The organism is Maribacter sp. MMG018, assembly GCF_018100785.1.
GTDB lineage: Bacteria > Bacteroidota > Bacteroidia > Flavobacteriales > Flavobacteriaceae > Maribacter.
In genome coordinates, this window is sequence record NZ_JAGJEC010000005.1 from 1 (window position 1) to 200,744 (window position 200,744).

The 200,744-nt window shown below is 38.9% G+C and carries 163 protein-coding genes, 4 tRNA genes and 2 riboswitches; of the genes, 109 read left to right on the forward strand and 58 right to left on the reverse strand.

Annotation, left to right across the window (positions count from 1 at the left end; genetic code table 11):
* Nucleotides 1-334: 334 nt before the first annotated feature.
* The 3 genes from J8L85_RS16035 to J8L85_RS16045 form a co-directional block, all read right to left on the reverse strand.
* Entirely contained in the window at nt 335-1,801 is a 1,467-nt protein-coding gene (locus J8L85_RS16035) for a glutamate synthase subunit beta (protein ID WP_211018977.1), read from the reverse strand.
* A 9-nt stretch (nt 1,802-1,810) separates the two neighbouring features.
* Nucleotides 1,811-6,319 carry a glutamate synthase large subunit gene (gene gltB / locus J8L85_RS16040; RefSeq protein WP_211018979.1) on the reverse strand — a complete coding sequence of 1,503 codons (4,509 nt, stop codon included), beginning with the start codon at nt 6,317-6,319 and terminating at the stop codon, nt 1,811-1,813.
* Nucleotides 6,320-6,639: 320 nt separating this feature from the next.
* A complete protein-coding gene (locus tag J8L85_RS16045; protein ID WP_211018981.1) occupies nt 6,640-7,779 on the reverse strand; it encodes an acyl-CoA dehydrogenase in 1,140 nt (379 codons plus the stop codon).
* Nucleotides 7,780-8,097: 318 nt separating this feature from the next.
* Between J8L85_RS16045 and nhaD the strand changes: the two genes are divergently transcribed.
* The 7 genes from nhaD (at nt 8,098) to J8L85_RS16080 (ending at nt 13,061) form a co-directional block, all read left to right on the forward strand.
* Entirely contained in the window at nt 8,098-9,468 is a 1,371-nt protein-coding gene (nhaD, locus tag J8L85_RS16050; RefSeq protein WP_047247544.1) for a sodium:proton antiporter NhaD, read from the forward strand.
* Nucleotides 9,469-9,519: 51 nt separating this feature from the next.
* On the forward strand, nt 9,520-10,212 hold the full coding sequence (locus tag J8L85_RS16055; protein ID WP_211019262.1) for a MotA/TolQ/ExbB proton channel family protein: 693 nt from the start codon (nt 9,520-9,522) through the stop codon (nt 10,210-10,212).
* 9 nt (nt 10,213-10,221) lie between these two features.
* Complete coding sequence (locus J8L85_RS16060; protein WP_211018983.1) at nt 10,222-10,608, forward strand: biopolymer transporter ExbD; 387 nt, start codon at nt 10,222-10,224, stop codon at nt 10,606-10,608.
* Complete coding sequence (locus J8L85_RS16065; RefSeq protein WP_211018985.1) at nt 10,608-11,543, forward strand: energy transducer TonB; 936 nt, start codon at nt 10,608-10,610, stop codon at nt 11,541-11,543. The genes J8L85_RS16060 and J8L85_RS16065 overlap by 1 nt, the downstream gene beginning before the upstream one ends.
* Complete coding sequence (locus tag J8L85_RS16070; RefSeq protein ID WP_211018987.1) at nt 11,540-12,751, forward strand: folylpolyglutamate synthase/dihydrofolate synthase family protein; 1,212 nt, start codon at nt 11,540-11,542, stop codon at nt 12,749-12,751. Before J8L85_RS16065 ends, J8L85_RS16070 begins: the two co-directional genes overlap by 4 nt.
* Nucleotides 12,752-12,810: 59 nt before the next feature.
* A tRNA-Val gene (locus J8L85_RS16075) sits at nt 12,811-12,885 on the forward strand.
* Between the two features lie 101 nt (nt 12,886-12,986).
* Nucleotides 12,987-13,061, forward strand: a tRNA-Val gene (locus J8L85_RS16080).
* A 32-nt stretch (nt 13,062-13,093) separates the two neighbouring features.
* Here the strand turns inward: J8L85_RS16080 and J8L85_RS16085 are convergent.
* Entirely contained in the window at nt 13,094-13,408 is a 315-nt protein-coding gene (locus tag J8L85_RS16085) for a cyanophycin synthetase (protein ID WP_211018990.1), read from the reverse strand.
* Nucleotides 13,409-13,681: 273 nt separating this feature from the next.
* Here J8L85_RS16085 and J8L85_RS16090 point away from each other — a divergent pair, with 273 nt between their 5' ends.
* The 4 genes from J8L85_RS16090 (at nt 13,682) to J8L85_RS16105 (ending at nt 21,269) form a co-directional block, all read left to right on the forward strand.
* A complete protein-coding gene (locus J8L85_RS16090; protein WP_211018991.1) occupies nt 13,682-15,388 on the forward strand; it encodes an IlvD/Edd family dehydratase in 1,707 nt (568 codons plus the stop codon).
* Nucleotides 15,389-15,593: 205 nt separating this feature from the next.
* Entirely contained in the window at nt 15,594-16,442 is an 849-nt protein-coding gene (locus J8L85_RS16095) for a fumarylacetoacetate hydrolase family protein (protein ID WP_211018995.1), read from the forward strand.
* A gap of 218 nt (nt 16,443-16,660) precedes the next feature.
* Nucleotides 16,661-19,702 carry a PVC-type heme-binding CxxCH protein gene (locus tag J8L85_RS16100; RefSeq protein WP_211018997.1) on the forward strand — a complete coding sequence of 1,014 codons (3,042 nt, stop codon included), beginning with the start codon at nt 16,661-16,663 and terminating at the stop codon, nt 19,700-19,702.
* A gap of 103 nt (nt 19,703-19,805) precedes the next feature.
* On the forward strand, nt 19,806-21,269 hold the full coding sequence (locus tag J8L85_RS16105) for a sialate O-acetylesterase (protein WP_211018999.1): 1,464 nt from the start codon (nt 19,806-19,808) through the stop codon (nt 21,267-21,269).
* Between the two features lie 301 nt (nt 21,270-21,570).
* Here J8L85_RS16105 and J8L85_RS16110 read toward each other — a convergent pair whose 3' ends face one another.
* Complete coding sequence (locus tag J8L85_RS16110; protein ID WP_211019001.1) at nt 21,571-22,476, reverse strand: GntR family transcriptional regulator; 906 nt, start codon at nt 22,474-22,476, stop codon at nt 21,571-21,573.
* A gap of 487 nt (nt 22,477-22,963) precedes the next feature.
* On the opposite strand from J8L85_RS16110, the gene J8L85_RS16115 reads away from it, so the two are divergent.
* From J8L85_RS16115 to J8L85_RS16170, 12 genes are all read left to right on the forward strand, one after another.
* Nucleotides 22,964-23,716, forward strand: a complete 753-nt coding sequence (locus J8L85_RS16115) for an SDR family NAD(P)-dependent oxidoreductase (RefSeq protein ID WP_211019003.1) — start codon at nt 22,964-22,966, stop codon at nt 23,714-23,716.
* 12 nt (nt 23,717-23,728) lie between these two features.
* Nucleotides 23,729-24,481 carry an SDR family oxidoreductase gene (locus J8L85_RS16120; RefSeq protein ID WP_211019005.1) on the forward strand — a complete coding sequence of 251 codons (753 nt, stop codon included), beginning with the start codon at nt 23,729-23,731 and terminating at the stop codon, nt 24,479-24,481.
* Between the two features lie 29 nt (nt 24,482-24,510).
* On the forward strand, nt 24,511-25,494 hold the full coding sequence (locus tag J8L85_RS16125) for a hypothetical protein (RefSeq protein ID WP_211019007.1): 984 nt from the start codon (nt 24,511-24,513) through the stop codon (nt 25,492-25,494).
* Nucleotides 25,495-25,735: 241 nt separating this feature from the next.
* The gene (locus J8L85_RS16130) at nt 25,736-28,918 is read left to right on the forward strand and encodes a TonB-dependent receptor (protein WP_211019009.1); all 3,183 of its coding nucleotides are present in this window, start codon (nt 25,736-25,738) and stop codon (nt 28,916-28,918) included.
* Between the two features lie 16 nt (nt 28,919-28,934).
* Nucleotides 28,935-30,572: a RagB/SusD family nutrient uptake outer membrane protein gene (locus J8L85_RS16135; protein WP_211019011.1), complete on the forward strand. Its 1,638-nt coding sequence runs from the start codon at nt 28,935-28,937 to the stop codon at nt 30,570-30,572.
* A 207-nt stretch (nt 30,573-30,779) separates the two neighbouring features.
* The gene (locus tag J8L85_RS16140) at nt 30,780-33,095 is read left to right on the forward strand and encodes a hypothetical protein (protein WP_211019014.1); all 2,316 of its coding nucleotides are present in this window, start codon (nt 30,780-30,782) and stop codon (nt 33,093-33,095) included.
* 167 nt (nt 33,096-33,262) lie between these two features.
* Nucleotides 33,263-35,440, forward strand: a complete 2,178-nt coding sequence (locus J8L85_RS16145; RefSeq protein WP_211019016.1) for an alpha-galactosidase — start codon at nt 33,263-33,265, stop codon at nt 35,438-35,440.
* Nucleotides 35,441-35,451: 11 nt separating this feature from the next.
* Entirely contained in the window at nt 35,452-37,044 is a 1,593-nt protein-coding gene (locus J8L85_RS16150) for a sulfatase (RefSeq protein WP_211019019.1), read from the forward strand.
* Nucleotides 37,045-37,106: 62 nt separating this feature from the next.
* Nucleotides 37,107-39,011, forward strand: coding sequence for a hypothetical protein (locus J8L85_RS16155; protein ID WP_211019021.1), 1,905 nt, complete (start codon nt 37,107-37,109; stop codon nt 39,009-39,011).
* Nucleotides 39,012-39,158: 147 nt separating this feature from the next.
* Nucleotides 39,159-40,658 (forward strand): sulfatase, encoded by a 1,500-nt coding sequence (locus tag J8L85_RS16160; protein ID WP_211019023.1) that lies wholly within the window; start codon nt 39,159-39,161, stop codon nt 40,656-40,658.
* A 138-nt stretch (nt 40,659-40,796) separates the two neighbouring features.
* A complete protein-coding gene (locus tag J8L85_RS16165; RefSeq protein ID WP_211019024.1) occupies nt 40,797-42,554 on the forward strand; it encodes a glycoside hydrolase 43 family protein in 1,758 nt (585 codons plus the stop codon).
* Between the two features lie 146 nt (nt 42,555-42,700).
* Nucleotides 42,701-42,774, forward strand: a tRNA-Val gene (locus J8L85_RS16170).
* A gap of 32 nt (nt 42,775-42,806) precedes the next feature.
* On the opposite strand, the gene murF is transcribed toward J8L85_RS16170, so the two are convergent.
* Both murF and gldJ read right to left on the reverse strand, forming a co-directional pair.
* Entirely contained in the window at nt 42,807-44,084 is a 1,278-nt protein-coding gene (murF, locus tag J8L85_RS16175) for a UDP-N-acetylmuramoyl-tripeptide--D-alanyl-D-alanine ligase (protein ID WP_211019025.1), read from the reverse strand.
* A 67-nt stretch (nt 44,085-44,151) separates the two neighbouring features.
* Nucleotides 44,152-45,819: a gliding motility lipoprotein GldJ gene (gene gldJ, locus J8L85_RS16180; RefSeq protein WP_211019026.1), complete on the reverse strand. Its 1,668-nt coding sequence runs from the start codon at nt 45,817-45,819 to the stop codon at nt 44,152-44,154.
* A gap of 398 nt (nt 45,820-46,217) precedes the next feature.
* Between gldJ and porV the strand changes: the two genes are divergently transcribed.
* From porV to J8L85_RS16210, 6 genes are all read left to right on the forward strand, one after another.
* Nucleotides 46,218-47,366, forward strand: a complete 1,149-nt coding sequence (porV, locus tag J8L85_RS16185) for a type IX secretion system outer membrane channel protein PorV (protein ID WP_211019027.1) — start codon at nt 46,218-46,220, stop codon at nt 47,364-47,366.
* Between the two features lie 79 nt (nt 47,367-47,445).
* Entirely contained in the window at nt 47,446-47,934 is a 489-nt protein-coding gene (cdd, locus tag J8L85_RS16190) for a cytidine deaminase (protein ID WP_211019028.1), read from the forward strand.
* Between the two features lie 187 nt (nt 47,935-48,121).
* The gene (pdhA, locus tag J8L85_RS16195; RefSeq protein WP_211019029.1) at nt 48,122-49,120 is read left to right on the forward strand and encodes a pyruvate dehydrogenase (acetyl-transferring) E1 component subunit alpha; all 999 of its coding nucleotides are present in this window, start codon (nt 48,122-48,124) and stop codon (nt 49,118-49,120) included.
* Between the two features lie 4 nt (nt 49,121-49,124).
* Nucleotides 49,125-50,777 carry a pyruvate dehydrogenase complex dihydrolipoamide acetyltransferase gene (locus J8L85_RS16200; protein WP_211019030.1) on the forward strand — a complete coding sequence of 551 codons (1,653 nt, stop codon included), beginning with the start codon at nt 49,125-49,127 and terminating at the stop codon, nt 50,775-50,777.
* A gap of 94 nt (nt 50,778-50,871) precedes the next feature.
* Nucleotides 50,872-51,900 carry a M20/M25/M40 family metallo-hydrolase gene (locus tag J8L85_RS16205; protein ID WP_211019031.1) on the forward strand — a complete coding sequence of 343 codons (1,029 nt, stop codon included), beginning with the start codon at nt 50,872-50,874 and terminating at the stop codon, nt 51,898-51,900.
* Entirely contained in the window at nt 51,900-52,580 is a 681-nt protein-coding gene (locus J8L85_RS16210; RefSeq protein ID WP_211019033.1) for an SDR family oxidoreductase, read from the forward strand. The genes J8L85_RS16205 and J8L85_RS16210 overlap by 1 nt, the downstream gene beginning before the upstream one ends.
* A gap of 2 nt (nt 52,581-52,582) precedes the next feature.
* Here J8L85_RS16210 and J8L85_RS16215 read toward each other — a convergent pair whose 3' ends face one another.
* Nucleotides 52,583-53,203, reverse strand: a complete 621-nt coding sequence (locus J8L85_RS16215) for a peptidylprolyl isomerase (RefSeq protein ID WP_211019035.1) — start codon at nt 53,201-53,203, stop codon at nt 52,583-52,585.
* 81 nt (nt 53,204-53,284) lie between these two features.
* Between J8L85_RS16215 and J8L85_RS16220 the strand changes: the two genes are divergently transcribed.
* The 3 genes from J8L85_RS16220 to J8L85_RS16230 are packed head-to-tail and all read left to right on the forward strand — an operon-like array spanning nt 53,285 to nt 56,443.
* Nucleotides 53,285-53,887: a SprT-like domain-containing protein gene (locus tag J8L85_RS16220; RefSeq protein WP_211019037.1), complete on the forward strand. Its 603-nt coding sequence runs from the start codon at nt 53,285-53,287 to the stop codon at nt 53,885-53,887.
* A 3-nt stretch (nt 53,888-53,890) separates the two neighbouring features.
* On the forward strand, nt 53,891-54,970 hold the full coding sequence (locus tag J8L85_RS16225) for a mannose-1-phosphate guanylyltransferase (RefSeq protein WP_211019039.1): 1,080 nt from the start codon (nt 53,891-53,893) through the stop codon (nt 54,968-54,970).
* A 3-nt stretch (nt 54,971-54,973) separates the two neighbouring features.
* On the forward strand, nt 54,974-56,443 hold the full coding sequence (locus J8L85_RS16230; RefSeq protein ID WP_211019041.1) for a DUF389 domain-containing protein: 1,470 nt from the start codon (nt 54,974-54,976) through the stop codon (nt 56,441-56,443).
* Here J8L85_RS16230 and J8L85_RS16235 read toward each other — a convergent pair.
* Nucleotides 56,440-57,207, reverse strand: coding sequence for an ABC transporter ATP-binding protein (locus J8L85_RS16235; RefSeq protein WP_211019043.1), 768 nt, complete (start codon nt 57,205-57,207; stop codon nt 56,440-56,442). The two genes, J8L85_RS16230 and J8L85_RS16235, sit on opposite strands and share 4 nt — an antisense overlap.
* Nucleotides 57,207-57,944, reverse strand: coding sequence for an ABC transporter permease (locus J8L85_RS16240; RefSeq protein WP_047247575.1), 738 nt, complete (start codon nt 57,942-57,944; stop codon nt 57,207-57,209). Before J8L85_RS16240 ends, J8L85_RS16235 begins: the two co-directional genes overlap by 1 nt.
* Before the next feature lie 111 nt (nt 57,945-58,055).
* Between J8L85_RS16240 and pafA the strand changes: the two genes are divergently transcribed.
* A complete protein-coding gene (gene pafA / locus J8L85_RS16245) occupies nt 58,056-59,732 on the forward strand; it encodes an alkaline phosphatase PafA (RefSeq protein ID WP_211019045.1) in 1,677 nt (558 codons plus the stop codon).
* A 6-nt stretch (nt 59,733-59,738) separates the two neighbouring features.
* The gene (murI, locus tag J8L85_RS16250) at nt 59,739-60,527 is read left to right on the forward strand and encodes a glutamate racemase (protein WP_211019047.1); all 789 of its coding nucleotides are present in this window, start codon (nt 59,739-59,741) and stop codon (nt 60,525-60,527) included.
* Between the two features lie 13 nt (nt 60,528-60,540).
* Here murI and J8L85_RS16255 read toward each other — a convergent pair whose 3' ends face one another.
* Nucleotides 60,541-61,041 (reverse strand): dihydrofolate reductase, encoded by a 501-nt coding sequence (locus J8L85_RS16255; RefSeq protein WP_348771773.1) that lies wholly within the window; start codon nt 61,039-61,041, stop codon nt 60,541-60,543.
* 134 nt (nt 61,042-61,175) lie between these two features.
* Here J8L85_RS16255 and J8L85_RS16260 point away from each other — a divergent pair, with 134 nt between their 5' ends.
* Together J8L85_RS16260 and J8L85_RS16265 are read left to right on the forward strand one after the other, a co-directional pair.
* Nucleotides 61,176-62,261: an aminotransferase class V-fold PLP-dependent enzyme gene (locus tag J8L85_RS16260; RefSeq protein ID WP_211019049.1), complete on the forward strand. Its 1,086-nt coding sequence runs from the start codon at nt 61,176-61,178 to the stop codon at nt 62,259-62,261.
* A gap of 150 nt (nt 62,262-62,411) precedes the next feature.
* Complete coding sequence (locus J8L85_RS16265; protein ID WP_211019051.1) at nt 62,412-62,708, forward strand: isoamylase early set domain-containing protein; 297 nt, start codon at nt 62,412-62,414, stop codon at nt 62,706-62,708.
* Nucleotides 62,709-62,791: 83 nt separating this feature from the next.
* Here J8L85_RS16265 and J8L85_RS16270 read toward each other — a convergent pair whose 3' ends face one another.
* The 5 genes from J8L85_RS16270 to J8L85_RS16290 form a co-directional block, all read right to left on the reverse strand.
* On the reverse strand, nt 62,792-63,616 hold the full coding sequence (locus tag J8L85_RS16270) for a thymidylate synthase (protein WP_211019053.1): 825 nt from the start codon (nt 63,614-63,616) through the stop codon (nt 62,792-62,794).
* Between the two features lie 86 nt (nt 63,617-63,702).
* Nucleotides 63,703-65,163 (reverse strand): nucleoside transporter C-terminal domain-containing protein, encoded by a 1,461-nt coding sequence (locus tag J8L85_RS16275; RefSeq protein ID WP_211019055.1) that lies wholly within the window; start codon nt 65,161-65,163, stop codon nt 63,703-63,705.
* 17 nt (nt 65,164-65,180) lie between these two features.
* Complete coding sequence (locus J8L85_RS16280) at nt 65,181-65,813, reverse strand: bifunctional nuclease family protein (protein WP_211019057.1); 633 nt, start codon at nt 65,811-65,813, stop codon at nt 65,181-65,183.
* 87 nt (nt 65,814-65,900) lie between these two features.
* On the reverse strand, nt 65,901-66,869 hold the full coding sequence (locus tag J8L85_RS16285; RefSeq protein WP_211019059.1) for an electron transfer flavoprotein subunit alpha/FixB family protein: 969 nt from the start codon (nt 66,867-66,869) through the stop codon (nt 65,901-65,903).
* A 27-nt stretch (nt 66,870-66,896) separates the two neighbouring features.
* Nucleotides 66,897-67,637 (reverse strand): electron transfer flavoprotein subunit beta/FixA family protein, encoded by a 741-nt coding sequence (locus J8L85_RS16290; protein ID WP_211019062.1) that lies wholly within the window; start codon nt 67,635-67,637, stop codon nt 66,897-66,899.
* A gap of 165 nt (nt 67,638-67,802) precedes the next feature.
* Between J8L85_RS16290 and J8L85_RS16295 the strand changes: the two genes are divergently transcribed.
* The 4 genes from J8L85_RS16295 (at nt 67,803) to J8L85_RS16310 (ending at nt 74,681) form a co-directional block, all read left to right on the forward strand.
* Complete coding sequence (locus J8L85_RS16295; RefSeq protein WP_348771776.1) at nt 67,803-68,795, forward strand: pyruvate dehydrogenase complex E1 component subunit beta; 993 nt, start codon at nt 67,803-67,805, stop codon at nt 68,793-68,795.
* Between the two features lie 105 nt (nt 68,796-68,900).
* Complete coding sequence (locus tag J8L85_RS16300) at nt 68,901-71,402, forward strand: DUF5686 and carboxypeptidase-like regulatory domain-containing protein (RefSeq protein ID WP_211019066.1); 2,502 nt, start codon at nt 68,901-68,903, stop codon at nt 71,400-71,402.
* A 204-nt stretch (nt 71,403-71,606) separates the two neighbouring features.
* Entirely contained in the window at nt 71,607-72,134 is a 528-nt protein-coding gene (locus J8L85_RS16305) for an inorganic diphosphatase (protein WP_211019068.1), read from the forward strand.
* Nucleotides 72,135-72,248: 114 nt separating this feature from the next.
* Entirely contained in the window at nt 72,249-74,681 is a 2,433-nt protein-coding gene (locus J8L85_RS16310) for a sodium-translocating pyrophosphatase (protein ID WP_211019070.1), read from the forward strand.
* A gap of 53 nt (nt 74,682-74,734) precedes the next feature.
* Here the strand turns inward: J8L85_RS16310 and J8L85_RS16315 are convergent, their stop codons facing one another.
* Nucleotides 74,735-75,436: an energy transducer TonB gene (locus tag J8L85_RS16315; protein WP_211019073.1), complete on the reverse strand. Its 702-nt coding sequence runs from the start codon at nt 75,434-75,436 to the stop codon at nt 74,735-74,737.
* Nucleotides 75,437-75,632: 196 nt separating this feature from the next.
* Here J8L85_RS16315 and J8L85_RS16320 point away from each other — a divergent pair, with 196 nt between their 5' ends.
* A complete protein-coding gene (locus J8L85_RS16320; RefSeq protein ID WP_211019075.1) occupies nt 75,633-76,637 on the forward strand; it encodes a phosphatase domain-containing protein in 1,005 nt (334 codons plus the stop codon).
* 7 nt (nt 76,638-76,644) lie between these two features.
* Here the strand turns inward: J8L85_RS16320 and J8L85_RS16325 are convergent, their stop codons facing one another.
* Nucleotides 76,645-77,259, reverse strand: coding sequence for a deoxynucleoside kinase (locus J8L85_RS16325; protein ID WP_211019077.1), 615 nt, complete (start codon nt 77,257-77,259; stop codon nt 76,645-76,647).
* Nucleotides 77,260-77,503: 244 nt separating this feature from the next.
* Here J8L85_RS16325 and J8L85_RS16330 point away from each other — a divergent pair, with 244 nt between their 5' ends.
* The 7 genes from J8L85_RS16330 (at nt 77,504) to J8L85_RS16360 (ending at nt 91,085) form a co-directional block, all read left to right on the forward strand.
* Entirely contained in the window at nt 77,504-78,370 is an 867-nt protein-coding gene (locus J8L85_RS16330; RefSeq protein WP_211019079.1) for a GLPGLI family protein, read from the forward strand.
* Between the two features lie 51 nt (nt 78,371-78,421).
* The gene (locus J8L85_RS16335; RefSeq protein WP_211019082.1) at nt 78,422-81,100 is read left to right on the forward strand and encodes a TonB-dependent receptor; all 2,679 of its coding nucleotides are present in this window, start codon (nt 78,422-78,424) and stop codon (nt 81,098-81,100) included.
* Nucleotides 81,101-81,354: 254 nt separating this feature from the next.
* Nucleotides 81,355-82,611: a methionine adenosyltransferase gene (gene metK / locus J8L85_RS16340; protein ID WP_211019084.1), complete on the forward strand. Its 1,257-nt coding sequence runs from the start codon at nt 81,355-81,357 to the stop codon at nt 82,609-82,611.
* 180 nt (nt 82,612-82,791) lie between these two features.
* Nucleotides 82,792-84,732, forward strand: a complete 1,941-nt coding sequence (locus J8L85_RS16345) for a CocE/NonD family hydrolase (RefSeq protein ID WP_211019086.1) — start codon at nt 82,792-82,794, stop codon at nt 84,730-84,732.
* A gap of 190 nt (nt 84,733-84,922) precedes the next feature.
* A riboswitch (SAM riboswitch) is annotated at nt 84,923-85,026 on the forward strand.
* Between the two features lie 144 nt (nt 85,027-85,170).
* Nucleotides 85,171-86,463, forward strand: coding sequence for an O-acetylhomoserine aminocarboxypropyltransferase/cysteine synthase family protein (locus J8L85_RS16350; RefSeq protein ID WP_211019088.1), 1,293 nt, complete (start codon nt 85,171-85,173; stop codon nt 86,461-86,463).
* 73 nt (nt 86,464-86,536) lie between these two features.
* Entirely contained in the window at nt 86,537-89,923 is a 3,387-nt protein-coding gene (gene thrA, locus J8L85_RS16355; protein ID WP_211019090.1) for a bifunctional aspartate kinase/homoserine dehydrogenase I, read from the forward strand.
* A 1-nt stretch (nt 89,924) separates the two neighbouring features.
* Nucleotides 89,925-91,085: an aminotransferase class I/II-fold pyridoxal phosphate-dependent enzyme gene (locus J8L85_RS16360; protein WP_211019092.1), complete on the forward strand. Its 1,161-nt coding sequence runs from the start codon at nt 89,925-89,927 to the stop codon at nt 91,083-91,085.
* A gap of 188 nt (nt 91,086-91,273) precedes the next feature.
* On the opposite strand, the gene J8L85_RS16365 is transcribed toward J8L85_RS16360, so the two are convergent.
* Nucleotides 91,274-93,478, reverse strand: coding sequence for a molybdopterin cofactor-binding domain-containing protein (locus tag J8L85_RS16365; protein WP_211019093.1), 2,205 nt, complete (start codon nt 93,476-93,478; stop codon nt 91,274-91,276).
* Nucleotides 93,479-93,496: 18 nt separating this feature from the next.
* The gene (locus J8L85_RS16370; protein ID WP_211019095.1) at nt 93,497-93,964 is read right to left on the reverse strand and encodes a (2Fe-2S)-binding protein; all 468 of its coding nucleotides are present in this window, start codon (nt 93,962-93,964) and stop codon (nt 93,497-93,499) included.
* Between the two features lie 376 nt (nt 93,965-94,340).
* Between J8L85_RS16370 and J8L85_RS16375 the strand changes: the two genes are divergently transcribed.
* The 29 genes from J8L85_RS16375 (at nt 94,341) to J8L85_RS16515 (ending at nt 125,405) form a co-directional block, all read left to right on the forward strand.
* Nucleotides 94,341-94,757, forward strand: coding sequence for an Rrf2 family transcriptional regulator (locus J8L85_RS16375; RefSeq protein ID WP_211019097.1), 417 nt, complete (start codon nt 94,341-94,343; stop codon nt 94,755-94,757).
* A gap of 193 nt (nt 94,758-94,950) precedes the next feature.
* The gene (locus J8L85_RS16380; protein ID WP_211019099.1) at nt 94,951-95,214 is read left to right on the forward strand and encodes a DUF2061 domain-containing protein; all 264 of its coding nucleotides are present in this window, start codon (nt 94,951-94,953) and stop codon (nt 95,212-95,214) included.
* 17 nt (nt 95,215-95,231) lie between these two features.
* Nucleotides 95,232-95,855: a phosphoadenosine phosphosulfate reductase family protein gene (locus tag J8L85_RS16385; RefSeq protein WP_211019101.1), complete on the forward strand. Its 624-nt coding sequence runs from the start codon at nt 95,232-95,234 to the stop codon at nt 95,853-95,855.
* 12 nt (nt 95,856-95,867) lie between these two features.
* Complete coding sequence (cysD, locus tag J8L85_RS16390) at nt 95,868-96,806, forward strand: sulfate adenylyltransferase subunit CysD (protein ID WP_211019103.1); 939 nt, start codon at nt 95,868-95,870, stop codon at nt 96,804-96,806.
* A gap of 25 nt (nt 96,807-96,831) precedes the next feature.
* Nucleotides 96,832-98,079, forward strand: a complete 1,248-nt coding sequence (locus tag J8L85_RS16395) for a GTP-binding protein (RefSeq protein WP_211019105.1) — start codon at nt 96,832-96,834, stop codon at nt 98,077-98,079.
* Nucleotides 98,080-98,189: 110 nt separating this feature from the next.
* Nucleotides 98,190-100,280, forward strand: coding sequence for a HEPN domain-containing protein (locus J8L85_RS16400; RefSeq protein ID WP_211019108.1), 2,091 nt, complete (start codon nt 98,190-98,192; stop codon nt 100,278-100,280).
* Nucleotides 100,281-100,283: 3 nt separating this feature from the next.
* Entirely contained in the window at nt 100,284-101,075 is a 792-nt protein-coding gene (gene cobA, locus J8L85_RS16405; protein ID WP_211019110.1) for a uroporphyrinogen-III C-methyltransferase, read from the forward strand.
* Nucleotides 101,072-102,133, forward strand: a complete 1,062-nt coding sequence (locus J8L85_RS16410; RefSeq protein WP_211019112.1) for an NAD(P)/FAD-dependent oxidoreductase — start codon at nt 101,072-101,074, stop codon at nt 102,131-102,133. Before cobA ends, J8L85_RS16410 begins: the two co-directional genes overlap by 4 nt.
* Nucleotides 102,134-102,277: 144 nt before the next feature.
* A riboswitch (SAM riboswitch) is annotated at nt 102,278-102,383 on the forward strand.
* A gap of 105 nt (nt 102,384-102,488) precedes the next feature.
* Nucleotides 102,489-103,493 (forward strand): homocysteine S-methyltransferase family protein, encoded by a 1,005-nt coding sequence (locus tag J8L85_RS16415; protein WP_211019114.1) that lies wholly within the window; start codon nt 102,489-102,491, stop codon nt 103,491-103,493.
* The gene (gene metH, locus J8L85_RS16420; protein ID WP_211019116.1) at nt 103,494-106,202 is read left to right on the forward strand and encodes a methionine synthase; all 2,709 of its coding nucleotides are present in this window, start codon (nt 103,494-103,496) and stop codon (nt 106,200-106,202) included.
* 119 nt (nt 106,203-106,321) lie between these two features.
* Nucleotides 106,322-107,275 (forward strand): methylenetetrahydrofolate reductase [NAD(P)H], encoded by a 954-nt coding sequence (metF, locus tag J8L85_RS16425; RefSeq protein ID WP_211019118.1) that lies wholly within the window; start codon nt 106,322-106,324, stop codon nt 107,273-107,275.
* A 67-nt stretch (nt 107,276-107,342) separates the two neighbouring features.
* A complete protein-coding gene (locus tag J8L85_RS16430; RefSeq protein WP_211019119.1) occupies nt 107,343-108,443 on the forward strand; it encodes an acyloxyacyl hydrolase in 1,101 nt (366 codons plus the stop codon).
* Between the two features lie 7 nt (nt 108,444-108,450).
* Nucleotides 108,451-109,242, forward strand: coding sequence for a head GIN domain-containing protein (locus tag J8L85_RS16435; protein WP_211019121.1), 792 nt, complete (start codon nt 108,451-108,453; stop codon nt 109,240-109,242).
* 97 nt (nt 109,243-109,339) lie between these two features.
* Nucleotides 109,340-109,798 (forward strand): hypothetical protein, encoded by a 459-nt coding sequence (locus J8L85_RS16440; RefSeq protein WP_211019123.1) that lies wholly within the window; start codon nt 109,340-109,342, stop codon nt 109,796-109,798.
* Between the two features lie 254 nt (nt 109,799-110,052).
* Entirely contained in the window at nt 110,053-110,880 is an 828-nt protein-coding gene (locus J8L85_RS16445) for a prephenate dehydratase (protein WP_211019126.1), read from the forward strand.
* Nucleotides 110,877-112,022 (forward strand): aminotransferase class I/II-fold pyridoxal phosphate-dependent enzyme, encoded by a 1,146-nt coding sequence (locus J8L85_RS16450; RefSeq protein WP_211019128.1) that lies wholly within the window; start codon nt 110,877-110,879, stop codon nt 112,020-112,022. The genes J8L85_RS16445 and J8L85_RS16450 overlap by 4 nt, the downstream gene beginning before the upstream one ends.
* A 1-nt stretch (nt 112,023) precedes the next feature.
* Complete coding sequence (locus J8L85_RS16455; protein ID WP_211019129.1) at nt 112,024-112,884, forward strand: prephenate dehydrogenase; 861 nt, start codon at nt 112,024-112,026, stop codon at nt 112,882-112,884.
* Nucleotides 112,884-113,966 (forward strand): bifunctional 3-deoxy-7-phosphoheptulonate synthase/chorismate mutase type II, encoded by a 1,083-nt coding sequence (locus J8L85_RS16460; RefSeq protein ID WP_211019130.1) that lies wholly within the window; start codon nt 112,884-112,886, stop codon nt 113,964-113,966. Before J8L85_RS16455 ends, J8L85_RS16460 begins: the two co-directional genes overlap by 1 nt.
* A 143-nt stretch (nt 113,967-114,109) precedes the next feature.
* Entirely contained in the window at nt 114,110-116,206 is a 2,097-nt protein-coding gene (locus J8L85_RS16465) for a DUF5723 family protein (RefSeq protein WP_211019131.1), read from the forward strand.
* Between the two features lie 189 nt (nt 116,207-116,395).
* Nucleotides 116,396-117,349 carry a ribosome small subunit-dependent GTPase A gene (rsgA, locus tag J8L85_RS16470; protein WP_211019132.1) on the forward strand — a complete coding sequence of 318 codons (954 nt, stop codon included), beginning with the start codon at nt 116,396-116,398 and terminating at the stop codon, nt 117,347-117,349.
* On the forward strand, nt 117,346-117,798 hold the full coding sequence (gene dtd / locus J8L85_RS16475) for a D-aminoacyl-tRNA deacylase (protein ID WP_211019133.1): 453 nt from the start codon (nt 117,346-117,348) through the stop codon (nt 117,796-117,798). The genes rsgA and dtd overlap by 4 nt, the downstream gene beginning before the upstream one ends.
* Entirely contained in the window at nt 117,798-118,124 is a 327-nt protein-coding gene (locus J8L85_RS16480) for a nucleotide pyrophosphohydrolase (protein WP_211019134.1), read from the forward strand. Before dtd ends, J8L85_RS16480 begins: the two co-directional genes overlap by 1 nt.
* A gap of 37 nt (nt 118,125-118,161) precedes the next feature.
* Nucleotides 118,162-119,391, forward strand: coding sequence for a 3-phosphoshikimate 1-carboxyvinyltransferase (locus tag J8L85_RS16485; RefSeq protein WP_211019136.1), 1,230 nt, complete (start codon nt 118,162-118,164; stop codon nt 119,389-119,391).
* A gap of 79 nt (nt 119,392-119,470) precedes the next feature.
* A complete protein-coding gene (queA, locus tag J8L85_RS16490; protein ID WP_211019138.1) occupies nt 119,471-120,523 on the forward strand; it encodes a tRNA preQ1(34) S-adenosylmethionine ribosyltransferase-isomerase QueA in 1,053 nt (350 codons plus the stop codon).
* A gap of 96 nt (nt 120,524-120,619) precedes the next feature.
* Complete coding sequence (gene rlmN, locus J8L85_RS16495) at nt 120,620-121,660, forward strand: 23S rRNA (adenine(2503)-C(2))-methyltransferase RlmN (RefSeq protein ID WP_211019140.1); 1,041 nt, start codon at nt 120,620-120,622, stop codon at nt 121,658-121,660.
* Nucleotides 121,661-121,783: 123 nt separating this feature from the next.
* Nucleotides 121,784-122,761: a polyprenyl synthetase family protein gene (locus tag J8L85_RS16500; RefSeq protein WP_211019142.1), complete on the forward strand. Its 978-nt coding sequence runs from the start codon at nt 121,784-121,786 to the stop codon at nt 122,759-122,761.
* A gap of 145 nt (nt 122,762-122,906) precedes the next feature.
* Nucleotides 122,907-123,470, forward strand: coding sequence for an RNA polymerase sigma factor (locus tag J8L85_RS16505; RefSeq protein WP_211019144.1), 564 nt, complete (start codon nt 122,907-122,909; stop codon nt 123,468-123,470).
* Nucleotides 123,457-124,227, forward strand: coding sequence for a hypothetical protein (locus J8L85_RS16510; protein ID WP_211019146.1), 771 nt, complete (start codon nt 123,457-123,459; stop codon nt 124,225-124,227). The genes J8L85_RS16505 and J8L85_RS16510 overlap by 14 nt, the downstream gene beginning before the upstream one ends.
* Nucleotides 124,228-124,322: 95 nt before the next feature.
* Entirely contained in the window at nt 124,323-125,405 is a 1,083-nt protein-coding gene (locus tag J8L85_RS16515) for a hypothetical protein (protein ID WP_211019148.1), read from the forward strand.
* A 55-nt stretch (nt 125,406-125,460) separates the two neighbouring features.
* Here the strand turns inward: J8L85_RS16515 and J8L85_RS16520 are convergent, their stop codons facing one another.
* Entirely contained in the window at nt 125,461-125,703 is a 243-nt protein-coding gene (locus J8L85_RS16520; protein WP_211019150.1) for a zinc-ribbon domain-containing protein, read from the reverse strand.
* 77 nt (nt 125,704-125,780) lie between these two features.
* On the opposite strand from J8L85_RS16520, the gene dnaG reads away from it, so the two are divergent.
* Nucleotides 125,781-127,760 (forward strand): DNA primase, encoded by a 1,980-nt coding sequence (dnaG, locus tag J8L85_RS16525; RefSeq protein WP_211019152.1) that lies wholly within the window; start codon nt 125,781-125,783, stop codon nt 127,758-127,760.
* A 66-nt stretch (nt 127,761-127,826) separates the two neighbouring features.
* Here the strand turns inward: dnaG and J8L85_RS16530 are convergent, their stop codons facing one another.
* Complete coding sequence (locus J8L85_RS16530) at nt 127,827-128,456, reverse strand: response regulator transcription factor (RefSeq protein ID WP_211019154.1); 630 nt, start codon at nt 128,454-128,456, stop codon at nt 127,827-127,829.
* 156 nt (nt 128,457-128,612) lie between these two features.
* Nucleotides 128,613-129,413, reverse strand: coding sequence for an NAD(+) synthase (nadE, locus tag J8L85_RS16535; RefSeq protein WP_211019156.1), 801 nt, complete (start codon nt 129,411-129,413; stop codon nt 128,613-128,615).
* Between the two features lie 72 nt (nt 129,414-129,485).
* On the opposite strand from nadE, the gene gldB reads away from it, so the two are divergent.
* Both gldB and gldC read left to right on the forward strand, forming a co-directional pair.
* Nucleotides 129,486-130,463 carry a gliding motility lipoprotein GldB gene (gene gldB, locus J8L85_RS16540; RefSeq protein ID WP_247656705.1) on the forward strand — a complete coding sequence of 326 codons (978 nt, stop codon included), beginning with the start codon at nt 129,486-129,488 and terminating at the stop codon, nt 130,461-130,463.
* On the forward strand, nt 130,464-130,799 hold the full coding sequence (gene gldC, locus J8L85_RS16545) for a gliding motility protein GldC (protein ID WP_211019158.1): 336 nt from the start codon (nt 130,464-130,466) through the stop codon (nt 130,797-130,799).
* A 19-nt stretch (nt 130,800-130,818) separates the two neighbouring features.
* Here the strand turns inward: gldC and yihA are convergent, their stop codons facing one another.
* Nucleotides 130,819-131,445 carry a ribosome biogenesis GTP-binding protein YihA/YsxC gene (gene yihA / locus J8L85_RS16550; protein ID WP_211019159.1) on the reverse strand — a complete coding sequence of 209 codons (627 nt, stop codon included), beginning with the start codon at nt 131,443-131,445 and terminating at the stop codon, nt 130,819-130,821.
* A gap of 10 nt (nt 131,446-131,455) precedes the next feature.
* Nucleotides 131,456-132,220: an alpha/beta hydrolase gene (locus tag J8L85_RS16555; protein WP_211019160.1), complete on the reverse strand. Its 765-nt coding sequence runs from the start codon at nt 132,218-132,220 to the stop codon at nt 131,456-131,458.
* Between the two features lie 260 nt (nt 132,221-132,480).
* Here J8L85_RS16555 and J8L85_RS16560 point away from each other — a divergent pair, with 260 nt between their 5' ends.
* The 15 genes from J8L85_RS16560 (at nt 132,481) to J8L85_RS16630 (ending at nt 148,495) form a co-directional block, all read left to right on the forward strand.
* Nucleotides 132,481-132,954, forward strand: a complete 474-nt coding sequence (locus tag J8L85_RS16560) for an MraZ family transcriptional regulator (RefSeq protein ID WP_052958746.1) — start codon at nt 132,481-132,483, stop codon at nt 132,952-132,954.
* Nucleotides 132,944-133,837, forward strand: coding sequence for a 16S rRNA (cytosine(1402)-N(4))-methyltransferase RsmH (rsmH, locus tag J8L85_RS16565; protein WP_211019161.1), 894 nt, complete (start codon nt 132,944-132,946; stop codon nt 133,835-133,837). Before J8L85_RS16560 ends, rsmH begins: the two co-directional genes overlap by 11 nt.
* Before the next feature lie 6 nt (nt 133,838-133,843).
* Nucleotides 133,844-134,179 (forward strand): FtsL-like putative cell division protein, encoded by a 336-nt coding sequence (locus J8L85_RS16570; RefSeq protein WP_232304902.1) that lies wholly within the window; start codon nt 133,844-133,846, stop codon nt 134,177-134,179.
* A 3-nt stretch (nt 134,180-134,182) separates the two neighbouring features.
* Nucleotides 134,183-136,189, forward strand: coding sequence for a penicillin-binding protein (locus tag J8L85_RS16575; protein WP_211019162.1), 2,007 nt, complete (start codon nt 134,183-134,185; stop codon nt 136,187-136,189).
* A complete protein-coding gene (locus J8L85_RS16580; protein ID WP_211019163.1) occupies nt 136,186-137,649 on the forward strand; it encodes a UDP-N-acetylmuramoyl-L-alanyl-D-glutamate--2,6-diaminopimelate ligase in 1,464 nt (487 codons plus the stop codon). The genes J8L85_RS16575 and J8L85_RS16580 overlap by 4 nt, the downstream gene beginning before the upstream one ends.
* Nucleotides 137,650-137,682: 33 nt before the next feature.
* A complete protein-coding gene (mraY, locus tag J8L85_RS16585; protein ID WP_211019164.1) occupies nt 137,683-138,903 on the forward strand; it encodes a phospho-N-acetylmuramoyl-pentapeptide-transferase in 1,221 nt (406 codons plus the stop codon).
* On the forward strand, nt 138,904-140,238 hold the full coding sequence (murD, locus tag J8L85_RS16590; protein WP_211019166.1) for a UDP-N-acetylmuramoyl-L-alanine--D-glutamate ligase: 1,335 nt from the start codon (nt 138,904-138,906) through the stop codon (nt 140,236-140,238). It begins immediately after the preceding gene.
* Nucleotides 140,239-141,441: an FtsW/RodA/SpoVE family cell cycle protein gene (locus J8L85_RS16595; RefSeq protein ID WP_211019168.1), complete on the forward strand. Its 1,203-nt coding sequence runs from the start codon at nt 140,239-140,241 to the stop codon at nt 141,439-141,441.
* On the forward strand, nt 141,428-142,516 hold the full coding sequence (gene murG / locus J8L85_RS16600) for an undecaprenyldiphospho-muramoylpentapeptide beta-N-acetylglucosaminyltransferase (RefSeq protein WP_211019170.1): 1,089 nt from the start codon (nt 141,428-141,430) through the stop codon (nt 142,514-142,516). The genes J8L85_RS16595 and murG overlap by 14 nt, the downstream gene beginning before the upstream one ends.
* 5 nt (nt 142,517-142,521) lie before the next feature.
* Nucleotides 142,522-143,874, forward strand: coding sequence for a UDP-N-acetylmuramate--L-alanine ligase (gene murC, locus J8L85_RS16605; RefSeq protein ID WP_211019171.1), 1,353 nt, complete (start codon nt 142,522-142,524; stop codon nt 143,872-143,874).
* Nucleotides 143,864-144,583: a cell division protein FtsQ/DivIB gene (locus tag J8L85_RS16610; RefSeq protein ID WP_211019173.1), complete on the forward strand. Its 720-nt coding sequence runs from the start codon at nt 143,864-143,866 to the stop codon at nt 144,581-144,583. Before murC ends, J8L85_RS16610 begins: the two co-directional genes overlap by 11 nt.
* Before the next feature lie 5 nt (nt 144,584-144,588).
* Nucleotides 144,589-145,926 carry a cell division protein FtsA gene (gene ftsA / locus J8L85_RS16615; protein WP_211019175.1) on the forward strand — a complete coding sequence of 446 codons (1,338 nt, stop codon included), beginning with the start codon at nt 144,589-144,591 and terminating at the stop codon, nt 145,924-145,926.
* Nucleotides 145,927-145,968: 42 nt separating this feature from the next.
* Nucleotides 145,969-147,876, forward strand: coding sequence for a cell division protein FtsZ (gene ftsZ / locus J8L85_RS16620; RefSeq protein WP_211019177.1), 1,908 nt, complete (start codon nt 145,969-145,971; stop codon nt 147,874-147,876).
* A gap of 87 nt (nt 147,877-147,963) precedes the next feature.
* On the forward strand, nt 147,964-148,413 hold the full coding sequence (locus J8L85_RS16625) for a GatB/YqeY domain-containing protein (protein WP_211019179.1): 450 nt from the start codon (nt 147,964-147,966) through the stop codon (nt 148,411-148,413).
* Nucleotides 148,414-148,421: 8 nt separating this feature from the next.
* Nucleotides 148,422-148,495: transfer RNA gene (locus tag J8L85_RS16630), tRNA-Arg, on the forward strand.
* 74 nt (nt 148,496-148,569) lie between these two features.
* On the opposite strand, the gene J8L85_RS16635 is transcribed toward J8L85_RS16630, so the two are convergent.
* From J8L85_RS16635 to J8L85_RS16700, 14 genes are all read right to left on the reverse strand, one after another.
* Nucleotides 148,570-148,971 carry a hypothetical protein gene (locus tag J8L85_RS16635; protein ID WP_211019181.1) on the reverse strand — a complete coding sequence of 134 codons (402 nt, stop codon included), beginning with the start codon at nt 148,969-148,971 and terminating at the stop codon, nt 148,570-148,572.
* A gap of 243 nt (nt 148,972-149,214) precedes the next feature.
* Nucleotides 149,215-149,601, reverse strand: a complete 387-nt coding sequence (locus J8L85_RS16640) for a hypothetical protein (protein ID WP_211019183.1) — start codon at nt 149,599-149,601, stop codon at nt 149,215-149,217.
* Nucleotides 149,602-149,920: 319 nt separating this feature from the next.
* Nucleotides 149,921-150,895 carry a YpdA family putative bacillithiol disulfide reductase gene (locus J8L85_RS16645; protein ID WP_211019268.1) on the reverse strand — a complete coding sequence of 325 codons (975 nt, stop codon included), beginning with the start codon at nt 150,893-150,895 and terminating at the stop codon, nt 149,921-149,923.
* A complete protein-coding gene (rpe, locus tag J8L85_RS16650) occupies nt 150,895-151,545 on the reverse strand; it encodes a ribulose-phosphate 3-epimerase (protein WP_211019185.1) in 651 nt (216 codons plus the stop codon). The genes J8L85_RS16645 and rpe overlap by 1 nt, the downstream gene beginning before the upstream one ends.
* Before the next feature lie 71 nt (nt 151,546-151,616).
* A complete protein-coding gene (locus J8L85_RS16655; RefSeq protein WP_211019187.1) occupies nt 151,617-154,739 on the reverse strand; it encodes a glycosyl hydrolase in 3,123 nt (1,040 codons plus the stop codon).
* Between the two features lie 267 nt (nt 154,740-155,006).
* Complete coding sequence (locus J8L85_RS16660; RefSeq protein WP_211019189.1) at nt 155,007-157,652, reverse strand: c-type cytochrome; 2,646 nt, start codon at nt 157,650-157,652, stop codon at nt 155,007-155,009.
* 47 nt (nt 157,653-157,699) lie between these two features.
* The gene (locus J8L85_RS16665; protein WP_211019190.1) at nt 157,700-158,152 is read right to left on the reverse strand and encodes a tRNA (cytidine(34)-2'-O)-methyltransferase; all 453 of its coding nucleotides are present in this window, start codon (nt 158,150-158,152) and stop codon (nt 157,700-157,702) included.
* Nucleotides 158,152-158,394 carry a VF530 family protein gene (locus tag J8L85_RS16670; protein WP_211019192.1) on the reverse strand — a complete coding sequence of 81 codons (243 nt, stop codon included), beginning with the start codon at nt 158,392-158,394 and terminating at the stop codon, nt 158,152-158,154. Before J8L85_RS16670 ends, J8L85_RS16665 begins: the two co-directional genes overlap by 1 nt.
* Before the next feature lie 233 nt (nt 158,395-158,627).
* Nucleotides 158,628-159,491, reverse strand: coding sequence for a sigma-70 family RNA polymerase sigma factor (locus tag J8L85_RS16675; protein ID WP_047247652.1), 864 nt, complete (start codon nt 159,489-159,491; stop codon nt 158,628-158,630).
* A 158-nt stretch (nt 159,492-159,649) separates the two neighbouring features.
* On the reverse strand, nt 159,650-161,866 hold the full coding sequence (locus tag J8L85_RS16680) for a polyribonucleotide nucleotidyltransferase (protein WP_211019194.1): 2,217 nt from the start codon (nt 161,864-161,866) through the stop codon (nt 159,650-159,652).
* A gap of 201 nt (nt 161,867-162,067) precedes the next feature.
* On the reverse strand, nt 162,068-162,337 hold the full coding sequence (gene rpsO / locus J8L85_RS16685) for a 30S ribosomal protein S15 (RefSeq protein WP_211019196.1): 270 nt from the start codon (nt 162,335-162,337) through the stop codon (nt 162,068-162,070).
* A gap of 98 nt (nt 162,338-162,435) precedes the next feature.
* Nucleotides 162,436-163,311: an acetyl-CoA carboxylase, carboxyltransferase subunit beta gene (gene accD / locus J8L85_RS16690; protein ID WP_211019270.1), complete on the reverse strand. Its 876-nt coding sequence runs from the start codon at nt 163,309-163,311 to the stop codon at nt 162,436-162,438.
* A 29-nt stretch (nt 163,312-163,340) separates the two neighbouring features.
* Nucleotides 163,341-164,408, reverse strand: a complete 1,068-nt coding sequence (fbaA, locus tag J8L85_RS16695; protein ID WP_211019198.1) for a class II fructose-bisphosphate aldolase — start codon at nt 164,406-164,408, stop codon at nt 163,341-163,343.
* 60 nt (nt 164,409-164,468) lie between these two features.
* Entirely contained in the window at nt 164,469-167,027 is a 2,559-nt protein-coding gene (locus J8L85_RS16700) for a BamA/TamA family outer membrane protein (RefSeq protein ID WP_348771774.1), read from the reverse strand.
* Between the two features lie 75 nt (nt 167,028-167,102).
* Here J8L85_RS16700 and J8L85_RS16705 point away from each other — a divergent pair, with 75 nt between their 5' ends.
* A complete protein-coding gene (locus J8L85_RS16705; RefSeq protein ID WP_211019202.1) occupies nt 167,103-167,825 on the forward strand; it encodes an RNA methyltransferase in 723 nt (240 codons plus the stop codon).
* A gap of 16 nt (nt 167,826-167,841) precedes the next feature.
* Here the strand turns inward: J8L85_RS16705 and J8L85_RS16710 are convergent, their stop codons facing one another.
* A complete protein-coding gene (locus tag J8L85_RS16710; protein ID WP_211019204.1) occupies nt 167,842-168,537 on the reverse strand; it encodes a porin family protein in 696 nt (231 codons plus the stop codon).
* Nucleotides 168,538-168,597: 60 nt separating this feature from the next.
* Complete coding sequence (gene ubiE / locus J8L85_RS16715) at nt 168,598-169,332, reverse strand: bifunctional demethylmenaquinone methyltransferase/2-methoxy-6-polyprenyl-1,4-benzoquinol methylase UbiE (protein ID WP_211019206.1); 735 nt, start codon at nt 169,330-169,332, stop codon at nt 168,598-168,600.
* Between the two features lie 231 nt (nt 169,333-169,563).
* Between ubiE and trkA the strand changes: the two genes are divergently transcribed.
* Nucleotides 169,564-170,913, forward strand: a complete 1,350-nt coding sequence (gene trkA, locus J8L85_RS16720) for a Trk system potassium transporter TrkA (RefSeq protein WP_211019208.1) — start codon at nt 169,564-169,566, stop codon at nt 170,911-170,913.
* A 1-nt stretch (nt 170,914) separates the two neighbouring features.
* Entirely contained in the window at nt 170,915-172,408 is a 1,494-nt protein-coding gene (locus tag J8L85_RS16725) for a potassium transporter TrkG (RefSeq protein WP_211019210.1), read from the forward strand.
* A 97-nt stretch (nt 172,409-172,505) separates the two neighbouring features.
* Here the strand turns inward: J8L85_RS16725 and J8L85_RS16730 are convergent, their stop codons facing one another.
* Nucleotides 172,506-173,696 carry a pyridoxal phosphate-dependent aminotransferase gene (locus J8L85_RS16730; RefSeq protein WP_211019212.1) on the reverse strand — a complete coding sequence of 397 codons (1,191 nt, stop codon included), beginning with the start codon at nt 173,694-173,696 and terminating at the stop codon, nt 172,506-172,508.
* 16 nt (nt 173,697-173,712) lie between these two features.
* The gene (locus tag J8L85_RS16735; RefSeq protein ID WP_211019214.1) at nt 173,713-174,813 is read right to left on the reverse strand and encodes an acyl-CoA desaturase; all 1,101 of its coding nucleotides are present in this window, start codon (nt 174,811-174,813) and stop codon (nt 173,713-173,715) included.
* A gap of 122 nt (nt 174,814-174,935) precedes the next feature.
* On the opposite strand from J8L85_RS16735, the gene rsmG reads away from it, so the two are divergent.
* Entirely contained in the window at nt 174,936-175,571 is a 636-nt protein-coding gene (gene rsmG / locus J8L85_RS16740) for a 16S rRNA (guanine(527)-N(7))-methyltransferase RsmG (RefSeq protein WP_211019216.1), read from the forward strand.
* A gap of 356 nt (nt 175,572-175,927) precedes the next feature.
* On the opposite strand, the gene J8L85_RS16745 is transcribed toward rsmG, so the two are convergent.
* From J8L85_RS16745 to J8L85_RS16765, 5 genes are all read right to left on the reverse strand, one after another.
* On the reverse strand, nt 175,928-176,443 hold the full coding sequence (locus J8L85_RS16745; RefSeq protein ID WP_211019219.1) for a DinB family protein: 516 nt from the start codon (nt 176,441-176,443) through the stop codon (nt 175,928-175,930).
* Nucleotides 176,444-176,556: 113 nt separating this feature from the next.
* Nucleotides 176,557-178,185: an L-glutamate gamma-semialdehyde dehydrogenase gene (pruA, locus tag J8L85_RS16750; protein WP_211019221.1), complete on the reverse strand. Its 1,629-nt coding sequence runs from the start codon at nt 178,183-178,185 to the stop codon at nt 176,557-176,559.
* A gap of 84 nt (nt 178,186-178,269) precedes the next feature.
* On the reverse strand, nt 178,270-178,656 hold the full coding sequence (apaG, locus tag J8L85_RS16755) for a Co2+/Mg2+ efflux protein ApaG (RefSeq protein ID WP_211019223.1): 387 nt from the start codon (nt 178,654-178,656) through the stop codon (nt 178,270-178,272).
* Nucleotides 178,657-178,659: 3 nt separating this feature from the next.
* Nucleotides 178,660-179,790 carry a DUF3667 domain-containing protein gene (locus J8L85_RS16760; RefSeq protein ID WP_211019225.1) on the reverse strand — a complete coding sequence of 377 codons (1,131 nt, stop codon included), beginning with the start codon at nt 179,788-179,790 and terminating at the stop codon, nt 178,660-178,662.
* A gap of 32 nt (nt 179,791-179,822) precedes the next feature.
* Entirely contained in the window at nt 179,823-181,070 is a 1,248-nt protein-coding gene (locus tag J8L85_RS16765) for a DUF5103 domain-containing protein (RefSeq protein ID WP_211019228.1), read from the reverse strand.
* Nucleotides 181,071-181,222: 152 nt separating this feature from the next.
* Between J8L85_RS16765 and J8L85_RS16770 the strand changes: the two genes are divergently transcribed.
* From J8L85_RS16770 to J8L85_RS16805, 8 genes are all read left to right on the forward strand, one after another.
* A complete protein-coding gene (locus J8L85_RS16770) occupies nt 181,223-182,575 on the forward strand; it encodes a Na(+)-translocating NADH-quinone reductase subunit A (protein ID WP_211019230.1) in 1,353 nt (450 codons plus the stop codon).
* A 3-nt stretch (nt 182,576-182,578) separates the two neighbouring features.
* Nucleotides 182,579-183,847: an NADH:ubiquinone reductase (Na(+)-transporting) subunit B gene (locus J8L85_RS16775; RefSeq protein ID WP_211019232.1), complete on the forward strand. Its 1,269-nt coding sequence runs from the start codon at nt 182,579-182,581 to the stop codon at nt 183,845-183,847.
* Nucleotides 183,848-183,849: 2 nt separating this feature from the next.
* Complete coding sequence (locus J8L85_RS16780; protein ID WP_211019234.1) at nt 183,850-184,599, forward strand: Na(+)-translocating NADH-quinone reductase subunit C; 750 nt, start codon at nt 183,850-183,852, stop codon at nt 184,597-184,599.
* 1 nt (nt 184,600) lies between these two features.
* Nucleotides 184,601-185,248 (forward strand): NADH:ubiquinone reductase (Na(+)-transporting) subunit D, encoded by a 648-nt coding sequence (locus J8L85_RS16785; protein WP_047247672.1) that lies wholly within the window; start codon nt 184,601-184,603, stop codon nt 185,246-185,248.
* Nucleotides 185,249-185,269: 21 nt separating this feature from the next.
* The gene (gene nqrE / locus J8L85_RS16790) at nt 185,270-186,034 is read left to right on the forward strand and encodes an NADH:ubiquinone reductase (Na(+)-transporting) subunit E (protein ID WP_211019236.1); all 765 of its coding nucleotides are present in this window, start codon (nt 185,270-185,272) and stop codon (nt 186,032-186,034) included.
* A 2-nt stretch (nt 186,035-186,036) separates the two neighbouring features.
* Nucleotides 186,037-187,344 carry an NADH:ubiquinone reductase (Na(+)-transporting) subunit F gene (nqrF, locus tag J8L85_RS16795; RefSeq protein ID WP_211019238.1) on the forward strand — a complete coding sequence of 436 codons (1,308 nt, stop codon included), beginning with the start codon at nt 186,037-186,039 and terminating at the stop codon, nt 187,342-187,344.
* Nucleotides 187,345-187,414: 70 nt separating this feature from the next.
* On the forward strand, nt 187,415-187,783 hold the full coding sequence (locus tag J8L85_RS16800; protein WP_211019240.1) for a Na(+)-translocating NADH-quinone reductase subunit F: 369 nt from the start codon (nt 187,415-187,417) through the stop codon (nt 187,781-187,783).
* Entirely contained in the window at nt 187,780-188,787 is a 1,008-nt protein-coding gene (locus J8L85_RS16805; protein WP_211019242.1) for an FAD:protein FMN transferase, read from the forward strand. Before J8L85_RS16800 ends, J8L85_RS16805 begins: the two co-directional genes overlap by 4 nt.
* A gap of 3 nt (nt 188,788-188,790) precedes the next feature.
* Here the strand turns inward: J8L85_RS16805 and J8L85_RS16810 are convergent, their stop codons facing one another.
* The 3 genes from J8L85_RS16810 to gpmI are packed head-to-tail and all read right to left on the reverse strand — an operon-like array spanning nt 188,791 to nt 191,940.
* Nucleotides 188,791-189,555 (reverse strand): class I SAM-dependent methyltransferase, encoded by a 765-nt coding sequence (locus tag J8L85_RS16810; RefSeq protein WP_211019244.1) that lies wholly within the window; start codon nt 189,553-189,555, stop codon nt 188,791-188,793.
* 14 nt (nt 189,556-189,569) lie between these two features.
* Nucleotides 189,570-190,388, reverse strand: a complete 819-nt coding sequence (map, locus tag J8L85_RS16815) for a type I methionyl aminopeptidase (RefSeq protein WP_047247678.1) — start codon at nt 190,386-190,388, stop codon at nt 189,570-189,572.
* 31 nt (nt 190,389-190,419) lie between these two features.
* Nucleotides 190,420-191,940, reverse strand: coding sequence for a 2,3-bisphosphoglycerate-independent phosphoglycerate mutase (gpmI, locus tag J8L85_RS16820; protein ID WP_211019246.1), 1,521 nt, complete (start codon nt 191,938-191,940; stop codon nt 190,420-190,422).
* Nucleotides 191,941-192,175: 235 nt separating this feature from the next.
* Here gpmI and J8L85_RS16825 point away from each other — a divergent pair, with 235 nt between their 5' ends.
* Together J8L85_RS16825 and J8L85_RS16830 are read left to right on the forward strand one after the other, a co-directional pair.
* A complete protein-coding gene (locus J8L85_RS16825) occupies nt 192,176-192,568 on the forward strand; it encodes an ankyrin repeat domain-containing protein (protein ID WP_211019249.1) in 393 nt (130 codons plus the stop codon).
* A gap of 296 nt (nt 192,569-192,864) precedes the next feature.
* On the forward strand, nt 192,865-193,248 hold the full coding sequence (locus J8L85_RS16830) for an ankyrin repeat domain-containing protein (RefSeq protein WP_211019251.1): 384 nt from the start codon (nt 192,865-192,867) through the stop codon (nt 193,246-193,248).
* Nucleotides 193,249-193,356: 108 nt separating this feature from the next.
* Here the strand turns inward: J8L85_RS16830 and J8L85_RS18110 are convergent, their stop codons facing one another.
* The 7 genes from J8L85_RS18110 to J8L85_RS16860 form a co-directional block, all read right to left on the reverse strand.
* On the reverse strand, nt 193,357-193,524 hold the full coding sequence (locus tag J8L85_RS18110) for a DUF6747 family protein (protein WP_348771775.1): 168 nt from the start codon (nt 193,522-193,524) through the stop codon (nt 193,357-193,359).
* A gap of 162 nt (nt 193,525-193,686) precedes the next feature.
* Nucleotides 193,687-194,454 carry a M48 family metalloprotease gene (locus tag J8L85_RS16835; protein ID WP_211019252.1) on the reverse strand — a complete coding sequence of 256 codons (768 nt, stop codon included), beginning with the start codon at nt 194,452-194,454 and terminating at the stop codon, nt 193,687-193,689.
* 40 nt (nt 194,455-194,494) lie between these two features.
* Nucleotides 194,495-195,229, reverse strand: a complete 735-nt coding sequence (locus J8L85_RS16840) for a M15 family metallopeptidase (RefSeq protein ID WP_211019254.1) — start codon at nt 195,227-195,229, stop codon at nt 194,495-194,497.
* Nucleotides 195,230-195,351: 122 nt separating this feature from the next.
* Complete coding sequence (locus J8L85_RS16845) at nt 195,352-196,515, reverse strand: gliding motility-associated C-terminal domain-containing protein (protein WP_247656706.1); 1,164 nt, start codon at nt 196,513-196,515, stop codon at nt 195,352-195,354.
* A gap of 22 nt (nt 196,516-196,537) precedes the next feature.
* The gene (locus tag J8L85_RS16850; RefSeq protein WP_211019256.1) at nt 196,538-197,989 is read right to left on the reverse strand and encodes a hypothetical protein; all 1,452 of its coding nucleotides are present in this window, start codon (nt 197,987-197,989) and stop codon (nt 196,538-196,540) included.
* Between the two features lie 103 nt (nt 197,990-198,092).
* A complete protein-coding gene (locus J8L85_RS16855; protein WP_211019258.1) occupies nt 198,093-199,166 on the reverse strand; it encodes a hypothetical protein in 1,074 nt (357 codons plus the stop codon).
* Nucleotides 199,167-199,169: 3 nt separating this feature from the next.
* On the reverse strand, nt 199,170-200,744 hold a 1,575-nt coding region (locus J8L85_RS16860), incomplete at its 5' end, for a hypothetical protein (RefSeq protein ID WP_211019260.1).

Here is a 200,744-nt window from a genome sequence, read left to right on the forward strand (position 1 = left end):
TTTATTTTTTAACAATAGGATTGTAGTTAAAATTGCCAAGTATTACTTATGTAAAATTTTAGTTCTAATTATCCATGATGTTAAAAATGTTATATCAGGTAATTGTATAAACGATTATTTGTAGTGTAGGCATATTCTCTGAATTAAATAGAAAATTATTGGTAGCAATAGAAGGAATAGTACCTGGAGTGGAGATAAATACTCGTTTGCAATTTACAAACGAACATCAATAAGCTTGTTGGATATTGGTTAAAAAACATATAGAAGAGCTACTCTAATTAAAGTGGCTCTTCTATATGTCTAACAGAATTAGGTTATCGTTAGAGTGTTCCTTTTAGATTCTGGGTAAGTCACCTTCCCCTTTTAAAGGAAGATAGGATTTGCCCATCAAATATTTATCTACATGGTGTGCAGCTTGTCTTCCTTCTGAAATTGCCCAAACAATTAATGATTGACCTCTACGCTGGTCGCCTGCTGCAAAAACGCCTGGTACGTTTGTTTGGTAGTTTTCTTCCGAAGCCTTTATGTTACTTCTTGCGTCCATTTCTAAACCTAACTGGTCGGCAATGGTAGTTTCTGATCCTGTAAAGCCTAATGCCAATAAAGCTAGGTCACATTTCCACTCTTTTTCTGTGCCCTCTACTTCTTTTAATTGTGGTCTTTGCCCTGGAACCTTGATCCATTCGACTTCGGTGGTCAACAATCCTTTTAAGTTTCCGTTGTCGTCGCCGATAAATTTTTTAGTGGAAATACTAAAAAAACGTTCTGCACCTTCTTTGTGGGAAGAACTGGTTCTTAATCTCATGGGCCAAAAAGGCCAAGGTTGGTCTTTCGGTCTTTCTTTGGTAGCCATTGGCATGATTTCAAAGTTAGATACAGAGATAGCACCATGTCTAATAGAGGTGCCAATACAATCCGATCCGGTATCACCTCCGCCGATAACAATAACATGTTTGTCGGTGGCTTTAATTTCTTCTCCTAATTCTTTTATGCCATCTACCCGTCTATTGTTTTGACTTAGAAAATCCATGGCTTGTACTACTCCTTTTAAGTCGGATCCTTCAATGGGCAAGTTTCTTCTGACTGTGGCACCTCCTGTTAGAACAATGGCGTCAAAATCTTTTTTAAGATCATCCGCTTTTATGTCCTTGCCGACATGTACGCCACATTTAAAAACAACACCTTCATCTTTTAAAATTTCTAATCTACGGTCGATAATGTGCTTTTCCATTTTAAAGTCCGGAATACCATATCGTAATAGGCCTCCGGGTTTTTCGTCTCTTTCGAATACGATTACCTCATGACCGGCTCTATTTAACTGTTGTGCCGTAGCTAATCCTGAAGGGCCCGAACCCACAACGGCAACTTTTTTGCCAGTTCTCGAGACCGGAGGTTTAGAAGTTATCCATCCTTTTTTAAAGGCGGTTTCTACAATGTTTTTTTCGATATTTTCTATAGATACGGGGTCTTCATTGATACCTAATACACAGGCTTCTTCACATGGTGCGGGACACAACCTTCCTGTAAATTCAGGAAAGTTATTGGTGGAGTGTAGTATTTCGCTCGCTTTTTCCCATTTACCAAGGTATACGGCATCGTTAAAGTCTGGAATTAAATTTCCTAATGGGCATCCACTATGACAAAAAGGAATGCCGCAATCCATACAACGGGCACCTTGTTCCTTAAGGTCTTTTTTGTCCATTGGTTGTGTAAATTCTTTGTAATTCTTTACACGTTGCTCTACAGGAGCATAAGACTCTACTTTTCTATCGAATTCCAAAAATCCTGTTGTCTTCCCCATCTCTCGATTTTATATAGTTTGTAAATTTTCTTGTTCTAAACGTATTAATGCTTGCCTATATTCTTCTGGTAATACCTTGACGAATTTCGGTAAATAGGACTCCCAGTTTTCTAAAATTCTTTGGGCCAAGGGACTCAATGTAGAATTGTAATGACTGGTTATTAAATCTTTTAGTTCTTTGATGTCTTGGTCTTCCTCTACTTTTAATAAATTTAGACCTTCTCCACTACATCTTTTTCTAAAGGTGTTTTTGTCATCCAAAATATAAGCGATACCACCGCTCATACCTGCTCCAAAATTTCTACCGACTTCCCCCAAAATTACGGCAACTCCACCGGTCATGTATTCGCAACCATGGTCACCAATACCTTCTACCACTGCTTTTGCTCCTGAATTTCTAACACAAAAACGTTCTCCTGCCTTACCATTTATATATGCTCTACCTGCTGTAGCTCCATATAAGGTAACATTGCCGGTTATAACATTATCTTCAGGAACAATGGTAGAACCGTCCGGTACTTTAACTACCAATTTAGCTCCGGATAATCCTTTGCCTAAATAATCATTGGTGTTTCCGTTTACGATCATGGTCAATCCCCTAGTGGCGAATGCTCCAAAACTTTGTCCGGCCGATCCGGTAAAGTTTAATTTTAAGGTGTTTATTGGAAGTCCTTCAGCACCGTACGTTTTTGAAATCTCATTACTTAAGATTGCACCGACCGCCCTATCAGTATTGCTAATCGGATAATCTAAAGTCAATTTTTCTTTTCTGAACAACGAAGGGTTGGCTTTTTCGATTATGTCAAATTCAATTGAATCGAAAACATCATGTTTCTGTTTTTGTGTGTTATATAGTTTAGTGCCTTTTGGTACATCTACCTCGTGTAATATTGGAGTTAGATCTATACCTGCAGCTTTATAGTGGTCTATAGCTTTTTTGCGATCCAGTTTTTGAACTTGGCCCACCATTTCATTGATGGTTCTAAACCCAAGTTGCGCCATTATCTCTCTAAGTTCTTGGGCAACAAAGTACATGTAGTTGACCACATGTTCAGGTTTGCCTTCAAATTTCTTTCTTAGTTCCGGATTTTGGGTGGCAATTCCTACTGGGCAAGTATTGAGGTGGCATACTCGCATCATTACACAGCCCGAAGCTACTAAAGGAGCGGTTGCAAAACCAAATTCTTCGGCTCCTAACAAGCAAGCGATTGCTACATCTCTTCCTGTTTTTAACTGACCGTCACATTCCAATACAATTCGGTTTCTTAGGTCGTTCAGTACTAGTGTTTGCTGTGCTTCGGCAATACCGAGTTCCCATGGTAGCCCTGCATGTTTTAGGGAGGTCAGGGGAGAGGCACCCGTACCTCCATCGAATCCTGAGACAAGAACTACGTCGGCCTTTGCTTTTGCCACCCCTGCGGCTACGGTACCGACACCTACCTCAGAAACTAACTTTACGTTTATTCTTGCTTTTCTGTTCGCCGACTTTAAGTCGTAAATAAGCTGTGATAAATCTTCGATTGAATAAATATCGTGGTGTGGTGGTGGTGAGATAAGGCCAACATAGGGAGTTGAATTTCTTGTTTTTGCTATCGCAGGGTTTACTTTGGGGCCCGGTAATTGGCCGCCTTCTCCCGGCTTTGCCCCTTGGGCCATTTTTATTTGTATTTCCTTCGCATTGGTCAGGTAATTGGAAGTTACTCCAAATCTGCCCGATGCTACCTGTTTTATGGCACTGTTTCTCCAGTCTCCTGTAGCATTTTTGTAGAACCTGTTTTCGTCTTCCCCTCCTTCTCCAGAGTTGCTTTTACCACCTATTCTGTTCATGGCTATGGCAAGATTCTCATGGGCTTCTTTACTGATAGACCCATACGACATTGCGCCTGTTTTAAAACGTTTTACAATTTCTGTCCATGGTTCCACTTCATCCAAAGGAATGGGGTCATAGTTAGAAAACTCAAAAAGCCCCCTTATAGTCATAAGGTTTTTAGATTGTTCATTGACCATTCGCGAATACTCTTTATAGGTGTCGGGCTCGTTGTTTCTTACCGATTTTTGAAGTTTTGCTATTGTAAGTGGATTAAACATGTGCTTTTCTCCATCTCTTCTCCATCTATATTCACCACCGATCTCTAAATCTAGGTTTGCTTCGATTTTATGGTTCGTAAATGCCTTATGATGTCTTTTGGCAATTTCTTTTTCTATTTCATAAAGGCCTATTCCTTGGATTCTTGTTGGGGTGTTCGGGAAATATTTCTCTACAACTTTAGAGTTGATGCCGATACACTCGAAAAGCTGGGATCCTCTATATGAGTTAAGGGTAGAAATGCCAATTTTGTTCATCACTTTTAAAATTCCCTTTCCTATGGCTTTGTTGTAGTTTTTAACAGCTTCATCAAAATTAATGTCACTTATGTCGTTGTCTTCAATTTGTTCCCTAATAATCTCATTTACCAAGTATGGGTTAATGGCACTGGCGCCAAATCCGAACAAAAGGGCAAAATGATGTACTTCTCTAGGTTCTGCAGATTCGATAATGATGCTTAGTTTGGACCGTTTTCCAAGTTTTTGCAACCCGCTATTAACGAATGAGCAAGCCAATAGTGCGGGAATCGGAGCTTCTTCTTCGTTTACGTTCCTGTCGGACAATATGAGAATGTTGGCTCCGTCGTCTACGGCATCGGAAGCCTGTTTCAATAAAGATTCAAGAGCATCCTCTAAACCGTTAAGCCCTTTCTTTACTGGGTATAACATAGGAATGGATACAACCTTGTAGTCTGGGCTTACATCGTAGTTTTTAATCTTGTCCAAATCTTCTTTAGAGATTACGGGATTTTGAATTTTTAATTTTCTACAATGAAGTTCTGAAAATTCGAAAATATTATGGTCGCTACCTAGGGTTAGGCTTATATCGGTTATAAGTTCTTCTCTTATTCCATCCAAGGGTGGATTGGTGACTTGAGCGAAAAGTTGCTGAAAATAATTGTAAATTAACTGTGGGCGTTGTGATAATACTGCAATAGGTGTATCTGAGCCCATAGATCCAATAGGCTCTTTCGCCGTTTTGCCCATTGGAAGAATAATGGTGTTTATATCTTCTAGTGTATATCCAAAAACCGATTTTCTTTTTTCTAGGGGTGCTTCGCCCAAAAATAAAGGGCAATCGTTATATGGAATATCTCTAAGGTGTACCAGGTTTTTGTCCAGCCATTCTTTATATGGGTGTTTTTTAGCTATGTTTTCCTTTATTTCCTCATCATTTACGATTCGTCCTTCTTCCATGTTTACCAAAAACATTTTTCCAGGTTCTAAACGGCCATGGAATTCTACGTTCTCAGGAGCAATTTCAACGACTCCCGTTTCGGAGGACATTACTACATAATCATCTTTGGTTACAGAATATCTAGATGGGCGAAGTCCATTTCTGTCTAAAACGGCCCCTATAAAGTTTCCGTCCGTAAAAGGTATCGACGCAGGTCCGTCCCAAGGTTCCATCATGCAAGAGTGGTATTCGTAAAAGGCTTTTTTTGCTTCTGACATTTCCGGGTTCTTTTCCCAAGCCTCCGGAACCAGTATCATCATTACTTCAGGTAAGGATCTACCGGTCATAAGTAATAGTTCAACAACCATATCCATCGTGGCCGAATCCGATTTTCCAGGAAGTACTACAGGAAGAATGTTCTTTATTTCTTCGCCGAACATGTCACTTTTGAGCAATTCTTCCCTAGAATACATTCTAGAAACATTTCCTCTTAACGTGTTTATCTCCCCGTTGTGGCACATATATCTAAATGGTTGTGCCAAATCCCATGTAGGGAAAGTGTTGGTGGAAAACCTTTGGTGAACAAGGGCTAATCTTGTCACAACCCTTGGATCCATTAAGTCAGAATAATACAAGCTGATGTCCATGGGCATTAACAGCCCTTTAAAAATAATTATTTTGGTCGATAAACTGGGGACGTAGAAAAATTGGCTCTCCGAAAGTTTTGATTTTGTAATCGCATGTTCGGTAACCTTACGTGCTATAAATAGCTTTAGGTTAAACTCAAATTCTGTTTGTTCGGCGTTTTCCTTTGCTATGAATATCTGCTTTACAAAAGGTTCTGTTTCCGCTGCTATTCTGCCTGGCACAGAACGGTTGACGGGAACATCTCTCCAGCCCAATAGTTTTAATCCTTGTTTTTTTACATTTTCCTCAAAAACAGAGATACAGTATTCTCTTTGGTTCTGCTTCTGGGGAAAAAAAATGTTTCCTACCGCATATTCACCTTGTTCCGGTAATTCAAAATTGCATACTTCTTTGAAAAAGTCATGGGGTATATCTATTAATATTCCAGCACCATCACCTGTTTTTCCATCAGAACTTACCGCTCCTCTATGTTCTAGCCTCTCTAAAATATCAAGGGCTTTATGTATAATGTCATTTGATTTTTTTCCTTTTAGGCTACAAATGAAACCTGCCCCACAGTTATCATGTTCAAATTCTGGTAGATATAGTCCTTGCTTCTTCAATTTCATAAGATGTAGTATTTGCTCAAAAATATCATTTTATTTGAATAATATTCAACAATTGGCTCAATGTGAAGAAAATAATTCAACACTTTTAAATAAAGTCTGAAAAAACTTTAAATCGTGATTTTTGCTTAGGTGAATTTATCAGATTGATAAATTTAGGGGATTCTTTTGTGAAGACAATGGATAAATATGGGGTCTAAGTGGCTATTTTGTTCTTTGTAACAATATTACCCCAGGTAATTGACTTTGTAACAGTATAAGTGTGGTGTATTTAAACATGCACCCCCTATATTTTTAGGGGGTGCATGTTTTTATGTGTAAAATTACTTTAAAATATTACGGGAAATGACGATTTTTTGGATCTCAGAGGTGCCTTCGTAAATCTGGGTTATCTTGGCATCCCTCATTAATCTTTCTACGTGGTAATCTTTCACGAAACCATTTCCTCCGTGAATCTGAACGGCCTCTATGGCGGTTTCCATAGCTACTTTTGAGGCGTATAATTTGGCCATAGCCCCGGACACGTCATAATTTGAACCGTTGTCCTTGTCCTTTGCAGCTTGGTATACCAATAATCTGGCCGCCTGTATTGCAGTATGCATGTCGGCCAATTTAAAGGCTATTGCTTGGTGGTTGCTTATTTCTGTGCCAAATGCCTTACGTTCTTTAGAATATTTTAAGGCCAGTTCGTAGGCGCCCGCTGCAATGCCCAAGGCTTGTGCCGCAATACCTATTCGGCCTCCCGATAGTGTTTTCATTGCAAACTTGAATCCGAAACCGTCATCTCCGATTCTATTTTCTTTAGGAACCTTTACATCGTTAAAAATAAGGGAATGGGTGTCGCTGCCACGTATTCCCAGTTTGTTTTCTTTTGGTCCTATTTCAAAACCTTCCATACCCTTTTCAACGATTAGGGCATTGATGCCTCGGTGTTTTTTTTCTTTATCGGTTTGTGCGATTACCAAGTATACCTCTGCGGTACCTCCGTTGGTGATCCAGTTTTTTGTGCCATTCAATACGTAGTGGTCACCCTTGTCTATTGCGGTGGTTTTTTGTGATGTGGCATCGCTACCGGCCTCAGGTTCAGATAAGCAAAACGCACCTATTATTTCTCCGGTGGCAAGTCTTGTCAAATATTTTTCTTTTTGTTCTTCGGTGCCGAAATTCTCCAGTCCCCAGCATACCAATGAATTGTTTACCGATACGATAACGGATGATGAGGCGTCGACTTTAGAAAGTTCTTCCATTACCAATACGTAAGACAAGGTGTCTAGGCCGCTTCCTCCATATCTTGGGTCTACCATCATTCCCAGAAAACCCAACTCGGCCATTTTTTGAACTTCCTGTTTTGGGAATTCTTGTCTTTCGTCCCGGTCAATTACTCCGGGCAATAATTCGTTTTGAGCAAAATCTCTTGCTGCTTGTTGTATAAGTTTCTGTTCTTCGGTAAGACTAAAATCCATACTGTTAGTTTATGTTAATTAAGGTGTTGTCTTACAAAGATAGGTGTATGTGTGTAGATTTTTTTGGTTTTTCGATTTGTTGTTCTAATTAATTTATGTTAAAATTTGCTATTCGTTGTCTTTTTTTGTGACACTGTTTATAAGTTTGATAATGTTAAATTTAGATTGTAAAAGTTTGAGTTTCAATATTCTCGATGAGATTGTTATTTTGGCCATGGTAACATGGGCATTTTTGGATATCTTTAGGGAATTTAAAAAATTATAATACAGTCTTATATTTGATATACTGAATTCGAGAATATTTAAAACCAAACAACAATGGAAACCCTTATTATTATTGTTTTTTTAGCAGGCTATCTGGCTATAACACTAGAGCATAATCTGAAGATAGATAAATTGATTCCGGCATTGGCCATGATGGCTATTTTGTGGGCATTGGTTGCTTTGGATATCGATGGTTTTACCAATTGGTTCGATTCGGCAAAGCAAAGTCTTGTTGATGGGTTTGCGGCCATGGGGCATGCGGATAAGATGCATTTAATGGAAGAATCCCTTTTGCATCACTTAGGTAAAACAGCGGAAATCTTATTCTTCTTGTTGGGGGCCATGACCATTGTGGAAATTATAGATTACTTTGATGGTTTTGCTACCATTAAGGGGTTTATAAAGACTAAAAAGAAAGGAAAACTACTTTGGTTGTTCTCAATTTTGGCATTTGTATTGTCCGCTATTATAGATAACTTAACGGCAACGATAGTTCTGATAACCATTCTTCAAAAGGTTATAAAAGATCGCGAGACCAAACTTTGGTTTGCCGGTATGATCGTTATAACGGCAAATGCAGGTGGTGCGTGGTCACCTATTGGTGATGTTACGACCACGATGCTTTGGATTGCGAAAAAGGTGAGTGCAGCTCAATTGGTGGAGCATGTATTGCTTCCGTCATTGGTATGTATGATCGTTCCTTTATTAATAGCAGGTAGGTTTAAGGTGTTTAAAGGTTTGGTAGATGGAGACTTGGAAGAAGAGAAGCCAAAATCAAAATACGGATCTATTATGTTGTACCTAGGTTTGGGCGCAATTTTGTTCGTTCCTGTTTTTAAAACCATAACCCATTTGCCTCCTTATGTAGGTATGATGTTGTCGTTGGCGGTTGTGGCTACATTTGCGGAAATTTATAGTAACAAAAAGTTTAGTATCTCTTCTGTGGATCAAGAGGGGCAAGATAGTGAAGGGCATCATAGTCCCGTTCACCATTCCTTGTCCAAGATAGAGTTGCCAAGTATATTGTTTTTCTTAGGGATTTTATTGGCTGTTGCGGCGATGGAGTCTTTAGGTATATTGTTTAATGCCGCCGGAGCTCTTAACGAAGCTATACCGAATACGGATATCGTGGTAATGTTGTTCGGTTTGGGGTCGGCTATTATAGATAACGTACCGTTGGTAGCTGCCAGTATGGGAATGTTCGGAGAGCCTATGGATAATCCGTTGTGGCATTTTATCGCTTATTCTGCTGGTACCGGAGGTAGTATGCTTATCATTGGTTCCGCTGCCGGAGTTGTGGCCATGGGGATGGAAAAAATAGATTTTTTCTGGTACCTGAAGAAAATAGCGTGGTTGGCTTTTATAGGCTTTATCGCTGGGGCGATTACCTTTATATTGTTAAGAGATTTTGTGCTCAACGTATAATTTAATCCGAAAAACATCGTTATAATGGCAAATTTGATAATCAAGAACGCTATGTTATTATTGCAAGATTTGTCACCAGACCAAGCGGCAAGCGAAGTGCTTTCGGAAGAAAAGACGCTTTCTGTAATGGATTTGGTTTTTAATGGAGGTACGGGAAGTGTAATTATTATTACCGTATTGTTCATAATGTTGGGTGTGGCCCTATATATTTATTTTGAAAGGCTTTTGGCGGTAAACGCCGCTTCCAAGATAGATAAGAATTTCATGAACCAAATCAGGGACCATGTAACCACGGGTAAGCTAGAAGCTGCCAAATTGCTTTGTGCCCAAACAGATTCCCCGGTAGCCAGATTAACGGAGAAAGGTATATCTAGGATAGGAAAACCTTTAGACGATATTAATACGGCCATTGAGAACGCCGGAACATTGGAAGTGTATAAGTTAGAAAAGAACGTAAGTGTTCTTGCAACCGTTGCCGGTGCTGCACCGATGATAGGTTTTTTAGGTACCGTTATAGGTATGATTTTAGCTTTTCATGAGATGGCCAGTAGTGGGGGTCAGGCAGAAATGGGTTCTTTGGCATCCGGTATTTATACGGCTATGACAACTACCGTTGCGGGGTTGATCGTGGGGATTATTGCTTATATGGGTTATAACCATTTGGTGAACAGAACAGATAAGGTGGTGCATAATATGGAGGCCAATGCCGTAGAGTTCTTGGATCTATTGAACGAACCACTTTAAATCTTCATCATGAAATTAAAAGGAAGAAATAAAGTTAGTCCTGACTTTAGCATGTCGTCCATGACAGATATTGTATTTCTGTTATTGATTTTCTTCATGCTTACCGCAAATTCCCCGAATGCTTTGGATTTATTATTGCCAAAAGCGAAAGGGAAATCGACCAATACACAGAATGTATCCGTAAGTATCGATAAGAACTTGCAGTATTTTGTGGATGGCCAACAAATAAACGGAGAATACATTGAAATTGAATTAAAAAAAGCACTTGAAGGTCAAGAAAAACCTACGATTATTTTGAGAGCGGAAGAGAGTGTCGCTATTAAAGAAGCGGTACATGTTATGGATATTGCGAACCGAAATAATTATAAGGTCATTTTGGCCGTGCGGCCCAACTAATGGCATTTTTAGACACGAGACACAAAAAAAAATCCTTAACACTTACAACATTGCTTTTAAGTGCATTGTTGCTTATGTTGTTTTATATAGGTCTTACCTATATGGATCCGCCTATAGAAAATGGTATTTCCGTTAATTTCGGAACTACTGATTTTGGTAGTGGTCGTGTACAGCCCAAAGAAAAAATAAAATCAGAACCTGTCGATGCCCCTCCTGTTGAACCCACGAAGCAAGAAGTTGCCGAAGCTGTTGAAGAAGTGAAAGAGGAGGTTGTGAAGGAAGAAGTACAGGAAGCGCCTGCCGAAAAAGTACTTATTCAGGATAATGAGGAGTCTATAAAAATCAAAAAAGCCCAGGAGGCTAAGAAAAAAGCCGATGCGGTAGCGGCCGATGCAAAGCGTAAGGCTGAGGAAGCTGAAAAAAAAGCAAAAGCTGAAGCGGAGAGAATTGCCCAACAAAAGAGAGATGCCGAAGAGAAGGCAAGAAGAGAGCAAGAAGCTAAGAAGAAAAAGCTAGATGAGCTTATGGGGGGACTGAACAAGTCTGATGGTAGTGCATCGGGCAGTGAGGGTGATGATGATAGGGCCGGTGATAAAGGAAGCCCAGATGGAGATCCTTATGCATCTAGTTATTATGGAAGTCCTGGTTCTGGAAGTGGAACCGGGGGATATGGTCTTAACGGCAGATCTTTGGTGAGTAAAGGCAAGGTGCCTCAAGAATGTAATGAGTCCGGTAGGGTAGTGGTCAAGGTCGTAGTGGATAGAAATGGAAAGGTCATCAGTGCTACTCCCGGGGTTCGTGGAACTACAAATAATAACCCATGTTTGTTAGAGCCTGCCAAAAAAACGGCTTTTATGCATAAGTGGAATTTGGATGCCAATGCGCCCAGTCAGCAAATTGGTTTTGTGGTCGTAAACTTTAAATTGGGAGAGTGACCTATCAGCAGACCCTTGATTGGATGTTTGCCCAACTTCCAATGTATCAACAAAAAGGTAAAACTGCCTTTAACGCAAAGTTGAACGGCATTATAAACTTCACGGATTATCTTCATAATCCCCATAAAAATTTTAAGAGTATACATATTGCGGGTACCAACGGTAAAGGCTCCAGTAGTCATATGCTTGCTTCGGTGATGCAAGAAGCTGGCTACAAGGTTGGGTTGTATACTTCACCCCACTTAAAAGATTTTAGAGAGCGTATACGTATTAACGGAGAACCTGTGCCCGAACAATATGTGGTAGATTTCATAACAAGGCATAAAGATTATTTAGAGCAAAATAGACTTTCTTTTTTTGAAATGACCGTAGGGATGTCCTTTTCTTATTTTTCGCAGGAAAAGGTAGATATAGCCATCATAGAGGTGGGTCTTGGGGGTAGGTTGGATTCTACGAATATTATAGATCCAGAGACATCCTTGATAACCAATATCGGTTTTGATCATACCGATATGTTGGGTGATACTTTAGAGAAAATAGCTCATGAAAAAGCAGGTATCATAAAAGAAGGCGTGCCTGTTGTTATAAGTGAGTATCAACCTAAAACGGCTCCTGTTTTCGAGGCTATTGCCAAATCAAAGGACGCAAAATTGATTTACGCGGAACATGAGGATTTTCCTGAGTATAAAACTTCGTTAAAAGGTGATTATCAACAAAAAAATATAAAGGGGGTCTTGGCTGTTTTAAATGAGTTAAAGGGGTTTAAAATTGACAAAGAGCATATTGTGGATGGTCTGATGAAGGTTTCGGAAAACACTGGGTTGATGGGTAGATGGCAACAACTGGCTGAGCATCCAAAGGTGTTGTGCGATACGGCCCATAACAGAGAAGGACTTTTGTTGGTGATAGATCAGTTGAAGAAAGAGAACTATGGAAAGCTTCATATAGTTCTGGGGTTTGTAAAGGATAAGGATTTGGATGGGATACTTCTATTGTTTCCTAATAACGCTACATATTATTTTTGTAAACCGGATATTTCAAGAGGATTGTCAGCTTCTGTTTTGAAAGAAAAGGCTTGTAACCATAATTTATTTGGAGAGGCCTATGATAGTGTGCGGAAAGCGTATATTGCTGCAAAACAAGGAGCTACAAAAAAGGATTTAATTTTTGTTGGAGGGAGTAATTTTGTTGTAGCGGAAGTTGTGTAATTTTTTTTGATTTTTTCTTTTGGACTATAAAAAACTATTATATATTTGCACTCCTTTTGGGGCTCTTAGCTCAGTTGGTTCAGAGCACCTGCCTTACAAGCAGGGGGTCACTGGTTCGAATCCAGTAGGGCCCACAGGAATAAGGCCTTCGTAAATCGAAGGCCTTTTTTTATGAAATATTGCTTTATATAAGTTTTTAGGAATAAAATTATATCCTAACTTAGTTATAGCATTGGGGATATTAGCTCAGTTGGTTTAGAGCGCTGCCTTGACAGGGCAGAGGTCACTGGTTCGAATCCAGTATATCCCACAGGTTTCTTCGGTACATATTAGGTTGGTTTGTTATAATAACTCCAATATTCTTTCCAGTGCCATTCCCCTTGAGCCTTTAATTAAAACAGTAGCGGGTACAGGTATTTCGATGTTTTTGAATTCTTCTTTCAATTTTTCGAACGAGCCAAATGTGTCAAAACCGCAATCTACCTTTTTAAAATTCTCACCTATCAAGACTACGTTCGAGAAACCGAGGTCTACTGCCAATCTTGCAATGGTATCATGTTCTTGAAGGGAAGAGTCGCCCAGTTCGAACATGTCTCCCAAAAATAGAACCTTGTTGTCATCATTCATTTTGGAGAAGTTTTCAAGTGCGGCCCTCATACTTGATGGGTTGGCTTTTCTGAAACCTTCAAGATGATATATTAGATTTTTAGTGTTCTAAATTCGTTTTACAATTAAAAAAATGTTTTTTTATTAATAAAAAATCATATATTTGTTTGGGTATGTAAGTATGGTTTGGATTTGAAAAAGGAATGTAAAGAGTTGTATTCGTCTAGTGGGGGATAAATTAGAGTTATTCAAATACAATATTGGTTTGTTTGATTAAGAATTGATTGATGAGTGCTTAAGTAAAATATTATATAGTTAGAGAAGATGGCATTAAGAAGTAGAAATTGGTTTGGTCGTAAAGGTAAGGATGGGTTTATTTATAGAGCATGGATGAAGAATCAGGGTATTCCGGATTTTGAGTTCGATGGCAAACCAATTATTGGCATTTGTAATACCTGGTCAGAACTTACACCGTGCAATGCACATTTTAGACAACTGGCCGAGTCCGTAAAACGGGGTATTTTGGAGGCTGGTGGATTTCCTGTGGAGTTTCCTGTTATGTCTTTGGGAGAAACCTTAATGAAACCTACCGCCATGCTCTATAGAAATCTTGCCAGTATGGACGTGGAAGAGAGTATTAGGGCCAACCCTATAGATGGGGTAGTGCTTTTGTGTGGTTGTGATAAAACAACACCTTCTTTGGTGATGGGGGCTTGTAGTGTAGATATACCTACAATAGTGGTCTCTGGTGGCCCTATGCTAACGGGTAAATATAAAGGTAAAAGTATAGGAACTAGTGATGTTTGGAGATTTCATGATGATGTTAGAGAGGGAAAGCTGGATGAATCGGAATTAAGAAATATAGAGGCTTCTATGTGTCGTAGTAATGGTACTTGTGCTGTAATGGGTACCGCATCTTCCATGGCCTGTATGGTGGAGGCTCTTGGATTAAGCTTACCGGAGAATGCTGCAATACCAGCAGCTGATTCAAGAAGAAAGGTCTTAGCGCAATTATCTGGTAATCGTATAGTTGAAATGGTTCGCGAAGATGTAAGATTGTCTGATATTTTAACACCTAAGGCTTTTGAAAATGCTATTACCGTTAATGCGGCTATTGGTGGGTCTACAAATTTTGTTATTCATCTTCTCGCCATTGCAGGAAGAATTGGTGTTTCGTTAGATCTTGAAGATTTTAATCGGATATCGGCCAATGTTCCTCTTATAGTTAATCTACAGCCTTCTGGAAAGTATTTTATGGAGGATCTTTTCTATGCAGGTGGCCTTCCGGCCGTTCTGAAGGAGTTACAGAACTATTTGCATGTGGATTGTATTACTGTCAACGGAAAGACCTTAGGGGAAAATTTTGAAGGGGCAGAGAATAATGATAAAGATGTAATTGCGGAAGTGATAAACCCATTTAATAATTCCACTGGCTTGGCCATTCTTACCGGAAACCTATGTGAAAATGGTGCAGTGATAAAACCTTCAGCAGCAAGTGATCATTTAATGAAGCATAAAGGTAAAGCTGTCGTATTTGAAAATATAGAAGATTTTAAAGCAAGAATAGATTCAGATGAGCTAGAAGTGGATAAAGATAGTGTGTTGGTGCTGAAGAATGTAGGGCCTAAAGGCTATCCGGGTATGCCAGAGGTTGGTAATATGGGCATACCTAAAAAGCTTTTAAGACAAGGAGTGAAAGATATGGTACGCATTTCAGATGGACGTATGAGCGGTACTGCTTTTGGTACTGTTGTGCTCCATGTTTCTCCGGAAGCAGCAGTTGGGGGTAATTTTTCTGTTATTCAGAACGGGGACGTTATTATTTTGGATATTCCAAATCGTAGTCTAACGGTTGATTTGAGCGATGAAGAACTTAATGAAAGGAAGCGAAAAAAAGAGGCTCAACCATTAGTTGCGGATAGAGGTTATGTAAGCCTTTATGTTAATAATGTACAACAAGCACATTTAGGCGCTGATATGGATTTCTTGGTCGGTAAATCGGGAGATGAAGTTCCGAGAGATTCCCACTAATCGGTGAACTATACCTTCATATTATTCTAAAGATTATTGTTAATATGGCCTTGTGTGTTGCTAGGCTGTCTGTTGTGTGTAGCTATATTTCTCGATGTTTTGGAGGCTTTGTATTTAAATAAGAAAATGGGGCAAGAATTTTGAGGTAATTACATGGCCCTAAAGTATTGTGGATAAAATAAAAACTAATAAATAAAATATAAGGATGAAATTAATTCGATTTGGGGAGATTGGCAATGAAAAACCAGGTGTATTGATAGATGGAAAACGTAAAGATCTTTCTTCGGTTTTTAATGACTGGGACAACAATTTTTTTCAGAATAAAGGAATTGACAGATTAAAAGAGATGATGCCGGACATTGATTCGTTTCCCGCTATAAAGGATTCTGAACGTTGGGGCGCTTGTGTGGCGCGTCCTGGTAAGGTTATATGTGTTGGATTGAATTATTCTGATCACGCCGAAGAGTCTGGGATGGCTATTCCCAAAGAGCCAATAATTTTTCAAAAAGGGTCGAATACGGTAGTTGGACCTTATGATGATATTATAATTCCAAGAAATAGCAAATGTACTGATTGGGAGGTTGAGTTAGGCATTGTTGTTGGAAAGAATGCTAGGTATCTCAAAAGTGTGGATGAGGCTAATGAATATATAGGGGGGTATTGTGTTTCTCACGATGTTTCAGAAAGAGCTTTTCAGTTAGAAAGGGGAGGGCAGTGGACAAAAGGCAAATCTTGTGATAATTTCAATCCCATTGGCCCTTTTTTAGTGACCCCAGACGAAATTGAGAATGTAAACGACTTATCCATGCAATTATATGTTAATGATAAGTTGATGCAGAACGGAAGTACAAAATACATGATTTTTAACTGTGATTATATTATCTACTATTTATCGCAGTTTATGACCCTTGAAGCAGGGGATATAATTAATACGGGAACTCCGCCCGGAGTAGGTTTGGGAATGAAACCTCCAGTTTACTTAAAAAAAGACGATGTGGTCCGAATTATAATTGAAGGCCTCGGGGAGCAAAAACAAACTTGTGTCAATGCATGATTTTGGTGATTTTTTATCAAAATTTTAATCAGGTAAAATATTATCCTTGAAGATACTGGGCGTATATGGGGCTATGACATTCTTTTCCAAATTTATTTTTATGTCTTTATAAATTATTGCTTCATGGAAGAGGTGATTTTTGTTAGGGTATGTAATTAAGATAGCAGTTTGGGAGGTAAATAAATAAAATAAATAATTGAATGAAAACATGTTTTGGAATGAAAAGGAAAATCGTTCTTGATCGATGCAAGATACTCTTGATTTTTTCGATATTAATGGGCGCTTGTAAATCGGAGGTAAAGGATTCTGGCATTGATTATGGAAATTTATCTGATAAGGAAAAAAGAATGCCAGAGAATGCTCTGTTATCTATGGAAGTTGCCGATAGTTTACATATGCAACTTTTTGCTTCAGAGCCAATGATCGGCAATCCTACTAATATAGCGGTTGATTCTAAGGGAAGAATATGGTTGTGTGAAGGGAAGAACTATAGATTATCGGTAAACCCTAAAAATGCCTATGATAAAAAAGGAGATAGAATATTAATTCTAGAAGATTCTAATGGTGATGGTAAAGCAGATAAATCAAAGGTTTTTTATCAAGGGGAAGATGTTAATTCGGCCTTGGGAATTGTAGTGCTGGGGAACAGGGTTATTGTATCTGCAAGTCCTAACATTTTAGTCTTTACCGATGAGAATGAAGATGATGTTCCGGACAAAAAGGAAATAATGTTTACAGGAATAGGCGGGGTTGATCATGATCATGGAGCACACGCTGTTGTTTTTGGAGCTGATGGAAGGTTATATTTTAATTATGGCAACAAGGGACAATATTTGACTTCTGAAGATGGAAATGTAATAAAGGATATACATGGAGAAGAAATCGATGCTTCTAGAAACCCATATCAAGAAGGTATGGCTTTTAGATGCGAACAGGACGGTTCACGGGTAGAGGTAATTGGAGATAACTTTAGAAATCCTTATGAGCTAGCTGTTGATTCTTACGGTAGTATATGGCAATCCGACAATGACGATGATGGAAATAGGGGTGTTCGGATCAATTATCTTATGGAATATGGAAATTACGGATATAAAGATAGAATTACTGGAGCCAATTGGAGAGAGCGTAGGCCTGGTTGGAGCGATTCTATACCATTGAGGCATTGGCATTTAAATGACCCGGGGACCGTCCCTAATATGTTGCAGACCGGATCGGGTTCTCCTTGTGGGATGATTGTTTATGAAGGGGATTTGTTGCCTGATCTATACAAGGGGCAATTAATTCATTGTGAGCCTGGCCATAATGTAGTGCGTTCTTATATAATGAAAAATGAGGGAGCTGGTTATAGCGCTTCTATTAAGAATATAGTTAAGAGCAAAGATGATTGGTTTAGGCCAGATGATGTGGCAGAGGCGCCTGATGGGTCATTGTTTGTTTCCGATTGGTATGATGGTGGTGTAGGCGGACATAAGGCGGAAGATATTTTTCGTGGAAGAATTTATCGTATTTCTACTCTTAAAGAGTATAGTTTTCCAAAATTTGATTTTACGACAGGAGATGGGGCAGCAAAGGGATTGACTTCTGGTAATATGGATGTTTTTTTTCGTTCTTGGCAAAAACTACATCAAATGGGGGAAGAAGCGGAGCCATACTTAAACTTATTGATCTCAAAGGGAGGTGTTGCAAAAGCCCGAGCATTATGGTTAGGTGCAAGGATACCCAGTAGAAGTTCTTTTTATATTGATATGGCATTGGCCGATGACGATCCTAAGATTCGTGTTCAGGGAATTCGTATGGCTAGATATTTTTCAACAGATAATATAACAGGTTATGTGGAGAAGGTAATAAAAGATGCATCGGTACAGGTAAGAAGGGAAGCGGCAATTGCTTTAAGGTATATAGGGTCAAAGGAAGCGGCATTGTTATGGGCCAATTTAGCCACACAACATAAAGAAGGTGATAGATGGGAGTTGGAGGCTTTGGGAATAGGAGGTGATAAGTTTGCGGATCTTTATTTTTCTGCTTGGAAAAATATGGTAGGCAATAGATGGAACAGTCCAGAGGGGGCAGAAATGGTTTGGAGGATAAACGCAAAGGAAACAGTGCCATTGATGATTGATTTGATAAAAGATAAAAATGTTGATCCTGCTAAAGTTCCTTCATATTTCAGGGCATTTCATTTTAAGGAACACCCACTAAAAAACCAAATGTTGCTTTCAATGTTAGATGTTGATCATCCGCAAGATAAAATGATATGGGCCTATGCCGTAGGTCAACTGGATAAAGACTTTGTAAATAGTTCACCTAAGAACATTAGGTTGGTAAAAAAAATATTGCCATCAATAGAAGGTACTCAAGAATGGATAATGATTGTAAAAAATCTTAATGTTCAAGGGCAAGAGAGAAAGTTGTTTGACTTGATGATTAGTGATGCGGAAAATTCATTGAGGACAGAAGCTGCACAGTATCTATTCGAGTCGGGAGGTGAATCCATAGTTGAAAATTATCTTAATTCAGATGTCGGGGATAACGAAAAGAATGCGGTTATGGATATTTTAGGAGGGGTAAACAGTATTAAAGCCATGGGGTTTATGGAAAGGTGTTTGATTCAAAATAAATTCCAGCCCATTCTTATGAAAAAAGTTATCGAGGCACTTGGTAATACCCGTAGAGGGCAAAATAGGTTGTTCGGTCTTTTAAAACAAGATAAGTTGAGAGGAGAGCTTAAGTCTGCAGCCGCTTTAAAATTAATGTCAAGTAGTATAGACAGAATAAAGGAGGGAGCTCTTAAATACCTAGACATGAACAATAATATTTCTCAGGATATTGAAGTGTTGATGAAGAAGGAAGGAAATCCTATTAAAGGAAAAATCGTTTATAGAAAATATTGTATCTCTTGCCATGTAGCAGAAGAAGAGGGTGTTGATTTCGGTCCCGCACTATCTGATATTGGAAATAAACTTTCCAGAGGGTTTTTGTATTCTTCCATTATCAATCCAAGTGAGGGAATCAATTTTGGTTACGAAGGATATACCTTAAAGCTAAAAGATGGAGGTAGGTTAAACGGATATATTTTAGGGAGAAGTGAGACAGATATTACGATAAAGATGATGGGGGCGACAACCAAGGTTATTCCAGAGGAGAATATAGAAAGTATAGAGGAAATGAAAAATTCGCTTATGCCAGAAGGTCTTGATAAAGTAATGAAAGAAGGTGAACTTGTAGACTTAATCGCCTATTTGGAAACTTTAAAAGTCTAGTTTTAATTTATGCTAAAATTTATTGTGGAGTATCTAAAAAAAAAAGAGGGGTACAGTTTGCAGCGATCATAGCACAGAGAAAAGGAATACAATTATTTATAAAATGAAAAAAATAACTTTAATTGTTCATGTAATACTATTGAATCTGTTTTCTGTTGCCTCGATAAGGGCAGAGGTAAAATTACCGGCTATTGTATCGTCCAATATGGTTCTACAACGTAATACAACTGTTGAGCTATGGGGGTGGGCCAGTGCCAAAGAGAAAATCAGCATAAAAACTTCTTGGTTATCGGAGGTCATGAATATACAAGCAGATAGTGAAGGTAATTGGAGTATTAAAGTAAAAACGAGCAATAGTAAAGAGCCTCAAACTATTAAAATTAAAAGTGAAACTTCAGATATTACATTGAAGAATGTTTTGTTCGGTGAAGTTTGGCTGTGTTCCGGACAATCAAACATGGAGCAGCCGGTAAAAGGTTTTTTGGGGCAACCCACATATGAATCTAATATTTCGATTGCTAAAGCCGGTAATCCATATCTACGTCTTTTTTCGGTGGATGAGGTTGGGGCCAAAACACCTTTAGCTGATGTTGCTATATATAAGGGATGGCAACAGGCTAGCCCACAAAGTGTTTCAACATATAGTGCCATAGCTTATTTTTTCGGACAACAATTACAGGAAATTTTAGATGTGCCCGTAGGGTTGATACAGTCTTCGTGGGGAGGAAGTCCTATTCAGGCATGGATGAGTACAGATGTGTTGGGCAACTATGAAAAGGTAAATCTTGATGGTGTGGATATGACAAAAAAGACAAATCATATTCCGACTGCATTGTATAATGGGATGATTAACCCGATTATTCCTTACACGATAAAAGGGGTATTATGGTATCAAGGTGAATCTAATAGGATGGAACCGGAAAAATATAAAAAACTTTTTCCTGCAATGGTAAAAGATTGGCGTTATAGATGGGGAATCGGTGATTTCCCTTTTTATTATGTGCAAATTGCGCCTTATAAGTATAGTGGCAATACTGATTTTCAAACTGTTCGTAACACTGCTTTTATTAGAGAGGCTCAGATTCAGTGTTTGGATCTGATATCAAACTCAGGAATTGCAATAACAATGGATATTGGAGATTATAATAGTATTCATCCTCCTAAAAAGAAAGAAGTTGCCGATAGATTATTGTTCAATGCGCTGCATCGGACCTACGGATATAAAAGTGTGGACTGTTTTTCTCCAATGTATGATTCTAAAGAAAGAAAAGACGGTGGAATAATCTTAAAATTTAAAAATGTCGAGAACGGATTATATGTTTACGATAAGTTAAAGGGGTTTGAGATTGCCGGGAAAGATAAGGTGTTTTACCCTGCAAACGCAGAAATAATAAATCGCAAGGAGGTATTTGTGTCAAGTAATAATGTGCCCAATCCTGTTGAGGTAAGATATGCTTGGCGAAATTGGGTGGTAGGAACTCTTTATAATGGTAATCTTTTGCCGGCGCCATCTTTTAGAACGGATAAATGGTTAGATGCTACCTTAGCAGAAGATAAGGTAAAATAGGTATAAGAAAAAAGCCGCGAACAAATCTAAACTTGGTTAACCTTCTTTTCTCTGGATATATTCTACTTTTTACAGAGGTAAATGGTTCTGTGAGAATGGTGGGGAAGCATTGAACATAAAGGTTTTTGAGTAGTGTAGATTTCTTTCTATTTGAACTGTTTAAAGACATGATACAAAATATCATAGGCTTTCTCTTATATTCTTATATGGTAGAATAAAGAGTAAATTTAAAGAAGTCGTAGAGGGGTAATCCATAATAAACCTTAATTTTTTTAGTGAATAGGGTCTATGATTCATGAATTTATTTGTACTTGGGCATCTTGGCGTTCACATCTTTCATACTTTTTTCGGCATGGTCTAAATGAACTTGAAGTGCATTTTTAGCACTTTTAAAATCATTATCTATTATAGCTTCTAATATTGTTATGTGCTGTCGTAACACATTTTTAATTTTTAAGGTGTCATATTTTATTTGTCCGATATGATAATTTATGAGAATAAATAATGAATTATATGAACTTTCGATAAAAGAGTTGTTACATGCCTTGATAAGAGTATAATGAAATCTTTTTTCTAAAGTGGTTAAATCAGAAAAATTTACCTTTTTTTTCTGTAGTAACTCCTTATGTCTATTTAGTATTAGAGTAAATTTAGTGTTGGAATCATTATCGCTGGTTTGTTTCTCTAAACAGTTGACCGCATAATTTTCGAGTAATGATCTAAACTCTATTAGTTGATTTAATTTTGACTGGGTTAGTGCCTCTACTTCCCATTTTTGTCCAGCCCTTTTTTTTATTAGTCCCGTATGGCTTATTCCATTTAAAGCTTCCCTGACACTTACTGTGTTGGTATTGGTTTCATTGGCAATTTCAAGTTCGGAAAACTTGTCTCCTGGTTTTAATTCGTAATTGTATAATTTTTTAAGTACTGCCCTTTCTGCAATATCCGATTTGGAATTTTCAATTTCATTAGAGGAAAAATAATCGCTTTTTATGGGTAGCCTTAATATTATTTTGTTTGAACCGTCTTTCATTACGATTCCTTTTGAACATACAATCTCGATTACCTTTCTAATGGTGGATCTACTTACAGAATAATTACTCGCAAGTTTTGCCTCTGTGGGCAATCCCCGTGGAAGGTTTTCGTTTTTTGCAATGTCGTCCAATAAATTGTTATAGATACTCAAGGTTAATTTGCTGTGTTTCATATATCAATATTATGTTTTTTTACTTATAATAATTATATAATGTTTTTTTATTAAAAAAAATACTATATATTTGTTTTAAGGTTGTTGAAAATTGGAATAATGAAATTTTTATGGTGGATTTATATTCAAATCGCAATTGTGTTATGTTTAACGAGTATGGTGATTAGTGTTGAATTTGTTTAGGAACTTAATCTAATACAAATCTATTCATTGGGTTTAGATTTTAAAAGTAAGAAAATAATATAAGGCATATTTACTGTTATAACAATCATATACTGTTATAACAATCATAGAGCTTAGTAAAATAGATTTCATTAGCGTTGATTGTTTTTGTTGAAGAATTGACACTAAGTAAAATTATGTTAATGAGAATTTTGATTGTTGGTGGTATAATAGATGAGTAGGATAAATGGCTGGTATTACTTAGGGGCTTTTAACATTAGTTAAAAGTAAATTAATGAATTAGTTAAGAAAATAGAAAGGGATTATGAATAGATTTGAAAATCAAGTGGTTGTTATTTCTGGGGGAGCAGACGGATTGGGTTATGGTATTGCGGAAAGAGTGGCATCTGAAGGAGGTAGTGTTGTATTGTTTGATATAAACGAGGAGGTTTTGCAGAAGGCAGTGGAAGTCCTGCATGGTAAAGGTTATAATGTCGAAGGTTTTAAAGTGGATGTTTCATCTGAGAACGATGTTAAAAAGTCTATTGAGGCAGTTGAGTTAAAATACGGCAAAATAGATGCTATGGTAAATTCTGCTGGAATAGTGGGTCCTACCAGCACCAGTATTGTTGATTATGGGTTGGAAGATTATGATAATATATATAGAATTAATCTTAGAGGAGCATTTCTTATGACCAAGTATAGTATTATGGTTATGAAAAAAAATGGGTATGGTCGTATTTTGTTGATATCTTCCATTGCAGGTAAAGAAGGTAATCCATTTATGTCCGGATATTCATCTATGAAGGCGGGGGTTATTGGCTTGGTTAAAGGTGTGGGTAAAGAATATGCCCAATCGGGTATAACTGTAAATGGCTTGGCTCCGGCTGTGATTAAAACCAGTATGAACGAAAATACCTCACCAGACCAATTGGCGTACATGACATCTAAAATACCAATGGGGCGTTTAGGTACGGTAGAAGAAGTAGCTTCTATCGTATCTTTTATTATTTCAAAGGAGTCAAGTTTTAATACGGGGGCCATCTTTGATATTTCAGGAGGGCGAGCTAGTTATTGATAATTAATTGATATGCGAAAAAAAATAGTAGTCTTAGGGGGGTCTTCTGGTATTGGTAAAGCTACAGCGAAACGATATGCAGCAGAAGGATGGCAGGTTATGGTTACCGGACGGAGTACCGGTAAATGTACTGATGTTGTCGAGAGTTTAGATGGAGATGGGCATATTGGGGTTGGTGTAGATGTTAGTGATGATGAGTCCATAAGGAAATTCGGAATTTTTGTACGCGATACTTTCGGGGAGATCGATGCTTATGTAAACAGTGTAGGCATATCGCAAAATGTGAGCATTTTTGAAGATGATATGGACAGGTGGGATAAGTCGTTGCAGACCATGCTTTATGGTTCGGTTAAAATTGCCAGGGTTCTTGTGCCCTTAATGAAGAATGGCGGTAGAATAGTCCATATTACATCGATTCATTATGAGAGAGTGGCCCTAGGTAGTTCTTCTTATGGAATGGCAAAAGCGGCAATTACTCAATTCACCCGCTCATTAGCAGTAGAATTGGCCAATCGTAAAATACTGGCGAATACCGTGGCTCCCGGATTTATAATGACTCCAATGTCAATCAAAGAAAATGGTGAAAATGAGTTGGATTCTGATTGGTTTCGAGAAAACTATATAAAGAATAATCATTTACCGTTAAAACGAGCGGGACGACCAGATGAAGTTTCTGGTGTAGTTTGGTTTTTGACCAGTCCGGATGCAAGTTATATTACAGGTTCTGTAATTACCGTTGATGGAGGTTTAACAATAACCTTCTAATTATATATAACAATCATTATCATAGACCAATGAATAAGTTGAAAGTAATTTTTACCATAATAAGTATGTTGTTGTTTTGTCCGTTTCTTGTACTTTATGCACAGAGTGCGGATGTTTCTGATGATTACTTCTTATTCGGGTATTTCTATGGTTATGAAAGACAAAACGAAGGACTTCATTTAGCTGTCAGTAAAGACGGTTTGCAATGGGTTTCGGTAAAAAATGATTCGTCTGTTTTTCACCCTGGCTTTGGTGCTTTTTTTCGGGATCCAATGTTTAAAAGAGACCCTAAAAACCCCGATTTGATTCATATGGTTTGGTCTACTGGAAACAATGATAGTTTTGGGATATCATCTACCTATGATTTATTAAATTGGTTTGATACAAAAGAGGTACGTATCAATAAAGATGTTGAGGGGGTGTATAATACCTGGGCTCCAGAATTGTTCTGGGACGAAGATACTCAACAATGGATGGTTTATTGGGGGTCTTCAATTCAAGGGAAGTTTGTGGAGACAAGTAAATTATCACCTAATCCCAGAGCTAACAATAGAATGTATTATTCCTTGTCAGATGATTTGGAGAATTGGTCGCAACCTATTTTGTTGCAAGATTTTGGGTTTCCTTCTGTGGATTGTTATATCTATAAGTTACCAGATAATCATCCAAAGGGAAAATACATAGAATTTGTTAAACATATAGTCCAGCCCGGTAAATTAGCTGCTATTAGAGAGGCGTATTCCTATTCGTTAACAGGTCCCTATGTCTTGACAGAGAGTTATATAACTGGCAAATACAAATTCTCTGAAGGGCCTAATCTTATAAAGATTGGGGAGTATTATTACTTGTACGTGGATTTAAGCCGAGAGCATAGAATGGCTGTATTTCGTACCAAGGAAATTGGTATGGGAAAATGGGAAGATCTTACTGATACCGCCTCCTTTCCCAATGAAGCAAAACATGGAAGTATAATTCGCATAAGTAAGGATATGTATGACAAATTAAATAAGTAATCAGGATGTCTACATTTCGTTTATGAAGTTTGCTTTATCAACAAAATAATTTTGATGTTGTATAAAGTTGATAGGACTCTCTTGTTTTTAATATTTGTCATTTTTTCAGATTAATGCGAATTTTAATGAATTAATAACATTTATAAAGTTAAAATATTAGAATATATATAAAAATAGTGTTTTATTTACATGTGTATATTTTACACTTATAAAGATTTAACATCAATAAAAACCAACTATTATGATTAAAGACTGTTACTTTTTAAAAAAAGGTTTGTGGTGCCCGAATAGAGTATGGGTACTGTCCTTAATTTGTATTTTGTTTTTTCTGCAAAGTTATGGGCAGACCGGACAAAGTATTAAAGGTGTTGTGAAGGACTCGAACGGGACTCCTTTGCCTGGAGTGAATGTTCTTGAGAAAGGTACACTAAATGGTGTAGTAACTGATTTTGACGGTTATTACAAAATTAATATATCTGAATCGGACGTACTCCTTTTTTCTTTTGTAGGGTTTAAGACCAAAGAATTGAATATCAAAGGAAGAACGGTTGTTGATGTTTTGCTGGAAGAAGATTTTTCAACCTTGGACGAAGTGGTTGTAATTGGTTACGGAACTTCTAAAAAATCTGACTTAACAGGGTCTGTTACCAGTTTAAAATCCGAAGATATAGTGCAATCTAAATCTATTTCTTTTCTTGGTGCAATTCAAGGAAAAATGGCTGGGGTTCAGGTGAAACAGTCTTCTGGTGAGCCAGGAGCCGGTATTGATATAAAAATACGTGGAGCCAATTCGGTTAGCGCAAGTTCTAATCCCTTGTATGTAATAGATGGAGTTCAAATCGATATTAATGAGGATGAAGTAGCTAATTCTTCTGTTAGTAATTCGACTTCAATGAATCCTTTAGCAACTTTGAATCCAGCTGATATTGAATCTATCGAGGTTTTAAAAGATGCTTCTGCTACGGCCATATATGGATCTAGGGGGGCAAATGGTGTTGTTTTGGTTACTACAAAAAGCGGAGGAAACAATAAGGCGAGTTTTACCTACAATACGTATAGCAGTTTTTCGCAAGCAACAAAAGAATTGGATATTTTAAGTGGTGAGGATTATTTGGAATATAGAAAGTCTCTAGGTAACACTAACGACTTTTTATTTTATGAGGATACGGACAATGATGGTATTCCCGATTCCGATAGGGATTTATCTAACATACCTATGTTTAATTGGCAAGATGAGGCTCTTAGGACCGCATTTTCCCAATCTCACCATATTTCGGCATCAGGTGGTAACGAGAACACCAGTTTTTCTGCAAGTGCTGGTTATTTGAATCAAGATGGGATTGTTGTAAACAATAATTATGAAAGGTTAAATTCTAGGGTAAGGATAGATCATAAGTTTTCTAAGAAGTTTAAAGCTGGATTTAATATATCGTCCAGCTATTCAATGCAATCTGGGGTTACCAGTACTGGAGGGGCATCAAATTTTAATGGTGTTTTACAATCAATCGTAATTGCCAAGCCTGTAGATTATTATGATCCAGATGATCCTGAAGATGGGCAATTTGGAAAGTTTATTTCACCTATGGCTTTACTTACCGAAGCTGAGAAAAATGTTTCTCTGTTTCAAACTATAGCAAGTTCTTATCTACAATATAATTTTAATGACAATTTAAGTTTTAAGTTGAGCGGAGGAGGTAATATTTCCGATTCCAAAGGAAAGGAATTTTACGGAAAAGATACTCGTTGGGGAGTTAATGATAATGGCTTGGGAGTTTTACAAGACCGCAAGACGATGTCTTATTTTACAACGTCGCAATTAAACTACAGGTTAAAACTAACTAATAAGCATGTCTTTAATTTTATGCTGGCAGCAGAAACCAATCACTATAATTTTGAAAGTTTTGGATTAGAAGTAACCAATTTTGAAGATGAGTCTACTGGTATTAACGATATTAGTAAATCTGGCGGATATAAGACATTGAGTTCAAACCGATATTCTACAAATAGATTGTCTTATTTGGGTCGGGTAAATTATAATTTACTGGGCAAATATTTATTTACTACAAGTATAAGGACAGATGGTTCCGATAAATTTGGTTCTGGTAATAAGTATGGTGTCTTTCCTTCCGTTGCCTTTGCTTGGAGGGTAAGCAAAGAGAATTTTTTAAAGGATAGTGAAACGATAAGTAACCTAAAACTTAGGCTTAGTTATGGTGTGACCGGTAATGAGCGCATTCCTGCTTATTTGTACTTGTCTAGTTTGGGCAATACCCGCTATGCTACAGATGGGGACTTGGATTTGGGGCTGGCGCCATCTAGACGTGCCAATCCAGACTTAAAATGGGAAACGACCACTCAATACAATGCAGGGGTGGACATAGGTCTTTTTAATAATAGAATAAGTCTTGGTGCTGATGTTTATCATAAGAGAACAGAGGATTTGTTGCTGCTTTCCCCTGTGTCTTCTCAAACAGGATATTTTGAAGAATATACAAATATAGGAGTTGTAGATAACAATGGTTTCGAATTATCCCTAAACTCCGTTAATATTGATAGACCTAATTTTACATGGCAAACCAGTATAAATGTCGCTGCTAATAAAAATGAGGTTAAGGATTTGGGTGCTGTTGACTTTATACCGGTTACTATAGGTGGAGGATATATTACCAACGTAGGAAGGGTAGAGGAAGGTGAGTCCATTGGTAACATTTATGGTTTTGAATGGGATGGAATCTATCAGATCGATGATTTTACATGGCAAGACGGAAGTGATTCTAGTATACCATTCGATGAAAGGGTTTTTCAGTTGAAGGAAGGGGTGGTTCAAAATTCATCCGCGTCTGTTCAACCGGGTGACTTTAAGTTCAAGGATTTGAACGGAGATGGGGTTGTAGACGATGAAAACGATAGAAAAAGTCTTGGTAATAGTTATCCGGATATTTTTGGGGGAATCACGAATTCTTTTAAAATAGGAAACTTTGATTTTAGCTTCTTTATGGAATTTCAGTATGGAAATGAAATTTTCAACGAATTCAAATTTCGTTTAGAAGGTTTTGGTGCAAATAACATTCTTCAAGAATATTATGATGATCGATGGACTCCAGAAAATCCATCTAATGAACACGGTTCGTTGTCTCAACAAAATTCTACGGCTAGACTTTCGTCAAGTTACTATGTTGAGGATGGGTCTTATGTGAGATTGGCAAACACTTCTTTGGGATACAATCTGCCTCAAAAATTCATTACCGATACTGGTATCAAGTCACTAAGGATTTATGTTAGTGGGACAAACCTAAAAACGTGGACCAAATATTCTGGTTTTGATCCCGATGTTAGTTTCAGCAATCCTCTTTTAACGGGTTTTGATAGAGTAACCTATCCAAGATCCAAGACCATAACACTTGGTCTTAATATTACTTTTTAACTAAAAATCGAAAAAAATGAAAAATATAATAGCTTTTGTTCTTTTATTAGGGTTGTGTAGTTCTTGTGAGGAAGATTTCTTGGAAACAGCGCCGTATTCCTTCAGCTCGCCAGAAAATTTTTATTCCAATGATGCGGAAATAGAGTTGGCAATTACCGCTGGTTATTCGGTAATCAATGATGCTTCGGTAATGGGCAACGGTAATTATGATACTTTTGGTAGGGGGCTTTTGTTTATGCTCAATGGTGGTACGGATGAATCGATTACGAAGGAGGGATTTGGCAATACAGATTATGCACCATGGGGATTGGCTTCTTTTAATAGTACAAATAAATTTTTAAAATATAATTGGTTTTATTGGTATGCCGGTATAAATAGGTTAAACCTGTTGTTGGAGAATTTGGACGGGGCGGAAATGGAAGATGAGACCAGACGTGAAACAGTTAGGGCGGAGGCTCGTTTTTTACGTGGTCTTTATCACATGTATTTAGCTAAAATGTTCGGGGCTATCCCTACATATACCGAATCTCTGGCGGATCCAGAAAAGGCGAGGCAACCGTTAAATGAGGTGTATGAACTGATAATTGAGGATTTTAAGTATGCATATGAAAATTTAGACCATAGGTCTTCTAAAACCGGACGTGCCAATAAATGGACGGCAGGTGGGTTTCTTGCAGAATTATACTGTTATCTTGGAAGTTGCAAAAAATTTGGAGTAGGTAATGATTTGGCTTTTCCTTTAAATAGTTTTGATTGGGTGGATGAAGATGATATGTATGCGAAGGCCCTAGTAGTGGCATCCGATGTTGTTGATAACAGTGGTTATCGTTTAATTGATCAATACGATTACCTTTTTAGAGCTACGACTTCTTCGTATCAACGAGAAGAATGTTTGTTTATGGCCGAAGGAAGTGATGATATTTCCAATCAAAGAATTAACATTTGGGTAAATAATTTGTTGCCTCAAGGAAATCGAGATTTGGTAGGTGGGGGCTATGGATGGTTAAGACCCACCGGGGAAATTTATTATAAATATACGGATGGGGATTTTAGACGTGATCACAATCTGGTTGGGGTAATACCAAACAATGCGGATTATGAAGAAATAGACGGAATAAGATATTTCATTCCTAATTCAATCAGTCAGCTCCCGAATCCCACAGAGTTTAATTCCTACACCCAAGGAAAGTTCAGGATCCAAGATCCAAAACAAAAAACTGTGGTAAACTATGGTACCGAAGGTAGTTTTCCATTGCTGAGATTTGCCAATGTCTTACTGTTAAAAGCGGAAGCACAGTATTTTACGGGTAACGAGCTTGAAGCTAGAAATACAATTTCGATTGTCAGAAACAGGGCCCTGGAGGACGGGTATACTTTGTCATCCCTTAATAGCGCTTATTATAACTCAGATTTTGTTGAAGAGCTGCTTGATGAAAGGTCACGTGAACTGGCTTTTGAGTGTCAGCGAAGATTTGATTTAATGCGTTTTAACAAGTTTGACGAGGCTATCAATGGTTTGGATGTTAGTAATGGTAGATGGAATTCGGTCGTTGCTGAATTAAAATCCAATTGGTCGTCTCATAAAATATGGTTCCCATTACCCTTGGAGCAAACAGAAATTAACCAAAATTTAGAACAAAACCCTGGTTATTAGTGGTGTGAGTTTGTCCATTTGGGGCGAGCTAATGACAGGTCTAACAATTTGAGTTCGATATTAGAATATATGTCGGGAGTATTGTACAGATAACAAGAGTGACCAAAAATTGTTGCTCTTAGTTTTTGTTGAGTGAATTGTGGAGTTATTCTACATTAAGAGAAGAATTTTAATATATCCTATGAATAGGGAGGTAATTATTTGTAAATGAGGTTTGTAATTATCAAAAGAGGTGTGAGGTTTGGTGGGCTATGTTTGCCTGTCCTATTTCTTCTAATAGGATGTTCTATTGCTGCGTCCAAGTCTTTAACACCAAACAAGAATTATGGTTATTGGGGTACAATAGAAAAGACAGACGTCATATTTCAAAGAAATGAAGACCTTAAAGAGGTTGGTGATAACTTAAGGGGAATAGGGTTGAAGAACATACGGGAAGATATGTTGAAAGCCTACTGGTTTATGATAAGGCAAAAAATGAACACTTCTGAGCTTTTGATAATTGAGGATTTGCCCGATAGTAAAATTGAAGAAATACAGCACATAGTTAATATGGTCAACCTACATTCGGATGTAACTTTGAATGATAAAAAGATTTTGGGAAACGAATATCCCAAAGGTTTTTTTTTTAGGACTCCCGATTATGTAGATATGAGTTATGAAGACTGGGAAAAGGAAAATAGGAGGTTGGGAGGTGTCTTTGTAAAGGCGATGTCGGAAGAAATATCGACAAAAGATGTTTCAAGAACTTTAACCTATTTGAATCGCTTTGCCATTGAAAATCCTGAGCAGCTAGTAGTATTACATTTTAATGGAAGGTCAAGGGATCCTAATTGGAATACTTCCAAATATTCTGCAGGGCATTGGCTATATAATCCTGGTTGTTTTCTGGAACGAGATATTTCTTCGAACGATTCCATTTTAAAAGTGTCCGACACCTCCGTTTTTAGACTAAATATTGGTTTAAGAAATGCGAAAAAGAAAGACGACATTGTTTTGGTGCCAATAGATAAGAATGGGGAAAAGATTTGGGAAAGGGCCGAACAGGTAACCTTAGTAGCGATTGGAGATGGTGACATAAAGGTGGCTAGGGGCCAATATGGAACAAAGCCTTTAAGTTTTGAAAAGGGGAAAACGTATGTTGCTCCACACGCTACAAGTGGTCCATGGGGCTCTCCCAAAGACAATAATTTATTATGGTATTATAACCTTTCTTCAACTTGTCCCAAGGATTTGGATGGTAAACAATGTGCAGATATACTGGTTGAGGAAATTGGATCATGGTTTGAAAATGATGGGGTCGCTTTTGCTTTGGACGGAATCCAATTTGATATATCACCTTGGACATTAAAAAAGGTGACAAGTGGAAAACGAAAAGTAGACCTTGATTTGGATGGTGTAGCAGATGACGGTTATCTAGATGGAAAGAATGTTTTTGGTATGGGGGTGTATAGTTTTTATAAAAATCTGCGAAAAACTTTAGGAAATACAAAACTTATTTTGGGCGATGGAGGTGTAGATTATTCGATGAGAGCTATTGGTGTTGCAAATGGTATGGAAGCCGAGGGATTTTGCCAGCCAAATAATTCATTTAGAGAATTTTCAAAACCTCTTAGTTTGTTCGGCTATTGGAACAAATATGCTATAACACCTTCTTTTTCCTATATAACGAATAAAGATAAAAATGGCAGTGAAAAGGATCAAAAAGATAGAGAAAGAATGGTTTTGGCAGCTGCCCAATGTTTAGGGGTTTCTTTTAATTCGGTTATAGGAACACCTTCTGATGACGGATTTAAGAGAGGAATCGTGGACGAGTTGGTCAAGGGCGAGGAAAATGAGCAGTATTGGCTAGGTAAACCATTAGGGCCTACAATCTATGACGGAGCTAGTTTGAATAAAAAAGATGTTCTGGACTTTAATGGGGTGAAGATCAATTCTGTGGATTGCCAATTCAAAATAAAAAACAATGAACTCATAATGTTTTCCCACGCTAATGTTGCGGATAAGAACATGAAAGTGGTATTAAAAGACTTAAACTTTTCTAAAGGAGATGTGGTTATCGATTTTAAAGCAAAATCTAAAGAACCACTTGTTGGTTTTGAATCTTTTGTTCCTAGGCAGATAGTGGTCGGTACCGATGCCGTGATAAACAAAGATAATACGGCGCCTTCAATTCTTAATTACATAAATTCTGTGGACGAACTAGCATGTAGTTTCTACTTTAGGGAAGTAGGGCAAAGAGGGGATCTTGAAATTGAAATAGAAGGTGGGGGTGAGGTTGTTATTAAGGATTTTAAGATCACTAATAGGCAGTTGGCAATGGCACGTGAATTTGAAAATGGTGTAGTATTGGTAAATGCATCATTGAAACCTTATACATTTGACCTTGTCAAATTATTTCCAGGGTCTAGGTTTAAAAGGCTAAAGGGGACCAAACTTCAGAATATTGATATAAACAATGGGGAAGAAGTGGATAGAACCGTTACAACAGAAGGTTTGAGTGGTTTGTTTTTAATGAAAATTTGAATCATAAAATTAATAAAGAACAATAAAGCAAAAGCATTTGTCTCCTGTATAATGATTGATATATGCATATTGTCATCAACATAATTGTCATGATGAGTGTACGGGCTTTGTATGATGTTCTATGTGATAATGAGTTGCGAATAGATGAATAATTAAAAAAATGTATTGTGAATATACTTAGATTGTTATTGGTTTTTTTGGTTTTTGGATGTAATGTTTTCTCACAAGAAAACTCTTTCGACATGGAAGTTGAAGGTCTCAAAATTAAATTTGAGGTAGATTCTGATAACCGTTTAAAAGAAAGGTTATTACTGCCCTCTAAATATAATGGAGATATTGAGCTTCCCGCTACCGATAAAGAAACGGATTTAAGCGTTTCTTTTCATGTAACAGGTGAGAATAGGGATTCCCATCATGGGGCAAAGCTAACAGGGGGACTGCCCGGGTTAAGACTGGACTATGTAAGTGTGGAGGAAGTTAGTAGGCCATGGGGTAAATTATACACGGTATATCAGAAAGACGAAAAACTTGGTTTGGAGGTATTTACCTACTACGAGTTTTACAGAGGCACCAATACTTGTAGAAGATATACAAAAGTAAAGAACGTATCTAAAAAGAGTATTGGTGTTAATCACCTTAGTTCGGCCATGATCAACAATATTGGTAATTTGGGACAAGGGAGTATAGAAGAAAAGTTACTTGTGCATTGGGCCAACAATGGTTGGAAAACGGAAGCACAATGGCATAGTGAACTTCCTTCGGAAGCGGGTTGGGGGCCTAATGGAACCTTTCAACTTTCTGGAATTTTTCATACTAATATCGGTTCAATGTCAACTGTAAAGGAGTTGCCCATGGCTATGATAGAGAATAAAGCCGTTGGGTTAACTTGGTTTTGGCAAATAGAACATAATGGGTCTTGGCATTGGGAGTTCTCGAATGTTAGGTCTGGTGCGAAAAAAATACGTACAGGGGGAAACCCGACATATGTTTATATAGGAGGCCCTGACGAAGAGCATCATCAAGCATGGAAATCTTTAGGTGAGGGGGAGGAATATGTCACGGTACCCGTAGCTATAGGATGTGTAGAAGGAGGTTTTAATGAAGCTATAGAAGCTTTAACAAAATACAGGAGAGTAGCTTGTATTTCGCCTAATAAGGATAATCAGGAATGTCCAGTTATTTTTAACGATTATATGAATTGTCTTTTTGGAGACCCTACCACCGAAAAAGAATTACCATTGATCAAGGCTGCTTCCGAGGCAGGTTGCGACTATTACGTGATCGATGCTGGTTGGTATGCGGAAATGAACGAAAAATGGTGGGATGCGGTAGGACTTTGGAGACCGGGAAACAGTAGGTTTGCAGGAGGAATAGAAAGGCTGTTGGATAGTATCCGATCTAATGGTATGATACCCGGACTATGGTTGGAAATAGAGAGGGTGGGGATACGGTCTCCTCTTAAAAATAAGCCAGATAGTTGGTTTTTTATGCGCCATGGCAAACGAGTCATAGATAATGGTAGCTATATGCTGGATTTTAGAAGTTCTAATGTTATAGAACATGCGGATGAAGTTATAGATAGGGTGGTAGACCAATATGGTGCTGGTTATGTAAAGATGGATTATAATGTTAACTCTCTAATGGGAACCGAGACAAATGCCAGTAGTATGGGGCAAGGTTTGTTAAAGCATCAAAGGGCGTATAGGAATTGGATGAAAAATGTTTATGATAGACACCAAGACTTGGTAATTGAAAATTGTGGAAGTGGAGGAATGCGAATGGACTATGCCATGCTTTCCATGAACCAGTTACAGTCTTCTAGTGATCAAACGGATTACAAGAAAAACCCTGCTATCGTAGTGGGTGCTATGGCTGCCGTATTACCAGAACAATTGGCGGTATGGTCATATCCTATGAAGGATGGAAATAAATATGAGGCCTCTTTTAATATGGTCAATGCCATGTTAGGGAGAATTCATCAAAGTGGTCATTTGGCAGAATTACCGGAAGAGAGTTTTAAACAGGTAAAAACAGGTATTAAAATTTATAAAGATGAATTAGCGGGTATTATACCAAAATCTATTCCTTTTTTTCCTTTTGGAATGCCTAAAATATCAGATGATGCATCACCTATAGCTTTAGGGTTGAAAAGTGAGGATGCAGATTATTATGCTGTATGGAGGTTGTCGGGAAAAGAAGTTGTTCAATTGGAAATGAAAAATATTGGCGAAGCGGAAGTTTTATACCCTAAGGATCTGGGAATAAGTTTAGAGCAAGGAGCAGGTAAGTTTACAGTATCCTTTCCACAACAATATATGGCAACAATAATAAAAGTTAAGAAATAAGATATAAGTTTATGAAAATTAGATATTTAATCTCTGTCCCTGTTTGGGTGTTATTATTTGTTAATTGTAATAGGTTTGCGAAAACCGAAGAGAAAGCCGAAGAGAAAGCCCCTAATATTTTGTTTGTACTTGCCGATGATGCGTCTTTTCTACATATGGGAAAGCATAGCCCAGATTGGGTAACCACACCTGCATTTGACAAAATAGTGGAACAAGGAGTGTATTTCGAAAATGCGTATACACCAAATGCAAAGTGTGCTCCTTCTAGAGCTGCTGTATTGACAGGTAGAAATTCATGGCAATTGGAAGAAGCGGCAAACCATATGGCATACTTTCCTACTAAATTCAAATCTTTTCCAGAAGTACTTTATGAAAATGGTTACCATGTAGGTTATACAGGAAAAGGGTATCTGCCCGGGGTAGCCTATGATGAAAAAGGGGAAAAAAGAGAATTACTGGTAAAATCGTACAACAAGTTTAAAAAGGATGCACCAACCTCAGAAATAAGTGATAATGATTACCCTAAGAATTTTGAAACGTTCTTGGAAAAAAGAAAGGAAGATCAACCTTTTTTCTTTTGGTATGGTGGCTGGGAACCACATCGGAGTTACGAGTTTGGTTCGGGACTAAAAAATGGGAAAAAATTGTCTGAAGTAAAAGAGGTTTTCGATTTTTGGCCTAAAACCGATTCTGTTAAAACTGATATTTTAGATTATGCATTTGAGTTAGAGTATTTTGATTCTCAACTAGAAAAAATGTTAGATCTTCTTGAAGAGAAAAATCTTATTGAAAATACAATCATTGTGGTAACCTCGGACAACGGAATGCCTTTTCCTAGAGTAAAAGGTCAAACTTATGAGCTCTCCAATCATTTGCCATTAGCTATTATGTGGCCAAAAAAGATAAAAAACAAAGGAAGGACGGTAAAAGATTTTGTGAACTTTATTGATTTTGCACCGACATTTCTTGAGTTTGCCGGGATTTCGGAAAAAGAATCAGGTATGGAAGCTATCGAAGGAACAAGTTTGTCGGATGTATTGTTTTCTGAGGAATCTGGACGCATTACAACATATCGAGACCATGTATTAATCGGAAAAGAACGTCACGACATTGGTCGTCCGAATAATGAAGGTTATCCAATGAGGGGGATTATAGTTGGTGATTACTTATATCTAAAGAATTTTGAGGTTGATAGGTGGCCGGCCGGTAACCCTGAAACAGGATACCTAAATTGTGATGGAGGGCCAACTAAAACGGCAATATTAGATAGTAAAGGAGACGGGGAAAATATTTTTTGGGAGTTGAGTTTTGGAAAAAGACCGCCCGAAGAGCTTTATAATATAAAGACAGACCCACAGTGCTTAAATAATTTAGCCATAAAGGAAGGTTTTGTGAGTTTAAAAGAGGATCTGTACCAACAAATGGCGGATAAGCTAAAAGCTCAAAATGATCCCAGAATACTTGGTGAGGGGGAAATTTTTGATGGATATCCTATTTATCCTGCAAAGTTCATGAACTACTATGAAAATTACATGAACGGAGAAGATACACCAAAACTTAATTGGGTTAATAAATCTGATTTTAGGCCCGAGGATGCCAATTAATAATTTCAATACAAAAGGTTTAAATAAAAACGTACAGATTATAACTTCTTAATAAAAAATTGATGAACATAAAATTTAATTTATCTTTTGTAGCTACACTGGTCTTTTTGGTAAGTTGTAATGTAAACTCTCAATATAATATAAAAAATGGTGTACTTGAGTTCGACGGGGAGTATTTGAAGCAATACCAAGATGTTACCCCTATAGTTGTAAAGGTTATAGAGGCTTATAAAGAGTTGAATGTTAAAAAAGTAGTCTTTCCAAAAGGCAAGTATCATTTCTATCCCACGTATGCTCCAGAATTTTATTGCGAAATTACCAATAACGATAACGGGCTTAAAAGGACTCCGTTTCCGTTGATGAATTTAAATGGTTTTGAGATAGATGGGGGAGGTTCCGAATTTATATTTCATAGTAAAATAGTTCCGTTTATTCTTGAAAATAGTTCCAATATAAAGATTGCCAATTTAAGTGTTAACTGGGATGTTCCATTTGTTTTGGAAGGGAAAGTAATTGCGAATAATGAGAAGGATAAAACTTTTGATATTAAGGTCGGTACCCCATATGTAGTAAAATATGGGCGTTTGTATTTGTCCTTGGAAAGAGAGGATACTCCTTATCATAATAAATATGGGCCAAAATTTAATATATCAGAAAGATATGATGTGGAAGTTGGGCAAAACATAGTCTGGGATCCTACAACCAAGTCTCCCTATTATAATACACTTCTGTATCAGATGCAGGAAAAAGGGATTGAGGCTGTAGAACTTGAGAAGGGCGTTATTCGGTTAAAGGGAGAATCTAGACAAGTGCCTCCTGTTGGGTCAATATTTGTTTCTAAAGGAGAATATCTTGCAAATAGAATGTGCCCGGCATTTAGGGTTTTTAAATCTAAAGAGTTGCTATTTGAGAACATCAATGTGCACCATGCAGGTGCGATGGGGTTTATTGCCGAACGTTCAGAGAATATAACTTTAGATGGCTTTAATGTCGTTTTAAAAGAGGGACAGGGAAGAATGGTTACCACTTCAGCAGATGCAACTCACTTTTGTAACAATAAAGGTCGCATTATCATTAGGAATTCGATTTTCGAAAATATGTTGGACGATGCTACAAATATTCACGGAACATATGTTAGGGTTAATCAAATTATTGACGACTATAGTGTTGCCGTAGAAACTTATCATCCTCACCAAAATGGCTATTTGTTCGGGGAAACGGGAGATGAGGTTCGTATTGTTAATAATAAAACATTGGAGCTGACTGTTGAGAATCTTTTTTTAACGAACGTTAAACGAATCAATGAGAAAATTTCAATTCTCACTTTTGATAAACCTGTAAAGAACAAGGTTGAGCTATATTATGGAATAGAGAATGTTACGTGGAGCCCCACAGCTGTTCTTGAGAATAATATAGTTCGCAATAACCGTGCAAGGAGTTTTTTGTTGGCCAGCTCTAAGGGAATAGTGGTAAGGGGGAACCATTTCTCATCACAAATGGCAAGTCTTCGAATAACGGCTGACATGGATTTGTGGAACGAATCGGGGCCTTCTAACAATCTGGTCATTGAAGATAATGTTTTTGAGGATTGTGGCTATGGTGGGTATAACCGCCAATCTACCATATTGATAGATCCAATCTATTCCGACAAGAAAGGGGCTGAAAGTAAGTTCAATAAAAATATTATTATTCGTAATAATTTATTTAAAACATTCGATACACCAATTTTAACGGCTATCTCCATAGATGGGTTGGTATTCCATGACAATGTTGTTGAACAAACGGATACGTACGTACCAATATTGGAAAACCTGCCTAGTTTATATATAGAAAATTGTTCTGATGTTTCTGTAAAGGGAAATAGTTTTAAATATTTAAATGGTTCAAAACCGGTATTGAAGTATGACTCCAAGACCACGGATATTAAAATAGGGAAAAGAAATACGTATAATGTGGTTTATCCCTGAGCAGAGACTATTGGTAGCTGCAGGGGTGTTGGCATAAGCTTATGTAATATGAAGGACTCTTTTTTTTATATACGAAAATAGAACCTAAAGTGCCGTACATAATGTTATTATAGAGTAAACCAATAATGTGGTGATAAAAAATAATATATGAAAAATGTGATTGTTGTATTGGTCATGTATGCAATATTGGTGAGTTGCAAGAGCAATACGCCAAAAGATAGTGTTAATAGACCTAATGTAGTTTTAATTGTAGCCGATGACTTGGGGTGGATGGATGTCTCGTATAATGGAAGTTCCTTTTATGAAACACCTAACATTGATGCCCTAGCTAAAGAAAGTGTTACGTTCATAAACGGATATGCATCAAGTCCAGTATGTTCGCCTTCAAGGGCTAGTATCCAAACAGGAATGTATCCGACCAATGTAGATGTTACGAATTGGATTCCGGGGCGGGCGGCAAACAAAGGAGCTGAAAAAGAAAATAGATGGTTGTCCAATGTTACGGAAGATAAGCTTCATTTGAAATATACTACAATTGCAGAAGTTTTAAAGAGCAAAGATTATACTACATGTTTTATAGGTAAATGGCATTTGGGAGAAACAGAAGATTTATGGCCAGAAAACCAAGGGTATGACATTAATATAGGTGGTACTGGTAAAGGTCATCCTAACCTTGATAGGGAGAATGGTGTGCATGGGTATTTTAGTCCGTACGGAAATCCGCGGTTGTCGGACGGGAAAGAAGGAGAATATCTTACGGACAGACTGGGAGATGAGACGGTAGCATTTATGGAAAAAAACAAAGACAAATCATTTTTTGTTAATTTATCCTTTTATCAAGTTCATACCCCTTTACAGGCAAAATCGGAGTATGTGTCCCAATATCAGAAAAAAAGAAAGTCTTTAGGGCGAGATACGTTAAATGAGCTAGATTTTAATCCTAAATGGAAGGCTGGTAATTACGTAAATAGAACGTTCAAAGAAAGATTTGTTCAGGCCCACCCTACCTATGCGGCTATGGTCAAAAGTATGGATGAAAATGTCGGAAAAGTAGTGGCAAAGCTTAAGTCTCTTGGTTTGTATGATAATACAATAATAGTTTTTACGTCTGACAATGGAGGGTTGTCAACCGTGAATGGGTCTCCTACTAGTAATGTTCCTTTAAGGGGAGGTAAGGGTTGGTTGTATGAAGGAGGTATCAGAGTGCCTTTTCTTATTAAAAGAGCCAAAAAGATTAAGGGAGGTGTTATTAATAATGCTATAGTAAGCAGTATTGATATTTTTCCTACGATTTTATCCGAAGTGGGTATAGAATACCCTAATAAGGTAGATGGTGTAAACGTTTTAAAAAATAATAATCGGGAAGAGGTTTTATATTGGCATTATCCTCATTATGGCAATCAAGGAGGGAATCCAGGCAGTGCTATTCGAAAAGGTAAATATAAATTGATCCACGATTTTGAGACAGGGGAAAAATTATTGTTTGATCTAGAAAATGATTTGTCCGAAAAACATAATTTATATCAAGAGCTCCCAATTTTGGCAGCATCTCTTTATTCGCAATTGGATGAATGGCGTATTCGGAACAATGCAAAAATGATGAAACCCAATCCTATTTGGAATAAAGCAGAAAGAATTGTTGAATAAGAGGTGAGGTGTGGCTTTTTGAGAAAAATGTTAACTCGTTAACCATAAGATTTTAGATGTCCATTGTTAAGGGTAAAGGGCTTAATTCATAAATAGTTCTTGTCTATTTAGTGATGAAACAAGAAAACTTAATTGTAAATGATAAAGAAGCTAAGGGCTATAAGTTGCTTTTTACTTGTTTTATTCGGGAGATATCATGTCTGTTCCTCTCAGGAACAGGTATGGAAAATAGGTAGTTGGGGAGATCAAGGGGATGGTACTTATAAAAACCCCATTCTTAATGCGGACTACCCAGATGTTGATGTGGAAAAGGTTGGGGATACTTATTATATGATATCTTCGAAACAGCATATGTCACCTGGTATGGTAATATTGGAATCGAAGGATCTTGTTAATTGGACAAATATCGGACATGTATGGGATAGCCTTTCTTGGGGTAAAAAGTATGATTGGAATCAAATGAATGGATATGCCTTTGGTGTGTGGGCGGGAGATTTGGCTTTTCATAATGGTACATGGTATTGTTATTTTATCGATAGAAATTATGGCTTGTTCATGAGTAGTTCTGAAGATATACGTGGGCCGTGGACAGAACCACATCGGATGCTTGCTCCTAATAAAGTGTTCAATGACCCAGCCGTATATTGGGACGAAGAAACACATGAAGCTTTTCTTGTTTGTAATACTGGAAATTTATTGAATTCAAAAAAGGATAAAAATTTCGATTTTGAGACTCGTTTGTATAAAATGAGTTGGGATGGGCGTACAATTATAGATTCAGGACAAGTAATATATTCAGGGTATGGTGCAGAGGCAGCAAAAATTTACAATATAAATGATATATGGTATATCTTTATTTCGGAATGGTATATAAAAGAGGCGAATGGGGATGGAAGAATTCATACTTCTGAAAATGATCGTAAACAAATTGTTTTGCGTTCAAAAACAAATAGTATTTACGGGCCTTTTGAAAAGAAAGTTGTTTTTCAGCGAGGAAATGGCATAGAACAAAGTTGTAGCCAAGGTGCTTTGGTACAAGTTCAAGATAATTCTTGGTGGTATATTCATCAATTGGTCCAAAATACGGCAATACCTTTTCAAGGAAGACCACAGTTATTGCAACCAGTGGTTTGGGTCGACGGGTGGCCTATAATTGGGGCGGATGTGGATAATGATGGGATAGGAGAGCCAGTAATGGAATATAAAAAGCCAATATTGGGTTTTTCTGTAATGGCTCCGTATACCGATGATGATTTCTCTGAAAACAAATTGGGGTTTCAATGGGAATGGAACCATAATCCTCGAAATACTCATTGGTCACTAACCGAAAGACCTGGATGGCTTCGATTAAAAGCAAGTAAACCTGTACCTAGGGATAGTTTTAATAAGGTAGAAGTAAAAAGACCAAAAGGAATAGCGGGGGCGTACCCGTTTTGGCGTGCATGTAACACTCTTAGTCAGCGTATTATGGGGACAACATATGGAACGGCGATTGCTAAATTTGATATTTCAAGAATGGCTATTGGGCAAAGGGCAGGTTTTGTTAGGTTCGGAGGAGTTTACCATATGTTAGGAGTTTATATGGATGATTGGGATAGTCGCTATATATTCTACGTAAATAAGAAGGGCGAAGAAAAAATAGGACCTAGAATAAATGGGGGTTTTCTTTATGTTAAAACAGTAAACAATGGGAATAAGGCATATTTTGAATACAGCTTAGATGGTAATGTGTATCATCGATTCGGTCAAGAATTTACTATTGAATTTGGAAATTGGACGGGAGATCGGCTCGGCTTTTTTAATTGGAATGAAGTAGATGAAAGCGGGGTAATAGATGTTGATTGGTTTTATTATGATTATGATGGGCCAAAAGGTGAAATAACCACAAAAAAATAATAAAGTAGTTATTCCTCTTTAAAAAATAGCAATGCTTTTAAGGTTGTTGGGCAATTCTTATTTACTTATATAACATAGAATAGTATTTTTAATTATGTATACTATTTGAGGTGTCTATGATTTCAAACATATTGGATGAGACCTTAAAGGTTTTACTCAGTTGGTTTAGAGCGCTGCCTTGACAGGGCAGAGGTCACTGGTTCGAATCCAGTATATCCCACAGGTTTCTTCGGTACATATTAGGTTGGTTTGTTATAATAACTCCAATATTCTTTCCAGTGCCATTCCCCTTGAGCCTTTAATTAAAACAGTAGCGGGTACAGGTATTTCGATGTTTTTGAATTCTTCTTTCAATTTTTCGAACGAGCCAAATGTGTCAAAACCGCAATCTACCTTTTTAAAATTCTCACCTATCAAGACTACGTTCGAGAAACCGAGGTCTACTGCCAATCTTGCAATGGTATCATGTTCTTGAAGGGAAGAGTCGCCCAGTTCGAACATGTCTCCCAAAAATAGAACCTTGTTGTCATCATTCATTTTGGAGAAGTTTTCAAGTGCGGCCCTCATACTTGATGGGTTGGCGTTGTAAGCGTCCAAAATAACCTTGAGCTCATTTTTATTGATAATCTGGGATCTATTATTGTCCGGGGTGTAGGCTTCTAAGCTTGTTTTAATATGTTCTAACGGAACATTGAAGTATTTGCCCATAATGATGGCGGCGCAACAATTTGTAAAATTATAGGCGCCCAATAGCTTTGTATGGATAGTAATATTTTCGACCTCTAAAACAACAAAAGGATCCGCCTTCTTGAAATGGATAGGGTAGAATTTAGGATCGTCAGAACTAAATCCATACTTTTTAATGTAACTGTCCAGTTTTTGTTTCTGAACAGGGTCATCGGCATTTAAGAAAACACCTTTGTTGTTTGATATTAGATAGTCGTACAGTTCGCTTTTTCCATTAATAACTCCTTGTTCGCTTCCAAAACCTTCTAAATGCGCTTTTCCGAAATTGGTGATATATCCAAAGTCCGGTTCGGCCAATTCGCATAAAAATGCTATTTCCTTTAAGTGGTTGGCGCCCATTTCGACTATTGCAATTTCAGTGTCTTCTTTTATGGATAGCAAGGTCAATGGAACGCCGATATGGTTGTTTAGATTGCCCTTTGTTGCAATGGTCCTATATTTTTGTGAAAGCACTGCATTTATAAGTTCTTTGGTGGTGGTTTTTCCGTTACTTCCGGTTAAGCCTATAACTGTGGCCTTTGATTGTTTTCTGTGGTAATTGCCAAGGTGTTGTAATGTTCTCAAGACGTCGTCCACCAGAATGGTCCTATGGTCTATTAGAAACTCTTTTTCGTCTATTACTGCATACGAGGCGCCGTTTTGTAGAGCTTGTGCCGCATATTTGTTTCCGTTGAAATTAGCGCCTTTAAGCGCAAAAAAAATATCACCTTTTCTTAGTTTTCTTGTGTCCGTATTAATAGAGGGGTTGTCAAGAAAAATAGTGTGTAGTTCATTTATTGTCATAAAATCTAAGATAAAAAAAAAGCCCTTTAAGAAAAGGGCTTTTTTAAAAACATATCATCTAAGATCGTTATTTGGCTTTTTTGCCTCTAACAGTTTTGTTTTTTGTTTTTGATTTAGAACCTACTCTAGACATCGCACATCTAAAACCGATGTAATCTGTTGCCATGTATTGTGGCAGGTATCTTCTTTGAGCAGGGTCTAACCAGTAAGCTCTATCTCTCCATGATCCACCTTTGTATACTCTAACTTCGTCATTGATCAAAGAAGTTCTAGAGTTAGATTTGTCGTATTGTCTAATGATGTTTCCTGCAGAATCCCTTTCAACTTTATGTTTAGGTGCATTGTACATTACTTGTTTGTCAGTACTTTCTTCTTCATCGCTGAACCTATCGTAAAATCTAGAAGAGCCTGGGTCACCATCTCTGTATCCTCTGTTGTCGCTAGAAGAGAAATTTGTTCTTAAATAAGTTTCTTCTTCGTCTACGGGAACCATTTTTATTTCTCCCGGTAGGTTTACTGCAACCACTTTTCCGTTTGGAAGTGTATCGTATACGATCGAATCTTTTAAGATGGTAACTTTACCGTCTTCACCAATAGCGGTTTTCATGTAGATATTACCTCTATAGTAGTTAAAGTCACTTACCTCGTCGTCTACTATTGGTCTATATACATCGGCAACCCATTCTGCAACGTTACCGGCCATGTCGTAAAGACCAAGGTCGTTAGGCTTGTAAGACATTACTTCTGCGGTAATATCGGCACCATCATCTGACCAACCGGCAATACCACCGTAGTCGCCTTTACCTTGTTTAAAGTTGGCTAATTGGTCGCCTCTACCAACTCTCTGTCCATTTCTGGTGTAGTCACCTTCCCATGGATATTTTTTTCTACCTCTATAGTTGTTATATTCTCTTTGTCCAACTTGTGCCTGGGCAGCATATTCCCACTCGGTTTCTGTTGGCAACCTATATTCTGGCATTATAATTCCGCTACTTCTCTTGGCAAAAGTAGATACACTGTCCTTTTTCTTTTTGCCTTGTAGAGAATCTATTTGTCCGTTATATACAGACTCAGGTCTGTTAAGGTATGCTTCGGTACTGAATGTGCCGGCAACTTCACCTTGTGCTGCTTTGTACTTGGCATCTTTGGCCAAATAACCTTCTCTTTCCAGCATTACCTCGTTTACACGGTCTGTTCTCCATTCCGCAAACTGGGTAGCTTGGATCCAGTTAACACCAACAACAGGGTATTCCGCATACGCAGGATGCCTTAAATAGTTATTGGTCATGGTTTCATTAAAACCTAACCTGTTTCTCCAAACCAAGGTATCTGGTAAGGCTCCTTTGTAAATATTGGCATATTTAGGATTTTCAGGAGGGTATACCTTCTTTAGGTAATCCAAATATTCCAAATACATTACATTGGTAACCTCAGTTTCGTCCATATAAAATGATTGTACGTGCTGAGAGGTAGGTGTGTTGTTCCAATCGTGCATTACATCGTCTTGGACCTTACCTTTTGTGAAAGTGCCACCTTCAACAAATACGAGTCCAGGAGCGGTTTCTTGCTCTTTAAAATCGGTATTGTATTGAAAACCACCTTCCTTAGCATTTATTTTCCAACCTGTAGCTCGAGACACATTTTTGGAGGATGAGGATTTCGAACAGCTGGTTACTGTAAAACCTCCCGCAACAACGGCGCATGAGAGTACAACTTTAATAAACTGTTTTTTCATAATTAGGACTTGAGTTCAATCTGTTTAAACTAATAGTTTTGCTAGTCTAATTGATTTGGATTTTGATTAATTTATGTCACTTTCGCTGATTAGAACGATGTTTTCCCTATAATATTTTATGGGGCAGGATTATTTTAACAATCACCATGGTCGTGGTAAATAAAATGTAACCTGCTATTTTTCATAACGTACTAAAAATGGATATAGTATGGATAATCTGTTTTCTTTTGGTCCGTCATTAAAAATTAAATTGATTTAACTTCTTATTTTCCGTAAAAAATGGAAAATAGTTATTCGTATATACACGATAACGTTAAAATTGGCGTTTACATGTAAAATAGAAAGAAATATTAGGCCGAAACACTATATTGCCCCTGCCTTTATTAATTTTGAACTAGATGAGAAAGATTTCGATACTATTATTATTGTTTTTTTTGGTAAAAGTTACTGCACAGGAAGACCAAAGGGTAATAACTACCGCTGTTCCTTTTTTAACAATTGCGGCCGATGCTAGGGCCGGAGGAATGGGAGATATGGGAGTTGCTACTTCAACAGATGCTTTTTCGCAACAATGGAACCCTGCCAAATTTGCTTTTGCAGAACGAAAAATGGGTATTGGTCTGAGTTATACTCCATATTTGGAAAGTATAATTACGGATATTTCATTGTTGAACGCCAGTTATTTCAATAAGATTAATGAGCAAAGTGCGTTCGCCGTCAGTTTGCGATATTTTACACTGGGTGAAATAGAATTGAGGCAATTTGCAAATGACCCCGGTACATTGGCAAAACCTAACGAGTTGGCCTTGGATGGTTCGTATTCTTTAAAATTGAGCCCAACATTTTCAATGGCCGTAGGTGGTAGATATATAAGGTCTAACTTAAAATTACCTAGTAATGGCTCTGAAGATTCTCAGGCGGCCAGTTCCTTTGCTGTTGATGTTGCCGGTTATTATAGGTCTAGGGAAATTGCCTATGATAATTTTGATGGTAGGTGGAGAGCAGGTTTTAATATTTCGAATATTGGAGGAAAAATTCAATACGATGAAGGTGGGCAAGAAAACTTTTTGCCCAGTAACCTGAAGTTTGGTGTTGGTTTTGACTTTATCTTGGATCAAGACAATGTTATTGGGCTTACTACAGAGTTTAATAAACTATTGGTGCCAACGCCTAAAGATCAAAATGGTGATGGGGTTATTGATTCTGCGGACAATGATATCTATCAAAATGAAAGTGGGTTTAGCGGTATTTTTAAATCTTTTGGGGATGCTCCCGATGGTTTCAGTGAAGAGCTTAAAGAAATGACATGGGCCTTAGGTGCGGAATATGTATATCAGGATGCCTTTATGGTAAGAACTGGATATTTTAATGAAAGTGATTTAAAAGGCTCTAGGAAATTTTTCACTTTAGGTGCCGGATTTAAATTTAAGGCCGCACAAATAGACCTGTCTTATTTATTCTCTACCTCACAAGTTAAAAACCCATTGGAAAATACTTTGCGTTTTTCTCTTACCTTTAGTTTAGGGGAAGAGTTTTACAACGATTAAAAAAATGATTTTATAATTTTGACAAACCCGCCGTACGGCGGGTTTGTTGTTTCTGTAGATTATATTTTACCTTAGTGGCATGGCAAAAAAGAAGAAAATTAGTTTTGATATTATTGTTTATGATTCTTTGAACGAATTGAAAGAATCCGATAAAAAACTATTGGATCTGGCTGTTGAGGCCAGAAAAAATGCATATGCCCCTTACTCTAGATTTAATGTAGGGGCAGCCGTATTGTTAGAGAATGGCGAGGTTGAAATAGGTAGTAATCAAGAAAACGCTTCGTATCCTTCTGGGCTATGTGCAGAAAGGGTCGCTATCTTTCATGCAGGGGCAAGGTTTCCGGGGGTACCGGTCAAGGCCATAGCCATTACCGCAGCTTCTGAAGATTATGAGGTAACCGTACCGGCAGCGCCCTGTGGTAATTGTAGGCAAGCTATTTTTGAATACGAGTTCAAGCAAAAATCTCCAATAAGGCTTTTGCTTATGGGGGCCAGCGGAAGTATTGTCGAATGTGCTTCGCTAGAGGATATTCTTCCTTTAGGTTTTAATAATACCTTCTTAAAATAGGTAAGGGCCGTAGTTGGACCATAATTCACTTTAAACGGATTTTTTGTTATGGTTGTAATTTCTTTCCGCTTTTGCTTTTATTTTTTTTATCCATTCATTTATATGTGTATTTTTGCTTTCTTGTGGTGTGCATGTAGACTCTATGCCATGAGTCTAATTATTTTGTAATAAATTCATAAAAAAATCGATGGAAAAAATTACCAAGGAAACTTATTTGAAATGGTACGAGGACATGTTTTTTTGGCGAAAGTTTGAAGATAAGCTTGCCGCAGTATACATTCAACAAAAAGTGAGAGGCTTTCTTCACTTGTACAATGGCCAAGAAGCTGTACTTGCCGGTGCCTTGCACGCAATGGATTTAACTAAGGATAGAATGATTACCGCCTATAGGAATCATGTTCAGCCCATAGGTATGGGGGTTGATCCAAGAAAAGTAATGGCGGAGCTGTATGGGAAAGTGACGGGTACTTCTAAAGGTATGGGAGGTTCTATGCACATATTTTCAAAAGAACATCGTTTTCATGGTGGTCACGGTATTGTCGGAGGTCAAATTCCTCTAGGTGCCGGTATGGCGTTCGGAGATAAGTATCATGGTCGAGATGCCGTAACTATATGTTATATGGGTGATGGGGCAGTAAGACAAGGATCTCTCCATGAAACATTCAATTTGGCCATGTTGTGGCAATTACCTGTCGTGTTCGTTTGTGAGAACAATGGGTACGCAATGGGTACATCGGTAGCCAGAACATCGTTCTCTACAGATATTTGGAAGTTAGGTTTGGGTTATGAGATGCCTTGCGGTCCGGTAGACGGTATGAATCCTGTAACAGTCGCCCAAGAAATGAGTAAGGCGATAGAAAGAGCAAGAACCGGAGGAGGACCTACTTTCTTGGAAATGAAAACCTATCGTTATAGAGGGCACTCAATGTCAGATGCGCAACACTATAGAACCAAGGAAGAAGTAGAGGAATACAAAAAAATTGATCCTATAACACAGGTTTTAGAGATTATAAAAGAGAAAAACTACGCTACCGACGAAGAGATCAAAGAAATAGACAATAGGGTTAAAGCTTTGGTGAAGGAGTGTGAGGAATTCGCAGAGAAATCAGATTATCCCCCAGTAAATCAATTATACGATGTGGTTTACGAACAAGAGGATTTTCCATTTGTTCAACATAAATTGTAAGTAAATGGCTGAAGTAGTAAACATGCCCCGATTAAGCGATACCATGGAAGAGGGTACCGTAGCGAAGTGGTTAAAAAATGTCGGAGACAAAATAGAGGAAGGTGATATTCTTGCCGAGATAGAAACCGATAAGGCCACTATGGAGTTCGAATCTTTTCACGAAGGAACCCTTTTGCACATAGGTGTAAAAGAGGGGGAAGGTGCTCCGGTTGACTCACTTTTAGCTATTATTGGTGAGGAAGGTGAAGATATTTCCGGACTATTGAATGGAAGTGCAGACTCTAAAACGGAAGAAAGTAAGTCTGAAACCGTAGAAGCTGCTGAAGATTCGGAAAAAGGTTCAGAAGCTACAGGGTCCGTAGAAATTCCTGAGGGAGTAGAAGTGGTTAAAATGCCCCGACTAAGCGATACCATGGAAGAAGGTACTGTGGCCGCTTGGTTAAAGAAAGTTGGCGACGATGTTGAGGAAGGTGATATTCTTGCCGAGATCGAAACTGACAAAGCTACCATGGAATTTGAGTCTTTTTACTCTGGTAAGTTATTGTATATTGGTGTTCAAGAGGGGGAATCGTCTCCTGTAGATGCAGTGCTTGCGGTAATTGGTCCAGAAGGTACCGATGTTGATGCTGTTTTAAATGCTGGTCCTGGTGCGGCAAAAAATGCCGAGACGGAAACAAAAGAGGGCGCCAGTTCTTCTGAAGATACTAAAGAAAAAGTAGCTGAGACGACGTCAGGTTCAAAAACCACATCGAACGGTGGTCGCATTTTTGCTTCTCCATTGGCTAAAAAAATAGCAGAGGATAAGGGAATAGATCTATCCAAAGTTACAGGTACCGGTGATAATGGTAGAATTATCAAAAAGGATATTGAAAATTATAAGCCAAGTGAAGAAACGGCAAGTATCTCTGCTCCGGTAGCAAAAGAAGAGAAGGTATCTACAGCTCCTGCTGTTTCCATGGCACTTCCGTCAGGAGAAGAAGGAGTGGAGGAATCTAAAAACTCCAATATGCGTAAAGCGATCGCTAGGGCATTGGGTAACTCTAAATTCACGGCACCGCACTTTTACTTGACCATAGAAGTAGATATGGACAATGCCAAGAAGTCACGTGCGCAAATCAACAGTTTGCCGGATACGAAGGTTTCTTTTAATGATATGGTGTTAAAGGCTTGTGCAATGGCTTTAAGAAAACATCCGCAGGTAAACACAACATGGAACGGTGATACTACTATACAGTATAAGCATATTCATATGGGGGTTGCCGTAGCAGTTGATGAAGGTTTGGTCGTACCCGTAGTAAAACATGCCGATTTATTAGGACTAACGCAAATTGGAAGTGCCGTAAAAGATTTGGCCGGAAAAGCGCGTAACAAGAAAATTACCCCTGCAGAAATGGAAGGGAGTACTTTTACCGTTTCTAATTTAGGTATGTTCGGTATACAAGAGTTTACGTCCATCATCAATCAGCCTAATTCTGCAATACTTTCTGTTGGTGCCATTGAAGAGAAGCCAGTTGTAAAGAATGGGGAGATTGTTGTTGGAAGTACCATGAAATTAACGTTGGCATGTGATCATAGAACCGTTGATGGTGCAGTAGGTGCCCAATTCTTGCAGACCTTAAGGTCTTATATAGAAAATCCGGTGACAATGCTGGCTTAAGAACTACATTTAAAAATTAAGAATATGAAAGCATCCTGTTAAGGGATGCTTTTTTTTATCTTTAAGAATTATTATTACTATATATTATAATCGTATGAAACAATATTTAAGTTTGTTTTTGGTCATTTTATTGACTTCTTGTGGTTCAAAGAAAATTTCTAATGAAATAGAATTGAATCCTAATAATCCAGAAGGGTTAAAAGGAAGTGTTGTCTCTACAAACCTAAACATGGGCCAAAGTTCTGGGGCTGGGTTTACTTCACCTGTAGAAGTAGGTGAATTGATGAGTTTTTTGGCCTCTGACGAGCTTCAGGGAAGAGATTCCGGTAGCGAGGGTATTGCCAAGGCCGCGTCATTTATCGAAGGTATTCTGCAAGAGAGCGGGGTAAAGCCATATTTTGTTTCGTATCGTGATACCTTAAGTAATTTTGATAAAGTAGCTTATAATGTAGTAGGTGTTTTAGAAGGGGGCGATGCTAATTTAAAGAACGAATATATTGTTTTAGGGGCTCACTATGACCATATTGGCATCATAAGTCCAGAAGGGGGCGATGAGATCGCCAATGGCGCCAATGATAATGCTTCAGGTACAAGTATGCTTCTAGAATTGGCAAGATATTTTGGGGAGACCAGGTCAAATAAGAGAAGTATTGTTTTTGCTTTTTTCAGTGCAGAAGAAAAAGGATTGTTGGGGTCCAGGCATTTGGCTAAAAAGCTGAAAGGGGAAGGTTTAGATCTTTATGCAATGTTAAATTATGAAATGGTAGGTGTGCCAATGGTAGATAAGGACTATTTGTTGTATTTAACGGGATACGAACTTTCTAATTTAGCGGAGATAACCAATAAGTATGCAGGAGGGAAAATTGCAGGTTTTCTTCCGAAAGCGAAGGAATTTAACCTGTTCAGGCGCTCCGATAACTATCCCTTTCATCAAGAATTCAATGTGCCGTCACAAACCTATAGTACGTTCGATTTTACCAACTTCGACCATTATCATAAGGTGGGTGATGAAACTGATAAAATGGATTATGGCCATATGGCAGAAATTATAAATAAAATGATACCTGTAGTTGAGGGTATTGCCAATGCGCCAGAAAAGGAAATAAAATATAATGAAAAATAATGGCTAAGGTAATAATAACAGGTGCAAGTAGGGGCATTGGTTTTGAAATGGCAAAATTGTTCGCCAATGAAAATCATGAGGTATTGGCGTTGTCAAGAAATGAGAAACCGATAAAAAAATTAGAGGATAGGAATATCCGAACCTTTCCTTTTGATATTTCAAAGAAAGATGATTTGAATATGCTTCAAGCTTTTCTTGAAAAAGAATGGAAAGAAGTGGATGTGTTGATCAATAACGCGGGCAAGTTATTGAACAAACCGTTTTCCGAAACCTCTGTAGAAGAGTTTAGGGAGGTTTATGAGGTCAATGTTTTTGGGGTAGCGGCGATTACAAGATTGGTAGCTCCGTTAATGGGTAAAAATGGACATGTAGTCACCTGTAGCTCTATGGGTGGTGTGCAGGGCAGTGTTAAGTTTCCAGGACTTTCGGCATATAGTTCCAGTAAGGGGGCTGTAATAACGCTTACAGAATTGCTTGCGGAGGAGTATAAAGAAACAGGGCCATCCTTTAATGTTCTGGCATTGGGGGCCGTACAGACAGAAATGCTGGAAGAAGCTTTTCCTGGATACCAGGCGCCCACGACCCCGGAGCAAATGGCACGTTATATCAAAGATTTTACATTAAACGGCAATCAGCTTTTTAACGGTAAATTAATTCAGGTTTCCAATTCGACACCATAGATTCATTTTAATAAAGTGGCCTTGTGTATAGTGTCCAATTTCGGAAACATTTTTATAAAATCGGATTTATTAGAGTACATTAGGTCAAGGGTGCCCATTGTTTTATCTCCGTAACCGGAATATAAGGCAGAAACAACATCCATTCCTTTGGTAACTTTTCCAAAAGTAGGGAAGCCTTTTACGTCATTGTAAAATATGGTGTCTAGGCGCTCATTGTCACTTAGGTTAATAAAAAGGTCGGTTGCCCTGGTTTCCGGACCGCTTCTTGCAAAACTTATCGTACCCTTTGTGTTGCCCTTTACAACTTTTTCATCGGGGACTTTCACACTTCCCCAATTGTTTATGCTTGTAGAGTCGCTACTGCCAAATTGAGCCACAAAACCTGGGTTTACTCTGTAAAAGAGTTGGTTGTCGAAGTATCGGTGTTTAACGAGTTGATAGAATCTATCCGCTGCTTTTGGTGAAAGCTTTCGGTCTACCTCTATTTCAAATACCCCTTTTGAGGTTTCGAATTGAACTTTGTAACGTAAAGGCGAAATTTCCTCTGTCCATTTTTTGTTGAACAATTTAGGAGAGCAACTAATGATCGCTACGAAAAAAAAGGTAAAAAAATACTTCTTCATATTAATGTATATGGTGTCAATAGTACTATAATCGTCCTTTAATAACAAATAGATAATATTTTTTCGGGTATTTTTGTGGTAATGGAAGAAGTTCTTCGAAAATATATACCGGAACGTGCCGTTTCGCCCAGTATGGATCTTATCAGAACAAATGAGGTTCATTTAAAAATAGTTAATGAAAGGGTTACCAGACATGGCGATTATAGAAGGCTGGCTGATGGAAAGCATCTGATAACCGTGAATGCTACCCTTAACAAGTATCGCTTTCTAATAACCTTGATTCATGAAATTGCCCACCTGGTAGCTTTTAAAAAGTATGGAAGACATATTAAGCCCCATGGAGCGGAGTGGAAGAGAACGTTTCAATATTTGATGCTTCCTTTTATACGGCCAGAAGTATTCCCATCGAAACTTTTGCCCCTTTTAGCGAAACATTTCAGGAATCCGAAGGCAAGCAGCAGTACCGATGCAATGTTGTCCGTAGCTTTACAACAGTTTGATGAACAACAAGAAAAGAAAACGTACGTTTTTGAATTACCCATTGGTAGTATTTTTAAAATGTATAACGGAAAGTTGTTTAAAAAAGGAAATAAAAGGGTAAAAAGGTATGAATGTATAGAGTTGAATACAGGAAAAATGTATCTTTTTCAACCCAATGCGGTGGTTGAACTTATAAAAAGTTGAAAAATGAATAAAAATTATTACGCAGTTTTAATGGCAGGTGGAGTTGGTTCTAGGTTTTGGCCGATTAGTACGTCCGAATACCCGAAACAATTTCACGATATGTTAGGAACGGGGGAGACACTTATTCAAAAAACCTTTCAACGGCTTAATAAGTTCATTCCCACAGAAAATATCTTGATTTTGACCAACGAGAGATATAATGATCTGGTCTTGGAGCAATTGCCAATGGTAAAACAAGAACAGGTAGTGTTGGAACCTGCAATGAGAAATACAGCTCCTTGTATTCTATATGCAGCTCTGAAAATCCAGAAAATGAACCCGAATGGGGTAATGATCGTAGCTCCCAGTGATCATTGGATCGAAGATGAGGAAGCTTTTTCGAAAGATGTTATCACATGTTTTGATAAATGTGAAAAGGAGGAAGTGCTGTGTACTTTGGGAATAAAACCAACGTTTCCGAATACGGGTTTTGGGTATATAGAATATGATAAGGCAGATACCGATGCGGTTAAAAAGGTGAACCAATTTAGGGAGAAACCCGACTATGAAACGGCAAAGGAGTTTTTGGTGCAGGGTAATTTTTTATGGAATGCAGGTATATTTATGTGGAGCGTAAAAACCATAGTAAATGCATTTAAGGAATTTCAACCTGCTCAATATCAAATTTTTATAAATGGATTAGCTTCCTTAAATTCGGAAGGGGAGAGAGGGTTTATAACTGAAAACTACCCAAAAGCCGAAAATATTTCTATAGATTATGCCATTTTAGAAAAATCGGAAGATATATATGTGCTGGCCGCTACCTTTGATTGGAACGATCTGGGTACATGGGGGTCGCTTTTTGATAAATTAAACAAAGACAGCACGGGTAATGCGGTAGTAAATGCACAGTTGTTGCCAGAAGACGCCACCGGTAATATGATAAGGACATCCAAAGATAAAATTGTTGTGGTCGATGGCTTAAAGGATTATATAATTGTAGACAAAGAAGATGTACTTTTAATATATCCGAAGACCAAAGAACAAGATATTAAAAAGGTATTGAACAAAGTCAAAGATAAATTTGGTAATAAGTACGCATAGGGTATGCAAGAAAAATTAGATCAAGATAATATTACACCTAACGAAAATCCTACTGGTAGTGGGGAAGAGGTGAAAAAGGACTTTTGGGGTCTGTTGGGAAGTATTAAAAAGTTTCTTTTAGAGTTATTGGACATAAGGGCCAATACCGACCAAGAGGCGACCAAAGAAGCGATAATCGCCGATATACCTTTTAAAGGCCATACATCGTGGATTCTTATATGTTCTATTTTTATAGCTTCTATTGGTTTAAATGCCAATTCAACAGCAGTTGTTATCGGCGCCATGTTAATTTCACCGTTGATGGGGCCTATTTTAGGGATAGGACTATCTATAGGTATCAATGATATAGATACCTTAAAAAGGTCGTTGAAAAACTTTGGGGTAATGGTGGTACTCAGTGTGCTGACGGCCTTTCTGTTTTTTAAGTTTTTCCCGCTTAGAGATGAGTCTTCTGAGCTATTGGCAAGAACCGCACCGGACATACGCGATGTTCTGATCGCATTTTTTGGTGGCTTGGCGCTTGTAATCGCCAGGGCAAAAAAAGGAACCATTGCCAGTGTTATTTTTGGGGTAGCCATTGCAACGGCGTTGATGCCTCCTTTATGTACCGTTGGGTTCGGTTTGGCAATCGGTAATTGGGACTATGCCAGTGGTGCCATGTATTTATTTACGATCAATACCATCTTCATTGCCTTGGCTACGTTTTTGGTGATTAAGTTATTGCGTTTTCCAATGGTACGTTATGTGAATTCGCAAAGACGAAGGTTGATCGCCAGGCTTGCCTCGGCGGTAGCCATAGCCGTGATGATTCCGGCAGGAATCACTTTTTGGGATGCTTTGCAAGAATCATTGTTTAAAAAACAGGCGAACGAGTTTATTGCAGAAAACATAATTCCCTATAAATTTTCAGGGCAAGGTAGGTTTTTAAAGGATTTTACGGATTTGGAATATAATCACGGTGAAAACTCGCTCATAGCAGTTGTTTTTATGGGGAGTGAAGCAATACCCGAAAATGTAATAGAAACATGGAGGGCCAAACTTGTGGAAGATCCAAGGCTTAAGAATACAGAGTTGCAAATTATACAAGGGGGACAGAATGATGAGGTCGATCAGCTGAAGTATGTAAACGAATTATACGAGTCTCAAAAAAATCAATTATCTAGCAAAGATGATAAAATTACCTTTTTAGAATCTGAACTGGCAAAGATGAAGGAAAGAACCAAATGGCAAATTCCTTTTAGCGAAATTAGTCGAGAGGCAAAAGCCAACTATGAAAATTTATCGCGTTTAGGGTATTCCTATTTGATTTCTACCGATTTTGAAAAAACGGATACGATACCTGTTTTTGAAATTACTTGGAAGAAACAGGCCAAGCGTTATCAAACGGAAAAGGATGCGAAAAAATTACAAGAGTGGTTAAAGCTTCGTCTTAATAATAAGAAAATTCAGGTAAAAGAGGTGATAGCGGATTAATTTCGCTCTTCAATATACATTTGGCGCACTTTTTTGAAAAGATCGGATGAATAGACAAAATTGGTAACGGCTTCGTTATCGGTTTTGAAAATTTCGTTTTTGGTGCCTTCCCATTCTTTAAGGCCATCTTTTAAGAAAAGGATTTTTTCGCCTATTTGCATCACAGAGTTCATGTCGTGGGTGTTGATGATCGTGGTAATATCGAATTCTTCTGTAATCTCTTTTATAAGGTTGTCTATAAGAATGGCGGTCTTTGGGTCTAAGCCAGAATTGGGTTCATCACAAAAAAGATATTTGGGGTTCATTACAATAGCTCTCGCAATGGCCACACGTTTTTGCATACCACCTGAAATTTCGGCAGGATATTTATGATGGGCGTCCACAAGGTTTACACGTTTTAATACGGTGTTTACCCGGTCTTCCATTTCTGATTTGGATTGGTTTGTGAACATTTCCAAAGGAAATTTAACATTTCCTTCCACGGTCATACTATCAAAGAGAGCACTGCCCTGAAACACCATTCCCATTTCTTGCCGTAACGCTCTTTTTTCTTTTTCCGTTAGGCTAGAATATGTTTTTCCATCATAGACAATAGATCCTTTTTCAGGAGAGAACAGTCCTAGAAGACATTTCAGGAAAACTGTTTTTCCAGAGCCACTTTGGCCTATTATCAAATTGGTTTTTCCGTTTTCAAAAGTGGTAGAAATCCCCTTAAGAATATGGGCGTCGCCAAAAGATTTGTGTATGTCGTTTACCTCGATCATTAGCCCAATAATAGTTGTGTTAGTAAATAGTTCAATATTATGATGACCACACTTGTCCATACGAACGATGTGGTACTGGCCTTACCGACCTCTAGGGCACCACCTTTCATGTAATAACCGTGAAAAGAGGGTATAGTAGCTATGATGAAAGCAAAGATCAAGGTTTTTATAAAGGCATAGGCGATATGAAAAGGTACAAAGTCTGTTTGTAACCCGGATACAAAATCGGCACTTGTAAGAAACCCTCCAAATACACCTGCTATCCATCCCCCAAAAACACCCACATACATAGATATGGCTATGGCAAAAGGATAAAAGAGCATTGCTATTATTTTAGGAAAAACGAGGTAGTTCAAAGAGTTTACCCCCATCACTTCCAGGGCATCGATTTGCTCTGTTACCCGCATGGTACCGATGCTAGATGTAATATATGAACCTACTTTTCCCGCCATGATTATAGATACGAAAGTAGGGGCAAATTCGAGAATAACCGATTGTCTGGTTGCAAAACCGATGAGGCTTCTGGGAATAATAGGGTTGGTCAGGTTTAATGCTGTTTGTATGGCTACCACAGCACCAATAAAGAAAGAAATAAAAATGATGATGCCCAAAGACCCATAAACAAGTTCATCTATTTCCTTTAAAATCAGCGATTTCATTATGCGCCATTTCGTAGGTTTTTTGAAAACCTCACGGATCATAATTGCATAGCTGCCAATAGACGCTAAATAGTTCATGTATTAAAAATAGATTTCTTACGGTAAAAATAACAATAAACGATTTGATTTAACTTCTATTTAAACTATTAAGAGGTATTTTATTTACATTTACACTTCAAAATTTTAAGCATGAGTACGAATTTCAGATTACCGATTTTAGCAGTATTATTTACATTCTTTTCAATTATATCCGGATTTTCACAACGTAAGTCAAAAGCGGAAGATGATAAGGCTTTACAAGGGAGGCCGAAGCTTGTTGTTGGTATTATCGTGGATCAAATGCGTTTTGATTATTTGACCCGTTTTTACGACCAGTTCGATGATAAGGGAGGTTTTAAAAGAATGATGGAAAATGGGTTTAATTGTAAGAACAACCATTATAACTATGCTCCGACCAGTACGGCTCCTGGCCATGCATCGGTTTATACCGGTACTACGCCTGCAACACATGGGATCATAGGCAACAATTGGTACGATAAGGAGAATGATGTAGAGGTATATTGTGCCTCCGATGACGGTTATGAATCTGTAGGTACTACTTCTGACGCCGGTAAAATGTCTCCGAACCGTATGTTGGTAAGTACGATTACCGACCAATTGCGGTTGCATACCCAGATGCAGGGAAAAACGATTGGGATAGCTTTAAAGGATAGGGGGGCTATTTTACCTGCAGGGCACGCCGCAAACGCTGCATATTGGTTTCATGGTGCCGATGAAGGGAAATGGATAAGTAGTACATATTATATGGACGAGTTGCCACAATGGGTAAATGATTTTAATGCTTCTGGTGTTGCCGGATCTTATAAGAAAGCATGGACCACCTTAAAAGATATTAATAGTTATGTAGAAAGTGGTAGTGACAACAATGCGTTCGAAGGCTTGTTTGAAGGTGAAACTTCACCGACATTTCCTCATAATCCCCAAGAATTATTGAACAAGAACAAAGATTTCGATATTATAAAAAGTACACCTTTTGGTAATAGCCTAACGGCCGATTTTGCTATTGAAGCATTAAAGCAAGAAGAGTTGGGTAAAGATGATATTACCGATTTCTTGGCGGTTAGCTTCTCTAGTACAGATTATGTAGGACATAAATTTGGGGTCAATTCCAAAGAGGTAGAAGATACATACGTTAGGTTAGATAAAGATCTAGCAAGGTTGTTTGAAGCTTTGGACAAAAACGTGGGAGAAGGTGAGTATACCGTGTTTTTAACGGCCGATCATGCCGCTATTAATGTGCCGGCATACCTAGAGTCTGTTAAAATACCTGCGGGCTATGTAGATTATGATACTACTAATGAGAAGTTTGCGAATTTTTTAAAGTATAAGTACGGGACAAAGGATATAGTGAAGAATTTTTCTAACTATCAGATTTTTTTAGATCATAAGATTATAAAGAACCTGGACTTGGAGGTAAGGGAAGTACAAGAGGAAATAGCTAAAGAATTTTTGAGTTATGATTATGTGGCCAGGGTCTATACCGGTTATCAGATGTGGCAGAACAACTATACTTCGGGCATACCTTATATTCTGCAAAATGGGTACAATCAAAAACGCTCGGGCGATGTGCTATTGGTTTTAAAACCAGGAACCATAACTTATTCAAAAACAGGTTCTACGCATGGTTCTCCGCAGATTTATGATACGCATACTCCGTTATTGTTCTATGGCAAAGGCATAAAAAAGGGGAGTACTGTTGAACGTACCGAGATTCCTGATATAGCACCGACTATTTCATCTTTGTTGGGCATTGCTTTTCCGAATGGAACAACTGGTAAGCCCATTGTTAAGGTGTTAGAACAGTAAAATAGAATGAACGAACGCCCAATAGGTATTTTTGATTCTGGAGTAGGGGGCACTTCCATCTGGAAAGAGATTCAACATCTATTGCCAAAAGAAAACTGTATCTATCTTGCGGATAGCAAAAATGCACCGTACGGAGAAAAGACTGCAGATGAAATAATTGGGTTAAGTGTCAAGAACACAGAACTTCTTCTAGAGAATAATTGTAAGATAATAGTGGTAGCCTGCAATACGGCTACCACTAATGCGATTAATTATTTAAGAAGTGCCTATGATGTTCCTTTTGTTGGTATAGAACCGGCCATAAAACCGGCGGCCTTAAATTCAAAATCGAAAACAGTTGGTATTTTAGCAACCAAGGGGACATTGACCAGTGCCCTTTTTCACAGTACTGCACAAAACCATGCCGAAGGAATCGAAATTGTTGAACGCGAAGGCAAAGGATTGGTGGAATTGATCGAAAAAGGAGAATTGGATAGTGAAGCAACTGTTTCTTTGTTAAAACAATTTCTGGAACCTATGCTGGATAAGGGCATCGATTACCTTGTTTTGGGGTGCACCCATTACCCGTATTTGGTTCCGGTATTACAACGACTTCTGCCAGAAGGAGTTAAAATTATTGATTCTGGAGAAGCTGTGGCCAGGCAGACAAAAGCTGTTTTAGAAAAAGGGGGCTTGCTTAACAATATGGCACTAAAAGGAAAACACCGATTTTTTACCAATGCCGAACTGTCGGTACTACAGCGGTTTGTTGCAAATATCACAGACCATGTGCAGGTAGACTATCTAGATTTTTAATATAGTTCAAAACTTAGTTTTGGTTCTTTCTTTTGTAAGTTATATAGGTGAAATCGTATTTATGTTTATCATCTTTTGGGTGATATTCTTCATGAACGACTTCCCAAGTATCATGGTCAATTTCTGGAAAAAAAGTATCGGCGTCAAAAGATTCGTGTACTCTTGTGAGTTCAATGATATTTGAAAATTGCTCCCCTTGTTTATATATTTCACCACCTCCTATAATAAAAGCATCTTCATAAGAAATCATTTCCAAGGCATCTTCGAGTGAATGCACCACAAGGCAATTGTTCCAATCAACTTTATAGTTTTTGTCCCTGGTAACGATAATGTGGGTTCTATTGGGCAGGGGTTTGGGGAAACTTTCAAAGGTTTTTCTTCCCATAATAATTTTATGCCCGGTTGTTAAACGTTTAAAGCGTTTAAAATCATCTGGCAAGTGCCAAAGTAAATCATTGTCTTTTCCTAAAGCGTTGTTCTCCGCAGCTGCGGCTATCATGGTAATTGTATTCACAAAATCATTTTTTTCAATATTACAAAAAGTAGGCCAAAAGAAGATAACTATCTTTAGGCAAAACAGATGGTGTATGCTATATAGTTTAAGATATAGCAATGAAGACGAATTACTGGCCTGTTAAAGAATAAATAATGGATAAAATTAGAAAAGAGTTTCCCGTTTTAAGAAAAGGAGTCTATTTAAATACTGCCGTATATGGTCCTCTATATGACTCGTTGATAGATTGGCGGCAAGAACATGATCTCGATTTTTTATTGCACGGGAGCGAAATGCGCGAGAACACTCTAAAAGTAATAGCTGACACTAGAGCCAATGTTGGAGATTTCTTTAATTGTAAAAAAAATAATGTAGCACTGGTCAATAATTTTTCAATAGGCCTTAATACCCTGCTAGAAGGTATTGACGTTAGAAAAAAAGTATTGCTTTTTAATAATGACTATCCTTCGGTTAATTGGGCATTTGAAAATAGAAATTTCGATATTTCATATGTAAAAATGGGGGTAGAGGTGGAAGCTGATATCGAAGCGGCGATTAAGAAGGGTCATATTGATATTTTGGCTTTTAGTCTGGTTCAATGGCTAGATGGTTTTTTAATAGATTTGGATTTTATCAAACGTTTAAAACAATCTCATCCAGATTTATTGATTATAGCGGATGGTACTCAATTTTGTGGTGCCAAGACCTTTGATTTTGATAATTCTGGAATAGATGTACTTGGTGCAAGTGCCTATAAGTGGTTGCTTTCTGGTTATGGCAATGGATTTATGATGTTTTCGGATCGCATAATTGAAGAATGTTCGGTGAATACCATAGGTTTTAATGCGGCTAATGGCAACTTTGACAATAGGGACAATATACGTTTTGCCAAAAAGTTTGAACCGGGCCATTTGTCCAGTCTTAATTTTGGTAGTCTTAATTTTTCTTTACAGTATTTTCAAAATATTGGTATGGATAAGATTACAGAACATAATAAATTTTTGTCGCAAAGGGCAAAAGAGGAGTTTGCAGGTTTAGGTTTGCTGGATCAACATATTGTGGAAAGGGAAAAGCATAGCGGCATATTTAATATTAAGGTTGATGAGAGTGTTTTTCAGAGCTTATTTCAGAAAAACATTGTTTGTGCTCAAAGGGGGTCAGGTGTAAGACTGGGCTTTCATTTTTATAATAATGAAAGTGACCTGGATACGGTCGTAAAAATCTTAAAAACAGCAAAATAGAAATTATTTACTTCTGATAAAAGAAAGATGAAATTTTCATACCTCGGTTAAAAGAAGCTAAATTTTTATTAAAATGATAAAAATTGCATTAAGCGTTGACAATGAGTGTTTTAATGTGTTAGTTTTGTTTAGAATTTAAAAACTGAAGTCATGGCAATTGCAAAACAATATTTAAAAACAAAACCGGTGTGTAAAGTTACTTTTACAGTGCCTGCTAAAGATGCGAAGAAAGTTGCCGTAGTTGGTGACTTTAATAACTGGAGTCCTAAGGAAAGCAGTTTAAAAAAATTAAAGAACGGAACTTTTAAGGGAACCTTTAATTTGCCAAAAGAAGGTTCTTATGAGTTTAAATATATTGTAGATGGTGCCTATGTTAACGAGACGGAAGCAGACCGTTATCAATGGAACGATTATGCCGGTTCTGAGAACGCTGTGCTCGAATTATAGAATAATTTAAACCTTAGAATTGAAGAAGGGAGAAAACATGTTTTCTCCCTTCTTTATTTTATAGCTTTTGTAAAAAAGTAATGTTATACCGCAACCACACCTTTTATATGCGGATGCGGATCATAATCTAAAAGGGTAAAATCTTCAAACTTAAAGTCGAAAATATCCTTTATTTTATGGTTGATAACCATTTTTGGTAACGGTCTAGGTTCTCTACTTAGCTGTAGTTCTACTTGCTCCATATGATTGTTGTAGATATGGGCATCACCAAAAGTATGGATGAAATCACCAGGTTCATATCCACATACTTGAGCCATCATCATGGTGAAAAGTGCATAAGAAGCTATGTTAAACGGAACCCCTAAGAAGATATCTGCACTACGTTGGTATAATTGACAGGATAATTTCCCGTCGGCAACATAAAACTGAAAAAATGCATGGCATGGGGGCAAAGCCGCTTTGCCGTTGGCAACATTTTCAGAAAAAGATTTTGAGGTGTCCGGTAAAACACTAGGGTTCCATGCGGATACCAACATTCTTCTACTATTTGGGTTTGTTTTTAAGGAATGTACGATTTCTTTGATTTGGTCTATTTCATCACCGTTCCAATTTCGCCACTGGTGACCATAAACAGGACCTAGATCACCATTTTCGTCCGCCCACTCGTTCCATATACGAACACCATTTTCTTGTAGGTACTTAATATTGGTGTCTCCTTTCAAGAACCATAATAGTTCATGAACAATTGATTTTAGGTGTAGTTTTTTTGTGGTAACCAAGGGAAAACCTTTCTGAAGATCGAATCTCATTTGGTACCCGAAAACGCTTTTTGTTCCGGTTCCGGTTCGGTCCCCTTTTTGGTTTCCTTCCTTTAAAACATGTTTTAATAAATCGTGATATTGTTTCATTTTTCTTCTTCAGAGAGTAGTGGTGCTAAAGTAGAAAAAGAGTGGCTTAAATGTATCTTGGCCAACGCTATTTTATCAAAAGGTTATTAACCTAGGATCATACCTGCTATAGTAGCGGAAAGTAATGAGGCGAGAGAGCCTCCGAGTACTGCTTTCATTCCAAATTCTGAAAGTGTTTTTCGTTGACTTGGGGCGAGTGATCCAATTCCACCGATCTGAATACCTATAGATGCAAAGTTTGCAAAACCACATAACATATAAGTAGCCATAATAACCGACTTGTTGAACTTTAAATGTGGCAAAGTGCTAAGGTCTTTAAGTTCTGCCAATTGTACATAACCTACAAATTCGCTTGCTACCAATTTAATACCAAGTAGTTGTCCCATTAACATGACGTCCTCTTTTGCTACTCCTATCAACCACATTAAGGGTGCAAAGATGGTACCTAAAATAGCTTCCAAAGAAAACTTTTGATATGCCGTGTTTTCGGCAATCCAACTGTTTATATGGGTCAAATCACCTGTCCATTCCAAAATACCATTGACCATGGCGATTATAGCAACAAAAACCAAAAGCATGGCGCCAACGTTCACTGCTAGTCTTAAGCCTTCAGTAGTTCCATTTGATATGGCATCCAATACATTGGCTCCAATTTTTTCGGAAGATACATGAATATCACTATTTACTTCTTCAGTTTGTGGATATAACATTTTAGATATTACGATTGCTCCGGGTGCTGCCATGACCGATGCGGCCAGTAAGTGTTTGGCGAAGAGCAGTTGCAATGCTTCGTCTTCACCACCTAAAAATCCGATATAGGCAGCTAAAACTGCACCAGCAAGAGTAGCCATACCGCCAATCATGACTAATAGAATCTCTGATTTAGTCATTTTTTCTAGATATGCTTTTATCAATAAAGGAGCTTCGGTTTGCCCAAGAAATATATTTCCGGCAATAGAAAGACTCTCAGGTCCTGAAATACCCAAGGTTTTGGAAAGTGCCCAAGCAAGCCACTTTACCACTTTTTGTATCAATCCTAAATAGAACAATAAAGAAGTTAAGGCAGAGAAAAATATAATTGTTGGTAGTACTTGAAAAGCAAATATGTAGCCGAAAGTACCTGTGTCTACGACAAGACCTTCAAAAAGAAACTTACTGCCTGCACGGGTAAATTCAAGAATGCTGACGAAGACTTTTCCTATCTGCTCAAAAATCAGTTGTACAAACGGAACTTTTAATACCCCTATAGCTATTAATATCTGTAAAGAGAGGCCTACACCTACTGTTTTCCAGTTAATTGCCTTTCTGTTTGAGCTGAACAAGAAAGCCAGTAACAATAGTGTCAACATCCCTAATGCTCCTCTCCATAAACTATTGAAGGAAAAACCTTCACTCGGAACTGAGGTTGCAATTTCGCCAGTGGCAACATCATTTAAGATAGTGGTGTCAACGGTATTTGCAATAACCTCGGGAGAATCTGTAGATTGTGCGAATATTGCTAATGGAGCTATAATTAATAAGGCTGTTAGCCATTTATTGTTTTTCATGGGAGAGGGTTTATCCTTTAGTTTCTTTTGGATATTTCATCCCTTAATTTTGCTGCTTTTTCATAGTCTTCATTGTTGACCGCTTTCTTGAGCTCTTGTTCTAGTTCGTCGATGCTCAACTCGGTATAACCATCGCTGGCACCAGAATCTATTTCAACCGTTTCACCTTCTTGCAAGATTTCGTCCACGACTATACTTTCATCGTTTTCTTTCTTTTCGTTTTCGTCCTTGGTAGAGAATTTCAAGAAAATACCGGCCTTGTCCAAAATGGTCTTGTATGTAAAAATAGGAGCGTTAAAACGAAGCGCCAATGCAATGGCGTCACTGGTTCTTGCGTCTATAATTTCTTCAATGCCGTCTCGCTCGCAGATAATGCTCGAATAAAAAACACCGTCGACCAATTTATGTATAATGACCTGCTTTACGATAATATCGAAGCGGTCTGCAAAATTTTTGAACAAATCATGGGTCAGCGGTCTTGGGGGTTTAATTTCTTTCTCCAAGGCGATAGCAATAGATTGTGCCTCGAATGCACCGATGACAATAGGTAGTTTTCGGTCTCCCTCCACTTCATTTAAAATAAGGGCGTATGCGCCATTTTGTGTTTGGCTGTATGAAATCCCTTTAATTTTCAATCGTACTAGACTCATAAGTTTTTTTAACTAAAAAAAGGCTGTTCAAACACTTGGGGCACCAACTATTTGAACAGCCCTTAGTGGGGCACAAATTAACAAATTTTAGCTGTTTTGGGCTTTAAATTCCTTTAATTTTTCAATCAATTGTGGTACCACTTCAAAAGCATCGCCCACAATACCGTAGTCTGCAGCCTTAAAGAATGGGGCTTCGGGGTCGTTATTGATCACAACTTTTGTTTTCGATGCACTTACACCTGCAAGGTGCTGAATGGCTCCAGAGATACCAATGGCAATGTAAAGATTGCTCGCTACAGGTTTTCCGGTTTGTCCAACGTGCTCGCCGTGTGGTCGCCAACCTAAATCGGATACCGGTTTGGAGCAAGCGGTAGCGGCACCGAGTACATCTGCCAATTCTTCTATCATTCCCCAGTTTTCGGGACCTTTAAGCCCTCGTCCCGCAGAAACTACGATATCGGCATCTGCAATGGTTGCTTTTCCGACTACTTTGTCTATCTCTACTGATTTTGTCTCAAAGGCATCTTCTTTGATGTCTACCTTAAGGTCTTCTATAGAGATGTCCACTTTATTTTCGATTGTGCCGAAGGCATTGTTGGATACACCAATGATTTTCTGTTCTGTTTTTATTTCGGTATGCGCAAAACCTTTGTTGCTGAAAGCAGTTCTTTTTACAACAAAAGGTTGGGTGCTGTCTGGTGCGGCCACTACGTTGGGCACGTAACCGGCCTTAAGGTTTGCTGCCAAAATTGGAGCCATGAACTTGGCGTCTGTGCTAGAACTCAAAATTACCGTAGTGGCACTTTCTTTTTGAGCAGCGGTTACTACGACTTCTGCATAAGCTTTGGCGTTGAAAGTCTTTAAAGAGTCATCTTTTACATGCAAGACTTTTGAAATTCCATAGTTGCCTAGAATTTCGTTCTCTTCGGAGTTGATGGCGATTGCGGTGGCCGTAGTTCCAAGTTGTTTGGCGACTTCTGAGGCGTATGAAGCGACCTCAAAAGCGTTTTTCTTGAATTTTCCGTTTTCCGATTCTGTATATACTATTACTGACATTGTCTTTTAATTTTTTTGTTTTGAACCTTAGATTACTTTTGCTTCGTTATGAAGAAGGTCTACTAATTCATCTACGCTGTTTGCTAGTTTTACAGCTCCTTTTGGTGCTGGTTTGTCAAACTTAGCGTCTGTTGTCGCTTTAATACCGTCTACAGGTTCTACAACATTTAGGGCTTTTTTTCTGGCCATCATAATTCCGCGCATGTTAGGAATACGCAAATCACTTTCTTGTACCAGTCCTTTTTGTCCCCCGACTACTAAAGGTAGAGATGAGCTCAAAGTTTCTTTTCCGCCATCGATCTCTCTGATAGCGGTAACTTTTTTATCTTCGATTTCTAAGCCTATACAGGTATTGATAAAGTTCATTCCTGTTAAGGTCGCTAAAATGCCGGGTACCATGCCTCCGTTATAGTCGATAGACTCCCTGCCGCAGATTACGAGGTCATAACCGCCATCTTTTACAACTTTTGCCAGCTGTTCGGCAACGTAAAAACCATCGGTAGGTTCTGTGTTTATTCTGATTGCCTCATCGGCTCCAATAGCCAAGGCCTTTCTCATGGTCGGTTCAACACTGGCATCACCAACGGTTGCTACATGAACGGTAGCTCCTTGTTTTTCTTTGAACCACATGGCGCGGGTTAGTCCAAACTCATCATTTGGGTTTATTACAAATTGTACACCATTGGTGTCGAATTTGGTATCGCCGTCGGTAAAATTTATTTTGGAAGTGGTATCCGGTACGTTGCTTATACAAACTAATATTTTCATTTATGAAATGCTTTTAAAATGACAGGAACGAAGATAACCATTAAATTTGTAATTTACTATGCATGCATAGTAAATTTTATAACTTTTTTTGATTGTAGCAGCAGTTAATTTGACATATATTTTCCTATTTTTGCGTGCTTTCAATTGAAAAAAATAAAGACTAATATTCATACTATTATGAAAACACTACAATTTAGAGAAGCTATTGCGGAGGCCATGTCCGAAGAAATGCGTAGGGATGAGTCCGTTTATTTAATGGGTGAAGAAGTTGCGGAATACAATGGTGCTTACAAAGCTTCTAAAGGTATGTTGGACGAGTTTGGAGCCAAAAGGGTCATAGATACTCCGATATCTGAATTAGGGTTTGCTGGTGTTGCCGTAGGTTCCACAATGACTGGTAATAGGCCAATTGTAGAGTTCATGACTTTTAACTTTGCCTTGGTAGGTATAGATCAGATTATAAATAATGCAGCCAAAATCAGACAGATGTCCGGTGGCCAATTTCCGTGTCCTATTGTATTTAGGGGGCCGACCGCGTCAGCTGGTCAATTGGCGGCAACACACTCTCAGGCATTTGAAAGTTGGTATGCCAATTGTCCTGGTCTAAAGGTTATAGTGCCTTCGAACCCGGCAGATGCCAAAGGACTTTTAAAAGCGGCCATTCGTGATGACGATCCGGTTATTTTTATGGAGTCGGAGCAAATGTATGGTGATAAAGGGGAAGTTCCGGAAGGTGATTATACCATTCCTATTGGTGTTGCCGATATTCGTAGAGAAGGTAAAGATGTTACCATTGTTTCTTTTGGTAAGATTATAAAAGAAGCTGATAAAGCGGCCGATGAGCTGGAGAAAGAAGGAATCAGTTGTGAGATTATTGATCTGCGTACCATAAAGCCTATGGATTATGACGCTATTTTAAAATCGGTCAAAAAAACCAACCGTTTGGTGGTTTTAGAAGAGGCTTGGCCTTTTGGTAACGTTTCTACAGAAGTAACATACCATGTACAGGCACATGCGTTCGATTATTTGGATGCTCCTGTCGTTAAAATTAATACGGCGGACACTCCAGCGCCATACTCTCCTGTTTTATTGGAAGAGTGGTTGCCGAACTATAAAGATGTAATCAAAGCTGTTAAAAAAGTATTATATAAATTATAGTTTTATTTTGTAAAAGTATCTTAGCTTCTTCGACCCATGTTGAAGAAGCTTTTTTTTATTGGTACGTTATTTGTACCGTGGCTTCCATAGAGCAATATAATGTATATGAAAAACCCTTTCTTTTATTTTCTTTTGTTTTTGTTCGGTGTAATAAATGCACAGACAAAAGTAAGCGGTATTGTTATAGATGAAGGTGGAGAGCCCGTAGCATTTGCCAATGTGTTTTTTAAAAACTCTACAGAAGGTACCATCACAAACGATAATGGTAGGTTTTATATGGAGTCCGATGGTAACCATCAAGTGTTGGTGGTTTCTTTTATTGGCTACGAAAATCAAGAAATTGAACTTACTTCTTCCGTAACCTATGATATGGAAATTAAACTTCTAGAAGCTGCTCAACAGTTGAACGAGGTTGTTTTAATTTCAGGGAAGCAATCAAAAAAGAATAATCCGGCGGTAGATATCCTAAAAAAGATTTGGGCCAAAAAACGGGAGAACGGTATTCGAAAATTCGACCAATATGCTTTTGATAAGTATGAAAAGGTGGAGTTCGATTTAAATACCATTGATAGCGCCTTAATAAAGAAAAAGATTTTTAAGGGATTGGAATTTGTTTTTCAAGATTTGGATACCTCTAGGATAACCGGAAAGACATATCTTCCTATTTTTCTTAATGAAACCTTTTCTAAGGTATACGGCGATAATGTGTTAAAAGAAGAGAAAGAGGATGTTTTAGGTAACAAGAACTCGGGTTTCGAAAACAATCAGGCTATTATAGCTTTTGTTCAGGATCTGTACCAGAGCTATGATATATATGATAATTACCTAAAGTTTTTTGATAAGAGTTTTACAAGTCCGTTGTCAAGAACGGGGGTAGACACCTATAATTATGCTTTAAGAGACAGTGCTTTTATAGATAATAAATGGTGTTATAACATTGTGTACTATCCAAGAAGAAAGAACGAACTTACGTTTAAAGGTGATTTTTGGGTGAACGATTCTACGTGGGCCATAAAGAACATCAACTTGCAAGTGACGAAAAGTGCCAATATCAACTGGGTCAAGGAAATTTATATAGAACAAGATTTTGAGGTGGTCAATGATTCGTTGTTCTTGCTGAAAAGAGACTATATGTTAAGTGATTTCAGCTTTCAGAAAAAGGAAGAATCGCGGGGTGTGTACGGGAAAAGAACTACCGTTTACGACAACTATGTCTTTGATCAAAAAAGACCAAAAGAGTTTTATAGAAAAGAAATAAACCCATTGGATATAAACCTTATTGTAAAGGATGATGATTTTTGGGAAAAGAACAGGTTGGAGTCTTTGAACAAGGACGAGGCCGGTATCTATAAATTATTGGACACCTTAAAAACAGTCCCAAAATTCAAGTCGTACTATAATTTGGTAAGTGTTTTAGGGTCTGGATATGTGGAGGTCGATAAATGGAACCTTGATATTGGTAATATATATGATGTATTTGGATATAACGATGCCGAGGGGCCGCGGGTACGGCTTGGTGCACGAACCTATTTTGGACAGAACGATCTTTGGCGAATAGAGGGATATGCGGCCTATGGTTTTACCGATAAAAAGGTAAAACACGGAATTAGTGGTAAGATTTTATTGGATAAAAAAACAAGACTTATTGTTTCTGGGGGAAACAGAAGGGATATTGAGCAGTTAGGGGTAAGTCTTACGGCAACAAACGATGTCTTGGGAAGAAGTGTGGCGTCATCTTCCTTATTGACGGTTGGGGCCAATAATAGGTTAACGAACATAAACCTTAGCGCTTTGAATTTTGAAATGGAGCCGATTACCAATTTTAGGGTAGCTATCGGAGGAACTTTTAGAACATTAAATTCGGCCTTGCCCAATGATTTTAGTCTAGATTATGTTGATGCCGATTCGCCTACAGGGGTTTCGTCAGAAATAAGTCAATTCGATTTTAATACCCTTATCATTTATACCCCTGGCAAAAAAACGATTGGTTATGGGGTGGAAAGAAGAGATGTGAACGACACCTATAGTACGTTGTTATTGAATTATACCAAGGGGATCGATGGTATTATGGACAGTGATTTCGACTATAGCAAATTGCAGTTTTCATATAGTCGGCCATGGCAATTGGGAGGCTTTGGAAGGTTGTTGAGCACTGTTGAATTAGGTAAAACATTCGGAGAAGTGCCTTTGGGTTTATTGAGTGTGGTTCCGGGTAACCAAACTTTTTTCTCTAATTATGGTACTTTTCCAAACCTTGATTTTTATGAATTTGTTACAGATACTTATGCCGCCGTTCATTTAGAACATAATTTTAACGGAAGGCTCTTTTCTAGAATACCTTTCTTGCGAAAGATGAATTTAAGGGAGATAATAGGATTAAGGGGAGTATGGGGAGATTTGTCGGACGACAATATTGCTTTGAGTGCGCCTGCCACTATTAACACGCCTTTGAGAGCTCCTTCCGAAAAGATTTATTACGAGTATTCTTTTGGTGTGGGAAACATATTCAAGATTTTTCGGATAGATTTTAATTTTAGGGGCAACTATCTTGATAATCCAGATGCCAGACGCTTTGGGGTTACGGGTACTTTTGGTTTTAATTTCTAGATTTTTGTCAAAATCCTAATTTTTTATCTTGTTTCATTGCTGTTTTCTGATTCTTGAGACTCATTTTTTGGGGTATTGCCAATTATTTCCTTTTAATTTTAAAAAGCTTGGATTTGTTCGCTGAAAAGCCTTGTTTTTTTGGTCATCGCGCAATTCTTGCCTTGCATTTTTTGTACCTTCGCTGCTTTATATAAAACCGTAAAAATGGGAAAAAAAGCTGATATTACTTTTGATGTTTTAATAGAGATTCCAAAAGGAAGTAGAAATAAATATGAATACGACTTTACACTGCATAAAATACGTTTTGATCGTATGCTTTTTTCATCTATGATGTATCCTGGGGATTATGGTTTCATACCTGAAACTTTAGCATTGGACAAGGATCCGCTAGATGTTTTGGTAATGGGTGCAGAACCAACATACCCAATGGTGGTTATGGAAGTAAGGCCTATTGGAGTTTTTCATATGACCGATGAAAAAGGACCGGATGAGAAAATTATTTGTGTACCGGTTTCAGACCCTATTTGGAGTAACAATCATGATATAAGTGATTTAAATCCGCACCGCTTAAAGGAAATTGAGCATTTCTTTAAGGTATATAAAGATTTAGAGAAGAAGAAAGTTGATACCGGAGGTTGGGGAGATGCCCAAGAAGCGGTTAAAATATATCATGAATGCGTTGAGCGCTATAATAATAGTGATTATAAGAAGAAGCGAACTTTTACGATATAGTCAATAATTCCATAAATTATAACCACTCTTTTTAATAAAAAGGGTGGTTTTTTTATTATGTTCTATTTTACTACTTTAGTTACCGTTAAAAACCAATAAAACATAACTGATCAAATGGAATTAATCGTAAAATTTTTACCTGCCTTTGGCATACTCGGCCTATTGTACGTTTTTATTAAAAGCGGATGGGTATCCAAACAAGAAGTAGGTGACGCCAAAATGGCAAGAATAGCCAAGAATATTGCCGATGGCGCAATGTCTTTTTTGAAAGCTGAATATAAAATTTTGGCCATTTTTGTGGCTGCAGTTGCCATATTGCTATTTTTTAAAGGAAGTAATGAAACGGGCTCAAATGGCATGGTGGCCGTATCTTTCATAGTAGGGGCGATTTGTTCCGCTTTGGCAGGTTTCATAGGTATGAAAGTTGCTACAAAGGCCAATGTAAGAACTACGCAGGCTGCAAGAACCTCTTTGGGCAAGGCATTAGAAGTGGCCTTTGCAGGTGGAGCTGTTATGGGGCTTGGTGTTGTTGGTCTTGGAGTGTTGGGCCTAAGTACTTTATTTATGGTGTATAGCGGCCAAGGTTGGGCGTTAGGCGAGGTACTTAATGTATTGTCCGGTTTCTCTTTGGGGGCTTCGTCCATTGCACTTTTCGCACGTGTAGGAGGTGGTATTTATACAAAGGCTGCGGATGTTGGAGCCGATTTGGTAGGTAAGGTAGAGGCTGGTATTCCAGAAGACCACCCTTTAAATCCGGCTACTATTGCAGATAATGTAGGTGATAATGTAGGGGATGTGGCCGGTATGGGGGCCGACCTTTTTGAATCTTATGTAGGCTCTATAATAGGAACAATGGTACTAGGTGCAGCTTTTACCCAAATACCTGCATTTCAAGATTCTTTTGATGGTTTGGGAGCCGTATATCTTCCGTTGGTTTTGGCCGCGGTAGGGATAATAATGTCCATAATCGGTACCTTCTTTGTGAAGGTAAAGGATGGAGGTAACCCGCAGACGGCATTGAATATAGGTGAATTTGGTTCTGCCGGCTTAATGTTGGTGGCCTGTTATTTTATTATTACGAATATGTTGCCCGAGACTTGGGTTTTCGGGGGCGTAGAATATGGTTCTTTAGGAGTTTTTATTGCCGTACTTGCTGGTCTTATTGCCGGTCTTGCGGTCGGTAAGGTGACAGAGTATTATACAGGCACAGGAACAAAACCGGTAAATGCTATTGTACGTCAATCGGAAACAGGTGCCGCCACAAATATCATCGCTGGTTTAGGTGTAGGTATGATGTCTACTATGTTTCCTATAATATTAATTGCGGCGGCAATTTTGGTTTCGCATCATTTTGCTGGACTTTATGGTATTGCCATCGCAGCGGTAGGTATGTTGGCGAATACAGGTATACAATTGGCGGTAGATGCGTATGGGCCCATTTCTGATAATGCCGGTGGTATTGCGGAAATGGCAGAGTTGCCAAGTGAAGTTCGTGAACGTACAGATAAATTGGATGCGGTAGGTAATACTACGGCAGCTATCGGTAAAGGTTTTGCCATTGCTTCTGCTGCTTTAACGGCATTGGCCTTGTTCGCGGCCTTTATGCAAACGGCCAATGTGTTGGCGATCGATGTTTCTAAACCTACCGTTATGGCCGGTTTGTTGATAGGAGGTATGCTTCCGTTCGTGTTCTCAGCTTTATCAATGAATGCCGTAGGTCGTGCGGCAATGGCAATGATCGAGGAAGTGCGTAGGCAGTTCAGGGATATTCCAAAATTAAAAGCTGCCCTAGAGGTAATGAGAGCGGTAGATTCCGATATGTCAAAGGCTACTGCCGAACAACGAAAGATTTTTGATGAGGCCGATGGTGTAGCGGAATATGATAAATGTGTCGCGATATCTACACAAGCTTCCATAAAAGAAATGGTATTGCCAGGGCTGTTGGCGATTGCGGTGCCGGTGGCTGTTGGTTTTATTGGAGGTGCCGAAATGCTGGGAGGTCTATTGGCAGGCGTTACCACTTGTGGGGTCTTAATGGCTATCTTTCAATCTAATGCGGGTGGTGCCTGGGACAATGCAAAGAAGACCATTGAGAGCGATGGCCGTAAAGGTTCCGATGCCCACAAGGCAGCTGTAGTCGGTGATACCGTAGGTGATCCGTTTAAAGATACTTCTGGTCCTTCTTTAAATATTTTACTAAAATTAATGTCGGTAGTGGCATTGGTGATAGCCCCAAGTATTGCTCTTAGCGGAGATACCATGACCGCTTATAATGAGGAAAAATTGGCAACGGAAGTCGTTTTGAATCAGGTAGAAAAACAAGTGGAAGTTAAAATGGAAAAGGATGATGAGGGACTTACTAAAGCTACTGTTGTAACTACAATAACCGATAATGGCGAAAAAACCGTTTCAGAACAGGTGTTCAAGGGCACCGAAGAAGAGGTAAAGACAAAGATCGATGCGTTTAATGCTTCTTCAGAAGATGTAAGGGATGAGATAGAAAAAGTGGAAGAGGAAATAAAGAAAATAGAGGAAGAAATCAGATAAGCGCTTCTTTGAGCGATAATAAAAGCCCTTCATTAAAAGTGAAGGGCTTTTTTTTACTGTAATTTAAAGTTGATAGGTATGCTAAAAGGTACTTTTACGGCGGTTCCACGTTGCTTTCCGGGTGTCATTTTAGGTAGTTTCGACAAAATACGAACCGCCTCGTCCTCCAATACTTTATGTGGACCTCTTTTTTTGATCAGGCCGATGCTTCCGTCTTTTTGAATGATAAACTGAGTGTTTACCCTGCCCTGTATTCCCATTTCTTGCGCTAATTCTGGATATCTAAAATGTTTCTGGATATGTTTTTGCATCATTTTATTAAAGCAAGCTCTTTTATCTTTTTCTTTTTCACAACCGGGAAAAACAGGAACCTCTTCAATGGTTACCCAGTTGACATCCACTGTTTCCTCGATTTCCTCCACTTCAATATCCTTTGCTTCCAGAACTTCGGTTTCGGTGTCGGCTTCCGTAGATAATATTTCGGTCTCATCGATTTCTACATCGTTCTCTTCTACTTTGATTTCTGGAGGTATCACCTGTTTAATTTTGGGTTTTTCTACCTTAAAATTCTCGGGGATTATTTCTTCTATTGCGTCGTCGGGTCTGCTCATGGCTATTCCCGGGTCATATGGTTTTTCATAGGTTTTCCATTCTAGGGCTATAAAAGAAACACATAATACGAGTGTTAGGCCGAATACAAAATATAGGCTACTTTTTTTGGTAAGGTCTTTTTTAGGGTTCTTTTTTGGTTTCATCTTTTAAAGTTTTTTGGCTCTGTATATTAAGCCGTGTGAGACATCTATTTTTTATTTACTTAAAGCTAGATGTTATGTACGGTGTTTAAAATGGGCAATGAGCCAAACTGTGTCTTGGGTGAGTAAAAGGGGTCTTTTGTCTTTTTGTTGGTCAATTTTTCTTTCATAAATTAAATTTGAACGTATTTTTGAGACTATGGGTTTTCTTAAAAGGGATAAATTACAGATAATCGCCTTTCATGGTTATGGTACTGAAAAGAGATTTTATGCCCGTGGAAGGGCCTTAGAGGATGAAGATATTGACTTGGGGCAAAAAGGGGCCATTAACCTTCTTCTGAATACATGGAAAAGATTTGAGACCGATGAAATTAGAAATACCCCGATACGAATAGTTTTTGCCAATAACAAGGTCGTGCATGGTATGACCGACGATGAGGGTTATTTTTTGATCAATGAAACATTAGATGGTTTGTCTGCCTATGCAAATAGCGAGGGTTGGGTGAATTTTGATATTTCTTTTACTGATACAGACCTAAAGCGCGAAATCTTAAACCAGAATCGATTTCCGGGAGAAATGCTAATTCCTAGTAAAACTGCACGTTTTGGTGTAATCAGTGATATAGATGATACCATTTTGCATACGGGTGTTGTTTCTTCGTTAAAATGGAAGGTAATCATCAATACTATTTTTAAAAGGGCCATTAATCGAAAACCTTTGGAAGGGGCGGCAGATTTTTACCACCAGTTGCACAAGGGGAAAACCGGAGATGAAGTAAACCCTATTTTTTATGTAAGTCATAGCCCTTGGAATCTGTATCGTTACTTAGAATTGTTTTTAACGGCAAATAACTTCCCTAAAGGACCTATTTTGTTACGTAGTATGTCGAGTTTTACACGTAGGCACAAAAGGGATGACAAACCTCAAAAGCAAAAAGAGATAACGAACATTCTAAACACCTACCCAAACCTTTCGTTTATATTGATTGGTGATAGTGGGGAACGTGACGCGGATATTTATATAGAAATATCAAAATTGTTTCCCAATAGGGTAAAAGCTATTTATTTAAGAAGTGTTTCCCATAAAAAAAGAATGGCCCGAGTGTCAAAGCTGTTCTCTGATTTTAAGCACATTCCATTTTTGATCGTAGATAAAACTTCGGAAGCCATAGCCCATGCGAAAGAACATGGCTTTATTGAATAATCGTGTTTTAAAACAATCCGTTGATTTCGGCGTCGATTTTATTTAGTACACTGCCAAGGTCTTCCGGGTTGTCCACAAAGTCCAGTTCGTCCACATCTATTATTAAAAGATTGCCTTTTTCGTACCCATGGACCCATGCTTCATAACGTTCGTTCAGCCTGCTGAGGTAGTCAATGGATATTGTGTTTTCGTAATCTCTTCCACGTTTGTGTATTTGCTTTACCAAATTGGGGATAGAGCTTCTTAAATAGATTAACAACTCGGGAGGCTCTACCAAGCTTTCCATAAGCTCGAAAAGACTAGTGTAATTTTGAAAATCACGGTTGGTCATTAACCCCATGGCATGTAGGTTGGGGGCAAATATATGGGCGTCCTCATAAATGGTACGATCCTGTATGACATCTTTTCCAGATTCCCTGATCTCCAATATTTGACGATAACGGCTATTTAAAAAATAAATCTGAAGGTTAAAGCTCCAGCGTTCCATTTGTGTGTAGAAATCGTCTAAGTACGGATTGTCTACAACGTCCTCAAAATGAGCTTCCCACTTGTAGTGTTTTGCTAATAATCGTGTTAATGTGGTTTTACCAGCTCCAATATTTCCAGCTACAGCAATATGCATTTTTAGTATTCTTTAATGGTTAGGAGACTAAAAAGTTCAAAGTCGAATATACAAAGTATATTAAGTTATAAGAAAAAATAGTCGTTGAAATTAATAGCTTCTTCTTAATCTTGTCAAAATGGAAATAACGATGATTTTTGATTGTAATTGTGTTGTAAAAAAATGTTAAAAAATGATTTTTTGGTTTTTAGGTTAAACCATGGGCAATAAATTACATCTTATCAAATAAATAAAGTTATAATCCATGAATAATTTCCACTCTTTTTTACTAGTGCTGTTTCTAGGTACGGCCACTCTTATGTCACAAGATTTTCAGGGAAAAGCAATCTACCAGAGCAAAACTCAGGTAAATATGGATTTTGGTAATAGGCAAATACCTGAAAATCGTAAAAAGGAGATGATGGAACGAATGAAAAAAGCGAATGAAAAGACCTATGAGCTTATTTTTAATCAGACAGAATCTATTTATGAGGAACAAGAGCAACTAGAGCAGCCTGGGGGAAGAGGTGGTGGTCGTGGTCCCCGTTTCGGAGCTTTTTCTAGTTCGGGAGGTGATTTGTATAAGAATATTAAGGAGGAAAAATACTTGGTGAAGAACGATTTGTTCGGAAAAATTTTCTTGGTAGAGGATTCGTTGGAGAAGCTTGATTGGAAATTGGAAAGCGAAACAAGACAAATTGGAAACTATACCGCTTTTAAGGCCACTGCGGTAAAGACGATCAAGCGACCTAATATGAGGGCTATTTTCCGTGGGCCGCGGGGTAATAGGGAAGAAGGTGATAAAGACGGAGCCGAAGAAAACAAGGAAGAAGAATTTATAATTAAAGAGGTGGAGGTCGTTGCATGGTACACACCCGAAATACCGGTGAACCAAGGTCCGGGTTCTTATTGGGGGCTTCCGGGGCTTATTTTGGCGGTAAGTGACGATATAACTACCATTGTCTGTTCTCAAATTACATTGAATCCTGCTGAAAAAGTAGAGATAAAGGCACCTAGTAAGGGCAAAAAGGTAACCCAAGAGGAGTACGATACCATTGCGCAAGAGAAAACAAAGGAGATGCGCGAAAATTTCAGAAATAGGGGCGGTGGACGTGGAAATGGCCGTTTTTAATAATTCCCTTGATTTTTTATAATCCCTTTTTTTACTTCTAATAAATTGATAATGAAGAATGTATCGTTGTTTGTCTTGTTCTTAATGTTGGTGTTTTCAGGTAAGGCGCAAGAAATTTCATTGACCGGAACGGTTAAAGATAGTACGGGTGTGGGCATAGATATGGCCAATGTAATTGCGATAAACACCGAAACAAATGGCTTGGAATCGTATGGGATCACCAACCATGCCGGCTTGTATAAACTAAAGCTTAAATCAGCAAATCAATATACCGTAAAAATAAGTTACCTAGGCTTTAAGACAGAGTCTTTTACTTTTACCGCTACTGATGTTGATGCCGTCAAAGATGTAGTTATGTATGAACAGGCGGCTGAATTGGACGGGGTTGAGGTTACCTATGAAATGCCGGTTTCCGTGAAGGGAGATACTATTGTGTATGATACGGATTCGTTTGTTTCCGGAACCGAAAAAAAATTGAAGGATGTACTGGAAAACCTCCCGGGAATAGAGATAGACGATGATGGGCAAATAGAGGTAGAGGGTAAAACCGTGTCTAAGGTAATGGTCGAAGGAAAAGATTTTTTCGATGGTGATTCAAAATTGGCCGTTGAGAATATTCCCGCCAACGCTTTAAGCCAAGTTGAAGTGTTGAGGAATTACAATGAGGTGTCTCAGATGAAGGGACTTACCAATGACGACGATAACGTGGCCCTTAATATTAAATTGAAACAGGGTAAAAAGAACTTTTGGTTTGGGGAGTTGACCGCAGGTTACGGTCCGGATAATAGGTATTTGGCACACCCTAAACTATTTTATTATAGTCCTAAATATAGTATCAATATTATTACTGATTTAAATAATATCGGTGAAGTGCCTTTTACCCGAAACGATTATCGGAATTTTACCGGAGGCTTTAGAAACATAAGTTCTAGGGGAGGTAGTTCGATTTCAACAGGGACAGATGCATTGGGTCTCTCTGCGACACAGAACAATAGGGCTAATGATATTGATACGAAATTTGCAGCTGCTAACTTCAGTTATTCCCCAACAGAGAGTTTGGATTTAAGTGGTTTTGGTATTTATTCGTACACCGGAACATTAATGAAGACGGATAGGAATACAACTTATATTGCGAGTGATGATGTTGAAATGGCTACAACGGATACCGACCAGACCGTACATTTAGGGTTGGCCAAGTTAAGTGCAAGGTATAAGCCCGATGAAGATTTTCAGTTAGATTATGACGTGCTTTTAAAACAATCCGATGATACCGAAGAAGTGAACGTGTTGTCGGTTTCCTCTATTAGCGATGAAATATCGGAGGTAAAAAAACAAAAGCCCTTGGCTTTAAATCAAAACCTTAATGTTTACTATACCTTAAACGATAAAAATATTTTTGCGATAGAGGCGCAGCATCTGTATCAAGACGAAGATCCGTTTTATGAGGCTATTAGAGATGAATTCGCTTTTGTGGATGTTTTTCCTGTAGACGAGGGGCAAGATGTTTACAATTTAAATCAGGCCAAAAATGTGATAACGAATAAAATTGACGCAAAGGTCGATTATTATAGGGTGTTGGGTGCAAAAAGTAATTTGAACCTTACTTTGGGGACAACACAAAGTCACCAGAACTTTAACACGGCCATATTTCAGATATTGGATAATGAGGAAACCCTAGATATGAATGGCGAAGAATTTGGAAATGATGTTAGGTTTAACGTTTCTGATCTCTATATGGGGCTGCATTATAAGGTCATCTCCGGAATTTTTACTTTTAACCCAGGGGTTACATTGCATCAATACAATGTTAAAAATGAACAACTGGGCACTGTTGTAGAAGACAACCTTACATCGTTGTTGCCAGATGTATATATAAATGCCCAACTTAAGAAATCGGAAAATCTTCGGTTCAATTATCAGATTACACGTTCTTTTACCGATGTCAGCAATTTTGCACAGGGGTATGTCCTTAACGGTTATAATTCGCTCTACAGTGGTAATAGAGATTTGGAAAGTTCGCTCAACCACAACCTATCGTTGAATTTCTTTAGTTTCAATATGTTCAATTTCACCAATATTTTTGCGAACATAGCATATACCAAACGTATAGATGCGTTAAAAAGTAGTGCCAATATTGTTGGTATTAATAGGGTAAGTAGTACTATCAATTCTAACTTTGAAGACGAATCGTTAACGGCCAGTGGAAGGTATGAACGTACTTTTGGTAAGATAAAGGGATCGGTAAGGGCCAATGTGGGTTGGTCTACGACCAATAACCTTGTAGATAATGCACAAAGCACTTCTAACTCTTTTACGCAAAATTATACAGGGGCCCTATCTACAAACTTTAAAAACGCACCTAATCTAGAGCTTGGTTACAGGTATACGGTAAATAATTATGAAAATGGAGATGTGAAATCTATTTTCTATACAAGCAGACCTTATGCCCGGTTCGATGTAAGCTTTCTTAAGAATTTTATATTTACTCTTGATTACGATTATTATAATTATACGAATGATGCGGACACCATTTCCAATTCGTATAGTTTTATGGAATCTAACCTTACCTATCAGAAAAAAGGTAGCCGTTGGGAGTATGGTATAAAAGGCACAAATTTATTGAACACAACAACATTGAACCTAGACAGTACCAATGAGTTGTATTTTAGTACGCAAGCATATTATGTGCAACCACGTTACCTTCTTTTCTCCATAAAATATGATATATAAAGGTTTTTGGGGCCTAAGGAGTAAATTGAATTTATTAAATGGGAAATAATTAAAGCGATATTGGCATATTGAACTAAACATTTTTTATACTTTTGCACTCTATTTATAATTAAGAGGAAGGATTTGACTGATTGCAACCTCGTTAAAAATGCTAAAGCAGTTTGTTTCGAAATTAGTTCGATAGCTCTTCAAGAGACAGCAATTACTTCTTTAGCTTCTTTCGTTCAAATCTTTTTGAAAACATAAAAAATGTTATGGCGTATTTATTTACCTCAGAGTCTGTGAGTGAAGGTCACCCAGACAAAGTTGCCGACCAGATTAGTGATGCTCTTTTGGATCATTTTTTGGCATTCGACCCAGAAAGTAAAGTGGCATGTGAGACATTGGTGACTACAGGGCAGGTAGTTTTGGCCGGTGAGGTCAAGAGCAATACCTATTTGGATGTGCAGAACATTGCTAGGGATGTAATCAATAAAATAGGTTATACGAAAGGAGAATATCAATTCAGTGGAGATTCTTGTGGCGTTATTTCTTTGATACATGAACAGTCACAAGACATAAATCAAGGCGTTGATAGGGGAGAGAAAGAAGAACAGGGTGCCGGTGATCAAGGTATGATGTTCGGTTATGCTACCAAAGAAACCGAGAACTATATGCCATTGGCATTGGACATTAGCCATAAGATACTACATACCTTGGCAGAATTGAGAAGGGAAGGTAAAGAAATAAATTACCTTAGGCCAGATGCAAAAGCTCAGGTAACCATAGAGTATTCCGATGAAAACGTACCTCAGCGCATAGACACTATTGTTATTTCTACCCAGCATGATGCTTTTGAAGCGGATGATGATAAAATGTTGGCTAAAATTAAGTCCGATATTGTTTCTATATTAATACCACGGGTAAAGGCACAGTTGCCAGAAAGTATACAGCAGTTGTTCGATGATCAGATTACCTATCATATCAATCCGACAGGAAAATTTGTTATCGGAGGACCACATGGAGATACCGGATTAACAGGTAGAAAAATTATTGTGGACACCTATGGGGGCAAAGGCGCCCATGGTGGTGGTGCTTTTAGTGGTAAAGACCCTAGTAAGGTAGACCGTAGTGCTGCTTATGCTGCTAGACATATTGCCAAGAATTTAGTAGCCGCAGGTGTTTCTGACGAGATTTTGGTACAAGTAAGTTATGCCATCGGTGTAGTGGAGCCTACATCTATTTTTGTAGATACGTATGGCACCTCTAATGTAGCTTTAACAGATGGTGAAATCGCGATAAGGGTCAAACAACTTTTTGATATGAGACCTTTTGCGGTCGAAGAGCGCTTAAAACTTCGAAACCCTATCTATCTGGAAACCGCCGCTTATGGCCATATGGGTAAAGAACCTAAGACGGTGACCAAAATTTTTGAATCACCCTACAATGGTAGAGTAGAAAAAGAGGTTGAGCTTTTTACATGGGAAAAGCTGGATATGGTAGACGACGTAAAAGCTGTTTTTAATATATAAACTTGTTTTAAAGGGGCTTGGGCTTAGGTTGTGGACCCAAACCTATATTAGGAAAATGGCTTTAGTGCCACTTTCAAAGACGTACTTCATATTTTATATAAAAAAGGACCAAAAAATGGTCCTTTTTTGTTTTATAGGGTGTCAAACTTTAGTAGATTTAAGTCCTTAAAAATTAATGTCATGTCAAAGTTTACGCTAAGGTATCTACTTGCTATTGTTCTTTTTGTTTCAATTTTTGCTTCTTGTAAGAAAACTGCCGATACAGAGCAGGCAGAGGTCTCAGATACCTATGTGTCCGATAATTATACAAAGAAGGAGGTTGATATTGAAATGCGTGACGGTGTTAAATTGCACACCACCATATACTCCCCAAAAGATACTTCGAAAGAATATCCTATTATTATGCAACGTACGCCCTATAGTTCAAGACCATATGGTGAAGGTAATTTCAAGGAAAAGATAGCGCCTAACATTCATATGATGAAAGAAGGGTATATAGTAGTGTATCAAGATGTGCGAGGAAGATGGCTAAGTGAAGGGCATTACGAGAATATGCGTGCCTATATTCCAAATAAAACTTCAGAAAAGGATGTTGATGAAAGTTCCGATACCTATGATACCATTGAGTGGTTGGTAAATAATGTAGAAAACAATAATGGTAATGTGGGTATTTGGGGTATTTCGTATCCCGGATTTTATTCTACCTACGCTACGGTAGATGCCCACCCGGCATTAAAGGCGGCTTCGCCACAGGCGAGTATCGGCGATTTCTTTTTTGACGATTTTCATCATAACGGTGCTTACCTGTTGAGTTATTTTAGGGCAACCTCTCTGTTTGGAACTCCACGCCCTAATGGTGATCAGCCCATAGATACGGCATGGTATACATTACCGGATCTAAAGACAGAGGATCAGTATCAATTTTTCTTGGATGCTGGACCTTTAAAAAATTTAGATTCCTATTTTGAGTATGAAACGGGAGATACCCCAAGAATGGCGGTTGATGGTAAGACCGATGACTTTTTTTGGAACGAGCTTAAAGAACATCCCAATTATGATGAATTGTGGCAAAGTAGAGGGTTGATCCAGCACCTTAAAAATGTAAAAAGCCATGTGGCCACTATGGTAGTGGGCGGTGAGTTCGATGCCGAAGATTTGTACGGTCCATTGGAAACCTATAAAAACATAGAGAAATATAACAAGGATAATTACAATACTTTGGTATTTGGGCCATGGGATCACGGTGCATGGGCAAGAAGAAGGGGAAAAAATGTTGTTGGCAACTATTATTTCGGAGAGGGAATTTCAGAATTTTTTCAAGAAGAAATAGAAACAAAATTCTTTCGTCATTTTTTAAAGGGTAGCGGTGATAAAAATAGTGGACTGCCCGAAGCATATGTTTTTGATTCTGGTAGAAAAGAATGGAAACAGTACGATTCTTGGCCGCCTAAAGGTGTGGTAAAACAAGAAATGTTCTTATCCGAAAATCAAGAATTAACGAATGAAAAGAAGGGTGAGGCTGAAATAAAATTTATAAGTGATGTTAAAAAACCGGTGCCGTATTCCGAGGATATAAAGTCGGTATTTACGCCAAGAAAATATATGACAGATGATCAGCGCTTTGCTGCCAGGCGTTCCGATGTATTGGTATTTGAAACTGATGTTCTTGAGGAGGATTTGACCCTCGCGGGTGATATTATGGCCAAGTTAAAGGTGGCGACAACCGGTACGGCCTCCGATTGGATCGTTAAAATAATAGATGTGCACCCCGCCTCTGAAGAAACACATGAAGATATGCAAGACCATTTAAAAATGAGCAACTATCATTTAATGGTGCGTAGTGAGGTGTTAAGGGGCAGGTTTAGGAATAGTTTTTCTGACCCAGAACCTTTTGTGCCCAACGAAAAGACCGATGTAAATATTAAACTGCAAGATGTTTTTCATACCATTAAAAAAGGGCACAAGCTACAAGTGCAGGTACAGAGTACATGGTTTCCGTTAATAGATTTAAATCCACAGACGTATGTGGACAATATTTTTAAAGCTGAAAAAGAAGACTTTAAGACTCAGACGCACACGGTATTTACAGATTCCAGTATAGAATTTTCTGTATTGAAATAAATTTTGGCAAGAAAGTATAGAGGAATAAGGTTGCTTTTTTTAGGGCATATACATAATACATTGGTGTTGCCGATTCGTTTTGTTCATTTTTCTAACACTTCCCACTGCTTTCATTATTTTTTGTGAATCATTAGGTTTTTAAAACTTTCAGACCTTATATTTGCACCAATAAGTTCAAACGCATATTGAATAGTTATCAAGAAAGGTGGAGGGATTGGACCCTTTGAAGCCTTAGCAACCCTTTGTTCCATACAAAGAAGGTGCTACATTCTACCCCTAGGGGAAGGATAACAGTCATCGAATTTTCTTCGATTTCGCTTTCTTATAACTTTTTGATTTTACCATGCCGATTAGTCGGTTGGCTTGGGTTTGGGTTTTTTTATCATTAAACATGTCTGGAGGATATCCGAAGGACTTAACTATTAAAAAAACAAAATCATGAGTAATCAAAAATTAGCAACAAACGCTTTACATGCAGGGCATGACACTACACAGGCCGGAGGAACAAGGGCAGTGCCTATTTACCAAACATCGTCCTATGTGTTCAATAACACAGATCATGCCGCCAACCTATTTTCTTTGGCGGAGTTAGGTTTTATCTACACCCGTTTAAACAACCCTACCAATCAGATATTACAAGATAGATTGGCTGCTGTAGAAGGCGGAGTGGGGGCCGTGGTATTTGCTTCGGGTACAGCTGCAATTTCTACGGGTTTGCTGACACTATTAAAATCTGGAGATCATATTGTGGCTTCCAGTAGTTTGTACGGCGGTACTTTTAATCTTTTGAATGTTACCCTTCCAAGATTGGGAATAACTACAACTTTTGTTGATGCTTCTGATCCTGCCAATTTTAAGAAAGCGGTACAGGAAAATACCAGGGCTTTTTTCGTGGAATCTTTGGGGAATCCAAAATTGGACGTACTTGACCTGAAAGGAATATCTAAAGAGGCGAAAGCGGCACAGGTTCCCTTTATCGTAGACAATACGGTAGCTACACCTGCATTGCTGAATCCTATAGAACATGGCGCCAATATTGTTATTCATTCACTGACCAAATATATCGGTGGTCAGGGAACTTCTTTGGGTGGGGCGATCATAGATGCCGGTACCTTTGATTGGACGAACGGAAAATTCCCTGAATTCACAGAACCTTCTGCCGGATACCATGGTTTGGTATATAGCGAAGCATTAGGGGCGGCCGCCTACACCTTTAAATTAATATTGGAAGGACTTCGTGATTTTGGAGGGGCCTTGAGTCCGTTCAATGCTTTTCAAATCTTACAAGGGTTGGAGACCTTGCCCGTAAGAATCAAACAACATAGTACCAATGCCCTTGAGCTTGCCGAATGGTTAGAGGGGAGAGAAGAGGTTGCTTGGGTAAACTACCCAGGGTTAAAAAGTAGTGAATATAACGAGCTGGCTAATGAATACTTGCCCAAAGGACAAAGTGGATTGGTTACCTTTGGTGTAAAAGGAGGTTTTGAAGCGGCCAAACAGTTCACCGATGCTACTAAAATATTTTCTTTATTGGCGAATATTGGTGATACCAAATCTTTAATTATACATCCTGCAAGTACCACGCATCAACAGTTAAATGAAGAACAGCAAGAAAGTGCTGGGGTAAGCCAAGACTTAATAAGGTTGTCTGTGGGTCTAGAGGATATCGAAGATCTAAAAGCGGACCTAGAACAGGCCTTTGCCGCCATTGATAAGTCGATATTGGCATAAGAAGAATAAATAATTACATAAAAATAAATTAGTGGCTTGCCATTGGTAAGGTCATAGTTAATATTGGCATCTTATGCTACATCACCTTAAAATAGAAAATTTTGCCACTCTTTCTGGAGTAACACAAGATATAGAACTCTCCTATCAATTATTTGGGGCTCCATTGCATACGGCACCCATTATTTTGGTAAATCATGCTTTGACCGGAAACTCTAACGTTACTGGTGAAGGTGGTTGGTGGTCGGCCCTTATTGGAGATGAAAAGTGCATTGATACGAAGAAGTATACAGTGCTGTGCTTTAATATTCCGGGCAATGGTTATGATACGTTCGTAATTGAAAATTATAAAGATTTTGTTGCCGGTGATATGGCCCGTATTTTTCTTTTGGGCTTAGAGCAATTAAAGATAAAAAAGCTTTTTGCGATTATAGGTGGGTCTTTGGGCGGTGGTATTGCATGGGAAATGGCGGCATTAGATCCTAATTTAACAGAGCACTTGGTGCCAGTGGCATCTGATTGGAAATCTACTGATTGGCTTATCGCCAATTGCCAGATCCAAGAGCAGTTTTTGGTAAATTCCAAACAACCGGTTCATGATGCACGTATGCATGCCATGCTATGCTATCGTACCCCAGAATCTTTTAAAGAGCGTTTTAAAAGAAGTACCAACGAAGAGCTTCAGGTGTTCAATGTAGAAAGTTGGTTAATGCACCATGGGGAAAAATTACAGGAGCGTTTTCAATTATCCGCTTATAAATTAATGAATCAGTTGTTGAAAACGATAGATGTTACCCGTAATGGAGACGAGAACTTTATCGATCTGCAAAATAGCGATACCAATATTCATATTATCGGGGTAGACTCCGATCTGTTTTTTACGGCAAAGGAAAACAAGGACACCTTTAAGCAATTGGCGCAGGCCAATAGCAATGTAACCTATGGCGAAGTACAATCGCTACATGGGCATGATGCTTTTTTGATAGAATTTGAGCAAATGGAAAAATTGCTGCATTCGATCTTTAATACCAACGGAAAATCTAGAAGGGTAAAGGTGTTGAAGTTCGGTGGTAAATCATTGAGCAATGGAGAGGGGTTAGAGCGTGTATTGGATGTAATTTCCTCCAAGGTAGAGTCTGGCGAAAACATTGCCGTGGTATTGTCGGCAAGGGAAAAAGCCACCGACCAATTGGAAAATATATTGGAAAAGGCGGCGAAAGGAGAACCTTATATGGATGATTTTATAGCCTTGGAAAAGTATCAAAAACATACCTATGGCAATGTAAGTCTTTCCAAAGAGTTCAAGGCATTGGCAAAATTGTTCGAAGGAGTTTCGTTGCTTGGTGATTATAGTGCCAAGATAAAAGATGAGGTTATGGCCCATGGCGAACTGATTTCCGCAAAATTGGTTTCCAAATTATTGATAGGTAAAGGTGTAAATGCCCATTTTATAGATTCAAGGGAATTGATCGTTACCGATGCCAATTTTGGCGACGCCAAAGTTCTGGAGCATATTTCGAAAGAGAAGGTGTTGTTAAGGTTTGCGGAGCTTCCACATGATGCCGTTCCCGTGATTACAGGTTTTATAGCGGCCACCGAAGACGGTGAGACCACTACTTTAGGTAGAAATGGAAGTAATTATAGTGCAGCATTGCTGGCCAATTTTATAGATGCCGATGAATTACAGAACTATACCCATGTAGATGGCATATTTACGGCAAACCCCGATTATGTGGCAGAAGCGAAACGTATAGCCAACCTAAGTTATGCCGAGGCAAATGAAATGGCAAATTTTGGCGCTACCATTCTACATGCGAAAACCATTATTCCGTTAATAGAAAAGAATATTCCCTTACGTATTCTAAATACCTACAACGACGATAACGAGGGTACTTTGATCAGTGCCAAATCTAGCAAAGAAGGTATTAGGTCTATTTCTGTTATAGAGGATGTGGCCTTGATAAATTTAGAGGGCAGGGGGCTGTTGGGAAAAGTTGGTGTAGATGCGAGAATTTTTAAGACCCTAGAGGCAATTAATATAAGTGTGAGCATTATTTCTCAAGGGTCGTCCGAAAGGGGAATTGGTTTAGTAGTAAACCGTGACAAGGCGGACAGGGCCAAAAAAGCCTTGGAAAACGAATTTTCGAGCGATTTTAAGTCGCAAGACATCAATATGATCAAAGTAGTCGCCGATGTTTCTGTTATTTCTGTGGTAGGACAAGATTTGAGTACTTTTCATAAACCGTTCAATGCGCTTATAAAAAACCAGATCGTTCCGTTATTGTTCAACAATACGGTTTCTGGAAAGAATGTGAGTTTGGTCGTGAAGAAGTCAGATTTGACCAAGGCCATAAACGTAATGCACGGTCAGATTTTCGGAGTTAGTAAAAAGGTAAACTTGGCGGTTTTTGGACATGGGAATGTAGGCGGCACCCTGATCGATCAAGTTTTGGAATCCGCTCAGAGTATTGAACAGAGAAAAAGCATCGATCTACGTGTTTTTGCTATCGCCAATTCTAGAAAAGTGCTGTTGAGCGCTAATGGAGTTGCCGGCAATTGGAGGACCGCAATAAAAGAAGAGGGACGGTCTTATTCTATTAAAGATATTATTGAATTTGCAAAAAACAATCACCTAGAAAATTTGATCGTGGTAGATAACACGGCGAGTGAAGATTTTGTAGCACATTATTTTGATTTTGTAGAAAATGGTTTTGATGTGGTCTCTTCTAATAAGATAGCCAATACCCTTGGGTTCGATTATTACCAATTGTTGCGTGAAGAGTTGTCTAAACATCAAAAACAATATCTTTATGAGACCAATGTTGGTGCAGGGTTGCCATTGATAGATACCATTAAGTTACTGCATTTATCAGGTGAGAACATAACCCGGATCAAAGGGGTGTTTTCTGGGTCGTTAAGTTATATTTTCAATACTTTTTCGGAAGGTAGCGCCACGTTTTCGTCTATTTTGAAAGACGCAAAACAACAAGGGTTTACCGAGCCAGATCCACGTGAAGACCTATCTGGTAACGATGTAGGGAGAAAACTGTTGATTTTGGCAAGAGAGTTGGATCTGAGCAATGAGTTTTCTGATATATCGATTCAAAATTTGATTCCGCCTACATTGCAAGAAGGAAGTATTGAATCTTTTATGGGCAATCTAGAAGTATTGGATGAAAAATTCAATGAGATTAAACAGCGCCAAAAAGCGGATCATGTTTTAAGGTATGTAGGTGATTTGCACGGTGATCTGCAAAAAGAAAAAGGTATTTTAGAGGTGAAACTTATTTCCGTTCCCAAAGAAAGTGCCTTGGGGCAGGTAAAAGGTTCAGATTCCATTATAGAAATATATACGGAGTCTTACGGGGAAAATCCTTTGGTCATTCAAGGTGCCGGAGCGGGTGCTGCGGTAACGGCCAGAGGCGTATTCGGTGATGTATTAAGAATTGCAGAAAAAAGTTAGTATGAAAAAATTTGAGACCAAGGCCATACGAACACAACTAAAAAGAAGTGAAAATTTGGAGCATTCCGTTCCCTTGTACCTTACTTCAAGTTTCGTGTTCGAGGATGCCGAAGATATGAGGGCTTCCTTTGCAGAGGAAAAAGAACGTAATATTTACTCTCGCTACTCCAATCCTAATTCATCGGAGTTTATAGAAAAAGTGTGCCAGATGGAAGGTGCCGAAGATGGTTTTGCTTTTTCTTCGGGTATGGCGGCCGTGTTCTCTACCCTGGCAGCCTTATTAAATAGTGGTGACCATGTAGTGTCCGCACAAAGTATTTTTGGTTCAACACATTCGTTGTTCAATAATTTTTTTCCAAAATGGAATATATCGCATAGTTATTTTGATATCAATGATCTAGATAGTATAGATGCCTTGATTACCCCTTCCACTAAATTGATATATGCGGAAACGCCGACCAATCCAGGAGTAGATATTTTGGATCTGGAAGTATTGGGGAAAATAGCGAAAAAGCACAATGTACTTTTGGTAATAGATAATTGCTTCGCTTCGCCATACCTGCAACAACCTATAAAATTTGGGGCAGATCTAGTGATTCATTCAGGAACAAAACTAATGGATGGTCAAGGTCGTGTTTTAGCGGGTATCACGGTCGGGAAAAGAGAATTGATAGATAAGGTATACCGCTTTTCAAGAATTACCGGACCGGCCATTTCTCCGTTCAATGCATGGGTGTTGTCCAAAAGCTTGGAAACCTTGGCGGTAAGGGTGGATCGCCATTGTGAAAACGCCTTAAAATTGGCAGAGTTTTTAGAAACGCACGATCAGGTAAACTGGGTCAAATATCCATTCTTAAAATCGCATCCTAAATATGAAGTGGCCAAGAAACAGATGAAGGCAGGCGGTTGCGTGGTTGCCTTTGAGGTAAAAGGAGGGCTTGAGGCCGGGCGGAAATTTTTTGATGCCATTAAACTTTTATCGCTCTCTGCCAATTTAGGTGATACAAGAAGTATTGTGACCCATCCGGCATCTACTACGCACAGTAAACTGTCCGTAGAGGAGCGTGCCGCTTCGGGTATTAGTGAAGGTATGGTGCGTATCTCTGTAGGTTTGGAACATATAGACGATATTATTGCCGATATAGATCAGGCCTTGGGCTAGAACCATATATCTGAAAAGTTTTTGAAAGGTCTTGCGAAAGTGGGGCCTTTTTTAATTCGCATATTCAAGGTTCTAAAAATAGCGCTCGTTTTTATCAGAATACCTCCTAATAATGGTATGATAAATATATAACAAGGCTTCCGTTGTTCTAGGAAGCCTTGTTGTGTTCTGTTAAGAATAATAAAGGTTTATCCGACCACTTCTTTTTCTAAAATAAATGGTTGGTTGTAAAAACGTTTTCCGGTTGCCTTGTACATGGCATTTGCCAAAGCTCCTATTATCGGAGGTAAAGAAGGCTCTCCCAAACCGGTTGGATCTATACCGTTATCAACAAAAAAAGTTTCGATTTCTTTGGGGGCTTCTTGATTTCTTATTAAGTGATAGGAATCAAAATTTTCTTGCTGTGGTGCTCCGTCCTTAAAGGTCATTTGACTGTAGGTGGCATGGCCTATACCATCTATGATACCACCTTCTATTTGGTTTCTGGCACTTATGGGGTTAATTACTATACCGCAATCAACCGCACACCAAACCTTGTCCACTTTCGGTTTATTTCTGTCCATGGTAAGTTCCAATACCTGCGCCACATAAGAATTATGGCAATAGTAGGCAGATACTCCTCTGGCTTTGTCGCCATTGTTTTGGTTCCAATTAGATTTTTCTTTTACCAATTTTAGCACACCGGCATACCGTTCAGGGTCATAATCGTTTGTCTTGGGGTCGCCAACGGGTGCTGTAATTGCCTTTTCAAATAATTCTAAACGAAAATCTATAGGGTCTTTACCGGCCATTTCCGCTACTTCGTCCATAAACGCCTGCTCTGCACCAGCAATAAAGTTAGACCTTGGCGCTCTCCATGCACCGGTCGTAATTTGTGTTTGAAGCATGTCTTTTTCGGCCAAATAATTGGGTACTGCCCCAGCCGGAAACCTGTTTTCAAAAATTAAATCATCATTGGTGCCCACCCCTTTAACATACCAAGCGATGAGGTTGTTGTCATTATCCAAGCCAGCCTTAAACCTAACTTTATATGCAGGGCGGTAGGTGCCTTGGGTCATATCGTCTTCGCGGGTATAGACCAATTTTATGGGGGCTTGTACTTTTTTGGAGATTACGGCCGCCTCAACACCAAAATGACCATAAAGCCTACGGCCAAAACCACCGCCCATACGGGTCATCATAATATCTATGTTTTCAACGGGCATATTCAATACCGAAGCCAGGGTTTTTTCTAAAAACTCAGGAGTTTGAATGGGGCCTTTAAGTATTGCTTTATCAGCGGTTACATCCGCAAAAAAGTTCATCGGCTCCATAGTGTTGTGTGACAAGAAGGGAGCGCTGTAGGTACGTTCAATTACCTTTGCAGCACCTTTAAAGGCCTTTTCGAAATCACCGTCTTTACGGGCTGGGGCTTTTGCCGGGGTATCCAATAATTCGGTAAGTGCTTCTTCATATGTAGCCGTACTTTCTAACTTGTCCGGTTTTTCCCAAGTCACTTTTACTTCCTTTTTTGCTTGCATACATTGCCAAGTACTTTCACCTACAACGGCCACCAATTTTGCAATACCACCTCCATCGGACCATTGTTTTTCTACTCCTTCTGGGTATACATCAATAGGAAAAACGTCTTTTATGCCTGGCATTGCTTTTGCCGATTCTGCATCCAGAGATTTAAAGGTGTATCCAAAAGCCGGAGGATGAATGATCATGGCGGTGAGCATACCTTCTTCTTTTTGGTCTAGTCCAAAGAGGGGTTTTCCGGTTACTATCTTTAGTCCGTCTACATTTTTTCTGTCCGTGCTAATTATATGAAAGTCCTTCGGGTCTTTTAGCTCCACTTCTTCCGGAATTTCCATAAGAGAGGCAGCGGAAGCCATTTCTCCATAGTTGGCAGATTTACCGGAAGCTTCGTGTGTTAATACCCCGTTACTTGTCGTAATTTCTTTTGCTGGCACTTGCCATGCTTCTGCGGCTGCGGCAATTAACATATGTCTGGCCGTGGCCCCCGCCATACGTAAACTTTGCCATCCGGCCCTGATAGATTGGCTACCACCTGCCAATTGTCTTTTAAAAATATCGGTGTTCAATGGAGCCTGTTCAACAATAACATCTTTCCAGGCAATGTCGAGTTCTTCTGCAACGATCATGGGCATGGCCGTTTTTACGTTCTGGCCAATTTCTGGGTTTGGAGACATAATGGTCACGATCCCATTATCGCCGATCTTTAAAAACCCGTTGATGTCGAACCATTCTTTGGGCATTTGCATTAGTTCAGCTTCCGTTTTGCCCTTACAAGATGCCAACCAACTAAAGCCAAGTAGCATACCGCCACTTGCCAAGGTGGTGCTTTTGAGAAAAGATCGTCTGTTAAATGATGTTTTTATGAGTGTCATTTCTTTGTTTTAAGGTTGTTATGAGGCATTATCGGAGGCAACGGCTGTTTTTATGGCCTTTTTTATTCTGGTATAGGTACCGCATCGGCATATATTTCCGTTCATGGCGTCTTCAATCTCACTATCGGAAGGATTTGGATTTCGATTAAGTAAGGCGGATGCGCTCATAATTTGTCCTGCTTGACAATACCCACATTGGTATACGTCTTCTTCCAACCATGCTTTTTGAACAGGGTGATCACCATTTTCTGAGAGCCCTTCAATGGTAGTGATCTCTTTTTCGCCTACTGCCGATACTGGCAATTGGCAAGAACGTACCGCATTGCCGTCTAGATGTATGGTGCATGCACCGCACTGGGCTATACCGCAACCGTATTTGGTGCCGACCAAGTTTAAATGGTCTCGGAGCACCCAAAGCATAGGGGTACTGCCGTCAACCTCTAATTCTTGGGTCTTTCCATTGATTTTTATGCTGAAATTTGCCATAATATGATGTGAGTTGATGATTATGTTGAAAGTAATGATTTATTCAATGTCAGAAAAGGTGTAAGTAGAACATTTTAAGGTTGATAACAAATATTTAACAGTCTGTCCGTTTCATACATATCAGGTGTTTGTAGGAAACTGTTCAATTAACTGGTTGTCAGGTGGTTTTGTGGGTTTTTTGTGATAGATTTTTTTAGAGGGTAGTGGTAGTTGGGGTGTAAGTTGATATTGTAGTAAGGTTACAGGTTTTGATAGGTTCTTTTTATAAAGAAAATATTTGGAAGGTATTATTTTTGTAATGTCAACTTTGTTCGTCATAAAGGGCGCAGCGGATTCTCTGAAGTGATGAACGGCTTATTTTAATTATCTTAGCGGCATGCTCTCGAAAAAGACAAAATACGGATTAAAAGCATTGACCTATCTTGCTTCCCAAAAGGATAATAAGCCTGTTCAGATTGCAGAAATCGCAGAACAGGAAAATATTTCCCAGAAGTTTTTGGAAAGTATTTTGTTGAGTCTGCGAAAAACCGGCTTTTTGGGTTCTAAAAAAGGAAAAGGGGGCGGTTATTATCTGCTTAAGAAACCGGAGGAAATATCAATGACAGATGTTATGAGGGTATTAGAAGGCCCTATTTCTATGGTGCCCTGTGTTAGTCTTAATTTCTACGAGAGCTGTGATGATTGCCCGGATGAAAAAACATGTTCTGTTCATAAACTTATGTTGCAGGTACGTGATAGTGCTCTGGAGGTGTATAGGAATAACACCCTAAAAGACATCATTGCAACTGAGTAGCCCTCATTGCTTATTCAACGTTATGGTCATGGTTTTTTTTAGAAAACTTGAGTTTAAACTGTTATTTGTTAATAATCTATTAAATCTATAGGGTAAATTAATTTTTTGAGAAATTTATTTGTCTTAGATAAAATTATTGTACTACTTTTGAAAACCCTACTAAATCAGTAGGGTATTAAATTTAGACTAAAACATGATTGTAGATCAACTTATTTTAGATAAAAAGACGTCAAAAACAAACTATGCCAACGATAAAAAATCGGAAAAGCCGATTCGCAGTATAGTAAAGGCATTTAGTTGGAGGGTTATAGGTACGTTAGATACTTTGTTGATATCATATATACTCACCGGAAAGATTTCTATAGCAGCTTCAATCGCTTCTATAGATTTTGTGACAAAAATGGTGCTATACTTTTTTCATGAAAGAGCGTGGAACCTGGTAAAATGGGGCAAGTAATTTATTAAGAAAAAGAAATGGCGTTGACAGAAGAACAGATCAAACAACTGAATATCCAATTTAAGGGTATTCCGCCCGCAGAAATAATTTCGTGGGCCGTTAAGTATGGAAATAAACCGGTGATTACCACTAATTTTAGACCTTATGAGGTAGCTATTTTACATGCGGTTACGCAAGTAAGCAAAGATATACCTGTAATATGGTGCGATACCGGATATAATACCCCAAAAACCTATAAGCATGCCGAGGAGCTAATAGATAGATTAAAGCTGAACATTAAATTGTACGTGCCCAAACAAACTTCGGCTCATAGAGATGCCGTAATGGGTATTCCTTTGATAGATGATCCAAGGCATGCAGAGTTTACCAGGCAAGTGAAACTGGAGCCTTTTTCTAGGGCAATGGAAGAGCACGGGCCAGATGTATGGTTTACGAATCTACGAAAGGGACAGACCGCCTTGCGCGATAGTCTAGATATTTTAAGCCTGAGTAAAGATGGTGTTTTAAAGGTAAGTCCGTTCTATCACTACAGCGATAGCCAATTGGATGCCTATTTAAGGAAGCATGACCTTCCGAATGAACATAATTATTTTGATCCCACCAAAGTATTGGAAAATAGAGAGTGTGGATTGCATACATAATAAAAAATAAGCATGGAATTAAAAGAACCGAAAGTGCAGGTAGATCTTAACGAAAATACGTCCCACATCAATGCACTTGAGAATGAGGCCATTTATATAATTAGAGAGGTAGCGGCACAATTTGAAAGACCTGTATTGCTTTTTTCTGGAGGAAAAGACTCTATAACATTGGTGCGTTTGGCACAAAAGGCGTTTTGGCCTGCCAAAATTCCTTTCCCATTAATGCATATTGATACGGGACACAATTTTCCGGAGACCATTGAGTTTAGGGATCGGTTGGTAAAAGAACTAGGTCTAGAGCTTATTGTGCGTAATGTACAGGACTCTATCGATCAAGGAAAGGTAAAAGAAGAATCCGGAAGATATTCCAGTAGAAATACTTTGCAGACCACAACTTTATTGGATGCTATCGAAGAATTTAAGTTCGATGCATGTATCGGCGGTGCCCGTCGTGATGAAGAAAAAGCTAGGGCAAAAGAACGTATTTTTTCTGTACGGGACGATTTTGGTCAGTGGGACGAACGTAACCAACGTCCGGAATTGTTCGATATGTTGAACGGACAAATAGAATTAGGCCAGAACGTACGTGTATTTCCTATTTCAAACTGGACAGAACTAGATGTGTGGTCCTATATAAAAGAAGAGGAAATCGAAATCCCGTCGATCTATTTCGCACATAAACGTAAAACCTTCTTAAGGGATGGTATGATATGGTCTGCAGAGGACGATATTGTGTATAGGGAAGAGGATGAGGTCGTGGAAGAGCGATTGGTGCGTTTCCGTACCGTGGGCGATATGTCCTGTACGGCGGCCGTACTTTCAGATGCCGTTAGTATAGACAAGGTCGTAGAGGAAATAAGGGATTCGTCTATTTCTGAACGCGGTGCACGTATCGATGATAAGCGATCTGAAGCAGCAATGGAAAAAAGAAAACAACAAGGATACTTTTAGTAAATAACCGAAGAGAAAGAAAAAAATGGATGTACTAAAAATAGCAACGGCAGGTAGCGTAGATGATGGTAAGAGTACCTTGATCGGAAGAATATTATATGATACCAAATCTTTGACCTCCGATAAATTAGAGGCCATTGAAAAAACAAGTAAACAAAAAGGATATGATTATTTGGATTTTTCTTTGGCTACCGATGGTCTTGTGGCCGAGCGTGAGCAAGGTATTACTATAGATGTGGCTCATATTTACTTTTCAACGGCTAAAAAGAGTTATATAATTGCGGATACTCCCGGTCATGTGGAATATACCCGTAACATGGTTACCGGAGCTTCTACCTCGCAGGCGGCCATTATTTTGATAGATGCACGAAAAGGAGTGATCGAACAGACGAACAGGCATTTTTTCATCAATAATCTGTTAAGGATAAAAGATGTGGTAGTTGCCATAAACAAAATGGATCTGGTCGATTATTCTGAAGAAACCTACAATGCCATAAAATCTGATTTTGAAAAACTTATGGCGAAAAGGGATTATCAAGATCAAAAAATCACGTTTATTCCCGTAAGTGCCCTAAAAGGTGATAACGTTGTAAACAGATCGGAAAAAACACCTTGGTACAAGGGGCAGACCCTTTTAGAACATTTTGAGGTATTGGACAGAAAGGATGTGTACAATGTAGGTACCCCACGTTTTCCCGTGCAATATGTAATTAGGCCCAAAACGGAGGAGCATCATGATTTCCGTGGTTTTGCCGGTAAGGTCTATGGGGGTGAGTTAAGTGTGGGGGATGAGGTGGTTGCACTGCCTTCACAGACCAGATCAAAGATCAAGGAGATTTATTTTTACGACAAAAAATATAAAACGGCATCTAGAAGATCGTCCGTGACAATAACCTTAGAAGATGAGATAAACCTAAGTAGGGGAGATATGTTGGTGAAAGCAGGGGACTTGCCGACCATTGAAAAACAATTTACGGCCACTATTTCGTGGATGGATTCGCAGCCGCTGTCGGCAGGTAAAAAGTATATAGTGCAACATGGTGTAAACAAGGTATTGGCCAAAGTGGATCAGGTGCACCATAAAATAGCGCCGGACTATTCAGGGATAGATAAAGAAACCGATGCCCTTGGAATGAACGATATAGCCCAGGTAAGTTTTAAATTGAACAAGCCTATTTTTTATGATAAGTTCAAAGATCACAGAACAAATGGTTCTTTTATTTTGATCGACACACAATCCAATAACACGGTGGGGGCAGGTTTCATAGGTTAAAAAGGTAATTAATAATGCGTGTCGCAATCGAGATCTTGATTTTTATGTTTTAATAACATATTAATTCTATAGGTTAACTAGGTTATTAAGGCACTTAACAGGTAGTAAGTATGCAAAGTTTTAGAACAGAAATAGAAAATCCCGTTGTGGCAAAGGATATCTTAGAGCTGGAACGTAAGATCCATGAGTTTCATGGTGGAAAATTGGATGATGAAAAATTCCGGAGTCTACGTTTGGCAAGGGGAATATACGGTCAGCGCCAACAAGGGGTTCAAATGATACGCATTAAATTGCCGTACGGTAAAGTAACCTCTAAACAATTGCACCGTATTTGTGATGTGTCCGATGAGTATTCTAGGGGTAGGTTGCATATTACTACAAGACAAGATATTCAGATACATTATGTAGATCTGAACAGGACACCTGAGTTGTGGTCAGAGTTGGAGAAAGATGACATTACCCTAAGGGAGGCCTGTGGTAATACGGTTAGAAATGTTACTGCCAGCGAAACTGCCGGTATAGATGTGGACGAGCCTTTCGATGTCTCGCCATATGCCCATGCCTTGTTTCAATATTTTTTAAGAAACCCGATAAGTCAAGAAATGGGCCGTAAGTTTAAGGTTTCTTTTTCTGCTAGTGACGCCGATACAGGACTTTCCTACATGCACGATTTGGGTTTCATAGCCAAAATACAACAAGGGGAAAGAGGCTTTAAGGTAATGTTGGGTGGTGGCTTGGGTTCACAGCCAAGGCATGCCGATGTGCTTTATGAATTTTTGCCCGCAGACCAGATCATTCCTTTAATGGAAACCGTGGTTCGCGTGTTCGATAGATATGGTGAACGTAAGAGCAGGGCCAAGGCCAGAATGAAATTTTTGTTGAAAGGCCTTGGTTTAGAAGCTTTTAAAGAGTTGTTGGCAAAGGAAAAAACGGCAGTGCCTTTCGAAAGTTTTCCTATAGATGCCGATAGTTACCCAAGAGTGACCGTTTCAAAAGCGCAGGCCCCAGAAGTTTCCATATCCGATGAAAAAGAATTTTTGACATGGAAGAGCACCAATGTGGTACCTCAAAAACAAAAAGGTTTTGTAGCGATCGGAATAAAAGTGTTGTTGGGTGATTTTTATACCGATAAGGCAAGGTTGTTGGCAGATTTGGTTCAGAAATATGCGGCAGGGGAAATTCGTTTGTCGTTAAGGCAAAATATATTGATACCATATGTACGAAAAGAGCTGGTTCCTTTTTTCTATACGGAATTAAAGAAATTGGGCTTTGTGGAAGCGGGTTATAATAAGGCATTGGATATAACCGCATGTCCAGGTACCGATACCTGTAATTTGGGAATAGCAAGTAGTACGGGTATCGCGGAAGAGTTAGAAAGAGTTATCAAGGCAGAATATCCTCAATATGTAAGTAATGAGGATGTAACTATAAAGATCAGTGGTTGTATGAATGCCTGTGGGCAGCACAATATGGCCAATATAGGTTTTCAAGGGATGTCCGTCAGAACCAAGGATAAATTGGTGGCACCTGCACTTCAAGTGCTATTGGGGGGTAGTAATGATGGTAACGGTCAAGGTAGATTTGCTGATAAGGTCGTAAAAGTGCCCAGTAAGAGAGGACCGGAAGCATTACGACTAATTTTGAACGATTTTGAGACCAATGGAAACGGAAGGGCGTTTTCGGACTACTATGCCGAAAAAGGACAAATGTATTTCTATGATCTACTGACCCATTTGTCTAATGTGGACGATTTAAAACCCGAAGATTTTATTGATTGGGGAAACAAAGAGCGTTATGAAAAGGCGATCGGTATTGGAGAATGTGCCGGTGTGGTAATAGATTTAATCGCTACCCTTCTTTTTGAGAGCGAAGAGAAAATTCAACAGGCGGAAGAAAAGTTTAAAGAGAGAAAATGGGCCGCCAGTATTTATTATGCCTACACCTCTATGGTAAATTCGGCAAAGGCAATGTTAACATCGGAAAAAGCTAAAGTGAACACCCATGCCCGTATTATCAAGGATTTTGATGAAAAATTCGTTGCGGATGGCAGAATTTCTGTCACTGGTGGGTTCGAGAATATGGTGTTGCAGTTAAACAAGAACGAACCTTCTGAAGCTTTTGCGGCATCCTATTTAAAAGAGGCTAAAACATTTTTAGAATCTGTAGAAAAATTTAGAAAACAAGAATTGGCAGAAGCATAACGTATGGAATTTAGAAATAGCTGTAAGGTGTCCCCTGCTAAATTGACTGTTGTAGGCGCAGGTCCCGGAGATCCAGAATTAATTACGATAAAGGCCATAAAAGCATTAAACAATGCCAATGTGGTGCTTTACGATGCTTTGGTGAATGATGCATTGTTGCAGTATGCTCCACATGCAGAAAAGATTTTTGTTGGAAAAAGAAAAGGATGTTATGCCTATCAGCAAGACCAAATAAACGAACTTATCGTCTCAAGGGCCCATTCGTACGGTCATGTGGTACGGTTAAAAGGGGGAGATCCCTTTGTCTTTGGTCGTGGTGCCGAAGAAATGGAATATGCGGCATCAAAAGGGCTGGAGGTGGCCATGGTGCCAGGAATATCTTCTGGTCTTAGTGTTCCGGGGTACCAAAACATACCTGTTACCAAAAGAGGTGCTTCCGAAAGTTTTTGGATGATTACGGGCACTACAAAAGACCACCGATTATCAAAAGATGTAGCGCTGGCCGCTAAAAGCAATGCCACCGTAGCCATTTTAATGGGGATGTCAAAACTGTCTCAAATCGTTGGCTTGTTCAAGGCGGAAGGAAAAGGGGAGACGCCGGTAGCCATCATCCAAAATGGAACTAGGGAAAATGAAAAAATCGGGGTCGGAACCATTGATAGTATTGTACGTATTGTAGATGAAGAGGGGTTGGCCAATCCTGCCATCATTATTATCGGTGAGGTCGTGGCACATAGAGAAAAAATGATACGAATAATTAGGGATAAACAATTAGAATTAAGTCAGAACATATGATAAAGACAGATATATTGATAATAGGTGCGGGACCTACAGGATTGTTCACCGTTTTTGAAGCCGGATTGCTAAAACTGAAATGTCATTTAATAGATGCCTTGCCACAACCCGGTGGACAATGCTCAGAGATTTATCCGAAAAAGCCCATTTATGATATTCCGGCATTCCCAGAGGTGTTGGCAGGTACTTTGGTAGATAATCTAATGGAGCAGATAAAGCCTTTTGAAGCAGGTTTTACCTTGGGCGAACGAGCCGAAAAGTTAGACAGACAAGAAGACGGTTCTTATGTGGTAACAACCAATAAAGGTACACAGCATCAAGCTCCTGTTGTGGTAATAGCTGGTGGGCTGGGGTCTTTTGAGCCAAGAAAACCGCCCATTGCCAATATTGCCGACTTTGAGGATAAGGGTGTTGCCTATATGGTGAAAGACCCAGAGGTGTATCGTGATAAAAAGGTAGTCATTGCCGGGGGTGGTGACTCTGCCTTGGATTGGGCCATATTTTTGGCAGATGTTGCTTCAGAGGTTTCTTTAGTACATCGTAGAAACGAATTTAGAGGTGCCTTGGACTCTGTTGAAAAAGCATCTGAACTAGCCAAACAGGGAAAAATAAAACTATTTACAGAAGCTGAGGTGAAGAAGCTTTACGGGGACGAAAAGTTAGAGGCGGTGGTAATTAAACACAACGATGCCGAAAAGGGAGAAACTTATTTGCCTGTAGATAATTTTATACCATTGTTCGGGCTTTCCCCAAAATTAGGACCTATAGGGAACTGGGGGTTGGAAATAGAAAAGAATGCCATCAAGGTAAATAATGCAAAAGACTATCAAACCAATCTGCCGGGAGTTTTTGCAATTGGGGATGTAAACACCTATGAAGGTAAGTTAAAATTGATATTATCAGGTTTTCATGAAGCTGCGGTCATGTGTCAGTATGCCTATCAAATAGTTAATCCCGGAAAACGATATGTAATGAAATATACCACTGTTGGTGGTGTAGAAGGATTTGATGGTTCAAAAAAAGAAGCAAAGAAAGAGGTAGTTCAAAGTATTGCCTAAAGATTTTATTTTTTTGACATAAAACCTCATATTCTTGTTGATTATGAGGTTTTTGTCTAATAGCAAAGTGATAAAAAGAAACGTTTAATTTGTTTTTAAAAAGGTAGAGCCGTTACTTTGCGCAAGTTCATTTAAACATTGAAATAGTTATCAAGAAAGGCGGAGGGAATAGACCCGGTGAAACCTTGGCAACCCTTTTCTTATAAAGAAGGTGCTACATTCTATCCCACTTTGTTGGGGCAGATAACAAAGAGAGGCGGTCGCCTGTATTTATTCCTTTGCTTGGTAGTTGTTCGTAGGTTTGCATAGAACCATGATTTTATTGTTAGGGAAGATTTGGTAAGGGGATAAAAAAATGAAAAAGATTCAAGATATATTAAAAGAGCGTATTCTGGTATTGGATGGTGCCATGGGTACCATGTTGCAGCGCTATAAGTTTACCGAGGAAGATTTTAGGGGAGAGCGTTTTAAGGATTGGGAGTACCCGTTACAGGGCAATAACGATTTGTTGTCCCTTACCCAACCAAAGGCCATTGCTGACGTGCATCGTAAATATTTTGCGGCCGGGGCCGATATTGTAGAAACAAATACGTTTTCGGGTACGACGATCGCAATGGCGGATTATCATATGGAGGAATTGGTGTACGAACTTAATTATGAGTCGGCCAGAATTGCAAGAATGGTAGCGGATGAATTCACCCAAAAAGAACCGAATAAACCACGTTTTGTAGCCGGTAGTATGGGGCCTACCAATAAAACTGCCAGCATGTCCCCCGATGTAAACGATCCAGGGTTTAGGGCAATTTCTTTTGACGAACTACGGGTGGCATATAAGGAACAGGCGGAGGCTTTATTGGACGGTGGTGCCGATTTACTTTTGGTAGAGACCATTTTTGATACTTTGAATGCCAAAGCGGCATTGTTTGCCATAGAAGAGGTGAAAGAAGAAAGAAACATAGAAGTGCCCGTTATGGTGAGCGGAACCATTACCGATGCCTCCGGAAGAACTTTGTCCGGTCAAACGGCGGAAGCATTTTTAATTTCTATTTCGCATATTCCTATTTTGTCGGTAGGTTTTAATTGTGCCTTGGGGGCAAGCCAGTTGGTACCGCATTTAGAGGTATTGGCCACAAAAAGTGAACATGCGGTTTCTGCCCACCCTAATGCAGGGCTGCCCAATGCATTTGGTGAGTATGACGAAACACCGGAACAGATGGCCGCACAGATGAAGGAATATGTAGAAAAAGGCTTGGTAAACATTGTTGGAGGGTGTTGCGGCACCACCCCCGAGCATATTACGGCAATAGCTAATTTAGTGAAGGGTTATTCTCCCAGACCCATATTGGTGGAACAGTTATAAATGGAAAAAACAAAAACAAAATTCTTAAGGTTAAGTGGCCTGGAACCTTTGGTGGTTACTCCAGAAAGTAACTTTATTAATGTCGGTGAGCGTACCAACGTAGCCGGATCTAAGCGGTTTTTGCGTCTTATTAAGGAAGAGAAATTTGAGGAAGCTTTGGATGTGGCCCGCGATCAAGTGGAAAATGGCGCCCAAATTATCGATATTAATATGGATGATGGTTTGATCGATGGTAAAGAGGCCATGGTCAAATTTTTGAACCTTGTTATTGCCGAGCCAGATATTGCCCGTGTACCCATTATGATAGATAGTTCTAAATGGGAAATAATAGAGGCAGGCCTACAGGTGGTTCAAGGGAAGTGTGTTGTAAATTCAATTAGCCTTAAAGAAGGTGAAGAGGCATTTATACACCATGCCAAACTGATAAAAAGATACGGGGCGGCGGTTATTGTCATGGCTTTTGATGAAGTAGGGCAGGCAGATAATTATGAGCGCCGTATAGAGATTTCTAAACGGTCGTATGATATTCTGGTAAATAAAGTCGGTTTTCCTGCAGAGGATATCATTTTTGATTTAAATATTTTTCCTGTCGCAACAGGAATGGACGAGCATAAATTAAATGCTCTTGATTTTATAAGGGCTACAAAGTGGGTTCGAGAAAATTTGCCCTATGCCAGTGTTAGTGGAGGCGTAAGTAATGTTTCTTTTTCCTTTAGGGGAAATAATCCTGTTCGAGAAGCCATGCATTCCGTATTTCTTTACCATGCAATTAAGGCGGGTATGAACATGGGGATCGTAAATCCGACGATGTTGGAGGTTTATGATAATATTCCGAAGGACCTTTTAGAGCATGTAGAGGATGTTATATTGAACAGGCGTGATGATGCTACGGAGCGTTTGTTGGATTTTGCGGAATCGGTCGTAGGAAAGGCAAAAGAGAGTAAGGTAGATTTGTCTTGGCGAGAAGAGCCCTTGCAAGATCGTATTACAAGGGCGTTGGTAAAAGGGATAGACCAGTATATAGAAGAAGATGTTGAGGAAGCTCGGCAAGCTGCCGATAAACCCATTGAGGTAATCGAGGGCCACTTGATGATAGGAATGAACGTAGTGGGGGATCTCTTTGGTAGTGGTAAAATGTTTTTACCGCAGGTGGTCAAATCCGCAAGGGTGATGAAGAAAGCGGTTGCATACCTATTGCCATATATAGAGGAAGAAAAACTGCTGAATCCGAAAGAAGGTGATTCCGAAGGTGCGGGTAAGATACTTATGGCCACTGTAAAAGGCGATGTTCATGATATAGGCAAGAATATTGTAAGTGTTGTTTTGGCCTGTAATAATTATGAGATCGTAGATCTTGGTGTTATGGTTCCGCCAGAAAAAATAATAGAGGAGGCCATAGCTCATAAGGTGGATATTATTGGGCTGAGCGGACTTATAACCCCGTCATTGGACGAAATGGTGCATCTGGCAAAGGAAATGGAACGTAAGAACTTTAAGATTCCTTTGTTAATAGGTGGTGCTACAACTAGTAAGGCCCATACCGCCGTGAAAATCGACCCTCAGTATAGTGAGGCTGTTGTTCATGTAAACGATGCCTCTAGAGCCGTTACCGTGGTGGGTGATTTGTTGCAGAAAGAAACATCGGACAAGTATAAAAAAACAATAAAAGAAGAATACGATTCTTTTAGGGAGAAGTTTTTAAAACGCTCTGTGAAAAAAGAATATAAAACGCTTCAACAGATAAGGGACAATAAGTTTAAAATAGATTGGAAAACTTCTGAAATTTCTAGGCCGAACGAATTAGGGGCACATATTATAGAAGATGAGAATTTAGAAAAGTTAGTGCCCTTTATAGATTGGACTCCCTTTTTTAGAAGTTGGGAATTACATGGTAAATACCCGGATATACTTACCGATGAGGTGGTTGGGGAACAGGCGACCGAATTATTTGCCGACGCCCAGAATATGCTTCAAGAAATTCTATCTAAAAAACTATTGAAGGCAAAAGGTATTTTTGGTCTATTTCCGGCAAATACGATAAACGATGATGATATAGAAGTCTCGGTAGTAGAACCAAACAGTGATGTTGCCGACACCTATATTTTTAGAACCCTACGTCAACAATTAAAGCGAAAAGAAGGGGTGCCAGATTATGCCTTGGCAGACTTTATAGCCCCAAAAGAAAGTGGCGTTCAAGATTATATAGGGGCTTTTTGTGTAACAACAGGTTTTGGTGCCGAAGAGTTGGCGGCAGAGTATCGAGAAAAATTGGATGACTATAATTCTATAATGGTAAAAGCGTTGGCCGATCGCTTGGCAGAGGCCTTTGCGGAATATTTGCACAAAGAGGTCCGAACAAAGTATTGGGGGTATGCCGCAGATGAGGATTTAAGTAACGAAGACCTGATAAAAGAATCTTACAAAGGTATACGGCCTGCCCCAGGGTATCCTGCATGCCCTGATCATTTAGAAAAATTGACCATTTGGGAAATGCTAAAGGTCGAGGAAAATATAGGGGTAAAACTTACCGATAGTCTCGCTATGTGGCCGTCAGCAGCTGTTTCTGGGTATTATTTTGCCAATAAGGAGGCTAAGTATTTCGGTCTCGGAAAAATAAAGGAAGACCAAGTGTCCGATTATGCCAATAGAAAAGGAATTCCTTTGGATGAAGCCCGTAAATGGTTAGCGCCGAATATAGTTGAGGATTAATTATAATGAGGCATTACCGATTATATTTTTTAGTTTTTAGAGCAAAGAAATAAAGTGATAGGGCCGTTCATAAAACAAGACGTATATAATAAGTAGCTACTGAAACAATTTCAGCATAAATGAAAGTAACAGACCACATAAAGAAAGCCGAGGGAAAAACCCTGTTCTCTTTCGAGATTATTCCGCCCGTAAAAGGAAAAAGTATTAAGGAACTCTATGATAATATAGATCCCTTAATGGAATTTAAGCCTCCTTTTATAGATGTAACCACCTCTCGGGAAGAATATGTGTATATAAATAAAGAGGGACTTTTAGATAAGAAGATTACCCGTATGCGTCCGGGTACGGTGGGTATCTGTTCTTCCATTCAACATAAATATCAGGTAGATACGGTTCCGCATTTGCTATGTGGAGGTTTTACCAAAGAAGAAACGGAATATGTTTTGGTAGATTGTCATTATTTGGGAATAGACAATGTGATGGCCTTGCGCGGAGATGCCATGAAGGAAGAGAAGTACTTTCAGCCTACCAAAGGAGGACATGGTTATGCCAAAGGTCTTGTGGAACAGATCAGAAACCTGAGCAAGGGAAAATATTTACATGAAATTATTGAATCTGATAACCATGCCGATTTTTGTATAGGTGTGGCGGGTTACCCTGAAAAGCATTTGGAGGCCCCTTCTTTACAATCTGATTTAAAAAGATTGAAAGAGAAAGTAGATGCAGGGGCGGACTATGTGGTTACCCAAATGTTTTTTGATAATAAAAAGTATTTTGAGTTTGTAGAGGCGGCCAGAAACATTGGTATAGATATTCCTATTATTCCCGGAATAAAGCCAATTGCCGTAAAGCGGCATTTACAATTATTGCCACAGGTTTTTAGAATTGACCTACCTCAAGATTTAATAGATGAGGTAGATACATGTAACGACAACAAAGCGGTAAGACAAGTGGGTATAGAATGGGCCATTCAACAATCTAAAGAGTTGAAAGAGGCTGGGGTTCCCGTATTGCATTACTACTCTATGGGTAAATCGGATAATATAAAGGCCATCGCCAAAGAAGTATTTTAAGTGCATACAAGCGAATTGTTGAACCTTTATAAAGTGAGGTAGCTCTTATTTCTTAATTTTGTCGTCCATGAACTTAAAGTTTTTTTTGCCCCTATATCTTTTCGGAGTTTTGTGTTTTTCCCAAGAACAAGAAGAGATTAAAAGATATACGCTTGATGTGAACCAGTTTTATGGTTCGGTATTATTGCACAACCCCGATATATCACACCTTATAACCAACCACCCTGGTGGGGTCATCCTCAGTTATAGTAGAAAAACGTACGGGTCTAAAGAGTGGGAAGAATTGTATAATTACCCGGACTATGGGATTTCTTTCATATACCAAGATATGAACAATAGTACTTTAGGGGACTTGTACGGGGTGTATGCCCATTATAACTTTTACTTTCTTAAAAGAAATATTCAACTTAGAATTGGTCAGGGTATTGCGTATAGCACAAACCCCTATGATAAAGAGACCAATTTTAGAAATAACGCATATGGATCCGATGTTTTAAGCTCCACTTATTTGATGTTTAATTATCATAAAGAGAATATTTTTAGGGGGTTGGGGGTAATGGCAGGTGTTAGCTTAATGCATTATTCGAATGCTAATTTTAGGGCGCCGAACACTTCTACGAATACCATGGCCTTAAATGTAGGGCTAACGTATTCCCTAGATTGGGAAAATGAAGTGGAGTACATAGAAAGTACCGATAGAGAAAAGGTCATAGAACCTATAAAGTATAACTTGGCACTGAGAGGGGGTGTCAATGAAAGTGATGTTATAGGAATGGGGCAATATGGCTTTTTTATTGTATCCGCCTATGCGGATAAGCGGCTAGGGAGAAAAAGCGCTATACAGATAGGGACGGATGTGTTTTTTTCTAATTTCTTAAAAGAGTTGATACGTTTTCAGGCAACTTCTTTTCCAGAGATGGATGTAAATGTTGATGACGACTATAAGAGGGTCGGTGTCTTTTTGGGGCATGAACTGTTTATTAATAAAATGTCGGTAATAACGCAGCTTGGTTACTATGTTTATTATCCTTTTGATTTTGAGGGAAAGGTGTATAACAGAATAGGGTTAAAGCGTTATTTTGGTGATAAGATATTTGGGGCCGTTACCCTTAAGTCACATGGGGCGGCTGCGGAGGCAGTAGAATTTGGAATAGGAATAAGATTGTAATATTCAGATGTCGAAAACTAAGAAATATAATTATAGAAATTTTTTTGTAGCGAAATTGGTTTTGCTTTTGACGGTATCTTTATTCGTCTCTTCATGTAATTCTGAAAATGCCCCGGATTGTTTTCAAAATGTCGGAGACATTGTAAGAACAGAAGTTGCCCTAGCCGATTTTAAAAAGATTACCGTTTTTGAAGAAATAGCCGTTGTATTAAAACAGGGCGATACTCAGAAAGTGGAAATAGAGACGGGAGAGTATCTTTTGGATGGAGTAACGGCAGTAGTGGAGGGAGACCGATTGGTTCTTAGAAACGAAAATACTTGTAACCTGTTTAGAGAGTATGGGGTGACCACCGTATATATAACATCCCCGAATATTAATGAAATAAGAAGTAGTACAGGCTTACCTATAAGTAGCGATGGGGTACTTTCTTATACGAGCTTAACCTTATATTCTGAAAGTTATAGTAATCCCGAAACCGAAACTACGGATGGGGAGTTTGATCTAAATGTAGACTTGTCCGATTTAAATGTAGTGGTAAACGGAATCGCTTATTTTAAGCTGAAAGGAGCTACAGAAAATCTAAATTTGACCGTTGCTGCCGGAGATTCAAGAATCGAGGCCGAAAACCTGATTGCGCAACATGTTAAACTTAACCATAGGGGAACCAATGATATTTTGGTAAACCCACAGCAATCTATTTCTGGAATAATTCGCGGTACTGGCGATGTTATTTCATATAATCGTCCCGCTACCATCGATGTAGAGGAAATTTTCAACGGAACTTTGATCTTTAAATAAGGCCTATTTTGATTTAACTGCCTTATTAAAAAGCTGTTAAATACGTTTTCTTTTTATTTTGTTTAATAAATTGTAATTATATTTAAACAAAAATGCTATGAAAAAGATAATTCTACTTACAACGTTCGCTTTCCTTTTGTTTTCGGTCCAACAAACCTATTCTCAAGAAATAACTGCTTTTCAAGGTATGTGGGGAGATGAGTTTTATAAGGATAAGGAGAAAATGACCTGGAAAGAGTTTGGTATGGCCATGGATTCGAATCCTACGTCAGAAGTATATTGGACAAAGGCCAAAAAACAGTATGGTGTTACCTTTGCCGCCGCCACCGCAAATTTAGGTTTCGGAATTTGGTATCTAGTAAACGAAGGAGGAGATAAAGAAACGACCGCTCCTATTATTGGTTTTGCCAGTACGGCCGTAATAGGTTCTATATTCTATTGTTTGTCGAATAAGAACAAGAAGAATGCTATTTTAGAATACAATGATAGCCTAGGTAAAACGAGCTACAGATTGGTTCCGTCCGACAGAGGTCTAGGTTTGGCTCTGAAATTTTGATATTTTAAAAACTTTTGGGTGCATTTTTAGATAAAAATTAAAAAAATCAAAAAAAAAATCTACCAAAGGCTGGTTTTTAAATTTAATTGTTACTTTAGCCTAAGTTTTTGATATTATGAGTAAGCAATATTTCTGGAACGGTTTCTATTTTTACTTCTTTTTTAAAAGAGGTACGGGACTGTTGTAGTATATATTAACAATATAAATTTATAAAGTCCCGTTTTTCACGGGACTTTTTTTTTTAATTAAAAATTGTGCCAATAAAAGTTGCCATACAAGGAATAAAAGGTTCTAACCATCATCAAGTAGCTAAAGATTATTTTGATGAAGAGTTCGAATTATTGGAGTGTCTTTCTTTTGATGCCGTTGTAGATCAATTGTTGCAGAAGAAAGCGGATAAGGGAATAATGGCCATAGAGAATTCCATAGCTGGATCTATCATCCCGAATTATGCACTGGTCTATCAAAATAACCTTCATATCATAGGAGAGCAATATTTGAATATTCACCATAACCTTATGGTTTTGAAAGGTCAAAAGTTTGAGGACATAAAAGAGGTTAGTTCTCATCCAATGGCGCTTTTGCAGTGCAAGGAATTTTTTAAGGATTATCCCGATATACGATTGGTAGAAGATGTAGATACAGCAGAGACGGCGAAGCGGATTCAAGAACTAAAATTGGGGCATGTAGCCGCAATTGCGCCGAAGGTAGCTTCAGAATTATATGGGTTGGACATCGTAGCGGATAACATACAGACCATTAAAAATAATTCTACCCGTTTTATCATTGTAAAGACAAAGAATAAAGAGATTCCTAAGGAAGAAATCAATAAGGCATCTGTACGCTTTATTACCGACCATAAACGCGGTAGTTTGGCCACAGTGCTTAATGTTATGAGTGATTGTAATTTGAATTTAACCAAGATCCAGTCCCTTCCTGTTATTGAGACCCCTTGGAAATATGCTTTTTTTGTGGATGTAACTTTTGGTGTTTATAGTGATTTTGAAAAGGCTAAATCACTTTTGAATATCATGTTAGAGGATATAAAGATTTTAGGGGAATATAAAAATGCCATGCTATGATACAGACGGCAGAACGTTTAAAAACAGTACAGGAGTACTACTTTTCAAGAAAATTACGAGAGGTTCGGGGGTTGATCGCCGAAGGAAGACCGGTAATCAATATGGGGATCGGAAGTCCTGATCTGGCTCCTTCTTCTAAAGTGATCGATGCCGTGCAGAATGCTATTTTAGAAGATGGCGCGCATCAGTACCAGAGCTATCAAGGCTTGCCGGAATTAAGAGCGGCCATCGCTTCTTTTTACAAGAATAGCTTTGGTGTACAAGCAGATCCTGCCACCGAAATTCTTCCGTTAATGGGATCAAAAGAAGGTATTATGCATATTAGCATGGCTTTCTTGGATAAAGGGGATGAGGTATTGGTGCCAAACCCAGGGTACCCGACCTACACATCGGTTACCAAACTAGTAGAGGCGGTACCGGTATATTATGACCTGAAAGAGGAAAATGGATGGTTTCCTGATTTGGAAGCGTTGGAGACAAAAGATTTGAGCAAAGTAAAAATAATGTGGGTTTGTTATCCACACATGCCTACAGGGGCGTCCGCGACCAAAGAGCAATTTTCTCAACTGATCGCCTTTGCCAAAAGAAACGATATTCTTTTGGTGAATGATAACCCCTATAGTTTTGTACTTAATAAGAATCCCCAAAGTATTTTGAAAATAGAGGGTGCAAAAGAAAATTGTTTGGAACTAAACTCGTTGAGCAAGACCTTTAATATGGCAGGTTGGCGTGTAGGTTTTGTTTTGGGCGGTCAAGAACATATAAACGCGATATTAAAAGTGAAAAGCAATATGGATTCCGGTATGTTTTACGGAATTCAGAAAGGGGCCATAGCGGCCTTGGAAAGCACTGGTGATTGGTACGATGATTTAAATGTAGTGTATAAAGAACGACGAAATTTGGTTTTTAAATTGGTGGATAAATTAGGGTGTTCCTATGATTCGAGCGCTGTTGGAATGTTTGTTTGGGCAAAACTCCCAAATACGGTGTCATCCGCAGAAGATTTCATAGATGATATTTTATACGACAAGAACATTTTTATTACCCCGGGAACAATTTTTGGAAGTAATGGAGAAGGATATATTCGATTTTCCCTATGCGTTACAAAAGAAAAAATTCAAGAAGCAATAGATAGGTTTTAAGATGAACGTATTTGTAATAGGCATAGGTTTAATTGGAGGGTCCTTGGTGAAGGACATGAAAGAAAGAATACCGGATATAACGGTGTATGGTATAGATACCAATTTGGAGCATTTGGAAGAGGCGTTGGCGCTAAATATAATAGATGAAAAATCTAGTTATGCAGATTTGGCATCTGCAGATTTTGTAATCGTAAGTGTACCGGTAAACGTAATGGTGACCGAGCTTCCGAAAATATTGGATGCCGTAAACGATGATTGTGTAGTGTGCGATGCAGGGTCGACCAAAGAGTTGATCTGCAATGTATTGTCCGATCATCCGAAGAGAAGAAATTTTTTGGCGTGCCACCCCATAGCGGGTACTGAGTTTTCTGGTCCGTCCGCGGCCATTAACGGTTTGTTCGAGGGTAAGACCAATATAATATGTGAAATAGAAAAAACCGCTTTTAAGTTGCAAGAAAGGGCATTGGAAGTTTTTCAGCTATTGGGTATGCGTATTCGGTACATGAACCCCAAGGCTCATGACAAGCACATAGCATATGTCTCTCATTTGTCACACATCAGTTCTTTTATGTTAGGAAAGACGGTAATCGAAAAAGAAAAAAATGAACGTGATATTTTTGACATGGCGGGCAGTGGATTTGAGAGTACGGTGAGGTTGGCAAAGAGTTCACCGGCCATGTGGACACCTATTTTTGAACATAACAAAGAGAACGTAGTAGAAACACTTAATGAATACATTCAAAATCTAGCGGACTTTCGAGAATTGCTGATGGCAGATGATTTTGAAGGTATTTACAATGAAATGAACAGTACAAATAAAATAAAATCAATATTAAAAGGAATACCACTAAATAAAAAGTAATGGAGAATAGTAAAGAAATGAGATCTTGGTTGGACGATATGGGGTTAGACCACCCTTTAGTAATAGCGGGTCCATGTAGTGCCGAAACAGAGGAGCAGGTTTTAAAGATTGCACATGATTTAAAAGATACCGATGTAAATTATTACAGGGCCGGTATATGGAAACCAAGAACACGCCCCGGTAATTTTGAAGGGGTAGGGGCCTTAGGTTTAAAATGGTTGCAAAGGGTAAAGGAAGAAACCGGACTAAAAACAGCGACAGAAGTAGCGAACAGGGCCCATGTAGAGTTGGCTTTGGAGTATGATGTTGATTTGCTTTGGATCGGGGCGCGTTCTACGGTGAGCCCTTTTATTATGCAAGAATTGGCAGATGCTTTGGAAGGCACCGATAAGATTGTTTTGGTAAAAAATCCTGTAAACCCGGATTTGGCATTGTGGTTGGGCGGTATAGAAAGACTGTACACCGCAGGAATAAAAAAATTAGGAGCTATCCATAGAGGATTTTCTACCTATGAGAAAACGAAGTACAGAAACATACCAGAATGGCAAATGGCGGTTGAGTTCCAAAATAGGTTCCCAGATTTACCATTGATCAATGACCCATCACATATCACAGGAAAGAGAGATATGATTTTTGATGTATCGCAGACTGCATTGGATCTGAACTTTGATGGTTTGATGATAGAAACACATCACGATCCCGATAATGCATGGAGTGATGCAGCACAACAGGTGACACCGTCAAAATTGGTTCAAATAATGAGAGATCTAAGAATCAGGAAAGAATCTGATCCCGAGGCTGAATACAACGCTGAATTAAGTAACCTAAGAGCTCAGATAGATATGATCGACAATCAATTGATCGAGACTTTAGGTAAGAGAATGAAGATTTCCGATAGTATCGGTGCTCTTAAAAAACAAAAAAATGTAGCCGTTTTACAATCCAATAGATGGAACCAGATTTTGGGGGCCATGATCTTAGAGGGAGAAAGTAAAGGACTTAGTGAAGAATTTGTCTTAAGAATGTTTAAGGCGATCCACCAAGAGTCGATCAACCACCAAGAGAAAATAGTGAACTCTTAGGGTAACGATTTCTTTTTAAAAATTCTAAAAAGCAGCCAACTGGCTGCTTTTTTATTTGCTGTAAGAAAATACTTAATTATGTGGCAATATTGCCATTTCTAGGACGTTAAGGGTTTATAAAACAATCAACTTAAGTTCAAGGTATGAGAAAAATTATTTTTTTAGGATTGGTAATGTTTGCCGTAGCGAACGTCAAGGCCCAATCCTATATAGGTTTCCTGTCGGATAACTATAGCGGGGTGCACGGGGTAATCGGCAACCCTGCGAATATAGCCGATTCTAGATTCAAAACAGATGTAAACTTAGTAGGGGCAAGTGCTTTTATTAGTAACGATTACGTAGGCGTCGGACTTTCCGATTTAATGGGTAGCGATTTTGATTATGACACCGATGCTGAGCTGTCCGCGTCAACAAACAATAATATTGCAGGTAATGTAGATGTATTGGGGCCAGCGTTTATGTTTAATCTGACTCCCAAGAGTTCCATTGCGGTTTTTTCAAGGGCGAGAGCATTTGTGACATTGAGCGAGATAAACGGGGAGACCATAGATGATTTGGATGACGGTATTGATGAAAACCGCGATTTTATGGTAGATGAAGGTAATTTCTATGGTTCTGCCAGTGGTTGGGCCGAGATAGGGGTAACATATGCCCATGTGCTGTATAACAAAGAGCAACATTTCTTAAAAGGTGGACTTTCTTTAAAATACTTAAAAGGAGTGGGTAATGTTTATACTACAGGTACTGATGTTCAAATTGCATACGATGCCGATGGAGCCACTTTGCCAGATAGTTCAACCGTTGGTACTCTTACCTCTACGGGTGAAGTTGCCTATGGTAGTAGCGCTGATTTTGAAGATGACGATTATGAATTTGAAATGCCGAACAATGCGAGTGGTTTTGGTGTAGACCTTGGTTTTGTATACGAATGGAGACCGGATTATAAAAACTATATTACTACCAATGCCGACGGTACGGTACATGTACAGAAAGATAAGAATAAATATAAGCTAAAGGTAGGGCTTTCGGTTACGGATCTGGGGGCTGTTAAGTATGATGATGGTGTAGAGGATAGTTATGATATCACCAATTCTATTACAGAAGACGATTATGAGCAATACGATGGTATTGAAGAAAAATTAGAGAACCTATACGTACTTACAAGTACGGAACAAGGTATAAAATCATCCTTGCCCTCTGCGCTACATTTTAATGTGGACTATAATATAAACAAAGGTTTCTATGTAAACCTGAATACAGATATTTCGTTGAAATCTGCAGGCAGTAATATTGTTAAAAGAGTAAATATTTTATCACTTACACCTCGTTTCGAAAGCAAGTGGTTTAGTTTTTATTTGCCATTTAGTACCTATCAATATAGCGGTTTTCAAATGGGTGCCGGTTTTAGGGCCGGGCCATTGTATGTAGGTTCCGGTTCGGTGATTACCTCACTGACAAAAGATAAGATACAAGGTAGCGACGTGTATTTGGGGTTAAAAGTGCCCGTTTATCAAGGAAGTCCAAAAGATAAGGATGAAGATGGTGTTATAGATAAGTTGGATAATTGTCCTAAAGTTCCCGGACCTGTAGAAAATAACGGTTGCCCATGGGAAGATACAGATGGTGATACCGTTATGGATAATGAAGATCAATGTGTAAACGAAGCAGGACCGGTAGAGAACAATGGTTGTCCTTGGGGCGATACAGATGGCGATACCGTTCTAGATAATGAGGATAATTGTATAGATGAGGCCGGACCTGTTGAAAATAATGGTTGCCCTTGGCCAGATACCGACCAAGATGGTGTTTTGGATAAGGATGATAATTGTGTCGATGAGGTAGGCACCGTTGCCAATAACGGTTGTCCCGAACCGGTTGTTACGGAAGAAGTGCAAAAATCGTTGAACGAGTATGCAAAAACCATTTTGTTCACCTCGGGCAAAGCTACGTTAAAGGATGAATCCACGGCAGTTTTGGTAGACATCGTTAAAATCTTAAAAGAGTATCCGAACGCCAGTTTTACAGTAGAAGGGCATACAGATAGTATAGGTTCGGTACAGACCAATCAAAAATTATCGGAAGAACGTGCTAAATCTGTTATGGATTTCTTGGTAAAGAACGGTATAGATAGTACAAGGTTAACAGCTGTTGGTTATGGTGAGAGTAAGCCTATAGCTACCAATATGTATAAAGATGGAAGGGAAAAGAATAGAAGGGTAGAAATAAACCTTGTAAAATAGAAAACAACATTTTTTATATAGATGAAAAGCCCTTTTTTAAGGGCTTTTTGTTTTGTAGGTCATTACAGTCGATGGAATGGAATAATGGATTTGTACTTACAGCATACGTTGAGGCCATGATTTTCTTGATCTCTTGTTTATATTTGATTCTGAAAGTATTATTGTTTCTTTGCAGTATCAATTAAAAGAATGATAGGAACAGTTTATAAATCTACGGGAAGTTGGTATACGGTGAAGGCTGGTGATGGGCAGTTTTATGAATGTCGGATCAAGGGTAAATTCAGGATCAAGGGCATTAAGAGTACCAATCCTGTGGCGGTAGGTGATCAGGTCCATTTTGAGCTCGAGGACAAAGGGGAACAAAATGTAGGGGTGATCCATAGTATTGTAGACCGTAAAAACTATATTATTCGAAAATCTGTCAACCTATCAAAGCAAACACATATTATAGCTGCCAACCTAGATCAGGTGTTTTTGTTGGTTACGTTGAACAATCCGACCACATATACCATTTTTATAGATCGTTTTTTGGTAACGGCCGAGGCTTATGATATTCCGGTAGTTTTGGTGTTCAACAAGATAGATACGTATTCGGAAGAAGAGATCGATGAGATTAAATTTTTAGCGGCCCTTTATAGGGATATAGGGTATACCTGTGTGGGTATTTCGGCGAAGACCGGTAAAAATGTTGATAAGATAAAAGAGATGATGGTCGGCAAAACATCTATGTTTTCTGGGCATTCGGGCGTAGGTAAATCTACTTTGATCAATGCCATAGAACCTAATTTGGATATTAAAACGGCAGAAATTTCACAACAACACCTACAGGGGCAGCATACGACTACCTTTGCAGAAATGTTCGATCTTAGTTTTGGTGCTCGTATTATCGATACTCCCGGAATAAAAGGGTTTGGTATTGTTGATATGGAAAGGGAAGAGATCGGAGATTATTTTCCAGAATTTTTTAATCTAAAACATACATGTAAGTTTAACAACTGTATTCACTTAGATGAACCCAAATGCGGTGTAAAACAAGCCCTTGAAGAGGGCAAGGTTTCTTGGAGCCGTTATAGAAGTTATCTGCAGATGATTTCTGGGGAAGAAGAAAATTACAGAATAGACGCTTACGGAGAAAAGAAATGAGAACAGTTTTACAGCGTGTGTCAAGGGCCAGCGTAACGGTAGATGGTAAGAAGGTATCATCCATAGAAAATGGTCTATTATTACTTTTGGGTATTACAGACGATGACGGTTTGGAAGATATTCAATGGTTGGTGAGAAAAGTGGTCAACCTTCGTATTTTCGAAGATGAAGAAGGTGTCATGAACAAATCTATAAAAGATGTGGACGGCGACATTATAGTGGTAAGTCAGTTTACGCTGCATGCTGCCGTTAAGAAAGGTAATAGGCCTTCTTATATAAAAGCGGCAAAACCCGATATTGCCATTCCCCTTTACGAGAGCTTTGTGCAACATTTGGAAACCGAACTGGAAAAAAAGGTAGGCACAGGTGTCTTTGGGGCCGATATGAAAGTGGATTTGTTGAACGATGGACCTGTGACCATAATCATAGATACAAAAAATAAAGAGTAATGAATATTCAGAACGCACAAAAAGCGGTAGACGATTGGATCAAAGAACACGGGGTAAGATACTTTAATGAATTGACCAATATGGCCCAGCTTACCGAAGAGGTAGGTGAAGTGGCCCGTATTATAGCCCGTAGGTATGGTGAGCAAAGCGAGAAAGAATCTGATAAATCGAAGGATTTGGGAGAAGAGTTGGCAGATGTGCTGTTTGTGGTCTTGTGCTTGGCCAACCAAACCGGAATAGATTTGCAACAATCTTTTGACAAGAAGTTAGATTTAAAAACAAAGCGAGATCACGATCGTCATCACAATAACAAAAAGCTCAAATAGTACTATATTTGAGGTTCGTTTTTAATACATATATATCTTGAGACTTCATCTTTCTGGCCCATCTGACAAGCTTTTAAAAGAAACTATAAAAATTACGGGATCTAAGAGTGAATCTAACCGATCACTATTATTGTCTGCGCTCTATGATGGGATAGAAATTTTAAATCTTTCCAATTCCGATGATGCCCAGGTAATGGGTCAAGGTTTAACTAAAAAATCAGGAGCGGTAGACATTCACCATGCCGGTACCGCCATGCGTTTTCTAACCGGTTACTTTGCAACTTTAGAGGGTAGCGATGTAACTCTTACGGGTTCTAAACGTATGACCGAGCGCCCCATTAAAATTTTGGTAGATGCCTTAAAAGAATTGGGTGCCGATATTTCATATGTGAACCAAGAAGGGTATCCTCCATTAAAAATAAAGGGAAAGAAAATAACAAAGAACAAGGTAAGTCTTCCAGCCAATGTAAGCAGTCAATATATATCGTCTCTTTTATTGGTGGCCCCTAGTTTAGAGAATGGTTTAGAATTGGAGTTGGTCGGTAAGATTACATCCGTGCCCTATATAAAAATGACCTTGTCATTGTTAGGGGAAATAGGGGTCAGTACCTCATTTGAAGAAAATACGATCATAGTCGGCGCTACACCGACGGTGGCCGCTACAACCTTGGTAGTAGAATCCGATTGGAGTTCGGCTTCCTATTTTTATAGCATCGTCGCCTTGGCCGAGACAGGTACGGAAATTACCTTGTCGGCCTACAAAAAGAACAGCCTTCAAGGCGATAGCGTATTAAGTGAGATATATAATCAATTTGGGGTAGAGACTGTTTTTGGGGATAATCAAATAAGATTAAAGAAAGTTTCGGAATGTAAGCAATCTAACATTGAGCTAGATTTGGCCAATGCGCCCGACATCGCCCAAACAATTGCGGTAACGTGCTTTGGCCTGGGGATAGGTTGTCATCTTACGGGGCTACATACCTTAAAGATCAAGGAAACGGATAGGTTAGAGGCATTAAAGACCGAACTGTCAAAATTGGGTGCCAATATTTCTGTGACCGATAAAACACTTACATTAAGAGTAGGCGATAAGATAAATAGCGAAGTTGCCATAGATACCTATAACGACCATAGAATGGCCATGGCATTTGCACCGTTGGCCATGAAGACCTCACTTTTTGTGAACGATGCGATGGTGGTTTCCAAATCATATCCCGACTTTTGGGAAGACATGAAAACGCTTCAATTTAAAGTGGAAGAATTATAATTCCGTATTTACTTGACAACCCCCTGTTTCAGATTGTATCTTTGCAGCCGCAATTTGCTATACTAAAAAAATTAGCCACATGAAATTATCTAACTTTAATTTTGAACTTCCAAAAGAATTATTGGCTGAACACCCATCCGAAAATAGGGATGAATCTAAACTAATGGTGGTCCATGCGGATACCGGCAAGATAGAGCATAGGATGTTCAAGGACATGATCGATTATTTTGATGAAGGTGATGTGATGGTCCTTAACAATACCAAAGTATTTCCTGCCCGTTTGTACGGAAACAAAGAAAAGACCGGAGCGCGTATTGAAGTGTTCTTGTTAAGAGAGCTGAACGAAGAACAGCGCCTATGGGACGTGTTGGTAGATCCTGCCCGTAAAATACGTATTGGTAACAAACTTTATTTCGGAGATGACGAAACATTGGTTGCCGAGGTTATAGATAATACAACTTCAAGAGGAAGAACGTTACGCTTTTTATACGATGGGGCTTACTTGGATTTTAGAAGAAAATTAAGGGAGCTCGGGCAAACACCCTTACCAAAATATATAAAGAGAGATGTTGAGCCAGAAGACGAGGAGCGTTACCAGACCATTTATGCAAAATATGAAGGAGCGGTAGCTGCACCAACAGCAGGGCTACACTTTTCAAAGCATTTGCTAAAAAGGTTAGAGATAAAAGGTATCGACTTTGCAGAGTTGACCCTTCATGTTGGTCTTGGTACTTTTAATCCTGTAGAGGTAGAAGACCTTTCTAAACATAAAATGGATAGCGAAGAGTTGGTCATAGATGAAAAAGCTACCGAAATAGTGAACAACGCCAAATTGGAAAAACGTCGTATATGTGCCGTAGGTACCACGGCGATGAGAGGTTTGGAAAGTGCGGTGTCATCTAATCATACCTTGAATACGTTCGAAGGCTGGACGAACAAATTTATCTTCCCTCCTTACGATTTTAGTATTGCCAATGCAATGATTACCAATTTCCATTTACCAAAATCTACTTTGTTGATGATGGTATCTGCGTTTATGGGGCACGATTTAATGAAGAAAGCATATAAAGAGGCAATAATGGAAGGCTATAGGTTCTATTCTTATGGTGATGCCATGTTGATCTTAAGATAAATACAAAATTCCTTTTAAAAGGAAATAAGTAAAAATGTCCCGCTTTGTCCGTATATAGAGAAAGCGGGATTTTTTGTAATACCTACCTTTGGCAAGATGGAAGCAAAGAAAAAAGACATTCGGGCCTTAACACGAGAACAGTTGAGAGCATTTTTTGTGCAGAACGGAGACAAAGCTTTTCGTGGTAATCAGATCTATGAGTGGCTTTGGCAAAAAGGAGCGCACTCTTTTGATGTGATGACCAACTTGTCTAAAGAGACCCGAGAAATGCTTGCTGCCAATTTTGTGATCAACCACATTAAGGTGGATCAAATGCAACGTAGTGCCGACGGTACCATAAAGAATGCCGTAAGGTTACATGACGACTTGGTGGTAGAATCGGTATTAATACCCACAAAAACGAGAACTACGGCATGTGTTTCCAGTCAGGTAGGGTGTAGTTTGGACTGTAGGTTCTGTGCCACCGCACGTTTAAAAAGAATGCGCAATCTTAACCCTGATGAGATCTATGATCAGGTGGTGGCCATAGATAACGAAAGCAGGCTATATTTTGATAGGCCTTTGAGCAATATTGTGTTTATGGGTATGGGAGAGCCTTTGATGAACTATAACAATGTGCTCAAAGCAATAGAGAAAATTACTTCGCCCGATGGTTTGGGGATGTCTCCAAAACGTATTACGGTCTCTACCTCTGGTGTACCCAAGTTGATTAAAAAAATGGCCGATGATGAGGTTAAATTTAAACTGGCCGTATCATTACATTCGGCTGTTGACGATATACGAACTTCGATAATGCCTTTTAACGCCACTTTTACACTGGCCGATCTTAGGGAAGCATTAATATATTGGTATCAAAAGACAAAAAGTAGAATAACCTATGAATATGTAGTTTGGGAAGGTATCAATGATCATAAAAGCGATGTGGATGCATTGGTCGATTTTTGTAGGTTTGCTCCATCAAAAGTAAATCTTATCGAATACAACCCTATAGATGACGGCGAATTTCAGCAAGCATCTAACAAGGCCATAGATATGTATGTGAATACCTTAGAGAAGAACGGTATTACCGTTACGGTAAGGCGGTCTAGGGGAAAAGATATAGATGCCGCATGTGGGCAGCTTGCCAATAAATCATAATATGGTTTTCTAAATTCTTGATTGGGTCAACTTTTGGTCCAATACTTTGGCTTTATATGCTATACTTGGCCATAGTTGTTGCACTTTTCGCTAATTTTGAAATTATAAGCCAAACCAAACTGCTTGAAAATAGTATCGCAAATAAAGGAACCTGTTAATAGGGAGATGGAGCTCTTTGAGACCAAGTTCCGTGAGTCCATGACTTCTAAGGTCGCCTTGCTCAATAGAATTACTTACTACATTGTTAATAGAAAGGGGAAGCAAATGCGACCCATGTTCGTTTTTTTAACGGCGAAATTGTTGAACAATGGTGAAGTGAACGAGCGTACCTATCGTGGTGCATCTGTCATAGAGTTGATTCATACCGCAACGCTGGTGCATGATGATGTGGTGGACGAAAGTGATAAAAGAAGGGGTTTTTTCTCCATTAATGCTTTGTGGAAGAACAAGATCGCAGTTCTGGTCGGTGATTATTTGTTGTCTAAAGGTTTATTACTGTCCATTGATAATGGTGATTTCGATTTGCTTCGAATCATTTCCGTCGCCGTTCGTGAAATGAGCGAAGGCGAGTTGTTACAGATAGATAAGGCCCGTAGATTGGATATTACCGAAGATGTATATTATGATATAATTCGCCAGAAGACCGCGACACTGATAGCTGCTTGTTGTAGCTTGGGCGCTTGTTCCGTTAAGCCAGAAAGCGAACATGTAGAAACCTTTCGAAAATTTGGAGAGCTATGTGGTATGGCATTTCAGATAAAAGATGATTTGTTCGATTACGGAGCCGAGAAAATAGGGAAGCCTACAGGTATAGATATCAAAGAGCAAAAAATGACACTACCTTTGATATATGCATTGAACAACTGTTCTAAAAAAGAAAAAAGCTGGTTGATCAATTCCATTAAAAATCATAATAAGAACAAAAAGCGAGTAAAAGAAGTAATCGCCTTTGTAAAAAAGGCAGGAGGGTTAGACTATGCCGTAAACAAAATGTTGACCTTTAAAGATGAGGCATTGTCTTTGTTGCATACCTATCCAAAATCTGATTATAGAGATGCTCTAGAATTAATGGTAAACTACGTAGTGGAGCGAAAAAAATAGATTTTTTTTTCAAAAATTCTTTTCTTTCTGATACTTTTTTAAGTTTTAATTTACTGATATTTAAGTAGTTAAAAAATATTTTGTTTGCCGAGGCAACTATATTGTAATTGAAGTCGTCTATGTAAATAGAAGACATTTAAAAGTTTTGAAAATTATACCCTTTTATAAAAACGAAAAACAGCTCATTAAAAAGGCCATAAGTGGAAATGGTGATGCGCAGCATCGTCTCTACGGCAAATATGCCCCTAAAATGTTGAGTGTTTGTAGGCAGTATATAAAAGACGTTCATTTTGCTGAAGACGTTATGGTACAAGGGTTTGTAAAGATGTTTCACCATCTGCATACTTTTAAGTTTCAAGGTAGTTTTGAGGGGTGGGTCAGAAGAATCATGGTAAGGGAGTGTATCTCGTACCTAAGAAAGAGGCAATTTGTTGTTTATGATGATGAGGTGTTCGAAAACAATCAATCTAACGGTTTTGAAATAACCACAGATTTAGATACCGAGCATATACAACAATTAATAGATGCGCTACCACAAGGGTATAAAATGGTTTTTGTGCTTTATGCAGTAGAAGGATATAAGCATAATGAAATTGCTGAAATGTTGAGTATATCTGAAAGCACCAGCAAATCACAACTATTTAAGGCAAGAAAAATGTTGCAAGAGAATTTAAAAAAACAAAATATCATAGGTTATGGAACCAGATAAATTTGAAAAGTATATTAAAGGCAAGTTGGAAGAAAGAGAGATTGCTCCATCTGCAGGAGCATGGGAAAAAATATCCGGGCAACTGGCTAAAGAAAAATCAAACGATAAGCCACTTTATTTTTGGTTGGGCATTGCGGCCAGTGTTGTTGTTCTGGTAGGTGTTACCTTTTTGTTTTTTAACGATCAGGGTAACGTAGTGCCATCGGAAACAATTAAGGTTGTAACTGCCGATGAAGATAATGTTCAGAAAACTGAACTTGAAAAGGATGTAGAGGGTTTGGTAGAGAAATCGTCAGAGGAGATCGTGCTTACACAAAAAGAGGTAAGTCCGGTCATTAAAGAGAACAATGTTGCCGTAGTTAAAAAGAATGTCGTAAAAGATGAGATTTCTACGGAGAGTGGAGATGAAGCATTGGCTGAAGCTAGTGAGGAAAAAGTTTTGCCCAATGATAATCAACTGGAAATACTGTTGCCGGATAGTATTTTAAATGAGAAAATTGCAGAAGTGGTAGCGCAGGTAGATTCCCTTGAGTTAAATGGAGAGATAACGGATGCCGAAGTAGATTCTCTACTGTTAAAGGCGCAAAAAGATATTTTAAGAGAACGACTTTTTAATAAAGACAATTCTGTTAATGCCATGGCTTTGTTGACAGAGGTCGAGGATGAACTTGATCAATCCTTCCGAGACCAGATCTTAGAATCGTTAAAAACAGGTTTTCTTAAAGTTAGGACTGCTGTCGCGGACCGAAACAACTAAATCCCTAAAAATCGAAAATTCCCTAAAGCGCTATATTTTAACATAGGGCCAGGGACTGGAGTTTTATTCATCAATCAAAATTAAATCAAATTAAAATGAAAACAATTACGGTATTTGTCCTTGTGGTCTTTACACTCTTCGTAACACATGAAGTGACATCACAAGAAGAGCATCTAAGTAAAATAGAGTTTTTAAAGGGGCAAAAGGAAAAGATTGCCTTACAGGAAAAAGATGCCCTAAAGCTAGAGGTTGCCAAAATTAACAAACAATTGGAGCGCAATGAGATTTCTGAGGAAGAGGCACAAAAACTTAAGACGGAAGCGGCGCAAAAAAGAGCGTTGAACATTGAAAATAGGTTGGGTATCATTGATAATCAAATTGCGTTACTAGAAAGAAATGGTGAAGACCCGATGCAATTGGATACCTTAAATTATGCAACTGCCCTAGAGATAGGTTTTGGGGGCAAAGACAGTGAAAATAATAGAATGTTCGGTGTTAGTATCAAGGAGAACCCGAACAGGAAAGATGTAAAATATGATAAAAGAACATATTCCGATCTAGTGGTGGCCCTTGGTTTTAACAATGCGATTATAGATGAGGTTTCATTGAACGATTCGCCCTATAAGATTGGGGGTAGTAGGTTTTTTGAACTTGGATGGCAGTGGCGTACACGGGTTTTTAAAGAATCTAATTTTCTAAGATTAAACTATGGGTTTTCTTTTCAGTTCAATGGTTTAAAGATTAAGGACAATCAATACTTTGTAGTTAATGGAGATGGAAATGCCGAACTTGAAGAGTTCGACTATGAGTTGGATAAATCAAAATTTAGAATGGACAACCTTGTTTTTCCCGTTCATTTAGAATTTGGCCCGTCTAAATTGAAAAAGACAGAAAAGACGATTCGGTATTCGCTCACAAACCAGTTTCGTTTTGGTATTGGTGGCTATGGAGGTTTTAATCTAGGAACAAGACAAAAATTGAAGTACAGTATAGATGGTGAAAAAGTAAAGGATAAAATAAAACGGGATTATAATACGAACGATCTGGTGTATGGGCTAAGTGCCTATGCTGGTTTTGATGGGGTATTATTGTATATGAAATATGATCTGAATACTATTTTTAACAACGCTCCCGTTGATCAACGAAACATTTCTATAGGTCTTAGGTTCGATTTGTAGAGAGAATTAGCTACTTATTTCAGAAAAGGGTACATGGTAAGATATGTACCTTTTTTTATTGCTCTATGGCCGATTTGATATCAGCGGTAAATTCATCTTCAAAAAATACTCCTTTGCAATGGCTACAGGTAGCTATTTTGTGGGAGGAAATTTTAAAAAGCTTGATCCAGAAAAGATGGAAGTAGTTAGAGGAAATAGAAAGGCTGAGTGTCCCTAATTGATGGCAGTAGGGGCAGGGGGTATTTGTCAATTGCCTAATTTCTGGTTTCCCGGGTCGCGTTCCAAAGAAAAGAATCATATTTTGCTCTTATTTATTCCAAAAGTAATAATTTTAGAGGCTTCTCATACGTGTAGATTATTGTTCGGAAAAGATAAATGATAGCAAAGAGCACCATAGATAAAGTATATGAAACCGCCCGTTTAGAAGAGGTGATCGGTGATTTTGTACAATTAAAGAAATCGGGGTCTAATTTTAAGGGTTTGAGCCCTTTTAGCGATGAGCGGACACCTAGCTTTATGGTGTCGCCCGTAAAGCAGATATGGAAAGATTTTAGTAGTGGTAAAGGGGGAAATGTGGTGGCTTTTTTAATGGAGCACGAACATTATACTTATCCTGAGGCTATTAAATACCTCGCAAAAAAATATAATATAGAAGTAGAGGAAACCGAGCAATCCAGTGAGCAAAAAGAGCAGGCGAACGAGCGCGAGAGCATGTACTTGGTATCGGAGTATGCCCAAAAATATTTTAAAAGAATACTGTGGGAATCGGAGCTGGGCAAAGCAATAGGTCTAAGTTATTTTAAAGAGCGGGGCTTTACGGAGGAAACCATACAAAAATTTGGCCTAGGGTATTGTTTGGATCAATGGGATGGTTTTACAACGACGGCATTGGACGATGGTTATAAACTGGACTATTTACAGAAAACCGGTCTTACCATTGTTAAAGAGGATACAAATAATCCCAATAACCCCAGAAAATTCGATAGGTTTAAGGGGAGGGTCATGTTTCCGATACACTCGCTAAGTGGAAGGGTATTGGGCTTTGGGGGCCGAATTCTTACCAATGATAAAAAAGCGGCCAAGTACTTAAACTCCCCAGAAAGTGATATTTACCATAAGAGCAAAGTGTTATATGGTATTTATTATGCCAAACAGGCAATAGCAAAAGAGGACAATTGTTACTTGGTGGAAGGGTATACCGATGTGATCCAATTTTATCAAAGAGGTATACATAATGTTGTTTCGTCTAGTGGAACGGCATTGACACCAGAGCAAATTCGTTTGATCAATAGGCTTACCAAAAATATTACGGTTTTGTTCGATGGCGATGCCGCCGGACTAAGGGCTTCGTTAAGGGGGATAGATTTAATTCTGGAACAGGGCATGAACGTACGTGTCTGTACTTTTCCAGAAGGTGAAGACCCTGATAGTTTCGCAAAGAACAACGATTTGGAAGAGGTGCAAGAATACCTCAATAACAATGCGAAGGATTTTATTCAGTTCAAGGCATCGTTGTTGGTTAAGGAAGCCTCTGATGATCCTATAAAAAGGGCCGATACCGTTAGAGATATAGTAAACAGTATTTCTAAGATACCGGATCGTATCAAGAAAGAAATCTATATACAGGAATGTGCTCAGATAATGAACGTTTCTGAAAACGTTCTGTTTAGCACCTTGGCCCAAATAAATAAAAAGGGTACGGCCGATGCCGTTAAAAAAGAAAAGCAAGAGCAAAAAGCTTTTGATGTTGTACGTAGCGAGCCGGTAGAGAAAAAAGTAGATGTTCAGTTTGAACTGGAACGAAAAATTATAGAAAGCCTGTTGCTCTATGGGGACCAGAAAGAAGAGTTTGAGGATTTGGTGCTTAAAGAAAACGATAAGGGAGAATTGGTTTTAGAGCCAGAGTCTTTGGAAATTAAGGTGTATGAAAAAATATATCTTGATTTGCAGGAAGATGAGATAGAATTGGCAAATGAAAATTTCAGAAATGTCTATTATAAGCTTATAGAGGCTCTCAATGAGGCCGAAGAGTTTACGGTAAGTAATTTTATAGCGGGGCTTGATCAAGAAATGGCAAACGAGGTGTCTTCCATTTTAATGGAGGAAGAGCGGTATGCCTTACATAATTGGGAAAGGAAGGATATTTATCCGAAGCCGAAAGAAGTAGGTATTGCTCAACTTGTAAGTGAAACAATTTTGACCTTGAGATGCTATTTGATAAAAAAACGAATGGAGAGTTTGCAGAAAGAAACAACCCAAACAGATAAAGATAACCGTGATATATTGGAAGAAATAATGAACTACTTACAGCTGAACAAGTTGTTGAACAAAAAACTAAACAGGGTTTTGTCTTAATAGAAAAGATAGTAAACAAAAAAAACCGCTTAATGCGGTTTTTTTGTTTTTTAGAAGAAGGTTGGTCTAATAAAGTTCCAGTGCTTTTGCCTGTTGTAAAAGGTCGACCATGTTGTCAACGTTTAGTTTTTTCATTAAACGAGCCTTATAGGTACTTACCGTCTTTTCGTTCAGGTTAAGACCTAAGGCAACTTCCTTGTTTCTTTTTCCGCTGGCAAGAAGTTTTAATACCTCTACCTCTCTTGTAGATAATTTTCTAAAGAACCTTCTTGGTTTTTTGGTGCCTTCGTCAAAAGCAAGTCTTTGTGCCAATTCATTGGTAATGAACATGCTGCCTTCACTTACTTTGGTAACTGCAGATATAATATAGTCCACATCAGATGATTTTGACAGATAGCCAAATGCACCTGCCCTAATAGCACTTAGCGCATAAACATCTTCAGATTGCCCACTGTACATAAGTACCTTTACATCAGGATATTCCTTTTTGATTTTTCGTAGAGCGGCTATTCCGTTTATTTCAGGAATATCCATTTCTAACATTACAACATCGGGGGTTATCTTTTCCAGTTTTTTAAAAAGCTCTTCGGTGGTGGATACATCATCTACCAACTCAAAACCTGTTGCGGATTCTAACACATTTCTAACTCCCATTCGAATGATAGGATGGTTGTCCGCAATTAAAACTTTTATCATTATATGTTGATTTTCAAGATATTTAAGTCTACAATACTGTAGAAAACACGTACATGCAATGTAGGACTAAATAATCTAAATTAGAAGTCAAAGATGTATTTTTTTTTCTAAAAAGAGTTAAAATTGATCTGTTTATTCGATTTAGTTACCTGATTGTTAGTTGAGTGGTTGTTTTAACATTTCGGGAACTATGCAAACCGGTATAGGATTCATTTTGTGTTGGTTCATTGAATTGAATCTTGTGAAGATATCAAATACCTCTTTGTCCCTTCCTGTAAAATCATCTGTTGTTTTTCCTTGGTCTTTCATCTCCATGGCCCATTCCAGTTCGGGGTAAGAAGCGCCAATTTGGTCTTCATCGGTTCTGTCATCGCCCCAAAGGCCGTCGGTAGGCGCGGCTTTGATGATTTCTTCGTTCACCCCTAGTTTCTTTGCGATTTCGTAAACCTCTGTTTTCATTAAATCTGCAATGGGACTAAGGTCTACTCCGCCATCTCCGTATTTGGTGTAAAAACCGACACCAAAATCTTCTACCTTGTTACCGGTACCTGCAACCAAATAGCGGTTTAAGGCCGCGAAATAGTACAAAGTGGTCATGCGCAACCTAGCTCTGGTGTTCGCCAATGACATAAATCTTTCTTCTTCGTTTTCTACTGTAGGAAAAGAATTCACCAAGCTGTCGAATACAGGTGTAAGGTTTACCGGTTGACGTTTAACGTTCGAAAAGTTTTTCTGTAGCCAGTCTATATGTCTAGAAGCACGATCCGATTGATTTTCCGCTTGGTGAATGGGCATCTCCAAACAAAGTAGGTCTAGGCCTGTTTTAGCGCATAGGGTAGAAGTGACCGCAGAATCTATGCCACCGGACACGCCGATTACGAAACCTTTTTGTTTTGCGTTAACAGCATAGTCCTTTAACCATCCAACAATATGGTCGATTACTTTTTCCGTTTGCATACAAGTATCAAATTATTTGTTTAAATCAATTAACTTTGCCCTAAAAATAAGTTGTCCTTATTTAAAAATAAAATGAATTCGGAAATACTTGGTATGAGAAAACCCATTTTTATTGTTTTATCAGTTTTAGCGATTTTTATTGGATGTAAAGACAGCGATAAGGTAGCTGAAGAGGTATCTAAAATTCCTTTGGAACTGAAAATTTCAAGATTTGACAGGGAATTTGCGGAAGCTAACGAAGATGGTTTGCCGGCATTAAGAAAAAAGTATCCCTACCTTTTTCCTGCTCCCGACAGTGTTTGGGTCGCAAAAATGAACGACTCTCTTCAAATAGAGCTGTTTCAAGAAGTAGGCAAGACATTTAATAGTTTTGAAGACGAGGAGGAGTCACTTGAAATGTTGTTCAAGTACATTAAATACTACTTTCCAGAACAAAAAACGCCTAAAATCATAACGGTCACCAATGATGTTGATTATGATAATAGAATTATTCTTACCGACACGTTACTATTTATAGGATTGGACAATTATTTAGGTTCCGAACATAAATATTATGGAGGAATTCAGCGATACATAGCCAAATTGTTAGATCGTAAGTTTATGGTCAGCGACGTAGTGAGTGCATTTGCGAAAAAGGTAGTTCCGAGACCTCGGGACAGAACTTTTTTGGCAAGAATGATCTACTTTGGTAAAGAGCTGTATATAAAAGATCGTTTAATGCCCAATGCGCCCGATAATATTAAAATAGGCTATTCGGACGATGAAATGGATTGGGCCATTGCGAACGAGGAGCCTATTTGGAGAAATTTTATTGAGCAAGAGCATTTATATAGTACAAATAGCAAATTAAACCAACGTTTTTTAGATCCTGCACCATTTTCGAAGTTTGGGCTGGAGCTGGATAACGAATCTCCAGGTTGGTTGGGCAGGTATATTGGTTGGCAAATTGTAAGGGCCTTTATGGAAAATAATGACGTAAGCCTGAAGCAAATGTTGACGATGTCGGAGGAAGAATTGTTTAAAAAATCTAATTATAAACCAAGAAGCTAAATGGCAGATCTGCATAATTCTGAGATAACCCTAAGGGTGAGTTTGGATGATAATCGCGTACCTGAAAAACTTTCATGGTCGGCGCAAGACGGTGGTATAGACAACGAAGAGGCAAAAGCCATGTTGCTTTCCGTTTGGGACAGTAAAAATCAAGAGTCGCTGAAAATCGATTTATGGACAAAGGATATGCCCGTAGATGAGATGAAAACTTTTTTTCACCAAACATTGGTTTCAATGTCCGATACCTTCATGAGAGCTACGCAAGACGAAAAGATGACGGCAACCATGAAAGATTTTTGTGATTATTTTGCGGAGAAGCTAGAGTTGAAAAAATAGGGTTTTTTACGGAGGGGTATTATGCCATATTGTTTTTGTTGGCCTCGAAGTACTCTACGTTAATGGCCTCTATGTATTCGAGTACCTCTTCTCTGCCTATTTTTTTACTGGAAGATGTTACAAAGTGTTGGGGAGCTTCTTCCCAGATGTCTTCCAATAAATGGTTTAAGTAGTTGTCTACCTGTCTTTTAATGGCTTGGGGCTTAAGTTTGTCCGCTTTTGTGAAAATAATGGCAAAGGGGATTCCATTTTCTCCCATCCATTGCATAAACTCCATGTCTATCGGTTGGGGGTTGTGTCTAATATCCACAAGTACAAAAGAGCATACAAGTTGCTGCCTTTCTAAGAAATAGTTGGTGATGTATTTTTGAAACGTCTTTTTGTCTTTTTTGGAAACTTTTGCATAGCCATAGCCGGGCAAATCTACCAAAAACCAATTGCCATTAATCTTAAAATGGTTGATGAGCTGTGTTTTTCCGGGTCTCCCAGATGTTTTGGCCAAACTTTTACGGTCTGTCAACATATTGATCAAGGAAGATTTGCCTACGTTGGATCTGCCTATGAACGCATACTCCGGAATAGGCTCATTGGGGCATTTGGCCACATCCGAATTGCTCATTACAAAGTCTGCGGACTTGATCTTCATGCCGTTTAATTTAGAAATTACGTTGCTTTAGCCATTCGCTTAAAATGTCATTAAACTCATCGGGGTGTTCCATCATTGGTGCATGGCCACATTTCTTGATCCAAAAAAGGTCGGAATCCGGTAACAACTCATGAAAGAGCTCGGCAACATCAGGTGGTGTAACGGTATCGTCCTCTCCCCAAATAATGCAGGTGGGCGTCTTCATTGTAGGTAGGTCGGTACTCATGTTATGGCGAATGGCGCTTTTTGCGATCGCCAGTGTTTTAACGAGTTTTATCCTATCGTTGACCGTCGCAAAAACTTCGTCCACAATTTCTTTGGTGGCCACTTCGGGGTCGTAAAAAACATCTTGTGCTTTTTTCTTTATGAACTCATAGTCCCCACGTTTTGGGTAGCCATCTCCCATGGCGCTTTCATACAGCCCCGAGCTACCTGTAATAACAAGGGCCTTCACCATTTCTGGGTATAATTTCGTGTGTAATAATCCAATATGTCCACCTAAGGAATTTCCTAAAAGAATAACATCTTTCAGTCCTTTGTGTTCGATGAATTTTTTAAGGTATTTAGCAAAATTTTTGACATTTGTCTTGAGCAAGGGCATGTCATAAATCGGAAGTTCCGGAATCAAAACTTTATAGCCATTTTTTGGAAAATAGTCCAAGACTCCTTGAAAATTACTAAGACCGCCCATTAAGCCATGCAGGATAATAATTGGAGTGCCCTCTCCTTTTTCAATATACTTGAATTTCCCGTCTTTAATTATTTCTTCCTCCATTTAATAGGGTACTGATATTTGAGCAAATATAGGCAATTCGATATAATAGGAGCATATCCATGCTGTTTCTTAAGAGCTCATTTCACTTTTTTTTAACTGGGTTTTTCGCAAAATCCATTACCGCAGTTTTTCATGTTTGTAGATAGAATTGGGGTTAAAAAGTGGTAAAAAATCATTATTTTATTAACAAAGTGGTGTTTTGTGGTAAAATGTGGTAATAATATTTATATATTTGAGTTGTATAAGAAAGACCATCGATTTTGGAAATCTATTTTTCAGGTGTTTATAACTGTAAGGCAGATGCCAAGGGTCGGGTAATGTTACCTGTATCCCTTCGTAATCAGATGGCGCCTATGCTCAATAATGGGTTTTTTATAAAAAAGTCTTATTACGATGAATGTTTGGAGCTGTATCCAAAGCACGAATGGGAGGCAGAGGTGAAAAAACTCAATGAGCGATTGGGGGATAGTAGAAAAGATAGGGCTTTTAAAAGAAAGTTTACCTCTGGGTTGAGGCATGTGGAGATAGATGCTACGGGAAGGTTGTTGATCCCTAAAGATATTATCGGATTGGTGGGGATCAAAAAAGAGGTTACTCTTTCGCCTATGGATAGGCATTTGGAAATATGGGACAAAGCAACGTACGAGGGTGATGTTGAATCGTCTCCAGAGGAAAGGGAGCAATTGGCCTATGAGGTGAAATATGCTGAAAAACCGGATGAAGATGTATCATAATCCAGTTTTGTTGCAAGAGTCGGTAGCTGGGCTGGCGATCAAAGAGAATGGTGTGTATGTGGATGTGACTTTTGGAGGAGGAGGGCATTCTAGAGAGATATTGAAAAAATTGGGCCCCCAGGGAAAATTGTTCGCTTTTGATCAGGATGAAGATGCGCAGGCCAATAGTATCGATGACGAAAGGTTTGTTTTGATAGGGGAGAATTTTAGGTATATCACCCAGTTTTTAAAGTTCTATGGCATTCGGAAGGTAGATGGAATTTTGGCCGATTTTGGAGTTTCGTCGCATCAGTTTGATGAGGCTGAACGAGGGTTTTCCACTCGTTTTGATGCCGAGTTGGACATGCGAATGAGTAGAAGAAACCAATTGTCTGCCTATGATGTGGTTAATACGTATGCTTATGATGACTTAAGAAAGGTGCTTTTTAGCTATGGGGATCTAAGAAATGCGAATGCAATGGCCAATGCCATTATAGCGGGTAGGGAAGAGGTTCCGATAAAAACTACCGAAGAATTAAAGTCGGTTTTAAAAAGGTTTTTGCCCGAGCATAAAAAACATAAAATATTGGCGCAGATCTATCAGGCGATCCGAATTGAGGTGAATCAGGAGATAGAGGTGATAAAGGAGTTTTTGGAACAGGTTCCCGTTCTCTTGGAAAAAGGTGGTAGGCTTAGTGTAATAAGTTATCACTCGCTAGAAGATAGGTTGGTCAAAAGATTTATAAGGGCTGGTAGGTTTGAAGGTGAGCCTGAAAAGGATTTTTACGGAAATGTAGATGTTCCCTTAAAAAAAGTAGGGGCGTTGATCGTTCCGTCAAAAGAAGAAATTGCGAGCAATAATAGGGCTCGCAGTGCTAAGTTGAGAATTGCACAAAGGTTATAGGTAATTATGATGAAGGTTAAAAAAGGGATACTTGATATTCTAAAAGGTAAATTTTTGGTAGATGGCGATTCATTAAAGAATTGGCGATTTATCATTTTCACCTCGCTTTTGGCCGCCATCATGATCAGTAGCTCTCATAGTGCCGATAAAAAGGTGCATAAGATCGCGGCATTGAACGAAGAGGTGAAGGAATTAAAAAGTGAGTTCGTGGATGTTCGTTCGGATCTGCAACAATTAAAATTGGAATCGACCATAACGGCAACAGTCGAGGAGAAAGGGCTTTACCCTTCCGAGACACCGCCAAAAAAAATAAAAGTTAAATCTCAAACTGCTTCTAAGTAATATATGCCAGCGACAGAAAAAAGCATATTGTCAAGATTGTATATTGTAGCAGGAGGGCTAGTGCTCTTTGCCGGGATTGTGTTGTTTAAGCTGGTGTCCATCCAAATAGTGGAGGGCGACAAGTATATGGCACTGGCAGAAACTAGAACCACTAAGATGTTTACCATAGCCCCTAATCGGGGAAACCTATATTCTGATGATGGCAGTCTGTTGGCGACATCGGTGTCAAAATATAACATCCACTTTGATGCTGTTACGGTAAGCGAAAAAGATTTTAAAGAGAATGTGAAGCCGTTGTCCGATGCATTGGGCAAGTTGTTCGGTAAAGAATCATCGTACTATCAACAAAAACTCAGAAAGGCCAGGGAGCACAAAAATAGGTATGCGCTTATTGCCAGAAACCTTGATTATTCCGATTACATGGCGGTGAAGCAATTTCCTCTTTTTAATAAAGGTCCTTTTAAGGGAGGTATTGTAATAGAGCAAAAAACCAAAAGAGAGCATCCGTTGGGTAAGATAGCCGAGCGTAGCGTTGGTTATGAGCGTATAGACGAAAACGGCTACCGTACTAGAGTAGGAATGGAAGGTGCGTTTAGCGAGTATCTAAGTGGTATAGAGGGAAAACGGTTAAAGCAAAAAATAGCAAAGAACCAATGGAAGCCTATCGGTTACGATAACATTGTAGAACCAAAAGATGGTTATGATGTCTATTCGACCATAGATATCAATATACAAGATATAGCGCACCATGCTTTATTGAAACAATTAGAGAAGTATAAGGCGGATCATGGTACTGTTATCGTAATGGAGACCAAGTCGGGAGAGGTAAAGGCTATTTCTAATTTAGGGCGTACATCTGAGGGCAAATATTACGAGCGTCTGAATTATGCCATTGGAGAATCTCACGAACCGGGTTCTACCTTTAAATTGGTGAATTTGGTGGCTGCCCTAGAAGATAAGGTAGTGGATACCAGTACTGTGGTGGATACCGAAAAAGGTAGGTGGAAAATTTACAACCATTATGTGCGCGATTCTAAACATGGTGGATATGGTAAAATTTCGGTAGCCAAAGCTTTTGAGGTTTCTTCAAATACTGCTTTTGCAAAAATTATCCACAACGGCTACAAAGAAAATCCTGAGAAGTACGTAAACCGCTTAATGAGCATGAACGTGCACAAAAAACTGGGCCTTCCTATAAAAGGAGAGGGGGAACCTGTGTTAAGGTATCCTGGGGATAAAGGGTGGTCGGGTCTTTCTTTGGCTCAAATGGCATATGGCTATGAGGTTTCTATGACCCCATTGCAAACGTTGACCTTTTATAATGCTATCGCAAATGATGGTGAAATGGTGAAGCCTAGGCTTATAAAGGAAGTAAAGGAATGGGACAAGACCGTTAAAAAGTTTGACAAAGAAGTTATAAATCCTGCGATTTGCTCTAAGGGTACTGTTAAAAAAGTACAGCAGATTTTGAAAGATGTTATTGAAAAGAAACATGCCACAGGTCATGGTATGTATTCCAAAAACTTTTCCATGGCGGGTAAAACAGGTACAACGCAAACCAATTATACCTCTAAAGACCGAAGTAAATATGAATATATCTCTTCGTTCGCAGGGTATTTTCCTGCAGATAACCCTAAGTATTCTTGCATAGTGGTGATTCATAGACCTGATAAGAGTGTTGGTATTTATGGTGCGGATGTGGCAGGACCTGTGTTTAAGACCGTAGCCCAAAAAATTTATGCTACTTCGCCATTGACAGATGAGGTAGATGTCAATGATATCTTAATTGCCAGTGCAGAGGATTCGTATCAAGACTACTATAAACAAGTAGAGAAAAAATATAATGAAGTTCCCAATTTAAAAGGTATGAGCGGTATGGATGCCGTTGCCATACTCGAAAATATGGGGATAGAGGTAGAGGTGAGGGGAAACGGAAAAGTGAAACATCAATCTATTTCTAAGGGAACGGATATCAAAAAAGTGAAAAAAATTGTCTTGGAACTGATATGAAACAACTGAAAGACATATTGTATGGTGTACGTATTACAGCGGTTAGCGGAGCTACTGCTTGTGATATAGCTTCGGTTTGTTTCGATTCTCGCAAGGTGAAATCAGGAGATGCCTTTGTGGCTATAAAAGGTACTTTGACAGATGGCCATAAATATATAGACACCGTGGTAGAGGCTGGGGCGAGAGCTATAATTTGTGAAGAACTGCCAAAAATTATGGTAGAGAATGTCACCTATGTAGAGGTAGAGAACAGTCATCAGGCCTTGGCACTTATGGCGTCTAACTATTACGATACACCTTCTAAAAATTTAAAATTGGTAGGGGTCACCGGTACCAATGGAAAGACAACCGTTTCTAGTCTATTGTATCAGTTGTTTAAGAAGGCTGGGTATAAGGTAGGGTTGTTGTCTACTATAAAAATAATGGTCGATGACGAAGAGTTCGGTACAAGACATACGACCCCCGATGCATTGGTCATAAACAAGTATTTGAGCTTAATGAGCGAGGCGGGCGTGGAGTTTTGTTTTATGGAGGTCAGTTCTCATGGTATACATCAAAAAAGAACCGAAGGGCTTGTTTTTGCCGGCGCCATTTTTACCAATCTCTCGCATGACCATTTGGATTACCACAAAAGTTTTGCCGAGTATAGGGATACCAAAAAAATCCTTTTTGACAATCTGTCTAAAGATGCTTTTGCATTGACCAATATAGATGATAAGAACGGTTTGGTGATGTTGCAGAATACCAAGGCAAAAAAATACACCTATGCCTTAAAAAACTATGCGGATTACAGGGCGCAAATATTAGAGAACCAGTTCGATGGTCAATTGTTGAAGATAGATGATAACGAACTGTGGAGTAAGTTGATAGGTCATTTTAATGCCTACAATATGCTGTCCATATATGCCGCTGCAGATTTGTTGGGGCTAGAAAAATTTGAGGTCCTTCGTTTAATGAGCGAGCTGGAAAATGTGGATGGAAGATTTCAATACTACGTATCAAAAAATAGAATTACGGCTATAGTTGATTATGCCCATACGCCGGATGCTTTAAAAAATGTGCTTGAGACAATCAACATGTTGAGAACTGGAAATGAAAACGTCATCACCGTTGTGGGGTGTGGTGGCGACAGAGACAGAACTAAGCGTCCGGTAATGGGTAATATCGCATCTGAAATGAGCAATAAGGCCATTTTTACTTCTGATAATCCGAGGACTGAAAAGCCCGATACGATTATTTCGGAAATGGAAAAAGGTGTAGAGCCACAAAATGTAAAGAAAGTGCTGTCTATCGAGAATAGGGAACAGGCCATAAAAACGGCCTGCCAATTGGCCGATGTGAACGATATTATACTCATTGCCGGCAAAGGGCACGAAACCTATCAAGAGACCAATGGCGAGCGTATTCATTTTGATGATTTTGAAATTGTAAAGGAATTACTGGTAACGCTCGAAAAATAAGAACCATTTAATAATTGAGATAAGAAAGATTATATGTTAACCTACCTGTTCGAATATTTAGAAAAAGAATACCAAGTGCCTGGGGCAAGTTTGTTCCAGTTCAGTACTTTTCGTGCAGGTATGGCCATATTGTTGTCGTTGATAATTGCAACGGCCTACGGAAAAAGGGTCATACTTTATCTTCAAAAGAAACAGGTGGGCGAGACTATTCGCGATTTAGGGTTGGATGGTCAAAAACAAAAAGCGGGTACTCCGACCATGGGGGGCATTATTATAATTATGGCCACATTGATCCCAGTGCTGTTGTTTGCTAGGTTAGAGAATATATATATCATTTTGTTGATTTTCACCATGTTGTGGATGGGTGTTATTGGCTTTGTGGACGATTATATAAAAGTGTTCAGAAAAAACAAAGAAGGGCTTAAAGGTCGCTTTAAGGTTATAGGTCAAGTGGTGTTGGGGCTGTTGGTAGGTGCGGTATTGTACTTTCATCCAGAAGTGACAATGCGAGATCACGATAAGTCTATAATCACCGAACAATATACGGTGCAAGAAGTAAGGGGTATGGAGATAAAATCGACCATGACTACCGTGCCTTTCTTTAAAAACAACGAGTTCGATTATGGAAGTTTGATCGGATGGGCCGGTGAAGGTGCCAAAGAGTATGCGTGGTTGGTGTTTATACCGATAATCATTTTAATAGTTACCGCTGTATCCAACGGGGCCAATCTTACCGATGGTATAGATGGTTTGGCATCTGGAACATCGGCCATTATAGTGTTTACGCTAGGGGTTTTTGCCCTGGTATCCGGTAATGTTATTTTTTCGGACTACTTGGATATTATGTACATACCAAGGGTAGGAGAGTTACTGGTGTTTATTACGGCCTTTGTGGGTGCGCTTGTAGGATTTTTGTGGTACAACACATTTCCGGCCCAGGTTTTTATGGGAGATACGGGGAGTTTGACCATTGGTGGGGTAATAGCCGTCATTGCCATTATTGTTAGAAAAGAATTATTGATTCCCTTGTTGTGCGGTATTTTTTTCGCAGAGTCATTGTCGGTGATGTTGCAGGTAGGGTATTTTAAGTACACCAAGAAAAAGTTTGGAGAGGGAAAACGTATTTTTTTGATGTCGCCCTTGCATCATCATTACCAGAAGAAAGGGTATCATGAAAGCAAGATCGTAACCCGTTTTTGGATTGTAGGTATTATGTTGGCGATTGTTACGATAGTGACATTAAAAATAAGATAGATGGCTTTTTTAGTGGTGCTCGGTGGTGGAGAAAGTGGTGTGGGTACGGCCATTTTAGGATTAAAGAAAGGGTACGATGTTTTTGTGTCCGATAAAGGAAAAATAAAGAAGAAATATAAAGACGTTCTTGAACATTTTGGAATTGATTGGGAAGAATCTATCCATACAGAGGAAAAGATTCTGAAAGCAGATGTGGTCATGAAGAGTCCAGGGATACCAGACTCCGTTCCGTTGGTGAAACAACTGGTAGCTAATAGGGTTCCGGTGATATCTGAAATAGAGTTTGCCTCCAAATATACCGATGCAAAAATTATCGGCATTACCGGAAGTAATGGTAAAACGACCACTACAATGTTGACCTACCATATTTTAAAGAGTGCTGGATTAAATGTTGGTATGGCGGGTAACATTGGGGATAGCTATGCGAAGATGGTGGCCGATGAGGATTATGATTATTACGTGCTGGAGATAAGCAGTTTTCAGTTGGATGGTATACAGGATTTTAAGCCGCATATAGCCATTGTCACCAATATAACACCAGATCATTTGGATAGGTATGATTATAAGTTCGAAAATTATATCGCTTCTAAATTCTTGATTGCAACAAATCAGACTGCGGAGGATTATTTTATCTATGATGCCGATGATGAGGTATTGGTGGACTGGCTTAAAAAGCACCCGATCAAATCAAAATTATTGCCTTTTTCCTTAAACCAAGTTTTGGGCGAAGGCGCTTTTATAAAAAACAAGGAAATTAATATTAGAATACAAGAAGATACAATGAAAATGACGACAGACACATTGGCACTTGAGGGGCAACACAATTTGAAAAACAGTATGGCATCCGCAACGGTGGCTAAATTGGTCAGTATTAGAAAACAGACCATAAGAGAGTGTATTTCAAATTTTCAAGGAGCTCCGCATCGTTTGGAAAAGGTATTGAAAATTCACCATGTTCAGTACATCAACGATTCTAAGGCAACAAACGTTAACGCAACTTATTATGCCCTTGATAGTGTAAAAACACCTGTAGTTTGGATAGTGGGTGGCGTTGATAAGGGAAATGACTATAAAGAGTTGATGCCTTTGGTAAGGGAAAAGGTAAAGGCTATTATATGCCTTGGTATGAACAACGAAAAGATTAAAGAGACTTTTGGCAATGTTGTGGACCTAGTTGTGGAAACATATGCAATGGAAGAAGCTGTCAAGGTATCGTATAAAGTTGCGGAACGTGGAGATACGGTATTGTTGTCTCCCGCTTGTGCAAGTTTTGATCTTTTTGAGAATTATGAGGATCGCGGTAATCAGTTCAAAAATTACGTAAAGAATTTATAAGTGGTAAAATTTTTTCAAAATATAAAAGGGGATAAAGCTATATGGGCCATAGCGGCACTATTGGCTTTGTTCTCATTTTTACCGGTGTATAGTGCCAGTAGTAATCTGGTCTATGTGGTTGGTAATGGAACTACCGTAGGGCATTTGGTAAAACATGCCTTGTTGTTGTTTTTAGGTTTTGGAATCATTTATGCCGTACATAAGATACCAACTCATTTTTTTAAGGGGCTTTCGTTGATAGCCCTACCAATAGTTGTGGTATTGCTGATATTTGTGTTGGCACAAGGTTCGTCTAGCGGAGGAACAAATGCCAGTAGGTGGATCCGTATCCCGTTTGTTGGTTTTGGTTTTCAGCCTTCTAATTTGGCGGCGGTGGTCTTAATGATCTATGTGGCCAGGTATCTCTCAAAGATCAGGGATGTCAAGGTTACTTTTAAAGAAAGTGCTTTGCCTTTATGGCTTCCGGTTTTTTTAGTGGTGTTGTTGATCTTACCGGCCAACTTTTCAACGGCGGGTATTATATTCTCAATGGTATTGGTGCTTTGTTTTTTAGGGGGGTACCCTATAAAGTATTTGCTGGCTATCGTGGGTACGGGGGTGTTGTGTTTAACCTTGTTCATCCTTACGGCCAAAGCTGCTCCAGGTTTGTTTCCCAACAGGGTAGATACTTGGATGAGTCGTATAGAAAGTTTTACGAATCCAGAGGACACCGAGGCGAATTATCAGATAGAAAGAGCAAAAATAGCTATTGCTACCGGAGGGATAATGGGAAAAGGAGCGGGTAAAAGTGTTCAAAAGAATTTTTTGCCACAAAGTTCATCCGATTTTATATATGCCATTATTGTGGAAGAATATGGTCTAATAGGTGGGGGAGCCCTCATGTTTTTCTATTTGTTCTTGTTGTTCAGAATATTGGTAGTGGCAAATGGGGCTACTACTATATTCAGCAAGTTGTTGGTGCTCGGCGTTGGGTTACCGATTGTTTTTCAGGCATTGATAAATATGGCGGTTGCGGTAGAGCTTTTTCCTGTTACGGGGCAAAATTTACCATTGATCAGTAGTGGGGGTACCTCTAGCTGGATGACCTGTTTGGCCATTGGTATTATTTTGAGCGCAAGCAATAAAAGTTTGGCCCAAGACAATGGTGGAAAGTACGATATAGATGAAAGTAATCCTTTAGAAGTGTTAAGTGGGCAATTATAAGTTTATCATTTCTGGAGGTGGTACGGGAGGTCATATATACCCCGCAATTGCAATTGCGAACGAATTGAAGAGAAGGTTTCCTGATGCGGAGTTTTTATTTGTAGGGGCGAAGGATCGGATGGAAATGGAAAAAGTGCCGCAGGCAGGGTATGAGATTGAAGGATTGTGGATTACAGGGATACAAAGGAAACTGACCCTTAAAAATTTAATGTTTCCGATAAAATTGATAAGTAGTTTGGTAAAAGCAAGCAAAATAGTATCAAGGTTCAAACCAGATGTAGTGGTCGGTACCGGTGGTTTCGCTAGTGGACCTTTGCTTAAGGTCGCTTCTGGTAGAGGCATACCTTGCGTGCTACAGGAACAAAACTCTTTTGCCGGAATTACAAATAAATTACTAAAGAATAAAGTTGCCAAAATTTGTGTGGCATATGACGGCATGGAAAAGTTTTTTCCAAAAGATAAGATTATTAAAACGGGAAATCCCGTTCGTGCAGATTTGGTAAACCTAAAGGTCGGTAAGGAAGAAGCTTTACAGTTCTTTGATTTAAATGAAAAAAAGCCCACCCTTTTGGTGTTGGGAGGTAGTTTGGGGTCTAAAAGAATTAATGAGCTTATAGCACAAGAACTGGAGTTCTTTAGCAATTTGGATTTGCAGATAATTTGGCAGTGTGGCAAAGGTTACATAGAAATGTACGAAACACGTAATTCGGAATTTGTAAAGGTACACGCTTTTTTAAACGATATGGCAAAGGCATATGCCGCGGCGGATGTGATTATTTCACGTTCCGGGGCCAGTGCGGTTTCAGAACTCTGTTTGGTAGGTAAGCCTACCATATTCATTCCTTCGCCCTGGGTGGCTGAAGATCATCAAACAATGAACGCCATGGCCTTGGTAAAGGAAGAAGCCGCTATTATGATCAAAGAACAGGATTTGGAGCAAAGCTTCGAAAAAGAGTTTGTACGCTTGCTGGAATCAAAAGAGGAACAAGGCAAAATGTCTCGGAATATAAAAGCATTGGCCCTGCCCAATGCTACGCTGGACATATGTGATGAAATAGAAAAATTATTGGCTTAAAATAAATGGAGATAAGGGATATACATAAGGTTTACTTCATAGGTATCGGAGGTATCGGTATGTCCGCTTTGGCCCGTTATTTTAAGTTTATAGGTAAAGAGGTGGCGGGTTACGATAAAACAAGAACACCGTTGACCAATGAGCTTTCGGATGTGGGAATTAAGATTCATTATGAAGATGATCTGTCCATGGTGCCAAACGGATTTTTGGATAAGAACAATACCTTGGTCGTGTATACTCCCGCCGTTCCGACATCGCATGGCGAATATCAGTATTGTTTACAAAACGGTTTTGAAATAAAAAAGCGATCCGAAGTTTTGGGCCTCATTACCAAAGATTCTTTTTGTTTTGCCGTTGCGGGTACGCATGGTAAAACCACTACATCAAGTATTTTGGCCCATTTGCTGAAAGAGACCGGAACTCCGTTAACTGCCTTTTTAGGTGGTATTTCAGAAGATTTCAATAGTAACTTCTTGTTGGAAGGAACCGATTTTTCGGTAGTGGAGGCAGATGAGTTCGATAGGTCGTTTTTAAGATTGTCGCCGAACGTGGCCTGTGTTACTTCGATGGATGCAGATCATTTAGACATTTATGGTGATGCCGAAGAGCTCAGAAAATCCTTTGTGGATTTCACGAACCGCATTAAACCGGGCGGTAAGTTGTTTGTTAGAAATGGGTTGCCTTTAGAGGGTATTACCTATGGTATAGAAGATGGTTCGGATTATTGTATCCGAAATATAAAAGTAGAACATGGTACCTACATATTCGATTTGGGAACTCCAGAGAAAGATTTTTGTGGAGTTAAGTTCAACAAACCGGGAAGACATAACTTGTTAAACGGTTTGGTTGCTTTTGCTATGGCGATACAAGCAGGTTCCCCACCGTATCGCCTAGTTGAAGCCTTGTCGACATTTAAAGGGGTACAACGAAGATTTTCATATAGGATAAAAAACGAACAGCTTGTATTTATAGATGATTACGCCCATCATCCAACAGAGATAGATGCCGTATATGAGGCTATAGAGGAGATGCACCCCGATAAAAAGGTGTTGGCGATATTTCAGCCGCATCTTTTTACTAGAACAAGGGATTTTGGGGATGATTTTGCCAAGAGCCTATCAAGGTTCGAAAATGTGGTATTGTTAGATATTTATCCTGCAAGGGAAGAACCTATAGATGGTATAGATTCTGAATGGTTGTTAGGGAAAATGACGAATGTCAATAAAAAAATATTAAAAAAAGAAGAATTAATATCTGAAATAAAATCACAGGAGCCAGAGGTGCTTGTAGCCATGGGGGCCGGTGATATTGGATTGGAAGTAACAAAACTTAAAAATCAATTGGATTATGCGCATTAATTTGAGCGCTCTAAAGATGTTTGCGCTAGTACTGGTTTTACTGGGGCTTTATGCTTTTTCTAACCATAGAAACGGTAAGAAAAATGTGTCGGGAACAAAGGTGGAATTCGTTGGTGATCAGAATTTGTATATCACTGAGGGAGCGGTTAATAAATTGTTAATACAAAATTACGGACGCCTAGAAAATGTGCCCAAAGAAAAATTAGTTTTGAATACGATAGAAAAAGCTATTGAAGCCAATGAAATGGTGAAGAGTGCGCAAGTCTATCTTACTGTAGATGGTGAGCTTACGTCTAAAATTGTTCAGCGTAAACCAATCGGACGCATTGAAGGGGATTCGAAATTCTATCTGGATGACGAAGGAAAACGCATGCCGTTTTCATCTAATTATTCAGCTAGGGTTCCTATTATCACTGGAAACATAACCGGTGAGAGCCTAGAAGATGTGTATGAGATATTGGAATTTATAAATAAGGACGATTTTTTACGAAAAAATATAATTGGTATCCATGTGACGACGGAGAGCGATTACCAATTAAAATTTAGGCTGAACCAGTTTGTGGTAAAATTAGGGGATATTGATAATCTAGAAGCGAAGTTCAGCAATTTTAAGGCGTTTTATGCTAAAGCTAATAAGGATAAAACCTTGAAGGATTTTGCCATAGTAAGTTTAGAATTCAATAACCAGGTAGTGTGCACTAAAATATAACAAGAATGGAACAAGCTAATTATTCAGTCGGTCTAGACATAGGAACAACCAAAATCGTTGCCATAATCGGTAAGAAAAATGAGTATGGAAAGATTGAGATCTTGGGTATTGGTAAATCTAAGAGTCTGGGGGTACATAGGGGTGTTGTAAATAACATTACCCAAACCATAAAATCCATTCAGCAGGCCGTAGAGCAGGCAGAGGTGAACTCTGGTCTAAAGATAGGCTCTGTGGTTGTTGGTATTGCAGGTCAGCATATAAGAAGCTTGCAGCATAGTGACTATATCACCAGAAAAGATTCGGAAGAGGTTATCAATGAAGATGACCTTGATCTGCTATGCAATCAGGTGTATAAATTGATTATGCTGCCAGGAGAGGAAATTATTCATGTATTGCCGCAAGAGTATAAGGTAGATGGCCAAGCTGAGATAAAACAGCCCATTGGTATGTACGGAGGTCGTCTGGAAGCGAATTTTCATGTAGTGGTGGGGCAGGTTACATCTATTAAGAATGTTGGAAGATGTATAAAAAGTGCTGGTTTGGATCTTGGTAATATCACATTGGAACCATTGGCTTCTTCAGATGCCGTATTGAGCAGTGAGGAAAAAGAGGCAGGTGTGGCACTTATAGATATAGGAGGTGGTACTACCGATCTTGCCATTTTTAAAGATGGTATCATTAGGCATACCGCAGTAATTCCTTTTGGGGGCGGAGTTATCACCGAAGACATAAAAGAAGGTTGCTCTATAATAGAGAAGCAGGCAGAAACCCTAAAAATTAGATTTGGATCTGCTTGGCCAGGAGAGAACAAAGACAATGAAATTGTTTCCATTCCAGGTTTAAGAGGTAGGGAGCCCAAAGAAATTACCCTGAAAAACCTTTCAAAGATCATACATGCAAGGGTAGTGGAAATTATTGAGCAAGTGTATGTGGAAATTAAGAATTATGGCCACGATGAGCAGAAAAAGAAACTTATCGCAGGTATCGTATTAACCGGTGGGGGCAGCCAATTAAAACACCTTAAACAATTGGTGGAATATATTACGGGTATGGATACCCGAATAGGGTACCCTAACGAACATTTGGCAGGTGATTCGGAAGAAGAAGTGGCAAGTCCGTTGTACGCAACGGCAGTAGGACTTTTAATGAACGCCGTCAATAATCAAGAAAAGAAAAGTAATAAAAATATAGTAGAAGAGGAGAGTGCCGCTACGGAAGCTGAACCGGTGTTGGCGGATCATGAAGAAAAAAGTGCTCCGAAGGGAGAAGAGAAAAAACCAAGGCCAACAATATTTGATAAGTGGTCCGAGAAATTAAGGGTTTTTTTAGAAAACGCAGAGTAAATCACAAAGAACAAGCATATAATAACCAGTAATTAAAATAATATGAGTAAGAACAACGAATTTGATAGTATCTCTTTTGATCTTCCAAAAAATCAAAGCAACGTTATTAAAGTCATCGGAGTAGGAGGTGGTGGTAGTAATGCCATTAACCACATGTTCCAGGCGGGTATTAATGGAGTGGATTTTGTTATCTGTAATACAGATGCCCAGGCGTTGGACAATAGTCCTGTACCTAACAAAATTCAATTAGGTGTTTCTTTAACTGAAGGATTGGGAGCTGGTGCCAACCCTGAAGTAGGTGAACAAGCTGCGATGGAGAGCATGGAAGACATCAAAAGCATGTTGGACAGTACTACAAAGATGATATTTATTACTGCAGGAATGGGTGGGGGAACAGGTACTGGTGCTGCTCCCGTAATAGCCAAGTTTGCAAAAGAGATGGATGTTCTTACCGTCGGTATTGTTACGATGCCTTTTCAATTTGAAGGAAAAATGCGTTGCGATCAAGCGCAAAAAGGAATTGAAAAGCTACGTAAGAATGTTGATTCTTTGATTGTTATAAATAACAATAAACTTAGGGAGGTATACGGAAACCTAGGTTTTAAAGCTGGTTTTTCAAAGGCCGATGAAGTATTGGCGACAGCGGCAAGAGGTATAGCAGAGGTAATAACACATCACTATACCCAGAATATTGACTTGCGAGATGCGAAAACCGTTCTTTCCAACAGTGGAACCGCAATTATGGGATCTGCCGTGGCTTCTGGTTCTGCAAGGGCCAATGAAGCTATTATGAAGGCTTTAGATTCTCCATTGTTGAACGATAATAAGATAAAAGGAGCCAAGAACGTATTGTTATTGATCGTTTCTGGAGCTCAAGAGATTACCATAGATGAAATTGGAGAGATCAACGACCACATTCAGATAGAGGCCGGTTACGGTGCCAATATTATCATGGGTGTCGGTGAAGACGAATCTTTAGGGGAAGCTATCGCAGTAACGGTAATTGCTACGGGGTTTAATGTTGAGCAACAAGATGACATTGTAAATACCGAGACAAAAAAAATTATACACACTCTTGAAGATGGTCAAAAGGCGGAGAAAGAGTTGTTGTCCAATAAGAAAACGGTACATAATCTAGAAATAGAAGAGGAAGAGGAGAAAGAAGAGCCTGTTACCAAGTATCAGTTTTTAGAAGAAAATGATTTTGATTTAATACCTACGACAAACTATATAAGAAACTTTAATGTTTTTTATGATGAAGTGGTGGCGAAGGATGTTTCTGAAGATGAATTTGTGATTTTAGAGTCTTCGGCCGAAATTAAGAACATGAACGTGGTAGAGCCAGAGGAAGTTAAGGTAAAGCAAGAAGAGGATCAGTTTGCCATGAGCTTTGAACTGCCTTTGGAAGAGGAGGAAAAAGAAAATGTAATAACCTTTAATTTAGATGAAGAGGTTAAAGAATTAGAAGTAAAGGACAGTGTAGAGATCATTCCGGTTTTAGAGTACAACAAGAAGGGAGAAACACGTTACAGCTTGGACGATTATATGGAGTTGGAGAACAAATTGACAGGTGCGAAGTCCAAGGCCGAGGAGTATGATCCTAAAATAGTGGAAGACGAATTGGTTTTTGAGAAAAAGACTATTCCTGCTGATAAACCTGTTCAGAAAGAGGATACTCCCGTTGATCCCATGGAAACTCCGATAGAAGAGTTGTTAAGGGAAAGAGCCGATGAACGCAGAAGAAAATTGAAAGATTTCAACTATAAGTTTAAAAATAGTTTGAGCAATATAGATGAAATTGAAAAAGAACCTGCTTACAGAAGACAGGGAGTGGATTTGAATGATTATCAGAGAGAATCAAAAATCTCAAGGACAAGTTTGAGTGATGATAGTAACGATGAGATCCAACTACGCTCAAACAATTCTTTTCTACATGACAATGTAGATTAAAACAAATTTTTATGATAGTTTTAAACCCGAAAACAAATTATGTTTTCGGGTTTATTTTTTATCTTCGCAATCCAAATTTAAATGGCCATGAGTTTACAGACAAAGGTAATGGAGCAAATGAAAGTAGCTATGAAGGCGAAAGATACCGTAGCTTTGGAATCTTTACGAGCTATCAAGTCGGCACTTTTATTGGCGAGTACTAGTGGAGCCGGTTCAGAGATCAGTGAAGAAGAAGAAATTAAGCTGGTACAGAAATTGGTAAAACAACGAAAAGATAGTGCGGCCATATTCATAGAACAAGGGAGACAAGATTTGGCGGATCCCGAGTTGGCACAGGTTGCCGTGATAGAGCAATTTTTACCTGAGCAGTTAACAGAAGAGGAAGTAGAGAAAGTAGTGGTGCAGACTATTGACAATATAGGTGCTTCCGGTATGAAAGATATGGGCAAGGTTATGGGGATCGTCTCAAAAGAATTGGCCGGACAGGCAGATGGAAAGATGATTTCCTCGATAGTAAAACAAAAATTGAATTCATAATATATTTTGGCTCCGTGGCGCAACTGAATAGCGCATCAGATTTCGGCTCTGAGGGTTGGGGGTTTGAATCCCTCCGGGGTCACTAAGTAAACAAAACCACGCTTTTAAGCGTGGTTTTGTTGTTTATAGGTGTTCAGTATAGCTGCTGCCTACTAATTAAGGTCTGTTTATGTTAAAGATTGTTCCAGAATTTTTCATGCTTTTTATTTCTTCTTTGCTAAATGCGTACACCTCTTTTCGGTAGTTTTTGTGTTTATCTATATTGTAAAGGCGAGAGGCTTTTGGTATCTCATAAAAATTAAGTGACATATACAGGCTATCTGGAGATATATGTTTTAACATCATAGTAGAATAATTTCCGGATTCTGATCGGTATTCATAAATATCTCCAACAGAAGGGTCGTCTAAATAGCTTACGATGTTCTTTTCGGATCTACTGCTTGTATACCCTGTAATACCTATTAAGAAAACTAAAATGATCGTACCGGTAAATTGCCATAATGGGTCATTAACCTGTTGTTTGGTGTTCTCAAATTTGGTTTTAAGCCCACGGGACATTTGTTTTGGAGCCAACCTTTGTTTGCAATGACTACAATAAGAACACCCGGTTTTGGCCAGTGGAAATACAGGTATCCAAAAAATGTGAACGTGCCTGCGATAATAAGAAAAGAAGATAGAGTCTTCTTGGTTGCAATGCTCGCAAACTTCGTTGCTGGCTTGTATGGTTTCTAAATTTGCTGATCCCGTGCCAAAAATAATCATGGTTAAAACTATTAAGGTTGATTTTCTTTTTGAGTTGCTTTATTGTCTACTGGCAATAAATGTGGTGTTATCGGCGAAATAGTTTTTTACGACATCTCTTATGTGGGCTTCTTGCAAGGTAGAATTGGCAATTCTGTATTCTGGCTCGATTAAATTTTTGGCAGGAAAACTTTCACAATGAATTTCGTTTCCTTCTTGGTCCGTTACCTTAAAAATGGCAGTTCCCCTTAAAATTGATTTTCCTGTAATTGTAAGTGATATATTGTCCTTTTTTTGGGGTCTTGAAAATGGTTTTTTTGTTGCATTCTCTAATAATATATTGTTCTTTAATGTAGACACGTGTAAATCGGTTTTGTAAGATGTTGTGTCGGTGTTGCAAGAAATACAAGTTGTAAAGATGGCTGCAATTATAATTTTTAGTTTCATGGTAATTAGTTGTTTTTGTTCTCTACAAAGGTCTTGCAATAGCACAAGGTTGTGTACCCCGTGAATTGTGATTTTGGTCTCCCTGTTTTCAGGGATACGATGTTTTTTAACGTATGTGCGAACTAGTATAAATAGCCGAGATGGCCACCTAGTTTTGTCTGTGAGTGGTAAACGTCATTGCTCAGTTGGCGATAAGGGGCTGTGTACAAAGAAGGCGCAAAGATATTGTTGCACGGTAATAGGTGATATCCTTAATACTGGGGTAAATGTTCTGACCGTGTTTTTAATTGCCCGGGGTAGAAAGAGGAACGTACAGTGATTATTTTTTTTCTTCGTTCCTGAGAATATTCGCAACGATCATTTTGGCGTGTATTCTTGAGTTCTCTATAAACCATTTATGGGTTTCCATTCCTCCGCAGATAACCCCCGCCAAATACAGGTTTTTGATATTTGTTTCCATCGTTTCCTGATCATACTCGGGTAATCTTTTGGCGTCATCGGATATATTGATACCCAGCTTTTCCAAAAAATTGAAATTTGGCTTATATCCTGTTAAGGCCAGAACAAAATCATTGGGAATACTGATTGTTTTTCCTTCTGTTTCTATATCGATGGATTCGGGGTAAATTGCCTTTACGGTACTGTTAAAGTATGCTTTTATACTGCCCTCTTCAATTCTATTGATGATATCTGGTCTTACCCAATATTTAACACGTTGTCCTATTTCTGGGCCACGAACTACCAAAGTGACTTCGGCTCCTTTTCTCCAGCATTCCAAAGCGGCATCTATGGCACTGTTGCTGGCACCGACCACCACTACCTTTTGTCCGGCGTAATAATGAGGGTTGTTATAATAATGGGACACTTTCTCTAGGTCTTCTCCTGGAACATCCAGTGTGTTCGGAATATCATAAAAACCGGTAGCCACAATAACGTTCGTGCCGGTGTATTCATTTTTGCTGGTGATTACCGTAAAAGAATCAGGATGTTTTTGCACGTTGGTTACTTTCTCGAACAAATGTATGTTTAGTTTGTTCGAGGTAACTATTCTTCGGTAGTATTCCAAGGCTTCATCCCGTTTGGGTTTTGCTTCCTTGCTTATAAATGGAATTTCGTCTATCTCCAATCGTTCTGAAGACGAAAAGAACTGCATGTTGGCAGGGTAATTAAAAAGGGAGTTTACAATAGGTCCTTTTTCCAAGATTATATAAGAAAGACCTTTTTTTTGAGCTTCAAGGCCACAGGCAATGCCTATTGGCCCCCCTCCAATAATGACTACATCATATTTCTCCATCATCCTTTCAATTCTGAAATAGTGCGTACCGGATCTGGACTTTTGAAAACAAAACTACCGGCAACAAGTACGTCCGCACCAGCTTCTACTAAATCCTTTGCATTTTTATTTGTAACCCCACCATCGATTTCTATCAATGTTTGAGCTTTTTTTCTAAGAATCATTTCTTTTAGGGCCTTTATTTTGTTGTAAGTATTTTCAATAAAGGTCTGACCTCCAAAACCAGGGTTTACACTCATGATAAGAACCATGTCTATATCTTGAATGGTATCTTCCAGTAGATTTATATTGGTATGTGGGTTTAACGCGACCCCTGCTTTCATTCCCTGTGCCTTAATAGCCTGGATAGTTCTATGTAAATGAGTACAGGCCTCGTAATGTACCGTAAGGGTTGCTGCCCCTAGTTTTGCGAAGGTTTCAATATATCGGTCTGGATCTACGATCATTAAGTGAACATCCAACGGTTTTGTTGCGTATTTTTCAATTGCTTTTACAACAGGCATACCGTACGAAATATTGGGTACAAAAACACCGTCCATTACATCTATATGGTGCCAATCTGCCTTACTGGCATTCACCATTTCAACATCTCGTTGCAAATTGCCAAAATCGGCGGCCAATAGCGAAGGGGCAATAAGAGGGTGTTTCATCTTCTTTGAATTAAAATCCAGTACAAAAATAAGTATTTGAATTCCTTATCTGAAAGGTATTGGTAATCCTTTTACTTAATTTGATCAATTGTCTGAAGCCCGTTTGTTTTTAGCATAGAATTTATTTTTGGCGAATTACTTTCAATGGTACGGTTCAGTTTATTCAAGTGAGTATTCAGCTCGGCAGAAAGCTCATCGAATACCTTATATGCGCCATCTGTTGGTCTTGCCTCTCCAGATTCTATACTTCTACGAAGTGACGCCAATCTGTTGTTCAGCTTTATAGGAAAATTCAAGGGGTCTTGGTTCGACTGGTTTTTTACTTGATATAGTTCTTCTTCTATTTCTGATAACTGGTCTATAAAAGAGGTAATTGTTTTCTTGTATTCCCTTTCTGTAAATTTTGATCTGTGGTCATTAAAAAACGATTTTATCTTTCTTATTTTAATGACCGCTTCGTTCGCGGCACTTGTCTTGGCCATTATTTTGTTGGCCAATTCAAATTGTTCGTCGAGATCGGTTTTGGTTATGCCTTTTAGATTAGGATCCATTTCAATGTCAAAGGCGTATGTTTTTTCATAATCGCCCGTCTTCATTTTTACTTTATAGGTTCCAATAGGGGCTTTAGGGCCTCGACCGGGTCTTGCGCTCCAGATTATCATTCCTTCGAAAGTTGTCGCTCCAGGGTATCTTAAGTCCCACGTAAAGGTATTTATGCCTTTTGCCGTGGTGGGTTTAGATGATCCCCCACGACGCCACCATGGTATATTGGGGTCAACGGGATATTCTGGTTTGCTTCCCGTAAAGGTGTTGATCAATTTATCGTTGGCATCGTAGATTTCAAAAGTGATCGTATCTTTTTGATCTTTAAGATAGTATTGGACAACCGCATTGTTTATTCCTCTAATGGCATTCGCAGGCTTAAAAAGTACGGCTTCTTGTGAGTTCATTTCTGGCGTATATTGGCGTAGGGGCTGAATATCGTCCAATATCCAAAAGCCTCTACCGTGTGTACCTAAGACCACATCGTTGTCTTTTACGACCAAATCCCTAACAGGAGTGTCCGGAAGCTCTAATTGTAAGCTTTGCCATAATTCGCCGTCGTTTATGGAGAAATAAACGCCGTGCTCGGTCGCCAAAAACAAAAGTCCTTCCCTGACCGGATCTTCCCTGACCGCTCTGGCAAAATGACCGTCGGCTATACCGTTTATAATTTTGGTCCATGTTTTACCATAATCGTGTGTCTTAAATACATAGGGCTGTCTGTCGTCTACTTGGTATCGGTTGGCGGCAACGTACAGAGTACCCGGGTTGTGGCGCGATTCGTCGATGATACTTACGCGAGAGAATTTGGGTAAATCTTTAGGGGTAATGTCTTGCCAATTTTCTCCGCCGTCTCGAGTTATGTGTATTTTTCCATCGTCCGATCCTGCCCAAATGGTATTAATATCGTGGTACGAAGGAGCCAGTGCAAAAACAGTGGCGTATATTTCCGGCCCGTTCATGTCCATGGTGATTACTCCTCCTGTTTTACCTAACGTAGATGGGTCTGCATAGGTAAGGTCTGGACTTATCTTTTGCCAAGATTGCCCATCGTCGGTCGTTTTCCATACGTGTTGTGAACAGGTGTACATTACATTAGGGTCTTTGGGGGCGAACATAATGGGGAATGTCCACTGCCAACGTTCGGGCAAAGCACTGGCGGGTTCACCCGAAAAAAACCTTGGATATACCTGTATGTCCCTAATTTGTCCGTTGCTTCGATCGTAACGTGTTAGCAATGCACCTTGGCTACCGGCATAAAAAATATCGGGGTTTGTCGGGTGTTGGGTAATCCAACCGCTTTCGCCACCGCCAACGGCATAGGCCCAGCCATCACCTTGCCCTCGTGCCTGCATATGTTGCCAACCATCACTGGGTACCGCAATGGTACTATTGTCTTGTTGTGCGCCGGCCACGTGATAGGGGACATCGCTTGTTGCCATTACATGATAGAGTTGGGTGGTTGTATAATCTTCTTCGGTCCATGATTTTCCTCCGTTGATACTTACCACACCACCACCGTCATTGGAAGAAATCATACGTTCAGGGTCGTTGGGGTCTATCCATAGATCATGGTTGTCTCCATGGGGTACTTTTATTTCGGTGTCAAAAGTTTTGCCACCATCGGTCGATTTCCAAAAATTAACATTAAGGCCATATACAGTTTCCCTATCTTGGGGATCTGCATATATTCTAGAATAATAAAAGGCACGTTGTCTAAGTTTACGTTCATTATTGGTCAATTGCCATGTTTTTCCTCCATCGTCCGAACGAAAAACACCGCCTTCATTGGCTTCTATAATGGCCCATACGCGATTAGAATCTGCGGGCGATACCGTAACGCCGATTTTACCCAAGGGGCCTTCGGGCATGCCGGGGTTTTTAGTGAGGTCGTTCCATGTTTCACCACCATCGGTAGATTTCCATAGCTTACAATCAGGTCCGCCTCCCCACATTTTCCATGCCTTTCTTTGAACTTGCCATGTGCTTGCGTACAACACTTTAGGGTTGTTGCGGTCTATGATCAAATCTACGGCACCGGCCTTATCGCTAACGTACAGAACTTTTTTCCATGTATTACCGCCATCGGTACTTTTGAATACCCCACGTTCTTCATTATCTCCATACGGATGTCCAAGCGCGGCCACGTATACGATATCGGGGTCGGTAGGGTGAATTCGAATTCTAGATACGGCCTGTGTTTCTTCCAATCCTAAATGTTTCCATGTCTTTCCGCCATCGGTCGTTTTGTATACACCATCACCCTGCGTAATACTACCTCGAAGCTGAACTTCGCCCATGCCAATGTAAACAATATCAGGATTTGTCTCTGCAATGGCCACGGCCCCTACAGATGAACTCGTAATTTGTCCGTCAGTAACGGGAAACCATTCATTGCCACCGTCAGTAGTTTTCCATAGACCTCCTCCGGTAGCGCCAAAGTAATATTCATTTGGCCGACTGGGGCTGCCTGCGGAGGCAAGGGATCGCCCACCTCTTACGGGGCCAATATTTCTCCATTTGAGATTTTTGTAAAAAACTTCGCCAATTTCAGTAACGGCTTCTGAACGATCGGAGGTTTCTTGAGCGTTTATGATACCGCATCCAGATAAGATGATAAAAATAAAGAACGATAAAAACTTAGGTTTCATTTGATTGTTGTTTGGTGGTCGGTTAAAATATAAGTCTGAAAATAATGATTTAATCTGTCAATAGTAAAGGGGCGGGTAATTTTAACGCCCTATAAATTTGCTCAATAAAGTAGTTGTATTTAAAGTCTTTTCTTTTGTTGATAATTATAAAAAGTGGTTCGTATTTTGTCAATTTTACAATAGACAGAAATCGTATGGAACCGGACATTGTAACTATGGTCACCGTTCTTTTTGTCAAGGGTAATCTATATATCGACCGAATATGTATTAGTCTTCGCCTGTATATATTTTATTCTTTTCGTCTCCTCCGGCAATAATGTATGCGAATAGGTCCAATATCTCTTCTTCGTTCAGTCTGTTCAATAATCCTGGCGGCATGGGAGAAATAGGGGACAGTTCTTTTTTTACAATGTTGTTCTTGTTCAGGGTAACGGTGTAGCTTTCATTAAATGGATTTGGCATTATTACAATAGAGTCACCGGCATCGGACTTAATTCTCCCTGCAATTTTCTGATCGTTCTTTAGATAAAAAAGAGTATTCGCGTATTGATCGGAAACTTCGTCGTTAGGACTGTAGATGGCGAACATAAGGTCATAGGTGCTAAATTTGGTATGGGCCTGGGTGAGGTCCGGTCCGGCAGCACCTCCTTCGCCCCTCATTCTATGGCAAAGAATACAGGTCGCCGAGGCAAAGGCTCTTTTGCCATCGGCTATAGTTCCGTTATACGAATCCAATCCGCCCCAGACAATATTGCCCATGTCATCACCAGAGTAATTTTTGCCCGGACCTTTGGGTTGTGGCAGGTCGGCAATGGCGGATGTGGGGGAATAAGAGCCGGAAATTTCAGAATAATAGTCCCGGTCTTTGGTCGGTACATGGGTCAGGGCCCTCTGTCTTACATTTTCCATATATGCTTTAAAGCTCATGCCTCCTTTGCTGCCCAATACGTCAAAATACCAAGAAAAGTATCGTTTTCTCAGTTCGTCCGTCCAACCTTTATCGGCATTGCTTAAAAGCATACCGTAATAAATAGCTTCACTTGGGGGCATCTTTGATATAACTTCCCTAATTAGCGGACCGTATTGTTCACTTCTAAGGGTAGCTTCTTCAGATAGCATCTCTACCCCATCGGTAATGGTTTTTTGTTCTGTATGGTGCTCTAACTGGTCTACTAATTTTTCAATGATGCCATCGGCCTTCAAATACAACAAAATTTGCCCCAGTTCTTTAGAGACGGCGTTGTTCTTGTTTGGGAACATTGGGTTTAATTTTTTGATAATCGCATGGCTTTCCTGTTTACTTGGTTGCCCCATTCTTATAAAGTTTAAGGAATACGAGCGTAAAAGGTCGATTTGTTTTTCGAAAGGCAGGGTGTCGATGTTTATTTGTTGCAGTTTAGAAAGTATTAGCGATTGTAATTCTTTGTTTCCTTGATGACTTAGGGCAATGCTACCTTCTATAGTTTTTGTCGCATCTGTTTCTTTCGCATAAAGATCCAGCCATGTATCTTCCGGTTGGTGTTCTAACGCTATGCGAGAAGCATATCGAATAAAACGATCCTTGTTGTTTAGGTGTTTCCATGCGAGAGAAACGCCTTCCGGTGATGTTGTATGGTGATATTTCTCTATCTGTTTGCGTAATTCGCGCGCTTTGTTTGTTGTTTTTCGAGAAGTTGTTTTTTCTGTGTTTTCTGTGCCGATATAGCTAAGTCGGTATAGGCGCGAATCTAATCTACGGCCACCAGTGGCAAAATATAGGTTTCCGTCATTTCCGGCAACCATGTCTGTCAAGGGCAGGGGAGTGCCCGATAAAAATTCTTCCCTTTTGGCTGTGTAAGAACTTCCGTTAGGTTTAAGGTCTATGAAATAAACGGTGCCAAAACTCCAGTCCATGACCAGTAGCCCGTTTTGATATTTTGTTGGAAAATTAAGATGAGAGGCAGCCAGTACGGCTGTAGGGGAGCCTTGTTCCAGATTATGTACCGCTGGTAGGTTGTCGGGGTAATACGCCGGCCATTTTCCCGATCCGGTGCGCCATCCATATTCACTGCCACTGGTTACATGACAAATACGGGTAGGTCTGTACCATGGCATACCAATGTCCCATTCCATATCGGCGTCATAGGTAAACAATTCACCATCGTTGTTAAATGCTATGTCAAACGGATTTCTGTAACCGACACTGATTAGTTGCCACGAAGAACCGTCCTCGTTAAATTTGGTAATCCATCCTCCCGGCGCTTTTATGTCGTTCGCATGGCCTCTTGCATCCAAATAAGGTGTAAAAAGGTTGTCTTCGTCCCAATTTGTCGGGATTAGGCTGTTTTCTTTTACCGTATTTGGGATCAAGGTATGGTTTCCGGCAATAAAATAAATGTCTTTACCATCCGGTGATAGGGCAAAACTATGAGGGCCGTGCTCACCATTTCCTTGAAGCTTTAGTAGCATTGTAACCGTGTCCAGTGTTCCGTCTTGGTCGGCATCGGTTATTCTGTATATGCCGCTCCCATTTTGCTTGTTGTCGGTAATGTCATCGTTCCAATTTTTGTTCACAGCTACATAAAGACTATTAAAAGCCCAAAGAAGTCCGTGGGCCTCGCCAATTTCCAGATCCAAAGGTGTAACGTCTTTAGGTTTAATGGTCTTATTTTTTTTGGGAGTGTCAAATTGATAAATGTTTCCGTATTGGTCACAGGCATACATCTGGTTGTGGTCACCTTGTGCCAGCGCGACCCATGAACCTTGGTCGTTATCGCTTGGATGGTAGATTTCTTCCAGAGCAAAACCTTCGGGTATGGAAAACGAGATTTCGTCGTTAGATTCTTTGTTCTGTTCTGTTTTGTTGTCCTGACATGATAAGAAGAATAAAATAAGGACTACGGTAGTAGTGGTATGTAAAAATTTTTGGTGCATTGGGTTGGTCTTTATCTCTTAAAGATACAAACTTACCCAATTGGTTTTCAGCTTAATTGACGAAGACCTTCGTAAAGTACGGTACTCACGGCATTAGAAAGGTTCAGGCTTCTTATATAAGGGCTGTATAAGGGAATTTTAGCTGTTTGATTACTATTTTGTTCTAATAGAAACTTGGGCAGACCTACCGATTCTTTTCCGAAAACAAGATACATGTCGTCTTTAAATTCAATATCCCAATGGGTCTTTTTGGCCGAGGCGGAAAAGAAAACCATTTTTTTGTTCAGGTGCTCTTTAAAAAAAGTCTCTTGGTTTTCGTATTCCAATACATTTAAGTGTTGCCAATAATCAAGGCCGGCACGTTTTAAACGCTTATCGGTAATTTCGAAACCATACGGTTTTACCAAGTGTAAGGTAGACCCGGTGGCCAAGGCCAATCTGCCTATGTTGCCCGTATTGTTCGGAATCTCGGGTTCTATGAGAACAATGTTAAAGCCCATTAATTTTTAGGTAATGATTTTAAATAGAGCGCTTCTACTTTTGAACGGGCCCAAGGGGTTCTTCTTAAAAATTTTAAGCTAGATTTTATAGAAGGGTTACTTTTAAAACAGTTGATGTTTATTTTACTTGCCAGCTCTTCCCAAGTGTATTTTTCCGTTAGTTCTTCCAATATGTCCACTAATTTTACACCGTGTAGCGGATTGTTAGGTTGTGTCTTGGGCGATTTTTTTTCAGGTTCCATAAGAAGGCTTTGTTAATGTATCTATAGTTCCATTTTTGTGTGAGCTCCTTTAAATTAGAGGCTTTTCTTAAATTGAGTTTGTGTGTTATAAATGAAAAAACTCCGGTAATCAGCCGGAGTTTATTCATCAATCAAAAAACGAACAGTCATGATAAACTGTTGTTACCGATAAAATTACAACTAATATGCCAAAATTCCAATTTAGGGAATATTTAACGTGTAATTTTTACTAGTTATCCAAGATATGTTTTCAATATCTTGCTTCTAGAAGTGTGTTTTAGCCTTCTGATCGCTTTTTCTTTAATTTGGCGAACCCTTTCCCTGGTTAGGTCAAAAGTTTCCCCTATTTCTTCCAATGTCATGGAATGTTGGCCCGCAAGTCCGAAATACAATCTTATAACGTCCGCTTCTCTCGGAGTTAAAGTTTCAAGGGCACGTTCTATTTCTGTACGTAGCGACTCGTGCAACAATTCCCTGTCCGGGTTTGGAGATTCGCCACTGCGCAATACATCATAAAGGTTAGAATCTTCACCGTCGATCAATGGGGCATCCATAGATACGTGTCGCCCAGAGTTCTTTAGTGATTGTTTTACATCTTCTACCGTCATGTCCAATTCTTTGGCGATCTCTTCCGCAGAAGGTATACGCTCATGGGCTTGCTCTAAGAAGGCAAATGTTTTGTTGATCTTGTTTATAGATCCAATTTTGTTCAAAGGCAAACGAACTATACGCGATTGTTCGGCCAATGCCTGTAATATAGATTGACGGATCCACCATACGGCGTAGGAGATAAATTTAAATCCCCGCGTTTCGTCAAAACGCTGTGCAGCTTTGATAAGGCCAAGGTTTCCCTCGTTAATCAAATCCGGTAAAGTAAGTCCTTGGTTTTGGTACTGTTTAGCTACTGATACCACGAATCGGAGGTTGGCTTTTGTAAGTTTTTCAAGAGCGATCTGGTCGCCTGCCTTGATGCGTTGTGCCAACTCTACTTCCTCATCAGCGGTAATCAAATCTACTTTTCCAATTTCTTGTAAGTACTTGTCCAAAGATGCGGTCTCCCTGTTGGTGACCTGTTTAGTAATCTTAAGCTGTCTCATTAATGTAAATTAAGTTCAATCTGCATAGACTGCATATACTTATACGTTGAAATCTTCGAAATGTTACAAACGCGGTAAAAAAAAATGATTTTTCCGTTGAAATACATAAAAAAAGCCCCAACTATTGAGTTGGGGCTTCTATTTTAACACAAGATATATTAATCTCTTCTTGGTTTTCTATCGCGGTTACGGTCGTTGTTTCTACGATCGTCTCTACGTTTATCGTCACGAGGAGGTCTTTCTTTAAAACCTTCCGGTTTTGGCAAAAGTGCTTTACGTGAAACTTTTTCTTTTCTGGTTCTTGGGTCTATACCAAAGTATTTTACATCAAAAACATCTCCCATGTTTACCACATCGGATACATTTTCTGTGCGTTCCCATGCCAATTCAGATACGTGTAACAGTACTTCGTTACCTGGAGCTTCCGTGTATTCTACAACAGCCCCAAAATCTAACATCTTGATAACTTTAACTTCGTATACACTTCCGACTTCTGGTTTGAACATCAAAGAATCGATTTTTGCCAATACGGCATCGATACCATTTTTGTCAGTTCCAAGAATTTCAACAATACCTTCTTCGGTAACGGGGTCTTCATTGATAACAATGGTAGTGTCCGTTTCTTTCTGAAGCTCTTGAATTACTTTACCTCCTGGCCCTATTAAAGCACCTATGAATTCATTTGGAATTACACGGGTAACCATTTTTGGAGAGTGAGGTTTCACTTCTGGGTTTGGAGCCGCAATGGTATCGGTCAGTTTATTAAGAATATGTAAACGACCATCCCTTGCTTGTTTTAGGGCGTTTACCAATATTTCGTAAGAAAGTCCTTTTACTTTAATGTCCATTTGGCAAGCGGTAATACCGTCTGCAGTACCTGTAACTTTAAAGTCCATGTCTCCCAAGTGGTCTTCATCTCCCAAGATATCTGAAAGTACGGCATACTTACCGCTTTCGGTATCGGTGATCAATCCCATGGCAATACCGGAAACAGGCTTTTTCAGCTGAACCCCTGCATCCATCAATGCCATTGTACCGGCACATACGGTAGCCATGGAAGAAGAACCGTTAGATTCCAATACTTCCGAAACAACACGTACAGTATATGGGCAATCATCGGGAACCATTCCTTTTAAGGCACGTTGTGCCAAGTTACCGTGTCCTACTTCTCTACGAGAAGTACCACGAATAGGTCTAGCTTCTCCGGTCGAGAAAGGAGGGAAGTTGTAGTGTAAATAGAAACGCTCTTCACCTTCGTGGGATGGCATATCTATTTGGTTGGAATCTCTAGAGGTTCCTAAGGTTACAGTAGCTAAAGCTTGCGTCTCACCTCTGGTGAATATAGAAGATCCATGTGTTGATGGCAAGTAGTCCACCTCACACCAGATAGGTCTGATTTCATTTGTTTTACGACCGTCTAAACGTAAACCTTCGTTTAGGGTAAGGTCTCTTACCGCAGCTTTCTCGGCCTTGTAAAAATATTTTGAGATCAAAGAACCGTATTCTTCTTGCTCTTCTTCAGAGAAAGAAGCGATTACCTCTTCTTTGATTACTTCGAATGCCGCTGTTCTTTCGTGTTTGGCAGAACCTGCTTTTGCGATGGCATATACCTTGTCGTACGTTAGGTCATGCACTTTTTTCGCTAATTCTTCATCCTCTCTTTCAGGCTCGTACTCACGAACTTCTTTTTTGCCAAATGCTTCGGCCAGTCTCATTTGTGCCTCGCATTGTACTTTGATCGCTTCATGGGCGAATTTAATGGCCTCTGTCATTTCCTCTTCGGAAATTTCGTCCATTTCACCTTCGACCATCATTACAGAATCGGCAGATGCACCGACCATCATGTCAATGTCTGATTCTTCTAATTGGGCTCTTGTAGGGTTGATTATGAATTCACCGTTGATACGGCCCACCCTTGCTTCGGAAATAGCGCACTCAAATGGGAAATCGGACAATTGAATTGCCGCGGATGCAGCCAAACCTGCCATTGCATCTGGCATTACATTTTCGTCATGCGACATTAACTGAATCATCACCTGGGTCTCAGAGTGATAGTCTTTTGGGAATAATGGACGTAAAACACGATCCACCAAACGCATGGTCAATACTTCACCATCACTTGGTCTGGCCTCTCTTTTGAAGAAACCTCCGGGATAACGACCGGCTGCCGCAAATTTTTCACGGTAATCAACTGTTAGTGGAAGAAAATCCACATCAGATTGTTTGTAGTTGGAAACAACTGTACATAATAACATACATTTTCCGGATTGTACAACAACAGAACCATGGGCCTGTTTTGCCAATTTTCCGGTTTCGATAGAAATTTCTCTACCGTCACCGAGGTCAATGACCTCTTTAAATACTTTTGGAATCATAAATTTTGATTAAAACCTGCATGTTTACAGGCTTGTTAAACAATGGTCTTTCCGACTTTTTTTTGTGGTCGGAGTTGTTGTTGTGTTGTTGTACGGACCAATGAAAAACTAAGTGTAGCTTTTTGTGATTGTCCTTTTTTAATTCTTGGACATGAATTTTCTTTAAAAAAAGGGGATAGCTAGCTATCCCCTTTAGAATTTTTATTTTCTAATACCAAGCTCTTTTATAAGCTCTCTGTATTTTACGATATCTGTTTTGATCATATAATCAAGAAGACTCCTTCTTTTACCCACAAGCTTTACCAATGAACGCTCTGTGTTGTAATCTTTGTGATTCTTCTTTAAGTGATTTGTCAAATGGTTGATACGGTGTGTGAACAACGCAATTTGACCTTCGGTAGAACCTGTGTTCTCCGCTTTTCCGCCGTATTTCTTAAAAATTTCGGCTTTTACTTCTTTTGTTAAATACATTCCAATATTGTTTTAAATGATTTTTATGTATCCGATTGATTTTCAATCAGGGCGCAAAGATAGGTCTTTTTTCTATAATCTGAACTAATTTTTTATGATTAGGCAGGTTCTTCTATTTTACGTACCGGATTGTTTTGAATAAGATCAATATAAAGGTTAATGTTCTTTTTTAGATTTTTTCTGTGAGAAATAAAATCTAGAAACCCATGTTCCAGTAAAAATTCCGAAGATTGGAAACCTTCGGGCAATTCTTTACCTGTAGTGTCTTTTACGATACGTGGACCTGCAAAGCCGATCAATGCACCCGGTTCGGCAATATTAATATCGCCCAACATTGCATATGAAGCGGTGGTGCCCCCAGTAGTAGGGTCGGTACACAAAGAAATGTAGGGTAATCCGGCATCTGCAAGTTGTGCCAGTTTTACAGATGTCTTTGCCAATTGCATAAGAGATAAGGCCGCTTCCATCATTCTGGCCCCGCCAGATTTCGATATCATAACAAACGGAACTTTCTTTTTAATGGCATAGTCGATGCCCCTGGAAATTTTTTCTCCTACCACACTACCCATAGAGCCTCCGATAAAGGCAAAATCCATGCAACAGATAACAATGTTCTTGCCAAGAGATTTTCCGTAGCCGGTTCTTACGGCATCTTTTAGACCTGTTTTCTTTTGAGCGGCTTTAAGTCTTTCGCTATACTTTTTGGTATCCTCGAATTTTAAGGGGTCTTTCGATGATAATTTGGCGTCTAGTTCAGTGAACTTATTATCATCAAAAAGTATTTCGAAATACTCTTTACTTCCGATTCTAACATGGTAATCGTCCTCTGGACTTACATAAAAGTTTTTGGCCAATTCCTCGGATTCTACAATTTTTCCCGTGGGGGATTTATACCATAATCCCTTTGGTGTGTCCTTTTTTTCTTCCGTAGAAGTTTGAATCCCTTTTTCCTTTCTTTTAAACCAAGCAGTCATGTCTTCCATTAAAGGTTTTTGTTTCCGAATTAAAGCGTATCTATATTATTTAAGTCTTCAAAAGCCTTTTTCAAACGCTCTACGAATGCATTTTCACCTTTTCTTAACCACACTCTAGGGTCATAGAACTTTTTGTTGGGCTCGTCTGATCCCTTAGGGTTTCCGATCTGAGATTGTAAATAGTCCTTGTTGTCTTGGATGTAATCTCTTACTCCGGCTAAAAAGGCATATTGTAAATCTGTATCAATGTTCATTTTAATTACACCGTAGCTGATGCCTTCCCTTATTTCCTCTACAGAAGACCCTGATCCACCATGGAAAACAAAGTCTATATGGTTATGGCCTACGCCGTATTTTTTAGAAATATATTCTTGAGAGTTTTTAAGAATTTTTGGAGTAAGTTTTACGTTGCCGGGCTTGTATACCCCGTGAACGTTTCCAAAAGCGGCAGCTATTGTAAATCTGTGGCTTACTTTGGATAATTCTTCGTAAGCATAAGCTACTTCTTCTGGTTGTGTATATAATTTAGAATCGTCAACATCCGAATTGTCTACACCATCTTCTTCTCCACCGGTGATTCCCAATTCTATCTCCAAAGTCATTTCCATTTTGCTCATTCGCTCAAGGTATCCTTTGCAAATTTCAATGTTTTCCTCGATAGGCTCTTCAGATAGGTCGATCATGTGCGAACTGAACAATGATTTACCTGTTTCTGCATAATGTTTTTCACTGGCATCTAACAAGCCATCTATCCAAGGTAATAGTTTTTTTGCACAGTGGTCTGTATGTAAAATAACGGTCGCCCCATAAGCCTCCGCTAATTGGTGAACATGTTTAGCACCTGCAATGGCACCTTGTATGGCGGCATTTTGCCCTTCGTTGGAAAGTCCTTTTCCAGCATTGAACTGTGCTCCACCATTAGAGAATTGTATTATTACGGGAGCATTTAAACTAGCTGCCGTTTCTAAAACTCCATTTATTGTATTGGATCCAATAACGTTAACCGCAGGTAGCGCAAAACCTTTTTCTTTTGCATATTTGAAAATCTCCTGAACTTGGTCTCCGGTAGCAACACCAGGTTTAATATTATGAGCCATAATCTTTTGGTCTATTTAGTTTCTAAAAATTGAGAAACAAAAGTAATAAAACAATTGTACTTAAAAGGGATAGTTAATACCAATTTGTAAAACCGAATTGGCAAAATTATAATCTCTAAACCATCTTTTTGATTCTATTTCGGCCGGATTATATGTTTTAAACCCTAGATCCAACCTAAAAAGAAAGTATGTAAAATCATAACGGATGCCAAAACCTGTACCAAGGGCTATGTCTTTTAAAGATTCAAGTCCGTTAAAGGTGGCGTCTTCGTTGTCCACGTCGTCGAATACGTTCCAAATATTACCGGCATCGGCAAATATGGCCCCGTTTAAATCCCCGAACAAAGGAAATCTATATTCTAGGTTAAAGGCCAATTTGAGGTTTGCTTCGTTATAATCGTTTAAGGCCGAAGTTCGTCCTGGTCCCAGTGAATATGGGTACCATGCTCTATTGTCGTTGGATCCACCTGCAAAATAACTTTTTACAAAAGGAATATTGCTAGAGTTGCCGTAAGGTATGGCGATGCCAAAAAATGTTCTTACGGCCAATACGTTAGATCTTGAGAGGTCCCAATATTTTACGTAATCAAATTCTGTTTTAACATATTGTGAAAAAGGTACGCCGAATACCAAAAGTTGTTCGTCGTCATTTTCATTAAAAGGGATGATACCGGACATGGCCGACAATAGGTTTCCCGCACCTTCTATTTTAAAACGGAACTGATAAAAATTGTTGTCAAGTATACCGTCCCTATTATTTTTATTGAAGGTGTAGTTAGTGGTAAAGATCAAGTTGTTTTCCGTTAATCTTTCTTCTCTTTCGTTAATACTCTTTACATCGTCATAATCGTCTTCTGTTAATCCGGAATTGGAAATGGGTATCGTCCCGCTCAGAACATCGTTTATAAAGCCGGTTGTTCCTGGGGTAACGCCATCTTCTACCTCTGTAGGAGTGGTTAGATCGTTGTCATCGTTAAAGTATGAAGGGTTTACGGCTATGTCGTTGTCGGTGGCAATTTCGTTTAATTGGTTATAGGTGGTAGTGTAAACATCAAAAAAACGTTCTTTGTTCACATTTCTTACATATTGTATGTTGAGGAGTTCAATGGCGTGTTTGTTATAGCTATTGGGAGACCAATTGTATCCTAGTACGGTGTTCAGGGTTTGTTTGTCCAGACCGATGTTTTTTTGAAAACTGGTACCGATTGCGATCCTGGTTTTGGGCAGGGTATAATTGGGTATGATCTTAGTGGTTCTAATAAAAGGGAACCATATTCTTGGAAAATCTAGGGTTATCTCACCTCCGATCTCAGAGAAATAATCTTCCTGAAATGTCTCTCTACTCAATAATCCAAAAGTGCCGTCTGCTGATAAGCTTAGATTTTCTGCGCCTTTAAAAATGTTTCTTATCAATAGGGAGGCACCCATTCCGACACCTATTTTTCGTAGGTTGGATCTGCTGACCTCAAAATTTGTACCTAAAGAGTATTTAGGTTTAGGGGCCAAATAAATATTGGTGTTTACATAATTGTCGGTACTGTCCTCTTCGAAAATTACATTGGGGTATTTAAAAATGTTTAAACTGTTCAGCTGTCTAGTGGTCCTAATTTTGTCTATATCTCTGTATATACTATCACTTTTAAAGAAAATTGCGTCATCCAATGTTTTTGGTTTGATCTTAAATTTTCCTGTATAATAAATATTCAGGTCCTTGTAGAGAACGGTGTCGGTTAATGCATTCTTTCTTTTCGATAGATAGTTGGTGTAAACGTTTATCCTATTAATTTTTTCGACTTTGTATTCAGAGGTAGTTACCTCGTTTTCACCTCTTTTTTTTAGATTGCCGATGTTGAGGTTTATGTTCATTTTTTGGTCATCGGCACTTCTAATGGTATCCCTTTCTATATCAAAGGTGATAGAACTTTCTTGAAAATTTCGGATACCGCTATTTCTGAATATGTTTGTTAATCTCTCTCGCTCATTATTAAAATTGTCTAGGTCAAATCGTTCCCCTTTTTTTATAAAGGTTTCTTGGGCATTAAGAAAATAAAGCGAATCTATGGCCTTTGATGAAATATCGTTTGAAATGGAGTCAATTACATAGGGTTTTCCTAAAGTGATTTTATAATCGACTTTTGCCTTTTGGTTTTGGCTTGTGGAGTCTATGGCGTATGTAGTGCTATTGTTGAAATATCCTTTACTGTTGTAATAGGCACTTAATCGTTCTAATGTTTTTCTGGTTTTGGTAGTGTCCAGAATAACAGGTGCTTCTCCGATATCTTTGAGCCATAGGCCTAATCCTTTTACAAGAAAGGACTCTCCCAAGCGGTCAACTTGTTTTTCGGAGAGTAGGTTCGTAAGTCTTTTAATTCGGTTCGGTTTTTTGTGTAACCATGCTTGGTACAAAGAGTCGGGGTTTTCCTTGGCAAGGTTGTATAGGTTAAGCCTTAAGGGGTAACCTAACAATCGGGTGTTCGATTTTTGATAGATAAGACTTCTGACATCTTCGTTCTTTATCTTGACGGAATCTACAAGTATGGTGTTCTTAACCACCAGATACTCATTGTCCTCAACCTTTTTTAGAGAGTTGCAAGAATAAGTGATTATTGCCAGTAGCAAGATTAAGCTTATTTTAGCTATGTAGTTTTTATAGCATGCTACCGTTTTCATAGAAATCAAAAATACATCATTTGAATGGTTGTTAAAAGTGAATTGAAACTTATAAAAAACCTACAGCAAAAAAAATACCGAAATGAACGGGGCCTATTTGTAGTAGAGGGAAAAAAGACTGTAGAAGAGTTGTTAGAGTCCGATTTTAAACTGTATAAATTATTTTTAACAAAAAAAAACATTGATTTTGTAAATGTAGAAAATGTAGCGATACTATCGGAAAAAGAATTGAGGCAAGTGAGTAGTCTTAAAAATCCGAATGGGGTGCTAGGGGTCTTTTATAAAAGAGATAGTTCTGAGGTTGCGTCTGATGATTGGGTGGTTGTATTGGATGGTGTTCAGGATCCCGGTAATATGGGGACCATTATTAGGCTTTGTGATTGGTTTGGTATAAGAACATTGGTATGCTCTCGGAATTCGGTAGACTGTTATAATCCCAAAGTGCTTCAGGCGACCATGGGGTCTATAGGAAGGGTGTCGGTGATTTATACGGATCTAGAGCCTTATCTGGCATCGAATGATATGCCCGTGTACGGTACTTTTATGGACGGGAACAGTGTTTATGAAAGTGAGTTGCCAGAAAAAGGTGTGTTGATTATGGGGAATGAGGGTAACGGTATATCTGATGGTGTTAGAAGGTTTTGTGCTAATACTCTGTCGATTCCGCAGTTTAAAGACAATACGGCCGAAAGTTTGAACGTGGCCACTGCCACGGCTATTTTATTAAGTGAGGTTAGAAGAGGGTAGTATTTGTTTCCCCTTTTTATTCGAAAGTGAAATTCACGAAAATTCCCCTGGTCTTTAATGCATCAATATTGCCTGTCCATGGGCTATTGGGGTCATTGTCCCTAACCAGTTCGTCCGTCAGGGCAAAAACACCTCGTATAGATGGGCTAAACTTAAAGTATTCCAAATAAAAGTCTATTCCGAATCCGAGTTCATAATTGTGGACACTTTTTTTCATTCGAAAGGTTCCGGCACTGTTGTCGTCCAAACTGTCTTCGTTGCTTCCTAAATTCATGGTCGTAGATACTCCTCCAATCAAAAAAGGTTTCCAGTTCCCTAATCTCTTAGCGCTTACTTTTAAGAGCAAAGGAAAATTGATGTAAGTGGACCTTACCTCTCTAATGGCATCGTTTTCCTCTGTAAATCCGGGAAAACCCATGGTTCTGGATGTGTAATGTAATCCAGGTTCGAACCTAAGGTCCATAAAATCGTTCAATCGCATTTCCCCGATAAGGCCAACATTAAAACCAAGGCTTTTGCTGACAAGTATATCTTGGTCGTTTTCTTTGTATTCGAACTTGAAATCGTATTGGTTAAAACCTAAAAAATAGCCCCAGTTGAGAAATTTTTTGTCTTCGTTCTCAAGATTCAAAATAGGGTTTTCATTGAACTGTGCGTTTAATGAAGGTGCTAATGACAAAACCCCGAAACATATTAAAAACCATTTCTTCATTTAGCTATCTATCAATTGTTACCATAGATGTTAGGTACGCAACCAAGCAAAATAAAACTGTTAATCAGCTTTTTTAGCAACATAAATTGATGCTACCCCAAATGTTTGGGGTTTGTTGGTTACATCTATAAACCCAATTTTACGCAAAATATTGTTGAAGTTTTCTCCATGTGGAAATGCCGCTGCCGATTCGCTCAGGTAACCGTAGGCAGAATTGTCTTTAGAAAAAATCTTTCCGATAGTGGGTAGAATGTATTTAGTGTAAAACCTGTACCCTTGTTTAAAAGGTGTTTTAGTGGGTACAGAGGTTTCTAAAATCACCAATGTGCCATTTGGTCTGAGTACTCTAAGAATCTCAGAGAGCCCTTTTTCTAGATTTTCGAAATTTCGAACACCAAAAGATACGGTCACCGCATCGAAAGAATTATTGTCGAAAGATAAGTTTTCGCTGTCGCCTACGATCATCTCAATGGTTTCGCTAAGTTTTTTCTGTTGAATTTTTTCTTTTCCAACGTTTAGCATTCCAGGTGATATGTCTAGACCGATTATTTTTTCAGCACCTGTTTTAACCATCGCAATTGCCAAATCTCCCGTGCCCGTTGCGATATCCAAAATAGTGTTTGGTTGTTCTTTTTTTAGAATGGAGACTACCCTTTTGCGCCATTTTACATCTATGCCAAACGAAATAACACGGTTGAGTCCATCATAATCAGTGGAAATAGTATCGAACATTTGGGTTACTTGTTCTTTTTTTCCGAGATGTGAATCTTTATACGGGATAACTTTTTTTGGCATCGGTAAAATTTTCTGCAAAGATACGATATAGGTAGTGCTTTCGTGAAATTTTGCGGTTATGTTATGAGGGGGTAGGGGTTTAAAACACTGAAATTAAATTGAAACCTAATAAAATTATGTAATTTTGCTCCATAATAATTGCCTGCTTATGAAATTTAGTTGTTTGTCACTCGATTTGATAAGCTATAGTTTTTGTTTCTAACTTTTATTCAAGGCAACCTAAGATATTAAATGAAAATAATAATTGCCGGGGCTGGTGAGGTCGGATTTCATTTAGCTAAATTACTTTCTTACGAATCTCAGGATATTACATTGATAGATACGGATAAGGAAAGTTTGGCTTATGCCGACAACCATCTGGATATACGGGTTTTAAAAGGGGATGCTACATCTATTTCCCTGTTAAAGGATGCATCTGTGCAAGATTCCGATTTGGTAATTGGGGTAACTTCTTCCGAAACTACCAATATTACCTTGTGTATGCTCGCCAAGCAGCTAGGATGTAAGCGGACCATTGCGCGAATTTCGAATACGGAGTTCATTAAGAACAAAGAACTGGTAAGGTTTTCCGATTTGGGTATCGATGAATTGATATCGCCCGAGGCATTGGCAGCGACAGAGATACAATTGTTGCTTAATAAATCTGCCTTTAACGATACCTACGAGTTTGAGGAAGGGGAATTGATAATGGTAGGTGTTTCTTTGATGAAATCTGCACCCTTTGTTGGTAAAACGGTCAAAGAAGCTGCCAAAATATTTCCCGAACTACATTTCATAGCCATAGCATTGCAACGAAGTGGTACGCAGTATACGGTGATACCAAAAGGTGATACTCTTTTTAAAGAGGGGGACCAAGTGTATTTTATTACCGTAAAAAAAGGGGTTGATGAGCTATATAAGCTCACCGGCAAGAAAAAGGCGGAAATTAAAAACGTGATGATATTGGGTGGTAGCAAGGTTGGTTATAAAACCGCTAGGGATTTGTGTAAAAGTAAATTCAATGTAAAGCTCATAGAAAAGAACAAAGAAAAGGCCTTTGATTTGGCAGATGAGTTGCCAAATGCTCTTGTTATTAACGGTGACGGTAGAAATGTTGAGCTGTTGGAAGAGGAGAGTTTGGATTCTATGGATGCTTTTATCGCGGTTACCGGAAATTCTGAGACCAATATTATGTCTTGTTTGGTAGCGAAATCCAAGTTTATCAAAAAGACGATAGCCTTGGTAGAGAACATGGACTATTTTCAGTTGTCACAATCTATTGGTATCGACACGCTGATCAATAAAAAACTTTTAGCTGCCAATAATATTTTTAGACATATAAGAAAGGGTGAGGTTGTGGCATTGATGCGCTTGAACAATCTTAATGCCGAGATTTTAGAATTTGTGGTCAAGAAACATTCTAAAGTAGCGGGTTCTACGATCAAGGATCTTAATTTTCCCGAAAACGCCAATATAGGAGGAGTTGTGAGGAATGGAGAAGGAATTATAGCTCTTGGTGGGTTTGAAATACAAGAAGGGGACCGTGTGGTGGTATGTTGCCACCCCGAACAAATTCCCAAAATAGAACGAATGTTTCTGTAACATGCGCTTAAATTCAAAGATTATATTTCATTTAATGGGGTTGTTGCTCCTGTTCAATGGTGCGTTTATGCTTTTGGCGGCGCTGGTAAGCGGTATTTATAAAGACGGGGCTACCTTAAGTATCATGTTGTCCTCTATAGCTACTATGTTTACGGGGGTGTTTGCTATGTATTATACCCGGGGCCACCGAAAGGAAGTGAAAAAAAGGGAAGGATATATAATAGTTACCTTCGGATGGATCGTAATGTCGGTTTCCGGAATGTTACCTTATATATTTTCTGATTCCATTCCTGATATTACAAACGCATTTTTTGAAACTGTCTCGGGTTATACCACCACCGGGGCATCTATAATGGACGACATAGAATCTATGCCGGAAGGAATTCTTTTTTGGAGAAGTCTTACCCATTGGATCGGAGGAATGGGGATTATTGTCTTGGCCATAGCTATTCTTCCTTTGTTGGGCATTGGGGGAATGCAATTGTTTTCTGCAGAGGCTCCTGGTCCAAGTTCTGATAAACTACATCCGAGAATTACGGATACCGCAAAAAGATTATGGTTTATATATCTTGGTTATACGGTTGCAGAAACAATACTTCTTAAGTTGGCGGGAATGTCTTTTTTCGATGCGGTAAACCATGCTATGGCTACATTGTCTACAGGAGGGTTTTCAACAAAGAACGCCAGTTTGGCATATTGGAACGATCAGCCGCTTATACAGTATATTGTAATATTTTTTATGTTTTTGGCAGGTAGTAATTTTGTGATGAGCTACTTTGCCTTTAAAGGAAAAATTCAGAAAATTTTAAAGGACGAGGAATTTAGGTATTACTCCATATTGGTATTGCTTTTTACCCTTGTGGTTTCTTTTGCAGTGTATTACCAGGCTAATATTACAGAGCTTACCCCTGGGTATCCCATGGTTTTGGGGAAAGCGGAAAGTGCATTTAGACATGGGCTTTTTCAGGTTATATCGGTAATTACGACAACAGGTTTCGTTAGTGCCGATTTTACGCAGTGGACGCCATTTTTAACAGTTTTCTTCTTTTGTTTGTTTTTTATGGGAGGGTCTGCAGGATCAACTGCCGGGGGTATCAAGGTAATGAGGCATCTTCTGATATTGAAAAACGGTATTTTGGAATTTAAAAGAACATTGCATAGTAATGCTATTATTCCCGTTAGGTATAATGATAGAACAGTAAAAGAAAAGATAGTCTATAATATTATAGGTTTCTTTGTTCTATACATGTTGTTGTTTGTGGTAGGAGCTTTGGTGTTGGGCTTTTTAGGTCTTGATTTTGAATCTGCTGTAGGGGGTGCCGCGTCTTCTCTTGGTAATGTTGGCCCTGCCTTGGGTATATTAGATCCGGTAAGTAACTATAATGCATTACCTGTTTTGGCGAAATGGTGGTGCGCTTTTCTGATGCTTGCCGGAAGATTGGAGCTTTTTACGGTGCTTATTTTATTAACGCCTTACTTCTGGAAAAGGACGTAAAAGGTATTACTGTCTAAAAATAATTTGTTTAAATAAAAAAAAAGCCTTCGGATACATCCAAAGGCTTTTGCTTTTATAAACTGTGTTTTACTTTAGCTTAAGAAAGTGAGGCTTTTATTCTTTTAACCGCCTCTTCTATTTCCTTTACAGAAGCTGCATAAGAGATACGAATACAATTGCCATTGCCAAAAGCGTCACCGGTAACTGTGGCAACATTGGCATGTTCCAGTAAATACATGGCAAAATCTGAGGCGTTGTTAATTTTAACGCCGTTCAGGGTTTTTCCAAAGTAAGCGGTTACATCAGGGTACACATAAAAAGCACCTTCTGGTTCGTTACATTTAAAACCGTCTATCTCGTTTAGTAGACCTAGAATTAATTTTCTACGTTCTTTAAACTCATCCACCATATACTTGATTCTTTCTGGAGATTCCTCTAAGGCGGTAATTACGGCTCTTTGGGCTATACAGTTGGCCCCGCTTGTTACTTGCCCTTGCAATTTGTTGCAGGCTCTGGCTATATACGCGGGGGCGCCTATGTATCCTATTCTCCAACCGGTCATGGCAAAAGCTTTGGCGACACCGTTTACGGTAACCGTACGGTCGTACATATCGGCGAACTCTGCCATAGAAGCGTGTTCTGTAACCCCGTAATTTATGTGCTCGTAAATTTCATCGCTTACTACAACGATATCCGGATATTTTTGTAGAACGTCTGCTAGTGCCCTCAGTTCCTTTTTGCTGTATATAGATCCACTAGGGTTGCAGGGAGAGCTATACCATAACATTTTCGTTTTTGGGGTAATGGCTGCCTCCAATTGCTCGGGAGTCATCTTAAAATCGTTCTCTAGAGAGGTCGGTACTTCTACAGGTACACCGTCCGCAAGTTTAACGATATCGGCGTAACTGACCCAGTAAGGACAAGGCAAGATCACTTCGTCGCCCTTGTTCAAAACAGATTGGGCAACGTTGTAGAGCGATTGTTTTGCACCCGTAGAAACTACTATTTGAGGAGCTTCATAAGTTAGTCCATTGTCCCTTTTGAATTTTGTGATGATGGCATTTTTCAGTTCTACATATCCATCTACGGGGGTATAAGAGTTATAATCCTCGTTTATGGCCCTGATGGCTGCCTCCTTTATATAATCGGGAGTGTTAAAATCTGGCTCACCTAGGCTTAGACCAATAATATCCTTGCCGGCAGCTCTTAATTCACGGGCCTTAGCGGCCATTTCCAGTGTTGCGGAAGGAGTTAGACTGTTGATCCTGTCCGAAAGTTGATTGCTCATGTCCAATATAAAATTACTAGTACTGTAAAGAAGGCTGTTTGCCTAATTCCTTTAAATGTTTGAAATGCGAAATTATGGCTTTTCTAGTAGTTTTATACTCGTGATATGGTAAATTGAACTCTTTTGCTGTTTGTTTCACAATTTTTGAAATATTTGTGTAATGAACATGGCTGATATTAGGAAAAATATGATGTTCCACTTGATGGTTTAGTCCGCCTGTGAACCAATTTATAATTCTGTTTTTAGTGCCAAAGTTAACGGTTGTGAACAATTGGTGTATTGCCCAAGTGTTCTTCATGTTTCCGCTTTCGTCGGGTAGCGGTGTATCGGCGGGATCAACAATATGTGCCAATTGGAAAACGACACTTAGTATAACCCCGGCAACATAATGCATTATAAAGAATCCGATAAGAATTTTCCACCAAGCAATGTCCAATATCAACATAGGAAGCACGATCCAAATAGTGGCATACAGAATTTTTGTAATGATCAAGGTGCTCCAGTTAATAGTTGCACTAGGTAATTTTCCGTACGAAAGTTTTCTTTTCATATACCGGTACATTTGCTGGAAATCTGTAGTAATGGCCCAGTTAAAAGTCAATAAACCGTATAAGAAAACAGAATAGAAATGTTGGAACCTATGGTGTTTCTTCCACTCGGCGTGTTTAGAGAACCTTAAGATCCTACCAGCCTCCATATCTTCGTCATGTTCATGAATGTTTGTATATGTATGGTGTAAGACATTGTGCTGAACCTGCCAGTTGTAGACATTGCCCGCCAATATATATATGCTGCTGCCCATAATTTTGTTCACCCATTTTTTGTTGGAATATGAACCGTGGTTACCGTCGTGCATAACATTCATTCCCACGCCGGCCATACCAACGCCCATAACAATGGTCAACAATACATTGGCCCATGTTGGAAGACCTAATGTAAGTATCAGAAAATAGGGGGCTAAGAATAATGTAAACATGATAATGGTCTTTAGGTGTAGCCTCCAATCACCTGTCTTTTTTATGTTGTTTGTTTTGAAGTAATCGTTGACCCTTCCGTTCAGGGTCTTAAAAAATTGCGCGGAATCTTTCCTTGCAAATCGAATGGTTTTTTTTTCCATATTCGGTAATCTTATTTCTATATTGTTGCGCAAACGAATTCTTAATAATTTGAAAGGTCAATTAAAAAAAGAAATCTTTGCAAAAATTAATACACTAATTTAATAATTCTACAAATATAAGGATGACTGCTGAAACCATTTTCCAATATTTTCCCAATTTATCCGAAGAACAGCAAAAACAGATCGTTCTATTGGAGGAGCTTTATAAGGATTGGAACCAAAAAATAAACGTGGTATCTAGAAAAGATATTGATGAACTCTACCTAAGACATGTTTTGCATTCTTTGGGAATAGCTATGATTCAGCAGTTTAAGGCAGGTTCAAAAGTTATGGATGTTGGAACGGGTGGCGGTTTTCCCGGTGTGCCCTTGGCTATATTGTTTCCGGATGTTCAATTTACCTTGGTCGATTCCATAGGAAAAAAAATTAAGGTGGTCGATGAGGTCGTTGAAGGGCTGGGCCTAAAAAATGTAAAAACTATTAATGCGAGGGTAGAGGAGGTTCCCGATCAGTTCGACTTTATAGTGAGTAGGGCTGTGGCCGTTATGCCGACCTTTGTTCATTGGGTAAAAGGGAAAATTAAAAAAGAATCAGCTCACCAAAGAAGAAATGGAATATTGTATTTGAAGGGAGGTGATCTTGAAGAAGAGTTGAAAGATTATAAAACCGTTGAGGTGTATGACCTGATCGATTATTTTAAAGATGATTTCTTTGAGACCAAGAAGGTTGTTTATCTGCCTTTAAAATATAAAGGATAATGTTTGTTTTAAAGGCTTAACAGGTTGTAGTAGCACTTGCGATATCTTTTTGTATAGGTTTTTATCTGGCTCCAATAATGCATATGAAAGCATATTATATGCAGTTTTAGATTTTTGAATAGTTTAATAGGTGTCATGGTCATTGAGTTAAAAAGTTGAACAGATAGGGATAACTTTACAATTACTTAACGTTAAATTTACATATAAATTGTGTGACTACATAATTTTTAGGACTTTCAAATATCTAAATATCAGTTGTTTGTTTCTTTTGTAGAAACTTTTTAATAGCTGTAGTATTCAAAGGTCAGTACAAAAAAAAGGGTGCCATGCACCCTTTTTTTCGAATAGTTAGAAGCTTATTTGCTCCAAGGTGGTACTACGCCATTAGATCTTGCGTAGGCAATTAACTGTCCTTTATGTTCGCCATTGTGTTCCATGATGACCAAAAGTCCGCCAATTTTGTTCATTTTGGCAAAACCAAAATCAACCTCGTCGTTCAATTGGTCGTTTTCTATCATTGGAATTTTTTCTAGAACAAATTCGTTCGACTTTTTAAGGGCGGCGATAATATTTTCTTTTCCCGTTATTTTCCCTAAAGCCATAATGTCAACATCTGCAGGAGGTGCAAAGCCCATTTTTGAAGCTATAAAATAATTGGAAGTTGCTACATGTAACAATGCTTCCCCAACGGAATAAATGCCTTCGGCCGGTCTCCAGTCGTATTGGTCTTCAGAAAAAGCTTCGGCCAATTGTATAACTTGGGCCTGGTTTCCTTTTAATACACCATGTATGGTGTTCTGTGTTAATTTATCTTGGGCGTAACATAGGCTCGTTGCCGTAAGAACAAATAGTAATATTGATAGTTTTTTCATTTTAAATAAGTTCTAAAGGATTAAAGGCCTTACCGGATTTTCCGGTAAGGCCTTTCAATGTAGATAAAATATTAGTACTATTTATCTTTTGTAATCAATTTAACATCAATAGGTTATCCTAAAAATGGATAGCGATAATCTACAGGGGTTACAAAAGTCTCTTTTATCAGTCTAGGTGAAACCCATCTTAATAAATTTTGAGCGGAACCGGCTTTATCGTTTGTGCCGGATGCCCTGGCACCGCCAAAAGGTTGTTGGCCTACGACCGCTCCCGTTGGTTTGTCGTTTATGTAGAAGTTACCTGCGCTATTTTGTAAAGCTTTGGTAGCTTCGTCGATAGCGTACCTATCTTGTGATAGAACAGCTCCTGTTAAAGCGTATTCAGAAGTGCTGTCCACTAGCTTTAGCGTTTCGCTCCAGTCTTTGTCCTCGTATACATAAATGGTAACTACAGGGCCAAAAAGCTCTGTTTCCATTGTGGTGTAATTAGGGTCTGTGGTCAAGATAACGGTAGGCTCTATGAAGTAACCTTTAGATTTATCATAATTGCCGCCTACGATTACTTCTGCATTTTTATCTGCCTTTGCCTGATCTATATATTTTGCAAGTTTGTCAAAAGACCCTTCGTGGATCACAGCGGTTATGAAATTGCTCATGTCTTCTGGAGAACCGGGTTTGTTAAACGATTCTACATCTTTCTTCACTAATTCCAGAATTTCTTGCGAAGTCGATTTTGGTAGGTATACACGTGATGCCGCACTACATTTTTGTCCTTGAAACTCAAAGGCTCCTCTGGTTATAGCTGTAGCTACTTGCTTTGTGTTGGCGGAAGGGTGTGCGATTATGAAATCTTTACCTCCCGTTTCCCCTACAATTCTTGGGTATGTTTTGTATGTGTGTATATTGTTTCCGATTTGTTTCCAAAGCTCTTTAAAAACGTGGGTAGATCCCGTAAAATGGATTCCCGCGAAATCGGGGCTGGCCAATATGGTTTCCGTAATCATTACGGGGTCTCCGTATACTACGTTTATTACTCCATCAGGAAGACCGGCTTCTTTAAAGATATCTACGATTACCTTTGCCGAAAAAATTTGACTGTCACTTGGTTTCCAGACGACAACATTTCCCATCATTGCGGCGCTTGCGGGTAGGTTACCGGCAATAGCAGTAAAGTTGAACGGTGTGATCGCGTAAACGAAACCTTCTAACGGTCTGTATTCTACACGGTTCCAAATACCTTCTGCCGAGTCTGGTTGCTCAGCGTATATTTGTGACATATATTCTACGTTGAACCTTAAGAAGTCGATCAGCTCACATGCGGCATCTATCTCTGCTTGATGTATAGTTTTAGATTGGGCCATCATGGTGGCTGCATTTATCTTGGCGCGATAAGGACCTGCAATTAACTCTGCAGCTTTAAGAAAAACGGCAGCGCGTTGTTCCCATGTTAAATTTGCCCAAGCGTCTCTAGAATCCAAACAGTTTGAAATGGCTTCTTCAACATGTTTTTTTTCTGCTAGATGATATGTGCCCACAACATGTTGGTGATCATGCGGGGGAGACATTGGTTTCGTGTTGTTGGTCCGTACTTCTTTTGAACCGATGTACATAGGTACATCAATTTGACCATTGTAATATGCTTTGTACTGTTTTAAAACTTCGTCACGCTCAGGAGTGCCCGGAGCATAACTTTTAATTGGCTCGTTGATTGCGGCCGGGACTTGAAAAAAACCTTTTCCCATGGTCAATTTTTTTTTAAGATTAAAAGTTGACCAAATGTACTAAAAAGGGGGGTGTGCAAAAAACTAAAATAAGGTTAAAACCAATTAATTTAAGGCAAAAGGGGCGCTGAATTTAAAAGTGGGGATATAAACCCTGAATTTTTCTCCCGTAGTAAAGTTTATCATGTTGTAATGTCCTTTCATAGCTCCGATAGGCGAAGTTAGCAAACAGCCAGAACTGTAGGTGTGAGAGTCACCTGGCATAATTACTGGTTTTTTTCCGATGACACCTTCTCCGTCAAGTGTTTCCAAATCATTCAAAGAGTCGTAAATTCTCCAATGGCGAGAGTTTAGTTGCACGGAATCTTTGCTTTGGTTCTCAATAGTGATGGTGTATCCAAAAGCATAATGCATCTTGTAATTTTTAAAGAAAGTGCCTTCAAAATTAGTCTTGACCGAGATTTTAATACCCTTTGTAACTTGTGTTGTCATGTGTCAATATGTAAATATGCTACCTGTAATTAATAATACGGCTCCTATTGTAGCTAAAATAACAAAAATAGTGTTCAGGAAAATGTATTTAACAATAGTTTTGAATCTGCCTTGCTGGTAGAAATTACGCATGGATTTGTACAGGTAAATTCCAAAAATCAAAACAAAAATTGCATTACTGTCAATTCCAAAAACAGTATCTATCAAATAGCTAATAATGAGCAATATAAACAACAGTGATTGATTATGGAAGCTAAATATCAAATGATCGGTATAAGTATAATTTTTTCTGATATATATCAGCCAAATGAATATGGAGAACAGGGGAAGAAAGAAAAATGTCGTGAAAGGTAATTTTGAAAATAAAGAGTTCAGGTAGGCCCCCGGTTCCCGTTTTGCCTTTGTAAGGCTTTGGGTCATATTAAATGCCATCCTGTTGTTCAGTGAGTTTTCTAACTTATATTTTTCTGTGGCTTCCTTAAATGAGTAAAGGGTGTCTTTTTGTATTAAGGTGGTGAATATTTTCTGCTTTTGAAAAAGAGCGGATATAAATGATTCGCCCGAGACTTTTTGTATCTCTTTTTTAGGGTCTGCCATAATTATAGAATCCCTGGTCCTGGTCTTTTCGTTGATCATCTCTTCTAGTTTAAGAGAATCTAGCTGCTTTATTAGGTTTTCTTTTTCCCTTTCTTGATCTCCAAAATCATAATCTTCGATCATAGAGCTGCCAAAATTTACGGGCAATTCGTTAGATTGTTGGCCAAAACGGTTCAGTTCAGCAAAGTCTCCCGAAAAACTGATTAATAAAAAGTATATGATCGCTAGACTTAAAAGAAACCGAAAAGGGTTTGTGTATGAGACTCTTTTGCCGCCAATATAGTCTTTGGTAATCTTGCCGGGCCTTAATAATAGCGCGGTTAAGGTTTTTAGTAGTTTTGAGTCATAAGAAATAATGTTGGAAAAAAACTCTTCGAAAAAATCTTTTAAGGTCAGTTTTTTTGTGCTGTTGGCCTGTGAGCAATTCGGACAATATTTGTCGCTCATATCCAAGGGGTGTCCGCAATTTAAACACTCAACGCCACGGTGGATCAATTTATAGCGCCCAGATGTATGGGTCTTTGGTTTGTTTTTCATCGGTGTTGGTGGTTGGTGTCCTTGTGTTCGGGTCAATTGCTAATGGTCCTGGAATTTGTAGATCCGATACCTATTATACTATCGTACATATCCCCGAAATTTCTGTAATATACTAAAATAAGATAGTTGTTTTCGGTGAAATGAAAGTTACCGCTTACCGTATTTATGTTTATATCCCCCTCTTGATTTTTGGTAGCATACTTATAGTTGTAAAAACCTTGTTTGAGTTTTAATGTTGCTTCCATCATGCCATTATTCTCGTTGTAGGTCATTTTGTTTTCATCTGTGAGGGCGTAATTGTTGTATTTGCCAAAAACATACACATCGTCCAAAGCTAGGTCACGGGTATAGGGTAGGCTAAAATGAACATAGGTGTACTCGGCTTCCCTAGAGGCATTGTCGCCCTGTAATGTTCTAATGGCATAGTCGCCGTTAATATCGGGGAAATAAGTATAGGGCTTGTTGTTTCTAAAAGAATCGGCAAACAGGTAATGGTTGTATAGTTCACCTACTTCTATTCTAGAGATCTGTGCACTTGGGGCCCTTAGGTCGCTAGTGTCAAAAAGAAGAAATTCGTTTCCTCCATAAAATGATGTTTCTTGATCGTACTTGTAAACAAGCTCTTTGCCGAGGGTAAATTGTGGGGCTACATTATATATGGTATTTGGCCAAAAATAATTTTGTATGATGGCGACCTTGATTTCCTTCTTTGGGTTTACCACATTGTAGCTTCCGGTGTTGATCGAGAACTGTACTACTTGTTTTTCGTTTAGGAATTTGAAATCTCGAGATCGCTTTACGTTGGCGCTGACCGTTACTATATCTTTATATACTACAAACCGTCTAGAGAACTGTAGCTCGTAATTGTTGTTGTATATTTCTAAAACATAATTTCCGCTAACTTTTAGGCTTACATTGTCGTTGGGTATCGTTAGTTGGTAGTTGGAGTAAGTTTCCAAGGTGTTGTAGCTGTTCTCGTAGTTGGTGATGCGCTGGTTGTCTATACCGTTCAGGTATTGCGATTTTAACAGACTTGATGGGGTCCAGTCGTAATCACAATGCACAATTTTGTAATAATAATCTTGTTCGTTCGCCAATAAATCGTCAAATTCCAAGAAAATGGACTCGCCGATCTGTACAACGGGGAACTGGTCTTCCGTAGGACCTTTAAATACGATAGACTTTATGTTGCTTGGCGGATTTACTTCTGTTTGTACTTGTGCTACAATACTTTGCAGGCAAAGAAGGCACCATGGTAGTTGTTTAAGAAATAAGCGCATATAACAGGTAATTTTGGGTTAAAGGTAAACAAAAAGGATGCCTAAAAAATTAACATCGTTAGAATGCCGAAATTATAGGTTAATTATTATGAAAACTTTTCAGTAAGTAGTAAATTCGCACCAAATTTTGTTAACCTAAGGTCTACAATAATATGTCAAAAGACATTCGAATAAAAAAAGGACTTAACATCAATCTGGTAGGTGCAGCGGAACCTACTACTTCTAAAGCGGTCCTGAGCAATGTGTATACTATAACTCTCGATGATTTTCATGGGATAACCCCAAAGCTTCTTTTGAAGCAAGGTGCAGAGGTGAAGACGGGCGAAGCTATCTTTTATAATAAAAATATAGAGGATATGCACTTTGTCTCACCTGTGAGTGGGGAAATAGTGGAAATTGTACGTGGGGCAAGAAGAAGAATTCTTGAAATAAAAATACTTGCGGACAAATCTCAGGATGTAGTAGAGCATAAGAAGCTTGATGTTGAAAAAGCGTCTAAAGAAGAGGTGAAGGCTTACTTGCTCAAAGGTGGGTGTTGGCCATTTATTAAACAACGTCCTTATGATGTTGTTGCCAATCCGGATGCTACGCCAAAAGCTATTTTTGTTTCTGGTTATGCAAGTGCTCCCTTGGCGGCAGACTATGATTATGTGCTAAAAGGTAAAGAGGCTCAATTGCAGGCGGCAATTTCTGCATTGGGCAAAATGACCCCAGGTAAAATTCACGTGTCCGTCGGCAAGTCTGGCAATTCTCCTTTGTCTACTTTAAAAGGTGTGGAATTGCACAAGGTTTCGGGGCCTCACCCCGCAGGCTTGGTCGGTACTCAAATAAACAAGATAAATCCTATTAACAAAGGAGAGGTCGTTTGGGTCGTTTCTCCCCAAGATTTGGTTTTGATAGGAGAGTTTATATTGACCGGTAAGTTCAATTCTGAAAGATTGGTAGCCTTGGCCGGTTCTGCGGTTAAATCACCAAAATATTACCTGACAAAGATTGGTGCTGAAATTTCAACTTTTCTTTATGCCAGTGGTGTGAACCAAGAAAATATTAGGGTTATCAATGGAGATGTTTTAACTGGATCCCAAAGTCGCCCCGATGGTTATTTGGGTTATTATAATAATACGGTAACAGTTATACCTGAAGGGGACGATTATGAGCTTTTTGGTTGGAACAAGCCTGTTTTTAACAAGATATCCAATACTAGGGCACTTACTTTTTCATGGTTGCAGCCAAATAAAAAGTACGACCTTGATACGAACACCAATGGTGAGCATAGGGCCTTTGTTGTAACAGGGCAATATGAGCAGGTTTTTCCAATGGATATTTACCCAATGCAGTTATTGAAAGCGTGTATGGTGAAAGATTTGGACGAAATGGAGCAATTGGGTCTTTATGAGGTTGCCCCAGAAGATTTTTCTTTAACTGAGTTTATATGTATATCTAAACAGCCCCATCAGAAGATTATACGAGAAGGGTTGGATTTATTGCAAAAAGAAATAGGATAAGAGATGAGCATAAAAAGTAAAATGCATGAGTTAAAACTGAAGTATCAGGGTAAAAAGATGGCTCCTGCCTTCAATGCCTTCCATACTTTTTTGTTTACTCCAAACGAAACCACCCATGGTGGTACGCATGTAAAGGCTGTTGATGATTTGAAAAGGACCATGAATACGGTTATTATGGCCCTTGTTCCAATTTTGATATTTTCAATGTTCAATGCGGGTTATCAGTATTACGCGGCTATCGATGCGGCGAACGGTACGCCGAGAACATTGTCCTTGTTCGAGAATTTCTTGACTTGGGATAATTTTTGGATCGGGATTGTAAAAGTGCTTCCTTTGTTGGTGGTGTCTTATGGTGTTGGATTGTTGGTCGAGTTTATTTTTGCCGTAATCAAAGGGCACGAGGTCGAAGAGGGTTATTTGGTAACCGGAATGCTTGTTCCTCTAATAGTTCCGATAGATACTCCTTTATGGATGCTGGCCGTTGCCGTAGTTTTCGGTGTAGTGATCGGTAAAGAGGTTTTTGGTGGTACAGGTATGAACATCTTAAACCCGGCATTGACCATTAGGGCCTTTCTTTTCTTCGCTTACCCGACATGGATGAGTGGTGATAAGGTTTGGGTCTATCAGGCCGTAGAAAGAGCTGGTGGTCCAGATGCTATTTCCGGGGAAACTATTTTGGGTTTCTTGGCCCAGAACAAAGGGTCTGAAATGGCATACAGTGTTTCCGATATGTTCTTTGGCTTTATTCCAGGTTCTGTTGGTGAAACATCTACCTTATTAATATTGTTGGGAGGATTGTTCTTGATCTATACCAAAATAGCAAGTTGGAGAATTATGTTAAGTGCCGTTATCGGCTCTTTGGTAATGGGATTGATCTTTAACCAAGTTGTGGATATGGGCTGGGTTACGGAGACCAGTAAGTTTTACGGTCTAATGAGTTTTGATTTCTGGAAACATTTGATTATTGGAGGTTTGGCCTTTGGTATTGTCTTTATGGCAACAGATCCCGTTACGGGCTCGCAGACCAATCGCGGTAAATGGATATATGGCTTTTTTATAGGTTTTATATCGGTGATGATACGGGTTTTCAATCCTGCATATCCAGAAGGGGTCTTCTTGGCAATCTTATTGATGAATGTTTTTGCGCCGACCATAGATCATTACGTGGTCCAAGGAAATATAAAAAGAAGAATGAAAAGATTAAAGAATGCTGTTATACTTCCGAAAGACTCGGATGGTAAGGCTGAAGAACTAAAAGCAGAAACGGTTTAATTATGGCAATCAATACAGATAAAAATCTTTATACCGTTGCGTTTGCGGCGGTTATGGTAATCGTGGTCGGTTCTCTATTGGCCTTTGTGGCCTCTTCTCTTAGTGGTAGAATTGATGAGAATATGCGTTTTGAAAAACAACAGAACATTCTTTATGCCATGGGCGTTAACGAGAATGCCGGTAAAGGGGACGTGAGTTTTGTGCCTACCAATGTTGTGGAGAAGGAGTTTTCGAAATACATAAAAGAACAATACGTTATTAAAGGGGCCGAACTTGTTAAGAACGATGAGGCTTATTTGGTAGATGTAAAGAAAGAAGTTGCAAAGGCGAAAAAAGGAGAAGTTCCTGAGCTTCCATTGTTCATAGGTGAAAAAGATGGTAAGAAATATTACATCATACCTATGTACGGTAAAGGTCTTTGGGATGCTATTTGGGGTTTTATTTCTTTAGATAGCAATATGGTAGTTCAAGGTGTCTTCTTTGACCATAAAGGTGAAACACCAGGTTTGGGCGCCAACATAAACCAACGTTATTTTATGGACGATTTTATCGGAGAAAGTATAATGTCCGGTAGCTCGTTCGAGGGTATAAAAGTTGCAAAAGGCAATAACGATCCTTTAAACAACGACAAGGAAGATAATGAGGTAGACGCCTTGGCGGGTGCTACCATTACAGGAAACGGTGTTTCTGCTATGATCAAGGAAACAGTGGATCTTTATAAAGATTATTTAAAAACTATTAGAACAAATTAATATGGCACTTTTATCAAAAAAAGATACCAATCTAATTACCGATCCGCTGGCGGATAATAACCCTATTACCATTCAGGTATTGGGTATATGTTCTGCCTTGGCGATTACTGCAGAGTTGAAGGCTTCGTTGGTTATGGCTGTTTCGGTAATGTTCGTATTGGCTATGGGTAATGTGGTTATTTCCTTGATGAGGAACATTATTCCTTCTAAAATCAGGATTATAGTACAATTGATCGTCGTGGCTACATTGGTGATCATAGTGGACCAAGTGTTAAAGGCGTTTGCCTATGAACTCAGTAAAACTTTAGCGGTCTTTGTAGGTCTGATCATTACCAACTGTATTATTATGGGACGTTTTGAGGCTTTTGCCTTGGGTAATGGTCCATGGAGGTCCTTTTTAGATGGTATAGGAAACTCTATGGGGTACGGCCTTATCTTGGTAATCGTTGGTTTTTTTAGAGAGTTGTTAGGTTCCGGAACTTTATTTGGGATACCGGTTTTAGGAGACCCTATCGAAAAAACAGGATTGTATTCAATTGGTTACGAGAATAACGGTTTTATGATTATTCCGCCGGCGGCATTGATCGTTGTTGGTATTATTATATGGGTGCAACGTTCTAGAAACCCGGCATTGGTAGAAGAAAATTAAGAACATACTTAAGACAATATTATGTTAGAGCATATAGAGTTATTTTTTAGATCAATTTTCATCGATAACATGGTGTTTGCCGTGTTCTTGGGAATGTGTTCCTATTTGGCCGTTTCCAAAAAAGTGGCCACAGCCGTTGGTTTGGGAGCTGCCGTAATTTTTGTTTTGGCGGTAACAGTGCCTATGAACTGGTTGTTGGATAAATACTTGTTGCAAGACGGGGCTTTGGTTTGGTTAGGGCCGGAATATGCAGATTATAATTTGAGTTTTCTATCTTTTATCCTTTTTATAGCGACCATAGCGACCATGGTACAGCTGGTAGAGATTGTGGTAGAGAAATTTTCACCTTCCTTGTATAACTCATTGGGTATATTTTTGCCTTTGATCGCTGTAAACTGTGCTATTCTTGGAGGATCTTTATTTATGCAGTCTAGACAGATAGAAACTTTTGGTCTTGCTTTCAATTATGGTCTTAGTTCTGGTATTGGATGGTTTTTGGCTATTCTTGCCATTGCGGCTATTAGAGAAAAAATAAGATATTCAAATGTTCCGGCTCCACTACGTGGCTTAGGTATTACATTTATTATCACCGGCTTAATGGGAATCGGTTTCCAGAGTTTTGGTGGAATGTTGACAGGTGGAGACAAAGCTCCAGAACCTGTTCAGGAAGCTGCAACTATAGAAGTGGAAAATGAAAAAGAAGCTTTGCCGGAAAAGAAAGAGGTAAGTGAAATTAAATCTGAGATAGACGAAAAAGAAATCTCTTTTAACGATATAAAAAAATAAGCATGATTTTAGCTGCAAGTACAGGTGGTACAATATTGATAACTGTTGTTGCCTTTTTGATACTTTTAATGATTTTGGTGGCGTTATTGCTATTTACCAAAGAGAAATTATCACCTTCGGGCCCAGTTACTATTACTATAAACGGAGAAAAGAAAGTTGAAGTGGCTTCAGGAAACTCGTTGCTATCAACATTGGGTAATCAAAAAATATTTTTGCCTTCTGCATGTGGTGGAGGTGGTACATGTCTTCAATGTGAATGTCACGTACTTTCCGGTGGCGGTGAAGCATTACCTACCGAAACACCTCATTTCTCTAAAAAAGAACTTAATCAAGGAGCTCGTTTAGCTTGTCAGGTGAAGGTTAAACAGGATATGGACATTACCATTCCTGAAGAAGTGTTCGGAATTAAGAAATGGAAGGCCAAAGTTGTTAGAAACTACAACGTTGCGTCTTTTATTAAGGAATTTGTTGTGGAGATTCCTGAGGATATGGGATACAAAGCTGGTGGTTATATCCAGATCGAAATACCTGAGTGTGAAGTAAAATATTCAGATATAGATATTACGGCACACCCGGAAGAACATGAGACACCGGATAAATTTCAGGCAGAATGGGACAAGTTTAATCTGTGGCCTTTGGTAATGAAGAACCCTGAGACCGTAGAGCGTGCCTATTCTATGGCTTCGTACCCAGCAGAAGGACGTGAAATTATGTTGAACGTTCGTATTGCTACTCCGCCTTGGGACAGAGCTAAAAATGGTTGGATGGATGTAAATCCGGGTATAGCCTCTTCCTATATATTTTCACTAAAGCCTGGTGATGAATGTGTAATTTCTGGACCTTATGGTGAGTTCTTTATTAATGAGTCGGATTCAGAAATGTTGTATGTAGGTGGTGGTGCAGGTATGGCACCGATGAGATCTCACTTATATCATTTGTTCAAGACCTTAAAGACGGATAGAAAGGTTACTTATTGGTACGGTGGACGTTCTAAAAGAGAGTTGTTTTATTTAGAGCATTTTTACGAACTAGAAAAAGAGTTCCCTAATTTTAAATTCTATTTGGCGCTTTCAGAACCTTTGGAGGAAGATAATTGGAAGGTGAAAGAGAGTATAGATGCACCTGGTGATGGTTTTGTAGGGTTTATTCATAATTGTGTAATTGAACACTATTTAAGTAAACACGAATCGCCAGAGGATATAGAATTGTATTTCTGTGGTCCTCCTTTGATGAATAAAGCGGTTCAGAAGATGGGTGAAGATTTTGGTATCCCTGATGAACATATTCGCTTTGACGATTTCGGTGGATAAATAATTTCACTTAGTAATAAATTAAAAACCGATATGTGTATTCATATCGGTTTTTTTAGAATAAGTTTTCATGAAAGCATTGACGGAACAGGAGTTGCATAATTTGGCAATGAACTTGGTCGGGAAGCAATTAGAGGAGCAGGGCTACGAATTCTTGGCTGTAAATAGCGAGTTGAGAAAGAACCCTCAATTTGTATGCATCAAGAATAAACAGATGAGTTTTGTTGTTGTTAAGGCGATTGAGTATCCTGGAGACCCCAAGGATCTTGACCTGTTGCGGGCAGATTTGAATAAAATGAGAGATCATGCCCTAAAATTTGATGCTAAAACATTTTATGCCGGCGTGGGATTGGTGAATGCAAAAGATCATAATTTACCGGTATATCTTAATGAGGAATATATTGTTGACTATGACGGATTAATTGAGATTAAGGAATGAGAGCATATTTTTCACTTTTAATTTTACTTCTATTTTTTGGCTGTAAAGAAGACACGGCCGGTATTGTAAAAAATCAAACAAGCGGACCGGCACTGGGTACCTCTTACAATATTATATACTTGGCAGAAGAACGTTTGGATTTAAAGAGTGAGATCGATTCGGTTTTTGCAGCGGTCAATAGATCGTTATCTACCTACATACCTACTTCCGATATATCCAAAATCAATAATGGAGATAGCCTTGTGCAAGTAGATCATATGTTTAGGGAAGTGTTTGAACTTTCTAAGGACATCAATAAAAAGACTGGGGGCTATTTTGACCCGACAGTGGGTACTTTGGTAAATGCATGGGGATTTGGGCCGGAGCATAAAATTAAATTGGATAGCGCTAAAGTAGATAGTTTGCTCCAGTACGTTGGGTTCGATAAAGTGTCTTTGACCTCTCAAAATAAAATTGTAAAACAAAGCCCTAATATTTATTTCGATTTTAATGCTATTGCCAAAGGATATGCGATCGATAGGGTTGCGGCTATGCTAGACGATGAAGGTATAGAGAATTATTTGGTTGAAGTAGGGGGCGAGATAGTAGCTAAGGGCATAAATAAGGAAAAAGGAAAGCCTTGGGTTGTTGGTATCGATGATCCCCAAATGAAAGATGGAAGAAAACTTAAACTCTTGATTCATTTACAAGATCGAGCTTTGGCGTCTTCTGGTAATTATAGGAAGTTTAGAATAGATGAAGCTACCGGAAAAAAATATGTGCATACTATTGATCCGATTACGGGCTACACCAAAGATTCCAATACCCTAGGGGTTACCATATTAGCGGATAACTGTGCTACGGCAGATGCCTATGCTACCGCTTTTATGGCAATGGATCTAGAGGAAGCTTTCAAGGTAATTACCGCTAACAGCAAATTGGAAGCCTATATTATTTACTTGGATGAATCTGGGGAAACAAAAGAGTTTTTGACACAAGGGTTTAGAAAGTTGGTGGTCAAGTAACTCTTATTTTCTTACAAGGGGTATTATCTCACCTTTCGCCAATCTATACCTGTCAACATCTTCGTGAGACATTTTTGCGGTGTAATCCACCTCTTCCACAATAAACCCGATAGATCGTAACTTGTTAAAGTAATCTATACCGTAAATGCGAACATGGTCATATTGGCCAAATATTTTAGCTCTTTCCTTTTTATCGGTTATGGAATCGTCTTCAAAAGTGGTTTCCCTTTTTAGGTCTTGTGGGATTTGAAAAATGCCCCAACCGCCAGGTTTTAAGATTCTGTATAGCTCTTCCATGGCTTTTGTATCATTGGGTATGTGCTCTAATACATGATTACATAGAATAATATCAAAAGAATTATCCTGAAAAGGAAGGTTGCATATATCGGCTTTTACATCCGCTAAGGGCGAATTAAGGTCGGTAGTGGTATAATCTAGGTTGTTTAATTGCCTAAATCGTTTGTAAAAGGCTTGTTCAGGGGCAAAGTGTAATACCTTATGGTGATTTTTGAAAAAATCGGTTTCATTTTTCAGGTATAGCCATAACAATCTATGTCGCTCTAACGATAGGGTAGAGGGCGACAGCACATTTTCCCTTGGTTTCTCGTATCCATAAGGTAAAAAGCTCCTGAACGTTTTGCCATCTATCGGGTCTTCATATGTAGACCCGGTATAGTAAAATGATAAAAGAGGCCTAATTAAATAACTTAATTTAATTAGTAATGGTCTAGGGATTAGATTTAGGAAAAATTTAAAGACCTTCTTCATATAGTTTTAAAAACCTATGATTGTAGTTTGGTCTGCCTAAATTCGTCTTCTTCGTCACTCTTTATGCCCAAGGCATCATATATGTACTGAAAGGTAGATAATAGCTCTGGTTTACCGTTAACAATGGCTACATTGTGTTCGTAATGGGCGCTTGGCTTACCATCTGCCGTAAGAATGGTCCAACCATCCTTTAATTGTCTTATGTTTTTGGTGCCCATATTGATCATTGGCTCAATGGCAACCGTCATACCTTCCACAAATTTTTTACCGCGGCCCCTTCGTCCGTAATTTGGCATTTCAGGGCTTTCGTGTAATTTTTTTCCCAGACCATGACCTACCAGCTCGCGAACCACACCATATCCGTGACTTTCGCAATAGTTCTGTATGGCATAGCCTACATCTCCAACACGGTTACCTACTTTAAATTCACGAATACCTATGTAGAGTGATTCTTTGGTAACTTTTAAAAGTTTCTTTATCTCCGGGGCGACCTCACCGACTTCAAACGTATAGGCATGGTCACCATAATAACCGTTTTTGTAGGAACCGCAATCAACAGAGATGATGTCACCGTCTTTCAAAGGTTCTGCAGTAGGAATACCGTGAACGACCTGAGCGTTCGGACTCATGTTCAAAGTGTTCGGGAAATCATACATACCCAAGAAACCAGGTTCCGCACCATGGTCCCTAATGAAAGTTTCCGCTAATTTATCCAAATATAGAGCATTGACCCCTGGTTTAATTTCAGAGGCCAACATTCCTAATGTTTTAGAGACGATTAAAGCGCTTTCGCGCATCAACTCTATTTGTTCTGCTGATTTAATTTTTACCATAAATGCAAAGGTAAAATAATTTAGGGATAGGTTAATCTACTAACGAATTTTGTGTCATATAAGTTGATTTTTCTATACCCATCATTTTTAAGATGGTAGGGGCTATGTCTCCCAAGACACCATCTTTTATGTGTTTAATATCCTTGTCTACTAAAATTAACGGAACTGGATTTGTAGTGTGGGCCGTATTGGGGCTTCCATCTGGGTTAATCATAGTTTCGCAGTTTCCATGATCTGCTATTACAATTACAGAGTAGTCGTTTTCGATAGCTGTGGTAATCACATCTTTTGCACATTTATCTACCGTTTCACAAGCCTTTATGGCAGCTTCCATTACACCGGTATGACCCACCATGTCAGGGTTCGCAAAGTTTAAACATACAAAATCTACCTCGCCTTTCTTTAATTCTGGAATAATGGCGTCACGTATTTCGTATGCGCTCATTTCTGGTTGCAGATCATAAGTGGCCACCTTTGGTGACGGACATAACAAACGTTTTTCTCCTTCGAAAGGAATTTCTCTTCCTCCATTAAAGAAAAAGGTAACATGCGGATATTTCTCGGTTTCGGCTATGCGAATCTGTTTTTTACCTGCTTTTGATAGCACTTCACCAAGGGTTTCCTTTATGTTTTCCTTGTCGTAGATTACATGCACTCCTTTAAAGGAATCATCGTAATTGGTCATGGTGACATAATACAGGTTCAATTTATGCATATTTTGTTCGTGCATATCCTCTTGACTTAAAACCTGTGTTAACTCACGACCTCTATCTGTTCTAAAATTGAAAAAGATAACAACATCTCCTTCTTGTATTTTTGAAACGGGATTACCGCTGTCATCCGTCATCACGATGGGTTCAATAAACTCGTCTGTTTTTCCGTTGTCATAACTGGCCTGAATGGTTTTCGAAATATCGGTAGATTTTTCACCTACGGCATTCACCATTACATCGTATGCCTTTTTTACACGTTCCCAACGTTTATCCCTATCCATGGCAAAGTACCTGCCTATTACACTGGCCAATTGTGCATGTTTGTCGGAGCAGAACGAAACTAAATCAGTCAAGAATTTTTTTCCACTTTTGGGGTCTACGTCCCTTCCGTCGGTAAAGGCATGTACATACATTTTATCAAGACCAAAATCATTACCGGCAGATATTAAACCTTTTAAATGATCAATGTGGCTGTGTACGCCACCATTGCTCAATAGGCCTAAAAAGTGAACTGGTTTATTGTTTTCCTTTGCATAGGTAAAGGCGTCTTTTAAAACCTGTTCATCTTTAAGGGTGTTGTCTTTTATCGCTAAATTTATTTTGGCCAGGTCTTGGTACACAATTCTTCCTGCGCCAAGGTTCATATGCCCCACTTCGCTATTTCCCATTTGGCCTTCGGGTAGCCCAACGTTCATACCATCTGTTAGTAGGTTCGCATTTGGATATTTTGTATATAAACTATCAATAAATGGAGTATTGGCTTTGTCTACCGCAGAAACTTGTGGGTCGGGAGATTTTCCCCAACCATCTAAAATCATCAAGATTACCTTCTTATTCATCTTCGTCTTTTATGGGATAAAATTATAATTATCAAAAATAGTATGATTTACTAAGTATAACTAGTATATGGTTTTTCTTTTTAGGTTATAATAGCATGATTATGATTCTTTTAACCATTAAGGTGTAAAGTGTGTTAAAATTTAGTTATTTAAGTGTTAATAATGTAACATTTTACAGGCTTACAAGTCTTTTCTTGTACAATCAAAATCTATTCATCAATTAAATTCATTCATCATGAAAAAAACAGTTTTAACGTTATCTATGTTCTTTATGGTTATGGGTGCTGGTCTTATGGCTAGCGAACCTAGTGTAAATCCTAAAAATGAAACCAATGAAATTTTAACATCTATTGAAATCAGTTCTTTTTGTAAGGCGGTCATGCAAGGTGATATCGACACCGTCCGGCGTATGATAGAGCTTGGTGAGGATATCAATAGAAAATCTTTGGGTATGACCCCCGCTATGTTTGCGGCAAGATATAACAAGGTGGATGTTTTAAAGTTGCTTATAGATAAAGGGGCAGATTTAAAAATAAGAAGTAACAAAGGCTTTTCTGCGATGAAATATGCTGAATTGTCGAATGCCAAAGAAGCCATGGCGGTATTGGAAAATGCAATTGGGAGTTAATTTCCGGAGAACTCTATAAAAAGGCCCCCATACCATTTTGGTATGGGGGCCTTTTTAATTTATATGGTTTTGTTGACGATGATGGAAAGTTAAAATAGTGGTTGTGCTTAAGGTTTGTTTTTTTAGTGTTGAAGAAAGGAGGTAGAAATTATTGTGCGATTGGTTGGTAGTGGAACAGATACAGAGTTGTATTTGTTAAATATATATTATATTTTATAGGATATGTTATAATGATAAATTTTAAGGTCTATTTTTATTTATAATTTAAAAAACAACGACAATCAAATAAATTAATTATGAAAAAATCAATTTTAATGTTATCGCTAATATGTGTTTTTACCTGTGTAGGTACATACGCAAATACGGTGTCTTTTGCTAATGCGGAGATTACTACCGTTTCTTTAAAGGACAAAATCAACGAGCTATGTAAAGCTTCCATGCAAGGAGATGTGGATCAGGTTAGAAGCCTGATCGCTTTGGGAGAAAAAGTAAATGAAAAATCTTTAGGGCTTACCCCGGCGATGTATGCCGCAAGATACAATAAGTCAGAAGTACTAAAGGTTTTGATTCTTAATGGTGCCAATTTAGATATAAAGAGCGATAAGGGGCATACGGCCAAAGAATATGCCGAAATGTCGAATGCCAAGGATGTTTTAGAGGTTATCAATGCTAATTTTTAGGCAGAGAAATATAGCAAATAAAAAAGGCTCATTGGTAAACCCAATGAGCCTTTTTTGATTAAAACTAATAATTGTACTCTTAATAGTGTTCAGGTAAAAGAGTGAGCATTAAAAATCAAAACCGTTCATTGCCCTATATGTGAAAGCATAAATTCCCATAAATAACATTATGGCACAAAAAATCGAATAGATTTTTAACGTTACTACCAAGATTTCTGGCTTGCAGTTGTCAAATGCCTCTACATAAAGGTTTCTAAAGTGTGTAAGTGTTCCCATTATAGTGTGTCTGTTTAGATACCAAAAAAAATCGGTATAATTACTAAATCAAAGCTATAAGGGGTAAAGTTCTAGTGGTACTAATTGGTTTGGGAGCGATAAATATATTAAAAAGAATCGGTCATTGATGTAATTTTTCCGTTAATCGGCAAAAATTAACGTTTAAACCTTCCCATTGTATTTTTCGATGGCTTCCTTAATTTTTTCGATTCTGTTTTCTGGGTCTGGATGCGTACTTTGAAACTCCGGAACCCTGTTAGGGCCGGCCGCTGCTTTAAGGATTTCCATAACCTTGATCATCTCATAGGGATCATAGCCTGCTTTTATCATAAAAAGGACACCAAGCTCATCACTTTCAAGTTCATCGTCACGCCCATTGGTCAGCAAAGTGTTTTGTCCTATGTTACCGACTACATCTCCCATATCGGCACCCACAGAGGCTCCCATGGTCAGTGTTTGCCAAAAACTGCTCTCGGCAATACGTTCGGCAGAATGTCTTCCTATTACATGGCCTATTTCATGTCCTAGAACACCTGCTAATTGCGCTTCTGTTAATTGCGAGAAAAGAGCATAAGTTATAAAACACTGGCCACCTGGTAGCGCAAAGGCATTTATGGTCTGATCGTCTGCCAACAAATGAAAATCATATTCGTAGGGAGTTTCTTTGGCAATACTGTTGTTTACCAATTTTTGACCTACTGCATCAACCAGTGCCTGCATCTGTTCGTCAGGATAAAGCCCTCCGTGTTGTTGGGCCATTTCGGGCGCACTTTGCAGCCCAATGGCAATTTCTTGTTCTGGTGACATGTTAATGGTCTGGGTCCTGCCAGTGTATGGGTTCTCTTCCTTGTTACTGCATTTTTGGATAAATGCAAAGGCAACTATGGCCAAGCCAATGAATATTCTGATTTTCCAACTTCCTCTTCTCATGGTATAAGTGTTTTAGTGTAAAACCCAATATACGAAACAGTTATAGAAGAGATCTGTTTATATCCAAAATATTATTCTGTATGTAAGACTTTAAAAAACCAATGGTAAAATGTTCGGCACCGTAAAATTCTTCTTTTTTCAAAAGTGCTACAATGTTCTTACTTCTAAAAGCTTCTAACATTGGAATAGAAATAGGGGCATAACTATAATGCCAAGGCTCATATTTAAAACCTCTTCTTTTAGGGTCGTCCGTATACACTAGATGATAACCGTAGGTTTCGGAATTTTCATCCATCCATAACTTAAAATCCTCAAAAGGTCCTCCAGATTCAAATTTTTCGGGTACAAGTACATCGCCGCTGGTTTTTCTATAACCGTCAATAATATCGGCATCGGTACCCCAGTGGTGTCTGCTTGTGCCGGGTATGGTAGAATATTCGATTATTTTTTCGATGGCCGCCATTGGTTCCATACCATCTTCTTCGGTGTAGCGTAAATATTTTCCTTCGAAAATAGCTTCTTGTCTATAGAAGTTTCGGTAGCTGGAAACGATTTTTAAATCTATACCATCGGAATAGGCCGCTTTTTTCATTTTTAAAAATGCGTCATGGGCTTCTTTTCGAAGGTTGATGCCCTCTCCGTATAATTTAATATCCTCTTTACCCATAAGTTCTAGTATAGAGTATTCCCTGTCTTCCTTTATAATAATGGTAGGTGCCAGTGTCACGGCCAAAGCGGCCCCGCTACTTTTTTTAATAAATGATCTTCGTTGCATTAATTTTGACGTTAATTTAACCTTGTTTGCTAAGAGGGTATTTGGTGTTCGTATTCTTTTGTATAAAATTACTCAATTAATTTTAGATCGTCCGAGTCTGTTGGTGGTCATTGGTATTTGGGTTAATTGTTCTGATAGGTGGTTAGGTATAAATAACCTTGATGCCTAATATTTAGGTCGTTCAGGGTAATAATATAGAAATAGATACCAGAGGCCAAGCCTGAGTTTTTTGCAATGGCGGATTCTCTATTCGAAATACCATTAAACTCATTGTTGTAATTTTCTTTGGAATATACCAATATACCGTATCTGTTGAATATCTGTAAAGAATTGTTCGGGGAACTTTCCACGGCGTCTATGACCAATCTATCATTTATGCCGTCCCCGTTAGGCGTCATATAATAATTGTCTAGTTCTACACTGTTCAGCGTTTCAAGTATATCATTATTTCCTCCTATTGTAATAATCTCATAATCGTTAGGTATAAAGGTGTCAGAGGTAATACTACCATTATCCATATCGCCTTGTACATCTGTATTGCCAAGGTTTTCCCATTCCTTGTTCTCTATGTTCCATCCTACGACCTTTAGGTCTGAAATAAAATCGCCCAACAGGCTTACATAACTTTCTTCGTTCCAGGTCAAGGTAACCTTCGAAGGTAGCTCTCCTTCTAAATGCCAAAACTCATAATCGCTAACGGCAATATATTCATTAGCGGTCTGGTCGGTATTGAACGAGGTTCCAAAAATACTCGGACTATTGGGACTTTCGCGGTAATAAGCACTTTTGGCGTAATCATTTATAGATTGTGATGTTATCGTCAAAGGTCTTAAAACATTGTCTTCGCCAATGGGAAAGGTAAAGGTATCCTTTCCTTGAATAGAGGCATAGCCATCTATAAGTGTGTTGTCGGATTCGCCTACATAGAACGAATCGGTCAAAAAGCTCAAATTAACTTCAGATTGGGTTCTTGGGGTATAAATAATACCAGAAATAAGATTTAGGTTATTTGTAACCCCCATGGTGTTTTCTATGTAGAATCCGTTATCGACGGCAACCTCGGCATCATAAAATACGGGGTTGGAATTTCCGGAGAGCGTCAATTCTTTGTTCGAACTATAAAACCCTACGAGACCTGAATTTTGGTTAAAAGCCCCATCATTGATCAAATCCATATGAAAACCGACCATGGTGGAACCATGAATTTGCATAGAACCATAGTTATGCACCGCTTCTTGTGCCAAGGCCAAGTTGAAAGCAAAAAATATGATAAGTACAAATCTCATAACTCGGTTTTTATACATTTGTTTAATACGCAAATTCAAAGGTTATCGATGTAGCTGAATACCTATTGGCACCACCACTTGTTCTACAGGCCCAAACCAACATGTCGTTTTCCTGTAGTTGAAAATTTACATCTTGATTGTGCATGGAAATACTGGTGCTTCCTCCGGTTATGTTATATGTGCCTATATTGATATAGGTGTTTCCTCTTAATACCGATAAATTAATTTGTTGAATTCCAGTAGGATTTGCATTGAAATCATTTTTCATCACAAATTTTATAAGGGTCTGATTTCGGGCTATGGGTACGCCTGCTATCCCTGTGGTACTATAGTTAGGGGAGGTACTTGTTCCAAGAGCTTGATTCCAATATAGACATAGGCCGTATGTTTGATTCGGAGAATACCAAGTGTTATTATAAAAATATGCCCTGGCCGAAAATGTTTGTGAATATGTTATAGTAGGCGTACCTGGAGTAATTGAATGCCATGAACTACCATCGCTTTGTAACTGTACCACACTATTTGATGGAACAGAGGTCGAATTTGTCCCTGTATTATCAACATAAGTCGAAATGCTGATGGCACTGCTATGGGTGTTCTTGATAATATAGGTACGTCCTTCGCAGGTATTTGCCGAAGGTAATGTGATACTTCTATTCGAGTCTATTAGTACAGTATGGTGTGTTTCATTTAAGGTTAAACTAGAACCAGGTGAAGTAATGGCGGTTGCAACGGAACCATTTACTTCTAAGGTCGAATTGGCCAATTGCCCCGTATTGATGCCCACCCTGGGTAAGGCATTCTGACTGTTGCTACTACCTTGAATCCTAAAAAGCTCTTTTTTAAGTTGGTCCCTATAATCATAACGTTTGAAAATAAAGGGCTCTGCACCATCGTCCCCTATAATAAATTCTACTTCCCCTGCGTTATTGGTGCCCGCTGAACCTATTTCAAAAAAATCGGTCTGTGCGGCACTTCCCTTTAGCCTAAAGTTACCATTGGTATTGGTGAAGAACATTGGTTTATAAAAATCGGCGGCATCTGCCTGAAACTGTAGGGCAGAGGTTCCGTCGTTACCTTTAACGTAGGTCAGGTATTGGTCATTGTCATTGTAATCCGGGTACGACTGGGTAAGGCCCAAAGTTTGTCTTCTTCCGAATTGTAACAGACTAATATTGTTAGATTTTATATCCATCCCCACATCATTCGTTGTTCCTAAAAATGAACCCGAAGATGCGCTGTTTCCGTTTTGTAACCAATTGGAGTTAGAGGTTTTGATCCATGAAGAGCCATCATAAACATATATTTCCTGGTTGTCGGTATTGTAGAGCATTTGCCCTTCTTCCATTCCTGTAATGGCATTGATCTCGGCAGTTGTACCTTTGGTGAGACCAAATAATAGACCGCTTTCAATCTGTCCATAGGTGAAACCAGTGATGAGAAGTAAAGTAAAAAGAAGAAATTGTTTTTTCATATTAATACTATAAATCTAAAATTGTAAATATGGGTACAGAGACCTATGGTCTACTTTTCTGATGTTATCTATTATTTTCAATAACCGGTTGTTCATTTTTTTATTAATTTGATATTGAAACCACGACCTCCTTTTTATTTACCGCCAATAGGGAAATGGGTGATAAATTTGAAATAGTTGCATTGTTCATGGTTCTATTGTCATCTTCCAATGTTGTAAAAGTGTACACCGGATTCGTTCCTGGGTTAGGGTCTATCATATTAACGGTAGTAGTGGTTCTACCGGAATACGTAGTACTGTCGTCCATGTATAATCCACTTCCTTCTCCAATTTCAGTGCCATTTCTGAACACTTTAATATGTGGTTGGGCCCAGTGGTTGCCGGTATTATTCGCTACGGCCATTACATCTATTTTTACATAATCGGGTGTTCCTGTGTATTTAATGGTACTAGCTCCTGAAAATGACCATCCAGAATCCGCTCTTGTTTGACTAACGCTTAGTGTTCCGTTAGAATGTATGTCCGTATCATTTACCTGACCGGCCCATAGGTCTGATTGGTCTACTTTTATAGTCTGTGTTTTTGAATTAAGCTCAAAATAGGCTCCTCCATCAGATCCAGTTTTTAGTTCGTTGTTATTATCTTCTGAAACCACATTTGCAATATATGTTGTCTCGGCTTCATTGATGAAATATATTTTACCGTCATCGGTATTCTGTTTCATCGCCGTTGCTGTTTCTTCAATAGAGCCACCGCCATTACTAAGGTTTATTTTAACGCCCGATTTGGTTAGTTTTTGTATTTCATTGCTATTGTCGGTATCCAAATTGGACGGAATATTTTTAATGTTCGACCAATCGGGAGTAATTTCGCTCTGTTTTACTGATATTGAAGTGCCGCTTAATTGGAGTCCTTTGCCTGCAGAGTATTTGGTATCATCATCTCCATCGGCCAAATCGGCAGGAAGCTGGTTCGTAGTTTCCCATTTACTGCCATCAAACTGATAGACCATCTTCTCGGTAGTATTATAAATTATGGAACCTTCCACCGGATTGCTTATGGCGTTCATTTCTGAGGTGGTCGCACGTGTTAAGCCTAAAAGTAGGGTGCCATCAATTTGGGCAAATGAAATGCCCGAAATCATGAGTAGTAATATTGTGAATGCTATTTTTTTCATCGATTATAGATCTAAAATTGTAAACATAAATTCTGAATCGAATCGACTACGATCGGTGGCGCCATTGTCATTATCACCAATGATAACTTCGAAACTTGTTGCTGTTTGATTGGAGTAGGAGATACCGGGGTCGTCATTTCCTGCGCCGCCACGGCCAGGTTGGGTCAATTGAATAATATAGTCTGCGTCTGAAACGGCACCGGCAGGCAATGTTACTCTATAATATCCGGTACTTAGCCTTGTTACGGTTACACCGGGGGTTGCTCTGGTAACCGTTCCGTTAGAGGCAATTTTACCAATTGCTTTTACAGGATTATAACTGTCTACCCATGCTGTACCCGTTGCAGTGGAACTAAGTACTTGTCCGGTAGTACCGGGAGAATTACTACTGTCCAATACGGCCCCTTCCAATTCTAAGGTTTCATTAACGATAACAGAAGTTGTACCAGAATTCTCTTCCATTTTTAAAGCTTCTGTTCCGCCAACACTAAAACCGATTTCATCATTGTTCGGGCTATACATTCCTGTGTTCGAATCATCCGAGAACCTGTATGATGGTTGCCCGGTGGTTCCATCGGAGTTGTTTAGGCCACTTGTTCTTGTCGCTCCGTTTACAGTTAATTTATTTGTCCCTGATAAAGGATTTCCGATACTTAATCTATTATTAGAGGTATCCCAAAATAATTGAGAGTTGTTCTCTGTTGGTTTTCCGTCCGATCCGGCAAAAAATATAGATCCAGTGGTTCCGGAATGGGATAGATCCGATAATGGGACATCTAAATCACCATTAGAATCAGATATTCTTAAATATTCTGTTCCAGAAACGGTTACTGTAGAAAAAGCGGTATTTACTTCGTTTGTAATACTACCGTCAACTTCGGTAAAATCATTGATAATGTTGTAAGGTAACGATGAAGACCCATCGCCCGTTATAAGTATGCCAGAACCTGCAGTGATTTTAGTCTCAGTACCATCGGCATGCAACGATGATAAATTTGCTACCCTGGTCGTTGCATCGTTTTCAAGTCCAAGCAATAGTTCGTAAGTAGAGCCATTAAAAGCGAATAATTCAACTTGTTGGTCGTCACCGTCTGCAATGTCCGCAGGTACGTTGTTCAAGCTTGTCCACTCGCCATCGAAATCGTCGGTTGAGTCTATATCCAGATTCGGGAACTGATTGTTTACCGCCGTTGCTACTTGTGCATCGGTCAATTGTGTATCGTCATCGCCATCTGCAATGTCCGCAGGAATGTTGTTCAAGCTTGTCCACTCGCCATCAAAATCGTCAGTGGAGTCGGTGTCCAAGTTAGCAGGTACATTACTCAAGTCATTGAAACTACCCGAGAAATCATCGGTAGCATCGGTATCCAAGTTTGGGAACTGGTTGTTCACCGCCGTTGCGACTTCCGCTTCGGTCAGTTGTGTATCGTCGTCACCATCGGCAATGTCCGCAGGAATGTTGTTCAGGCTGGTCCATTCCCCATCGAAATCGTCGGTTGAGTCTGTATCCAGGTTCGGGAACTCATTGTTCATTGCGGTTGCTACTTGCGCATCCGTCAATTGTGTATCGTCATCGCC

What these genes read in the sequence shown, in the direction of transcription:
- J8L85_RS16035 (WP_211018977.1), bottom strand. Translation starts at nt 1,801, where the DNA reads ATGGGGAAGACAACAGGATTTTTGGAATTCGATAGAAAAGTAGAGTCT.
- gltB (WP_211018979.1), bottom strand. Translation starts at nt 6,319, where the DNA reads ATGAAATTGAAGAAGCAAGGACTATATCTACCAGAATTTGAACATGAT.
- J8L85_RS16045 (WP_211018981.1), bottom strand. Translation starts at nt 7,779, where the DNA reads ATGGATTTTAGTCTTACCGAAGAACAGAAACTTATACAACAAGCAGCA.
- nhaD (WP_047247544.1), top strand. Translation starts at nt 8,098, where the DNA reads ATGGAAACCCTTATTATTATTGTTTTTTTAGCAGGCTATCTGGCTATA.
- J8L85_RS16055 (WP_211019262.1), top strand. Translation starts at nt 9,520, where the DNA reads ATGTTATTATTGCAAGATTTGTCACCAGACCAAGCGGCAAGCGAAGTG.
- J8L85_RS16060 (WP_211018983.1), top strand. Translation starts at nt 10,222, where the DNA reads ATGAAATTAAAAGGAAGAAATAAAGTTAGTCCTGACTTTAGCATGTCG.
- J8L85_RS16065 (WP_211018985.1), top strand. Translation starts at nt 10,608, where the DNA reads ATGGCATTTTTAGACACGAGACACAAAAAAAAATCCTTAACACTTACA.
- J8L85_RS16085 (WP_211018990.1), bottom strand. Translation starts at nt 13,408, where the DNA reads ATGAGGGCCGCACTTGAAAACTTCTCCAAAATGAATGATGACAACAAG.
- J8L85_RS16090 (WP_211018991.1), top strand. Translation starts at nt 13,682, where the DNA reads ATGGCATTAAGAAGTAGAAATTGGTTTGGTCGTAAAGGTAAGGATGGG.
- J8L85_RS16095 (WP_211018995.1), top strand. Translation starts at nt 15,594, where the DNA reads ATGAAATTAATTCGATTTGGGGAGATTGGCAATGAAAAACCAGGTGTA.
- J8L85_RS16100 (WP_211018997.1), top strand. Translation starts at nt 16,661, where the DNA reads ATGAAAAGGAAAATCGTTCTTGATCGATGCAAGATACTCTTGATTTTT.
- J8L85_RS16105 (WP_211018999.1), top strand. Translation starts at nt 19,806, where the DNA reads ATGAAAAAAATAACTTTAATTGTTCATGTAATACTATTGAATCTGTTT.
- J8L85_RS16110 (WP_211019001.1), bottom strand. Translation starts at nt 22,476, where the DNA reads ATGAAACACAGCAAATTAACCTTGAGTATCTATAACAATTTATTGGAC.
- J8L85_RS16115 (WP_211019003.1), top strand. Translation starts at nt 22,964, where the DNA reads ATGAATAGATTTGAAAATCAAGTGGTTGTTATTTCTGGGGGAGCAGAC.
- J8L85_RS16120 (WP_211019005.1), top strand. Translation starts at nt 23,729, where the DNA reads ATGCGAAAAAAAATAGTAGTCTTAGGGGGGTCTTCTGGTATTGGTAAA.
- J8L85_RS16125 (WP_211019007.1), top strand. Translation starts at nt 24,511, where the DNA reads ATGAATAAGTTGAAAGTAATTTTTACCATAATAAGTATGTTGTTGTTT.
- J8L85_RS16130 (WP_211019009.1), top strand. Translation starts at nt 25,736, where the DNA reads ATGATTAAAGACTGTTACTTTTTAAAAAAAGGTTTGTGGTGCCCGAAT.
- J8L85_RS16135 (WP_211019011.1), top strand. Translation starts at nt 28,935, where the DNA reads ATGAAAAATATAATAGCTTTTGTTCTTTTATTAGGGTTGTGTAGTTCT.
- J8L85_RS16140 (WP_211019014.1), top strand. Translation starts at nt 30,780, where the DNA reads ATGAGGTTTGTAATTATCAAAAGAGGTGTGAGGTTTGGTGGGCTATGT.
- J8L85_RS16150 (WP_211019019.1), top strand. Translation starts at nt 35,452, where the DNA reads ATGAAAATTAGATATTTAATCTCTGTCCCTGTTTGGGTGTTATTATTT.
- J8L85_RS16155 (WP_211019021.1), top strand. Translation starts at nt 37,107, where the DNA reads ATGAACATAAAATTTAATTTATCTTTTGTAGCTACACTGGTCTTTTTG.
- J8L85_RS16160 (WP_211019023.1), top strand. Translation starts at nt 39,159, where the DNA reads ATGAAAAATGTGATTGTTGTATTGGTCATGTATGCAATATTGGTGAGT.
- J8L85_RS16165 (WP_211019024.1), top strand. Translation starts at nt 40,797, where the DNA reads ATGATAAAGAAGCTAAGGGCTATAAGTTGCTTTTTACTTGTTTTATTC.
- murF (WP_211019025.1), bottom strand. Translation starts at nt 44,084, where the DNA reads ATGACAATAAATGAACTACACACTATTTTTCTTGACAACCCCTCTATT.
- gldJ (WP_211019026.1), bottom strand. Translation starts at nt 45,819, where the DNA reads ATGAAAAAACAGTTTATTAAAGTTGTACTCTCATGCGCCGTTGTTGCG.
- porV (WP_211019027.1), top strand. Translation starts at nt 46,218, where the DNA reads ATGAGAAAGATTTCGATACTATTATTATTGTTTTTTTTGGTAAAAGTT.
- cdd (WP_211019028.1), top strand. Translation starts at nt 47,446, where the DNA reads ATGGCAAAAAAGAAGAAAATTAGTTTTGATATTATTGTTTATGATTCT.
- pdhA (WP_211019029.1), top strand. Translation starts at nt 48,122, where the DNA reads ATGGAAAAAATTACCAAGGAAACTTATTTGAAATGGTACGAGGACATG.
- J8L85_RS16200 (WP_211019030.1), top strand. Translation starts at nt 49,125, where the DNA reads ATGGCTGAAGTAGTAAACATGCCCCGATTAAGCGATACCATGGAAGAG.
- J8L85_RS16205 (WP_211019031.1), top strand. Translation starts at nt 50,872, where the DNA reads ATGAAACAATATTTAAGTTTGTTTTTGGTCATTTTATTGACTTCTTGT.
- J8L85_RS16210 (WP_211019033.1), top strand. Translation starts at nt 51,900, where the DNA reads ATGGCTAAGGTAATAATAACAGGTGCAAGTAGGGGCATTGGTTTTGAA.
- J8L85_RS16215 (WP_211019035.1), bottom strand. Translation starts at nt 53,203, where the DNA reads ATGAAGAAGTATTTTTTTACCTTTTTTTTCGTAGCGATCATTAGTTGC.
- J8L85_RS16220 (WP_211019037.1), top strand. Translation starts at nt 53,285, where the DNA reads ATGGAAGAAGTTCTTCGAAAATATATACCGGAACGTGCCGTTTCGCCC.
- J8L85_RS16225 (WP_211019039.1), top strand. Translation starts at nt 53,891, where the DNA reads ATGAATAAAAATTATTACGCAGTTTTAATGGCAGGTGGAGTTGGTTCT.
- J8L85_RS16230 (WP_211019041.1), top strand. Translation starts at nt 54,974, where the DNA reads ATGCAAGAAAAATTAGATCAAGATAATATTACACCTAACGAAAATCCT.
- J8L85_RS16235 (WP_211019043.1), bottom strand. Translation starts at nt 57,207, where the DNA reads ATGATCGAGGTAAACGACATACACAAATCTTTTGGCGACGCCCATATT.
- J8L85_RS16240 (WP_047247575.1), bottom strand. Translation starts at nt 57,944, where the DNA reads ATGAACTATTTAGCGTCTATTGGCAGCTATGCAATTATGATCCGTGAG.
- pafA (WP_211019045.1), top strand. Translation starts at nt 58,056, where the DNA reads ATGAGTACGAATTTCAGATTACCGATTTTAGCAGTATTATTTACATTC.
- murI (WP_211019047.1), top strand. Translation starts at nt 59,739, where the DNA reads ATGAACGAACGCCCAATAGGTATTTTTGATTCTGGAGTAGGGGGCACT.
- J8L85_RS16260 (WP_211019049.1), top strand. Translation starts at nt 61,176, where the DNA reads ATGGATAAAATTAGAAAAGAGTTTCCCGTTTTAAGAAAAGGAGTCTAT.
- J8L85_RS16265 (WP_211019051.1), top strand. Translation starts at nt 62,412, where the DNA reads ATGGCAATTGCAAAACAATATTTAAAAACAAAACCGGTGTGTAAAGTT.
- J8L85_RS16270 (WP_211019053.1), bottom strand. Translation starts at nt 63,616, where the DNA reads ATGAAACAATATCACGATTTATTAAAACATGTTTTAAAGGAAGGAAAC.
- J8L85_RS16275 (WP_211019055.1), bottom strand. Translation starts at nt 65,163, where the DNA reads ATGAAAAACAATAAATGGCTAACAGCCTTATTAATTATAGCTCCATTA.
- J8L85_RS16280 (WP_211019057.1), bottom strand. Translation starts at nt 65,813, where the DNA reads ATGAGTCTAGTACGATTGAAAATTAAAGGGATTTCATACAGCCAAACA.
- J8L85_RS16285 (WP_211019059.1), bottom strand. Translation starts at nt 66,869, where the DNA reads ATGTCAGTAATAGTATATACAGAATCGGAAAACGGAAAATTCAAGAAA.
- J8L85_RS16290 (WP_211019062.1), bottom strand. Translation starts at nt 67,637, where the DNA reads ATGAAAATATTAGTTTGTATAAGCAACGTACCGGATACCACTTCCAAA.
- J8L85_RS16300 (WP_211019066.1), top strand. Translation starts at nt 68,901, where the DNA reads ATGAAAAACCCTTTCTTTTATTTTCTTTTGTTTTTGTTCGGTGTAATA.
- J8L85_RS16305 (WP_211019068.1), top strand. Translation starts at nt 71,607, where the DNA reads ATGGGAAAAAAAGCTGATATTACTTTTGATGTTTTAATAGAGATTCCA.
- J8L85_RS16310 (WP_211019070.1), top strand. Translation starts at nt 72,249, where the DNA reads ATGGAATTAATCGTAAAATTTTTACCTGCCTTTGGCATACTCGGCCTA.
- J8L85_RS16315 (WP_211019073.1), bottom strand. Translation starts at nt 75,436, where the DNA reads ATGAAACCAAAAAAGAACCCTAAAAAAGACCTTACCAAAAAAAGTAGC.
- J8L85_RS16320 (WP_211019075.1), top strand. Translation starts at nt 75,633, where the DNA reads ATGGGTTTTCTTAAAAGGGATAAATTACAGATAATCGCCTTTCATGGT.
- J8L85_RS16325 (WP_211019077.1), bottom strand. Translation starts at nt 77,259, where the DNA reads ATGCATATTGCTGTAGCTGGAAATATTGGAGCTGGTAAAACCACATTA.
- J8L85_RS16330 (WP_211019079.1), top strand. Translation starts at nt 77,504, where the DNA reads ATGAATAATTTCCACTCTTTTTTACTAGTGCTGTTTCTAGGTACGGCC.
- J8L85_RS16335 (WP_211019082.1), top strand. Translation starts at nt 78,422, where the DNA reads ATGAAGAATGTATCGTTGTTTGTCTTGTTCTTAATGTTGGTGTTTTCA.
- metK (WP_211019084.1), top strand. Translation starts at nt 81,355, where the DNA reads ATGGCGTATTTATTTACCTCAGAGTCTGTGAGTGAAGGTCACCCAGAC.
- J8L85_RS16345 (WP_211019086.1), top strand. Translation starts at nt 82,792, where the DNA reads ATGTCAAAGTTTACGCTAAGGTATCTACTTGCTATTGTTCTTTTTGTT.
- J8L85_RS16350 (WP_211019088.1), top strand. Translation starts at nt 85,171, where the DNA reads ATGAGTAATCAAAAATTAGCAACAAACGCTTTACATGCAGGGCATGAC.
- thrA (WP_211019090.1), top strand. Translation starts at nt 86,537, where the DNA reads ATGCTACATCACCTTAAAATAGAAAATTTTGCCACTCTTTCTGGAGTA.
- J8L85_RS16360 (WP_211019092.1), top strand. Translation starts at nt 89,925, where the DNA reads ATGAAAAAATTTGAGACCAAGGCCATACGAACACAACTAAAAAGAAGT.
- J8L85_RS16365 (WP_211019093.1), bottom strand. Translation starts at nt 93,478, where the DNA reads ATGACACTCATAAAAACATCATTTAACAGACGATCTTTTCTCAAAAGC.
- J8L85_RS16370 (WP_211019095.1), bottom strand. Translation starts at nt 93,964, where the DNA reads ATGGCAAATTTCAGCATAAAAATCAATGGAAAGACCCAAGAATTAGAG.
- J8L85_RS16375 (WP_211019097.1), top strand. Translation starts at nt 94,341, where the DNA reads ATGCTCTCGAAAAAGACAAAATACGGATTAAAAGCATTGACCTATCTT.
- J8L85_RS16380 (WP_211019099.1), top strand. Translation starts at nt 94,951, where the DNA reads ATGATTGTAGATCAACTTATTTTAGATAAAAAGACGTCAAAAACAAAC.
- J8L85_RS16385 (WP_211019101.1), top strand. Translation starts at nt 95,232, where the DNA reads ATGGCGTTGACAGAAGAACAGATCAAACAACTGAATATCCAATTTAAG.
- cysD (WP_211019103.1), top strand. Translation starts at nt 95,868, where the DNA reads ATGGAATTAAAAGAACCGAAAGTGCAGGTAGATCTTAACGAAAATACG.
- J8L85_RS16395 (WP_211019105.1), top strand. Translation starts at nt 96,832, where the DNA reads ATGGATGTACTAAAAATAGCAACGGCAGGTAGCGTAGATGATGGTAAG.
- J8L85_RS16400 (WP_211019108.1), top strand. Translation starts at nt 98,190, where the DNA reads ATGCAAAGTTTTAGAACAGAAATAGAAAATCCCGTTGTGGCAAAGGAT.
- cobA (WP_211019110.1), top strand. Translation starts at nt 100,284, where the DNA reads ATGGAATTTAGAAATAGCTGTAAGGTGTCCCCTGCTAAATTGACTGTT.
- J8L85_RS16410 (WP_211019112.1), top strand. Translation starts at nt 101,072, where the DNA reads ATGATAAAGACAGATATATTGATAATAGGTGCGGGACCTACAGGATTG.
- J8L85_RS16415 (WP_211019114.1), top strand. Translation starts at nt 102,489, where the DNA reads ATGAAAAAGATTCAAGATATATTAAAAGAGCGTATTCTGGTATTGGAT.
- metH (WP_211019116.1), top strand. Translation starts at nt 103,494, where the DNA reads ATGGAAAAAACAAAAACAAAATTCTTAAGGTTAAGTGGCCTGGAACCT.
- metF (WP_211019118.1), top strand. Translation starts at nt 106,322, where the DNA reads ATGAAAGTAACAGACCACATAAAGAAAGCCGAGGGAAAAACCCTGTTC.
- J8L85_RS16430 (WP_211019119.1), top strand. Translation starts at nt 107,343, where the DNA reads ATGAACTTAAAGTTTTTTTTGCCCCTATATCTTTTCGGAGTTTTGTGT.
- J8L85_RS16435 (WP_211019121.1), top strand. Translation starts at nt 108,451, where the DNA reads ATGTCGAAAACTAAGAAATATAATTATAGAAATTTTTTTGTAGCGAAA.
- J8L85_RS16440 (WP_211019123.1), top strand. Translation starts at nt 109,340, where the DNA reads ATGAAAAAGATAATTCTACTTACAACGTTCGCTTTCCTTTTGTTTTCG.
- J8L85_RS16450 (WP_211019128.1), top strand. Translation starts at nt 110,877, where the DNA reads ATGATACAGACGGCAGAACGTTTAAAAACAGTACAGGAGTACTACTTT.
- J8L85_RS16455 (WP_211019129.1), top strand. Translation starts at nt 112,024, where the DNA reads ATGAACGTATTTGTAATAGGCATAGGTTTAATTGGAGGGTCCTTGGTG.
- J8L85_RS16460 (WP_211019130.1), top strand. Translation starts at nt 112,884, where the DNA reads ATGGAGAATAGTAAAGAAATGAGATCTTGGTTGGACGATATGGGGTTA.
- J8L85_RS16465 (WP_211019131.1), top strand. Translation starts at nt 114,110, where the DNA reads ATGAGAAAAATTATTTTTTTAGGATTGGTAATGTTTGCCGTAGCGAAC.
- rsgA (WP_211019132.1), top strand. Translation starts at nt 116,396, where the DNA reads ATGATAGGAACAGTTTATAAATCTACGGGAAGTTGGTATACGGTGAAG.
- dtd (WP_211019133.1), top strand. Translation starts at nt 117,346, where the DNA reads ATGAGAACAGTTTTACAGCGTGTGTCAAGGGCCAGCGTAACGGTAGAT.
- J8L85_RS16480 (WP_211019134.1), top strand. Translation starts at nt 117,798, where the DNA reads ATGAATATTCAGAACGCACAAAAAGCGGTAGACGATTGGATCAAAGAA.
- queA (WP_211019138.1), top strand. Translation starts at nt 119,471, where the DNA reads ATGAAATTATCTAACTTTAATTTTGAACTTCCAAAAGAATTATTGGCT.
- rlmN (WP_211019140.1), top strand. Translation starts at nt 120,620, where the DNA reads ATGGAAGCAAAGAAAAAAGACATTCGGGCCTTAACACGAGAACAGTTG.
- J8L85_RS16510 (WP_211019146.1), top strand. Translation starts at nt 123,457, where the DNA reads ATGGAACCAGATAAATTTGAAAAGTATATTAAAGGCAAGTTGGAAGAA.
- J8L85_RS16515 (WP_211019148.1), top strand. Translation starts at nt 124,323, where the DNA reads ATGAAAACAATTACGGTATTTGTCCTTGTGGTCTTTACACTCTTCGTA.
- J8L85_RS16520 (WP_211019150.1), bottom strand. Translation starts at nt 125,703, where the DNA reads ATGATTCTTTTCTTTGGAACGCGACCCGGGAAACCAGAAATTAGGCAA.
- dnaG (WP_211019152.1), top strand. Translation starts at nt 125,781, where the DNA reads ATGATAGCAAAGAGCACCATAGATAAAGTATATGAAACCGCCCGTTTA.
- J8L85_RS16530 (WP_211019154.1), bottom strand. Translation starts at nt 128,456, where the DNA reads ATGATAAAAGTTTTAATTGCGGACAACCATCCTATCATTCGAATGGGA.
- nadE (WP_211019156.1), bottom strand. Translation starts at nt 129,413, where the DNA reads ATGCAAACGGAAAAAGTAATCGACCATATTGTTGGATGGTTAAAGGAC.
- gldB (WP_247656705.1), top strand. Translation starts at nt 129,486, where the DNA reads ATGAATTCGGAAATACTTGGTATGAGAAAACCCATTTTTATTGTTTTA.
- gldC (WP_211019158.1), top strand. Translation starts at nt 130,464, where the DNA reads ATGGCAGATCTGCATAATTCTGAGATAACCCTAAGGGTGAGTTTGGAT.
- yihA (WP_211019159.1), bottom strand. Translation starts at nt 131,445, where the DNA reads ATGAAGATCAAGTCCGCAGACTTTGTAATGAGCAATTCGGATGTGGCC.
- J8L85_RS16555 (WP_211019160.1), bottom strand. Translation starts at nt 132,220, where the DNA reads ATGGAGGAAGAAATAATTAAAGACGGGAAATTCAAGTATATTGAAAAA.
- rsmH (WP_211019161.1), top strand. Translation starts at nt 132,944, where the DNA reads ATGTATCATAATCCAGTTTTGTTGCAAGAGTCGGTAGCTGGGCTGGCG.
- J8L85_RS16570 (WP_232304902.1), top strand. Translation starts at nt 133,844, where the DNA reads ATGATGAAGGTTAAAAAAGGGATACTTGATATTCTAAAAGGTAAATTT.
- J8L85_RS16575 (WP_211019162.1), top strand. Translation starts at nt 134,183, where the DNA reads ATGCCAGCGACAGAAAAAAGCATATTGTCAAGATTGTATATTGTAGCA.
- J8L85_RS16580 (WP_211019163.1), top strand. Translation starts at nt 136,186, where the DNA reads ATGAAACAACTGAAAGACATATTGTATGGTGTACGTATTACAGCGGTT.
- mraY (WP_211019164.1), top strand. Translation starts at nt 137,683, where the DNA reads ATGTTAACCTACCTGTTCGAATATTTAGAAAAAGAATACCAAGTGCCT.
- murD (WP_211019166.1), top strand. Translation starts at nt 138,904, where the DNA reads ATGGCTTTTTTAGTGGTGCTCGGTGGTGGAGAAAGTGGTGTGGGTACG.
- murC (WP_211019171.1), top strand. Translation starts at nt 142,522, where the DNA reads ATGGAGATAAGGGATATACATAAGGTTTACTTCATAGGTATCGGAGGT.
- J8L85_RS16610 (WP_211019173.1), top strand. Translation starts at nt 143,864, where the DNA reads ATGCGCATTAATTTGAGCGCTCTAAAGATGTTTGCGCTAGTACTGGTT.
- ftsA (WP_211019175.1), top strand. Translation starts at nt 144,589, where the DNA reads ATGGAACAAGCTAATTATTCAGTCGGTCTAGACATAGGAACAACCAAA.
- ftsZ (WP_211019177.1), top strand. Translation starts at nt 145,969, where the DNA reads ATGAGTAAGAACAACGAATTTGATAGTATCTCTTTTGATCTTCCAAAA.
- J8L85_RS16625 (WP_211019179.1), top strand. Translation starts at nt 147,964, where the DNA reads ATGAGTTTACAGACAAAGGTAATGGAGCAAATGAAAGTAGCTATGAAG.
- J8L85_RS16635 (WP_211019181.1), bottom strand. Translation starts at nt 148,971, where the DNA reads ATGTCCCGTGGGCTTAAAACCAAATTTGAGAACACCAAACAACAGGTT.
- J8L85_RS16640 (WP_211019183.1), bottom strand. Translation starts at nt 149,601, where the DNA reads ATGAAACTAAAAATTATAATTGCAGCCATCTTTACAACTTGTATTTCT.
- J8L85_RS16645 (WP_211019268.1), bottom strand. Translation starts at nt 150,895, where the DNA reads ATGGAGAAATATGATGTAGTCATTATTGGAGGGGGGCCAATAGGCATT.
- rpe (WP_211019185.1), bottom strand. Translation starts at nt 151,545, where the DNA reads ATGAAACACCCTCTTATTGCCCCTTCGCTATTGGCCGCCGATTTTGGC.
- J8L85_RS16655 (WP_211019187.1), bottom strand. Translation starts at nt 154,739, where the DNA reads ATGAAACCTAAGTTTTTATCGTTCTTTATTTTTATCATCTTATCTGGA.
- J8L85_RS16660 (WP_211019189.1), bottom strand. Translation starts at nt 157,652, where the DNA reads ATGCACCAAAAATTTTTACATACCACTACTACCGTAGTCCTTATTTTA.
- J8L85_RS16665 (WP_211019190.1), bottom strand. Translation starts at nt 158,152, where the DNA reads ATGGGCTTTAACATTGTTCTCATAGAACCCGAGATTCCGAACAATACG.
- J8L85_RS16670 (WP_211019192.1), bottom strand. Translation starts at nt 158,394, where the DNA reads ATGGAACCTGAAAAAAAATCGCCCAAGACACAACCTAACAATCCGCTA.
- J8L85_RS16675 (WP_047247652.1), bottom strand. Translation starts at nt 159,491, where the DNA reads ATGAGACAGCTTAAGATTACTAAACAGGTCACCAACAGGGAGACCGCA.
- J8L85_RS16680 (WP_211019194.1), bottom strand. Translation starts at nt 161,866, where the DNA reads ATGATTCCAAAAGTATTTAAAGAGGTCATTGACCTCGGTGACGGTAGA.
- rpsO (WP_211019196.1), bottom strand. Translation starts at nt 162,337, where the DNA reads ATGTATTTAACAAAAGAAGTAAAAGCCGAAATTTTTAAGAAATACGGC.
- accD (WP_211019270.1), bottom strand. Translation starts at nt 163,311, where the DNA reads ATGACTGCTTGGTTTAAAAGAAAGGAAAAAGGGATTCAAACTTCTACG.
- fbaA (WP_211019198.1), bottom strand. Translation starts at nt 164,408, where the DNA reads ATGGCTCATAATATTAAACCTGGTGTTGCTACCGGAGACCAAGTTCAG.
- J8L85_RS16705 (WP_211019202.1), top strand. Translation starts at nt 167,103, where the DNA reads ATGGTTGTTAAAAGTGAATTGAAACTTATAAAAAACCTACAGCAAAAA.
- J8L85_RS16710 (WP_211019204.1), bottom strand. Translation starts at nt 168,537, where the DNA reads ATGAAGAAATGGTTTTTAATATGTTTCGGGGTTTTGTCATTAGCACCT.
- ubiE (WP_211019206.1), bottom strand. Translation starts at nt 169,332, where the DNA reads ATGCCAAAAAAAGTTATCCCGTATAAAGATTCACATCTCGGAAAAAAA.
- trkA (WP_211019208.1), top strand. Translation starts at nt 169,564, where the DNA reads ATGAAAATAATAATTGCCGGGGCTGGTGAGGTCGGATTTCATTTAGCT.
- J8L85_RS16725 (WP_211019210.1), top strand. Translation starts at nt 170,915, where the DNA reads ATGCGCTTAAATTCAAAGATTATATTTCATTTAATGGGGTTGTTGCTC.
- J8L85_RS16730 (WP_211019212.1), bottom strand. Translation starts at nt 173,696, where the DNA reads ATGAGCAATCAACTTTCGGACAGGATCAACAGTCTAACTCCTTCCGCA.
- J8L85_RS16735 (WP_211019214.1), bottom strand. Translation starts at nt 174,813, where the DNA reads ATGGAAAAAAAAACCATTCGATTTGCAAGGAAAGATTCCGCGCAATTT.
- rsmG (WP_211019216.1), top strand. Translation starts at nt 174,936, where the DNA reads ATGACTGCTGAAACCATTTTCCAATATTTTCCCAATTTATCCGAAGAA.
- J8L85_RS16745 (WP_211019219.1), bottom strand. Translation starts at nt 176,443, where the DNA reads ATGAAAAAACTATCAATATTACTATTTGTTCTTACGGCAACGAGCCTA.
- pruA (WP_211019221.1), bottom strand. Translation starts at nt 178,185, where the DNA reads ATGGGAAAAGGTTTTTTTCAAGTCCCGGCCGCAATCAACGAGCCAATT.
- apaG (WP_211019223.1), bottom strand. Translation starts at nt 178,656, where the DNA reads ATGACAACACAAGTTACAAAGGGTATTAAAATCTCGGTCAAGACTAAT.
- J8L85_RS16760 (WP_211019225.1), bottom strand. Translation starts at nt 179,790, where the DNA reads ATGAAAAACAAACCAAAGACCCATACATCTGGGCGCTATAAATTGATC.
- J8L85_RS16765 (WP_211019228.1), bottom strand. Translation starts at nt 181,070, where the DNA reads ATGCGCTTATTTCTTAAACAACTACCATGGTGCCTTCTTTGCCTGCAA.
- J8L85_RS16770 (WP_211019230.1), top strand. Translation starts at nt 181,223, where the DNA reads ATGTCAAAAGACATTCGAATAAAAAAAGGACTTAACATCAATCTGGTA.
- J8L85_RS16775 (WP_211019232.1), top strand. Translation starts at nt 182,579, where the DNA reads ATGAGCATAAAAAGTAAAATGCATGAGTTAAAACTGAAGTATCAGGGT.
- J8L85_RS16780 (WP_211019234.1), top strand. Translation starts at nt 183,850, where the DNA reads ATGGCAATCAATACAGATAAAAATCTTTATACCGTTGCGTTTGCGGCG.
- J8L85_RS16785 (WP_047247672.1), top strand. Translation starts at nt 184,601, where the DNA reads ATGGCACTTTTATCAAAAAAAGATACCAATCTAATTACCGATCCGCTG.
- nqrE (WP_211019236.1), top strand. Translation starts at nt 185,270, where the DNA reads ATGTTAGAGCATATAGAGTTATTTTTTAGATCAATTTTCATCGATAAC.
- nqrF (WP_211019238.1), top strand. Translation starts at nt 186,037, where the DNA reads ATGATTTTAGCTGCAAGTACAGGTGGTACAATATTGATAACTGTTGTT.
- J8L85_RS16800 (WP_211019240.1), top strand. Translation starts at nt 187,415, where the DNA reads ATGAAAGCATTGACGGAACAGGAGTTGCATAATTTGGCAATGAACTTG.
- J8L85_RS16805 (WP_211019242.1), top strand. Translation starts at nt 187,780, where the DNA reads ATGAGAGCATATTTTTCACTTTTAATTTTACTTCTATTTTTTGGCTGT.
- J8L85_RS16810 (WP_211019244.1), bottom strand. Translation starts at nt 189,555, where the DNA reads ATGAAGAAGGTCTTTAAATTTTTCCTAAATCTAATCCCTAGACCATTA.
- map (WP_047247678.1), bottom strand. Translation starts at nt 190,388, where the DNA reads ATGGTAAAAATTAAATCAGCAGAACAAATAGAGTTGATGCGCGAAAGC.
- gpmI (WP_211019246.1), bottom strand. Translation starts at nt 191,940, where the DNA reads ATGAATAAGAAGGTAATCTTGATGATTTTAGATGGTTGGGGAAAATCT.
- J8L85_RS16825 (WP_211019249.1), top strand. Translation starts at nt 192,176, where the DNA reads ATGAAAAAAACAGTTTTAACGTTATCTATGTTCTTTATGGTTATGGGT.
- J8L85_RS16830 (WP_211019251.1), top strand. Translation starts at nt 192,865, where the DNA reads ATGAAAAAATCAATTTTAATGTTATCGCTAATATGTGTTTTTACCTGT.
- J8L85_RS18110 (WP_348771775.1), bottom strand. Translation starts at nt 193,524, where the DNA reads ATGGGAACACTTACACACTTTAGAAACCTTTATGTAGAGGCATTTGAC.
- J8L85_RS16835 (WP_211019252.1), bottom strand. Translation starts at nt 194,454, where the DNA reads ATGAGAAGAGGAAGTTGGAAAATCAGAATATTCATTGGCTTGGCCATA.
- J8L85_RS16840 (WP_211019254.1), bottom strand. Translation starts at nt 195,229, where the DNA reads ATGCAACGAAGATCATTTATTAAAAAAAGTAGCGGGGCCGCTTTGGCC.
- J8L85_RS16845 (WP_247656706.1), bottom strand. Translation starts at nt 196,515, where the DNA reads ATGAGATTTGTACTTATCATATTTTTTGCTTTCAACTTGGCCTTGGCA.
- J8L85_RS16850 (WP_211019256.1), bottom strand. Translation starts at nt 197,989, where the DNA reads ATGAAAAAACAATTTCTTCTTTTTACTTTACTTCTCATCACTGGTTTC.
- J8L85_RS16855 (WP_211019258.1), bottom strand. Translation starts at nt 199,166, where the DNA reads ATGAAAAAAATAGCATTCACAATATTACTACTCATGATTTCGGGCATT.